At 60.9% G+C, this 230686-nt stretch carries 197 protein-coding genes, 4 pseudogenes and 1 riboswitch (2 of these 202 only partly in view); of the genes and pseudogenes, 75 read left to right on the top strand and 126 right to left on the bottom strand.

Annotated elements, in window-relative coordinates; translation table 11 throughout:
• The 9 genes from AC1Q80_RS14955 to AC1Q80_RS14995 form a co-directional block, all read left to right on the top strand.
• On the top strand, positions 1 to 39 hold the final stretch of the coding sequence (locus tag AC1Q80_RS14955) for a lipopolysaccharide biosynthesis protein (RefSeq protein ID WP_492360911.1). Its footprint begins 1446 nt before the window's first position; 39 of the gene's 1485 nt are visible here — the last part of the coding sequence; its start codon lies off the left edge, out of view; the stop codon is at positions 37 to 39.
• A 410-nt stretch (positions 40 to 449) separates the two neighbouring features.
• A complete protein-coding gene (locus AC1Q80_RS14960) occupies positions 450 to 1565 on the top strand; it encodes an acyltransferase family protein (RefSeq protein ID WP_492360912.1) in 1116 nt (371 codons plus the stop codon).
• A 2-nt stretch (positions 1566 to 1567) separates the two neighbouring features.
• Positions 1568 to 2350 (top strand): endo-1,3-1,4-beta-glycanase ExoK, encoded by a 783-nt coding sequence (exoK, locus tag AC1Q80_RS14965; RefSeq protein ID WP_492360913.1) that lies wholly within the window; start codon positions 1568 to 1570, stop codon positions 2348 to 2350.
• Between the two features lie 105 nt (positions 2351 to 2455).
• A complete protein-coding gene (locus AC1Q80_RS14970; RefSeq protein ID WP_492360914.1) occupies positions 2456 to 3658 on the top strand; it encodes a glycosyltransferase family protein in 1203 nt (400 codons plus the stop codon).
• Positions 3655 to 4653 (top strand): glycosyltransferase family 2 protein, encoded by a 999-nt coding sequence (locus AC1Q80_RS14975; RefSeq protein ID WP_492360915.1) that lies wholly within the window; start codon positions 3655 to 3657, stop codon positions 4651 to 4653. The genes AC1Q80_RS14970 and AC1Q80_RS14975 overlap by 4 nt, the downstream gene beginning before the upstream one ends.
• Positions 4650 to 5597: a glycosyltransferase family 2 protein gene (locus AC1Q80_RS14980; protein WP_492360916.1), complete on the top strand. Its 948-nt coding sequence runs from the start codon at positions 4650 to 4652 to the stop codon at positions 5595 to 5597. The genes AC1Q80_RS14975 and AC1Q80_RS14980 overlap by 4 nt, the downstream gene beginning before the upstream one ends.
• Positions 5597 to 6610 carry a glycosyltransferase family 2 protein gene (locus AC1Q80_RS14985; RefSeq protein ID WP_492361079.1) on the top strand — a complete coding sequence of 338 codons (1014 nt, stop codon included), beginning with the start codon at positions 5597 to 5599 and terminating at the stop codon, positions 6608 to 6610. Before AC1Q80_RS14980 ends, AC1Q80_RS14985 begins: the two co-directional genes overlap by 1 nt.
• Before the next feature lie 4 nt (positions 6611 to 6614).
• Positions 6615 to 7520 (top strand): UTP--glucose-1-phosphate uridylyltransferase, encoded by a 906-nt coding sequence (locus tag AC1Q80_RS14990; RefSeq protein WP_492360917.1) that lies wholly within the window; start codon positions 6615 to 6617, stop codon positions 7518 to 7520.
• A 67-nt stretch (positions 7521 to 7587) separates the two neighbouring features.
• Entirely contained in the window at positions 7588 to 9945 is a 2358-nt protein-coding gene (locus tag AC1Q80_RS14995) for a Wzz/FepE/Etk N-terminal domain-containing protein (protein ID WP_492360918.1), read from the top strand.
• A 35-nt stretch (positions 9946 to 9980) separates the two neighbouring features.
• Here the strand turns inward: AC1Q80_RS14995 and AC1Q80_RS15000 are convergent, their stop codons facing one another.
• A complete protein-coding gene (locus tag AC1Q80_RS15000; RefSeq protein WP_492360919.1) occupies positions 9981 to 11435 on the bottom strand; it encodes a TrkH family potassium uptake protein in 1455 nt (484 codons plus the stop codon).
• A 271-nt stretch (positions 11436 to 11706) separates the two neighbouring features.
• On the opposite strand from AC1Q80_RS15000, the gene AC1Q80_RS15005 reads away from it, so the two are divergent.
• Complete coding sequence (locus tag AC1Q80_RS15005) at positions 11707 to 11949, top strand: hypothetical protein (RefSeq protein WP_173422181.1); 243 nt, start codon at positions 11707 to 11709, stop codon at positions 11947 to 11949.
• A 339-nt stretch (positions 11950 to 12288) separates the two neighbouring features.
• Here the strand turns inward: AC1Q80_RS15005 and AC1Q80_RS15010 are convergent, their stop codons facing one another.
• From AC1Q80_RS15010 to AC1Q80_RS15050, 9 genes and pseudogenes are all read right to left on the bottom strand, one after another.
• Entirely contained in the window at positions 12289 to 13290 is a 1002-nt protein-coding gene (locus tag AC1Q80_RS15010; RefSeq protein WP_492360920.1) for a TRAP transporter substrate-binding protein, read from the bottom strand.
• Between the two features lie 21 nt (positions 13291 to 13311).
• The gene (locus AC1Q80_RS15015) at positions 13312 to 15201 is read right to left on the bottom strand and encodes a TRAP transporter large permease (protein WP_492360921.1); all 1890 of its coding nucleotides are present in this window, start codon (positions 15199 to 15201) and stop codon (positions 13312 to 13314) included.
• Positions 15191 to 16000 (bottom strand): bifunctional hydroxymethylpyrimidine kinase/phosphomethylpyrimidine kinase, encoded by an 810-nt coding sequence (gene thiD / locus AC1Q80_RS15020; protein ID WP_492360922.1) that lies wholly within the window; start codon positions 15998 to 16000, stop codon positions 15191 to 15193. The genes AC1Q80_RS15015 and thiD overlap by 11 nt, the downstream gene beginning before the upstream one ends.
• Positions 15997 to 16659 carry a thiamine phosphate synthase gene (gene thiE / locus AC1Q80_RS15025; RefSeq protein ID WP_492360923.1) on the bottom strand — a complete coding sequence of 221 codons (663 nt, stop codon included), beginning with the start codon at positions 16657 to 16659 and terminating at the stop codon, positions 15997 to 15999. The genes thiD and thiE overlap by 4 nt, the downstream gene beginning before the upstream one ends.
• Positions 16646 to 17386, bottom strand: a complete 741-nt coding sequence (locus AC1Q80_RS15030) for a hydroxyethylthiazole kinase (protein WP_492360924.1) — start codon at positions 17384 to 17386, stop codon at positions 16646 to 16648. The genes thiE and AC1Q80_RS15030 overlap by 14 nt, the downstream gene beginning before the upstream one ends.
• Positions 17383 to 18327 carry an ABC transporter substrate-binding protein gene (locus tag AC1Q80_RS15035; RefSeq protein WP_492361080.1) on the bottom strand — a complete coding sequence of 315 codons (945 nt, stop codon included), beginning with the start codon at positions 18325 to 18327 and terminating at the stop codon, positions 17383 to 17385. Before AC1Q80_RS15035 ends, AC1Q80_RS15030 begins: the two co-directional genes overlap by 4 nt.
• Positions 18328 to 18364: 37 nt before the next feature.
• On the bottom strand, positions 18365 to 19108 hold the full coding sequence (locus tag AC1Q80_RS15040) for an ABC transporter permease (protein ID WP_492360925.1): 744 nt from the start codon (positions 19106 to 19108) through the stop codon (positions 18365 to 18367).
• A 140-nt stretch (positions 19109 to 19248) separates the two neighbouring features.
• Positions 19249 to 19351, bottom strand: a riboswitch (TPP riboswitch).
• 1211 nt (positions 19352 to 20562) lie between these two features.
• Positions 20563 to 21798 (bottom strand): class I SAM-dependent methyltransferase, encoded by a 1236-nt coding sequence (locus AC1Q80_RS15045; protein ID WP_492360926.1) that lies wholly within the window; start codon positions 21796 to 21798, stop codon positions 20563 to 20565.
• Positions 21799 to 21922: 124 nt separating this feature from the next.
• A pseudogene (locus tag AC1Q80_RS15050) lies at positions 21923 to 22378 on the bottom strand (lysozyme).
• Positions 22379 to 23301: 923 nt separating this feature from the next.
• Between AC1Q80_RS15050 and AC1Q80_RS15055 the strand changes: the two are divergent.
• Positions 23302 to 24498 carry a hypothetical protein gene (locus AC1Q80_RS15055; RefSeq protein WP_492360927.1) on the top strand — a complete coding sequence of 399 codons (1197 nt, stop codon included), beginning with the start codon at positions 23302 to 23304 and terminating at the stop codon, positions 24496 to 24498.
• Positions 24499 to 24517: 19 nt separating this feature from the next.
• Here the strand turns inward: AC1Q80_RS15055 and AC1Q80_RS15060 are convergent, their stop codons facing one another.
• Positions 24518 to 25297, bottom strand: a complete 780-nt coding sequence (locus AC1Q80_RS15060) for an ABC transporter permease (RefSeq protein WP_176353351.1) — start codon at positions 25295 to 25297, stop codon at positions 24518 to 24520.
• 171 nt (positions 25298 to 25468) lie between these two features.
• Here AC1Q80_RS15060 and AC1Q80_RS15065 point away from each other — a divergent pair, with 171 nt between their 5' ends.
• Together AC1Q80_RS15065 and AC1Q80_RS15070 are read left to right on the top strand one after the other, a co-directional pair.
• Positions 25469 to 26263 carry a class I SAM-dependent methyltransferase gene (locus AC1Q80_RS15065; protein ID WP_492360928.1) on the top strand — a complete coding sequence of 265 codons (795 nt, stop codon included), beginning with the start codon at positions 25469 to 25471 and terminating at the stop codon, positions 26261 to 26263.
• A gap of 162 nt (positions 26264 to 26425) precedes the next feature.
• Positions 26426 to 27153: pseudogene (locus AC1Q80_RS15070) on the top strand (integrase core domain-containing protein).
• A 120-nt stretch (positions 27154 to 27273) separates the two neighbouring features.
• Here the strand turns inward: AC1Q80_RS15070 and rfbA are convergent.
• From rfbA to AC1Q80_RS15185, 23 genes are all read right to left on the bottom strand, one after another.
• Complete coding sequence (gene rfbA / locus AC1Q80_RS15075) at positions 27274 to 28140, bottom strand: glucose-1-phosphate thymidylyltransferase RfbA (protein ID WP_176353355.1); 867 nt, start codon at positions 28138 to 28140, stop codon at positions 27274 to 27276.
• A complete protein-coding gene (rfbD, locus tag AC1Q80_RS15080) occupies positions 28137 to 29048 on the bottom strand; it encodes a dTDP-4-dehydrorhamnose reductase (protein WP_492360929.1) in 912 nt (303 codons plus the stop codon). Before rfbD ends, rfbA begins: the two co-directional genes overlap by 4 nt.
• 5 nt (positions 29049 to 29053) lie before the next feature.
• Positions 29054 to 30109: a dTDP-glucose 4,6-dehydratase gene (gene rfbB / locus AC1Q80_RS15085; protein ID WP_492360930.1), complete on the bottom strand. Its 1056-nt coding sequence runs from the start codon at positions 30107 to 30109 to the stop codon at positions 29054 to 29056.
• Positions 30110 to 30127: 18 nt separating this feature from the next.
• Entirely contained in the window at positions 30128 to 30697 is a 570-nt protein-coding gene (rfbC, locus tag AC1Q80_RS15090) for a dTDP-4-dehydrorhamnose 3,5-epimerase (RefSeq protein ID WP_492360931.1), read from the bottom strand.
• A gap of 128 nt (positions 30698 to 30825) precedes the next feature.
• Positions 30826 to 31497 (bottom strand): class I SAM-dependent methyltransferase, encoded by a 672-nt coding sequence (locus tag AC1Q80_RS15095; protein WP_492360932.1) that lies wholly within the window; start codon positions 31495 to 31497, stop codon positions 30826 to 30828.
• A 125-nt stretch (positions 31498 to 31622) separates the two neighbouring features.
• Positions 31623 to 36059, bottom strand: a complete 4437-nt coding sequence (locus tag AC1Q80_RS15100; RefSeq protein WP_492360933.1) for a glycosyltransferase — start codon at positions 36057 to 36059, stop codon at positions 31623 to 31625.
• Between the two features lie 74 nt (positions 36060 to 36133).
• Positions 36134 to 38287: a class I SAM-dependent methyltransferase gene (locus tag AC1Q80_RS15105; protein WP_492360934.1), complete on the bottom strand. Its 2154-nt coding sequence runs from the start codon at positions 38285 to 38287 to the stop codon at positions 36134 to 36136.
• 148 nt (positions 38288 to 38435) lie between these two features.
• Positions 38436 to 39377, bottom strand: coding sequence for an NAD-dependent epimerase/dehydratase family protein (locus tag AC1Q80_RS15110; RefSeq protein ID WP_492360935.1), 942 nt, complete (start codon positions 39375 to 39377; stop codon positions 38436 to 38438).
• A gap of 158 nt (positions 39378 to 39535) precedes the next feature.
• On the bottom strand, positions 39536 to 40870 hold the full coding sequence (locus AC1Q80_RS15115) for a KpsE/RkpR family capsule polysaccharide export protein (protein WP_492360936.1): 1335 nt from the start codon (positions 40868 to 40870) through the stop codon (positions 39536 to 39538).
• A 26-nt stretch (positions 40871 to 40896) separates the two neighbouring features.
• Positions 40897 to 41952 (bottom strand): hypothetical protein, encoded by a 1056-nt coding sequence (locus tag AC1Q80_RS15120; RefSeq protein WP_492360937.1) that lies wholly within the window; start codon positions 41950 to 41952, stop codon positions 40897 to 40899.
• Positions 41953 to 41966: 14 nt separating this feature from the next.
• Complete coding sequence (locus AC1Q80_RS15125) at positions 41967 to 43232, bottom strand: KpsE/RkpR family capsule polysaccharide export protein (RefSeq protein ID WP_492360938.1); 1266 nt, start codon at positions 43230 to 43232, stop codon at positions 41967 to 41969.
• Positions 43233 to 43249: 17 nt separating this feature from the next.
• Positions 43250 to 43903, bottom strand: a complete 654-nt coding sequence (locus AC1Q80_RS15130) for an ABC transporter ATP-binding protein (protein WP_176353366.1) — start codon at positions 43901 to 43903, stop codon at positions 43250 to 43252.
• A gap of 457 nt (positions 43904 to 44360) precedes the next feature.
• Complete coding sequence (locus AC1Q80_RS15135) at positions 44361 to 45500, bottom strand: glycosyltransferase family protein (protein WP_492360939.1); 1140 nt, start codon at positions 45498 to 45500, stop codon at positions 44361 to 44363.
• On the bottom strand, positions 45497 to 47431 hold the full coding sequence (locus AC1Q80_RS15140) for a glycosyltransferase family 2 protein (RefSeq protein ID WP_492360940.1): 1935 nt from the start codon (positions 47429 to 47431) through the stop codon (positions 45497 to 45499). Before AC1Q80_RS15140 ends, AC1Q80_RS15135 begins: the two co-directional genes overlap by 4 nt.
• 126 nt (positions 47432 to 47557) lie before the next feature.
• Positions 47558 to 48577 (bottom strand): sulfate/molybdate ABC transporter ATP-binding protein, encoded by a 1020-nt coding sequence (locus AC1Q80_RS15145; RefSeq protein ID WP_492360941.1) that lies wholly within the window; start codon positions 48575 to 48577, stop codon positions 47558 to 47560.
• On the bottom strand, positions 48574 to 49461 hold the full coding sequence (cysW, locus tag AC1Q80_RS15150) for a sulfate ABC transporter permease subunit CysW (RefSeq protein WP_492360942.1): 888 nt from the start codon (positions 49459 to 49461) through the stop codon (positions 48574 to 48576). The genes AC1Q80_RS15145 and cysW overlap by 4 nt, the downstream gene beginning before the upstream one ends.
• A gap of 2 nt (positions 49462 to 49463) precedes the next feature.
• Positions 49464 to 50312 carry a sulfate ABC transporter permease subunit CysT gene (cysT, locus tag AC1Q80_RS15155; RefSeq protein WP_492360943.1) on the bottom strand — a complete coding sequence of 283 codons (849 nt, stop codon included), beginning with the start codon at positions 50310 to 50312 and terminating at the stop codon, positions 49464 to 49466.
• A 64-nt stretch (positions 50313 to 50376) separates the two neighbouring features.
• Complete coding sequence (gene cysP / locus AC1Q80_RS15160) at positions 50377 to 51363, bottom strand: thiosulfate ABC transporter substrate-binding protein CysP (RefSeq protein WP_492360944.1); 987 nt, start codon at positions 51361 to 51363, stop codon at positions 50377 to 50379.
• 159 nt (positions 51364 to 51522) lie between these two features.
• Positions 51523 to 52341: a sterol desaturase family protein gene (locus AC1Q80_RS15165; protein ID WP_492360945.1), complete on the bottom strand. Its 819-nt coding sequence runs from the start codon at positions 52339 to 52341 to the stop codon at positions 51523 to 51525.
• Between the two features lie 84 nt (positions 52342 to 52425).
• Positions 52426 to 53223 (bottom strand): 3-methyl-2-oxobutanoate hydroxymethyltransferase, encoded by a 798-nt coding sequence (locus AC1Q80_RS15170; RefSeq protein WP_492360946.1) that lies wholly within the window; start codon positions 53221 to 53223, stop codon positions 52426 to 52428.
• A 52-nt stretch (positions 53224 to 53275) separates the two neighbouring features.
• Positions 53276 to 54502: an NAD(P)/FAD-dependent oxidoreductase gene (locus tag AC1Q80_RS15175; RefSeq protein WP_492360947.1), complete on the bottom strand. Its 1227-nt coding sequence runs from the start codon at positions 54500 to 54502 to the stop codon at positions 53276 to 53278.
• 42 nt (positions 54503 to 54544) lie between these two features.
• Positions 54545 to 54862, bottom strand: a complete 318-nt coding sequence (locus AC1Q80_RS15180; RefSeq protein ID WP_492360948.1) for a MocE family 2Fe-2S type ferredoxin — start codon at positions 54860 to 54862, stop codon at positions 54545 to 54547.
• Between the two features lie 36 nt (positions 54863 to 54898).
• The gene (locus AC1Q80_RS15185) at positions 54899 to 55990 is read right to left on the bottom strand and encodes a fatty acid desaturase family protein (protein ID WP_492360949.1); all 1092 of its coding nucleotides are present in this window, start codon (positions 55988 to 55990) and stop codon (positions 54899 to 54901) included.
• A 164-nt stretch (positions 55991 to 56154) separates the two neighbouring features.
• Between AC1Q80_RS15185 and AC1Q80_RS15190 the strand changes: the two genes are divergently transcribed.
• Positions 56155 to 57186: a LacI family DNA-binding transcriptional regulator gene (locus tag AC1Q80_RS15190; protein ID WP_492360950.1), complete on the top strand. Its 1032-nt coding sequence runs from the start codon at positions 56155 to 56157 to the stop codon at positions 57184 to 57186.
• A gap of 27 nt (positions 57187 to 57213) precedes the next feature.
• Here AC1Q80_RS15190 and AC1Q80_RS15195 read toward each other — a convergent pair whose 3' ends face one another.
• On the bottom strand, positions 57214 to 58230 hold the full coding sequence (locus AC1Q80_RS15195) for a capsular polysaccharide export protein, LipB/KpsS family (protein WP_492361081.1): 1017 nt from the start codon (positions 58228 to 58230) through the stop codon (positions 57214 to 57216).
• Positions 58231 to 58602: 372 nt separating this feature from the next.
• Here AC1Q80_RS15195 and AC1Q80_RS15200 point away from each other — a divergent pair, with 372 nt between their 5' ends.
• From AC1Q80_RS15200 to AC1Q80_RS15215, 4 genes are all read left to right on the top strand, one after another.
• On the top strand, positions 58603 to 59415 hold the full coding sequence (locus tag AC1Q80_RS15200) for a TIM barrel protein (RefSeq protein ID WP_492360951.1): 813 nt from the start codon (positions 58603 to 58605) through the stop codon (positions 59413 to 59415).
• Between the two features lie 236 nt (positions 59416 to 59651).
• Positions 59652 to 60581 (top strand): sugar ABC transporter substrate-binding protein, encoded by a 930-nt coding sequence (locus tag AC1Q80_RS15205; protein ID WP_077505057.1) that lies wholly within the window; start codon positions 59652 to 59654, stop codon positions 60579 to 60581.
• A 167-nt stretch (positions 60582 to 60748) separates the two neighbouring features.
• Entirely contained in the window at positions 60749 to 62290 is a 1542-nt protein-coding gene (locus AC1Q80_RS15210; RefSeq protein ID WP_492360952.1) for a sugar ABC transporter ATP-binding protein, read from the top strand.
• Positions 62291 to 62324: 34 nt separating this feature from the next.
• Positions 62325 to 63350: an ABC transporter permease gene (locus AC1Q80_RS15215; protein WP_492360953.1), complete on the top strand. Its 1026-nt coding sequence runs from the start codon at positions 62325 to 62327 to the stop codon at positions 63348 to 63350.
• A gap of 616 nt (positions 63351 to 63966) precedes the next feature.
• Here the strand turns inward: AC1Q80_RS15215 and AC1Q80_RS15220 are convergent.
• Positions 63967 to 64287 (bottom strand): IS1096 element passenger TnpR family protein, encoded by a 321-nt coding sequence (locus AC1Q80_RS15220; protein WP_492360954.1) that lies wholly within the window; start codon positions 64285 to 64287, stop codon positions 63967 to 63969.
• Positions 64288 to 64626: 339 nt separating this feature from the next.
• On the opposite strand from AC1Q80_RS15220, the gene AC1Q80_RS15225 reads away from it, so the two are divergent.
• Positions 64627 to 66336: a GMC oxidoreductase gene (locus AC1Q80_RS15225; RefSeq protein ID WP_492360955.1), complete on the top strand. Its 1710-nt coding sequence runs from the start codon at positions 64627 to 64629 to the stop codon at positions 66334 to 66336.
• Positions 66337 to 66601: 265 nt separating this feature from the next.
• Here AC1Q80_RS15225 and AC1Q80_RS15230 read toward each other — a convergent pair whose 3' ends face one another.
• From AC1Q80_RS15230 to AC1Q80_RS15240, 3 genes are read right to left on the bottom strand one after another with little or no spacing between them, the layout of a single operon-like run.
• A complete protein-coding gene (locus tag AC1Q80_RS15230; RefSeq protein ID WP_492360956.1) occupies positions 66602 to 67762 on the bottom strand; it encodes an NnrS family protein in 1161 nt (386 codons plus the stop codon).
• Complete coding sequence (mog, locus tag AC1Q80_RS15235; RefSeq protein WP_492361082.1) at positions 67759 to 68292, bottom strand: molybdopterin adenylyltransferase; 534 nt, start codon at positions 68290 to 68292, stop codon at positions 67759 to 67761. The genes AC1Q80_RS15230 and mog overlap by 4 nt, the downstream gene beginning before the upstream one ends.
• A 57-nt stretch (positions 68293 to 68349) precedes the next feature.
• Positions 68350 to 69543: a cytochrome P450 gene (locus AC1Q80_RS15240; RefSeq protein ID WP_492360957.1), complete on the bottom strand. Its 1194-nt coding sequence runs from the start codon at positions 69541 to 69543 to the stop codon at positions 68350 to 68352.
• A 678-nt stretch (positions 69544 to 70221) separates the two neighbouring features.
• On the opposite strand from AC1Q80_RS15240, the gene AC1Q80_RS15245 reads away from it, so the two are divergent.
• The 3 genes from AC1Q80_RS15245 (at position 70222) to AC1Q80_RS15255 (ending at position 71979) form a co-directional block, all read left to right on the top strand.
• Entirely contained in the window at positions 70222 to 70719 is a 498-nt protein-coding gene (locus tag AC1Q80_RS15245) for an Rrf2 family transcriptional regulator (protein WP_492360958.1), read from the top strand.
• Positions 70720 to 70849: 130 nt separating this feature from the next.
• Positions 70850 to 71314, top strand: a complete 465-nt coding sequence (locus AC1Q80_RS15250) for a group III truncated hemoglobin (RefSeq protein WP_492360959.1) — start codon at positions 70850 to 70852, stop codon at positions 71312 to 71314.
• A 542-nt stretch (positions 71315 to 71856) separates the two neighbouring features.
• Entirely contained in the window at positions 71857 to 71979 is a 123-nt protein-coding gene (locus AC1Q80_RS15255) for a hypothetical protein (protein WP_268833711.1), read from the top strand.
• A gap of 71 nt (positions 71980 to 72050) precedes the next feature.
• On the opposite strand, the gene AC1Q80_RS15260 is transcribed toward AC1Q80_RS15255, so the two are convergent.
• Complete coding sequence (locus AC1Q80_RS15260; protein WP_492360960.1) at positions 72051 to 73430, bottom strand: sensor histidine kinase; 1380 nt, start codon at positions 73428 to 73430, stop codon at positions 72051 to 72053.
• On the bottom strand, positions 73427 to 74104 hold the full coding sequence (locus AC1Q80_RS15265; protein ID WP_209789639.1) for a response regulator: 678 nt from the start codon (positions 74102 to 74104) through the stop codon (positions 73427 to 73429). The genes AC1Q80_RS15260 and AC1Q80_RS15265 overlap by 4 nt, the downstream gene beginning before the upstream one ends.
• Before the next feature lie 77 nt (positions 74105 to 74181).
• Between AC1Q80_RS15265 and AC1Q80_RS15270 the strand changes: the two genes are divergently transcribed.
• Positions 74182 to 75249 (top strand): ABC transporter substrate-binding protein, encoded by a 1068-nt coding sequence (locus tag AC1Q80_RS15270; RefSeq protein WP_492360961.1) that lies wholly within the window; start codon positions 74182 to 74184, stop codon positions 75247 to 75249.
• 137 nt (positions 75250 to 75386) lie between these two features.
• Here AC1Q80_RS15270 and AC1Q80_RS15275 read toward each other — a convergent pair whose 3' ends face one another.
• Genes AC1Q80_RS15275 through AC1Q80_RS15285 form a run of 3 tightly spaced genes read right to left on the bottom strand, consistent with a single transcriptional unit; the run spans position 75387 to position 77701 of the window.
• Positions 75387 to 75953 carry a hypothetical protein gene (locus tag AC1Q80_RS15275; RefSeq protein WP_492360962.1) on the bottom strand — a complete coding sequence of 189 codons (567 nt, stop codon included), beginning with the start codon at positions 75951 to 75953 and terminating at the stop codon, positions 75387 to 75389.
• 15 nt (positions 75954 to 75968) lie between these two features.
• Positions 75969 to 77138 (bottom strand): glycosyltransferase family 2 protein, encoded by a 1170-nt coding sequence (locus AC1Q80_RS15280; RefSeq protein ID WP_492360963.1) that lies wholly within the window; start codon positions 77136 to 77138, stop codon positions 75969 to 75971.
• A complete protein-coding gene (locus tag AC1Q80_RS15285) occupies positions 77132 to 77701 on the bottom strand; it encodes a polysaccharide biosynthesis C-terminal domain-containing protein (protein ID WP_492360964.1) in 570 nt (189 codons plus the stop codon). The genes AC1Q80_RS15280 and AC1Q80_RS15285 overlap by 7 nt, the downstream gene beginning before the upstream one ends.
• A gap of 357 nt (positions 77702 to 78058) precedes the next feature.
• On the opposite strand from AC1Q80_RS15285, the gene AC1Q80_RS15290 reads away from it, so the two are divergent.
• Positions 78059 to 79021 carry a class I SAM-dependent methyltransferase gene (locus AC1Q80_RS15290; RefSeq protein WP_492360965.1) on the top strand — a complete coding sequence of 321 codons (963 nt, stop codon included), beginning with the start codon at positions 78059 to 78061 and terminating at the stop codon, positions 79019 to 79021.
• A gap of 639 nt (positions 79022 to 79660) precedes the next feature.
• Here AC1Q80_RS15290 and AC1Q80_RS15295 read toward each other — a convergent pair.
• Positions 79661 to 80590 (bottom strand): LysR family transcriptional regulator, encoded by a 930-nt coding sequence (locus AC1Q80_RS15295; RefSeq protein ID WP_492360966.1) that lies wholly within the window; start codon positions 80588 to 80590, stop codon positions 79661 to 79663.
• Between the two features lie 94 nt (positions 80591 to 80684).
• Between AC1Q80_RS15295 and AC1Q80_RS15300 the strand changes: the two genes are divergently transcribed.
• From AC1Q80_RS15300 to AC1Q80_RS15320, 5 genes are all read left to right on the top strand, one after another.
• Complete coding sequence (locus AC1Q80_RS15300) at positions 80685 to 81482, top strand: NAD(P)H-dependent oxidoreductase (RefSeq protein ID WP_492360967.1); 798 nt, start codon at positions 80685 to 80687, stop codon at positions 81480 to 81482.
• A 450-nt stretch (positions 81483 to 81932) separates the two neighbouring features.
• On the top strand, positions 81933 to 82877 hold the full coding sequence (locus tag AC1Q80_RS15305; RefSeq protein WP_173421894.1) for a Bug family tripartite tricarboxylate transporter substrate binding protein: 945 nt from the start codon (positions 81933 to 81935) through the stop codon (positions 82875 to 82877).
• Positions 82874 to 83365 (top strand): tripartite tricarboxylate transporter TctB family protein, encoded by a 492-nt coding sequence (locus tag AC1Q80_RS15310; RefSeq protein WP_173421893.1) that lies wholly within the window; start codon positions 82874 to 82876, stop codon positions 83363 to 83365. Before AC1Q80_RS15305 ends, AC1Q80_RS15310 begins: the two co-directional genes overlap by 4 nt.
• Positions 83366 to 83379: 14 nt before the next feature.
• Positions 83380 to 84897: a tripartite tricarboxylate transporter permease gene (locus AC1Q80_RS15315; RefSeq protein ID WP_173421892.1), complete on the top strand. Its 1518-nt coding sequence runs from the start codon at positions 83380 to 83382 to the stop codon at positions 84895 to 84897.
• A gap of 253 nt (positions 84898 to 85150) precedes the next feature.
• The gene (locus AC1Q80_RS15320) at positions 85151 to 85318 is read left to right on the top strand and encodes a hypothetical protein (protein WP_173421891.1); all 168 of its coding nucleotides are present in this window, start codon (positions 85151 to 85153) and stop codon (positions 85316 to 85318) included.
• 508 nt (positions 85319 to 85826) lie between these two features.
• Here the strand turns inward: AC1Q80_RS15320 and AC1Q80_RS15325 are convergent.
• Positions 85827 to 86930 carry a DUF475 domain-containing protein gene (locus tag AC1Q80_RS15325; RefSeq protein ID WP_492360968.1) on the bottom strand — a complete coding sequence of 368 codons (1104 nt, stop codon included), beginning with the start codon at positions 86928 to 86930 and terminating at the stop codon, positions 85827 to 85829.
• Positions 86931 to 87379: 449 nt separating this feature from the next.
• On the opposite strand from AC1Q80_RS15325, the gene AC1Q80_RS15330 reads away from it, so the two are divergent.
• From AC1Q80_RS15330 to AC1Q80_RS15340, 3 genes are all read left to right on the top strand, one after another.
• The gene (locus tag AC1Q80_RS15330) at positions 87380 to 88288 is read left to right on the top strand and encodes a DMT family transporter (RefSeq protein WP_492360969.1); all 909 of its coding nucleotides are present in this window, start codon (positions 87380 to 87382) and stop codon (positions 88286 to 88288) included.
• A gap of 94 nt (positions 88289 to 88382) precedes the next feature.
• Entirely contained in the window at positions 88383 to 88778 is a 396-nt protein-coding gene (locus AC1Q80_RS15335; protein ID WP_492360970.1) for a VOC family protein, read from the top strand.
• Positions 88779 to 88907: 129 nt separating this feature from the next.
• Positions 88908 to 89684 carry an ABC transporter substrate-binding protein gene (locus AC1Q80_RS15340; RefSeq protein ID WP_176353417.1) on the top strand — a complete coding sequence of 259 codons (777 nt, stop codon included), beginning with the start codon at positions 88908 to 88910 and terminating at the stop codon, positions 89682 to 89684.
• 47 nt (positions 89685 to 89731) lie between these two features.
• On the opposite strand, the gene AC1Q80_RS15345 is transcribed toward AC1Q80_RS15340, so the two are convergent.
• From AC1Q80_RS15345 to AC1Q80_RS15355, 3 genes are all read right to left on the bottom strand, one after another.
• The gene (locus tag AC1Q80_RS15345) at positions 89732 to 91372 is read right to left on the bottom strand and encodes a glycosyltransferase (protein WP_492360971.1); all 1641 of its coding nucleotides are present in this window, start codon (positions 91370 to 91372) and stop codon (positions 89732 to 89734) included.
• Positions 91362 to 92492, bottom strand: coding sequence for a DegT/DnrJ/EryC1/StrS family aminotransferase (locus tag AC1Q80_RS15350; protein ID WP_492360972.1), 1131 nt, complete (start codon positions 92490 to 92492; stop codon positions 91362 to 91364). Before AC1Q80_RS15350 ends, AC1Q80_RS15345 begins: the two co-directional genes overlap by 11 nt.
• 109 nt (positions 92493 to 92601) lie before the next feature.
• Positions 92602 to 93645 (bottom strand): Gfo/Idh/MocA family protein, encoded by a 1044-nt coding sequence (locus tag AC1Q80_RS15355; RefSeq protein WP_492360973.1) that lies wholly within the window; start codon positions 93643 to 93645, stop codon positions 92602 to 92604.
• A 357-nt stretch (positions 93646 to 94002) separates the two neighbouring features.
• On the opposite strand from AC1Q80_RS15355, the gene AC1Q80_RS15360 reads away from it, so the two are divergent.
• From AC1Q80_RS15360 to AC1Q80_RS15370, 3 genes are read left to right on the top strand one after another with little or no spacing between them, the layout of a single operon-like run.
• Positions 94003 to 95004 (top strand): GNAT family N-acetyltransferase, encoded by a 1002-nt coding sequence (locus AC1Q80_RS15360; RefSeq protein WP_492360974.1) that lies wholly within the window; start codon positions 94003 to 94005, stop codon positions 95002 to 95004.
• 30 nt (positions 95005 to 95034) lie between these two features.
• Entirely contained in the window at positions 95035 to 96396 is a 1362-nt protein-coding gene (locus AC1Q80_RS15365) for an NAD(P)-binding protein (protein ID WP_492360975.1), read from the top strand.
• Positions 96389 to 97168, top strand: a complete 780-nt coding sequence (locus AC1Q80_RS15370) for a class I SAM-dependent methyltransferase (RefSeq protein WP_492360976.1) — start codon at positions 96389 to 96391, stop codon at positions 97166 to 97168. Before AC1Q80_RS15365 ends, AC1Q80_RS15370 begins: the two co-directional genes overlap by 8 nt.
• 133 nt (positions 97169 to 97301) lie before the next feature.
• Here AC1Q80_RS15370 and AC1Q80_RS15375 read toward each other — a convergent pair whose 3' ends face one another.
• On the bottom strand, positions 97302 to 97760 hold the full coding sequence (locus tag AC1Q80_RS15375; protein WP_492360977.1) for a GNAT family N-acetyltransferase: 459 nt from the start codon (positions 97758 to 97760) through the stop codon (positions 97302 to 97304).
• Positions 97761 to 97832: 72 nt separating this feature from the next.
• Positions 97833 to 98888 (bottom strand): GNAT family N-acetyltransferase, encoded by a 1056-nt coding sequence (locus AC1Q80_RS15380; protein ID WP_492360978.1) that lies wholly within the window; start codon positions 98886 to 98888, stop codon positions 97833 to 97835.
• A gap of 372 nt (positions 98889 to 99260) precedes the next feature.
• Here AC1Q80_RS15380 and AC1Q80_RS15385 point away from each other — a divergent pair, with 372 nt between their 5' ends.
• Positions 99261 to 100010, top strand: a complete 750-nt coding sequence (locus tag AC1Q80_RS15385; protein ID WP_173421878.1) for an SDR family oxidoreductase — start codon at positions 99261 to 99263, stop codon at positions 100008 to 100010.
• A 22-nt stretch (positions 100011 to 100032) separates the two neighbouring features.
• Here AC1Q80_RS15385 and AC1Q80_RS15390 read toward each other — a convergent pair whose 3' ends face one another.
• Positions 100033 to 100896, bottom strand: coding sequence for a LysR substrate-binding domain-containing protein (locus AC1Q80_RS15390; protein ID WP_492360979.1), 864 nt, complete (start codon positions 100894 to 100896; stop codon positions 100033 to 100035).
• A 105-nt stretch (positions 100897 to 101001) separates the two neighbouring features.
• Here AC1Q80_RS15390 and AC1Q80_RS15395 point away from each other — a divergent pair, with 105 nt between their 5' ends.
• Positions 101002 to 101412 carry a tautomerase family protein gene (locus AC1Q80_RS15395; protein ID WP_492360980.1) on the top strand — a complete coding sequence of 137 codons (411 nt, stop codon included), beginning with the start codon at positions 101002 to 101004 and terminating at the stop codon, positions 101410 to 101412.
• Positions 101413 to 101485: 73 nt separating this feature from the next.
• Here AC1Q80_RS15395 and mmsB read toward each other — a convergent pair whose 3' ends face one another.
• From mmsB to AC1Q80_RS15415, 4 genes are all read right to left on the bottom strand, one after another.
• Positions 101486 to 102382, bottom strand: a complete 897-nt coding sequence (gene mmsB / locus AC1Q80_RS15400; protein WP_492360981.1) for a 3-hydroxyisobutyrate dehydrogenase — start codon at positions 102380 to 102382, stop codon at positions 101486 to 101488.
• Positions 102383 to 102436: 54 nt separating this feature from the next.
• On the bottom strand, positions 102437 to 103501 hold the full coding sequence (locus AC1Q80_RS15405; protein ID WP_492360982.1) for an enoyl-CoA hydratase/isomerase family protein: 1065 nt from the start codon (positions 103499 to 103501) through the stop codon (positions 102437 to 102439).
• Positions 103502 to 103513: 12 nt separating this feature from the next.
• Positions 103514 to 104656 carry an isobutyryl-CoA dehydrogenase gene (locus tag AC1Q80_RS15410; RefSeq protein ID WP_492360983.1) on the bottom strand — a complete coding sequence of 381 codons (1143 nt, stop codon included), beginning with the start codon at positions 104654 to 104656 and terminating at the stop codon, positions 103514 to 103516.
• 223 nt (positions 104657 to 104879) lie between these two features.
• Entirely contained in the window at positions 104880 to 106298 is a 1419-nt protein-coding gene (locus AC1Q80_RS15415) for a helix-turn-helix domain-containing protein (protein WP_173421872.1), read from the bottom strand.
• Positions 106299 to 106439: 141 nt separating this feature from the next.
• On the opposite strand from AC1Q80_RS15415, the gene AC1Q80_RS15420 reads away from it, so the two are divergent.
• The 4 genes from AC1Q80_RS15420 (at position 106440) to scpA (ending at position 112625) form a co-directional block, all read left to right on the top strand.
• Complete coding sequence (locus tag AC1Q80_RS15420) at positions 106440 to 107972, top strand: acyl-CoA carboxylase subunit beta (protein ID WP_209789615.1); 1533 nt, start codon at positions 106440 to 106442, stop codon at positions 107970 to 107972.
• 11 nt (positions 107973 to 107983) lie between these two features.
• Positions 107984 to 108274 carry a hypothetical protein gene (locus tag AC1Q80_RS15425; RefSeq protein ID WP_234941692.1) on the top strand — a complete coding sequence of 97 codons (291 nt, stop codon included), beginning with the start codon at positions 107984 to 107986 and terminating at the stop codon, positions 108272 to 108274.
• Positions 108275 to 108304: 30 nt separating this feature from the next.
• Positions 108305 to 110308: an acetyl-CoA carboxylase biotin carboxylase subunit gene (locus AC1Q80_RS15430; RefSeq protein WP_492360984.1), complete on the top strand. Its 2004-nt coding sequence runs from the start codon at positions 108305 to 108307 to the stop codon at positions 110306 to 110308.
• 178 nt (positions 110309 to 110486) lie between these two features.
• Positions 110487 to 112625, top strand: a complete 2139-nt coding sequence (gene scpA / locus AC1Q80_RS15435) for a methylmalonyl-CoA mutase (RefSeq protein ID WP_492360985.1) — start codon at positions 110487 to 110489, stop codon at positions 112623 to 112625.
• Positions 112626 to 112652: 27 nt separating this feature from the next.
• Here the strand turns inward: scpA and AC1Q80_RS15440 are convergent, their stop codons facing one another.
• The 4 genes from AC1Q80_RS15440 to phnF form a co-directional block, all read right to left on the bottom strand.
• Complete coding sequence (locus AC1Q80_RS15440; RefSeq protein WP_492360986.1) at positions 112653 to 113279, bottom strand: hypothetical protein; 627 nt, start codon at positions 113277 to 113279, stop codon at positions 112653 to 112655.
• 33 nt (positions 113280 to 113312) lie between these two features.
• Entirely contained in the window at positions 113313 to 114707 is a 1395-nt protein-coding gene (locus AC1Q80_RS15445) for a selenium-binding family protein (protein WP_492360987.1), read from the bottom strand.
• A 291-nt stretch (positions 114708 to 114998) separates the two neighbouring features.
• Positions 114999 to 115448, bottom strand: a complete 450-nt coding sequence (locus AC1Q80_RS15450) for a hypothetical protein (RefSeq protein WP_492360988.1) — start codon at positions 115446 to 115448, stop codon at positions 114999 to 115001.
• Positions 115449 to 115552: 104 nt separating this feature from the next.
• Positions 115553 to 116290, bottom strand: a complete 738-nt coding sequence (gene phnF, locus AC1Q80_RS15455; RefSeq protein WP_173421865.1) for a phosphonate metabolism transcriptional regulator PhnF — start codon at positions 116288 to 116290, stop codon at positions 115553 to 115555.
• An 84-nt stretch (positions 116291 to 116374) separates the two neighbouring features.
• Here phnF and phnG point away from each other — a divergent pair, with 84 nt between their 5' ends.
• From phnG to AC1Q80_RS15490, 7 genes are read left to right on the top strand one after another with little or no spacing between them, the layout of a single operon-like run.
• On the top strand, positions 116375 to 116842 hold the full coding sequence (gene phnG / locus AC1Q80_RS15460; protein WP_209789608.1) for a phosphonate C-P lyase system protein PhnG: 468 nt from the start codon (positions 116375 to 116377) through the stop codon (positions 116840 to 116842).
• The gene (phnH, locus tag AC1Q80_RS15465; RefSeq protein WP_492360989.1) at positions 116842 to 117450 is read left to right on the top strand and encodes a phosphonate C-P lyase system protein PhnH; all 609 of its coding nucleotides are present in this window, start codon (positions 116842 to 116844) and stop codon (positions 117448 to 117450) included. The genes phnG and phnH overlap by 1 nt, the downstream gene beginning before the upstream one ends.
• Before the next feature lie 3 nt (positions 117451 to 117453).
• Entirely contained in the window at positions 117454 to 118560 is a 1107-nt protein-coding gene (locus AC1Q80_RS15470) for a carbon-phosphorus lyase complex subunit (RefSeq protein ID WP_492360990.1), read from the top strand.
• On the top strand, positions 118557 to 119435 hold the full coding sequence (locus tag AC1Q80_RS15475) for an alpha-D-ribose 1-methylphosphonate 5-phosphate C-P-lyase PhnJ (protein ID WP_492360991.1): 879 nt from the start codon (positions 118557 to 118559) through the stop codon (positions 119433 to 119435). The genes AC1Q80_RS15470 and AC1Q80_RS15475 overlap by 4 nt, the downstream gene beginning before the upstream one ends.
• Complete coding sequence (gene phnK, locus AC1Q80_RS15480) at positions 119432 to 120208, top strand: phosphonate C-P lyase system protein PhnK (RefSeq protein WP_025429075.1); 777 nt, start codon at positions 119432 to 119434, stop codon at positions 120206 to 120208. Before AC1Q80_RS15475 ends, phnK begins: the two co-directional genes overlap by 4 nt.
• Before the next feature lie 3 nt (positions 120209 to 120211).
• Positions 120212 to 120919 carry a phosphonate C-P lyase system protein PhnL gene (gene phnL / locus AC1Q80_RS15485; RefSeq protein ID WP_492360992.1) on the top strand — a complete coding sequence of 236 codons (708 nt, stop codon included), beginning with the start codon at positions 120212 to 120214 and terminating at the stop codon, positions 120917 to 120919.
• Positions 120916 to 121530, top strand: coding sequence for a DapH/DapD/GlmU-related protein (locus AC1Q80_RS15490; protein ID WP_492360993.1), 615 nt, complete (start codon positions 120916 to 120918; stop codon positions 121528 to 121530). Before phnL ends, AC1Q80_RS15490 begins: the two co-directional genes overlap by 4 nt.
• A gap of 145 nt (positions 121531 to 121675) precedes the next feature.
• On the opposite strand, the gene AC1Q80_RS15495 is transcribed toward AC1Q80_RS15490, so the two are convergent.
• From AC1Q80_RS15495 to AC1Q80_RS15520, 6 genes are all read right to left on the bottom strand, one after another.
• On the bottom strand, positions 121676 to 123394 hold the full coding sequence (locus AC1Q80_RS15495) for a dihydroxyacetone kinase family protein (RefSeq protein ID WP_492360994.1): 1719 nt from the start codon (positions 123392 to 123394) through the stop codon (positions 121676 to 121678).
• Positions 123395 to 123408: 14 nt separating this feature from the next.
• On the bottom strand, positions 123409 to 124347 hold the full coding sequence (locus tag AC1Q80_RS15500; RefSeq protein ID WP_492360995.1) for a sugar phosphate isomerase/epimerase family protein: 939 nt from the start codon (positions 124345 to 124347) through the stop codon (positions 123409 to 123411).
• A 43-nt stretch (positions 124348 to 124390) separates the two neighbouring features.
• Entirely contained in the window at positions 124391 to 125929 is a 1539-nt protein-coding gene (locus AC1Q80_RS15505; protein WP_492360996.1) for a tripartite tricarboxylate transporter permease, read from the bottom strand.
• A gap of 36 nt (positions 125930 to 125965) precedes the next feature.
• Positions 125966 to 126466 (bottom strand): tripartite tricarboxylate transporter TctB family protein, encoded by a 501-nt coding sequence (locus AC1Q80_RS15510; protein WP_492360997.1) that lies wholly within the window; start codon positions 126464 to 126466, stop codon positions 125966 to 125968.
• 105 nt (positions 126467 to 126571) lie between these two features.
• The gene (locus AC1Q80_RS15515) at positions 126572 to 127558 is read right to left on the bottom strand and encodes a tripartite tricarboxylate transporter substrate binding protein (RefSeq protein WP_492360998.1); all 987 of its coding nucleotides are present in this window, start codon (positions 127556 to 127558) and stop codon (positions 126572 to 126574) included.
• Positions 127559 to 127632: 74 nt separating this feature from the next.
• Entirely contained in the window at positions 127633 to 128676 is a 1044-nt protein-coding gene (locus AC1Q80_RS15520) for a 4-hydroxythreonine-4-phosphate dehydrogenase PdxA (RefSeq protein ID WP_173421853.1), read from the bottom strand.
• Positions 128677 to 128881: 205 nt separating this feature from the next.
• Between AC1Q80_RS15520 and AC1Q80_RS15525 the strand changes: the two genes are divergently transcribed.
• Positions 128882 to 129568 carry a GntR family transcriptional regulator gene (locus tag AC1Q80_RS15525; protein ID WP_492361083.1) on the top strand — a complete coding sequence of 229 codons (687 nt, stop codon included), beginning with the start codon at positions 128882 to 128884 and terminating at the stop codon, positions 129566 to 129568.
• A 159-nt stretch (positions 129569 to 129727) separates the two neighbouring features.
• On the opposite strand, the gene AC1Q80_RS15530 is transcribed toward AC1Q80_RS15525, so the two are convergent.
• From AC1Q80_RS15530 to AC1Q80_RS15550, 5 genes are all read right to left on the bottom strand, one after another.
• Positions 129728 to 130444: an ABC transporter ATP-binding protein gene (locus AC1Q80_RS15530; protein ID WP_492360999.1), complete on the bottom strand. Its 717-nt coding sequence runs from the start codon at positions 130442 to 130444 to the stop codon at positions 129728 to 129730.
• Positions 130425 to 131189, bottom strand: a complete 765-nt coding sequence (locus AC1Q80_RS15535; RefSeq protein WP_492361000.1) for an ABC transporter ATP-binding protein — start codon at positions 131187 to 131189, stop codon at positions 130425 to 130427. Before AC1Q80_RS15535 ends, AC1Q80_RS15530 begins: the two co-directional genes overlap by 20 nt.
• Positions 131189 to 132187 carry a branched-chain amino acid ABC transporter permease gene (locus AC1Q80_RS15540; RefSeq protein ID WP_492361084.1) on the bottom strand — a complete coding sequence of 333 codons (999 nt, stop codon included), beginning with the start codon at positions 132185 to 132187 and terminating at the stop codon, positions 131189 to 131191. The genes AC1Q80_RS15535 and AC1Q80_RS15540 overlap by 1 nt, the downstream gene beginning before the upstream one ends.
• A gap of 2 nt (positions 132188 to 132189) precedes the next feature.
• Complete coding sequence (locus AC1Q80_RS15545) at positions 132190 to 133056, bottom strand: branched-chain amino acid ABC transporter permease (RefSeq protein ID WP_173421848.1); 867 nt, start codon at positions 133054 to 133056, stop codon at positions 132190 to 132192.
• A gap of 318 nt (positions 133057 to 133374) precedes the next feature.
• A complete protein-coding gene (locus AC1Q80_RS15550) occupies positions 133375 to 134547 on the bottom strand; it encodes an ABC transporter substrate-binding protein (protein WP_492361001.1) in 1173 nt (390 codons plus the stop codon).
• 529 nt (positions 134548 to 135076) lie between these two features.
• Here AC1Q80_RS15550 and AC1Q80_RS15555 point away from each other — a divergent pair.
• Positions 135077 to 135589 carry a hypothetical protein gene (locus tag AC1Q80_RS15555; RefSeq protein WP_492361002.1) on the top strand — a complete coding sequence of 171 codons (513 nt, stop codon included), beginning with the start codon at positions 135077 to 135079 and terminating at the stop codon, positions 135587 to 135589.
• A 213-nt stretch (positions 135590 to 135802) separates the two neighbouring features.
• Here the strand turns inward: AC1Q80_RS15555 and katG are convergent, their stop codons facing one another.
• A complete protein-coding gene (katG, locus tag AC1Q80_RS15560; protein WP_492361003.1) occupies positions 135803 to 137977 on the bottom strand; it encodes a catalase/peroxidase HPI in 2175 nt (724 codons plus the stop codon).
• Positions 137978 to 138144: 167 nt separating this feature from the next.
• On the opposite strand from katG, the gene AC1Q80_RS15565 reads away from it, so the two are divergent.
• Positions 138145 to 139062, top strand: a complete 918-nt coding sequence (locus AC1Q80_RS15565; RefSeq protein ID WP_173421844.1) for a hydrogen peroxide-inducible genes activator — start codon at positions 138145 to 138147, stop codon at positions 139060 to 139062.
• A gap of 199 nt (positions 139063 to 139261) precedes the next feature.
• Here AC1Q80_RS15565 and AC1Q80_RS15570 read toward each other — a convergent pair.
• A pseudogene (locus AC1Q80_RS15570) lies at positions 139262 to 139447 on the bottom strand (LysR family transcriptional regulator); the annotation flags it as partial.
• Between the two features lie 269 nt (positions 139448 to 139716).
• Between AC1Q80_RS15570 and AC1Q80_RS15575 the strand changes: the two are divergent.
• On the top strand, positions 139717 to 141633 hold the full coding sequence (locus tag AC1Q80_RS15575; RefSeq protein WP_492361004.1) for an adenylate/guanylate cyclase domain-containing protein: 1917 nt from the start codon (positions 139717 to 139719) through the stop codon (positions 141631 to 141633).
• Between the two features lie 182 nt (positions 141634 to 141815).
• Here the strand turns inward: AC1Q80_RS15575 and queE are convergent, their stop codons facing one another.
• The 3 genes from queE to queC are packed head-to-tail and all read right to left on the bottom strand — an operon-like array spanning position 141816 to position 143607.
• Complete coding sequence (gene queE, locus AC1Q80_RS15580) at positions 141816 to 142544, bottom strand: 7-carboxy-7-deazaguanine synthase QueE (RefSeq protein WP_492361005.1); 729 nt, start codon at positions 142542 to 142544, stop codon at positions 141816 to 141818.
• A complete protein-coding gene (gene queD / locus AC1Q80_RS15585; RefSeq protein WP_492361006.1) occupies positions 142541 to 142897 on the bottom strand; it encodes a 6-carboxytetrahydropterin synthase QueD in 357 nt (118 codons plus the stop codon). Before queD ends, queE begins: the two co-directional genes overlap by 4 nt.
• Positions 142897 to 143607 (bottom strand): 7-cyano-7-deazaguanine synthase QueC, encoded by a 711-nt coding sequence (queC, locus tag AC1Q80_RS15590; RefSeq protein WP_492361007.1) that lies wholly within the window; start codon positions 143605 to 143607, stop codon positions 142897 to 142899. Before queC ends, queD begins: the two co-directional genes overlap by 1 nt.
• Before the next feature lie 291 nt (positions 143608 to 143898).
• On the opposite strand from queC, the gene AC1Q80_RS15595 reads away from it, so the two are divergent.
• Positions 143899 to 144666, top strand: a complete 768-nt coding sequence (locus AC1Q80_RS15595) for an SDR family NAD(P)-dependent oxidoreductase (RefSeq protein ID WP_492361008.1) — start codon at positions 143899 to 143901, stop codon at positions 144664 to 144666.
• A 182-nt stretch (positions 144667 to 144848) separates the two neighbouring features.
• On the opposite strand, the gene AC1Q80_RS15600 is transcribed toward AC1Q80_RS15595, so the two are convergent.
• Positions 144849 to 145529: a helix-turn-helix transcriptional regulator gene (locus AC1Q80_RS15600; protein ID WP_492361009.1), complete on the bottom strand. Its 681-nt coding sequence runs from the start codon at positions 145527 to 145529 to the stop codon at positions 144849 to 144851.
• Positions 145530 to 145634: 105 nt separating this feature from the next.
• On the opposite strand from AC1Q80_RS15600, the gene AC1Q80_RS15605 reads away from it, so the two are divergent.
• The 3 genes from AC1Q80_RS15605 to AC1Q80_RS15615 all read left to right on the top strand — a co-directional run bounded on the left by AC1Q80_RS15605 (position 145635) and on the right by AC1Q80_RS15615 (position 147258).
• Positions 145635 to 146243, top strand: coding sequence for a superoxide dismutase (locus tag AC1Q80_RS15605; RefSeq protein ID WP_492361010.1), 609 nt, complete (start codon positions 145635 to 145637; stop codon positions 146241 to 146243).
• Positions 146244 to 146304: 61 nt separating this feature from the next.
• Positions 146305 to 146895, top strand: a complete 591-nt coding sequence (locus tag AC1Q80_RS15610) for a flavin reductase family protein (protein ID WP_492361011.1) — start codon at positions 146305 to 146307, stop codon at positions 146893 to 146895.
• A 33-nt stretch (positions 146896 to 146928) separates the two neighbouring features.
• Entirely contained in the window at positions 146929 to 147258 is a 330-nt protein-coding gene (locus tag AC1Q80_RS15615; RefSeq protein WP_173421836.1) for a tetratricopeptide repeat protein, read from the top strand.
• Positions 147259 to 147260: 2 nt separating this feature from the next.
• On the opposite strand, the gene AC1Q80_RS15620 is transcribed toward AC1Q80_RS15615, so the two are convergent.
• The 5 genes from AC1Q80_RS15620 to pcaD form a co-directional block, all read right to left on the bottom strand.
• Positions 147261 to 148316, bottom strand: coding sequence for a 3-carboxy-cis,cis-muconate cycloisomerase (locus AC1Q80_RS15620; protein ID WP_492361012.1), 1056 nt, complete (start codon positions 148314 to 148316; stop codon positions 147261 to 147263).
• 117 nt (positions 148317 to 148433) lie between these two features.
• A complete protein-coding gene (gene pcaG / locus AC1Q80_RS15625) occupies positions 148434 to 149048 on the bottom strand; it encodes a protocatechuate 3,4-dioxygenase subunit alpha (protein WP_492361013.1) in 615 nt (204 codons plus the stop codon).
• Entirely contained in the window at positions 149048 to 149797 is a 750-nt protein-coding gene (pcaH, locus tag AC1Q80_RS15630; RefSeq protein ID WP_492361014.1) for a protocatechuate 3,4-dioxygenase subunit beta, read from the bottom strand. Before pcaH ends, pcaG begins: the two co-directional genes overlap by 1 nt.
• Before the next feature lie 12 nt (positions 149798 to 149809).
• The gene (gene pcaC, locus AC1Q80_RS15635) at positions 149810 to 150214 is read right to left on the bottom strand and encodes a 4-carboxymuconolactone decarboxylase (RefSeq protein WP_209789581.1); all 405 of its coding nucleotides are present in this window, start codon (positions 150212 to 150214) and stop codon (positions 149810 to 149812) included.
• Positions 150207 to 151019: a 3-oxoadipate enol-lactonase gene (gene pcaD / locus AC1Q80_RS15640; RefSeq protein ID WP_492361015.1), complete on the bottom strand. Its 813-nt coding sequence runs from the start codon at positions 151017 to 151019 to the stop codon at positions 150207 to 150209. The genes pcaC and pcaD overlap by 8 nt, the downstream gene beginning before the upstream one ends.
• A gap of 93 nt (positions 151020 to 151112) precedes the next feature.
• Between pcaD and pcaQ the strand changes: the two genes are divergently transcribed.
• Positions 151113 to 152039: a pca operon transcription factor PcaQ gene (gene pcaQ / locus AC1Q80_RS15645; protein WP_492361016.1), complete on the top strand. Its 927-nt coding sequence runs from the start codon at positions 151113 to 151115 to the stop codon at positions 152037 to 152039.
• A 185-nt stretch (positions 152040 to 152224) separates the two neighbouring features.
• On the opposite strand, the gene AC1Q80_RS15650 is transcribed toward pcaQ, so the two are convergent.
• Positions 152225 to 153100 (bottom strand): hypothetical protein, encoded by an 876-nt coding sequence (locus AC1Q80_RS15650; protein WP_492361017.1) that lies wholly within the window; start codon positions 153098 to 153100, stop codon positions 152225 to 152227.
• 192 nt (positions 153101 to 153292) lie between these two features.
• Here AC1Q80_RS15650 and AC1Q80_RS15655 point away from each other — a divergent pair, with 192 nt between their 5' ends.
• Positions 153293 to 153838, top strand: a complete 546-nt coding sequence (locus AC1Q80_RS15655; RefSeq protein WP_492361018.1) for a GNAT family N-acetyltransferase — start codon at positions 153293 to 153295, stop codon at positions 153836 to 153838.
• Here the strand turns inward: AC1Q80_RS15655 and pobA are convergent.
• Positions 153817 to 154989: a 4-hydroxybenzoate 3-monooxygenase gene (gene pobA / locus AC1Q80_RS15660; protein ID WP_492361019.1), complete on the bottom strand. Its 1173-nt coding sequence runs from the start codon at positions 154987 to 154989 to the stop codon at positions 153817 to 153819. The genes AC1Q80_RS15655 and pobA overlap by 22 nt on opposite strands.
• Positions 154990 to 155103: 114 nt before the next feature.
• On the opposite strand from pobA, the gene AC1Q80_RS15665 reads away from it, so the two are divergent.
• Positions 155104 to 155991 (top strand): helix-turn-helix domain-containing protein, encoded by an 888-nt coding sequence (locus AC1Q80_RS15665; protein WP_492361020.1) that lies wholly within the window; start codon positions 155104 to 155106, stop codon positions 155989 to 155991.
• Positions 155992 to 156160: 169 nt separating this feature from the next.
• Here AC1Q80_RS15665 and AC1Q80_RS15670 read toward each other — a convergent pair whose 3' ends face one another.
• Genes AC1Q80_RS15670 through AC1Q80_RS15680 form a run of 3 tightly spaced genes read right to left on the bottom strand, consistent with a single transcriptional unit; the run spans position 156161 to position 161009 of the window.
• Complete coding sequence (locus AC1Q80_RS15670; protein ID WP_492361021.1) at positions 156161 to 157702, bottom strand: SpoVR family protein; 1542 nt, start codon at positions 157700 to 157702, stop codon at positions 156161 to 156163.
• 12 nt (positions 157703 to 157714) lie between these two features.
• Complete coding sequence (locus tag AC1Q80_RS15675; RefSeq protein WP_492361022.1) at positions 157715 to 159034, bottom strand: YeaH/YhbH family protein; 1320 nt, start codon at positions 159032 to 159034, stop codon at positions 157715 to 157717.
• Between the two features lie 25 nt (positions 159035 to 159059).
• Positions 159060 to 161009, bottom strand: a complete 1950-nt coding sequence (locus AC1Q80_RS15680) for a PrkA family serine protein kinase (RefSeq protein ID WP_492361085.1) — start codon at positions 161007 to 161009, stop codon at positions 159060 to 159062.
• Between the two features lie 544 nt (positions 161010 to 161553).
• Between AC1Q80_RS15680 and AC1Q80_RS15685 the strand changes: the two are divergent.
• A pseudogene (locus tag AC1Q80_RS15685) lies at positions 161554 to 161917 on the top strand (acyl-CoA thioesterase); the annotation flags it as partial.
• Between the two features lie 170 nt (positions 161918 to 162087).
• Here the strand turns inward: AC1Q80_RS15685 and AC1Q80_RS15690 are convergent.
• Positions 162088 to 167064: an autotransporter domain-containing protein gene (locus tag AC1Q80_RS15690; RefSeq protein WP_492361023.1), complete on the bottom strand. Its 4977-nt coding sequence runs from the start codon at positions 167062 to 167064 to the stop codon at positions 162088 to 162090.
• A 259-nt stretch (positions 167065 to 167323) separates the two neighbouring features.
• The gene (locus tag AC1Q80_RS15695) at positions 167324 to 168190 is read right to left on the bottom strand and encodes a LytTR family transcriptional regulator DNA-binding domain-containing protein (RefSeq protein WP_492361024.1); all 867 of its coding nucleotides are present in this window, start codon (positions 168188 to 168190) and stop codon (positions 167324 to 167326) included.
• 819 nt (positions 168191 to 169009) lie between these two features.
• Between AC1Q80_RS15695 and AC1Q80_RS15700 the strand changes: the two genes are divergently transcribed.
• Positions 169010 to 169459, top strand: coding sequence for an acyl-CoA thioesterase (locus AC1Q80_RS15700; protein ID WP_492361025.1), 450 nt, complete (start codon positions 169010 to 169012; stop codon positions 169457 to 169459).
• Positions 169460 to 169845: 386 nt separating this feature from the next.
• Positions 169846 to 170049 (top strand): hypothetical protein, encoded by a 204-nt coding sequence (locus AC1Q80_RS15705; protein WP_173421821.1) that lies wholly within the window; start codon positions 169846 to 169848, stop codon positions 170047 to 170049.
• An 81-nt stretch (positions 170050 to 170130) separates the two neighbouring features.
• On the opposite strand, the gene AC1Q80_RS15710 is transcribed toward AC1Q80_RS15705, so the two are convergent.
• Together AC1Q80_RS15710 and AC1Q80_RS15715 are read right to left on the bottom strand one after the other, a co-directional pair.
• Positions 170131 to 170793, bottom strand: a complete 663-nt coding sequence (locus AC1Q80_RS15710; protein ID WP_492361026.1) for a sulfite oxidase-like oxidoreductase — start codon at positions 170791 to 170793, stop codon at positions 170131 to 170133.
• 74 nt (positions 170794 to 170867) lie between these two features.
• Positions 170868 to 171623, bottom strand: a complete 756-nt coding sequence (locus tag AC1Q80_RS15715; protein ID WP_173421819.1) for an IclR family transcriptional regulator — start codon at positions 171621 to 171623, stop codon at positions 170868 to 170870.
• Between the two features lie 248 nt (positions 171624 to 171871).
• Here AC1Q80_RS15715 and AC1Q80_RS15720 point away from each other — a divergent pair, with 248 nt between their 5' ends.
• Genes AC1Q80_RS15720 through pcaF form a run of 3 tightly spaced genes read left to right on the top strand, consistent with a single transcriptional unit; the run spans position 171872 to position 174731 of the window.
• Positions 171872 to 172732, top strand: coding sequence for a CoA transferase subunit A (locus AC1Q80_RS15720; RefSeq protein ID WP_492361027.1), 861 nt, complete (start codon positions 171872 to 171874; stop codon positions 172730 to 172732).
• Positions 172733 to 172742: 10 nt separating this feature from the next.
• Entirely contained in the window at positions 172743 to 173525 is a 783-nt protein-coding gene (locus AC1Q80_RS15725) for a CoA-transferase subunit beta (protein ID WP_492361028.1), read from the top strand.
• A complete protein-coding gene (gene pcaF / locus AC1Q80_RS15730) occupies positions 173526 to 174731 on the top strand; it encodes a 3-oxoadipyl-CoA thiolase (RefSeq protein WP_492361029.1) in 1206 nt (401 codons plus the stop codon).
• Positions 174732 to 174828: 97 nt separating this feature from the next.
• Here pcaF and AC1Q80_RS15735 read toward each other — a convergent pair whose 3' ends face one another.
• Positions 174829 to 175326, bottom strand: a complete 498-nt coding sequence (locus AC1Q80_RS15735) for a DUF2165 family protein (RefSeq protein ID WP_173421815.1) — start codon at positions 175324 to 175326, stop codon at positions 174829 to 174831.
• A 253-nt stretch (positions 175327 to 175579) separates the two neighbouring features.
• Here AC1Q80_RS15735 and AC1Q80_RS15740 point away from each other — a divergent pair, with 253 nt between their 5' ends.
• Together AC1Q80_RS15740 and AC1Q80_RS15745 are read left to right on the top strand one after the other, a co-directional pair.
• Positions 175580 to 175963 carry an ArsR/SmtB family transcription factor gene (locus AC1Q80_RS15740; protein ID WP_492361030.1) on the top strand — a complete coding sequence of 128 codons (384 nt, stop codon included), beginning with the start codon at positions 175580 to 175582 and terminating at the stop codon, positions 175961 to 175963.
• Position 175964: 1 nt separating this feature from the next.
• Entirely contained in the window at positions 175965 to 176459 is a 495-nt protein-coding gene (locus AC1Q80_RS15745; RefSeq protein WP_492361031.1) for an SRPBCC family protein, read from the top strand.
• 45 nt (positions 176460 to 176504) lie between these two features.
• Here AC1Q80_RS15745 and AC1Q80_RS15750 read toward each other — a convergent pair whose 3' ends face one another.
• The 26 genes from AC1Q80_RS15750 to AC1Q80_RS15875 all read right to left on the bottom strand — a co-directional run bounded on the left by AC1Q80_RS15750 (position 176505) and on the right by AC1Q80_RS15875 (position 210872).
• The gene (locus AC1Q80_RS15750; RefSeq protein WP_492361032.1) at positions 176505 to 178517 is read right to left on the bottom strand and encodes a beta-galactosidase; all 2013 of its coding nucleotides are present in this window, start codon (positions 178515 to 178517) and stop codon (positions 176505 to 176507) included.
• Between the two features lie 123 nt (positions 178518 to 178640).
• The gene (locus AC1Q80_RS15755; protein ID WP_209789559.1) at positions 178641 to 179675 is read right to left on the bottom strand and encodes a LacI family DNA-binding transcriptional regulator; all 1035 of its coding nucleotides are present in this window, start codon (positions 179673 to 179675) and stop codon (positions 178641 to 178643) included.
• A gap of 14 nt (positions 179676 to 179689) precedes the next feature.
• On the bottom strand, positions 179690 to 181393 hold the full coding sequence (locus AC1Q80_RS15760; protein WP_492361033.1) for an amylo-alpha-1,6-glucosidase: 1704 nt from the start codon (positions 181391 to 181393) through the stop codon (positions 179690 to 179692).
• 3 nt (positions 181394 to 181396) lie between these two features.
• Positions 181397 to 182209 (bottom strand): carbohydrate ABC transporter permease, encoded by an 813-nt coding sequence (locus AC1Q80_RS15765; RefSeq protein ID WP_209789557.1) that lies wholly within the window; start codon positions 182207 to 182209, stop codon positions 181397 to 181399.
• On the bottom strand, positions 182202 to 183158 hold the full coding sequence (locus AC1Q80_RS15770) for a carbohydrate ABC transporter permease (RefSeq protein WP_173421809.1): 957 nt from the start codon (positions 183156 to 183158) through the stop codon (positions 182202 to 182204). The genes AC1Q80_RS15765 and AC1Q80_RS15770 overlap by 8 nt, the downstream gene beginning before the upstream one ends.
• A gap of 19 nt (positions 183159 to 183177) precedes the next feature.
• Positions 183178 to 184410 (bottom strand): ABC transporter substrate-binding protein, encoded by a 1233-nt coding sequence (locus AC1Q80_RS15775; protein WP_492361034.1) that lies wholly within the window; start codon positions 184408 to 184410, stop codon positions 183178 to 183180.
• Between the two features lie 20 nt (positions 184411 to 184430).
• Entirely contained in the window at positions 184431 to 185579 is a 1149-nt protein-coding gene (locus tag AC1Q80_RS15780) for an ABC transporter ATP-binding protein (RefSeq protein ID WP_492361035.1), read from the bottom strand.
• A gap of 202 nt (positions 185580 to 185781) precedes the next feature.
• Positions 185782 to 188814 (bottom strand): aminotransferase class III-fold pyridoxal phosphate-dependent enzyme, encoded by a 3033-nt coding sequence (locus tag AC1Q80_RS15785; protein WP_492361036.1) that lies wholly within the window; start codon positions 188812 to 188814, stop codon positions 185782 to 185784.
• Between the two features lie 17 nt (positions 188815 to 188831).
• A complete protein-coding gene (locus AC1Q80_RS15790; RefSeq protein WP_492361037.1) occupies positions 188832 to 189539 on the bottom strand; it encodes an SDR family oxidoreductase in 708 nt (235 codons plus the stop codon).
• Positions 189520 to 191175 carry an amino acid ABC transporter permease gene (locus AC1Q80_RS15795; RefSeq protein ID WP_492361038.1) on the bottom strand — a complete coding sequence of 552 codons (1656 nt, stop codon included), beginning with the start codon at positions 191173 to 191175 and terminating at the stop codon, positions 189520 to 189522. The genes AC1Q80_RS15790 and AC1Q80_RS15795 overlap by 20 nt, the downstream gene beginning before the upstream one ends.
• 77 nt (positions 191176 to 191252) lie before the next feature.
• Positions 191253 to 191999: a transporter substrate-binding domain-containing protein gene (locus AC1Q80_RS15800; RefSeq protein ID WP_492361039.1), complete on the bottom strand. Its 747-nt coding sequence runs from the start codon at positions 191997 to 191999 to the stop codon at positions 191253 to 191255.
• Between the two features lie 26 nt (positions 192000 to 192025).
• On the bottom strand, positions 192026 to 193093 hold the full coding sequence (locus AC1Q80_RS15805) for a LacI family transcriptional regulator (RefSeq protein WP_234941688.1): 1068 nt from the start codon (positions 193091 to 193093) through the stop codon (positions 192026 to 192028).
• A gap of 340 nt (positions 193094 to 193433) precedes the next feature.
• Positions 193434 to 196337 (bottom strand): DNA translocase FtsK, encoded by a 2904-nt coding sequence (locus AC1Q80_RS15810; protein WP_492361040.1) that lies wholly within the window; start codon positions 196335 to 196337, stop codon positions 193434 to 193436.
• Between the two features lie 350 nt (positions 196338 to 196687).
• Entirely contained in the window at positions 196688 to 197746 is a 1059-nt protein-coding gene (gene repB, locus AC1Q80_RS15815; RefSeq protein WP_492361041.1) for a plasmid partitioning protein RepB, read from the bottom strand.
• A 5-nt stretch (positions 197747 to 197751) separates the two neighbouring features.
• Positions 197752 to 199005, bottom strand: a complete 1254-nt coding sequence (repA, locus tag AC1Q80_RS15820; RefSeq protein ID WP_492361042.1) for a plasmid partitioning protein RepA — start codon at positions 199003 to 199005, stop codon at positions 197752 to 197754.
• A gap of 277 nt (positions 199006 to 199282) precedes the next feature.
• A complete protein-coding gene (locus AC1Q80_RS15825; protein WP_492361043.1) occupies positions 199283 to 200722 on the bottom strand; it encodes a M20 family metallopeptidase in 1440 nt (479 codons plus the stop codon).
• A gap of 206 nt (positions 200723 to 200928) precedes the next feature.
• Positions 200929 to 202473 carry an ABC transporter substrate-binding protein gene (locus tag AC1Q80_RS15830; protein WP_492361044.1) on the bottom strand — a complete coding sequence of 515 codons (1545 nt, stop codon included), beginning with the start codon at positions 202471 to 202473 and terminating at the stop codon, positions 200929 to 200931.
• Between the two features lie 53 nt (positions 202474 to 202526).
• Entirely contained in the window at positions 202527 to 203384 is an 858-nt protein-coding gene (locus AC1Q80_RS15835) for a serine hydrolase (RefSeq protein ID WP_492361045.1), read from the bottom strand.
• A gap of 1 nt (position 203385) precedes the next feature.
• Positions 203386 to 205014 carry an ABC transporter ATP-binding protein gene (locus AC1Q80_RS15840; protein WP_492361046.1) on the bottom strand — a complete coding sequence of 543 codons (1629 nt, stop codon included), beginning with the start codon at positions 205012 to 205014 and terminating at the stop codon, positions 203386 to 203388.
• Entirely contained in the window at positions 205011 to 205829 is an 819-nt protein-coding gene (locus AC1Q80_RS15845) for an ABC transporter permease (protein ID WP_492361047.1), read from the bottom strand. The genes AC1Q80_RS15840 and AC1Q80_RS15845 overlap by 4 nt, the downstream gene beginning before the upstream one ends.
• The gene (locus AC1Q80_RS15850; RefSeq protein ID WP_173421795.1) at positions 205826 to 206770 is read right to left on the bottom strand and encodes an ABC transporter permease; all 945 of its coding nucleotides are present in this window, start codon (positions 206768 to 206770) and stop codon (positions 205826 to 205828) included. Before AC1Q80_RS15850 ends, AC1Q80_RS15845 begins: the two co-directional genes overlap by 4 nt.
• 319 nt (positions 206771 to 207089) lie before the next feature.
• Complete coding sequence (locus AC1Q80_RS15855; protein WP_492361048.1) at positions 207090 to 207269, bottom strand: hypothetical protein; 180 nt, start codon at positions 207267 to 207269, stop codon at positions 207090 to 207092.
• A 324-nt stretch (positions 207270 to 207593) separates the two neighbouring features.
• Complete coding sequence (locus tag AC1Q80_RS15860) at positions 207594 to 208724, bottom strand: FAD-dependent oxidoreductase (protein ID WP_492361049.1); 1131 nt, start codon at positions 208722 to 208724, stop codon at positions 207594 to 207596.
• Between the two features lie 58 nt (positions 208725 to 208782).
• Entirely contained in the window at positions 208783 to 209271 is a 489-nt protein-coding gene (locus AC1Q80_RS15865; RefSeq protein WP_492361050.1) for a GAF domain-containing protein, read from the bottom strand.
• A gap of 95 nt (positions 209272 to 209366) precedes the next feature.
• A complete protein-coding gene (locus tag AC1Q80_RS15870; RefSeq protein ID WP_173421784.1) occupies positions 209367 to 210269 on the bottom strand; it encodes a LysR family transcriptional regulator in 903 nt (300 codons plus the stop codon).
• A 216-nt stretch (positions 210270 to 210485) separates the two neighbouring features.
• Positions 210486 to 210872 carry a BRA0787 family protein gene (locus AC1Q80_RS15875; protein WP_492361051.1) on the bottom strand — a complete coding sequence of 129 codons (387 nt, stop codon included), beginning with the start codon at positions 210870 to 210872 and terminating at the stop codon, positions 210486 to 210488.
• A 392-nt stretch (positions 210873 to 211264) separates the two neighbouring features.
• On the opposite strand from AC1Q80_RS15875, the gene AC1Q80_RS15880 reads away from it, so the two are divergent.
• Complete coding sequence (locus AC1Q80_RS15880; RefSeq protein ID WP_492361052.1) at positions 211265 to 212482, top strand: SfnB family sulfur acquisition oxidoreductase; 1218 nt, start codon at positions 211265 to 211267, stop codon at positions 212480 to 212482.
• A gap of 135 nt (positions 212483 to 212617) precedes the next feature.
• Here the strand turns inward: AC1Q80_RS15880 and AC1Q80_RS15885 are convergent, their stop codons facing one another.
• The 3 genes from AC1Q80_RS15885 to AC1Q80_RS15895 all read right to left on the bottom strand — a co-directional run bounded on the left by AC1Q80_RS15885 (position 212618) and on the right by AC1Q80_RS15895 (position 215738).
• Positions 212618 to 213844 (bottom strand): acyl-CoA dehydrogenase family protein, encoded by a 1227-nt coding sequence (locus AC1Q80_RS15885; protein WP_492361053.1) that lies wholly within the window; start codon positions 213842 to 213844, stop codon positions 212618 to 212620.
• A gap of 139 nt (positions 213845 to 213983) precedes the next feature.
• Positions 213984 to 214442, bottom strand: coding sequence for an RrF2 family transcriptional regulator (locus AC1Q80_RS15890; protein WP_173421780.1), 459 nt, complete (start codon positions 214440 to 214442; stop codon positions 213984 to 213986).
• Positions 214443 to 214694: 252 nt separating this feature from the next.
• Positions 214695 to 215738, bottom strand: a complete 1044-nt coding sequence (locus AC1Q80_RS15895) for a substrate-binding domain-containing protein (protein ID WP_492361054.1) — start codon at positions 215736 to 215738, stop codon at positions 214695 to 214697.
• Between the two features lie 121 nt (positions 215739 to 215859).
• Between AC1Q80_RS15895 and AC1Q80_RS15900 the strand changes: the two genes are divergently transcribed.
• The 5 genes from AC1Q80_RS15900 to AC1Q80_RS15920 all read left to right on the top strand — a co-directional run bounded on the left by AC1Q80_RS15900 (position 215860) and on the right by AC1Q80_RS15920 (position 220993).
• Positions 215860 to 215988 (top strand): hypothetical protein, encoded by a 129-nt coding sequence (locus AC1Q80_RS15900; RefSeq protein WP_282438138.1) that lies wholly within the window; start codon positions 215860 to 215862, stop codon positions 215986 to 215988.
• Between the two features lie 101 nt (positions 215989 to 216089).
• Positions 216090 to 217565, top strand: coding sequence for a sugar ABC transporter ATP-binding protein (locus tag AC1Q80_RS15905; RefSeq protein ID WP_492361055.1), 1476 nt, complete (start codon positions 216090 to 216092; stop codon positions 217563 to 217565).
• Positions 217566 to 217569: 4 nt separating this feature from the next.
• On the top strand, positions 217570 to 218592 hold the full coding sequence (locus AC1Q80_RS15910; RefSeq protein ID WP_492361056.1) for an ABC transporter permease: 1023 nt from the start codon (positions 217570 to 217572) through the stop codon (positions 218590 to 218592).
• A gap of 32 nt (positions 218593 to 218624) precedes the next feature.
• Positions 218625 to 219668, top strand: a complete 1044-nt coding sequence (locus AC1Q80_RS15915; protein WP_209789531.1) for a substrate-binding domain-containing protein — start codon at positions 218625 to 218627, stop codon at positions 219666 to 219668.
• 71 nt (positions 219669 to 219739) lie between these two features.
• The gene (locus tag AC1Q80_RS15920; RefSeq protein WP_492361057.1) at positions 219740 to 220993 is read left to right on the top strand and encodes an LVIVD repeat-containing protein; all 1254 of its coding nucleotides are present in this window, start codon (positions 219740 to 219742) and stop codon (positions 220991 to 220993) included.
• Between the two features lie 62 nt (positions 220994 to 221055).
• Here the strand turns inward: AC1Q80_RS15920 and urtE are convergent, their stop codons facing one another.
• The 5 genes from urtE to urtA all read right to left on the bottom strand — a co-directional run bounded on the left by urtE (position 221056) and on the right by urtA (position 226806).
• Entirely contained in the window at positions 221056 to 221751 is a 696-nt protein-coding gene (urtE, locus tag AC1Q80_RS15925; protein WP_173421774.1) for an urea ABC transporter ATP-binding subunit UrtE, read from the bottom strand.
• Positions 221752 to 221791: 40 nt separating this feature from the next.
• Entirely contained in the window at positions 221792 to 222556 is a 765-nt protein-coding gene (gene urtD, locus AC1Q80_RS15930) for an urea ABC transporter ATP-binding protein UrtD (RefSeq protein WP_492361058.1), read from the bottom strand.
• 5 nt (positions 222557 to 222561) lie between these two features.
• On the bottom strand, positions 222562 to 223725 hold the full coding sequence (gene urtC, locus AC1Q80_RS15935; RefSeq protein ID WP_492361059.1) for an urea ABC transporter permease subunit UrtC: 1164 nt from the start codon (positions 223723 to 223725) through the stop codon (positions 222562 to 222564).
• Positions 223722 to 225338: an urea ABC transporter permease subunit UrtB gene (gene urtB, locus AC1Q80_RS15940; RefSeq protein ID WP_492361086.1), complete on the bottom strand. Its 1617-nt coding sequence runs from the start codon at positions 225336 to 225338 to the stop codon at positions 223722 to 223724. Before urtB ends, urtC begins: the two co-directional genes overlap by 4 nt.
• Before the next feature lie 175 nt (positions 225339 to 225513).
• Positions 225514 to 226806 carry an urea ABC transporter substrate-binding protein gene (gene urtA, locus AC1Q80_RS15945; RefSeq protein ID WP_173421771.1) on the bottom strand — a complete coding sequence of 431 codons (1293 nt, stop codon included), beginning with the start codon at positions 226804 to 226806 and terminating at the stop codon, positions 225514 to 225516.
• A 279-nt stretch (positions 226807 to 227085) separates the two neighbouring features.
• Here urtA and AC1Q80_RS15950 point away from each other — a divergent pair, with 279 nt between their 5' ends.
• Both AC1Q80_RS15950 and AC1Q80_RS15955 read left to right on the top strand, forming a co-directional pair.
• Entirely contained in the window at positions 227086 to 227517 is a 432-nt protein-coding gene (locus tag AC1Q80_RS15950; protein WP_173421770.1) for an OsmC family protein, read from the top strand.
• 113 nt (positions 227518 to 227630) lie between these two features.
• A protein-coding gene (locus AC1Q80_RS15955) for a hybrid sensor histidine kinase/response regulator (protein WP_492361060.1) crosses the window boundary here: on the top strand, positions 227631 to 230686 show its 5' portion. It continues 331 nt past the right edge of the window; the window shows 3056 of its 3387 coding nt (coding positions 1-3056); the start codon lies at positions 227631 to 227633; the stop codon falls past the right edge of the window.

A 230686-nucleotide genomic window follows, 5' to 3' on the forward strand; every position in this document is an offset into this window, starting at 1 on the left:
CGCGGCGCAGCGGCACCGGCTCCAGAACCTGCGGAATGATATGGGTTAGCGAACTGCGATGTGCCTCACACTCGCCGCAATTCTCACCGCGGGAGGCAAAAAACCTTGAATTGACAATGATCAACGAAAAAAAGTCTGCCATTTTTGCTGGCAATTATCCGACGTAAACTCAACCCAAGGATACACTTCATTAGAATATGAGCATGTTGCGCAACATGCGACAAGCGGTGAGCTTTTGACGATTGCAGCGGTCAATTCGCTTTCAATTTGCGGTGAATTCGAAATGTGGCGAATGCTGCACCGCAGCAAATCATGGCCGATTCTTTTGCTGCAGCGCCATATTTTCAGCCACGCCCCTGCCCTAGCTTAAGTGATGCGGGCTCTAGTCTGCTCTGTTGAAACGGCGCCGAAAATGGCGCTGGCAGATAGGAGTGACGGATATCGTGGCTATGGACGCGAATATTTCCTCGCGGATCAATCTGATGCGCATCGTGCTGATCTCAGGCATCGTCTTCGTACATGTGCCGCATGATCCGCAGACGAGCCCCTTCCTCGGCACCTATGGGTTCTGGGACTGGCTGCGCGTGTTTCTGGGCGACAGCCTCTTTCGCGTCGGCGTTCCCTGCCTCAGCGCGATCTCCGGCTATCTCCTGTTCCGCCGCGGCCTGGAGACGTTCGACTACGGCAAGACGCTTCGGACCAAAGCGCGCACGGTATTGCTTCCCTTCCTCCTGTGGAACCTTGCCTTTCTGGCGCTGGTCTATGCCGCGCAGCTCAAAAACATCGGTTTCGGCTACCTCCCGGATGTGGTGAATGCCAGCCCGCGCGAATGGCTGAGTCTCGCGTTTGCGCTCGAGGGACTGCCGGTCAACGTGCCGCTCTATTTCCTGCGCGATCTGTTGCTTTGCATCCTGCTCTCGCCAGCGCTCGCCTGGCTGATCAAGCGCTATCCGCTGCAGGCGCTTGGCCTGCTGCTTGCCTACGCGGTGCTTCCGCTGCCGAACGGTATCTTCCTGAAGAAATCGATCCTGTTCGGCTTCTCAACCGGTATCTATCTGAGCCTGCACCGCATCGACGTTAAGCGGCTCGATCCCTATGCGCGATCGATCACCGCCCTCTTCCTCGCCGCTGCCGTCGCGCTGTCGATCGTTCTCTACCAGACAGGCCCCGAGTTCCCCGCCTGGGTCGATATGCTGCGCAGCCTGACGGCCCTTTCCGGCATCGTCGGTTCCTGGGCCGTATCCGCGCTTCTCATGCGCACCAGGCTCGGCGAACGGCTGGCGCGCTCCGGCGGCCTCAGCTTCTGGATCTTCTGCGCCCACTACCCCCTGCTCATCCTTTTCTGGATGGTGTGGAACCGCACCGGGTTCACCGACTACCGTCTGTTCTACTTCGTGATCCCCTTCATCACGATTGCCCTTCTCGTTGCCGCGCATGCTTACGCCAAGCGCCTCGCACCGGGTTTCACCGCCGTCCTGACCGGCAGCCGCACCGACGCCTCCCGAGCCGATGCGCGCCCGGACACCGGACGTCGCACCGACTACTCCCCTCAGCAAAGGACCTGACCATGAGATCGATCAGACCTCACCGCCTCGCCCTGCTCACGATACTCCTTGCCGGGATTGCCGGCTCTGCATCAGCTCAGCAAGGCGCCACCGGCACCTCGTTCCTCGACAATTTCGACGCGCTCGACACCGGCCACTGGTATGTCTCCGATGGCTGGAACAACGGCCCACACCAGAACTGCACATGGTCGAAGGATCAGGCGATGGTCGTCGACGGCGTCCTTGAGCTCAAGTTCGAGGAAGGCAAAAAGGGCGAGCGCAACTATGCCTGCGGTGAAGTCCAGACCCGCAAGCGCTTCGGCTACGGCACCTACGAAGCCCGCATCAAGGCAGCCGACGGATCCGGGCTGAACTCGGCTTTCTTCACTTACATCGGTCCCGCCGACAAGAAGCCGCATGACGAGATCGACTTCGAGGTGCTCGGCAAGAACCCGGCCAAGGTGCAGCTCAACCAATATGTCTCGGCCAAGGGCGGCAACGAGAAGCTCGCAGACGTACCGGGCGGCGCCAATCAGGGCTTCAACGACTACGCCTTCGTCTGGGAGAAGGAGCGGATCCGCTACTACGTCAATGGCGAACTGGTTCACGAAGTGACCGATCCCGCCAAGATCCCGACCAACGCCCAGAAGATCTTCTTCAGCCTGTGGGGCACTGACACGCTCAGCGATTGGATGGGCACCTTCAATTACAAGGGACCGACGGCGCTGCAGGTCGACCGGATCGCCTTCACTGCGCCCGGTGACAAGTGCCAGTTCGCCGAATCCGTCGCCTGCAAACTGGACTGAGGACACCACCGCACCGCCGCATCCGTGCATCGCGCCACCACTGGCGCGTTGCACGATTTCTTGAATGACGCTTGGCTCGGGCTGAGCAGGAAGACGGACGTTTTCATGCTGAAGGTACTCTATCTGGCACAGGATCTGGCTGACCCCGCGGTGCGCCGTCGTGTCCTGATGCTGAAAGCGGGGGGTGCACGCGTAACACTCGCAGGCTTTCGCCGGGGCGCAAACGCGCTGGCGGCCATCGAGGGCATCGACCCGATCGAGCTCGGCACGACCCGCGATGGCCGCTTCGGCCAGCGGATCGCAGCGGTCGCCAAGGCATGCCTGTCCCTGCCGGCGAAGTTGCGTGCAGTCGACCGGCCCGACGTGATCATCGCACGCAACCTCGACATGCTCGCCGTCGCCAACAAGGCAGTCGGCATGTTCGGCGGCTTTGTTCCTGTCGTCTATGAATGCCTCGACATTCACCGCCTGCTTCTGCGCGACGATGTGGCCGGGCGTGCGGTGCGTGCCAGCGAAGCCTACCTCGGGCGCAATGCGCGGCTTTTGATCACCAGCTCGCCCGCCTTCGTCGAGCATTATTTCCGCCCGCTCTCCGGGCTGGAAACGCCGGTCATGCTGCTTGAGAACAAGGTGCTTGAACTCGGCGAGCGCGGCGATCCGCCACTTGCAACAGTCACCACATCGCGACCGGACGAACCCTGGCGGATCGGCTGGTTCGGCGCGCTGCGCTGCCGCAAATCACTCGCACTGCTTTCCGCATTTTCCCGGCGTATGGACGGCCGCTTCAAGATCGTCCTTCGCGGCCGGCCGGCCTATTCCGAATTCGACGATTTCGACGGCTTTGTGCGCGATGAACCGCACATGACCTTCCACGGCCCTTATCGCAGCCCGGAGGACCTCGGCGCCATCTACGACGAGGTCGACTTCACCTGGGCGATCGATTTTTTCGAGGAAGGCCAGAATTCCAGATGGCTGCTTCCGAACCGGCTCTACGAGGGATGCCGATTTGGTCGGGTGCCGATCGCCATGCGCGGGACGGAGACCGCACGCTTTCTCGCAGTCCGCGGCCTCGGCTTTCTGCTCGATGAAGCCGAGCCGGACAATCTGGTTTCACTTCTCGGCGACGTCGACGCGGGCCGCTACGCCGATGCGTCTGATCGCGTGCGCGCCTGCAATTCCGACACATGGGTCTTTGGTCGCAACGATTGCGAGAACCTCGTCAGGCGCCTTTCGGCAATCACGTCGACGGCTCCCGAGCCTGCAGCACCCCTTTCCCCCGTCCGTCAAAACGAAGGTGGTTTGTCATGAACACAACAGATCTGACGTCGACGCGCAGTCTGATCGTCATCCCCTGCCTCAACGAGGCAGACCATATCGAAATCCTGGTGGACAAGCTTCGCCCATCGCTCCGCCCGCTCAACGCGGTCATCCTGATTGCCGATGGCGGCAGCACCGATGGCACACGCGAAATCGCAGCGCGGCTCGCTGAAGGCGATCCGGCCGTCCTGATGCTCGACAATCCCAGGCGCATCCAGAGTGCCGCAATCAATCTGGCGGTCACTGAATTTGGCGGCTCGTTCGATTTTCTGATCCGAATCGATGCGCACGGCACCTATCCTGACGATTACTGCCAGAGACTGGTCGACGAGGTGATCTCCACCGGCGCCGACTCCGTCGTCGTTGCCATGGAGACTGTCGGCTTCACGCCCTTCCAGAAGGCGACCGCCTACGCCCAGAATTCCAAGCTCGGAAATGGCGGTGCCAAGCATCGGCTCGGAGCCACAAGCCATTGGGCCGACCACGGCCATCACGCCCTGATGCGCATTCAAGCCTTCAAGGCAATCGGCGGTTACGACGAAAGCTTCAGCCACAACGAAGACGCCGAGTTCGACTATCGCTTCCGCCAGGCCGGCTACCGCATCTGGATGACCGACCGGACGAGCATGGTCTATTACCCCCGTGCCAAGGTCGGCCCGCTGTTCCGGCAGTACTTCAGCTACGGCCGAGGGCGCGCCCGCAATGTGTTGAAGCACCGTGTGGTGCCTAGCCTCAGGCAATTGCTGCCGCTTGCGGTCGCACCGGTGGCAATCGGCGCTTTGCTGGCCGTGATCAACTGGGTTGCCGTCGTCCCGGTCGTGCTCTGGGCCGCAGCCTGCATCGGCTACGGTGCCTGGATGGCACTCGGCCAGAAAAACCCCTACGGGCCGCTTGCTGCTATCTCGGCCATGGTGATGCACTTCGCCTGGTCGGCCGGGTTCTGGCGCGAATTACTCGACCTTCGCAACAGGCGGGTCGCACCATGATTGAGGCCGCTACCCAAATGCCCGTGGATATCAGGGTCGATATCGCGGTCTGCACCTTTCGCCGGCCCGAGCTTGCCGAAACCCTGCGCTCTCTGGCCTCCATCACGGTGCCTGAGGGAACGGCGATCCGGATCATCGTCGCCGACAACGACGTCGAGCCAAGCGCTGCCGGGCTTGTCGACGCCTTGCGCTCGGAGGTTCCCTTCGAGATCGACTATGTGCACTGCCCGGCAGGCAACATCTCCATCGCGCGCAACGCCTGCCTCGACAACGCCACGGGCGACTACCTTGCCTTCGTCGACGATGACGAAACCGTCTCGCTCGACTGGCTCATGCGCCTGCTGGAAACGGCCGCTGTCACAGGGGCCGAGGCCGTTCTCGGTCCGGTTCGAGCAGGGTACGACCTTGATGCTCCCTCCTGGATGCGGCGCGGTGATTTTCATTCGACACGACCGGTCTGGGTCGGCGGCCAGATTGTTACGGGCTACACCTGCAATGTCCTGCTCGATCGCAAAAGACCAGCACTCGCCGGCCGGCGTTTCAACCTGGCGCTTGGCAAGACCGGCGGTGAGGACACTGAGTTCTTCACCCATATGCATGGGGATGGTGGCCGCCTCGCCTATGCGCCGGATGCCCTGGTCTACGAGATCGTGCCGGAAAAACGCGCCAGTTTCGAATGGCTGGCAAGACGACGTTTTCGTTCCGGCCAGACCCATGGGCGCCTGTTGACGCAAGCCGCAGTGGGTGGCCGCAAGGCAGCGGAGGTCGTTCGCGCCACTGCCAAGTCCGGGTATTGCGCGACCGCAAGCCTGCTTTTCGTCGCCTCGCCTGTCGTCCGCTCGCGCTATGCGCTGCGCGCCATCATGCATGCCGGCGTCGTAAGCGGCCTCTTCGGCATTCGCGAGCTTGAGCAATACGGCGCCTCGGAAGTGGCAGCGCGATGATGAAGAGCAATCCCGATGTCAGCTTTGTCATCGCCGCATTCAGGGCGGCGGATACGATCGCGCGGGCCATCGACAGTGCGCTTGCCCAGGAAGATGTCGAGATCGAGGTGATCGTCGTCGACGACGCTTCGCCGGATGAAACTGCGGCCGTCGTCGAAGCGATGACCGATCCGCGCATCCGGCTAATCCGGCTCCCGGCCAATCAGGGCCCCGGTGGCGCGCGCAATGCCGGCCTCGACGCGGCGCGCGGCGACTGGGTCGCCATTCTCGATGCCGACGATACCGTTCGGCCGGGACGATTGGCCCGAATGATCGCGCGAGCACGCAGCGAAACCGCCGATATCGCCGTCGACAATCTGGAGGTCCTGAATCTCGATGGCCGACGCGAGCGGATGTTTGCCGACGCTACGCTAGAGAAGACGCCGATCCTCACCCTTGCGGCCTTCATCGGCTCCAACGTGCTTTTCCGTTCGACCTACAATTTCGGCTACATGAAGCCAATCTTCGCGCGACGGTTTCTCGAACAGAAGCGACTGCGCTTCAGGCAAGATATCCGCATCGGCGAAGACTATATCCTGCTGGCCTCGGCCCTTGCCGAGGGCGGACGATGCGTCGTCGATCCGTCGGCCGGCTACCGCTATCACATCCGTGAAGGCTCTATTTCGCGCGTGTTGGAACTGCACCACGTCGATGCGATGATCGCCGCCGACGCGGCATTCCTCAACACCCACATGGTCAACGCAGGTGCAATGGCAATGCAGCGCAAGCGCAGCCGCAGCCTTCAAGAGGCGCGCGCCTTCCTGTCACTCGTTGAACACCTGAAATCCAGATCGCTGGGCAGCGCCATCAAGACGGCACTCTCCAGCCCCCGCGCGCTCCGGCATCTCCGGATGCCGATCGCCGCGCGACTGCGCCGCTTCGTTGCGCCGCTGTCGCGCTTGAAGCCCGCCACGATGACAGTGGCGGCTGAACGATCCACCTCGGGCAAATGCCCCCACACGAAAAAAGGATAATGCCATGGACCGTATCAGAACTGTCAGAAAAGCAGTTATTCCGGTTGCCGGCAACGGCACGCGTTTCCTTCCCGCCACCAAGGCCGTGCCGAAAGAGATGCTGACGATCGTCGATCGCCCGGTCGTCCAATATGCCGTCGATGAAGCCCGCCAGGCCGGCATCGAACACATCGTCTTCGTCACCAGCCGAAACAAGCAGGCGATCGAAGACCACTTCGACGATACACCCGAGCTGATTTCGTCACTGACACGTTCGGGCAAGAACGCCCAGATTTCCGAGCTCGAAAGCATGCTGCCGAAAGCTGGCTCCGTCAGCTTCACCCGGCAACAGGCGCCGCTTGGCCTCGGCCACGCCGTCTGGTGTGCGCGCGACCTGATCGGCGACGAGCCTTTCGCGCTGCTCCTGCCCGACATGCTTTCCTATGGTGCGCGCGGCTGCATGGCCGGTTTGATGGATCTCTATCGTCAAACCGGCGGCAACGTCGTCGGCGTCGAGCAGTGCGCGCCCGAGGATGCCTCGAAGTATGGCATAGTCGGCAAGGGATCGGCCGTACCGCATGGTTTCACCGTCACCGAAATGGTCGAAAAGCCGCGCGCTGGCGAAGCACCGTCGAACTTCTACCTCAACGGCCGCTACGTGCTTCAGCCCGAAATCTTCGGCATTCTCGCCCGCCAGCAGCGCGGCGCCGGCAACGAGATCCAGCTGACGGACGGCATGCTGAAACTCTCGAAAGACCAGTCGTTCCACGCCCATCCCTATGATGGCCGGACTTTCGATTGCGGCTCCAAGCATGGGTTCATCGAGGCGAATGTCGCCTTCGCCCTTGCCCGTCAGGATATCGGCGAGCAGGTCTACGAATCCGTCAGGGACATGGTTTTGTCTCACGAAGGCCGCATCCGCGCGGCATAAACCCGGCTCCGGCGCCCGAACAAGGGCGCCGGCCGATCGACTGTATGGAAACGGACAGAGCGACCCAATGAAACAAAGAAGTCTACCGTTCAGCAGCGTCTTGCCCCGACAAGCCGAGGAATCGGATGGTTTCATCGACCTCGACCGGCTCTTCTCGGTGGTGCTTCGCCGCGGCAGGACCGTCGGGCTTTTCGTTGCCCTGTTCGTCGTCCTCGGTGGCGTCTACCTGCTGTTTGCCACGCCGAACTATACGTCGATGACGCAGATCCTGCTCGACGAGAACCTCTCCAAATACGCCGAGGAAGAGGCGTCACCGCAAAACAGCCAATTGCTCGATACCCAGATTGCCAGTGCCGTGGAGATCCTGAAATCGGGCGAACTGGCTCTGCGTGTCGTCGACAAGATCAACCTTGCCGACAACGACACGATCCTCAATCCGCCGCGGTCCCCCTTTGGCGTCGTCAAGGATTGGACGAAGGCGATCACCGGCGTCTTTGGCGGCGGGCCCACGGTATCGGAAGAGGCAGCACGCAGTGGACGGCGGCAGAAGGCGGCTGCCCTCATCCAGCAGGGCCTTGCGGTCGAGCGCGTGTCGCGCAGCTCTGTCGTTGCCCTTTCCTACCGTTCGAGCGATCCGCAGCTGGCAGCCCAAGTGGTGCGCGCCTATGCGGACGCGTATCTGACCGACCAGTTGAACGCCAATTTCGAGGCGACCGAACGGGCATCAGTATGGCTGCAGGAGCGCCTTGCCGACCTCCGGCAGCGCTCGCAGGTCGCTTCGCTTGAGGTCGAACAATACCGCACCGACAACGGCCTGACCTCGGCGCGCGGCGAACTGATGTCCGAGCAGCAGCTCTCCGACCTCAACAGCCAGCTCATCATTGCCCAGGCCGACACCGCCACCGCTTCTGCCCGCTACAAGCAGTTTCAGGCGATCGTCGAACAGGGCCCGGAGAAGGCAGTCGACAACGCGACGATCTCTTCGAAGGACGGCGACAATTCGGTGATCCGTGACCTCAGGACCCGCTATCTCTCCGTCGGCAAGCGCGAGCAGGAGGTCACCCAGAGTTTTGGCGCCGATCATCCGCAGGCGGTTTCGCTGCGGGCAGAGAAGAACGACATCGGCCGCCAGATCTATCAGGAACTGCAGCAGCTGACGTCGAGCTACCGCAACGAATACGAAGTCGCCCGCTCGCGCGAAGCCTCGCTGCGCGAAAACATCGAGGGCACCACCGGCCGAAACTCCGACGCCAACCGATCGCTCGTGCACCTGCGCGAACTTGAACAGAAGTCTGCCGCACTGAAGACACTCTACGAGTCCTATCTCGGCCGCTACGAGCAGGCCGCACAGCAGCGCTCCTTCCCGATCGCCAAGGCACGGGTGATTTCCGAAGCCGGTGTCCCTGTTTCACCGTCCAGCCCGAAGAAGACGATGATCCTGGCGCTCTCGGCCGTACTCGGCATGATGGCCGGCGGCGCCTTTGCCGCATTTCAGGAATTCCGCGAGCGGACTTTCCGTCTCGAAGGCGATGTCCGCTCGATCCTCGGGCACCGGTCGCTTGGTTATGTGCCCCTGATCGGCCCGCGGCCGCCAACGGCAGCGGACCAGATGCGTGCTCGACTGATGAAGGACAAGGGACCAACCCAACCGACACCGGAACCGATTCCCTTCGAACGCGTCAGTCGCATCGTACTCGACGCGCCGCGCTCGTCCTTTACCGAGACCTTCCGCAACGCAAAGCTCGCCTGCGACCAGATGCTGCATGGCAACGCCTGCCGGGTCGTCGGCATCGTCTCGGCAGTTCCGGACGAAGGAAAATCGATCGTCGCCGCCAATTATGCGGCCCTTCTCGCCGCCAGCGGCAAGCGGACGCTGCTGATCGACGCGGATATCCGCAAGCCGGGCCTGAGCAAGATGATCACGCCTGCGCCGAAGACCGGGCTTGTCGAAGCGCTGACGGGAGAGACGTCCTGGCCGGCCGGCATCAAGATCGACCATCAGACGAAGCTTGCGATCTTCCCGGTCGGAGGTGAGGCCACCGACCACTACCCGCATGACAGCCACGAGCTGCTCGCCTCGCCGGCCATGGCGGAGCTGATCACGAATGCGCGCAAGTCCTTCGACTATGTGATCGTCGACCTTGCAGCACTCGCACCTGTCGTCGACGCCAAGGCGTTTTCGCCACTTGCCGACGGCTTCCTCTTCGTCGCCGAATGGGGCCGCACGCCGTCAAGGCTCGTGCGCGATCTGCTTCACGCCGAACCTGAGATCAACGCCAAAATCCTCGGCGTGATCCTCAACAAGACGGATATGCGCGAACTGGCTAAATACAGCGATTTCGGCGCCGCCGAACAGTATCGCCACCGCTTCGAAAAATACTACGTCGACAATGCCGCAACCCGGCGCGAAGCAGAACCGGTCTGAACCACGGGAGCCCAATTGACTTGGGCTCTCCGACATTACTCCTTCCAGAACAGCGGTGTCAGAACGACCAGAACGGTCAGGATCTCAAGACGTCCGAGCAGCATCATGATCGACAGGAGATAGAGCGCCGGATCGTGCAAGGTGGAGAAGTTTCCGGCTGGCCCGATGATCGGGCCGAGCCCGGCACCGACGTTTGAAAGAGCCGTGGCGATCGCCGACGCCGATGTCAGAAGATCGTAACCGAAGGCCCCCATGGCAAGGCTGCCGAAGGCCCAGATCATCATGTAGGCGGTGAAGAACAGGAAGACGGTGCGCTGGACATCAATATCGACCAGCGCCTTGCCATAGCGAACCGTATGGATCCCGTTCGGATAGATGAGCTTGTAGAGCCCGGCCCGGATGGAATTGAAGATGATGATGAAGCGATAGGCTTTCATGCCCCCGGCCGTCGAACCGGAACATCCGCCCATGAAGGTCGCCGCAAACGCAAGCGCAACGATGAAATCTCCCCACAGCATGTAGTCGTCGCTGGCAAAGCCCGTTGTCGACAGGATCGACGAAACAGTGAAGAAGCCGTGCGCCAAAGCCTCGTGAAAGGCTACGCCATTTTCCAGCCGCTGAAACAGGCTGGCAGCGATCGCAAGCACGGTCAGATAGGACAGGAACACGATGATCTGCGGATCCTTCAGCGTATCCAGTCGACCGCGGACGATGAAGAGGATCAAGACCGAAAACGGCAGGCTGCTCAGCGTCATGAAGAAGGTCGCCACCCACAGGATCGGCAGGCTGTTGAAGTAGCCAAGCGAGGCGTCATGGGTGGAAAAACCGCCTGTCGCAATCGTCGACATCGCGTGATTGATCGCATCGAAACGGTTCATCCCGAGATAGCCGTAAATGACCGCGCAAGTCACCGTCATGACGATATAGATCAGCACGAAGGCCCGGGTATAGGTGACGATGCGTGCAAACGGCTTCTCGGTGGTATCCGACGATTCCATCTTGAAGAAGGATAGGCCCCCCACGCGCAGATACGGCATGACGAACAGGCCGAGTGCCACGATCCCGATGCCGCCGAGCCAGTGAAGCAGCGAACGCCAGACGAGGATGCCCGGTGGCGCGTTGTCCAGGCCGGCAATCACAGTTGAACCCGTGGTGGTAATCCCGGACACCGATTCGAACAGCGCCTCGGCAAAATCGAGATTGACCGAGGACAGCCAGAAGGGAACGGCACCGACAATGGAGACGACGAGCCACAGCAGGTTGACGAGCAGAAAGCCCATCTTTCGGTTGAAGGGCGGCGGTCCGCCTTGCGTTGCCGCAACGGTGACCAGCGAAAGGCTACCCATCAGGCACGCCGAGAGAGCGAAGACCTTCCAGTCGGGATGGCCGAAATACAGATCAACCAGCGCGGGGATGAGCATGGTGAGCGAAAGATAGAGCCCGACCTTTGCGGCAATGTTGATGGCGGACTGGTAAATGGTCGCGTTCAACGGTCAATCGCCTCGGTCTTGGCTGTCCCCATGCCCGCTCGCGCTGCGCGAGTCGCTGTCACCTGCCATCATCATCGGCATTACCGGGCAGCGTCGACAAACGCAAGTTCGACATCACGCGGCGCCAATGCTGGCAAGTGTTGCACCGTCCCGACAATCGCTGTGGATCGGACGCGTGATCACGTGATCGTGGTGCGACACGTCATCACCTTGACTCATTTCCGCGTGTAAAGCCTCATTGAACAGACGCACTCGCAATCCTGAGCAAAAAATGACCCCCGCACGATTTACCCAATGCCTGCTTGCCCTTCGCTGGACACCGATCAATCTCGCGAGCGCTCTCCATTGCAATCTGGCGTGGATCGAGGCGATGGAAACGGGCGACGAAAAGGTGCCGGCAGAACTGGCGACCTGGCTCGAGGCTTTGGCAACCGCGCATGAAACTCTCGGTATCCCGGTCGCCTATCGCGGCAAGGGGCTGGAGCCGGCGACGAGCCGCGTTGCGCGTCGCTAGCTAGCAATCGTTGGCATTGTGTTTGGCTGCAGCGGACAACATCGGCGCTAAGCTTGTGCGTTCGGCGATGGACATGCGCGCTCGTTCAGCGCTCACCGCCAACAACTCAGACTCTTAGGCGCGTCCCATGGCGCGAATGCAGGCGGCAGCGGTATTGCGTGCCTGCAATGCTACCCGACGTCCTCGTCCTGCTGTCAGGAGCCCATTCAACATCCTGTCAGAGCCAGGCAATGTCCCATAAGCGGCGGGGCAGTGACAACGGCACCTCTATGCGTTCGGGATCAACCTAGCAAAACAGCAGGAGGAATTCAGGTTTAGCGCCTCACCGGCCAATCTATCTTAGCCCATTGCCTGCACGGCTTCGACCGCCTCCATGCCACCCACTTTATCCGCGTAGGCCACCCACACATTTCGTGCGCCCGCGATCCACTGGTCGCGGTCCTCGGCGGCGTTGAAGCGCGCACCCGCTGCTTTCGCGGCAGCCATCGACGCAACCTCATCGGCAACGATCAACTCGTTGAAATACCGCGCGCCCTCGATAGCCGCATTTCGAAACACATCCTGCTCCTCCGCGGAGAGGCCCTTCCAAAAGCCCTTGGCGAAAACGAGCGCACCCGATGCCCAGATGTGGCCTGTCTCGATCACCTCGGGCACGACCTCGTAGAGCTTGAAACCGGCATAGGCGGATTTCGTCAGGTCCATGGCATCGACGACGCCGGTCGCCAGCGCATTATAGGTCTCCGTGATCGGCAGACCGACAGGGACGGCGCCAAAGCTCTGCCATAGCGTCGCATGAAGCGGGCTCTGAATGACACGCAGCCTTTTGCCGGCGACATCCGCTGGACGTGTCAGTGGCTCCTTGGCGAGCAGGTGGCGGGCACCGTAGTTGACATAGTCTCCAACGATGAACCCTTCCTCTTCCAGTTTCGCCTTCAAGCCCTCACCTGTTTTGGACGCGACCGTGGCGCGGACATGCTCGGCATCGCGGAAAAGAAAAGGCATGTCGAAGAGCTGGCTCTCCGGCGCCCAGGCAGACAGGGCCGAAAGGGTGGAGAGGCTCCCCTGAATTGCGCCAAGCCTCAGACCTTCGTTGACGTCTTTCTCGCTGCCAAGTGCTGCATTGGGGACGATGTTGAAGGCAAATCGCCCGGGGAGCGCGGCCGCGACGAGATCGCGGATCTTCAGCCAGACCTTCGTCTCCGGCTTGTTCTCACCCAGCAGCGAGGCGATGAGTACTGGGCGGGCGGCCACGGCCCGGCCCGTCAAAGCCGGAGCGGCAAGGGCTGTCGTGCCGGTGGCAAGCAGGCTCAGATTGAATGCGCGGCGATTGAGGCGAAGCATTTCCATTCCCTCCCTAAGGGTTCAAAAGCAGGCAACGAGTGCGGCGGAAAAACTGAGAAGTGCCAGTGCCGACAAGAGCGCGAGCAGATAGGGCCGCGAAGCGGCAAACAACGCCACAACGGGAACGCCGGACGCGTTGCCGACCGTTTGCACGAGGATGCCGACGGGTGGCGTCAAACCGCCGATCATCAAGTTGACGACCAGGATCACGCCAAAATGTATGGGGTCGATACCGGCCGAGACGGCGACTGGCAGCGTCAACGGCGCAAACAACAGGATTGCCGCACCAATATCGAGGAAAAGACCGACGCCAAGCAGCAACAGGTTGAGCGCAGCGATCACGAGGAACGGATTGGACCCGAGCCAACTTGCCGCAGACGAGGCCTGGGCCGCCAGGCCATCGACCGCGATGAGGAATGCGAAGGGTGCTGCCGAACCAATCAACAGCAGGATCGCCGCGGTTTCACGCGCCGAATGCCGGAAGGCGGTGCCAACCTCTTGGGCAGTCGTCCGCTTAAAGACGGCTGCAATCAAGGTATAGGCCGCCGCAAGGGCAGCAGCCTCCGTCGGGGACACCATGCCGGCGCGAATGCCGGCGACGACAATGATACCGAGGCCGAAGGCGGGCAGAGCTCTCACGCCGGATCTGCGGCACTCTCCCACCGATGCCCTGTCTGCGCCCGCTGCCGTCGCGCCCGTCAGATGGATTGCAACTGCAAGCGTTGCGGCCATCACCAGGCCTGCGACAAATCCACCGGCGAGGAGCTTGCCGGTCGAAAGGTCCGCGGCTGCAGCAAGGATCAGAAAGGCAATCGATGGTGGGATGATATTGTCGAGCACGGAGACGGCGGCAATCAACGCACCGGCCCGCTCGGGAGGTGTCCCGCGCGCCGTCAACTGCGGCATGAAAGCGGCGGTACCGAACGCCGCATTGGCGATTGACGACCCCGAGGCTCCGGAAAAGAGCACGCCGGTCAAAAGCACCGTTTGTCCGAGCCCGGCGCGACGGTGGCCAACGAGCGCTGCGGCAAAGCGAACCAGGTCACCGGCGATGCCGGAGGCTGTCAAAAGCGCACCTGCGAGCAGGAAGAATGGGATGGCAGTCAGTAGATAACGCGACAGGCCGGACAATGTGGCCGCAGCCATCGCCTCCTCCGGCATTGGCGCACCGAAGGCCACGACGACATAGGCCGCAGCGATGAAGGCATGGGGAAGCGGCGTTCCAGCCAAAATGGCCGCAAGCGCAAGACAGCAGAGCATGAGGCTGGGTGACACCAAGTTTAAGACCTGCGCTGCGCCAACAGCCCAATGCAATCCGATCGCAATGGCCAGCATCAAACCAAACGCGGCAATGCGCTTTTCTGCCAGGTGGCTAAGCACAATCGCCACAATCGCCACGACCGCGCCGGCACTCAACATGGCAGGCCGTAACCCTTCAGACAGACCGAGCGATGGCGAAACACCGCCAAGATCCAGCGCCGCGTGGCCGCTGCCGGATATCAGCACGATGCAGGCAAGCAGGGTAATGGCGCCCGAGAACAATCTGCGCAGGTCGCAGGCGGCAAGCCATCCGGTTCCAGGCAACGTTTGGTCTTTGCTTTCCGCAACGATCTCGGGCAAGCCGCGCGCGGTTGGTCCGTGATCATAGCCATCACCAGGTGCCGATCGCCTCTCGAACAAATCGATCCGCAATGCCCCAGCGGTCGAGGCTAGTGGCAGCCCGATCGAAACAAGCCCGACCAACAGCCAACTCGCCGCTTCTTCGATGCCGGTGAAGCCACTTGCCGCCAGATATCGAAGAGCAACCGAAAGCGTCACTGTCGCGAGCAGAGCAGCAAGCACCAGTGCGCCTGCAAGCTCCAGCGTGCGCTCCAACCACCGCGACAACGATTGCGCCACGCTAGCGAGCATCAGGCTGCCACCAGCGATGGAAGTGATGGACCGGTCCCCGGCCCTGCCCGACCTTCAGATTGCCGGCGGCGACGATGGCGCGGTGCAGATAGTCCTTCGCGGCAGCAACTGCATCGACCAGTGTGAGGCCGCGCGCGAGACCCGCGGCGATCGCTGCAGACAGCGTGCATCCGGTGCCATGATCATTCGTGGTTTCGATGCGCGGCGCCGTCAATCGGATGGGCTCTCCGCCGTCGTAGAAGATGTCGGTTGCCTCGGCCCCGTGCCCATGGCCGCCCTTCATCAAAACAGAATGCGCACCGGCTTTCAGAAGGAGGTCCGCCTGACGGGCCATCTCTGCCTCATCCGTCGCGATCGCACGGCCGGTGAGCAAGGCCGCCTCCGGTAGATTGGGAGTGGCAACCAGCGCCAGTGGCAGAAGCTCTTCTCTCAGCGTGGCAATGGCGTCCGGACGAAGCAAAGCATCGCCGGATGTGGCGACCATAACGGGGTCGAGCACCGCCATCTTGCCGTAACGGCGAAGCCCGTCGGCGATGATTGCAATCGTTTCCTCTCGGGACACCATGCCGATCTTCACGGCGCCGACAGCGAGATCCGAAAACACTGCATCGATCTGCCCCTGAACCATCACCGGCGAGATATCCTCGACGGCGGTCACGCCGCGGGTGTTCTGCGCCGTGATCGCTGTGATGACGCTTGCGCCATAGACACCCAGGGCGGAGAAGGCCTTCAGGTCGGCCTGGATACCTGCCCCGCCGCCGGAATCCGAGCCTGCAATGGTAACAGCGATGGCGGTCATCGTGCGGCCTCCTTCAATGCCCGATCAACGCAGGCACGCAATTCGCGTGTGGCTGCTGCCGGGTCCGCCTCGGAGAAAATTGCGGAAATGACCGCAACGCCGTCAGCTCCTGCGCCAACGACCTCGCTTGCGCGCTGCGCATCGATGCCGGCGATAGCCCCGACTGGGAGCTGCGGCTTGGCGGCGAGAAGCATCGCGCGAAGTCTGGCGAAACCTTCAACCCCGACCGGCCGGTCGGGGTTGTGCTTCGACAGCGTCGCGTAGACGCCGCCGATGCAGGCATAGCCGATCGGCGAGGCAATCGCGACCTGCGCATCCGCATCGTTCTTGACCGTCAGGCCGATGATCGCGGCCTCACCCAGGATCGAGCGAGCCGCCACCGCATCCATATCGTCCCGGCCGAGGTGCACACCATCCGCGCCCGCCGCCAACGCCACATCGACACGATCATTGACGACGAAAGGCACGCCGGTGCCGGCAAGCGCTGCGCCGATTGCCCGCGCCTGTTCGATCATCGCACGGGTGGCGTTCGTCTTGTCACGATACTGGATCAGCGTAGCGCCATTGCGCGCAGCAATGCGCGCCAGATCAGCCAAGTTCGCCGTGTCGGCAAGGCGCGCGTCGACGATGGCATTCAGGCGGTAATCAACCTTGGGCATGGGAGATCCTGGCGTTGGCGATAATATCCTCAGGGCGGAGCGATGCGAGCGCATCGCGGAATGCGACCTCGAAGGTCCCGGGGCCACTCGATCTCCGTGCGGCGATCTCAGCAGCGACGCCGCTGGTCAAAAGCGCACCCGTGGCCGCCTTCAGGCGATCCGGCTCGACGGCCATGAAGGCCGCGATCAAGGCACCCGAGAGGCACCCGGTGCCCGTGACTTGCGCCATGAGTGGGTGGCCGTTCTCAACCCGGGTCGCAAGTCGACCCAGCGTGAGTTCGTCGACGGGTCCTGTCTTGATTTTCAAGACGCCGTTGGCCTCACCGATGATATCCATCTCGCTTGCGTTACCGCGAACAACGGAAGGCCCGGATGCCAGGAGCTCCCTGGCAAAGGCGAGCCGTGATGGCGAATAGTCGCAATGCACGGGATCGACGATCCACGGCTTGCGGGCGTCGTGCGCAACGGCGGTCGCCAGGCGGATCGCGGTGCGGCGCTCCTCGCTCAGCGTCCCCAGATTGACGACGAGTGCATCCGCGCGTCTGGCGAAGGCCTCGACCTCTTCTGTTGATGAAGTCATGGAAGGGATCGCGCCAAGCGCCGCGAGCCCATCGGCCACGAACTTCTGCACCACTGTATTCATCAGGCAATGCAAACGCGGCCGTCGCCGCCGGACAAGAGCCAGCGATGCAGCAGCATTTTCAATGAAACCTGTATCGCCCGTCATCGGATTTCCACCGCGATATCGCCAATATCGGGCGCCTTGCCGATTAGCCCGCTTTCGGCGAGAAAAGCGCCAAACCGCTCATAGCGAACGCGATCGAGCGCGGCCGGCCTTTTGGCGAAGCGCGGCAGCGTGTCCGTGAATGCACTGCGATTGAGCTCGTCATCGAGATTTGGATAGGCCTTGATGAACAGCTTCCAGGCTTCGTATGGATGATTGGTGAGGAAGATTGCCCCCTGTTCCACCGCCGCGAGGAAAGGCCGCAGACGCTTGTCCGCAATCTTTGCCTTGTCGGTGACGAAGACGAGCTCGTCATAGACTGGTACGCCATGTTCCTCGGGAAAAAAGGATCGGCCCTCATGGCCCTCGAGACGCATCTGCGTCAGCTCGAAATTCCTGAAGCCGCCGATCGTTGCATCGACCTTGCCGGCGATCAGCGACGGAGAGAGCGCAAAGTTGACGTTGATTAGTTCGACGTCTTCCTTCTTTAGGCCCGCAGAGGCGAGCATCCGACCGAGCATCGCATCCTCGAATCCGGAAACCGAGAAGCCAATCTTCTTGCCTTTAAGGTCAGCCAAACTGCGGATCGGCCCGTCATCGAGGACGGTGACGGTGTTGAGCGGTGTTTCGACCAGGGTGCCGATGCGAACGAGCGGCAAACCGGCGGCATGATCGAGATAGAGGTTCGGCTGATAATGCACGCCGATATCTGCCTGCCCCGCCGCCACGAGCCGCGGCACGCTGGAAGGATCGGCCGGCGGGACCAACTCGACGTCGAGCCCTGCCTTTTCGAACAGGCCGAGCTGTTTTGCGACAACGATCGGCGCGTGGTCCGGATTGACGAACCACTCGAGCATCACGGTCAGCTTTTCGGCGGCAGCCGCCGAGCCGGCTGAAAAGACGACACCGACAGCTAGGCTGGCAGAGAGCAGAATTTTGCGGATCATGACTAGATGAACACTCCCAATTGATTTCCGGAATTCAGGTTTCTCGCTCCCAGTGCGCGAGTGGACGGGTTGCCTCATCGACGAGAAGCCTGAGGCCGACAGCGAGGACAGCAAGGATGGCCATGGCTGCGAAGACGACATCGGTCTGCATGCGCGCATTGGCCTGGACGATCACGAAGCCAAGGCCGGCCGCGGCGCCAACCCATTCGCCGACGACGGCACCGAGCGGCGCCAGGGGCGCCGCAACGCGCAGACCAGACGCCAGCCCCGGCAGGGCCAACGGCACCCGCACAAGCCTGAGCGCCTGCCAGTGACTTGCCTTGGTCAGCGCGACGGCATCGAGAATCTGCGTATCGGTGCGGCGCAGGCCATCAGAGAAGGCGGAAACGACAGGAAAGAAGGTGACGATCGTCGCCATCACGATCTTCGACACCATGCCGAATCCGAACCACAGAACCAGCAATGGCGCGATGACGAAGACGGGAAAGGCTTGCAGCACTAGCACGAGCGGCCAGACGAGCTTTCCGAGCCTCGGAAAAGCTGCAATGCCGATTGCCGTGGCAACGCCGAAGGCCGTCCCGACCGCGAGACCGGCCAGCATCTCCGCGATTGTCACCAGGCTCTGCTCAAGCAGAAATGCAGGCTGTCGCGCAAACACGGCCAGCACCTCACGCGGCGTCGGCAGCAGGTAGCGCGGCGGCGCGAACACAACCACCGCCACCTGCCAGAGAATGACCAGCACAACGAGGCTGCGAGCAAATGGTAACACCAGTCGCATCGCCGGTCAGCCGACGCGCCAACCCGGACGAAATGCACCCCCGCCGTTCGGCGGCAACTTGGCAAAAGACAGCATCGAACGATCTCCAGACAAACATCACGGAGACCCAGGTGAAAGCGAAGACGCGATTAGTGTGCCGAAAGCGGCTCTTTTCCCGTTCCTACGCCGGCATGACCCGGATCAGGTTCAAGGGTCCGGCTCACCGCCATCTCAGCACTGTGAAGTGCTCCCCTCGGAATATGCCCAGTGTATGAGAGAGATTTAGACGGCTGTCAACAACATGAGACCGACGAAATGGAGTAGACGCCGGGAGTCCATCCCTTCGTGCGATGTGCTGGTTTTTATGCGGTAGAGTCCAGCTTCAGGAAGCACCTCCGCCTGATGTGTTGTCTCTGAACCCGTCAGATCCTTAGTGTTCGGTGGAAGATCCGGTCTTAAGAATTGTTGGATCTGCCTCCGGGATAGTTAAACCTAGAGTCGACCTTACATGACGGGATAGGTTTGCCAGACAAATTAGTGCGGCGGATTTTTAGTTTCAATCAGTAGGAATTCTGCAGTGGTGGTTTCCTTAACTCTCTTTCGGCCCGCCACCGCTTGCGATGCCGACGCCCATTCGCGTGGTCTTCAGGAGCGCGTCTTCCGTTACTTGATGCCGGCTATTCCTGTCACGCCGCCGCCGGTCATTGGAGCGTATAGGGTTCCTACGTCGTGCTGATGAAAATCTGGTAGTGGTCCGGTAGACCTGATCCGAAGCGCGAAGGCGGACCGCAGCATTTCAAGCTCGACCTGCATCATACCCTTCTGCTGCGCGAGATCGATGAGAAGCCGACATCACTATGCAGGAACTCAGCGCCTGACTGACGGTCAAGGGCACCAGAGTGAGATGCCGAAGCAGCAAGGGCGATCGCCTGAACAGCAAAGTGCTACTCAATCATTGGGAAATGCAGACCTCTACCGCCGATATGCGTAGCGACTGATTGACAGCATTTCGTTGCCGACTGGAAGATGAATCGGCCCACTTCGAGACTTTTGTCGAAACGCTGCTTGCCCCACACTGCGAGATAGCGACGCCGTCATTATCGACAATTTCTCTTCTCGAGCCGATGATCCGGGCTAAGGCGCCTGTCTGCCCTTACTGCCACCTTACAGTCCGATCCCCATCCCTTCGAAGCGGCCTTCGCCAAGCTTAGAGGATCTCTACGAGCCGGGCTGTCAGGAAAGTCAACGCCCCGTGGAAACCATCGGCGACTTTCGCGCCACGTTGTTGCCTGAATGCGGAAGTTGCCGCAGGGTGAGATTTCAATTGGACCTCCGCCGCTCTAGGGATTTATCGAACAACAATAGAACCCCAATCGCCCGTGCCCGGATGCGATCGCACCAGTCGGGTCCCAATGGCTGCGCATTCGACCTTGGGCGGCCAAAGGCCCGGCATGGTCGATTGGGACGCGCGCCACTCAGCCTGGCAACCGTTCAAAGACCAAGATTCTTCTTTCCTTGATCGGGGACGGATGGCTCGATACCGAGAAGTGGCCCAGATCAGCGATCAAGCGCACGAGGGCAGCCTGCGTATAGACGAACGTCTGGTCGGCCGTTGCGTTGCTTACACCGATTATTGGAAGATGCTCGAAATCACCTTCGACCGTGGAGAGTGCTTGAAACTTGTTATCGTCGAGCGTTGGGTACTCGATAATCAAGCGCTCTCGCGTGAATTCGACTGCCTTTGCAAGAAAGCGCTTAAAGTCCGGCACATGATGCAGGACGTTGAGGATGAGAACGTCATCGAACTGTTCGTGGAGTTGAATTTCCAGGAAGTTGCCACAGTGTATGAGTGCCTTGCTGTGCATCAGGGACGCGATTGCGGCAGCCGCCTCCCAACGACTGGGCTTCAGCTCCACGCCACATAATTTTGTTGCGCCATGTCGTTCGTAACGCAGCAGAAAATCCCCCAAGGCGCACCCAATGTCTAGTACGCTTCGACCGACAAACGAGCGATCACGGAATGTATTGAAGGTTCGCGCACGTCCTTCGGATACGTGATCGAAATTCGTCGTGTCAGTCGACATGTTTCTGGGCAGCATCACCCTTTGATAGTCGCGTCCGGGCAAATCAATAACAGCTTGGATGGCCGCCCGGCTTGGCGCGGAAATGAAGACGCCGCGAAGGTTGTGGTGGGCAAGAGTGCGATCAGACGGTAGAAATACCGGCGAGCCTTTTTGAGTGAATTCATTTGAGGAATAAAGCACCTCGAAGTCGATGCCCTTTGCCTCAAGCATCTCAAAAGTTTTCTCGTAAAGGGCGAAAAAATCTACGGCTTGTAGAATCTCAACCCACAGGGCGGAATTGTAACCCGTTGATTGCGCGAGCGCTTTCTCAAAATGCTTGCGGCTAGAGGCGCGTTCGATAAGTTCCTCGATCGGCGCCACAATCACAACAGCCTTTTCGATTCTGCCTGACGAAACTATCGTTTCAAGCAACGGCTCCGAGAGGAGGTCCCACTCGCGGAACTCAATCCCGGCGTCCCTAAGCGCTAAGCACCGGTGCAGCAAATTGTAGTGCAGATATCCCCGCTCGGGCACATCGATGTGTGTGGCAATTTGGGATCCGAATGCTTGTGGCTCTCCCTCTTTGGTATGGGCATCCATGAAGGTTGATTTACCAACGTTTGAAGGACCAAGTACAAGGGTTGCCATTCCATATTCTCCACCGAACTGCGACGAGGATGTCATATTATCGGTCGGGGAACGAAACAACATCTTTTGGCATTCCCTTCGAGCGCGATGGGGAAGAGCCCAGAACGGCACTTCTGCGGAGAATTCATCCGGTATCCATAGGCGGCTTCGGTGCGGCCGGCACAACGTTGATCGATACAAACTCACCCTTGGCCCAAAGGGCTGCTTCGGCCGAGCATCGGTTGACAAGTCCCTTGAAGCGCTTGCCGCCGGCATCGACCCATCTCATCAGGCCGGCCGGTACCGCTTCATAGTCGCCAGTGTTCAGCCGTTTCAGGAGCATCGACTTGTCCAGCTTGCCGGTGTTGAATTAGTAGGACGCGAGCACGGCGAACTGATTGCCGGTCGGCGGCACCTTGACCATGCGCGAGTCCCGCTCCTCCAGACTTGGCGAGAGGACCGGCAGGATCTGTTCGGCCTCCACTTCGGTGATTGCCATGCTCGGTAGCACGACCGGAACACCAGCGGTGCTGGTGTGGCCACGGGCGACAGTCCAGATTCGACTGACATTCCGATATGCCATCGTCTTCAGGCCGCCCATTGTTTGACGAGCGCAAGGCTCGCCACGTCAATGCGTCGGCTCATGTTCATGTCGCTACTTTTGTTTTCGTGGGCCAATCCTTTCAACCGTCGGGCTGAATCGTAGGCTGTGGATTTCCAAAATGTCGGTCGCGATCACTTGATGATGCGGTTGCCGGCGCATCGGAAACAGATTTCCGACGCGAACCTCCAGACCATCGATGATTTGATCGACGCTTGCGATATTATGGTGTCGAGCCACGACGAGTTGCACCAGCAGATGACACCAGACCCCAAATGCTCAAGAAATACAACGCACTCAGCGAGGGTCTCGAGCGCGACTAAGGCCGATTACGGCGGGCGTAAGCCCGCGAATGGCTCGCTGACCGGCAGAAGATCTTTGGTGGCGAAGAAGTATACGCAGCTCGCAGTGTTCACTTAACGGGTAAGCGGCATACTCTCGATAGCTGCCGCAGCCCCTTGCCCCCGCCGGCGACTCAGAGCCGCAATCCAGTTCTCCGGACCGCGGTTCTTTCAATGATGGAGCCTTCGATGCGCTGTGATTGCAATGGCCGCAGTTGGCGCCGGCTGAAGGTGTCGTGGTCCGGAAGCGCTGTGCCCTTGGCGGGTCGACAGGCCGCAATGGCAGTGCAGGTCGTGACAAGGGCGCGATAAGAAGCAAAAGACCCCTTTCCTTACGAATAGGCGAAGAGGACCGTACTAAGCGTTCGCATTCACAGACGCGAAGCCTATACCCCGCTTCCAATATTCTTGCCTTGTGAAGGGGCCTTAGTCCCGAATTCAAGGCGGCAAAAGCTTCCCGAGCAATTTTGTTCAGCCTTGGTGTTGAGATCGGGTCACCGGGCGCTAGCCTCACCCGGCAATATGGACTTGCTTCGAGAATGGTGGCTGGACTCACCGTCCGAACAGCCGTGGAGAGAACCAATGAAGAAAATTGCAGTAACCGTGGTCTTCGCCCTCGTGTTCAACTCGGCCATGGGGCAGGAGGTTCCCCCACCGCGAGCTAAAGGTGCCTTGATCGGTCCAGACGGCAGGAACGCTATCTCCTTCGGGAGCTTCCGGGCTCGTGAACACCGCGATACCATTTCAGGTCCTCGCGGAGGTGGTGCATACGTCGGGTTCGCCAAAACCATGACCGCACCAGGAAGCCATGTATTCGGCCCGGCAAATGCCGATGTGACCACTTTGTTCTCGGTAAGAAAGGAACATTACCTCACATCCAACATTGAAGGCGAAGTTTTGACGCAGTTTCTGGTCAACGAGCAAGGACGAAAGGGCGATGCCGCTACCGTTCTGGCATCCACCAGCAAGGTAAAGACCGGAACATCGGAAGATACTGGAGGAGCTCTAGGCTATGAGTTTCGGGCCGCCTTCGTTGATCCCTCCGGATCGGTGCTCAATGCTGTCCACTCCTACGGGCCCTACATGGCGCCGACAACCGATATGTCCGGAGGAGGCGGTTATGGCTCCTATGTTGAGAGCTTTTATGGCACCAATTTCGCCGCTTTTACCGCTGGCGCATATCTCCAGTCTGACGCCTCGACCGGCTGGAAGAATGCGTTTCTGGCGACTGCTGACAGGACAACCGGTAACGCCTATTTCCGAGTGCGCGGGACGGCTGCTCTAGAAAGAGGTCAGCAACCTGGCGACGTGGTTATCGGATCATCGGCTCCCAAAACAATCCGAAATAATGGCGGCGTCCTTCAGATCCGTAATGCCGATGATAGCGCCACTCTCCTTGAAATCTCGGAAGCAGGCGCCCTTGGGCTTCCGTCCGATCCAGCGTGGGCCTCGTACACACCCTTGATCACCTGTGGCGCTGGAATGATTGGAAAGGCTGATACGATCGGCGCCTTTAAGGGCTTTGGCAAGACAATTCACGTTCGGCTTCAAATACGTATCGATGACCTGGCTAGTTGTTCGGAACAAATATCCGTTAGCCTACCCGCAGCCGCCAAGGCCGCACAGGTGTTCGCCGGAAGCTCATTCGTGTCCCGAAAAATGCTCCAAGGTCTTGCCGCGGCGAACAGTACTAACCTCCAAATTCTCGATTATGCTGGCGCCTTCCCTATTGGCTCGAAAGACGAGATAGTCGTGAACGGGACATTCGAAGCCCTATGATCCCAATTGCAGCAATTCTCTAAAGTGACGAGAGCAACTTGCCTCTGATGAACCGCTCACCGAGCAGGCCAAGAAACAGGCAAGTTACAGCGAAAGACAACAGATAGCCCTTGGAGAGCATCGCATCACCGTAGCCTTCATAGTACGCCGACCGTAACCACTCCACGCATTGAAACAATGGATTGTACCAGATCACATCCTGGACACGCTGCGGCATGGCGGTCGGCAACAGAAACACACCGGCCGTCATGTATAGGATCAGCATCACAATAATGAATATGATGTGCCAGAACTTGAACAGCGCCGAGATGATCGTATTCAGAACGCCAACGGATATGGCAAAGAATACGGTCGCCAGGATCGCTGTTGCACCAGTTTCTATATCGATTGGCATCAGATCGACACCGGCAACCGCAGCGCCGCAAAAAAACAGGAAAACGACCACGAATGCTGTCAGAAACTCTATGATCCCGCGAGAAACGATCAAGTCGAGCGGCTTCACGGCTGGAAACAAGAACAGCGGCTTATTCAACTCGATCGCGTAGCCCATCATTCGCGACGGATAGAGGCATAGAACGTAGGGCATCACCCCGGTTGAGATGAAGACGGCGGGGTCACCGCCCAGGGGCATGATCCGATTGGCATATGTCGTCAACACAACGATAGCTACCAAGTGCGTCAGCGGCCACGCTATGGCTATGAGGTAGCCGAGATACGATCGGCCAAACCGCGTCCTCATGTCCCGCAGCATGAGGGCATGAATGACCGCCAGTCGAGCGTTGATAGCTTCCTTCATCATGAGATTTTCGCCTGCACGTCCGCCATATCGATCTGCGATCTATCATCTAGACGCGAGCTTGGCGAGACACCCTACCATCTTCACAGCGCCGCTCTGGACTTGCGTCTGTGAATTGTAATAAGGATCGAACCACCTGAGGAACTAGATTGAAATAACTTTGAGGAATTTTCCGTGAGTATCGCTGCGAAGAAAGCCATTGATATTTCCGAGGACATGAAGTCCGCTGCCACGACGCAGGCCGCACACTATGGCGTCAGCCCTGCCCTGCATGAATGTGACCAGCTGCTAGGATACTTCGTTCACCAAGCGAAGATGAGCGAAGTCGCGGCTGTCCAAGCGTACATCGATGGCGGCTTCAACGACGCATCGAAGGTTACGCGCCTACTGGAGAAACTAGGCCTCAGCAACAAGCCGGCCAAGGTTCTGGAATTTGCCGCCGGTTTCGGCCGCGTTACCCGCCACCTGAAAGCCCTTTCCCCGCGAACCAACCTCGTCGCCTCCGATATCCACCTTGAAGCCCGAGACTTCAAGCAGAACGAACTTGGCGTCGTTGCTCGTCCGTCCGCTCTGGATCCCAGGAAATTGGACGTCGGTTCTGACTTCAACCTCATTTTCGTGCTGTCCCTCTTCTCGCACCTGCCGCACAAATCTTTTGCAGGCTGGCTCAAGGCGCTCTATGACGCACTGGCACCTGGCGGTTTTCTCATGTTCACCACGCACGGCGAATGCGCCATCGAGACTTACCCGGAGCATTTCGGTGCCTTCAAGTTCGAGCAGCCCGGCTATGCCTACCGCGGCGATTCCGACCAGCCCGATATCGAGAGCAGCGAGTATGGTACTACGATCGCCTTGCCCGAGTACGTGGTGAAGATGATTGCTACCCTGCCGGATGCCAAGCTCGTTTCGTTCGCAGCTAAGGACTGGTTCGGCATTCAGGACGAGTGGGTAATCCGCAAGCCAGCCTAATAGACGTCGTTCTGCACAAAGCGATAAACAACCAACGATATTCCAAGAAACGGGCCGCTCCAGCTAAGGGGCGGCTTTTTTTCGTTGCCGATGGCATTTGTGACCTGTCACGGGTAACCTCCGCCGGATTGGATTGGGGTCCGACTGATTGAGAGCGGACGAATGAAGAAGCAGAGATTTACCGAAGCGCAGACTATTGCGGCGCTGAAGGAGCAGGAGGCTGGCGCGAAGGCTGCTGACCACTGCCGCAAGCACGGAATTTCAGAAGCGACGTTTTAAGATTGGAAAGCCAAACACAGCGGCATTTAAGTCTCCGAAGCGAAGCTGCTGAAGGCGCTTGAGGACGAGAACACGAGGCCGTAGAACCTGATGGCCGAACAGGTGCTCGATGTGCCGCACTTTGTGAGAATGCCTGGCGTTCCCGGACAAGTCTCTCTCCGGTCGGCGTGTAGCCCGAGAGCTGACGACGCTGATCGAGCGGCGTGGCAAACCCGGCACGATCGTCTTCGACAGTGGCACCAAACTCACGTCGAATGCGATCCTTGCGGTCGAAGGATCACAAGGTCGAGTGGCACTACATCGCTCCGGGAAAGCCGATTCAGAACGGTTATGTTGAGTCCTTCAACGTCCGGACGCGCGACGAACTGCTCAACGAGAGCATGTTCTTCGGTCTCGACCATGTCCGTCGCGCCATCGCCGAACGGGCAGCGACGATAACCATTTCCGGCCACACTCATCGCTCGGATATCAGACCCCGGCAGACTAGCCGGGACCATCGCTGCAACCGACGTCAACGCTGCGCAAGATGAAGGCTTCGCGTTTGCGCCGGTTCCTCCTGCCGCGCCCCTGGCGCATTCAAGGCCGCCGGGGCTCTAGTCCCAGCTGGATAAAAGTTCCATGGCGGGTCAAATCCTCGAATCTGTGCATTCGCTCGAAAACTGACAAATTAACACGTTGTCTTGCGATGATTGGAGCGGTTACTAACCAGACCTCAGTCGTTTGAAATGCAATCAACTGTCCGCGACTTTAAGCAAGTAACGGCCGTAGGCAGTTTTCGAGTAGGCGCTCGCATATTCGTAGAGCGTTTCTTTCGAGATGTAGCCATTTAGATATGCTATTTCCTCGATGCAAGCGATGTTATTGCCCTGCCGATGCTGAATTACTCGGACAAACTCTGAGGCCTCCAGAAGGCTATCGTGAGTGCCGGTGTCTAGCCAAGCATATCCCCGCGACATCTTCTCGACGAAGAGCCCGCCCTTTTCCATATAGATTCGATTTAAGTCCGTAATCTCATACTCCCCTCGAGCGGAGGGCTTCAATTCTTTCGCATAGTCTACGACATTGTTGTCATAGAAATAGAGCCCGGTTACCGCGAATCTTGATTTGGGATTTGTTGGCTTCTCTTCAAGGCTTATCGCCTGTCCATCACTAGCCAGTTCAACGACACCATACCGTTCCGGGTCGTCTACCTCGTACGCGAAAACTGTTGCGCCGTGCTTCCGTTGCCGTGCCCTCAACAGGAGCTCACTCAATCCGGCCCCGAAGAAAATGTTGTCTCCAAGCACCAGGGCGACGTTCTCCTCACCCACAAATTCCTCGCCGATAATGAAGGCCTGAGCAAGCCCATCAGGACTTGGCTGCTCTGCATACGACAAAGTCAGCCCCCATTTCGACCCATTCCCAAAAAGCCGCTTGTAACTATCTATATGCTCCGGGGAAGAGATAATTAGGATTTCACGAATGTCGGCCATCATCAGTACTGACAGCGGATAATAAATCATCGGCTTATCATATACCGGGATGAGCTGTTTGTTTACAGCCAGAGTAGCGGGATGAAGACGCGTCCCCGAACCACCCGCCAGAATAATACCCTTCATGTTTTCCGTATCCCTTCAATTCGCGTTCGCGCATTGGCATGTAGTTGGGCAATCGTTTCCGTGAGAGCTTCTTGCCAGGCTCTAGGCACAATGCCGAAGTCACGAGTAATCTTCTCGGTCGACAGACAAGAATATGCAGGACGTACGGCAGGTGTAGGGTAGTCTTGAGTGCTTATCGCCTCGACCGTAGGAACCCTGAACCCTGCATCTGCGGACTGTCGAAAAATCTCACGCGCGAACGCGCACCAACTCGCTTCTCCAGAATTGACGAAATGATAGGTCCCGGTCGGAGCTCCCTTGTCCTCAATCAACCGACGAGTGATGATCGCCAGAGCCGCCGCAACATCCTTCGCCGAAGTCGGGCATCCTATTTGATCGTCGACGACCCGCAGTACGGGTCTCTCTGCGGCCAGCCGCAGCATCGTCTTCACGAAATTGCCGCCAAACGGGCTAAACAGCCAAGCAGTCCGCAGTATAACGTGGCGAGCATTCGCGGTGCGTAGCGCCTGCTCGCCGCCCGCCTTCGAGGCACCGTAGACCCCTAGTGGCTTCAGGCTGTCATCCTCTTTGTACGGTGTGCAGTTCGAACCATTGAACACGTAATCCGTGGAAACGTGAACCAGTGGCACCTCTGCACGCTTCGTAGCTTCGGCAAGTGCAGCGACCGCTAAAGCGTTCACCCGCCATGCGTTGACGATATCGTGTTCGGCATTATCCACCGCCGTGTAGGCAGCTAGGTTGATCACCGCATCGAACTGACCCTGTAGAACAAAATCCTGCAAACGCTCCGGATCAGTGAGATCAAGCTCCGACCGATGCGGCGCACAGACATCAACGCTTTGGCTCCACGGAAGACGCTGAAACTCTGTTCCAACCTGCCCTCCACCACCGGTAACGAGAATCTTCATGAGGACTAGTTGCCCAAACCGCGGCGGTCATCTGCCTTCTGTCGCGCAAGTATCTCACGCCACCAAGCCTGTTCCTGCAAGTACCAAGAGACTGTTTTCTCCACACCACTTTCAAAGGTTTCCAGCGGTGCCCAGCCAAGCTCGTCGCGAATTTTGGTTGCATCAATTGCGTACCTTTGATCATGCCCTGGCCGATCGGCAACGAAACTGATTTGCTCTCTATACAACTTACCGTCTGCACGTGGCCGCAACCTGTCAAGCGTTGCGCAGATTGCCTCGACAACCTCGATGTTCCGTCGCTCGCTGTTGCCGCCAATATTATAGGTCTGACCGGGTATCCCTTGCTCGAAGACCGTCTGCAACGCGCGCACGTGATCCTCGACAAAAAGCCAATCCCGGACGTTGGTTCCGGTACCGTAGACAGGAAGGCTTTCACCAGCCAATGCCTTAACGATCACCAACGGAATGAGCTTTTCAGGAAAGTGATAAGGACCATAATTATTCGAACAGTTAGTAATCAACACAGGCAACCCGAAAGTGTGCCCCCAAGCTGATACCAAATGGTCCGACCCAGCCTTTGTTGCAGAATAAGGCGATCGCGGATCGTAGGCTGTCGCTTCAGTGAAGTATCCCGTGTCACCAAGTGACCCAAATACTTCGTCGGTCGAGATATGGTGGAACCGAAACGAATTGCTACGGCCTTCATCGAGCCCTTTCCAATATTCGAGCGCCTTCGCAAGTACCGTATATGTCCCCAGCAAATTCGTCTGCACGAACGCCGCGGGGCCATCGATTGATCGATCTACGTGCGATTCTGCGGCAAGGTGCGTGATGACGTCAGGCTGAAAATTCGAGATCGCCTCCGCTACCGCCAATTCGTCGCAAATGTCCGCTTTGACGAATTTGTACCGGCAAGACCCGGAGACCTTGGCGGTCGACCCTGACGTTGCCGCATAGGTCATCTTGTCGAAATTCAGCACCTCATGAGTCGTGTGCTCAATTAGGTGACGGACCAAAGCAGACCCGATAAAACCCGATCCCCCAGTAACAAGTACGCGCATAAATGCTCCGTTTCAAACTCAGATCTGAACAAGGCTCATCGGAGTGCCATCATATTCGAACACATCTCCGATCTCTGACAGTGGTGGCTGCCGCTGATCCTTGTCACTTAAAATTGGTGACGCTCCCCTTGGAAGAGGCCAAATGACACCAACAGCAGGGTCGTCCCACTTCACTCCATAATCACAGGAAGGCGAGTAGACATTCGAAACTTTGTAGACGACTTCAGTCATCGGTTCGAGTGTCAAAAATCCATGTGCAAAACCAACCGGTATATACAACTGGTTGCCATTTTCCGCAGAGAGTTCGGCACCTACCCACTGTCCAAAAGTTGGCGACTTCGAACGCAGATCGACCGCAACGTCGAATATGCTACCACGAATGCACCGCACCAATTTTGCCTGGGCAAAAGGCTCGGTCTGGAAGTGCAACCCCCGAAGTGTATATTGGACGCTAGAAAGTGAGTGATTGTCCTGGACGAACCTCTCTGTGATGCCATAGCCTTGAAACGTCGTCTCGCTATACACCTCGGCAAACCATCCACGCGCATCACCAAAGCGCTTGGGCTGCAGCAACGCAACCGATGACATGTTCAGCTCCCCGTTCCACATTATAGCCTACGCAGACAGTGCAGCCGCGCCGCCGCAAACCTGCGCACAAAATCTTACTTCAATGGCGGCCGCTGCAGCGCGACTACACGACCAGCATTTTGACCTAGCTATTTGTACACAGACTTTTCGAGAAGCGCTCTTCGGGATGGCTCAAAGGTAGCAGAAATATCAATCCCTGCCTTCCGAGGCTCAGGCAACATCAAGATCGCCGCCAATCCTCCCCATATCTGACCGTTTATATCCGCTCGGTCATAAAGCATACCCGGCACAAAATCCAAATTTATCGCATGTACATATGGGCATTCCGCCCAGGGAACCGATGTAATTCCAGCTCTGACGGCCGGATTCGCACTATCGTGCGCGAGTATCACGGTTGGCCGTCGCTTCGGTACATATTTTATACACTCAACGAGATCTCGCCTAACGCCCTCTTCTTCGTGACTCCCATCCACCAGTATAAAATTAACTTCCTCATCTCCAGAATTAAGCACTTCAATAATGGGAGGCAGGGTTTGAGCAGAATCGCCAGTAACGAACTTTACGTTGGGAAACAGAGGGCTAATGCGATGCTGGTTCTCATCAATATCGAAAGTGATCACGCGCTTGCTTGCAGCAGCAATGGGTCTCAAACTACCGCATTGAAAGGTACCAATCTCAAGGCTCACTTCAGATTTTACTCGCCCCAACACATGCATGAGCGCAACCCGCTCACTCAACTGCATATGCCAATTTTTATTGACGCCGTCATCAAAAAGAAAATCTTCAAATGCGTTAGTCACGACTACTTTTCTCCAACTATTGCCGACAACTGATGACGGGAACTATCCACCACGCTGCTCAAGCAGTTTTTCCAAAGACGCCCAAGTCGCCGCAAGGCGAAATTCAACCGTTACAATAGATAAGGTCACCGCAGCGACGCCTCATTGAGAACGGCGATGGTTAGCGCCCTATACTCGCCAACCATACGATTCATGTCAAACTTCTCGAATGCCTGAAGGGCGCACTTCTCGAGCATCTGCGCTCGCGACTTCTCAACGATGAATGTCTCCATCGCCCCCGAAAGCACGTCGCGCCTCACCTCGCCTGAGATAGTATCAAGTGGGACCACCAAGCCAGCAGTGGTTTCTCCTGCCTGAATAGCCCAAGCGCACTGGCCGATATCTGATACAATCGCCGGCTTGCCCTGGGCAAGAAACTCCAGCAACACCAGAGGTAGCGACTCTCCTGCAAACCAACTCGGGAGTAGACATACGTCACTTAAGTTGATGTATTCGGCGAGCCGGGTTGTGTGCCGAATAAGGTGAAGCCCATCCACCTCTCCGGCAGATCTTAGCGTATCCGCCGCGGGGCCATCCCCAATCAAAAGAAGCCGAACATCAACCGCCTGAGCGAAGCGCTGCCGCAGCTCTTTGAATGCTTCGACCGCAACGTTCCAACCTTTGGCCGCAATGGCGCGACTTGCCAGAGTAAAGACAAGAGCCCCATCGGGCAGACCAACATCAGAACGAGTTAGATCAAAGCCTGATACGGGTTGAAACCCATTCACGATGTTTGATATGCGTTTCGGCTCAATGTATCCCGCTTCGAATACTTCTTTATTTTTCTCGGCCGTCCAAACCCAGTGGTCACAATAGAGTTCTGCCGTCTTCATGTCTTCGAGCATGGTAGGGAACGCTTTGGCGTTGCTTAAGACGTTTTCGTAGCACCCATGCATAACTATTATCCAAGGGATGTGCGCATCGGCACCCGCGATTAGTTTACCGAGCGCCCGATCGCCCCACCAATGCCCAGTCACTACAATCTCAAGGCCCCAATCTGCCATGAACCGCGACAAGCCGCCTGCTTCCTGTATATCCCGATGATTGACTACTGCGACCTCCGGTGACAGGCGCCTTGCGGTTCCGGGATTGTCAGGTTCGTGCCCTGCAACGAATAGAACGGCGGAGGCCGCAGAACTAACCCAGGAATTTACAAAGCGAACTGCGAACATTTGGGCGCCGCCGCCAGATAGATCTCCCACACCAAAAAGAACGGCGGGCTGCCTGACGTCGTTAATTTCCGTGGGAACCCGCGCCGCAGGCAAGGCCTGATCAAACCCAAATCGCTTGACTTCTTGTGCAACGTGGTTGTCAAAGAGCTCTTTTCGCGAAGCATTGACGCCGTACAATGCTTCCACAATCGCGTACACATCTTGCAGTTCTTGAAAATATTCAAAGCCGCCCTCAACTTTGGCAGTCACACTAGTATCGTGCCGCCGGTGATAGTTGATAGCATCGTGGCAGTAAGCGATTCGGCCCCCTGCAATGGCCACAAGATAAAACGCCCAATCGCCTGCGAGCTTAAAGTTTGTTGCCACACGGATGGCACGGAGTGCTGATTGACGCCTAACAACAACAGCGCTCGCGTTTGGGATCGTGTTCGCACGACCTAGTGTTTCATTGACTTCTCTGAATGAGGGAGCAACGAAGGATTCTCGCCAACGCCCGATGGAAATCCGATCGAGATAGAGGTCGTTCCAGTCGCCGGCAACCTCGCCATCCGCCCTCACAGGGATGGATCTGCCGTGAACAAGCCGAACTCCCGAAACATCGAACGCCGCGATCGCCTTTTCAAGAAAGGTTGGCTCACACCAATCGTCCGCCTCCGCTAGCCAAATTAGCTCGCCGGTCGCGACCTCGATTCCTCGCTTCCAAGCCTTGAAAACTGACCCACTATTTTCAGATGCGAAATGTAACTTTGCGCAAATATTCTCAGCCGCAAACTGCTCGAGTATCTCCCGACTATTGTCCTGCGACACATCATCCAAAAGGAGTATCTCTATGTCCTTAAACGATTGGCCGGCGATGCTCTGCAGCCGTTGCCCGAGGTATTCTCCGCAGTTGTAGCTAGGCACTACCACCGACACCAAGGGGGCAATTCCGGCAACGTCCCGAATAACCTTAAGTATCTCGGCACACGCCCCTTCCGCGGTGTACCGCGACATCACCCTTTCGCGTGCCGATCGGGCCATATTCTCCCGCAATACATCGTCACCCAGAAGTCGATCTACAGCCGCGAAATATGCCTCCTCATCGTTCAATGGAACCGCCAGTCCTGCCGGCGGCTCGCAATCAGGTTCGACAAGAGCTGTCATCCCTGTCGCCTCGCGAAAAATTACCGAGGGAGCGCCGACAACTGACGCCTCGAGGCAAACGAGAGGGAAAGGATCCTCGAGAGAGGTCAACGCAAAAACATCCGCCGCCGCAAAAACGGAGCGAAAATCTTCTCTGTGGCCGAGAAATTCGATCCGATCAGATACGTTGAGAGCACGGGAGAGCTTGCGCATCTCCGATAAGTCTTCGCCGTCGCCGACCCAAACAAAGCGAACGTCTCGGTTCCACTCCAGAGCGAGCTTCGCCGCCATTCGGACAAATACCGCTGGTTGCTTCCTCCAATGCAAGACTCCGCAACCGACAACAACTTTTGTATCCGGCGACCAACCCAGCGCCACACGCTGAGCCCGCTTTTCAGCGGCAGTCCAACCATTTTGCTCTTGAAAAGCTTCGATGAATGCGGGTCGATTTGTTAGCTTGCCTTCCGGCAAACCTTCCGTAGACAGAAAATACTCATATACGTTCTTTCCTCCGCAAAATATATGGTCGGCATGCGCGAGAAGGCTCTTCAATCGATCCTTGAACAGATTTAAGATCGCGGGCATTTCATGCACGTAACCAAAAACTGGTGCCTCATAAGGGTCGATCTTGCAGTAATCACCGGCTGCAACGGAGTTTATGAACGTGAATGCAGGTTCTTCGCCTACAAATTCATGCAATTTTGCTTGTAACTGAGTTATGTCCCGATGTGATATGTCGCTTTTTCCCACCACATGTAACGGAGCTATCTGCTCAAAAACAGGCGCGAGGGGGCCGCCAGTCATAGCCACGATCCGAACATCGTAGTTCGTTCGCTCTTGAAACCATTTCGCGATCGTTGCCAGGAGTGTGGGTGCGCCCCCGATGTTTAAGTCATGGGTGACAAACACGGCTACTCGACCACTATTCCTGCGGCGGTTGCTAGGCTCTGACGATATTTCGCGCCGGCCGGGGAACCCTAGTGCCTCAAGCGCACCAGCAATTTCGCCTATGCCCCGACGGATGAAATCAAGCAAGGGATTCATTCCTCTCAATCCGACCTCCGGGAAATGTGCCATGTACTTTCTTGTGTCGAAAAGGGGGCCCGGCTCCCGCCCCTCTGCAGCGCCGAAGTCGAGATAGTGTTTGGCTGCATCCAACCCTGCATCTTTCACATCGGCGTTTTGTTGAAGGTACCAGTCGGCATCAAAGTATTTAGAGGATCTCAGCAACTCTAGATTTCGGCCATCTTCCGAGCCACTCGGACCTCGCAAGCCTGACGGAGATTTCGGCTCATGGATCGGCAATATTCCGTGTGCGGAAAGATCATCTTTAACTTCGAGAAAACCCCACCTGAGAAAATGAACCAGCGGATTTATCCCGCTTGCGGCGACATCGGGCCGGCGCAATAGATACAGGCTGCCGTCGAAGTAAGGTCCGGGATTTCGGCCCTCCTCCGCCCCAAAAGCAATGTAGTGGAGGACGGGATCAAAACCTGCCGCCTCCACGTCACGATTCTGCCCAAGGTACCATCCCGCATCGAAATACTTCGACGCCCTCACAACCGTTTCGTCATCCTGTCCATCGCGGATTGCCAAAGGGCCGGTGACGCCAAACGACCCAGCCCCTGCGCCACCATAGCGAAGGAAATGTACGAGGGGGTTCATGCCGCTAGCGGCGACTGCCGGATGTTGCGATAAATAGGCACCACTATCAAAGTTCGGTCCAGGATGCCGCCCCTCCGCCGCACCATACGTTAGATAGTGCGAGAGGGCGTCAGTTCCCGACCCGGCAACATCTGCGTTCGTTGCCAGGTACCAGCCAGCGTCAAAGTATCCTGAAGAACTCAGTAATTCCGCATCATCGGCCCAGAAATGCAACTGGCCGAATTCAGATACCCAATCATTGCTAACGCTATTGAGCATAACGCCGTAATCTTCATACTCAGGGCCAATCTCGCTAATGCCATAGCGAAGAAAATGCACCAGAGGATTTATGCCACTTCGCGCAACGTCGGGCCGCCGCGCCAAATACACCTCACCATAGAACAGGGGACTCGGCGCTCGCCCCTCTGCGCCGCCAAATCGCAGGTAGTGTTCAACCGCAGTAAAGCCGGAGCCTGCCACATCAGGATTGTTCGACAAGTACCAGTCCGCCTGGAAAAGACGAGAACCAGATAGAAGCAATGCGTCAAAATCGCGCGCAAACCGCCTTCTCGATATCTTCTTCACAGCCCATTCCCAAACGTTTAATTTAAACAATTGCGGTTGAAGCATTCGCCAACGGGAAACCCGCCACCGCTTCATTACTTCCTACGAAAAAAACGTCCCACTCTCGAACCGAACCGACGAAGTTCATCACGCTCAAGATTTGCGAGCCGCAAGGAATGCTTAAGCTCTCGGAATAAAACCTGCATCTTGGCGTTCTCGCGCCGGGTGGCTTCCACCTCCTCCTGCAACGAAACCAATTCATTGCGAAGAGTCTCGGCGTCCAGCGAGGTACGCTCCATCAGTGCAGTTTGCTCTTCCTGCGCACGCTCCAACTCCCTTGAAACTGTAGCGAGCTTATCCGCGCTGCTGCTCGCGACCTCTTCAATCGCCAGCTTTGACGCATTTGCGGCTTCCAGCTCGTATGCGACCGTCCCGAGTTTCTCTTCAGCGCTCAAGAGGACCGATTGAAGTTCCCCAAGCTGAAGCTCCTTTGCATCAAGTGCTTGCGACAAAGCAAGAGCGCTTTCGATTCGCCCCCTACGCGGGATACTTCTTTCGAGCGTGAGATTTATGCTTTCATTTATCTCAAATACGCTCCTTCCCGCCGTAAGGTCGGAGACATTATCTTGGAACTGTCGCTCAAAATCGATATATCGGCTGACATCACCAAGCGACAACATGACGCCAAGACGATAAGCAACATCAACGACCAGTTTTCCGAACTGCAATGATGTGCCAACCGCAGGCTCTCCACAGTGCTCGACACCCCAAAGCGCATCCAGCAAACCGCGAACAAAAATGTAACCCAGCTCGATTTCGAACGGTATCTCCCACTCCTGGTCGATGAAGCGCGGCGACCCATCTCCACCCACAATCAAGTTACGGGGAATAGCGTCAACCAGGCGGCCGCTGACCATGCAGGAAATGGCTCGACAGCTCTCGTCGGATCGCTCCTGCACCTTCAGGAGCAGTGCGCTCCACCACACCTTGGCCCATTCCGAGATTTCGTCGACTGACCACCCATCGCGTAGCACGATTAGAGTCAGTCGATCTTTCCACAACACCCCCTGCTCAAATGGCTCGTCTTCAAGATGCGCGCGCGCCGAGAAAGCGTCTGAGCCAGCCTGAATTCCAGTCAGTGGCGTGCGTGTAACCTTTATTGCCGTATCTTCCAAACGGAACTCTGTTACTTTATTGTACTTCGATGGCTTGGTATTCTTGAAATAGAATGCCAATGCGTTATCGATCTCAATTTCGCGCCTTGAAGCAACCACGACGAAGGAGTTCGCCAAGTCACCATGCAAGCGGTTTCTTGCGACGACTCCCCACGCTTGCGACAATGCAAAGGTACTCACTGCCGGCTTCTGAGCATCAGTCTCAGATGCAAGCCTGATCAACGAACTAAAGTCGGCCGAACAGTTGTCCGCCAGCGCAGCTTCGGAAATGACGACAACTGGAAGCTTGTAGTCGGGGAATGGGAACCACCATCGCTGCTTCGCAAATCCTACCTCACGCAATTTCTCACGAAGTTCGTGTCGTCCGAACGTGACGGCGCTGCTCTTGGTGTACTGATCTTCGAGCCCATACATCGGGCGCCCAATGTGGTCTTCCGGATAGCCTGCGAAGTATTTGAGGCCAAGCTGGTTCTCAATAGCCAGAATGACGACGCCGTCCTCGGCAAGAAATCTAGATACGTGCTCCAGCATCAAATCCACGGGATCACGATCTTTGTATTCAGCAAAAAAGACCCGCGCGTACTCCAGGACGCCAATTAACAGAATGGTCTTGAACTTGGTGTCTGAGCTGAATTCTTGAAACGAATCGGAGACAACACTGACGTTTGGAAAGCCACGACAACGTTCAGCTGCGATTCGCGCCCTCCGGCTGCTGCCTTCCAGCGCCACAACCTCAAGACCTTGCTCCGCGATATATCGTGTGATCGCTCCGCAACCCGCGCCAATCTCCAGCACCGGCCCCCGTAAAGTATTAACCAATGGGCGGAGCACGTTTGAACGCTGCGGACTTAGGTGGTATTTTGATGGCCAATCGTATATTCCTTGGAATACCTCTTGAGAATTTACGGATCTATCCTCAAGACCAGACAAGAAATTAAGCAGTCCCGTCTCAAATTGATCGCCATCTGAGTAATCAAAAGCGCTTTCGCCCTCAGAAACTACCCAGGTATTACTTGAGGCCACATACGAATACTTCGGGTGCACGATAGCTGGCAAATCGTTATCCAGTTCCAATCCGCGAGCCTGAAACGATAGATCTCTTGAGGCCCGACAGGTCACAGAGCGCTCGATCCTCCGCTGGACGAACGCGCGCCGACATATGCCTCATGTCGAAAGGGCAGTCAATTTGAGCGCGGGATTTAATCAGTGCAATCTCGCAAACCTACTGCGTCTCGATCAGCCATTGGAACGTGCTTCTTAAGCCAGCATCAAATTCCGTCTTCGGGACCCAACCGAGCTCGTTGCGCGCACGGGAAATATCCAGCACGCTCACGGGTATATCGACCAACCGGCCATCCTTTCTGACGATTTCGATCTTCTTCCCCGTGACGTTTTCGAGTGCGGCAATTACTTCGTTCAGCGTCCTAGACACCCCACTGCCGATATTGAAGACGCGGCTGCGGCCTTCGTGCAACATAGCCAATTCGAACGCGTCTATGACGTCATCGACGTAAAGATAGTCACGACTTACACTACCATCGCCCCAAAGCTCGATTGGCTGCTCGTTGATGATCCGCCTCAAGAAGGCTCCGATTACACCCTGGTCTCTTTCAGCCGTTTGATGTGGCCCGAATGGGTTTGAAACACGCAAGATTCTGTATTCCAACCCGTGGATATACTCATAGAGATGCAGATAGCGTTCGATTGCCAACTTCGATATGCCATATGAAGTTATAGGCCAACAAGCGTCATCTTCCCGCGTGGGCAGACTCTGCGGCACCCCATACACGGTGCCCCCGGAGGAAACGAAGATTACTCGTTGAACGCCCGCAGCCACGCATGCATCAAGCAGTTGGATTGTACTAACAACATTCGATTTCAAGTCCCCAATTTTGTCGAGGTTGGCACTTGAGGGGGTGCTGGCGTTGATAAGGTGGAAAACAACATCGCAACCTTCCAATGCGCCACTTATGCTGCGCGGGTCATTGAAGTCACCGCCCAACCATTCGATACCTGATAGCGCACGGGGACGATTTTCACTTCGCCCAAAGGCTCGAAGCGATCCGACTTTCCCTGCCAACCGTCGGCTGAGATGCGTCCCAATAAAGCCTCCGCCGCCAAGGACGACACATCTTCTATCTCGCAACGACTTCCCTTTTGTCATCCTATCTTGAAACGCTTTCCTAGAACGAAACCCTATGAACGCCGTCAACCGCTATCGGTTAGACCCGTAACGCTAATACTTGGAAGATCGTGACCCGGGCATCCCCGAGTGCACAACCTTTGTAAAATCAAGAGTATAAGTAAGCTCTCTCCAGTAATTCAGCTCATGCTATCCCGAACACTGGCGAACATTAGTGAAAAGATGCCCCAGATTATGGTCAGTCCGGCGAAAATCAGGGCCGTGTTGACGAAAGGTTTAGGATAGAGAGCTCGTTCCGGCAAAGTTGGCGGAACGATGACTGCAACATAGAGCTGTTGGCGCTCCAGGTTCTGACGGGCATTCTCGAAGCCATTCCTCGCAAGCTTATAGATGTACTCAGAAAATTCCTCCTGGAGTTTCAGCAGCTCAAAATCACGCAACTGCGTTGATATGGTCGCAGGGTCACTTGTTCCGGCAAGCTTTGCATTCAAATCGGCAATCTGCTTAGAAACTGCCGCTAGCCGCGCTTTGAGTTGGGATACTCCAGGTTTATTTGTTATCCCGAGTGACATTGTCGTCGCCAACTCATTCTCTATAGCGACCTTTTGTATAGTCAAGGATGATATTATCTTCAAGACCTGTTTTGCAGTATCTGTTGGATCTATAGTTTGGCTTTTCGTCTGGAAACTCAACATATTGCTCCGGGCTTCAGCCAGAGATTGAGCAGCAAGCTTAACTTCATCCTCCGCCCTCGTAAGTGCATCTTGCTTGCTTCTCTTGGAAATGCGATTAATTAAGTTTTCGCTCTGAGTTATTACTGCTTCTGCTAACTGAAGTGAATCTTCCGGACTGTAAGCACGCACACGTAGCGTCAGAATACTGGAAAGGCTGTCGACAGAAGCCGTCACATGGTCTTTCCAATATTTCCATATATTTTCTGTGTCCCTTTGCGACCCCAACCTAGATAGCCAGTCGATCTCCGCACGATCATAGACACTCGCGATTCTATCCGCCCCCCCAATGTCGCTTATAACTGCGCGACTTTTGAGGTAGTCAAGAATAATCATGGAGTCTTGTGTAGTGTTACTAGCGGATGACAACCCTAATTGACCCAGGATGGCGGAAGGATCCTTACCGCTCGATTGCTGGATGGCATCGCGAACCGTTAGTTTCGCCTCCGAAACAAACACGTCCGACGCGAAGAACGCGAAATACGCAAGTGCGATGGCCGACGGAGCTAGAACCCCGAGCGAGAAGCTCTTCAGGAGCATTCCACCGATACCGCCCACCGCTGTCCGCGGCTCAAGTGGACGCTGGTCGGATTGAGGCAGCCCCTTGATACGCGGAACTAGTGCTTTCGAAATTGACGGGATCCCGGGAAAACGGGATTTGAGATCCTTGGTTGTGGCTTGCACGGACTGATCTGAACCCGCCGTCAGGTTGCCCTTGCCTTGTCGAATAGAGTTGAGTGGCTTCAGCCGAACTATATCCGCAATACGATTTCTAGCGCTCATGACGGCCTCCGGCGATTAACGTACTGCTAGGCATGGACGCCTCTTTCGCCAAGTCCACTCTGCACCGCTTCGGCTGCGAACGAGTAAAGCGCAATATCTTCATCAATCAAATCTGCAACGAGACCGATGTTTGCCAAGATCGAAGCCAACTCTGGCGCACCTGGTAACGTCTGCAACTCTGCCCCTTCGAATATCGGCGCACCTAGCAACGCGTCCAACAGAATTGAGAATTCGGCGAATCTTTCGCGTGTGCCGACCAGGTCGAACTGAGCAAGATTGTCCAGCGCGATACTAACACTTCGGCGTTGTACCTCCTCTTCCGGCGAGCAACCGAACGCCCTGGTCATAGGAGACCGGAGAAGGTTGTATTGCTCCGCGCTAAGTTTTCGAAAGCCCCCAAGCAAAGACTTCTCGCTCCCGAGATCAAGTCCATCGACAATGTTCAAGAGCGTCGTATGGCGCTTGAAAACAGAATTACCTAATGCCTTTTCGGACCATTTCTTCATGTGGACGAGAGCTATCAATCGCTCGGCGAGTTCTTCAAAGGGATCGCGCAATAATGCGGCCGTCACAAACCCTTTCTCGCGTGCAAGAGAGCCATGGCGCTGCCAACTCGGTTGACCTGAGACAAACAGTGAAGAAGTGAAATTGCCGATGATGGAACTGACGGTTTCCAATGGGAACCGATCGACAACAGGATATGCTAGGTCAAACATATCAATTACGCGGCGCATCAGTTTAACTTGGGGAATGGCTCCAACTTCCATAAGGAGAAGCCTCTTTTGCACGGATCGGGCGTTCGCGTTACGCCTGAAAATTGGCAGATCGCTTTCTACCTCCGCCAAGGTCAGTTCAGAAACATGAGTCAGATCGGGAATCAGCTGCCCGTCGATCTGGAACCCGACTAGCCCTGTACTGTGCAATCCGTGGTCGCGCAAATCCGGGCGAATTACATTCGCGTTGAATGTTATCGGAGCTTTGCCGGGGATTCGGATTACGAACTGCGGAACGTCAGCAGGATTGTCGAGGATAAGCCAACCTGAGATTGTGTGGCCCTGGTCTGAATCAATAGCAAAGTACATCTGCGTGATTATCTTTAGCTGGCCATATGGTCGCGAACAACGATCGATAGGCCCGCGACTGTGGCAGAAATCAGAAGACTAACCCCAAAAACTGATATCCACATAAGGAACCTCCTCGGGTACAGCGCTTCCTCAGCTAGCTGTGGCTCAATATACGTCAATAAATATGACCTCTGTCTCTCCAACGTCAACCTAGCCTGTTCATAGGCTGCGACTGCGGACGCATACTCCGACCGCGCAATCGACACCTCAGTATCCTTTTGCTGTATGCCTGTCGCCAATTCCGCCAGGTTTGAACCTTTGACGCTTGTCGACCGGCCTTGGCCAGCAATAGCGCCTTCATACGATTCGATCTGCGCCCGCAGAGAACTTGCTCGGCTCGTGAGCGACGCGAGTTGCGGAGCGTCAGTCGCTGTCGTGCTGATGACCATCTCCAATTTAGATAGCTCGAGCCGCAGCTCGGTTATCAATTCCGAATAGCCCGTCGCTGCCGTTTCAATATCGAGCACTCCAGCCTTATTCCGTGCATCTCTAAGCTCAGAAACCGCTTTGGACAGTTGGCCCTTCTTAGTTTCCACCTCCTCTTCCGCCCTGACCAATGCGTCGGTTTCATTCCGTCTCGTCAGTTTATTAACCATACGCTCGGAGGCCTTGACGACAGCTTCAGTCAAGGCGAGGCTGTCCTCTGCCGTAAACGCGCGCAACTTAATCGATATGAGACCTGAGTTCCTATCCACTGAGATATCGACTTGGTCCTTCCAATAATCGACAAAGTCCTCAATGGAATCACTGGGATCAAAACTCGCGATCAGATCCGCGCCGGCTTTGGAGAATATACCGGGAAGGTCGAATTGCGGCGAGAGCACGTCAACAAGGGCTCTGCTTTCGACATAGTCCGCTATAATTAGCCCATCTCGCGCTTGGCCTGTATCGACAAGGGCGCTAATCCCCGACATTTTAGACAGTCCAGCAATGGACATATCCTGGCCTGCTCGAACAGCAAAACGAGCCTCGGATACGTACTGATTGGCAGCGACAAAGCCATAATAAATCGTCGCCAAGGAAACGGGCAGCGCAAAAAACAGCACAAAGTTGAGTGCGATAAGCGCGTAAAAGTAGCGATCGCTTTGCCGCGCCCGAAATCCGCCCCCCCCACTTGTTACAGGGCGAGGAGTACGCGCCTTCCTTGCAGCACGCCTGAGTTCTATTGAGATGGCATTTGCAGTCTGGGCTGCGCCTTCGGACATTGCGGTAGTCGTCTTCTCAGCTACTGAAGCCATATTGCAAGCCTCCGTGCTCACTGATTCAATTTCTTGTATAGCTCGATAGCATCATCAATGTTGGAGAACTCATGAATTGCGCCGTGCGCCAATACGATCGCCCGCTTGCAGTAACTTCTAATGGTCTCCATTGAGTGTGAAACCATGATTATGTCCGAACGCTCTCGACGTTTGTCGAACTCCTCCAAACACCGCGCTTGGAAACGGGCGTCGCCAACGGCCGTGACCTCATCGATAAGGTAGCATTCAAAGTCTATAGCCATAGAGAGCCCGAATGCCAACCGTTGCATCATCCCAGATGAATACGTCTTAAACGGCTCGTCGATGTATGCCCCGATCTCAGCAAAGTCTTCGACAAAATCAACCACCTTTCGAGGATCATGACCGTACACGCGAGCGACAAATTGAACATTCTCTCGCCCTGTTAGCGCGCCATGTAACCCGCCAGCGAAACCGAGGGGCCAGGAGACACGTGCCTTGCGGGTGATTTTGCCCGAATTAGGGAGTTCCGTACCACCCAACATACGCATGGTCGTTGATTTTCCCGCACCGTTGATACCCAGGATCGCGTAAGAGGTACCAGCCCGAAACTCGGTCGTCACATGATCAAGAATGATCTTCGGACGCCCGCTCGTGCGGTAAAATTTGAAGACATTTGACAGGGCAATCATATTGACAACAGTTTTCCTCGAACAAAGTGCTCAAACAGGTACGGGGAGTTCAAGCGACTTGCATCCTGCTGTCTCACAGAGTCAACGCAAACATTATGGTGGCTCGTCAAACAAGTTTTTCGATCCACGTTAATGTTCGCTTCGCAGTCCATAGTCGAATGCCACAGGCTCGATCAACCCAGCCCATAAGCCGTACGAAGATTTTTAGCGCCAATTTATGACAAAATTGATTGAAACCCCAACAAATATCGTTCCGAGAAAAGCATCCGCTGCTGAACCAGGATGACCATCGCATCATAAACCGCGGTTGAGTTGCGGTTCACGATGCCAACCAATAGGCCTTGCGGCGAAAAAGCACTGCTGAGGACATGGCGGTTCAGCGACTCGGATCGTGCGCAAGCATTCGATCATCGGCTGAGGTTTTTGTATCAGAGAAGCCAATCTATTGCACTATGCGTTAAATCTTCGAAAAGATGGTGGTTTGGGCGATTGGCTTGTTATTAGGATTGGCGAACGTCCGCACCAGATCTCCACGCGCGATTGCCATCAATTCAACCGAATGTGCGGTGGCCGAAGCGCTAACATGTCGCGCCTCGCTATTACGCAGTAAATCGAGAATGGCGCACACCCAAGTATTCCGGTCATATGACAGCAGCAACTCTCCTAACTCGTCAGACGCGCCATAGGCCGGACCTGACGAGAACAATCCTGCAGCGCCGTACCGCGCAACATCAATTCGCTTGGTCGGCGCACGGCAATCATTCACCGGTGAAGGATCGAGTGGTATTAGCATGATATCGATGGTGCGATGGTTGGCATCCTCAAGATAGTCCTCCCAAGGTAGCGGCCTTCGGATCGATACACGTTCCATGCCGGCCCAAATCGATGCCGCTCGACCATCGGCGAAGACCTCGAATCGAGCCTGTGGGCGCTGCGCAAGGACGTCCGCGATGATCGGACGGAGAAATCGGTGTTCTTTGAGATGAACGCCAGTCGCATGGTATGCGATCAGAACCTGGTCTGAAGCCCGCTTTGAAGCGAGATCTGTTGTGCCTACCCGCTTCCACAACCTTTCCGGCGGCGCTGGAGGCAAGACCTGGGCTTCTTCAAGCCGCAAGGTCGAAGCCAAATGCGGCGTCGAGGCCCAGACAATATCGAGGTGACGATTGAGACGGCGTAGTGGCCAGAGCGCGCGATAGCAGAGACGTATACGGTAGAGAAAATCCGCATCATGGCCGGTCACCACGGCCGGTATATTATCATCGAGAAACAGTCCCACACCTGACAGCCGATCAGCATTGGTATCCAGCCAAGTCAGCACGTCAGGCGACGCATAGCGACAGATGATGATGAAAGCACTCTCTGAATCAAGGTCCGAAAGATTGCCATGCCTGATATCGACGGCCTGCGAAGGGGGCATGCCCGGCGCATTGAGCCGAGCGGCCAAATAATAGTCAAACGTCGGGTTCGGCATACGTCCGAAGACGATAATGTGCTTGACGGGCTTGCGCGGGCAACCTGTTGCACCACGTCGCAGTTTCGGCCGTGGCAGCTTGCGCTCAATCCATAGTGCGAGCCGTTCTCTGAAATCGATCATCCTGACGACCTCGGCGACAGATCGCGCGGGTGAGCCTGCAGAACGAGATCCTCTGCGATCAGCGAAAGGTTCGGGTTGTGGTATGGATCGTTCTGCAAGATAGCGCCCCACCGCTCGTACACGGTCTTTTCCTCGCGCGCGAAGCGGCGCAGCTTTTCCGGTGCATTGTCTGCACCTCGTGATACCGACTCTCTATGCAGCATGGCGCTATCGGGCGTCCAGATTATCTTCATGCCCGCTTGTCGCACCACCTTGACGCAGTAGTCCACATCATTGAACGCAACAGTGAGATTGTGCTCATCCATACCGCCGAGACGCGCCCACAGGCTCTTGCGCGTCAACAGGCAGGCTGCCGTGACCGCGGAGATCTCGCGTCGCTCTCGTAGCAGGCCATTATCCTCGCCTGATCGAGGGTGCAGGAAATGAAAGCTGTGGCGGGCAACGGTGCCGGCGCCAAGCGTCACGCCGCCATGTTGCACGTAGCCGTCAGGGAAAAATAAGAGGCAGCCCGCAGCACCGACATCTGGATCATTCAGTTCCCCGGCAAGATTGGCGAGCCAACCCGATTGCAATGGTTCAACGTCGTTGTTGAGCAGCAGGATGAGTTCGTGGCGCGATGCTTCGACGCCGCGATTGCAGGCCGTCGAAAAATTGAACGCGCCCGGGAGCGGCAGACGTCGGATACGCCCTGCCTCCTGATAACGGTTCATGAGGGCAAGCGCGGCGGGATCGCTGCTATCATTGTCGATGACGATTACATCCAGCTCGACGCCCTTGGTTCCTTCAAAAAGTCCGTTGAGACAGGCCTCCAGCAGGTCTGCCCGGTCGCGTGTCGGGATGATGACGCTGACCTTCGGCGTCTCAGCGTCCCGAGCCGGAGGCGCGACAGCTCTCGTCGCTCGTCGGTGGGGCGGGTTCCTGTGCAAAAGCACCCTTGGCACATGAAGAACCGCGCCTCGCCGCCCCGTTGCAGCTTTTGCGATCAACTCTCCAAACGGCATGTTTTCGAGATCGAGGCCATCAGGCAGATCGGCCAGGCGAACAATTGCTCCGTCCAACGGTAGCCAACCGGATTGCGCAAGCGGCGGGTTCCAGGCGGGTTTGAAGAACGGTAGGGTTCGCCGACCACGGCTATTTATGCGATCTTCGTCACAATACACCGCCGCGACCGCAGCCGAAAAGGCAAAAGGTCGGACCAGCCGTTCCAAGGCCCGAGGCGCCAGACGCATGCCGGCGGGAAGCCGCATCCAGAGTTGCGGTCGAGCCGAACCCGCATCTTCCATCGCGGCAACTTCATCGGCAGAAGCTTCGACATAATCGCCCCACGTCTGCTTCGCCAGTGAGGCGCGTGTCGCAGCTACTGCCTTCTCCGTACCTAGCCCGATCGATACGAGGACAATGGGTCTTACCGGCCAATTGTTCGGTGAATCCGGTGGCTCCGCCAGCTCCGCCGCCTCCTGAGCCTCTATCCATTCGTCGTAATCTGGTGCCGACAGGGCGTCGCACTGCCGGACGAAACGAAATTTAGCGCCTTTGACATTGCCCACCATGAGCAGGCGCAGGATGCGGAGCACGAACACGGGTCGCCGCAGCACGAGAAGCAGCGCGAGCTCGAGCAACGATAACCGACGCACACTGATCTCAGGGTTCGCTCTCCCTGATGCTTCTGCCGTCGCCTTATCGGCGAGAAGAGTGGCACCTTCGAGTTGCGCCGGCATCCAGCCGTAAAACCGTCCGCGGCCACGGCGATTGATCAGGAAGGAGCGGAAGACAGTCGCGGGCACGCAGTCCTTTCGATGCAACGCGATCTGCGGACGCCCCCCCAAGCGATGCTCCGGGTCGTGAACCGTGAGAACGATGGGACTGTCGGCATAACATTCAGGCGCCGCTTTGAGCGGCACCTCGAATTTATCCTGCGAAACGTCAGCCATCGTTCTCTATCTTGCAAGTCAGCGAAACCGGATTCGATATCCGCTTATGCCAGAGCCTAGAACGAAAATTAACTCGTAAATGTCCGCGACCGGAACAAAGGAAGGCGTAACGTTTCCGATCGTGGATCAGGCAGGATAGAGGCGTGACCGCTTGATCGACAACTTTCCGACTTGGCCGGACCTGACATCTGTCTCGGGCGCCACATCGAACTCCAGCGCCGTTCCGCCTTCCACGTTTGCGAGAACCCGTCTGCCGCCGGGTCGATCAAGCACTCGGACGATAGTTGCAGGTATGCCATCGCCCTCGGGACACCAGTCGACGTCGCCCGGCCGGAGGTAGATGTCGATTGGGCCGTCAAATGAAGTCGGGGCATCAACCGCGGTCTCGCCGATATAGGCTTGGCCGTCCCGAACGGTCGCCGATATGCGGTTCGCATCCCCTAAGAACCGCATCACAAACGCCGAATTCGGCTCACGGCACACTTCAGTCGGCGTTCCCTCCTGCACGATCCTGCCCTGATCGAGGATGACCACCCGGTCGGCGAGGTCCAGCGCCTCCTCCTGGTCGTGCGTCACGAACAGGGTCGTGATCCCGAGCTCATCGTGGATCTCGCGCAGCCAGCGGCGCAGATCGCGTCGGACGTTGGCATCGAGCGCGCCGAACGGTTCGTCTAGCAACAACACCTTGGGATCGACGGCAAGCGCGCGGGCCAGCGCCACGCGCTGACGCTGGCCGCCGGAGATCTGACCGGGGAAGCGGTCGCCGAGCCCTTCGAGCCTCACAAGGCGCAGAAGTTCTTCGACGCGCGTCGCAATTTCGGCCTTACTGCGCCTGATCTTGGAGACCTTCATGCCGAAGGCGATGTTTTCGGCCACCGTCATATGCGGGAACAGCGCGTAGTGCTGAAAGACGAAGCCGACGCCGCGGTCTCTAACGGGGATATCGGTCGCGTCCTGGTCGCCGAAATAGATGTGACCGCCGTCGGCATATTCGAGACCGGCCACCATGCGCAGGATCGTCGTCTTGCCGGAGCCGGAAGGACCAAGCAGCGCTACCAACTGTCCGCTCTCGATTTCGAGTGAGACGCCGTGCACGGCGCGGAACGTGTCGAAGGTTTTGACGACCTGATCGAGACGGATTTTCATGGGCGGGTTCCTGCATTCTGTTCTTTGGTAGCGGCAGCAAGCGCCGGCCTGCGGCCGGCACCGCGGCGCTCAAGCGCGACCTTGGCAATGATGGTGACGACGGCAAGCGTCGCGAGGATCGAGGCGGCGGCAAAGGCGCCCGCCGCCTGGTAGTCGTGATAAAGCAGCTCGATATGAAGTGGCAGCGTGTTGGTCTGGCCGCGAATATTGCCGGAGACGACCGAGACCGCACCGAACTCGCCCATGACACGCGCATTGCAGAGAACGACGCCGTAAAGCAGCGCCCATTTCACGTTGGGAAGCGTGACGGAGAAGAACGTGCGCCAGCCGGATGCGCCAAGCGATGTCGCCGCCTCTTCCAGGTCCCTGCCCTGCGCCTGCATCAGCGGAATGAGCTCGCGGGCGACAAACGGTGCCGTCACGAACATCGAGGCAAGGACGATGCCTGGCAGGGCAAACAGGATCTTGATGTCGGCCGCCTCAAGCATCGGGCCGAACAGCCCCTGCAGACCGTAGACAAAGAGATAGGCGACGCCGGCTACGATCGGAGAGATCGAGAACGGGATTTCGATTACGACGAGAAGAGCGCGCCGTCCCCAGAAATCGAACTTGGTGATCGCCCAGGCTGCGGCAAGGCCAAATGCTGTATTGATGGGCATGGCGATCAAGGCGGTGGCGACCGTCATGAAAATGGCGTGGCGCGTGTCCGGATGAGCGATGGTGGCGCCATAGGCCTTCAAGCCCTGGCCAAAGGCCTCGACGGCAATCACGATCAGCGGCGCGAGCACCAGAATGGCGCCGAAGAACAGCGTGGTTCCAATCAGTACGCGACGGATGATCGGTCCGTCGCCAACACGCGGCGGCTTGCGTCTGCTTGGCGTCATCGTCAGGACCTCGCGGTATAGCGCAAGGCCCGCGCCTGCAGCAGATTGGTGGCGGCCAGCATCAGGAACGCGGTGATCAACAGCACGGAGGCAATCGCGGCCGCCGCCTGATAGTCGTATTCCTCAAGCCGGATGAAGGCGAGCAACGCGGTGATTTCGGTTTCCATCGGCTGATTGCCGGCGATGAAGATGATGGCACCGAATTCACCCAGCGACCGGGCGAAGGAAAGTGACAGGCCCGCAAGCAAAGCCGGCATCAGCAAGGGCAGGATGACGCGCACGAAGATCGCGCGATCCGATCCGCCGAGAGATTGCGCGGCCTCTTCCAGTGCAGGATCGAGGTCTTCTAGCACCGGCTGCACCGTGCGGACGATGAAGGGCAGGCTGGTGAAGCACATGGCCACCATGATGCCGAGCGGGGTGTAGGCCACCTTGATGCCGAGAGGCGCAAGCAGCGCGCCGAACCAGCCGTTCGACGCAAAGAGCGTCGTCAAGGCGATGCCGGCAACGGCAGTCGGCAAGGCAAAGGGCAGGTCGACGATTGCATCGACGATCCGCCGCCCCGGAAAGCGGTAGCGAACGAGCACCCAGGCAAGCGCCAGGCCGAAGACGAGATTGAAGGCGGTGGCGACAAGCGCTGAAAGCACGGTGACGCGATAGCTCGCGACGGCGCGCGGCGACGACACAATCGCCCAATATTCGGCGGGTCCGAGGCTGGCCGCCTTGAAGACCAGAGCCGCCAAGGGCAGCACGACGATCAGCCCGACATAAAAGAGGGTGATGCCCAGCGACAGAGGAAGTCCGGGCAGAACATTGCGTTTCAAGTGATCGCCTCCACGGCGGCATTTCATTCATTCACGGCAGAACCCGGCGAGCAGAACTCGCCGGGCGAAAGGTTGGGCCTGTTATCGCCTGTTAGCGATTGCCGTAGATCTGGTCGAGCGCGGCACCGGCGGCGAAGTGTTCGTCCTTGATCTTGCCCCAACCGCCGAAGACATCCTCAACCTTGACAAGGCGGATCTCCGGAAACTGATCCTTGAACTCGGCCGCCACTTTCTCGTTGTGGACGCGGTGGCCATATTCGGCGGCGATCTTCTGACCCTCTTCGGTGTAGAGGAAATCGAGATAGGACTTTGCTAACTCGCGCGAGCCGCGTTTTTCCGCAACCTTGTCGACGACGGCGACCGGGAATTCCGCAAGCAGGCTGACCGAAGGCACGACGCTTTCGAACTTGTCGGTGCCGTACTGCTTGGCGATCGACCGGGTTTCCGCCTCGAAGGTGATGATCACGTCGCCGATTTCGCGCTCGACAAAGGTCGTGGTTGCAGCGCGACCGCCGGTATCAAAGACCGGAACGTTGTCGAAGATCTTCTTGACGAATTCGGTGACCTTGGCCGGATCGTCCTTGAATGCTTCCTTGGCATAGGCTGTCGCTGCCAGATAGGTGTAGCGCGCATTGCCCGATGTCTTCGGGTTCGGGAAGACGACCTTCACATCGTCACGGGCGAGATCGCCCCAGTCCTTGATGCCCTTCGGGTTGCCGGCGCGGACCAGGAAGGACGGGAAGGAATAAAAAGGCGACGCGTTGTTCGGAAATTCCTTCTGCCATCCCTCGGCGACAAAACCGTTCTTTGCCAGGAAGTCGATATCGGTCACCTGATTGAAGGTGACGACGTCAGCCTCCAGGCCCTCGACGATGGCGCGCGCCTGCTTCGAGGTGCCGGCGTGCGACTGGTCGACGGTGACACCCGGATGCGCCTTGATGAAGGCTTCATTCTCGGCTGCGAAAACTTCGCGCGCAACGTCGTAGGACGCATTGAGGAGGGTGGTCGGCGCGTCGGCGAAGGCCGGGCCACTCAGCAGCGCGACAAAGGCAGCGCCCGCGATCAGCAGTTTCTTCATGGGTATCTCCGGTGGAATAGAGGCGGCAGGTTGAGTGAAACCTAGCGGCCGTCACGGGAGACGACGAGGCACGGTGATCTGAGGTTGTTTCCCGAACGGGAAAAATCACCTAACGATCTCGGATATCAGAGAAAATGCCATTGTTGCCGGAGCCGCGATCTACCGATCGGAGGTTGTCGTTACTTCCTGCGCGGAAGACGTTTGCGACGGCCGCTTGAGGCTGATGGCCGGCGCCTCGCCCTCGAACGCCTCGACCCGGCGATCGTAGACAGGCGAGATCGTGCCGAGCACACGATCCCAGAAGGAGAAGTAGTTGGCGTAGTTGTATTTGAACTCGGCGTGATGCTGGTCGTGATAGGTGGTGCAGAGCAGCGGCCAGGGGTAGCGCGCCGTCGGCGAGGCAAAATATTCAAAGCCCGCATGCCCGAACGTGCCGTTGATCTGGTCGAACAGCCGGTGCGCCAGCAGGATAAGCGGCGGAAACGGCACCACAAAAGTGATGACGGCGTAGTAACCCTGCGACAGGGCGGTATCGACCAAGCCGATTGAATCATTGCTCCACACCGTCGGGGCGACGCTGCGGTGATGCAGAAGATGATATTTGTAGAACAGCTTGGTGTGCAGCAGCCGGTGCGCAAAATAGAACCACGCGTCGAACAGCACCATGCAAAGCAGGAAGAGCGGCACAGCCGTCCACCAGCTGAAGTCCCAGGGCGAAAACAGCGTCCATCCCTGATACTGGACGAAGAGGCCGATTGCGACTGATGTGCAGGTCACCAGGATGGACGCCATGCTCTGGCGGATCTCGACGGCTTTTCTTTTCTCGCCTCGCCGCCCCTTCTGGATACGACGTTCCGGGTTGCGGTCGTTCAGCCAGGTGATGCCATAGCCAAGTGCAAAATAGACGAGCACCGTGGCGGCATAGATAACTGCGAGAATGGCGAAAAAAGTCAGGGTACCCTGGACGAACGCGTTCAAGTGGAGATCCGGTGCTGCAGGTGTGAGATAAACAGACAGCCTGAATACACCAACCCGACCGCGCAAGGCAAGGCAAGCACCGGTCTACATACGCTCCAGATCCGCCAAGAACGCGTTCAGTTCGGATGTGTCGATCCCGACGAGATGGCCCTTCTCTGGATAGGCACCGGACCGCACGTCGGCGGCGAACTCCGAGTAAGCGGCAATACGTTCGCGTTGCAGCCGCTCATTTTCGGCGGCAAAGTTGCGGTAGATCTTGGCATGGCGAGGAACGTGGCCACGGGTGGCGCCGAGCACGTCGTCACTGAAGAGATATTGCGCGTCGCAGCCTATACCCGCTCCCATAGACAGCATCAGCATCGACGTCCTGGCGCTGATTGCCGTTGCAACCTCACCTGGCACCACTTCGATCTCGGCAGCAAAGGCGCCGGCCTCTTCCAGTGCCTTGACCTGCCGCCAGATTTCGAGCGCACTTGCCGCCGTCTTGCCGACCGCGCGAAACCCACCGGTCCAGGTGGCCTTGGAGGGAATGAGGCCGACATGGCCGCAGACCGGAATGCCCTCGTCGCGCATGCGGCGGACAGTAGAAAGGCTCGCGGCACAATAGACGGCATCCCCTCCCGCCTTCATCGCCTTGAACGCGGCGCGGATGTACTCGTCAGCGGTGACAAGGTCGCCGTATTCGAGGCCGGGAAAGGCAAAGCAGGTGGGCGCGACTTCGCGAAACTCCGGCCCAAGCAGGGCTGGCGGCACGGAGACAAGATCAATCCCGGCCATTTCGGCCGCCTCGGCCTCCTCAAGCGTTTCCACCCGCAGCATCGTCAACTGTCTCTTGCCCTTGATCGACAGGAGGTCGGCAACGGTGGGGCGGCGGTTTCGCATCGGGATCTCCGGATATCGGTTGTTGTTATGAATGAGGGAAATGCATCCCGCTTCAGGCGGCGAGCAGCGCCTTGAGTTTGGTTTCGGTCGAGCCAAGCGCCTGCGAACTTGGCCGCTTGCCGGCAGCAATCAGCATCTCGGCAAGGCGGATGTCACGCGCTACGGCGTTTCCCTTGCCTATGCCGCTGGCGCTGATCAGCCGGCCGCTGGCGTCAAGATGGAAGAGAATGAAGGCACCGTCGCCAAGGTCGCGCCGCACCACGGTCACAGCCCCTTCGGCGAGGCCTGCAATCTGCAGGGTGAGGTCGTATTGATCCGACCAGAACCACGGCACACTGTCGATCGGCTGCGCTGCACCCAAAAGATTGGCCGCGGCGAGCGTTCCCTGATCCTGCGCGTTGCGCCAAGCCTCAAGCCGTATGCGCCGGCCGCCATAATGTCCAAGCGGAAAGGAGCAGCAATCACCCGCCGCAAATATGTTGGGGTCGGAGGTGCAAAGCGTCTCGTCGACGGCAATGCCATTGTCAACGACAAGGCCTGCAGCCTCGGCCAAGGCCGTATTCGGCACGGCGCCAATGCCGACGACGACCATGTCGGCGACCAGGCTGTCGCCATCGCCTAGCTGAATGAGCGCCCTCTTCTCGCGCATCTCTATGCCAGCGATCCTGGCGTTGCAGCGGATATCGACGCCTTCCAGCCTATGTCTTTCGACGACGACGGCAGCGATTTCTTCCGGCACACCACGGGACAGAACGCGTGGCAGGCCCTCGAGGACAACGACCTCCGCGCCGAGCTTGCGGGCGGTCGCCGCCAGTTCCAGGCCGATAAACCCACCACCGATGATGGCAAGTGTGCTGCCAGGTGCGAGCTTCATGCGGATGGCAGCGGCATCGGCATGGGTTCGGAGCACGCGGACGAGCGGTGTGTTTTCGGGCTGCCCTGGGAACGACTTCGGCTTTGCACCGGTTGCGAGCAACAACCGATCGTAGGAAAGCTTACGTCCATCTGCAACTCGCACCGTCCTTTCGCCCCGATCGATGCCCTCAACAGGCGCGTCGGTGAGCACGGTGATCCGTGCGGACTGATAGCGGTCGAGCTCGGCGACATGTTTCGGACCCTGCGCATCGACCAAACCTTCCTTCGAGAGCGGTGGCCGTTCGTAGGGAAGATACGGCTCTGCACCGATGAGCGTGATCTCGCCCTCGTAGCCCTTTTCCCGAAGGCCGAACGCGGCCCGTGCGCCACACTCGCCGGCGCCGACGATGACGATGCTTTTCATATGCCTCTCCCGATGCTCGCGTTCAGCGCTAAGGGTCTGCGTTCAGGTCACCGCTATGAAAACACAGCCTGCCTCAACCTTGACCGGATAGGTCTTCAGGTTGACGCAGACGGGTGCGCCCTTGGCCTGGCCGGTCTTGTAGTTGAAGCGGCCATTGTGTTTCGGACATTCGATGATGTCGTCCATCACCAAGCCATCGGCGAGGTGGATATGCTCGTGGGTGCAGAGACCGTCGGTCGCGAAATATTCGTCGTCCGGACTGCGGTAGACTGCGAAGGTCCGCCCTTCATGATCGAAGCGGATGACATCCTCTTCGTCGATCTCATTGGCCGCACAGACCTCGATCCAGTTGTCGGTCATGGTTTTCCTCCCAATGTTGATTGTTGTCTGGCGTGCCTATTCGGCGGCATGCACCAGGCCATCGCTGTGAAATTCTTCGCGATACGGCTTTGCCGTCTGTGGCAGTGCGCGCTTGAGGAAGTAGTCTTCGTTCCTCAGTTGACGCAGGAACGCCGGGATCATCTCGCGATAGCCGTGAAGCATGGACGGGTTCGGTTCGGGCAAGTCATGCTTGATCATCGCGTGAAGCCGCGGCAGCGCATGATAAGGCACCATCGGGAACATGTGATGTTCGACGTGGTAGTTCATGTTCCAGTAGATGAAGCGGCTGATCGGGTTCATGTAGACGGTGCGGCTGTTCAGCCGGTGGTCCGTGACGTTGTCGGCAAGCCCGCCATGCTGCAGCAGGCCCGTCAGCACGTGATGCCATGCGCCATAGAGGCGCGGCAGACCGATCAGCATCAAGGGCAGGATCGAGCCAAGGTAGAAGGACAGGCCGATCGTGGCGAGATAGATCGCAAACCAGATGCGCGCGACGCGGATAGCCTTCGGCTGCTCCATTTCCGGAATGAAAGTCTTCTCGGCGGCACTGATGACGCCGAATGCGTTGCGGATCATGTCGGCCACCGCATGCCAGACATCGAGAATACCGAAGAAGTTCAGCACCAGCCGAAGCAGATCCGGTGGGCGCATGACGGCAATTTCAGGGTCCCGGCCGACAATGACCGTGTCGGTATGATGGCGGGTATGGCTCCAGCGCCAGGTCACCGGGTTGCGCATGATCATGAAGCAGGCGACCTGGTAGACGACATCGTTCATCCACATCGTCTTGAACGCCGTGCCATGACCACATTCGTGCCAGCGACTGTCGGATGCCGAACCGTAGAGGACGCCGTAAGCGAGAAAGAAGGGAACAGCCCACCATGTTCCCCAGAAGTAGACGCCGAGGCCACCGAAGAGGATGAGGCTGCCGAACCAGATGGCAGTATCACGAATGGCTGGACCATCTTCGCGCTTCATCAGTTCCTTCATCTGCTTGCGCGGGATCTCGGTGTGATACCACTCGGCCGCAGACAGCCCATTGGCGACGGCCGCCTGGGCGTCGCGCCCAAGCAGGCTGTAATCACGCTTTGTCGGAACCATCGCCATCCGTTCATCCTCCAGTAGTCGACCGCACGCCGCCGGCCATTTCTTGTCTCCTGGATCTGACGATAGTTGACTTTTGCAAGTTCTCAATGCAGTGATGATATATTCTCTCAAATACCATCAAGCATTGCATTTCATGAATGATAGAATCATTTCAGGGGCGGCCTATGAGCAACAGACCGACGATCGCCGATCTCGCCCGCGCCGCAGGCGTCAGCGTCGCCACCGTGGACCGCGTTCTCAACGGCCGACATCCGGTGCGAGACGAGACGGCGCGCCGGGTCTATGACGCCGCCAAGGGCATCGGCTATCACGCGGTCGGCCTGCTGCGTCAGCGGGTCTTCGAAGATCTGCCGCAGTACCGTCTCGGCTTCCTGCTGCAGAAACCGGAGCAGGCCTTTTATCAGATTGTCGCCAAGGAAATGGAGAACGCAGCCCTTGCGCTTTCAACCGTCCGCGCGATGCCACAGGTGGAATTCGTCGCCAACTCAACGCCAACTGGAATCACCGAGAAATTGCGAGCAATGGCCGCCCGCAATCAAGCGATTGCGCTTGTTGCGCCGGATTATCCTGCGGTGACAGCCGTCGTCGAAGAGTTGAAGGAGCGCGGGATCCCAGTCTTCTCGCTGCTTTCCGATTTTGCCGCCGGCGTGCGTGAAGGCTATGTCGGCCTGAACAATCACAAGGTCGGCAGGACCGCCGCCTGGATGATTGCCAAGGCAGCGAAGCGGCCCGGCAAGGTCGCGGCATTCGTCGGCAGCCATCGGTTTCTCGGCCATGAACTGCGCGAAATCGGCTTCCGATCCTATTTCCGCGAGCACGCCCCCGACTTCGAAGTGCTCGACACGATGGTCAATCTCGATACGGCCGAAATCACCCACGAAGCGACGCTCAATCTGTTGCAACGTCACCCGGATCTGATCGGCTTCTACGTCTGCGGCGGCGGCATGGAAGGTGCGATCTCGGCAATCCGCGAGGAAAAGCTCGAAGGCAAGCTGATCGCCGTCGTCAATGAGTTTACCCCGGAATCGCGCGCCGCACTCGCCGACGACGTAGTGACACTCGCGATCTCGACGCCGACCGCAGCCTTGGCCCGTGAGACGATCAGTCTGATGATACAGGCGATCGACAAAGGGCCAACAGGTGCACCCGGGCAGACCTTCCTGCCCTTTGATCTCTTCACGCCGGAGAACATCTGACGGCGAATTCCCGGCTTGACAAGAACGTCAGCCAGCCCGCCTCGTTGTGGCGATTTCTTCGACCAGGCAATCAATTGCCTGGAGCGGCTCCAGCACTTGCCACGTCTTTGGATGGCGATAGATGGGATAAAGGCTGAAAGCTGCGAACGCTAGCTGATCGACTGTGGGGCGTGCGGCTGCCCGCCGCGCATGCGCTACTTGCGCTCGATCTTCCACGCGGTCTTCTGTCAGTCCCCAACCTGCATAGAATGGCGTCGCATAACAACGAACGGGAAGACCCCGCAGAAGCGCATCGAATCCCATCTGGCTGGAGACGGTCCACACTTCGTCGACGACGGCGAGGATTGCGGCCGCAGAGACCTTGTCGGCCATAAGCGTCACGCCTGGCAATTTCGATGCCCGCTCGGTCATGTAGCCCTTGCGGTGACCGGCAATAACATCTGGATGCGTCCGAACGACAATCTGCGCGCCGGTTGCGAGTGCATCATCCAACATTCTGTCAAAGGCGGAAGCCGAACCGAGCGCCTTTTCGACGGAAACATCGCCAAAAACCTGATCGACGAGAAGGAGCCTGCGCCGTGTCGAGCGATCGAGCCGGGGCTCAGTGTGAGGGAGATTGTTGTACTTCGACAGCTTATGCTCAACCAGCGCCTCACGGATCGGCGCACCGACATCATGCGCAACGCCGCCAGCCGCATCGCGGACCAGCAATTCCAATCGCGAGGCGCGACCAGCATCGACCGGGAGAGCCATGTCATCGATGATAATCGAGATCGGGATACTGCCATCCTTGCCGAGACCGACGGAGCGCAGGAAACCATCCTCGAGATGCCAGTGCGGAAGTTGACGCAATCGGGCTATTCTCATTGCCGTTTTCGCCGGCAGCCGGCCACCCCATGACACGATGCCATCGAGCCCGGGCGCCAGCGTCGAACGAAGCGGCGCCTCGCCGAAATAGCGCCCCAGCCAAGGAAACGCCTTGTGCACGAAATACGTCGCCCCGAGCCTTGCACCCCATTTCGGGTGCCATGGACGGGCTTGCATTGCGGCTAGCGTAGGATTGTCGGACACGTTCACATTCTCACTCTGCCGGCCACCTCGGCACTTTGCGCCAAAAACCACCTTGCAGCGCCAAATGCAAACCGAACTTGCCCGATGACCGTCGCACGAGCACAGCTTTCGAGACCACCCCGCATCCGGCGCGCCGCAAGAGTTGTTACCAAGGTCGCGATGGAATGACTGGCCGATTGATTGAATCCCATCATCGATGGATGACAATCTTGCAGCAATGCAAGCGCTTTGACGAGACACTTTTCAGCCGCCGCCTAGCCATTGGCGATCTGCGCGAGTAGCTATAAATGGAATGAACGTTCCATTTATAGCTACCAACAGACCTAACCTGGAGGAGACATTCCCATGGCCGCCCTGCCCTTCGCACTCAACCACATGACCACGCCCGCCCTGCCGCTCGACGCCTACTTTGCCCTTGCTCGCTCGCTCGGCATGACGTCCGTCGAAATCCGCAACGACCTACCCGGCAACGCCATCCTGGACGGAGCGCCGGCGGCAGACGTGGCAGCGCTTGCCGGGAGACATGGCGTAACGATCATCTCCATCAACGCCCTGCAGCGCTTCAACGAATGGAACGAAACCCGTGCGGCCGAAGCCGACCACCTGATCTCCTATGCCAAAGACTGCGGGGCAAAGGCGCTTGTTCTCGTGCCTGTCAATGACGGCAGCGGCCAAGCCGATGGCGAGCGCCAATCCAACTTGAAGCAAGCACTTTCAGCCCTGAAGCCGATGCTCGATGCCGCCGGCGTCATCGGACTTGTCGAACCGCTCGGCTTCGAGATCTGCTCGCTTCGCTCCAAAACTGAAGCTGTTGATGCGATAAGGGCGATTGGCGGCGAAGGCACATTCCGTATTGTCCACGATACCTTCCACCACCATCTCGCTGACGAGCCGGCAATCCACCCTGATATGACCGGCCTCGTTCATATTTCCGGGGTTACCGACCGCAATGTGGCGATCGCCGATCTGCGCGACTCTCATCGCGTTCTGGTCGACCAGAATGACACCCTCGACAATGTCGGACAGATCAGGCGCCTGCTGGCGGCGGGCTATGCCGGTCCGTTCTCGTTCGAACCTTTTGCCGATGAGGTCCACGGACTTGCCGACCCCGTCACCGCCCTCAATGCCAGCATGACTCACATTGAAGCAGGGCTCTGACACGCGGCACCATCGATCACTGGAAAACGAAGCGAGACGCCGAAAGACACTCTTGACGGCGTCCGCATAAAATGGAATACATATTCCGTAATTGCAAATCACTGGTTCTTTTATTCCGTTTTGATTGGAGCGTAGCGGGAGTACCGCTTCCGATCAGGGATCGACGCAACCCGTTGTGGTCAGCGTTTCCGGCTGGAGAAGGTGTGGCCGGGCACCGAATGTGGAGGAGAAAGACAATGAAAAAGTTCCTGCTGGGTACAGCCATGGCTGTCATGATGTCGACGGCGGCGCATGCCGAAACCATCGGCGTCTCCATGGCGCAGTTCGACGACAACTTCCTGACGGTCCTGCGCAACGGCATGTCCGACTACGCAAAGACGCTCAGTGGCGTCGACCTGCAGATCGAAGACGCCCAGAACGACGTGTCGAAGCAGCAGAGCCAGATCCAGAACTTCATCGCTGCTGGCGTCACCGCCATCATCGTCAACCCTGTCGATACCGACGCAACTGCCGCCATGTCCAAGATTGCAGCGGACGCCGGCATCCCGCTCGTCTACGTCAACCGCGAGCCTGTCAACGTCGATACCCTGCCGGAAAAGCAGGCCTTCGTCGCCTCGAACGAACAGGAATCCGGCACGCTGCAGACCCAGGAAATCTGCAAGATGCTCGGTGGCAAGGGCAAGGCCGTCGTCATGATGGGCGAGCTCTCCAACCAGGCCGCCCGCATGCGCACCAAGGACATCCATGACGTTCTCGCGACCGAAGCATGCAAGGGCATCGAGATCGTCGAAGAGCAGACCGCCAACTGGTCGCGCACTCAAGGCTCTGACCTTGTCACCAACTGGCTTTCTGCCGGTCTGGAATTTGACGCGGTGATCTCCAACAACGACGAAATGGCGATCGGCGCAATCCAGGCGCTCAAAGCCGCTGGCCGTTCGATGGACAGCGTCGTTATCGGCGGCATCGACGCAACCCAGGACGCGCTTGCTGCAATGGCGGCAGGCGACCTCGACGTGACCGTGTTCCAGAACGCGGCCGGCCAGGGCAAGGGTTCGGTCGACGCCGCCCTCAAGCTCGCCAAGGGCGAAGCGATCGAGAAGAAGGTCTACATCCCCTTCGAGCTCGTCACCAAGGACAACATGGCCAGCTATCAGGCCAAGAACTGATCCGTTTTGCATCGAGAGCGCGGGATATCCCCGCGCTCTCATTCAAAAACAGTCCCGCGGCAGCTGCGCTGATCCTGTAGACTAGCGCCTGCGGAGAGAATGCTGGTTGACCCACCGGCTGCGAGGACTTTTCCGCGAAAGCCGGAATTGACGGGGAGGCAATGACCATGACGCTCAGTCCGACAACGATGGCCGCCGTGCGCGCCAGCGGCGCCGTACCCAATGCCGAATACCTTCTCAATGTCGAAGGCATTCGCAAGGAATTTCCAGGTGTCGTCGCACTCGACGACGTGTCCTTCCGGCTGAAGCGCGGCACCGTCCATGCGCTGATGGGCGAGAACGGCGCCGGCAAATCGACACTGATGAAGATCCTTGCCGGGATCTACACGCCCGACAAGGGCGAGGTGCAGCTGAAGGGTGTCGACATCCGGCTGAAGTCACCGCTCGACGCGCTCGAAAACGGTATCGCCATGATCCATCAGGAGCTGAACCTGATGCCGTTCATGACGGTCGCCGAGAACATCTGGATCCGGCGCGAGCCGAAGAACCGCTTCGGCTTCGTCGATCATGGCGAGATGCGCCGCATCACCGCCCGGCTGTTCGACCGCCTGAACATCAAGCTCGATCCGGAGATCGAGGTGCGCCACCTCTCGGTCGCCAATCGCCAGATGGTCGAGATCGCCAAGGCGGTCTCCTACGAATCCGACGTGCTGATCATGGACGAGCCGACCTCGGCTCTGACGGAGCGCGAAGTCGCGCATCTGTTCGAGATCATCCGCGACCTGCGCTCACAGGGCATCGGCATCGTCTACATCACCCACAAGATGAACGAGCTGTTCGAGATCGCCGACGAGTTCTCGGTCTTCCGAGACGGCAAGTACATCGGCACGCATGCCTCGAGCGACGTCACCCGCGACGATATTATCCGCATGATGGTCGGCCGCGAGATCACCCAGATGTTCCCGAAGGAAGAGGTGCCGATCGGCGACGTGGTGCTGTCGGTCAAGAACCTCACGCTCGAAGGTGTCTTCCGTGACGTCTCCTTCGACGTGCGCGCCGGCGAGATCCTTGGGATTGCCGGCCTCGTCGGCTCCGGCCGCTCGAATGTGGCAGAAACCCTCTTCGGCGTGACACCTGCAAGCTCGGGTACGATCGCCATCGACGGCAAGGCGGTCACGATCGACAGCCCCAACACAGCCATTCGCAACCGCATGGCGTTCCTGACGGAAGACCGCAAGGACACTGGCTGCCTGCTGATCCTCGACGTGCTTGAGAACATGCAGATCGCCGTTCTGCAGGACCGCTTCGTCAAGGGCGGCTTCGTCGCGGAGAAGGACATCAGCGCGGCCTGCGAAGAGATGAGCCGCAAGCTCCGGGTTAAGACGCCCAATCTGCAGGAGCGCATCGAGAACCTGTCCGGCGGCAACCAGCAGAAGGTGCTCATCGGCCGCTGGCTGCTCACCAACCCGCGCATCCTGATCCTCGACGAGCCGACGCGCGGCATCGATGTCGGAGCGAAGGCGGAAATTCATCGTCTTGTCACCGAACTCGCGCGCAACGGTGTCGCCGTCATCATGATTTCCTCGGAAATGCCGGAGGTGCTGGGCATGAGCGATCGCATCATGGTGATGCATGAAGGTCGCGTCACCGGCATCCTCGACCGTGCCGAGGCAACCCAGATCAGGGTCATGGAACTCGCCGCCAGCTGAGCGCGCACCGACGGACAAAAGGGAGGAACAAACAATGGAAACCAATGTCGCCGCACAAGGCACAGGCTCGGCCGTTCCGGCCGCCAAACGCCGGATGCCGCCCGAATTCAGTATCTTCCTGGTGCTGATCGGTATCGCGCTCGTCTACGAAATCCTTGGCTGGATCTTCGTCGGGCAGAGCTTCCTGTTGAACCCGCAGCGCCTGACGATCATGATCCTGCAGGTCGCCGTGATCGGCATCATCGCCGTCGGCGTGACCCAGGTGATCATCACCGGGGGCATTGACCTGTCCTCCGGCTCCGTCGTCGGTATGACCGCGATGTTTTCGGCAAGCGTGGCGCAGGCCTCCACCTGGCCGCGTGCCCTCTATCCCTCGCTCACGGACCTGCCCGCCATCGTGCCGATCGGGCTTGGCATCGGCGTCGGTCTCATTGCCGGCCTCATCAACGGTCAGCTGATCGCGCGAACGAAAATCCCGCCCTTCATCGCCACGCTCGGTATGATGGTTTCCGCACGCGGCATCTCCAAGTGGTACACCAAGGGTCAGCCGGTTTCGGGCCTTACGGAGCAGTTCAATTTCATCGGCACGGGCATCTGGCCCGTGATCGTCTTCCTGGTCGTTGCCATCATCTTCCACATAGCGTTGCGCTACACCCGCTACGGCAAGTTCACCTATGCGATCGGCGCCAACGTTCAGGCAGCCCGCGTCTCCGGCATCAATGTGGAAGCGCACCTGATCAAGGTTTACGCGATCGCCGGCATGCTGGCAGGCCTTGCGGGCGTCGTCACGGCTGCCCGCGCCCAGACGGCGCAGGCCGGTATGGGCGTCATGTACGAACTCGACGCGATCGCGGCGACCGTCATCGGCGGCACATCGCTGACCGGCGGCGTCGGCCGCATCACCGGCACGGTCATCGGCACGATCATCCTCGGCGTCATGACCTCCGGCTTCACCTTCCTCAGGGTCGACGCCTACTATCAGGAAATCGTCAAGGGTCTGATCATCGTCGCCGCCGTCGTCATCGACGTCTATCGACAGAAGAACCGCAAGAAAGCCTGATCTTCCAAAGAAGTCCTCTCCTCCCAGTGAGCCACCTGGCCGGGATGATGAAAATCATCCCGGCATTTTTATCGCGGCCGGCCACAAGCAAACCGAGCTATTGGAGCCTGATAGGAACCGGACCCTAATTCCGATTGCTATGCGCTCTGATCGTCATGAGCCACGCGTGTTGACCGCAATAGCGCTCGGACCTGTTTGAAGTTGGCTCACGGCGTCGCGAGCTCGTGTCCAGCGAAGTGGTGTTGTTCGGCGCGGGCACAGCCGCTCGCGAGCGCGCCCCAATCGCGCTGGAGCGAGTGAGGGGCTGTGCGGGCAGCCCTCGATGTTTTCGACCGGCAACGGCTGTTTCAGGAAGCGACCCTCCCGGCACCCTGCAGCCCCGGCTTTGAACGAGGCGAGCAACCGAGCAACGTCGTCGACGCTCACTTGCGCAAACCCGTAGGAGGAGTAGCCGACGGCCCCCATCGGCGGCGACATTTAGGGGCAAACGAATTCCTCAACTACGGTTTGCAGGTTCGAAAACGCCTGTGGTGAAGCGACCGGCACAGGTCAGAATCGAGAGAGGGAGTTCGCTAGAACCGTGGGGTACGTGAAGGTCGAATATCCCGACCCCGGTCTACTCGAAAGTCCTGCTGTCGAACAGACCCTCGTCATCGAACTCTGGGGGCTCCGTAGGTGAGCCGCCAAAATTGAACTGATGCAGATGGCTAGCGGTCCAGCCGAAGGCGGCCTCCAGGATCTCGTGAAGTTGGGCACGATTAAGAGTGATTGGCAGTTCGAGAGTCGGCTGATCTGGGGCTCGATACCGAGGATATGAACCTCGGCGCGCACAATGAAACTTTCCGGATCGAGGGGGTGAAGACTGCCGTAGGTCATGTCGCGTTTGGTTGTCTGGGGCAATGGATCCGGCAATCGATGTTGGCCAAATCTTTCTCACATACGAGTGCCGCCAGCAGTAACGCCGTGCTGCGTTGACCGATAAACCCGCGTGGCGTCGTGCTAATCGACGGGTTGATCCAGCGCAACGTTGCCTGTCGCCAGAGACTGTAAAGTTACAGGTGTTAGGGCTGGAGGGACGAATGGAGAAAGGCGTTCAGGTTAGCGGCGACCGCAGCGCCGGAAGTGCGCTCAAACCACAATTGGAAAGGCTTATCCTTGGCGTCATTCAGACTGGCGTAATCTGTGGCCGGTCCACCGATCCAATACTGACCATAGGGATCGTCGGCGCATATTTGAAGAATGTGTGCCTGAAATGAGAATCTCGCGGCTTGCGGAGTTGGATGACAATTCCATCATTACGGCCGACATGGTTATCGTGGGGGCTGGCCCTACTGGACTGACAATCGCTGAACAGTGTTCGGGACCGGGCAGAAAGGTGCTGGTCGTAGAGAGCGGGGAAGAACTCGAGACCCCTGAGCATTCGGCGCTCAATGAAGTTGAAAACATCGGCGAGCTTCAAACCGAGGCACAGATCCGCAAGAGAACAGAATTTCATGGCTCGCAAGCCAGGTTCTGGTCACCTGAGGTGCAGCCTTTCGGCGTTCGGTGCAGGGCGTTTGGGGGGTCAACGCACGCGTGGGCCGGGAAATCGGCTCCGTTTGATGAACTCGACTTCATGGCGAGAAGCTGGGTGCCGCATTCCGGATGGCCGATAGATCACCGGCACATCACGCCCTATCTCCTGCGGGCGATGGATGTCTTGAACCTCAGCCCGAAGCAACCGCCGGGACGCTTCGACAAGGAAGGTCTGCATTCATTCTATTGGCAGTTTGCTCGTTCGCGCATCGATCGCCTTGACATCATGCGGTTCGGCCAAGAGGTCCTGGCTCGCCGCCCTGCCAATATGCATGTTCTTCTTGACGCGACGGTGAGATGCGTGGGCCTGAACGGCGAAGGATCCAAGTTTTCGCACATAGACGTTGTGAGCGTGAGTGGCAAATGCGCTCGCATCAACGCCACATTCTGTGTGCTGGCCTCCGGCGGAATTGAGAATGCCCGGTTGTTGCTAGCGTCCAATGATGTCTGTTCAAAAGGCATAGGCAATCACTTCGATGTCGTCGGGCGATACCTGATGGATCACGTTGCAGCACGTGTTGGAAGATTCCAGACTGATCAAATTGCGGAGCTAACAAAGCTCTTCGGCTTCTACGGGCTCCACCATGAGAATCGTGCGCACATGTTCGCGCACGGCCTGGCTCTTACTCCAGAGGTGCAAGAGCGCGACCAGATCTTAAATGCCGCTGTCTTCTTCTCAACTGAACGTGCCCCTGACGATCCATGGGTTGCCTTGAAGAAGCTTTTGAACTCGCGCAGCTCGAATGTCGGACGGGATTTGCTCTCAGTTGTTTCCGGGTCCGGCTTCATTGCCAGAGGGATCGGCATGAAAATCCTATCGGACACCCGAACACCCAAGATCATCAAGGATCTCATCGTGAACGGCGCGATCCTGATTTCACCCAATCTCGTTGCCGAAGAGTTCCAGTCTCGTGGGCTGCCACACAAGTTGTCCGGCTTGAGAATAGAAGCGATCTGCGAACAGGCGCCGGATCCCTCAAGCAGGGTAACTCTCAGCGAGAGAACGGACCGTTTCGGCGTGCCACTGGCCAAGATCGATTGGCGCATTGGCGATCTCGAACGCAAGACATTGCTCAAAATTGCCGAGTTGTCGCACTCGGCCCTCGCTCGAGCCGAGCTGCCCACCCCGACCCTTGCATCCTGGGCAGACAAACAGCGGCCCCAAGATCTCGTCATCATCGACATGGCGCACACGCTTGGCACGACGCGCATGGCGTCCGACCCGAAGAAGGCGGTCGTCGACCCTGACTGCAGAGTTCACGGCGTGGAGAACTTGTATGTTGCTGGCGGCTCGGTGTTTCCGACCAGCGGTCACGCCAATCCCACATTGATGATCCTTGCGCTCGCAATGCGACTGGCTGATCACCTGAATTTGAAGGTGGCGCGAAACTGCGCGTATCAAACGTCGTAACGTTTTCGCGTCCAGCGACCTGGGAGGCGCGGGTAACGTCCAGCCAAGGCAAAGGATATCTCGGGTGATCAATTTCGAAGACGCACCTCTCATCGCTTTCTGCTCCGTATGACGGCGCCGCCTCGCGCAAGACAGATTACTGCGCACGATGACTGGCTGCATTCACGGGTGGTGTTGATCATGAACAAGTGACCGCCGCGCTTCATGAGAGCAGGCGGAGATCAGGCGGCACGCCGGGCTTTGCGCCTGCCAAAATGTCGGTGAACTAGGAGAATTCTTGCGGAGTACGCGGATGCTTCGTCCGGGGAGCCCGCTCAGCACTCAGAAGGGGAAAGGGTGCGGGCTTTAACAATGCCTTCATCTGCACCGAAAAGACCAGTATCCAGGCGGTCGACCAACCGAGCCCCGCTACGCTCAGCCAGATCGTCTCTGGCCCCGGCCATATGGCCAGACATCGCGCAACGGCGGCACAGAACACAAGCGCCAGCGCACACCAGTGTCGTCGGCGGGGCACCAGCTCTGCGCCCGTCGAACGCCGCATCGTCACACGGGCGACAATCGCAAGGATCATCGGCCCCATGGTCGCCATGGTCAGGACATGCACCTGCACCATCTGCGACACCAGCCCGGACCTCGCAGCCAGGGTGGCGAGCAGTCCCGGAACAAGACCGGCATAGCCGAGGCACAGCATCCGGTTCGCTTGTCCAAGCCGGAATCCGTCGAGACAGCCGACAGCGACCCAGAAGATTGCAGCAAAAAGCGCGAAGGCTCCCATTTCCCCTTCGTGAAGAAGACCTACCCCCAAAAGCACTGTTCCCACCCAAAGCGGCGGCCTAGGCTGAACACCAAGGCCACGCCGGCGGCGCGCCTCGGCGGCGAAAGCGCGCACAAGCCGTCCGCCCACAAGGAAGACAAGCGCCGCAATGGCCAGGGGGAAAACCCCAGCGAGATCCGATCGGGCAAAGAGCATAGTTTCCGCCACGACTAGCGTCAGCGGAACCATTGCCAGGGGCACCTTATCCCATCGCCTTGCCCGCAATACGGGCCACAGAACCACAAAGCCGACCGGCAGCGACGACAGGTAGAACGGCCAGAGATCTTCCGAAAAGACCAGGCAGGCCAATCGTCCACCGAGGGCGAGCACAGCAACAGGAAGGACCGGCGCCGAAATTGGGCGTCCCGTCCACGCCAATTGGGCCGTCATGATGTAGCCGCAGATCGCCATTCCGCCAAAGCCGAACAAACCCAGCCTGACATGGGCCAGCCGCGGGTCGTTAAGCGGTAAGAGCCACACCCACGGGAGCACGGCGGCCATGACCGCGGCAAGCGCAAAGAACGCACCCGCCGGATGGAAAATCAACAGTGAACGTCCTGCGCGTGCACTCTCCAAGAGCGATGCCCTCTCGATGACGTCAAGGACGCTCAACTTGACGACGACGACCTCGGCCGAAAAGCCCTTACGCGGGCGGGATCGGTGTCCATCCAGCCCGCCCCGATCAGGTCGAGGCAGTAGGGTACTGCCGCAAAGACTGCATCAAGACTGAAGCGGATCGCACTCGGTTTCCCAGGCAGATTGATAATCAGCGTCTTGCCTCGCGTCCCGGCCAGCTGCCGGGAAAGAATCGCTGTCGGCGTTTGTTCGAGGCTGGCGCGCCGAAGCTGCTCGCCGAAGCCCGGCAATTCCCTGCTGACGACTGCGCGCATAGCCTCCGGCGTCTCGTCGCGCGGGGCAGGTCCCGTCCCGCCCGTCGTCAGAATCAGATCGGCATGCAGTTCATCGCATAGTGAAACAAGCGTGTCACACACCGGGGCAATCCCGTCGGGAATGATCCGCCTGACGACCTCGAACGGCGTCACGATCGTCTCCCGCAACCATTGTTCGACGGCAGGGCCGCTCAAGTCCTCGTACTCGCCGCGGCTGGCGCGATCCGAAATGGTAACGATGGCTATTATCACGTTCAACCTTAAGGAGCGCCGCGTTGCATGGGTCCCTGCGCCTCGAAGGCGAGGACGTCACGCAGGCGCTAGAAAGAGTGAGGAAAATCCGCTTGCGGGGTAGATGGCGTGGACCGGATCGGCGCCGGGATGCAGTGCAAAAGGGCCGAGACCACTGAGCAATTCGTCAAGAACGACGTTCAACTGCATCCTCGCCAATTGCGCTCCCGGACAGATATGGATGCCCGCGCCATACAGCAGGTTGTGCGACTGGTCGCGTTCTGGACGGAACTGATCTGCCTCGGCAAAAATTTCGCCATCGCGGTTGGCTGCTGCCCACATCACGGTTATTCGCTCTCCTGCACCGAGTGTTCTTCCCCCTACCGTCACCTGCCTGGTGGCGACGCGCCGGTTGGAGATCAGTGGCCCGTGAAGCCGCAAGATCTCGTCGATCACCTGCGGGATCTGGTTCCGATCGCGGCGAAGCAGAGTCTGGGTATCAAGACGCCCGGCGAGGAAATGGAGGATTATGCCGACGCAGGCGGCAATGGTCCCAAGTTCACCCACTGTCCAGTTACGTAGGATGCTGACGATCTCAGAATGGTTGAGCCTTCGCCCCTTGACGGTCTGACGAAGCAGGCAGGTGGTTAGATCGTCGCTGGCGGCAGTGCCGGCGCGCTCGCGCAACTCCAGCTGCGAGCGAATATGGCCGTCGAATTCAAGGGCGACGGTCGCCATGGCGTCGGTATCGCGGGCGAGTGTCGCCGCGCGATTCCTGTGGATCCATCGCAGCAAGGGCGCATGCAGACTTTGGGGCCAACCGAGAAAGCCGCACTGGATACGCACGGCGTACGGCTCAGCGAAATCCCCAATGACGTCGCATGACGGGTTTGTGCCGAGATGGTCCACAAGCTCGCGCGCAATTTGGCGGAAGACGGACTCGAACGCGTCGATGCGCTCGGGAGCGAAGTAGGGTTCTATCATCGCGCGATAGAGCGTGTGCTCCGGCGGGTCCATCCCGTTTGGGACCGATGGATGGCGCGAAACGACATTGCTGAAGGTCTCATGATCGCCAAGTACCTGCAGGACGTCCTGGTGACGGAAGAGAGACCATCCCAGATAGTCGCTGTGGGCGACCGGACATTCTTCGCGCATTTGGTCGTAGGCGCGGATCTGGTTTTGCTGGACCTGCGGGCTGCGCGGATCCCAATCGTGCGCAGGACCTGGGCTTGGCCGATCCGTTTGGTAGGGCTTCCGATTATCCGTCGCCATTTGTCGCGTCCATGTTGAGCTGGCGACAACCAACACACGAGACGGGCGCGAAACTCTTTGTCCTTACTCAAAGAAATGTGAGCCAGGCCTTTTGATCCGTAAGAAATCGACGCCCAGGGACGATCCCGTCAGCGCATAGTCGATATTTGAATCCGGGATACCGAACCGAACTCGGTTGCCTCCCGCTAAACGAAGACCATGATCGCGGTATAACCTATCGCAATCAATATGAGCCCAGCGATAAGCATAGGCATCAAGCTGCTGCCGCCTAAATCTCTTCCGCTCACATGTTCGCCGGAGAACACCAAAGGTTTGCGCGTTTCATTCGTGTCCATATCGCCCTCGCTTATTGTGGTACATCATATACCACTTTATGGGTTATGCGACATGACAAATTATCGCAGCACCCAACACCGCACCGAGGGGAATTCGCCCGCTTTTTGGGCACACCTCGGACAGCCTGATCGTGTTGGGACGCGGGATGCTTGCATCAAGGCTCCGCCTGTGTCCGGCTTGCCAAACAGGCGATCCTAAACTTCTCGGAACACGGCAGTTTCGGGTTGCGCCCCGGCAGGCATGAAATGAGGCTGCGACGCTAGCGCACTTTCGGCCGCACGAAACTTGCGATAAAAGTGGCATCTGAAATGCAGCTTAATGAGCCTGCCGGGAGATGACTGAATGCGCATGACGCTTCACACGGACTACGCTTTGCGCATGCTGATCTACGTGGCCACACGATCCGACAAGATGTGTACCGTCAACGAAGTTGCCTCAGCTTATGACCTTTCGCGCAATCACCTGCTCAAGGTGGCGCAGACGCTGCGAGATCTCGGCCTCGTGGAGACGACGCGCGGGCGCTCCGGCGGGATCCGCCTCGCCAAGGTGCCGGAAGAAATCGCAGTCGGCGCCCTGGTACGGGCAACAGAGGAGGAATTCTTGCTTGCCGAGTGCATGCAGGCTGGAGGTCGCGCCTGCGCGATCTCGCCAGCCTGCCGGCTCAAGGGCATGCTTCACGAGGCGCTCGGCGCGTTCCTTGCGGTTCTCGACAAATACACGCTTGCCGACATTGTGCTGAACCGCGCCTCGCTCGGCCCGCTGCTCGGGATCGACACCGCGCCGGTACACCAAGCCAAGGGAGAACAGGCCAAGGCAGAACAGGAATACTATCGGAATTGACGGCTGCGGGCCTACTGGCCATGCTTTTGCCGGCCCTCGCCGCGCGCAGCATCGCGACCGAATTCCTCGGCCCCATGGTCGTCTTCCCCCCGCTCGGTCACGGCACCTTGCAAAACTAAAGGACAATTCGATGAAAGGCAGACCCGCCCCGGAACGCACCATTGTCATCGATGGCAAGCCCCTGCCGGAAGTGCTTGATGAAGCAATGGTCCACGCCGTCGTGCACGGCTTCTACGGCGAGGTCCGCAAGGACGACCTTCTCGGACCAATTTTCAACGGGCATATCGCGCCGCAGGACTGGCCGGCGCATCTGGCCACGATGTGCGACTTCTGGTCTGCAACGCTTTTGCGCACCGATCGCTACGCAGGCCGCCCGCTACCACCTCACCTTGCCATACCGGAACTCCATGAACAGCATTTCCGTCGCTGGCTAACGCACTTCCGCACCGCCGTTGAGCGAACCTGCCCAGCGGATGTGTCCGACCTCTTCCTGGACCGGGCGTTGCGCATCGCCCATTCCTTCCGCCTCGCCATTGCCTTCAACCGCGGCGAAGATTCCATGGCAATAACGCCGATCTGGAAAGAGGCGCTATGAGGCGCAACAAGCTCCCACGTTTCCGCAGGTCGGCGCAGCTCCGTGTTATCAGCTGATCTCCATCAGGTGGACGACATTCCGGCCGCCAGATGAGAAACCGCAGCCATACTGTCCAGGTGCTTGCCAAGGCACTGTCTCACCCGACGTCACGCTATCTGGGAGGGTACTGGCAGGCCAAAAAGCCGCCGGACCTGATCTGAAAAGGCTACGTCGGCGCGATTCCCACCACCAAACGCATTCACCTTCAACCAAATGGTATTTTGCCAGTCACGTCTTGCAGAATTAGCAAGCGATCCCTTCACGTCGACGAGGCAGGCCTTTCCTCTACACTGTGGCCGTCGAACGCGCTTCCGACATGCGAATGACCGCGCCAGGCGCCGATCGGATCTGCCGGCCAAGTCCAAATTCGACCGGTCACGCAAGTTACGCTGCGTCCAAATGAAGATATGCTTGCCGCGCAAAGCTGCCACGACACTACTGCTCTGGCAATTGAATCCGCCATCGACTATATGTCCGCCATCCAAAACTATCGGAGATTTATCATGTTGTCGCAGCGTAAGCTTGCGAGCCAGTTCCAGCCGCGTTTCGTTCTTCAGCTTTGGAACGCGATGCTTCGGGTCCAGACCCGCGAAACAGCTTCCCTCTTCGGTCAGCGCAACCGCTAAAGCGCTATTCCAGTCCTTGTCCGGCCTGCCCTATCTTGGTGACGCTGGATGAGGACTGATCGAGGCTTCGCTCATCCGGCCGGAAACAGGATGGCAACTTTAAGCCCACGCCCACCCGCTCCGTCGCCAAGGGACGTTCGTGCGCCATAAAGCGCTGCAATTTCCTCGACGATCGGCAGGCCGAGCCCCGTTCCCGGAGCCTCGCTGGCGCCGCGATGAAACCGTCTGAACACGCTTTCGCGCAGTTCCGGCCTGATCCCCGGCCCGTTGTCTTCGACTTCCAGAGACACGAAACCTTCGTTTTCGCTGACGCGCGTCGTCACCTCGGCGCCGCGCCCGGCATAGAGCAGCGCATTGCCGATCAGGTTCTTCAGCATCTCGCCGACGAGCAGAGGTTCGACACGGACGAAGGCTTCGCCCTCGCCGTCGAAGCCGAGATCGATGCCGGCGTCTCCAGCGGCCGGCACATGCTCGGCGGTGATGCCGCGCGTCAGCTCCACCAGGTCTATTCGCTCGAGCTTGCGGGCCTCGTCCTTGCCTGCAGCATCGATCTTTGCCATCAGCAGCAATTGCGCCAGAATGCGCTCGGCGTTCGCCACGGCTTCGTCGGCCTTCTTCACCGCTATCTTTGTGTCCTCGATCGACCCGGCGCGCAGCGCGAGCGCCAGCTGCGTGCGGATGATCGCGAGCGGCGTGCGCAGCTGATGGCTGGCATTGCCGGTGAAATTGCGCAGCGCATCGAGTGCCGACTGTAACCGCCCCATGAACGAGTTGACGGTATCGACCAGTCCCTGGACTTCGTTCGGCACCCGCTCGCCGATCGGATGCAGATCGTCGGGGCTGCGCTCGGCGATCGCGTCGCCCAAGCGATAGAGCGGCCTTAGAGAGAAGGTAACCGCAATCCAGACGATGACCGCGGCACCGGCGATCATCAGACCAAGGCGCAAAGCGGAGCGAACGAGGATCGTCTGCGCCAGCTGCCGGCGAGCGATCGTCGTTTCGGCAACGGTCACGACGAAGGGAACCGAGTTGATGCCGGTCGAGGCCGAACGGCGAAGGGCCGCGATGCGGATTGGCTCGCCGCGGAACGAGGCGTCGGCAAAGCTCGTCGAGCTACCCGGAACCTCGTCAAGCGAAGGAAGCGTCTGGTAACCGGTGATGAATTGCCCCGGCGGGCCGTCGACCCGGTAGAAGACGCGGTCCTGCGCAGCCGATGTTAGCATTTCCAGCGCCACATAGGGAATGTCGACCTCGAGCGATCCATCCTCGGCGACGACCACGCGCTCGGCGATCGCCAGAGCCGAACCGGCAAGAACACGGTCCGAGACCACGTTGGCCGTCGCGACAGCCTCGCGATAGGTATCGGTCAACGCGATGACGCCGATGACGGCAGTGGAAATCAAAAGCCAGCCAAGCAGCCTTCGGCGTAGGGAGTAGACCGCCGCCCTCATTCCGGGCCGGCCGTCTTGTCGAGATAGTAGCCGATACCGCGCGCCGTTCTGACCGTTAGCCCATGGGGCGCAAGCCGCTTCCTCAGGCGGCTGACATATTGCTCGATTGCGTTCGGGCTGAGGTCGTCGTCGAAACCCGTCAGCGACTGCATGATCGCCTCCTTGGCGACGACCTTGCCGGCCCGCATGAACAGGAGTTCGAGCAGACCGAGCTCACGCGCCGGGATTTCGATCGGCACGCCGCCGGAAGAAAAGCTGCGCGCATTGAGATCGAGCGACACATTGCCGTAGCTGACCGTCGACGCACGCAAGCCCGCCTGCCTTCGAAGTAGCACGCGCACGCGCGCTTCGAACTCGCCGATATCGAACGGCTTGATCATGTAATCGTCGGCGCCAAGGTCGAGGCCCTTCACGCGCTCCTCCGGCGTGCCCCGTGCCGTCAGGATCAGGACGGCAGCGCTGTTCTGCCGGGCACGCATCGCCCTCAAGACATCGAGCCCGTCCATCTCGGGCAGATTGAGGTCAAGGATCACCAGATCAAATGTCTCGGCGGCGGCAACCGCGTGAGCCGATGCGCCATCGCTGACGACATCCACGGCATAGCCGCTACCGCGCAGGATGGCCGACAAGCCCTCGGCCAGGACCTGATTGTCTTCAACAAGCAATATGCGCAATTGTCTTTACTCCCCGCTCCACTCTATCCGCCGTCGGCTTGCTTGTGAACGGTGGCGCGCTGAGGCATTGTGGATTTATGCGGCACTTGATTTCTTTTCTCTTTTTCGTTCTCTGTCCCCGGCTGCTTCTGGCCGCACCGGTCATTTTCCCGGCACTGTCGGGCGCCTCGGATGCCCGCACATTGGTCGTCTATTCCTCGCTCGACGAGCCTCTCGCCAAACCAATGATCCTCGGCTTTCAACAAGCCAATCCGGATGTTGCCGTGCGTTATGAGGATATGCTGACGGGTGAGATCTACGACCGTATCGTCAAGGAAACCGACGCGGGGCTAAGGACCGCGGACTTCGCCTTCTCGTCCGCAATGGATCTGCAAGTCAAGCTCAGCAACGACGGCTATGCCCAGCGCAGCGACATGCCGATGAGCGGTCGCTGGCCGGCCTGGGCCAACTGGCGCAACACGGCCTACGCGCTCACCTTCGAGCCGGCTGTCTTCGTCTACCACAAGCCGAGCTTTACCACGGAAAGCCCCCCTTCCACCCGTGCCGAGTTCGTTGCCTATCTCAAGCGCCAGGGCGCCGATGTCTTCGGCCGGATCGGCACCTATGACATCGAACGCTCCGGCGTCGGCTTTCTCTTCATGTCGCGCGACCAGGAACAATTCGACGATATCTGGGATGTCATCCAGGCCATGGGCGCGGCCGGCGTCAAACTCTATTCGACCAGCCAGGCCATTCTGGAGCGTGTCGCCGACGGACGGTTCGTGCTCGGCTACAACATCCTCGGCTCCTACGCTGCCGATTGGGCAAAACGCCACCCGGATGTCGGCATCGTGCTGCCAAAGGACTACACAGTCGTGATGTCGCGGATCGGCCTCGTGCCGCAGGCGTCCGCCTCTCCCGACCTCGGCCGCCGATACCTGGAATTCTTCATGTCGAAGGAAGGCCAGACGATCATGGCGCGGCAATTGCAGATCCCAGCCGTCAGCCCCGATGTCGCAGGAGAAAACACCGCCAACACGATGCAGGAAATGCTTGGCGCGCAGTTGCGCCCCGTGCCCGTCAGCCCGGGACTGATGGTCTATCTTGATCAGGTCAAGCGGGCGCGGCTCATTGCCCGCTGGAACGAGGTCCTGCGGCTCCATTAGCCGCAAGCGTTTCGACACCCAAAGGCATGGGTCTCGGGTGGCAAAGGCGCAACCGGAAACACCGCCGGCAACGATGGGTTGTCGCGCGTCAGCGCAACCCGCTCATTGCAGGCTATGAATTTAATAATTAAACGTTTTCAATATCTTACGGCGACAAGCCGCCACACCTTATTGAAATATTTCCCTCTAGAAATCAAAGGGCTGCGCCACACCTCTTGCGTTCCCGGCATACGCCGCAGACCTGCTAGGTCGCGAATTGAAGACGATGGGTTTTCATGCGAAATATTTTGTAGCTGCAGCCCCTGATTGACCCAAGCTACTGTCAAATACGGGAGAAGACTGATGCTGGCTCGGATGGGAATAATTGCTGCAACAGTCGCAGGCATCATCATGCTTACTGGCGGGCACGCTTTGGATGACAAATGCAGCCCAATTCGAGTAAAAGAAAGCTCGACCTGAGCCCCTGCAACTAAGGCAATGATCATCGGACCAACCCAGACGACAGCGTATTTGCCGACAAAATAGCCGAGAAACGGAGCGCCAATCACCGCAACCGCTTTCCTTACTTCGCCGCCCGGAATCGTGGCAATTCTTTTGCAGACGACCCAAACGGCGCACGCGCTGGACAGCAGGCCAGCATTGCCGGTGCAGGCGAGTTGCTGCGAACTCCTTGACCGGTTGGCGAGATGAAGGGTTTCGAACACGACGATTAGGACCTGTCAACGAAAGCGAGATAGGACGCGCTGGAGAAACAAGTGAAGCTTCCAGGCTGTGGTTGACCGCATTGCGTCAATCTCGAACGCCTTTTCGGCAACTCTAGCATTGGCTTCGGCAAGTAGCGCACTCGATTTCTGATTTGCGAGCCCTAGCGCATGTGACTTGTCTTCCAACGCAGAAAAATCACGCTGCAGAGCGTTGACCAGGTCCAGCGCCCCAACAAGCTGATCGCGTTTGGTTGATAGTTGACCACGAACCAGCACAACTTCACCCCGTGCGGCAGACAGCTCCCGGCTAGCTTCAGCATAAGCAGGGCGCACAACCTGAATGTCTTCCCACGCGAGCCGCGCAATCAAGTCGTTTGTTGCGCAACGAACCGTTTCGCTCCAATCATGCGGATCCGCACGCATCAGGTCTGAATAGACGTTTTGTTCAGTTTTCTCGCTCGACATTGAAACACGTAACGGGCTTGGCCACCACGAGGCGCGATCAGCAATACCCAGTGCCGTCGCGAACTCGGGCATTCGCGCATACCGGGATGCCATCCGCTTTGCGCTGAAGTGAAGAACAGTTGGTGTACGGCAATAGAAAATGGATTGATCGTTAGTTTCACCAATTATTCTACGCCAAAGCAGCCAGTCAGCCGCACCTTCCACATCCTCTCGCCAAACATCTCGCGTCGGCAGGCAATCTGCTCGATATAAGAAGCAACTTGCGGGTATGCTATTTCGTTGCTGCAGGAATGTGTTCAGTTCGTCCGAAGCCGTCAGGTTTGTCAAAAACGGAGCAGCAATTCCGTCAGTCGACACCCAGAGCGCTTGGCTGTAAGCCAGCGCGCCGCCCCCTTCCAACCCGGCCAACAGACGCTCCAAGTGGTCAGGAAAGAGGAGATCGTCGTCGGCCGCGAAACCAATGTACTTTCCTTGCGACTCTCGGAGGGCAACGTTTCGATTTGCGTAGCCAAAGTATGGCGCCTTCGGAAGATCAAAGAAGCGGATGCGACGGTCGTCGAAACCTGCGACGACCTCCGCCGTGCCGGCCACGCACCCGTCGCCTACCACAAGTAGTTCGAAGTCGCCCACTGTCTGCGTTAGCACTGACTCGATCGCGAAGCCAATGACATCCACCCGGCTATGCGTCGGCATCAAAATCGAGACGAGCGGCCTTACCATCCCTTGGCATCGCCAAAGCTGTACGGGATCAAGTCCGTGTCGATAGGAAGCCTATATTTATCCGGCTTTGAATGGTCGTATTGGATCGTGGGAAAATTCACGACCACGACGTCCGACGACCCGATGTTGCGATCAGCATGCCAAACGAACTTAGGCACGTTGACGAGGCGCGGCCGACTGCCGGACAGATATACCTTGCAGATCTTGCCACACGTGCTCGAATCGGGCCTCGGATCGAACAATACGAGTTCCAATTCGCCACTCAAAACGAAGTAGCGGTCCTCGTGCTGCTTGTGGAGGCCCCATCCCTTCACCATTCCAGGGCGGATCGTGAATACGTAGGAAAAGACGAGCGGATCAGGATGCCAGCCCCATCGCGGGTCGTATATTTCAGTAACGCTACCCCGGTCGTCATCATGGCGAATACTCTCGTAGAACGACATGCCATCGAGCAGCGGGGCTGTGCTGCGCCTTTTTTCATCAACCGTCCGTTGGTCTTGAAACGCAGCCTGCAAAGTCTGCTGAAGCAGATCTGAAGTGCCGGCGCGTAGGTCGTCATGCATTGCTTTTGCCCCCCATTTGAGAGGCTTCTATTACATGTTTGGGTTTCTCGCGCCACAGAGTTGACCCAGCAGCGTAGATGCATCGCCACTGGGGAAGCCTTCCCCCCAAACGCGGCCCGCCAGTATCGGACAAGTAGTCTGCACAAACAAAACAGGCCCGCGACCCTATCGGTGGAGGGTCTCTATTCGGGGCGCTACCTCCACGCTAGCCTTGCGAAGGCATTGCCGCCTCACCCCGCATTTCGCCATTTCTGAGGAAATTTGCGAGTGCCGCCTAGAATCACCATTGACGGCTGATTCATTTTAAAGGCGAATGTGTCATCAATTTTCTACTTTTAGTTTAGATGAGGCTAAATTATGTTCGACTTGGCTGTGGCTTGCCGCTCGCATCCGTGGCGTGAAGTTGTCGAGCCAGAAGAATCGTGGTCAACCGTCCCTACCATGCTTTCTTTGAGCGAAAGGCAAATGCTACATTGGCTAGCCATGAATGTGGATCTGAGTCAGAACAGTTGCATTGTTGACGCAGGATGCTTCCTTGGGGGGTCTACCCTCGCCTTTGCGACCGGCCTTAAGAGGAACCAATCAGCAGGATCGAAGAAGTACCGTATCCACACCTACGACATCTTCATCACGCCGAACCACAGGTATTCAATGGGCCTGATCGGCAATGATCGAAAGCCTGGAGATTCTGTTCTTGATATTTTCACCTCAAATCTAAGCCATAACTTCTCGTCTGTGTTGATCAACTCAGGCGACTTTCTGGAAGCAACGCCACCAGCCCGGAAGGTCGACATACTGTTTGTGGACATCACGAAAACGCGAGAGTTGAACGCCAAGATTATTCTAGATTTCTTCCCTCTCCTCGTCCCCGGCAAGTCAATTGTTATCCAGCAGGACTACAACGACCACTCCTGCCCATGGGCAAATGCATCGATGGAATATCTGTCGAAGTATTTCGAGGTGCTTTGCGACGAGAGCAGCTCACGCGTCTTCTTGCTTAAGAAGCGCATCCCCATGTTCTTCCTACGGCGGGCCGCCCGAATGCAGCTCGGGCAGGAGTTCGATATGTTGCAACGACTGGTCAGCAAAGAGCCAAGCGCGGTTCCTAAATACTTTGCCGCGATGACAGCGGCTTGGACCGTCCTTGAGAGGGACGGAGCCAAGGCCGCAATCGATTACGTCGATCGGCTGCCGCTGAAGCAGCCGTGGGAAAGCGAGCCGTCGTATGCTCAGATAGTCAAGCAGTCATTGGGCTGGATCGGCTCTGCTGAAGGCCTCGATAATTTCAATGACAAGTATTTTGAGGCCTCTTCCTTTTAGACTGAACCCCGCTCCTCCAGTGCCGAGATCCGAAGCGCCAGCGCCTCAATCGTGTGGCGCCGAGCAATATTGATCTCATGGAGTTCTTGCGGGGCGTGGATCGTTACGGGAACAAACTACTCATAACGAAGCATTGCCAAGCTGTCTGGATCGTCGATTTTGGCATTGACCCATCCGGCGAAGTCTACGTCATCTGGAAGCGCCGGCTTAACCTCCTGCGTGATTAGACCGAAGTGTTGTCGGTTTCCTTCTCGCGCTACTTCGGCAGGCCTCTGTACCGTCTACATGCGCGGGTTCGCATGCATGACTGGCTTGCGCACCACCTTGGTGACAGGGGCGATAAGCGGCGGACGCTCCACTTCGAAAACTTCCCCGCTCGAATCGCGCGCAGTGATCGGAGTTTGCGGGACGATATCAACCAGCGGATCTTGCCTTTGACGTTCAGGCGTTTATCTTCGGCTTCGATGGCCTTCGCCTCGCACGGCAGAGAGTGGCCCGGATCAAATGGGACGGAATCGGTGATCTTCTGTTGGCTGCGGTGGAAGATACTGAAGGGGAAAACGGGAACGAATTGCCACACCAAGTGGAAAGTGTGGCGCCCGGTGGATTTCGTCTCGGAAAATTGCGACACGAAATCAATTAGTTAGGTGTATTGGGGGGCAAGCCCGGAATTCCGCCGATCCGCTCGGCCAGATCTTCGACGAGCAACCGCACACGGGCAATGCCTGCACGCTCAGGCGCGATCAGCATGCTCAACGGCACGGATGGCAGAAGATATTCCGGCAGGACGGGCACCAACCGACCGGCGGCAAGCAGATCGTCGACGAGCCAACGGTGAGCCGGGGCGATCCCGCGGCCGGCGACGAGCGCCTCGCGCACCGCCAACCCATGGTCCACGCGCAGACGCCCATGGAAAGGCACCCTATGCCGTTCGCCACTCTTGCCGTGAAGCTCCAGCAGGTCGCTGCCTGCCACATTCGACATGCGAATGCCCTCATGATCCGACAGATCCCTGGGAACGATCGGCGTTCCACGTTTGGCGAGATAGTCCGGCGCGGCAACAAGCAGACGCCGGCTTTGGCCCAGTGCCCGCAATTTCATGGAGCTGTCCGTCAACGGCCCCAGACGCAGCGCGATATCGATCCCCTCCCGCACAAGGTCGATGCGCTCGTCCGTCAGGTTGAGATCGACGCCGATATCCGGGTAGCGCTCCTGAAAGGCAAAGATCAGCCGCGTGGCGTGCAGCACGCCGAAAGCCGCAGTTGAGGACACCCGGATCGTCCCGGCCGAGGCCCCGCGGGTGCCGCGGGCCTCATCGGCGGCCTGCTCCACCAGGCGAAGAATATGGATGCTGTTGGCATAGTATTGGCTGCCCTCATCCGTCATGGTCACGCGACGGGTCGTGCGGCTGATGAGAGGCACGCCGAGTGCCTCCTCCAGTTCACGCAACTGCCGCGTGACTGTCGACTGTCCAACGCCTAGCTCCCGCGCGACGGCCGACAGGCTGCCGCGCTCGGCAACACGAACGAAGGTCCTGATACGTTCGAGCGTGATGTCTGATTTATCCATTTTCCGGCACAATCATATCCATTGCGAAGATCTAGTGCAGCATTGCGATGCTGTCTACATCGGGGGTCGGTTTCTCATCACAGGAATGCTGATCATGAAAGTCTTGCTTGTTTTCGCCCATCCGGAGCCGCGTTCACTCAACGGATCTCTTCGCGACGTCGCCATCCGTGAACTGGAGGCCCAGGGGCACGAAGTAAGGGTTTCCGACCTTTACGCCGACAATTGGAAATCCGAAATCGATCGGCCCGACTTCCCGTCTCTTGACGACGAAACGCCGTTTCAACCGAGCCGCGCCTCCAAAGCCGCCTTTGCAGCCGGCCAGTTGACCGAGGATGTGAAGGCTGAACACGAGAAGTTGCTATGGGCGGATACACTCATCCTGCAGTTTCCGCTCTGGTGGTACACGATGCCGGCGATCCTGAAAGGCTGGGTCGATCGAGTCTATGCCTATGGATTTGCCTACGGCGTCGGTGAGCACAGCGACGCCCATTGGGGCGATCGGTTTGGCGAGGGCACGTTCAAGGGCAAGCGGGCGATGCTGATCGTCACCACGGGCGGCTGGCAGGAGCACTACTCGGCGCGCGGGGTCAACGGACCGATCGACGACCTCCTGTTCCCCATCAACCACGGCATCCTCTACTACCCCGGATATGATGTGCTGCCGCCCTTCGTTGCCTACCGGGTCGATCGCATCGACGAAGCCGGCTTCGACCGTCTTGCAGAAAACCTGCGAGAGAGGATGCGAACCCTTGCGACCACGCAACCCATCCCTTACCGGCGCCAGAACGGCGGTGACTATCTGATCCCGAGCCTGGAACTGCGCCCCGGCCTGGGCGAGCCCACAGCAACCGGTTTCTCTCTGCATCTCAATGGCACCGGGACTGCGGGTTAGGTCCACAAGGCGTCACGGGCATGCTCGCTGTCCGCAAGCCCAATGCAAACCGCGAACTGTCGGCGGCCAAGCCGGCCGCCGATGAAACAGGCGATCAGAACATCTGATTCTACCCGCCAAGCAGCACCCATGACCTGATCGACAGACAGTGACCGACCGGGGGCCACGCTTTTGATCAAACGGGCAGGCGCCGGACAGCAAAACCCGCCTAAGATTTCGTAAACACTGCGCTTCTTTTTCGCATTGAGGACTTGATGTCAGCTTAATGTCAGCTTTCTATGATGGCTTAGCAGTCGCTGGCGCCCCGTGGAGGCGGGCCCGCCGGTTGCGCACTGGGAGGAAGTCACCAATCCGGTCAGCGACAAGGGTCCTTTGGGCACCGTCGCGTCTTCCCGTTCGCACGCAGAAACAACGTGCGCGTGGAAAATCGCGCCTCATGGAGGACTGACCTTGAAACACTTTTTCCTGGCATCCATTCTCGCCGGCGCAATGGCGCTGCCGGCCTATGCGGCTGACTACACCATCATCGCTCCGGCAAATCCGGGCGGCGGCTGGGACCAGACCGCTCGCTCGCTCCAGACCGTCCTGCAGCAGGAAGGCATCTCCGGCAACGTTCAGGTCCAGAACGTACCGGGCGCCGGCGGCACAATCGGTCTCGCCCAGTTCGCAAGCCAGCAGAAGGGCAACCCGAACGCGCTTATCGTCGGCGGTTACGTCATGGTCGGCGCAATCCTGACCAACAAGTCGCCGGTCACCCTCAAGGACGTCACGCCGATCGCCCGCCTCACCGGCGAATTTGAAGCAATCGTCGTTCCGGCCGCTTCCGAGATCAAGACGATGGCTGACCTCGTTGCGGCCCTCAAAAAGGATCCGGGCGCCGTGTCCTGGGCTGGCGGCTCTGCCGGCGGTACCGACCACATCGCCGTTGGCCTGATCGCCAAGGCAGCGGGCGTCGACCCGACCAAGATCAACTACATCGCCTACTCCGGCGGCGGCGAAGCGCTTGCAGCCATCCTCGGCAGCCAGGTCACGGCCGGCATCTCCGGCTACGGCGAATTCGAAGCCCAGGTCAAGGCTGGCACGCTGCGCCTGATCGCAGTTTCGAGCGGCGAGCGCCTCGCCGGCATCGACGCCCCGACGCTGAAGGAATCCGGGCTCGATGTCGTCGTTGAAAACTGGCGTATGGTTGCAGCCGCTCCGGGCCTCACCGACGAGCAGAAGGCAGCCGTTTCGGCCGACGTCGAGAAGCTTGCCAAGTCGGCCGGCTGGCAGGAAGTGCTCAAGACCAAGGGCTGGCAGGACAGCTACCTCTCTGGCGACGCTTTCGCCGCCCAGCTCGACAAGGACGTTGCGGCAACCGAAGGCGTCCTCAAGGACATTGGACTGGTGAAATGACCAAGGGGCTCAACCCTTCAACCACAACGCGTCGCCCGGATCGGGCGGCGCTCTTCATCGCGGCCGTACTCGCCGCTATCGCTGGCCTCATTTTCTGGGACGTGTCGCGCCTTTCGGGCGCTGCCGGTTACTCTCAGGTCGGGCCGACGACGGTCCCCTATGCGATCGCATGCTGTCTCGCGGGCCTTGCCGTCTGGACCGTCTTTGCCGCATTCCGCAACGATTTCCCCGAGCGTGAGCACCAGGAAATCTCGCCGGTCATCTGGATCGTCGCCGGGCTTGCAGCGCAGATGCTGCTCTTGAACGTCGCAGGCTTTTCGATCGCCACCGGCATACTGTTTGCGCTCACCGCGCGCGGCTTCGGTAAACGCAAGCTCTGGTTCTCGCTGCCAGTCGGTATTGCGCTCTGTTTTGCCGTCTGGGTGATTTTCGCCAAGCTCCTGCAGTTGTCGCTGCCCGCAGGGCCGCTTGAACACCTGTTCTTCTAAGAGGGCCGTCGACCATGGCTACTTTTGAATTCCTGTTGCAGGGACTGTGGGTTGCTGCCCAGCCGATGAACCTGCTCTACGCGCTGATCGGGGTAACGCTCGGCACCGCCGTCGGCGTTCTCCCCGGCATCGGCCCGGCCCTGACGGTGGCACTTCTGCTGCCCGTCACCTACCAGCTTGACCCCGCCGGTTCGCTGATCATGTTCGCCGGCATCTATTACGGCGGCATGTATGGCGGCTCGACCACGTCGATCCTGCTCAACACGCCGGGTGAAAGCGCCTCGATCGTCACCGCGCTCGAAGGCAACAAGATGGCCCGCGCCGGACGGGGCGGACCAGCGCTTGCCACCGCCGCCATCGGCTCGTTCGTTGCCGGCCTGATCGCGACGCTCGGCCTTGCCTTCATCGCGCCCTATATCGTCAAGCTCGCCTTGGTCTTCGGCCCGCGCGAATATTTCGCGCTGATGGTTCTCGCCTTCGTGACCGTGTCTTCGGCATTCGGCGACAGCACCCTTCGCGGGTTGACCGCACTCTTCGTCGGTCTGGCGCTTTCCGTCGTCGGCATCGACCAGCTGACCGGACAGGCCCGCCTCTCCTTCGGCGTGCCGGAACTGCTCGACGGCATCGAGGTCACGACACTTGCCGTGGCGATGTTCGCGATCGGCGAGACGCTGTTCATCGCCGCTCAGGGCGAAAAGGGCCCTGACAAGGTCGAGGCCGTGCGTGGCTCGATCTGGATGAGCAAGCTCGACTGGGCACGGTCGTGGAAGCCTTGGCTTCGCGGCACCTTCATCGGCTTCCCGATCGGCGCCATGCCGGCCGGCGGCGCCGAGATCGGCACCTTCCTGTCCTATGCGGCTGAAAAGCGCCTGGCGAAACACCCAGAAGAATTCGGCCATGGCGCCATCGAAGGCGTCGCCGGTCCGGAAGCTGCCAACAATGCGTCGGCCGCCGGCACGCTCGTCCCACTTCTGACGCTCGGCCTGCCGACAACGGCAACCGCCGCGATCATGCTCGCCGGCTTCCAGCAGTATGGCCTGCAGCCCGGCCCGCTGTTGTTTGCGACCAACCCGCAGCTCGTCTGGGGCCTGATCGCCAGCCTGCTGATTGCCAACTTCATGCTGCTGGTCCTGAACCTGCCGCTGATCGGCCTTTGGGTAAAGCTGCTGACCATTCCGAAGCCATGGCTTTATGCAGGCATTCTGATGTTTGCGACGCTCGGCACCATCGGCGCCAACCCGTCGGTCTACGAACTGGGCATGCTGCTAGCCTTCGGTCTGCTCGGCTATGCCATGCGCGTCTTCGGCTATCCGATCGCTCCTGTCGTCGTCGGCCTGATCCTCGGTCCGCTCGCCGAGCAGCAGCTCCGCCGGGCGCTGGCCATCAGCCAGGGTGACGTCAGCGTGCTCTTCACCTCGCCGATCGCGGCCGTGCTGCTGGTGATTGCGGCTGCCGCCCTGATCATCCCGCTGATCCTCCGGGCTCGCGGACGCGGCGAAGTGCTGGCACAGCTCGCAGCCAACGAAGACTAACAGCCCTGCTGCGTCGCGCCTGTTCAGGGCCGGCGCGGCTACGCTCTGACCTTCTGCGTGATCTTCCTAAAATCGAACCCGATTTGGGGAGTTATGCAGGAGCCTCCCAAGGCTCAAACAGCAGGCCCGGTCGATGGACAGTCGACCGGGCCTGCTTCCGTTGCATGGCTGGAGTGTCCAATTGTGCATTGCAAAAAGACCTGCCAAACCCCATCTTTTGCTCATCAGAGAGAAAACGAAAGCGAGCAAAGAGATGGCTACCACAACTTACCGCAAGGGTTTCATCGGCCGCGCATTCGCAGTTCTCGGCGCCGCTAGCGCTGCTGCCGCTGCTGTCGAAGGCCACCGCCGCCCGAAGGCAAGCGACCTGCGCACCCTGGGCATCGACCCGGCCAATTTCCCGGATGCAGGCCGCAGCTAACAGAGATTTCCAGCGCCCGTCATCACGACAGGGCGCTCTATCCTCCCAAGGATGAGACGGCTCGGCATCGAGAGATGGCGGGCCGTTACTTTTTCTGCGTTTGGCCTTGCTAGCGCCCCGTGGCCGCGCGGACAAAGTCGCGCATGCGCTGCCGCAGAATGCGCCCCCAAGGCACCTCTGCATCAATTGCGCGGTATCCCGCCTGCGTCAGCGAAAAGCGGACGCTACCGTCAATCTCTCGTCTCGTGATGTACTGCATGTTCAAGGCGCGAAAGACTGCCGCGTGAAGCTCCTGCGGCCAATCGATGTCGTCGGCCGGCACCCTGTGGGCGCCCGCTCGGTAAACCTCTTCCAAGACCCGCGTCAGATCGCTTGAAATCATCGACCGGTTATCTCCGGATAACGGTCGTTTGGCAATCTGTGTGGGCGCAATGGCCGGTTCCCCGACGCAAAAGGCCCCGGTGCGAGCGCACCGGGGCCTTCTTTGAAAGCGTATGGTCGAGGCCGCTTACGCCTCAACGCGCGCCTGACCGTGGCTTACTTCGCCGTTGAGCTCGGCCTGACGCTCCCGCTTGTTGTAGCGGATCGACGACCAGAGCGAGATACCGATCAGGGCAGCGCCGCCGAGGCCGGTGATCACTTCGGGGATATGCACCAGCGTCTGGAAGTACATCACCACCGAGAGGATGAGGATCGCGTAGAACGCGCCGTGTTCCAGGTAGCGGTACTCGCTGAGTGTGCCCTTCTCCACCAGCATGATCGTCATCGAGCGCACATACATGGCGCCGATGCCAAGACCGATGGCGATGATGAAGAGGTTCTGCGTCAGGGCGAATGCGCCGATAACACCGTCGAACGAGAAGCTCGCATCGAGCACTTCGAGGTAAAGGAACGCACCGAAGCCACCCTTTGCCGCGGCGTCCAGCGTCTGCTGCGACGCATCGAGCAGACCGCCGATCACCTCGACGGCGAGGAAGGTCAGGAGGCCGTAGATGCCGGAATAGACGAAGGTATGCGCTTCAGCGGGATCGAGCAGCCTGGAGAAGCCGAGGATGAGCGCCAGCACGAAGGCAATTTCGATGCCCTTGATCGTGGCAAAGCGCGCCATCTTGCTTTCGACCCAGGAAATCCAGTGCACGTCCTTCTCATGGTCGAAGAAGTAGGTGAGGCCGACCATCATCAGGAAGGTGCCGCCGAAGGCCGCGATCGGAAGATGCGCATCGTTCATGATGCGGGCATATTCTTCCGGCTTGGTCGCCGCCAGCATGATGGCGTCGATCGGGCCGATGCTTGCCGCGATAACGACGATGAGCAGCGGAAAGACGATGCGCATGCCGAAGACGGCGATGATGATACCCCAGGTCAGGAAGCGATGCTGCCACTCCGGGGTCATGTCCTTCAGCTTGTTGGCATTGACGATCGCGTTGTCGAAAGACAGCGAGATTTCGAGAACCGCCAACACGGTGCAGATGAAGAAGACGGTCGCCATGCCACCGATCGTGCCGGTGGACTGCCAGCCAAGCCAGGCGCCGAGCACCAGGCCGACCACAGTGACGATGAAGGCCCACTTGAAGTAGCCGAGCGAGCTTGCGTGCGTGTGAGGCTGCGTCATCGACGTGCCTCCTTCGAGCGCACGACGCCCGGTTCCGAGAAGAAGTTGGGTTTGGAAACGAAAACACGCACGGCCGAAAGGGCACATGCGTTAGGCATGAGATCAGTTTTCATGGTAGCTAATCCGCCGGCTAATTTGCTGGCGGTACCGACATCACGAGAGCGCCGTAAAAACTCTCGCCAGAGGGGCCCGGCACCAGTGTTCATCCCGCGGTCCGATGTCTGGTCGGCGAGATCATCCCATAACTAGCAGCGCCGCACGTAACGTCAAGAGGCAACGCCACCTCTCCCAGGCCGATCTGGCATTCCACGATTGAATTCCTCGATGCAAGTTGGAGGCGGCTCCAGACGGATTCATTCGTAAAACTTATGGTCCCATACGCAGAGCGCGATGGATCGGCGCGACGGAATGTGCAAAAGGCACGGGAACCACGTTTGAAAGCCACTCCGATGACCATCATAGCCACCTCTGCCACCGCGCCGAACGCCGCTCGGACGGGCGTCATCGTCATGCTTTTGGGGATGCTGATGTTTTCGCTCAACGACGTCATGGGCAAATGGCTGGTGGCAACTTACTCCGTCAGCCAGTTGATGGTCATCCGCAGCATCGCAGCATTGCTCGTGCTTTCGCCGTTCATCCTCAAGCGCGGCCTGCGGTCGATGTTGCAGGTCGAGCGGCCGTGGCTCCAGGCGCTGCGCTCGCTGCTTTTTGCCGTGGACGCGTCGGCCTTCTATTTCGCCGTCGCCTATATGCCGCTCGCCGACACCATGACCTACTGGCTGGCAGCGCCGATCTATGTTGCTGCCGCCTCGCCGTTCCTGCTTGGCGAAAAGGTCGGTTGGAGACGGTGGACGGCGATCCTCATCGGCTTTGCCGGCGTGGTGATCGCGCTTGAGCCTTCGAAGGACACGTTCAGCCTGCCGGCCCTGATCGCGCTTGTCGGCAGTGCCGCCTTCGCCTTTGCGCTGATGCTGGGGCGGACACTGCGCTCGACGCCTGATACGACACTGGTGTTCTGGCAGGTCATCGGCGCGCTCGTCTTTTCACTCGTCGGCGTTGCCGCCAATCCGGCCGGCTGGGCGCCCGTCGATGGCGAAGCCGTGCTTCAACTCGGCATGCTCGGCATCGTCGCGATGCTCGCGCACATCCTGGTCAACCGCGCGCTGAAGCTCGCCGATGCGGCGACGGTGGTTCCACTACAATACACGCTGCTGCTTTGGGCCGTCGTCTTCGGCTGGTTCTTCTTCGGCGACATGCCGCGCCCGACCGTAATCATCGGTGCAGCCTTGATCGTCGCCTCGGGCCTCTTCATCTTCTTCCGCGAGCAGCAGCTGAAGAGGCAGAGCCGGAACATCTGACAGCTCCCAGCCGACCGTCACTTCGGGAGGAAGGGTTCCATCCTCTTTCTTTCTCTGATACCTCGCGCCCGTCTCAACGCTGAAGGAGGCTCACTTGGCCAAGGCAATCCATTCGATGATCCGGGTGCTCGACGAGCAGAAGTCCTTGGACTTCTACCAAGTGGCATTCGGGCTTTCCGTTGCCGAACGGCTCGACTTCGATACCTTCACGCTGGTCTATCTCAGCAATGAAGACAGCGAATTCGAGCTCGAGCTGACCATCAACAAGGACCGTACCGAACCCTATGCGCTCGGTGATGGCTACGGCCACCTTGCTTTATCGGTGGGCGACCTCGACAATGAACACAGGCGGCTGACCGAGGCTGGACTGAACCCGAACAAGATCGTCGAATTCAATCGCGACGGTGCGCTCCTGGCGCGGTTCTTCTTCATCACCGATCCCGATGGCTACAAGATCGAAGTGCTGCAGCGCTACGGACGCTACAAGTGATCGCCTGACGGCGATCACAATCAATCGAAACAATACCGATTATCGCGCCTATCTATTTCGCTTATAGGAAGACCGGACATACTGTTCTCCGGAAGCATCAAGAATGATGCGCCAACAAGGGGAACGACGATGAAAAAACAGATTGCAGCGATCGCGCTGGCTGTCATGGCAACGGCAAGTTCGGCCGGCGCCGCCGACAAGATCAAGATCGGCACCGAAGGCGCCTATCCGCCTTTCAACTTCATCGATTCGGCCGGCAAGATCGGCGGCTTCGATGTTGATATCGGGTTAGCGCTTTGCGAGCGCATGAAGGCGGAGTGCGAGGTTGTCGCGCAGGATTGGGACGGCATCATCCCCGGTCTTCTCGCCAAGAAATACGACCTCATCATCGCCTCGATGTTCATCACCGAGGACCGTAAGAAACAGGTCGCCTTCACCAATCCCTATTATCTTGCGGCGATGACGCATGTAGCGCCAAAGGGCGCCGGGATCACCACGTTTACCAACGAGGCCCTCAAGGGCAAGGTGATCGGCGCGCAGTCGGGTACCACGCAGGCCGACTTCATCGCCGCCACCTATCCGGACGCTGAGATCAAGCTCTATCCGACGCAGGACGAAGCCAACCTCGATATGGTCAACGGCCGTCTCGATCTTCAGGTCGGCGACATGCTGCCGCTTCTGGATTGGGTGACGAAGAACGATGACGGCAAGGCCTGCTGCGAAATCATCGGCGAGCCGATCACCGACAAGAAGTTCGTCGGCGAAGGCGTCGGCATTGCCGTGCGTCAGGACGACAACGAACTGCGCGAAAAGCTCAACAAGGCCCTCGACGAAATCCGCGCCGACGGCACCTACAAGAAGATCAACGACAAGTACTTCACTGTCGACGTCTACACGATGAAGTAAGACAGACCCGCTGCGGCCGGCCGCCGTCACGGCGGCCGGCGAGCCGGTTACACCGCTATCGCTTTCGCTGAGGCGATACCGGAAAGGCCATCGGCCAGAACGCGGATCATCGCAGCCTGGTCGGTGAGACCGCAGCCTTCCAGGACTCGCTCCATGAGTGCGAGCCATTGCGGAAAATCTTCCTGTCCAAACCAATGAATGGAGAGGCAATCCCCATGCATCGGCCCTTCCAGGCCGGCCTTCTCGAAATCGATGCACTGCACCGGTCCCGATATCAGCCACATGACGCGACGAATGCTGACATGAGGCACGGTTTCTGCCTGCCGCATCATCATTTCGCGCAGATCTGCGTCGTTCAACAGCGCAGACAGCAGCAGAAGCCAGGCGATTTCACACGGGTCCAAACGACCCATGTTCGGATCGAGTCGGCCCTGCGCATTGCCTCTGCGGGTGAAGAGGACGATCGCATCCTCGAGCTGCCCCTGAAGCATGGCCAGAATGCCAAGCATGAACGGCGGCTCGGCGATATGGCCGATCCATTGGCTTGCGTCGTTGAGGGCCGCCTGGGTTTCGACAAGATCGTCGCCGATCAGAATCGCATCACGGGCGTCGCGCAGGATGGCCGACATCGGATTGTCGTGAAGCGAGAAATTCTCGATCGCGGGCGTGCCTGACTTCGCCGGCACATTCCTGAACTTTCCAAACTGCCTTGTCTGCTGCGTGACTTCGCCAGAATTGCGCACAAGGCGGCATTCGTACCAATCGAGCAGATAAGTCCATTGCTTGCGCGTGAAATTGTCCTGTATCAGGCGATAGCCGTTGTTCTTGATGCGGTTGTACACATCAGGCTTCGAGGATACCGCAACGATCTTCGTGTAGAGTTCGTCACCCGTACCCAGAATGCAGTTCTGAAGGTCGACGAACCCATATCGCTTCACGACTTCGGAGTCCGGCGCGACCAGGATCGCACCTGCTGCCGGTATCTCCAGGTGCTTTCGCACCACGTAATCCAGCCGGGTCGTATCGGCGATGGAGAAGTAGCTCTGCGATATCAGACGAGCGTATTTTTCATCACGAACCTCGAATGGGACCGGCGTGCCGGATTGATAGCCGGGATGCGTGTAGATCAGCGTTGGCAAGAAATGTTGTATTTCCTGCGTGATCTTCGCGCGCCAAGGGTAAAAGGCCGGGAACAGGTGACCGCTGAAGATGGCGATCGGGATCGTTTTCTCGACGGCGTGATCCTTGAATATCTTGCTATCGACGAACAGAGGCAGGAGATAGCAGGGAAAGCGCTCCAACTCCGGTGTGTGTTGTAAATGCTCGATGCCGCAAAAGATCGCTTCGATGCGGTAGGCATCCAACATGCCGAAAAGCAGTGGCCTCATGGGATCATGGGGATCGCAATTGAGGTACAGGACGCGCGGAATTTCCGCATATGCATCGATGTTCGTGATGTTGAGACGTTGAGGACGGACCCAATGGACGGCGTCAAAAACGACGAAATCTGGCTTCAATCTGCCGCAGACCTCTTTGAAATCGAAGTCGTGCTCGATCGTTTCGACGTCGCAATGCAGAGCGAGCGCATGCACCCACTCATCCGATATCTTCCGCAAAAGAGGTGCGGCGTTCGGATTCGGCGTCGGCCTGACACACAGGACCCGCCTGCGGGGCGATTTAGCGGCCATTTTCGTCACCTCGCTCGAAGAAGCTTCTCACGGCATCGATGACCCGATCCTGCTGGTCCGGGGTGAGGCCTGCGAACATCGGCAGCGACAGCGCCGTGCCCGCATAGTCTTCGGCAACCGGGAAACTGCCCTGCACCGATGCCATGTCTGCGAAACATGGCTGCTTATGAAGCGGGATCGGGTAATGAAGCCCCGTCTGCACGCCATGTCCGTCAAGATGCCCCTTGAGCGCATCGCGCTGCTGTGTGCGGACGACGTAGAGGTGGAACACGTGGTCGCCGTGGACAATCTCCGGCAGCGTCAAGGGAAGCCCCGCCAGACCCTCGGCGTAGCGCTGGGCTACCTGCCGCCGCTGGTTCGTCCAATCGTCGAGATGGGCGAGCTTGTGCCCGAGCACCAGCGCCTGGATACCATCCATGCGGTAGTTGTAGCCGATCATCTGGTGAACGTAGCGCTGCGCCTGACCGTGGTCGCGCAACGCCCGCATCGCGTCGGCGCTGCGATCGTCATTGGTGACGACAAGGCCGCCCTCGCCGGCTGCGCCAAGGTTTTTTCCGGGATAGAAGCTGAAGCAGCCAAAGTCTCCGAGAGAGCCCAGCGACTGCCCATCGTAGCGGGCGCCGATCGCCTGCGCCACGTCCTCGATCACCAGAAGCTTGTGACGTCGGGCGAAGTCGAGAACCGCCGCCATGTTGGCCGGCTGCCCATAGAGGTGAACCGGTATGATCGCCTTCACCTTTTCGTCCAGCTTGCTTTCGGCATCGCGCACGTCAATTGTGCCGGCGCCTGCCTCGACGTCGCAGAACACCGGGATGGCTCCGGCATAGATGAGACCCCAGACCGTGCCGATGAAGGTGTGGGTCGGAACCAGGACCTTGTCGCCAGGGACAATTCCGGCAGCGATCACGGCCACGTGCAGGGCTGCGCTGCCGCTGCTGACGGCCACCGCATGCCGTACGCCAAGATACTCGGCGATCCGTTGCTCGAAGTCCTTTGCCCAAGGGCCGAGGCAAAAGGCGCTCGCTTCGAACAGGCGCTCCATATCAGGCAAGACGCTGCTACGAATCTGGTTCCACTGGATCGACAGGTCCACGAAGGGCACTGTGGAATGCGCGTTCATCTATGTCTCTTTCCCTTGCACTCGAGCACCTGCCCGACCGGCCGCGGTCGGGAAGGCAATCGACGCTGATAAATGTTGATTCTGCAAAAGGCGCCGGATCGGCCGGATCTCATTCCGCCGCGACGACACTTGCCTGCTGGGCCGCCAGTCCGTTGCGAACGCGCCGCAGACTGAAGTCCAGCTTGGCCTGCGCCTGCTCGAGGGTGCGCACGACCCGGAGCCCGAGGCGTCCGTCCGTCTTGCATCGCTCCTGCCCCAGCATGACCCGGCGGAAATGCTCGAGCACGTCCACCAGCGGCTCGGATCCCGCAAGGCGTGGCGAATGCACCGAGCCGATACGGTAGCTTGGCAGGATCATGTGACGTTCCTGCTCCGACTGGAAGGTAATACCCGAATCGTAGACCTTGAGCGGCTCTTCGCGATTGAGATCGTCCCAGACCGCCATCTGGGCACTGCCGCCGACGGCGATGCGCCGCACCTTGACCGGAGACATCCAGCTGAGGTTGAGATGGGCAACCATCGATCCGGGATAGTGGAACGTCAGGTAGGCGATATCAGGAGAGGTCGGGTTGACGTGGCAATAGCCGCTTGCCTCGATCTCGACCGGTTCGTGCTGGAACAGATAGTCGATGATCGACAGATCGTGCGGAGCCAGATCCCACAGGACATTCACGTCGGGCTGAAACAAGCCGAGATTGACGCGCTGCGAATCGAAGTAGGAAATGCGGCCAAGCGCCTCGGAATGCACGAACTCGGCGAGCTTCATGACGGCCGGATGGAAGAGGAACGTGTGGTCCACCATCAGGGTCAGCCCCCGGGCGGCAGCGCGGAAAACGAGATCGGCCGCTTCGTCGCTCGAGCTGCACATGGGCTTCTCGACCATGACATGCTTGCCGGCGTCGAGCGCCGCGCGCGCAAGATCGTAGTGCGAGGCAACCGGCGTCGCGATGACAACCGCATCAATATCGCCGTCGGCCATCACCGGCGCCGCGTCGGGGTAGACTTTGACGTTCGGGTGAGATGCCGCCAGTCTTTCCTGCAGACCAGGCGCGGGATCAACAACAGCGGCCAACTGGAGGCCAGGGTTGCTGGAAATCACCCGGAATAGGTTTCGCCCCCAATATCCCATTCCAAACAATGCGACCTTGATCATATTCCCATCCATCAAGAAAACTATGCGCCCCAAACTGGATCACAAAGCTTGTCCCGGCCTGAACGCGGCTAATTTTCCTATTGATGATAGAGGGTCGAATACTCAGCGAAGGAAAGCCTGGCAAAAGATTGCGCCAATACAACGCGATTGCGGCAGACCTCGAAACGCAATCGCAGTCGCCGCACCAAGACTATGAATTCATAAGTAATATTCCGAATTGGAAACATTTCGGAGAACGTTGCGAGATGGACGGACCGGCGGAGATTTGCCGTTCGCTTCTCTTGGGACGTCATCACCGACCGATGCCGCGAGCCAAGCGTTAAGGTCAGCGGAAACTCTATAGCGGCGAAACTGCGCATGGTTCATCACATCACGTCCTACGACGACAGCGTCAAGCAGGCCTGGGACGGCTTCGTGCCGACGACGCAAGTCGGCACGATCATGCACAGCCGTCGGTTTCTCGAATATCATGGCGAGCGCTTCAAGGACGAAAGCCTGTGCGTCTGGAGCGATCCCGGCGTTCGGCTGAAGGCGGCCATTCCGTTGGCGCGCGCACCGAATGCCACGGATGTCGTTGCCTCGCATCCGGGAAGCACATTCGGCGGCTTGATCGCCAGCGTGATCGACCCTTCGGAGCGGGCCAGCATCCTTTCAGCCGTTGCCGGGACGCTGCTTGAGCGAGGCTATCGCAAGCTCGTCTACAAGACCGTGCCGGCGATCTTCGGACAACAATTCGATGAAAGCGATCTGAGGTTGCTTTTGAGAACAGGAACCGTGCGCCGGGCCGACCTCTGGAGTTTCATTCGGATCGACCGAGCCTACGCCTTTTCCGCCAAACGGCGCGCCTCGATCAAAGCCGCCGAACGCAAAGGCGTAGAGCTACGGCAAGCCCAACAGGAAGCGGATTGGGTTGCTTTCCACACGCTGCTGTCCAGCAACCTGCAGGAGCGACACTCGACCGTGCCGGTGCACAGCCTCGCCGAAATGCTCGATCTGCGCCGGCGCCTCGAGGGCGAAAACCAGCTGTGGCTTGCTTACGGGCCCGACGGCGAAATTCTCGCCGGAACATGGTGTTTTGCCTACAACGCCGAAACGCTCCACACCCAATACATCGCCTCCAACCCGCGCGGACGAGAACTCGGCGCCGTGGACTACCTGTTGGCGGGCGTGATCGACGCGACAGCGGCCAGCAGCTTCAAGGTGATGTCGTTCGGCATCAACACCCTGTCGGATGGATACGCGATCAACACCAACCTGCTGAAGCAGAAGCTGCGTTTCGGCTCCGGCGTCGCAGTGCACTGGCACTTCGACGTCGATCTGGAGCAACTGGCGAATGTGGATGCGGGTTTTGCATCATGACAATGTGGCTCAGGATCTGGAAGGTTTGACATGACCGAACTCGTTGTCATCGGAGCCGGCGTCGCAGGGCTCGTGTGCGCGGCGCTTGCAAGGGCGCAAGGCGCTTCGGTAACCGTGGTTGAGGCCAGCGCTTCGGCAGGCGGGCTTTGGAAGTCGACCGCCGTCGAACTCGGCGGGCGGTCGCACAGGCTGGATGCCGGTCTGCGGCTCCCGGTTCTTTCGGGAACGAAGTCGATCGACGATGCGGTCTTCCACCGCCCCGACTTCCAGTTTTCCTGGGTCTACTACGACGGTTGGCCGCGCGAGAGCGCCATAACCGCAGACAGCTTCAATTCCGAAAGCTCCTGCCTCGATACGACCGTGCTGGGGGCGCAGTTGAGCGCTGCGCTCGACGAGATGCGTGCGACGAAACCGGTCGAAAATGCCGGCAATGCCGAAGACTACAGCCTGAACTGGTTCGGGCCGACGTTGACAAACGGCCTCGTTCGCGACGCCGTGCTCGGGCTCTTTGAAACGGATTTGTCTGAGTTGGCACCGAATGCCGTCAAGTGGTTCCTGCCGCGCCGCCTGATCGCCGGGGACCATCAGGCAACGTCGAGACTGCTGGAGGACGAGGCTCTCGCCGGGCGCATCGCGCATGCACGCTACAGCGACTTGCCCAAAAATTCTGCGCGGCAGTTCCTGCGTCCGCAGAGCGGCGGCATTTCGACCTGGATCAATGCCCTGCAGCAGAGCCTCGCCGCAGACGGCGTGACATTCCTGTTCAACGACGCGGTGCAGGAGATTCACCGCGCACCTGTCACGCAGCGCGTGGAGCGCATCGTGCTGCGGTCCGGCGAGGTCATCCGCCCGGCAGGCGTTATCAGCACCATCGCGCCTGCACTCGTCGCCCGCGCCATGGGTGTCTCTCCCGGCGCCCTTCCCCGGTTCCGACATTTGCAGATCTCCCACGCGCTCGTGGACCGGCCCGTCAGCCATCAGGCCGAATATGCGCTGAACTTCAACCGTCACCCGGCCTTCTTCCGCGCCATCTTCCACGACAACATCGGTGATATCGCGCTCGACAGCCACATCATAACCTTCGAACACCTCGTTGACGAACTCTTGCCGGCCGACCTTGCAGGTGCCGCGCTGGATGAATGCAGACGATGCGGCATCATCGATGCCGGGGCCACCGTTCTCGGCAACCACAGCGATCTCTATCGCAATATCATACCTGTGCCGACCGTCGACTACGGCAAGGCAACAGCACAACTGAAGCGCGATACCCTCGAACACATCCCCAATTTGCGCTTTGTCGGCCGTTCGGCGGGCACGCCTTTCCTTGACGGAATTATCCAGGAAGCCGCATTGGCAATCAAAACTACAATTGGAGCCGAGACCTATGCCTGACGCCATTGCCACTGCGTCCAAATTGATTGGCGCCGAGGAATATGCCCAGAAGTATCTCGTCGACATGGCGTTCGAGCGGCATCTCATCACTGCCCGCCAGGACAACTGCCTGGAGTTCCTCGACACGTTTTCGCCGGCGTCCGTCGTCGAGGTCGGTTGCGGCCCGGATCTGCTGATAGATCGCTTCGATTTCGCCGGCTCGTCCATCGAAAACTGGCTCGTGATAGAGCCTTCGTTCTATGCCGACCTGATCGAGCGAAAGCGCGCGTCCATCGACAAGCTCCATCTTGAGCGCGGCTATCTCGAAGAGCGGGTCGACGCGGCAAAGGCGAGAATGCCGGAGGGATTTGACGCCGTTCTGCTATCGGGCCTGCTGCACGAAACAACCAACCCGCAGACCATGTTGTCGGCCGCCAACGCACTTCTGAAGCGCGGCGGATCGCTGCTGGTCAGCGTGCCGAACGCTTTGTCGTTTCATCGCCTGCTCGGCGTCGAAATGGGCCTGATGCAATCGCCAACGCAACTCTCGGAGAGGAACGTCGAACTCGGGCAGCCCAATGTCTTCCACCGGGAGACGCTGGAGAAGATGGTCGTTGAAGCCGGCTTCGGCGAACTCGCGTTCTCGGGCTACATGTTCAAGCCGTTCTCCAATGGCCAGATGGGCGAGGTTCTCGACATCGTCGGCAACAACACGATTGAAGGACTGGTCCGGCTCGGCCAACGTTTCCCGGAGAACGCTGCGGAGATCGCGGTCTTCGCCCGCAAACTTTAGGACAGCGTTGGAGACGAATTCGCGGTCAGCGATGAACGACTATCCTCGGCACTTCAACAGGCGTGCGATGGCTGCGCAAAAGCGTGAGTGCTCGACGACTGCACCATAAAGGCTTGAAGGATCGCGGCCCGCTTTAGTTTCCGGGCCGCCAGGCCATCAGGCAAAACTCGTCGTCGTCCTGCTCAGCGGCCACAACGAAGTTGCACCTCTGGAAGCAGGAAAGACTTGCCGCGTTGTCAATCTCGACGTGGGCATGGAGCTCGGCAAAGACACTGCCCGGTCCGCTCAAGAAGGCCAGCAGGATCCGCTTTCCGTACCCCTTTCCCCGGAGATCCGGCCGCACCGCCAACTCGATATGGCCGACACCGTCTTCGTCCCGGTCGACCTGGATTTCCGCGAGCATCACCCCATCAGGGGCAATTGCAGCCCAGCACCGCGCATTCACGCTGCCTGTCACATGCGCGAACCAATCGTCAGTCGGATACGAGAGGAAGCGGGCGATTTCGGCGTCAGCGAACCAGGCGCGATAGGCTCCAAGGTTCTCATTCGTAAAGCGCCGAAACATAATCTCAGACGTCGATACATCCGTCATCCTGCTGCCTGTCGCTCCCATTTTCGGCGCGGAAATGGCCGCGCTCCGCTCGGAGCGCGACCGATTCTATGATCAATCGGCCTGCGCCTGCCGCTGGCGTGCGACAACCGACTGAAATTGCGGATCATCGATCAGCGATGCCAGGGCCCAGTAGCCTTCAAGCCACTCGGCTTCGCCTTCCCAACCGCCCTCGACCAGCTTGCCGATATTGGCCAGCGCCCGATCGCGCTCCCCGATTAGGGCCCAGGCACCGGCCGCATGAAAACGGTACCAGCCGATTTCTAAACTGGCCTTTTCAAGGTGGAGTGCCCAGTCCTTGCAGGTCGCAGCATCGAGGTCGCCAATGTTTTCGGCGGGCAGGTTGCCGCTGTAGGCGAAATGCCTGTCGGTCTCGACCAGTCCGGCGTTCCTTGCGATGGCGATGGAGCCCTTGTTGGATGCATGGGTGTGCCATTCGATCCCGTGGATGCCTCTGTTGACGCACTCCGAGATGGTGGCAGCAGCGGCAATCCCGCCCAGCCCCAGCCGTCGGAAATCCGGCTCGGTGCCGACACCCAGTTCGCATCTGTCGCCGCTCACGCTGTCGGTCGCGCAATGGCTGACGATGTCGCCATCATGAAGAATGCAGAAACCGACACCCTTTTGCAGGAAATCATCGGCCGAGGGCCAATCCTCGAAGAGATCCGTGACCGTGTCGACATTGCCCGGAGCGGCTTCGACCAGCGCTCGATCGATCGGCGCCAGGCGGAAGCCTTCCGGCAAACCTGCAGCTTCAGGCTGCCGGCCATAGGCCAAACCAAACCTGATGCGGGGATGCGGCCGGGCAAACGCATTGGACCAGACCCGATCCAGGAGGCCGACCCAGGGATCGTCGACGAATAGATAGGCCCAGGCAGGGATTTCACGACCAAGGTCAGCAAAGCTCCCCGAGCCTCGACCCGGGTCACCCGCGAGGTAGAAGGCGTCGCCGTTTGCCAAGAGGGCAACCGCCGGATCGACCCTGTCATCGATCCAAATATCTCCGGTGAGCGTGCCATCCAACACCGCGGCAACGGCAACGTGTTGGGTGGACAATGTGTTCAGAAGTGGTTGAGCGACCGAGTAGGCCTTTTGCTCGAGTTTATACATGAGAAAACAATCCTGTCGCGGCAGCGGCTGGTACCGCCTCCGACAGTTGAGAGGGCAGGAACGACCACGTCATTCCCCTTCGATCCGGCTTGTGCCTGCCGGGGGGCGGCGTTGGAAACAACCATCCTGTTACCTCTCTCTTCTCGTGCGCCGTCGGTCAGGGCGCGCCCGCGCGTGATGCCACAATCTACCGGGGCGTGCAAATGCAATATCGGATACACCCGTCGTCGCCGGCAGCAAAACGACAGTGCCTGCTGCGGCCGCGTCGCCGACATCTCCACCGGTTGGCGAAGACACCGACACGCGCTAAAGGTCGATTGTTGAGACTTGGCTGAGTTTTGACAGACAAACAACAAGGTCATCGAGGTACAGATGTTCGATCTCAGCGGAAAAACCGCACTGGTTACCGGCGGTGGCCGTGGACTTGGCCTCGAGATGGCAAAGGCACTCGCCAAGGCGGGCGCATCGGTGGCGATCAATGGTCGTGGCCGGTTGGCGCTGGAGGCAGCGCGCGATCGGGTCGAGAGCGAAGGCATCATGCTCGAGGTGGCGCCGGGCGATATCGCCACGGATGCAGCAGAGATATTGGCCGCGGCGACACGCAGCACCGGGAGGCTGGATATTCTGATTCACGCCGTCGGCGAGCGCGATCGGCGCGGTACCGACGACATGGATGCGGCCGGCTTTGCCGCCCTCATCAACACCGATCTCACTGCCGCTTACGGTATGGCTAGGGCGGCGCTGCCCTATCTCCGACGATCGAACGCCGGACGGCTGATCTTCGTCACCTCGATCGCCGCCTTTGCCGCACGCTCCGGCGATCCTGCCTATACCGCGGCCAAAGGCGGGCTTGGTGCATTGACCCGCTCGCTTGCGGTCGAACTCGGTTCCGACAGCCTGACTGTCAACGCCATCGCTCCAGGCTGGTTCGCAACAGAAACCAACGCGGCACTTGCCGCCGATCCGGTGCTGCAGCAATTCATCGATGTCCGCATCCCGTTGAAGCGCTGGGGTAGGCCGGAAGAGATAGCCACTGCAGCCGTCTTCCTGGCCTCGCCGGCCTCAAGCTTCGTCAACGGCATCACCTTGACGGTCGATGGTGGCATGACCGTGCAGATGTAACCCATCGCGTTGGCACTGACGGTCAGGGCGCAGCGACCGCTTTTGAAAGCCCATCGGCAAGCAGGTCCGCGAGCGTGGTCGCGGACCTTTCCGCATTCCGTTTGAGACGCAGGCTGAATTCGGCGTCGGGCAAAGCCGGAAGCGCCAACCTTTCCGGCGCGATCGCCACACCATCCCCGACAAAGCGCGCCGTTCTCGCCGTCATCGCGATCCCGGCCCGAACCGCAGCGCGAAGCCCGGAGAGGCTAGGGCTTGTCGCCGCTATCCTGTAAGGCCGATGATTTCCCTCAAGCGCGTCGATGGCCGCGGAACGGAAACCGCATGGCGGATCGAGCACGGCGAGCGGCAGCTGTTCATCGAGGGGCATCACATTCGGCGATGCGCACAGCCAGAGCATGGGCTCGCGCAATACCGCGACTTCGTCAGCCGCCGCGCTTTGCCGCATGATGATCATCACGTCTACCGCACCCTGATCGTACTGGCTCACGAGTTCTTTCGAGCGGCCCACGCGCAGGTCCAACCGCACACGCGGGTGAGCGCGTGCGAATTGTTGCAACAGCATCGGCAGCGTGCTGTCGGCAAAATCCTGGGTGCAGCCGAGTGAAACGCGGCCGTCGGTGCGCGCGCCCTTGAGGCTGAGCCAGGCGTCGCGATGCGCATCGAGAATCTTGCGAGCCTGCACCACGACATCTTCGCCAGCCGGCGTCAGCACGCGGCCGCGGCCGGAAGGAGCCAGCAGCTCTTCCCCGATAACGGCCTCCAGCCGTTGCATCTGCGCTGTGACGGCAGATGCGGTACGCCCGACCACGGTCGCCGCGTGCGTGAGCGAGCCGCTTTCGGCAAAGGCCAGGAATGTGCGCAACAGGTCAGGGTCAAGCGTCTGCATAACTTCATGATAATCGAATCATAAATGCAAAACAATTCGATTTTTATTGAGAAACAGGAGTGCGACATTGGCGTCAACACCAACCCGCACCACACGGAGCCCACCATGCCCATCATCAATGTCACCGTCACAGGCAAGGCCGACCCTGCCCTTTCCCAGCGCATAGCTGCCACTGTGAGCGAACTGACAGCCAAGCATCTGCACAAGGACCCGACGATCACGGCAATCGTCGTCACCTACGCCGATCCGGTGCACTGGTTCGCCGGTGGCCGCTCACTCGCCGACCAGGGCGCCAACAGCTTCTGGCTCGATATCAAGGTTGTGGATGGCACCAACACCAAACAGGAGATGGCGGGTTATCTTGAGGCGGTCTTTGCCGGCTTCCAGCAACTGCTCGGCAATGTGCACTCGGAAAGCTACATCCTCGTGCATGAAGTCTCCGCCGCCGCTTACGGCTTCGAAGGCAAGACGCAGGAGTTTCGCTACATCAGCAACAAGCTCAAGGCTGCGGTTTAACCGTCAGCGCTTGAGACCGGGACAAAGGACATACGGCGTCGCTTCGCAGCGGCGCCGTTCCTCTAAGGTCTGATCAGCCGGGCTTTGCCTCGTCATTGCCGCGCAGCAAATGAATGAGCGCGGAAAAATCCTCGCCGCCGTGGCCAAGCTTTTCGAACATCGAGTAAAGCTGCGCGGCCTGGGCGCCCATCGGCGTCGAGGCGCCTGATGTGCTTGCCGCCTGTTGCGACAGCTTCAGGTCCTTCAGCATCAGGCTGGCGGCGAAGCCCGGCTTGTAATCATTGTTGGCAGGCGATGTTGGCACCGGGCCCGGCACCGGGCAATAGGTCGTCAGCGACCAGCACTGGCCGGACGAGGTCGAGGCCACGTCGAACAGCGCCTGATGCGACAGGCCGAGACGTTCGGCGAGCACAAAGGCCTCGCAGACGCCGGCCATCGAAATGCCGAGGATCATGTTGTTGCAGATCTTTGCCGCCTGCCCCGCCCCCACGTCGCCGCAATGAACGATCTTCTTGCCCATGGCATCGAGCAGTGGTTTACCGCGGGCAAAGGCGTCGTCGGCGCCACCGACCATGAAGGTCAGCGTGCCTGCGGCAGCGCCGCCTGTACCGCCGGAGACGGGTGCGTCGAGCGAACGGCAATCGGCCTTTTCCGCCAGCGCATGCGCCTTACGGGCGCTGTCGACGTCGATGGTCGAGCTGTCGATCAAAAGCGTGCCGGGGTCGACGAAGCCGAGCAATTCGTCCCAGACGTAAAGCACGTGCGCGCCGGCCGGCAGCATGGTGATGACGCATTCGGCCTCACGCACCGCATGCGCGATCGAGCCTGCAACCGAAACACCCGTCTTGGCGGCGGCGGTGCGCGATGCCTCCGACAGGTCGAACCCGGTCACCGCGTGACCGGCCTTCACCAGATTCGCAGCCATTGGGCCGCCCATGTTGCCAAGCCCGATAAAGGCGATCTTCGTCATCTTCACTCCTCCTGAAATGCAGTTCGACCGACGCCGATTGGAGCCGACGCTCCCTCAGGCGACAAACAATGGCAGGTGATCCCGGTTCGCAAAGCGCGCGCGCATTTCCTCGGTCACGTCGGATAGCCCGACCGACCATTTCGGATTGCGGTCCTTGTCGATGACGGCGGCGCGCACGCCCTCATAGAAATCGGGATTGGACAGCATGCCGAGCGTGGCCGAGTACTCCCGTTCCAGGCATTCGTTGAGCGAGGCGCTCCGGCGTCCCGCGCGCAGGAGATCGAGCGTCAGCTTCATGCTCAAGGCCGAGCGCGAGCGAAGCAGCGCCAGTGTCTCCCAACCGAAGTCACTGTCTTCGGCCTCCAGAGCCGCAAGGATTTCCTCGACAGTGTCGAAGGCAAAGCAACGATCGATTGCCTTGAGATGAGGCGCCAGCGATGAGGCCGACGCCTCCTCGGCAACGCTTCGAATTGCATTATCGACGTCCGCTGCGCTGGCTGAGGCCGACAGTCCACCAAGGATTGAGAACAGTCCATCGAGCTTGGCGGCCGGCACATAGTGATCGGCAAGCCGCGCATGGATCGCGTCCGCCGCAGCAATGTCGCGACCCGTGAGACCGAGATAGGTACCGAATTCGCCAGGTGCTTGCGGCAAAAGCCAGGTGGCGCCGACATCCGGGAAATAACCGATGCCGGTTTCCGGCATGGCGAGCCGGGTGCGCTCGGTGACGATGCGGTGGCTGCCATGCGCCGAAATGCCGACGCCGCCGCCCATGACGATGCCGTCCATGATGGCGATGTAGGGCTTGGAGTAGGCGGAGATCCGGCTGTTGACGACGAACTCCTCACGCCAGAACTGCGCGCCTTCGGCCGGCCGCTCGCGCCCGCTCTCGTAGATCATGCGGATATCGCCGCCGGCGCAAAGCCCGCGCTCGCCTTCCCCCGTCACCATGACGGCTGCGACCGAGGGGTCATTTTCGAACTCCGTCAGCGCTTCGGCGATCAACCGGATCATCGGAACGTTGAGGCTGTTCAGCGCCCTTGTGCGATTGAGCCTGATACGGCCGATGGCGCCCTGGCGCTCGACGATGACCTCAGGTGCTGCCGCCTGCATTTCCATGAAAGACCCTTCCTATTTCCGGCCGATGATCGAGCGCGCTACGATCAGTCGCATGATCTCGTTGGTGCCCTCGAGTATCTGGTGCACCCTCAGGTCCCTGACAATCTTCTCGACGCCGTAGTCGGCGAGATAGCCGTAGCCGCCATGGAGTTGCAGCGCGTCGTTGGCAACGGCAAAGCAGCGATCGGTGACGAACCGCTTGGCCATGGCGCAGAGCTTGGTTGCTTCCGGATCGCCGGCGTCGAGTGCCGAGGCCGCGCGCCAGAGGAAGGTGCGGGCAATCTCGAGATCGGTCGCCATGTCGGCGAGGCGAAACTGCAGCGCCTGGAACTCGCCGATCGCCTTGCCGAAGGCGCGGCGCTCCTGAACATAGGCAAGCGCCCGATCGAAGGCCGCCTGCGCGCCGCCGAGCGAGGCAGCGGCAATATTGAGCCGGCCGCCGTCGAGACCGCCCATGGCGATCTTGAAGCCATCACCCTCGGCACCGAGCCGATTTTCAGCCGGGACACGCACACCGTCGAGCATCACGGCACGGGTGGGCTGCACGTGCCAGCCCATCTTCTTTTCGTTCGCGCCGAAGGTAAGGCCCGGCGCATCCTTCTCCACCACAAACGTCGAGATGCCCTTGGGACCATCCTCGCCGGTTCGTGCCATGATGACATAGAGGCCGGACACGCCGGCGCCGGAGATGAATTGCTTCTGGCCGGTCAGGACGTAGCTGTCGCCGTCCTTCACCGCCTTGGTTTTCAGCGCCGCCGCATCGGAACCGGATCCCGGCTCCGTCAGGCAGTAGCTTGCCAGCGTTTCCATTGTCAGCAGCTTCGGCAGCAGCCGCTGGCGCTGCTCTTCGCTGCCGTAGCGGTCGATCATGCCGGTGCACATGTTATGAATGGAGACGAAGGAGGCGACCGCCGGGCAGCCCGTTGCCAAGGCCTCGATGATGATCGCGGCGTCAAGCCGTGTCAGGCCCGTGCCGCCGACATCGTCGCGCACATAGATGCCGGCCATGCCGAGTGCGGCTGCCGCCTGCAACTTGTCGACCGGAAAGTGTTTGTCCTGGTCCCACTCGATCGCATTGGGCGCCAGTTCGTCGCGCGCAAAATCGAGCGCCATCTGACGGATGGCTTCCTGTTCCTCTGACAGGCGAAAATCCATATGCATGTCCTCCCTGACCGCATACCCGCTGCATGTTTCCTTTGATCGTAGCCGATCAAAGGAGAAAAACATGCAGCAACTCACAATCCCACAGCGACCTTTGCGCGTCTCAGATGCGCGGTGCTGTCGGCGATTGGGGCTAGTTACACCAAATTCCGTACAGTCACAGGTGCAACTTCTCACAGGTTCTGTTCAAAAACGAACAGAGCCCTTCCTAACTTCTTCAGGTCTCGCTGAGACGATACGGCAGAGCGCCGCGCAAGTCATGGTCGACGATCAGCCTTCGTTTGAGCGGCGGCACAGCCCGGCTGGCGCATTTCGTCCGCTCGCAGATCCGGCAGGAAATGCCGATCGGATCGAAGGCCGCGCGGTTGCCGAGATCGAGATCGTCGGCATAGACGAAGGCGTCGGCGTAGGAGATTTCGCAACCGAGCGCCAAGGCGTAGCGCGGCTGGGCCGCACGAAAACCGCCCCCCCCTTTGGTTATCTGGGTGGCCAGGCAGAGATAGCGCACGCCGTCAGGCGTCTCGGCCAACTGGCGAATGATGCGACCGGGCGTCTCGAAGGCCTGATGCACGTTCCAGAGCGGACAGGCGGCACCGAAGCGCGCAAACTGCAGCTTGGCCGCACTGTGGCGCTTGGTGATGTTGCCGGCCCGGTCGATGCGGGCAAAGAAGATCGGCACGCCCTTCTGCCCTGGGCGCTGCAGCGTCGACAGCCGGTGGCAGACCTGCTCGAGTGACGCGCCGAAACGCGTCGCCAGCAGTTCGACATCGTGCCTGAGCTCGCGCGCTGCCTTGTGAAAGGCCTGGTAGGGCAGGATCAGCGCGCCGGCGAAATAGTTCTGCAGCCCGATGCGGCAGATCTCGTAGGCTTCCTCGGTGCGGAATCCGGCAGCACCGGCCACCCGGTCGATCTCTTCACGCGCATGCAGCTGGGCGATCTGAAGCGCGAGCTGAAAGTCGCGGGTCGGCGCCGGAGCATAGGGGTTCAGCGTCAAAAGACGCGCGCGCGGATCGTAGCGCCGGATCGCTTCGTCGCCGGCAGCACCGCGTAGAACCCGTACGCCATGGCGCTGCTCGAGATAGGCGACAAGAGCGGCATGATTGTCGCTCTCGCCAAGCCCGAGCTCGCCGGCCAACCGCTCGGCGAGAACGTCGATGTCATGGATGTAGTTGTCGACGAAATGAAAGAAGTCGCGCACCTCTTCATAGGGCGTCGTCTCCACCGATGGGCCGCCGCGGCCGAGGGTGTCGTCGATGCTGGCAAGCTGCTCGCTGTTGCGGCGATAGGCCTGGTGGCAACTGATCAGCGCATGCGCCAGCCCTGGCGCATTCTGGGTGATCAGCTTCAGTTCCTGCAGGCTGGGCGAATAAGTCTCGAACAGCGGGTCGCTCAAGGCTTCCGACAGCGCCGACAGCAGCCTGTCACCCTCGCCGGTCGACAATTCCGCGATGTCGATCTGGAACTTCTCGGCAAGCGCCAGCAGCACCGAGGCCGACACCGGCCGCTGGTTGTTCTCGATCTGGTTGAGGTAGCTGGTCGAGATGCCGATGCGCTCGGCAAACTGCCCCTGCGTCGCCTTGTTCGCATCCCTGACTTCCCGGACCTTGCGGCCTATATAGAGTTTGCCGATCGCCATGTTCGCAACTTTGCAATTTACATTTCGCAATATTCTCTATTTCACATTTGCACATGAACGGCCGTTTTACCATCCGGCCTTCGACGCTATTGCGAAGCGACAAACGCCTCTGCACAATCACGGAAAAACCGGGAGGGATTTATGCGCGCCATACTCGAACAGGTCGAAGCTCGCCGGGCGGAGGCAAGGGCCGGCGGCGGCCAGCGCCGCATCGACGCCCAGCACGGCAAGGGCAAGTTGACGGCGCGCGAGCGCATCGAGGTTCTGCTCGATGACGATTCCTTCGAAGAATACGACATGTACGTCACTCATCGCTGCGTCGACTTCGGCATGGACAGCCAGAAGGTCGCTGGCGACGGCGTCGTCACCGGCTGGGGCACGATCAACGGCCGGCAGGTCTATGTCTTCTCGCAGGACTTCACCGTGCTCGGCGGCTCGCTGTCGGAAACGCACGCACAGAAGATCTGCAAGATCATGGACATGGCGGTCAGGAACGGCGCGCCGGTCATCGGCCTCAACGACAGTGGCGGCGCCCGCATCCAGGAGGGTGTTGCCTCGCTTGCCGGCTACGCCGAAGTCTTCCGTCGCAATGCCGAGGCATCGGGCGTCATTCCCCAGATCTCGGTGATCATGGGCCCCTGTGCCGGCGGCGCCGTCTATTCGCCCGCCATGACCGACTTCATCTTCATGGTGCGCGACAGTTCCTACATGTTCGTCACCGGCCCCGACGTGGTGAAAACCGTCACCAACGAGATCGTCACCGCGGAAGAGCTTGGCGGCGCCGGCACGCACACGAAAAAATCTTCTGTCGCCGATGCGGCCTATGAAAACGACATCGAGACGCTGGAGCACGTGCGCTTGCTCTTCGATTTCCTGCCGCTCAACAACCGCGAAAAGCCTCCGGTGCGGCCATTTCACGACGATCCGTCGCGGTTGGAACGGCGGCTGGACAGCCTCATTCCCGACAGCGCGGCAAAACCCTACGACATGAAGGAACTGATCCTAGCGCTTGCCGACGAAGGCGACTTCTTCGAGCTGCAGCAGAGTTTCGCCCGCAACATCATCACCGGTTTCATCCGCATGGAGGGCCAGACCGTCGGCGTCGTCGCCAACCAGCCGATGGTGCTCGCCGGCTGCCTCGATATTGACAGTTCGCGCAAGGCCGCCCGCTTCGTGCGCTTCTGCGATGCCTTCTCGATCCCGATCCTGACTCTGGTCGACGTGCCCGGCTTCCTTCCTGGGACCGCCCAGGAATATGGCGGCGTCATCAAGCATGGCGCCAAGCTGCTGTTTGCCTATAGCCAGGCGACCGTGCCGATGGTGACGCTGATCACGCGCAAGGCCTATGGCGGCGCCTATGACGTCATGGCCTCCAAGCATATCGGCGCCGACGTCAATTATGCCTGGCCGACAGCGGAAATTGCCGTCATGGGCGCAAAGGGCGCGACCGAGATCCTCTACCGATCCGAACTCGGCGACGCCGAGAAGATCGCGGCGCGCACCAGGGAGTACGAGGAGCGTTTTGCCAACCCGTTCGTGGCCGCCGAGCGCGGCTTCATCGATGAGGTGATCATGCCGCACTCCTCGCGCCGCCGGATCGCCCGAGCCTTCGCATCACTCCGCAACAAGCAGGTCGACGTCCGCTGGCGCAAGCACGACACGATCCCCCTATGATGGAGGCAACCATGGAGCCGGAACGCGAACGCATCATGACGCCGGAAGAGGCCCGCCGCGACCACCGCGAAATGCTGCGCTACATGGGCGTCAACGCGCTCTATGGCATCGCGACCGGGGCAACGGTCGCCGGCGTGCTGATCTGGCTCAACATCGGCGCGGTCGGCACCCATATCGCCCGCTCCAGCAGCCCCATTCTCGCCACGGCCATGGTCGTCGTGCCCTTCGCGCTGCTCTTCGGCGGCGCTGTTGCGGCATCGTCCATCGCGCTCCTGCCCTATCGGCGCAAATTCAAACGCTGACGCGACATCCAGGATTTGAAAGAGAGACGCATGTTCAAGAAGATCCTCATCGCCAACCGTGGCGAAATCGCCTGCCGCGTCATCAAGACCGCGAAGAAGCTCGGCATCGCCACCGTCGCCGTCTACTCCGACGCCGACCGCGACGCCATGCATGTGCGCATGGCCGACGAAGCCGTCCATATCGGCCCCTCGCCTTCGGCACAGTCCTATATCGTCATCGACAGGATAATCGAGGCGATCCGCAAGACCGGTGCCGATGCCGTCCATCCCGGCTATGGATTCCTGTCGGAAAATGCCGCTTTCGCCGAAGCGCTGGAGAAGGAAGGCGTTGCCTTCATCGGCCCGCCGGTTGGCGCCATCCAGGCGATGGGAGACAAGATCACCTCGAAGAAGCTTGCAGCCGAAGCCGGCGTCTCCACCGTTCCCGGCCACATGGGCCTGATCGCCGATGCCGACGAAGCCGTCAAGATCTCCGGATCGATCGGCTATCCCGTGATGATCAAGGCGTCGGCCGGTGGCGGCGGTAAGGGCATGCGCATTGCCTGGAACGATCAGGAAGCGCGCGAGGGCTTCCAGTCCTCGAAGAACGAGGCGAAGAATTCCTTCGGCGACGACCGGATTTTCATCGAAAAATTCGTGACCGAGCCGCGCCATATCGAAATCCAGGTGCTCGGCGATAAGCACGGCAACACGCTCTATCTCGGCGAGCGCGAATGCTCGATCCAGCGCCGTAACCAGAAGGTCATCGAGGAGGCCCCCTCGCCGTTCCTCGACGCAGCCACCCGCAAGGCCATGGGCGAACAGGCCGTGGCGCTGTCGAAGGCCGTCGGCTATCACTCGGCCGGCACGGTCGAATTCATCGTCGACGGCAACCGCAACTTCTATTTCCTCGAGATGAACACCCGCCTGCAGGTCGAGCATCCGGTCACCGAACTGATCACCGGCCTCGATCTGGTCGAGCAGATGATCCGCGTCGCCGCAGGCGAAAAACTTAGCTTCGGCCAGACGGACGTGAAGCTCAATGGCTGGGCGATCGAGAGCCGACTCTACGCAGAAGATCCTTATCGCAACTTCCTGCCCTCGATCGGCCGCCTGACGCGCTATCGCCCACCGGCCGAGGGCACGGATGACGACGGCACGGTGACGCGCAACGACACGGGGGTCTTCGAAGGCGGCGAGATCTCGATGTATTACGACCCGATGATCGCCAAGCTCTGCACCTGGGGGCCGGACCGCCTGACCGCGGTCGAGGCCATGGCAGATGCGCTCGACCGGTTCGAGGTCGAAGGCATTGGCCACAACCTGCCCTTCCTTTCGGCCGTGATGCAGCAGCAGCGCTTTCGCGACGGCCGTCTAACGACCGCCTACATCGCGGAGGAATTCGCCGACGACTTTCATGGCGTGACGCCTGACGAGACCTCCGCGCGCAAGCTGGCGGCCATCGCCGTGTCGATCAACCAGGTCCTGCAGGAACGTGCCAGCCAGATTTCCGGCACCATCGGCAACCACCGCCGCATTGTTGGCAACGATTGGGTCGTCACGCTCGCCGACATGACCTTTCCGCTGACATCGGGTGCCTCGGCCGACGGCGCCTATGTCCGCTTCAAGGACGGCACATCCGCCTCGATCGCCGGTGACTGGGCGCCGGGCCGCACGCTTGCCACCTTCAACATCGACAATCAGCCGATGAGCGTGAAGGTGGAACTGACGGGCACCGCGATCCGGCTGCGCTGGCGCGGCATCGACGTGGTCGCCCGGGTCAGAAGCCCGCGCGTCGCCGAACTGGCCAAGCTGATGCCGAAGAAGCTGCCGCCGGACACATCGAGGATGCTGCTCTGCCCTATGCCCGGCGTCATCACCTCGGTCTCGGTCAAGGCAGGCGACACCGTTGAGGCCGGCCAGTCGCTGGCAATCGTCGAGGCGATGAAGATGGAAAACATCCTGCGCGCCGAAAAGCGCGCGACCGTCAAGCGTGTCGCGGTCGCAGCCGGCGCCAGCCTTGCGGTCGACGAACTGATCATGGAATTCGAATAGGAGCTGCCGGGCAAGCCATCCAGGCTTCGCCCCTCACCCTACCCCTCTCCCCGCACGCGGGGAGAGGGACGTTGAGCGCCGAGAGTGCCAGTATCCTCCTTCGCCCCGTCCCACGGGGAGAAGGTCCCGGCAGGGGGATGAGGGGCTGGCTGAGACAAGCAGAGTGCGGAGCACGTCGATGACCGAGAAGACCATCAAGGACTGGGAAAACCTCGCCGAGCGCGAGCTCAAGGCGTCGCCCGAAAGCCTCACCTGGCAGACGCCGGAGGGCATCGCCGTCAAGCCGCTCTACACAGCCGATGACCTTGATGGCATCGACCATGTCGGCTCCTTGCCCGGTTTCGCGCCGTTCCTGCGCGGCCCCCGCGCGACCATGTATGCCGGCCGTCCCTGGACGATCCGGCAATATGCCGGTTTCTCGACGGCGGAAGCCTCCAACGCTTTCTATCGCAAGAACCTCGCCGCCGGTCAGAAGGGCCTTTCGGTCGCCTTCGACCTTGCCACCCATCGCGGCTATGACAGCGATCACCCGCGCGTCGAGGGCGACGTCGGCAAGGCCGGTGTGGCGATCGACAGTGTCGAGGACATGAAGATCCTGTTCGACGGCATACCGCTCGAGGAAATGTCGGTGTCGATGACCATGAACGGCGCAGTCATCCCGATCCTCGCCTCCTTCATCGTCGCCGGTGAGGAGCAGGGCGTTTCGCGCGACAAGCTGTCCGGCACCATCCAGAACGACATCCTCAAGGAGTTCATGGTCCGCAACACCTACATCTACCCGCCTGAACCCTCGATGCGCCTGGTCGCCGACATCATCGAGTATACGGCCAAGGAAATGCCGAAGTTCAACTCGATCTCGATCTCCGGCTATCACATGCAGGAGGCCGGCGCGACGCTGGTGCAGGAGCTTGCCTTCACGCTCGCAGACGGGCGCGAATATGTGCGCGCCGCCCTTGCCAAGGGCTTGAACGTCGACGAGTTCGCCGGCCGCCTCTCCTTCTTCTTCGCGATCGGCATGAACTTCTTCATGGAGGCCGCCAAGCTTCGCGCGGCACGGCTGTTGTGGACGCGGATCATGACCGAGTTCGAGCCGAAGAAGCCATCGTCGCTGATGCTGCGCACCCATTGCCAGACATCGGGCGTCTCGCTGCAGGAGCAGGACCCCTATAACAACATCATCCGCACCGCCTTCGAGGCGATGTCGGCGGCCCTTGGCGGCACCCAGTCGCTGCACACCAACTCCTTCGACGAGGCGATCGCCTTGCCGACGGAGTTTTCGGCCCGTATCGCCCGCAACACCCAGCTGATCCTGCAGCACGAGACCGGCGTCACCAAGGTCGTCGATCCGCTCGCCGGCTCCTATTATGTCGAGAGCCTCACCAACGAACTGGCCGAAAAAGCCTGGGCGCTGATCGAGGAGATCGAGGCGATGGGCGGCATGACCGAGGCGGTCAATGCCGGATTACCGAAGCGGCTGATCGAAGAGGCTGCCACACGGCGCCAGGCAGCCGTCGACAAGGGCGAGGAAGTGATCGTCGGCGTCAACAAATACCGTCTCGACAACGAAGAGCCGATCGACATCCTGGAGATCGACAACACTGCGGTTCGCGCGGCCCAGATCCGCAGGATCGAGGAGACCAAGCGCCGCCGCAACTCGGCGGATGTGGCAAAGGCACTGGCTACAATTACCGAATTTGCGCGCAGCGGCGACGGCAACCTGCTGGCGTCAGCGGTGGAAGCGGCTCGCGCCCGGGCGACCGTCGGCGAGATATCCGACGCGATGCGTGCCGCCTTCGGCGACCATGCGGCAACACCCAAGGTCGTCAGCAAGATCTATGGCAAGGCCTATGAGGGTGAACCGGAACTCGCAATTCTTACCGAACGGCTCGGCGAGGTCTCGGGCAAGCTCGGCCGCAAGCCGAAGATCATGGTGGCGAAGCTCGGCCAGGATGGCCACGATCGCGGCGCCAAGGTGATCGCGTCTGCCTTCGGCGATATCGGCTTCGATGTTCTGGCCGGCCCCCTGTTCCAAACCCCCGAAGAGGCGGCCGACATGGCGCTCACCAGCAAGGTCAACGTTATCGGCGTGTCGTCGCTTGCCGCCGGTCACAAGACGCTGATGCCGCAGCTTGCCGAAGCGCTGAAAAAGCGCGGCGGCGAAGATGTCATTGTCATCTGCGGCGGCGTCATTCCCCGGCAGGATTACGAGTATCTGATGGATAACGGCGTTTCAGCCGTGTTCGGCCCCGGTACCAATGTGCTTGATGCCGCCCGCGCCGTGCTCGACCTGATCGAGGGCAAGCGTCGTAACATCTGAGGCGTGGGCGCGCCGGCGTTCAGCCGCTCATTGAACGAGAAGCGCGACACCGGTCGCGCCGAGCGCCAGTGTCCACAAGCGATCGAAGTTGATCCAGGCCGAGCGCAGGGCGGCAAGACCAAGCCATTCGAAGACGGCGAACGCCACCGCGGCAATGACCGCGAGCATGACCCCGCTATGAACCGCCAGGGCGGCGAGAGAGAGCGGCAGCGAACTGGTGATCGCGAGCTCGCTGCCACGGTCCGCAAGGCAGAGGCTGAGGACCGCCGGCACCAGCATCAGACCAGCCCCGTGGCTCGTCGCCATCAGGAACGACCAGAGCGTTAGGCCGGCCATACCGGTTTGCATTCCGACCCGGACGCGGTGGCGGTGGCCGTAAAGTGCGCTGTAGCCGGCGACAGCGAGAATGAGCATGGCCGCGGCAACCCGGAAGCTGTTCGGGTCCAGCGCCGTGCCGAATGCGACGAAGACGGCAAGGACAGTCGCGATGGAAATGGCATGGCCGATCGCGATCGGAACGAGAGACAGCCATATGGTCCGTCGGCTCTGGCGGTGAAGCCCAAGCGCCACGGCAAAGAGCCAGCCCATGGCCGGATTGAGGCCATGAAATGCACCCAAGCCTGCGAGGGAAAGCCAGGGCCAGAGGGTCGTCATTCGCCCAGGTAGGGCTGCACGGCCGCACCCTCCTTAAGGATAACAGTAGGAATCGGACGAGCAGTCGCCGCCTTCGAGGCGAACCTGATGCGGGCGATGACCTTTCGGCCAGTCGACGAAAAACTTTTCGTCGAACCTTATCCCGCCACCGTCAGCGACATCCAGCTTGACCATCCAGCCGTCGATGCCCTCGGGATAGAACTGCGGATCGATTGCCCCGTAGAGCGAGTTGGTGAAGTAGACCCGCTTGCCGTCCCGGCTGATCTCGACCATTTGCGGACCGCCGTTCAACGCTCCGTTTTTGGCCTTCGGATGGGTCGCGCGCGAAACAATGCCACCGATCCGCACCCTCCCCGTCTCCTTCGGGTTGAAGGGATCGGAAACGTCATACTGGATCATGTCACCCGTGCCCCAGCAGGAGACGTAGAGAAAGCGATCGTCCATCGACAGGTCGATGTCCGTAACGAGCGGCGCAACCGCGCTGAAGCCCTTGAGCACGGGTGGCAGCAGATTCGGATCGGCGGGCTCCGCCGGAATCTCGATCACCTTCTTTACCGCCCATCGGTCGCCATCGCGATACCAGGTCCAGATCGATGCGGAGAGGTCCTTGAGGCTGATGACGCAGCCAACGAAGCCGTAGGCCTTGGTCGGATCGTGGGCTGGCCGCAGCTCGAAGACGAGCTGGTGCTCCTCCCCGAAATCGATCTCCTGCAGGTGCTTGCGCTTGTGCAGATCCCAGAAATGCAGCCTGCGACCGTATTTCGAACCGAGCAGAACCTCGGGAACCAGCCCGTTTTCGAAGGTATCCGGAGTGCCCCATTCGCTGGTGACCATGGTGTCATGGCCGAGATGCCACCAGAAATCATAGGCAAGCTTTTGCGGCCCACGGTCCATTTCCCATTGACCGAGCACGTCGAAACTCTGGTGATCCAGAAGGAAGATGCCGCCGGGCGCGTTGCCGTTACGGTCCGCAAGCGCGTTGACGTAGATGCCCTCGGGACCGCAATGCGTGGTGTGCAGCCGCGAGTAGTTCGCCCTTTCGGCAATTTCCTCGGGCTCTATTACCCGGACAATCTTCGGATTACGGGGATCCGGCTTGGTGTCGATGATATGGAGCCGCGAGGATCTCAAACCGGGTACGATCAGATAGCGACGCTCGACATGCGGGTGTGGCGCGTTAGGACAAAGGCAGGAAGAGCAGGCATTCCAACCGAAATGGTGCAGCTCATCGCCGACATTCGGCATGTCGACCTGCCCGACGATCTGCGAATAGCGCGGCGACATCGGATCGACATCGACCACGGCGATCGCATCCGGCCTTGCTCGCTCCGGATCGAACGCTGCGACATAGGCTAAGGTTTCCTTCGGAGCCTTGGCCGCCATGCGGGGTGATGGATAAAAGGAAGGATCGGGTCGCCACGTCGCCATTTCCATTCTCCCCTTAGAGAATTCCCAATGCGCGGATCCTGATGCAAGGCTTGGTGATGCGGCAAAAACGCGTCGGAAATGCGGCGTCTTGTCTTACTTCCTCAACGGGAGCATGCACCTTCCAGCTAGGAGTTCAATTGGTCATCGCCTTGGGCCTGCCGCCGTGCGTGCGGCTCAATCTTAGTTCTCGAACAGCCACCGCTTTAGCTCTGGCTGTCTGTTTGCCGTTGAGGGAACTACGGCCGAGAAGCCCTTCGCCCGCCTCTAACGCTCCACGCGGGCATGCCGTTATCATTCGTCACTGATGTTGATCTTGCGAACTTCGCCCAGCCCCTCGTCATCGCCGCGGGGCCGCCGGTCGTAGCTGACCTTCACATATGATGCCGGATCGCGGTCGCTCCCTGACGTGAACACGACGGACAACTGGCTACCTTTAAGGGCGAGATGCACCGCGAACGGCGCATCGCGCCCGGCATCGATGTCGGTACGCCACCATCCGGTGCCGCTGGCATAGGAGCTGGAGCCATAGTTGTCAGCGGTCACGACGGCCGACCAGCCGGCTTCGCTCACAACAGTCAGGACAGTGCCGTGTCTGACGACGCTGAGGCAACCGTGGCAGCGGATGAGAGTAGAACCGGCTGCACGCCACAGTCCCGGAAGGCGACCGTCCTCCGCCCGGGAGGGCAAGGCCGCCAGCAAGAAAGCACCCAATAGCGCCATTGCGCCGACACGTCCGATCAACGAAGCGCCTCTTCAGAAAACTGCCCGGAACATTCTCTTTTTGGTCGATTCGAAGAATAATCGCAACCCAGGAGGGCGGCAAGATAAATCAACAACCCGAATGATCACGTCTCGATCTTCAGCTTCATCCTGTCCGCAGCGAAACAGCTGCGGGAATATTCGACCGGCTTGCCGTCGAGATCCGCGTTGATCGAGTGCGTCTCCAGCACGATCGCACCGGCCGACAGTTTCAGTTTGGAAAGCTCGTCGCCGTCGGCGTGCCGCGCGACAATTTCGGTCGATACGCGCACGTAGTCGTCAAGGCCGTGGGCGGCAAAGGCCTTGGTCACGGAATGCAATTGCTCGAACGCCTCCGCCATGCGCGGAAAACGCGCGGCCGGATAATAGCTTGCGGACACCGAGAGCGGCCTGCCGTCACCGCTGCTGACGGTGCGCAGCTCGATCACCGGGTCGCCGGGTGCTATGCCCAGCGACGTGGCGATCTCGCCAGAAGCTCTCAGTTCTGCATGCCCGAGCAACCGGGTGCCGATCTCCTTCACCTGCCGTCCGAGCCCTTGCGAGAAGCGGGTGCGGCGGGAGATCGGATAGCTCACGCGCTCCTTGCGTTCGATCATCGTGCCGCGCCCCTGCACGGCCCGCACCAGCCCCTCCTCGGCAAGAGCCGCCAGCGCGCTCCTGACCGTATGCCGGTTGACACCGAACTCGCCGGCGAGAACCGTTTCGGGCGGCACCATGCCGGCGGCATCATAATCGCCGTTGCTGATCGCCAGCCGGATCCGGTCGGCGATCTGGCGCCAGAGCGCGACACCTGTCTGCCGTTCAACCACTTTTCGAATTGCCATGTCACAAGCCTGTCATTTCCCGCCGCTAAGGAAAGGTATAAGATGTACACTTGTCTAGATCAATAGACATTTGAGGTGAAAGTGATGGATGCGAAGCTGAAACAGGAAAGTCCGCCGGACATGGCACGCAAGGAAGGCATGCGGCTGCTCGCCCGCGCGTCTTTTGAAGAACTCAACGCAGCCTGGGAGGCACTTGCCGACAAGCCAGATGTTTCGCCCGTTCGCGGGCCGGAGACCGGCCTCGTCATGGTGCGCGGCCGCATCGGCGGCGGCGGCGATGCCTTCAATCTCGGCGAAGCGACCGTCTCCCGCGCCACGGTCCGGCTATCGACCGGCGAGATCGGCCATGGGCAACTGCTCGGTACAGACAAGCAGCGGGCCCGCCTTGCCGCAATCTTCGATGCCCTTTTCCAGCGCGATGCCAACCGGGCAGCCGTCGAGGCACTTCACCGGCAGATCGCTTCGCGCATTGACGCGGAGGACCGCCGCACGGCTGAGGAAACCGCTGCCACGCGCGTCGACTTTTTCACCATGGTTCGCGGAGACGACTGATGGCCAGCCAATCGCAAATCTTCGCCGGCGCCTTCGCCGATCCGGTCTTTTCCGCCCAGTCCGTCTTCAAGAGCCTGATGGATGGCTTTGCCCGTCCGGGACAGATCATGCGCCTGGAAGCGTCGAGCGTTCCGCCGACACCAATGGGTGCCGCTGCCGGCGCCGTCGCCCTGACGCTCTGCGATCACGACACGCCCGTCTGGCTGACGCCGGCCCTTGCCAAGTCTGCAGTTCCGCAATGGATCGCGTTCCACACCGGCGCGACTGTGACCGACAGCAAGACGGATGCCCGCTTTGCCTTCATCGAGAAGGGCGCACCGGTGCCCGGCTTCGACCAGTTTTCGCTCGGCACCCAGGAATATCCGGATCGCTCGACGACGCTCGTGATCGAGATCGAAGCGCTCTCCGGTGGAGAACCCCTCACCGCTCGCGGACCCGGCATCAAGGACGATGTCACCATCGCCGTGCGTGGCCTGCCTGAAGTCTTCCTCGATTTTTGGAGTGCCAACCGCGCCATCTTCCCGCGCGGCATCGACCTCGTGCTGACATCAGGCGACAGCGTTCTCTGCCTGCCGCGCACCACCCGCCTTGTCCGACAGGAGGCATAGCCCATGTATGTTGCAGTAAAGGGTGGCGAAGCCGCCATTGCCAACGCCCACCGCCTCCTTGCCGATCGCCGCCGCGGCGACCGCACGCTGCCGTCGATCACCATCCAGCAGGTCGTCGAACAGCTTGGCCTTGCCGTCGACCGCGTCATGGCCGAGGCCTCGCTATACGACCGGGAACTCGCGGCGCTTGCCGTGCGCCAGGCACGCGGCGATATGATCGAGGCGATCTTCATCCTGCGCGCCTACCGCACGACATTGCCGCGCTTCGGCTATTCCGAGCCGGTCGATACCGCAACCATGAAAGTCGAGCGCCGCGTGTCGGCCACCTACAAGGATCTGCCAGGCGGGCAATTGCTGGGTCCGACCTTCGACTATACCCACCGCCTGCTCGACCCCTCGTTGATCGATGACGCCACTGTCGAGGAACCTGCCGTCAAGGAGCCGGGCGAACATGTGATGCGCGTCTCCGACATTCTCGACGGCGAGGGCCTGATCGAGGGCGACGGCCGCATGCCGGAAGGCCATGTCATGGGCGACCTCACGCGCGAGCCGATGGAGTTTCCGATGGCCCGCGACCTGCGCCTGCAGGCTCTTGCGCGCGGCGACGAGGGCTTCCTGCTGGCGCTCGCCTATTCGACCCAGCGCGGCTACGGCCGCACCCATCCCTTCGTTGGGGAAGTACGCATCGGCGAGGTGGAAGTCGAACTGGATCTGCCCGAGCTCGGTTTTGCCGTCTCGCTCGGCGTTGTCCGCGTGACGGAGTGCCAGATGGTCAATCAGTTCATGGGCTCGGCCAAGCAGCCGCCGCAGTTCACCCGCGGCTACGGCCTCGTCTTCGGCCAGGGCGAGCGCAAGGCAATGTCGATGTCGCTGGTCGATCGCGCACTGCGCACCGACGAGTTCAGCGAAGACATTGTCGCGCCGGCACAAGATCAGGAATTCGTCATTTCGCATGCGGACAACGTCCAGGCGACGGGTTTCGTCGAGCACCTGAAGCTGCCGCATTACGTCGACTTCCAGGCGGAACTCGACCTCGTCCGGCGCATGCGCCGCGACTATGACGCTGCCCGCGCCGGCAGCCAGGACGGCATGAAGGAGGCCGCCGAATGACCGACCTCGCCACCTACAACTTCGCCTATCTGGACGAGCAGACCAAGCGGATGATCCGCCGCGCCATCCTGAAGGCGATCGCAATCCCCGGCTATCAGGTCCCCTTCGCCTCGCGCGAAATGCCGATGCCCTATGGCTGGGGCACCGGCGGCGTGCAGGTCACGGCCTCGATCCTCGGTCCGAAGGACGTGCTGAAGGTCATCGACCAGGGCGCCGACGACACCACCAATGCCGTGTCGATCCGCGCCTTCTTCCAGAAGGTCGCCGATGTCGCGGTGACGACCAGGACCAAGGAAGCCACCATCATCCAGACACGCCACCGCATTCCGGAGGAAGGCCTGCGTGAGGGCCAGACGCTGGTCTACCAGGTGCCGATCCCCGAACCCTTGCGCTTCCTCGAGCCGCGCGAGACCGAGACCCGCAAGATGCATGCGCTCGAGGAATACGGCTTGATGCATGTGAAGCTCTACGAAGATATCGCCCGCAACGGTCATATCGCCACCACCTATGCCTATCCGGTCAAGGTCGAGGGGCGTTACGTGATGGATCCCTCGCCGACGCCGAAATTCGACAATCCGAAGATGCATATGTCGGAGGCGCTACAGCTTTTCGGCGCCGGTCGCGAAAAGCGCATCTATGCGGTTCCGCCCTACACCGAAGTCGTCAGCCTCGACTTCGAGGATCACCCTTTCGAAGTTCAGAAGTTCGACAAGCCCTGCGCGCTCTGCGGCGCCGAGAATGTCTACCTCGACGAAGTGGTGCTCGACGACAAGGGCGGGCGCATGTTCGTCTGCTCCGACACCGACCATTGTGAAGACCGCCGCGACTGCGGCCATGCCGGACACATGCTTGCCCGAAAGGAAGCCGCAGAATGAGTGCCGTACCGCTTCTCAAAGTCAACGACGTCTCGAAATTCTACGGCAGCCGCATCGGTTGTCGGAACGTCTCCTTTGACCTTTTTCCAGGAGAAGTGCTGGCGATCGTCGGCGAATCCGGCTCCGGCAAGACGACGCTTCTGTCCTGCCTATCGACCCGGCTGATGCCGACATCGGGCATCGTCGAATATCATATGCGTGACGGCCAGTACCGCGATCTCGCCCGCATGGGCGAGGCCGAGCGTCGCTTCCTGATGCGCACCGACTGGGGCTTCGTCCACCAGAATCCGGCCGATGGCCTGAGGATGACTGTCTCGGCCGGCGCCAATGTCGGCGAGCGGCTGATGGCGGTCGGCGACCGGCACTATGGAAATATCCGCGCCGCCGCCAGCGACTGGCTGGAACGGGTCGAGATCGGCATCGACCGCATCGACGACCAGCCCCGCGCCTTCTCCGGCGGCATGCGCCAACGCCTGCAAATTGCCCGCAATCTCGTCACCTCCCCTCGCCTCGTCTTCATGGACGAGCCGACCGGCGGCCTCGACGTTTCGGTCCAGGCGCGCCTGCTCGATCTCGTGCGCGGTCTCGTGCACGATCTTGGCCTTGCCGCCATCATCGTCACCCACGATCTCGCCGTCGCCCGGCTTCTGTCGCATCGCATGATGGTGATGAAGGACGGCGCCGTCATCGAGCAGGGCCTGACCGACCGCGTGCTCGACGATCCGCGCGAGCCTTATACCCAGCTCCTCGTCTCCTCCATTTTGCAGGTGTAAACAATGGCTACGCCCCTTGTAGTTTCCGAAGTCGCAAAGAGCTTCACCATGCACCTGCGCGACGGTATCCGCTTGCCCGTCGTCGCCAACGTCACCTTCTCGGTAAAAGCTGGTGAGTGCGTCGTGCTCGGCGGCCCCTCCGGCGTCGGCAAGAGCTCGATCCTGAAAATGCTCTACGGCAATTACGGCGTCGACGAAGGCCAGATCCTGATGGAGCACGACGGCAAGCTGGTGAACCTGGCTACCGCCGAGCCGCGCACCGTGCTGGAGGTGCGGCGCGCAACGCTCGGCTATGTCAGCCAGTTCCTGCGGGTCGTGCCGCGGGTGGCGGCGCTCGACATCGTCGCCGAGCCGCTGCAGGCGCGCGGTGTTGCCATCGAAGACGCCCGCGCCCGCGCCGCCGAGCTTCTGTCGAAGCTCAACCTGCCGACGGCGCTGTGGTCGTTACCGCCGGCGACCTTCTCCGGCGGCGAGCAGCAGCGTGTCAACATCGCCCGCGGCTTCATCACCGACCACAAGATCCTGCTGCTCGATGAGCCGACGGCCTCGCTCGACGCAAAGAACCGCGCGGTGGTCGTCGAGATGATCGCCGAGAAGAAGGCCAAGGGCACGGCCCTGATCGGCATCTTCCACGACGAGGAAGTGCGCGACGCCGTTGCCGACCGCATTCTCGACGTGTCGGCCTTCTCGCCGCGAAAGGCTGCCGCATGAGCCAGAAACTCGGGCTCGAGCCCTTCATCCACCCGACGGCCAGCGTCAACAACTCGACGCTCGGCCGCTACACCGAAATCCAGGAGCGCTCGCGTCTGGAAGAGGTCGAGTTCGGCGACTATTCCTACATCATGCAGGACGGCTCGATCTGGTGCGCGACGGTCGGCAAGTTCGTCAATATCGCCGCCGCCGTCCGCATCAACGCCACCAACCATCCGACCTGGCGCGCGACGTTGCACCACTTCACCTACCGCGCACCGAACTATTGGGACGATACCGACGTCGACCACGATCTCTTCGCCTGGCGCCGGTCAAACCGGGTGACCATCGGCCATGATGTCTGGATCGGACACGGTGCAACACTTCTGCCCGGCGTCAATGTCGGCAATGGTGCGGTGATCGGCGCCGGCGCGGTCGTCTCCAAGGACGTCGCCCCCTACACCATCGTCGGTGGCGTACCGGCAAAGCTTATCCGCGACCGCTTCAATGCCGGCATCGGTGAGCGCATGGACAGCCTCGCCTGGTGGGATTGGGACCACCTGCGCCTGCGCAAGGCGCTCGACGATTTCCGAGATCTGACGGCCGAGGAATTTCTCGTTCGCTACGCCTGAGAAAGAGGCCGTCGCAAACGGTCCTGCAGATTGCGGCGGATCACGGGACACAAGACAACAAAAAGGGCGCGGTTAGGAGGACCCGCGCCCTTTTTGCGAGGAATGGACCGGACGGCTCATACCAAGTCCAAAGACTTGGTAATACTTAGGCGTCGACGGCTTCCTTCAGAAAGGCAGAGGCCACGCGGGCGGTTAGCGCCAGCGAAACGGCGCCTGCATCCGGATGGCCGATGCTCTTTTCTGCGAGAGGCCGTGCACGGCCGAGTTTCGGCGTCAGGCTGGACGTCGAATCGGCCGCATCCGTGGCCGCCTTAGCCGCTGCCTCCCAAGCCTCGTTCAAAGACTTATGGATCGCGAATTCCCGCTCCAGCGTATCGACGAACGGGACGAGCGCATCAACCAGCGTCTTGTCGCCGACGCGGGCGCGTCCAAGACGGGTGACGCCATCGAGCGCCAGGCGCGCGCCTTCGACAACAGCCGCATCCGACGGCTTGTCGTCGTCGGAAAACGCGTTGCTCCAGGAGCGAAGAAGCAGGCCCCAGATCGCACCTGATGTGCCGCCAGCGCGATCGGCCCAGGCATCGCCTGCAGCGGCCAGCACGCTGGCAGCGCCAGCGCCTGCGGCTGCTGCAACATCAGCGGCATCCTGAGCCGCAGCCGAGCCGCGGCGCATGCCCTGGCCGTGGTCGCCATCACCGGCAAAGGCATCGATCCGGCCAAGTTCGTCTTCAGCCTCCTTCAGGGCGTCGGCAACCTTGGCGATCAGCCGGGCGATGCATTTGCCGCTTTCCTTCGACGCCTGCGAGGCAGGCGCGAAGGTCGCCGGGCCATCCTCGTCGGAAATCACGTCGGTCGCCGGTTCGGCCCTGATGATCGCGCCCTTGCGCAGCACCGGCGCATCGCAGGGCGCGCGCCAGTAGGTTTCGAGCTCTTCATCGAGCCAGAGCAGCGACAGCGAGCAGCCCTGCATGTCCAAGCTGGTGACAAACTCGCCGCATTCGGGATCGACGATTTCAAGGCCCGCGGACTTCAATTCCTTCTCGACGGCCACCCACAGAACGAAAAGCTCTTCGTACTTGGTCGAGCCCAGGCCGTTCAGCACCGGTGCGACCTTCTTGGTTCCGGCCGGGCGTTCGGCCAGCAGCTTGCCGACGAGCAGCTTGGCAAGCTCGGTCGCCGATACGATCTTTTCTTCGCTGATACCCGGCTCACCGTGAATGCCAAGGCCAAGCGCCATTTCGCCCTTCGGCACGGTGAAGAGCGGATGGTTCGCGCCCGGCAGAGTGCAGCCACCGAAGGCGACGCCGAACGAAACCGTGCGGTCGTTGGCGAGGCGGCTGATGCGCTCGACCTCGTCGAGCGACAGGCCGGCTTCGGCGGCAGCGCCCGCGATCTTGAACACGACGAGATCGCCGGCAATGCCGCGACGCTTGGCAGCGATATCAACAGCAGCACTGGCAACGTCGTCGGTCACCGGAACGATCCGCACATCGATGCCTTCAGCGCGAAGCCGCTCGGCGGCAACGCCGAAATTGAGCACGTCGCCGGCATAGTTGCCGAAGCCGAGCAGCACGCCGCCGCCCTGGTCGGCATGGCGGCAGACGCGCGCGACGGCAGCGGTCGATGGCGAGGCAAAGACGTCGCCGGCAACGGCCGCATCCGCCAGGCCCGGGCCGACATAGCCGGCAAAGGCCGGATAGTGGCCCGAGCCGCCACCGATGACAACCGCGACCTTGCCCTTCGGCACCTTGGTCGAGCGCACGACGCCGCCCTTCACTAGGCGGACATTGCGGGCATAGATGGAGCTGAAGCCGGCGAGCGCGGTTACGGCGAAATCTTCCGGTGCGTCAAAGATCGTGGTCATCGCTACTTATTCCCTTAGTCGCGAGGCAGAATGCGCCTCAGGTAATCCCGGTTGGTCGCGCTGACGGAGAGGCCATCGCCACCGTAATGCTCACAGAGGATCGGGCTCTGGAACCCGTGCGAAAGCGCCAAGCGAATGGCGGTCCGGTAGTTGATCACGCCGAACTCCAGCGGGGCCGGATGGGTGACGATCAGCCCCGACGTCTCGTCCTCGGTGCGGTTGTAATTCTTGACGTGCCAGTATTTGGCGAACGGCGCAACCTTGGCCATCATCTCCTGCCAGTGCTCGACCGGACGATGCAGGCGGATCAAGTTGCCGAGATCGGCGTTGATGCCGACATTCGCAAGGCCAACGTCGGTGACGAAGCGCACGGCGCTGTCGGCCGAGCCGATATAGGTGTCTTCGTACATTTCGAGCGCCAGCTCGATGCCGAGCTCTTCCGCATGGCGGCCAAGCTCGCGAATGCGCGTCACACCCTTCTGCCAGATGGCGGCATCATCCGGATTCTTGACGCCATCGACGGTCCAGAACCACAGCGCCTTCTTCTGCGCGTCGGTCAAGGGACCGAAGAAGCCGAAGGAAACGGAGCCTGCCCCGATTGCCGCCGCCGTATCGATCACCCGGTGGCCGTAGGCGAGGTATTCATCGCCATGAACGGGATCGATGACGCTGCGACGTGCGGTGGAGATCCCCGGCATGGTCAGGCCGAGATCGCGCGTCAGCTTGACGAAGCTCTCGAGCCGAGCCGGTGACAGATCCGCAAGCCGGATCCAGCTGTCGGTCGGGTCGAGCTCGGTAAAGCCGGCATCGACGACGTCGTCGAGCGTCAGTGCCCATTCCTCGACCGACTGATCCTGAACCGAGCGACCATCCGCAAGGATGTTCGGATACTGGATCATTGCGGCCGCGATCGGCCAGGTGTCACGGTTCCATCTGCGTGGCGCATTCGCCATGGCGTTTCCCCCCGAAGTCTTCAAAGTTTGGTGCGGCGGCCCGTCAAGCCGCCGCGCTACCGTCGCCCTGCGATGTCTCATCGCCACGCTTGCGCTTGCGAACTAGGCCGATCAGTCCGAAGACGACAGGCGACAGCAGCATTGCCAGGCCAAGCGCCATCAGAGACGAAACCAGCGCGTTCGACCAGAAGATGTTGAGCGAACCGCTCGACAGAAGCATCGACTGGCGGAAGGCGTCTTCCGCCTTGTCGCCGAGCACCATGGCGAGAACCAGCGGCGCCAGCGGGTAATCGAGCTTCTTGAAGACGTAGCCGAGCACCCCGAAGCCGATGACCATGAAGATATCGGAGACGGAATTGGCCACTTGATAGGCGCCGGAGAAGATGACGGCCACGATGATCGGGCCGATGATCGAGAACGGCACGCGCAGGATCGAGGCGTAAAGCGGAACGGTGGCGAGCACCAAGATGACGGCGACGACATTGCCGAGATACATCGAGGCAATCAGGCCCCAGACGAAGTCCGGCCGGTCGGTAAAGAGCATCGGGCCGGGCGTCAGGCCCCAGATCATCAGGCCGCCCATCATGACAGCGGCGGTGGCAGAACCGGGAACGCCGAGCGCCAGCATCGGCAGCAGTGCGGAGGTACCGGCCGAGTGGTCGGCGGTCTCGGGTGCCACGATACCGCGCGGATCACCCTTGCCGAACTTCGACTTGTCGCGCGCCGAGCGACGGGCGACGCCGTAGCTCATGAAGGAGGCCGCAGTCGGGCCGGCTGGCGTGATGCCCATCCAGATGCCGATGATGGTCGAGCGGGCGATTGTCAGCCAGTAGCGCGGGATTTCCACCAGCGTGCGGCCAATTTCGGCGAGCTTGACGCGCGCCTTGATGCCTTCGAAGCGCAAGCCTTCTTCCGTCGTCAGCAGGAGTTCGCCGATGCCGAACAGGCCCATGACGGCGATCAGGAAGCTGACGCCCTTGATCAGTGTCGGGATGTCGAAAGTCAGGCGCAGGTCGCCTGAGATCGTGTCCATGCCGACGGAGGCAAGTGCAAAGCCCATCATCATCGACACGAGGGTCTTGAACGGCGATTGCGCGCCCATCGAGATGAAGCTGGCAAAGGCGAGGAAGTAGACCGCGAAATATTCCGGCGACGAGAAGCGCAGCGCGAAGTTGGCGACCCAGCCCGACAGGAGCGTGATCATGACGACGCCGGCGAGCGCACCAATGCCGGCCGACACGAAAGCCAGCGTCAAGGCACGGCTCGCCTGGCCTGCCTTGGCCATCGGATAGCCGTCGAAGGTGGTCGCCACCGAGGACGGCTCGCCCGGGATGTTAAACAGGATGGATGTCGTCGAACCGCCGAACAGCGCCCCCCAATACATGCAGGAGAGCAGGATGATCGCGGAGATCGGATCCATGGAGAAGGTTAGCGGCAACAGCAGCGATACGCCGTTGGGCGCACCGAGGCCAGGCAGAACGCCGACGAGGATGCCGAGCGTGACGCCGACCATCATCAGCAGGATGTGATTCCAGCTGAGGATGTGGCCGAAGCCATCGATCAGAAGACCGATATTTTCCATGTCATTCCTCCCGGGGAAACTTTTAAGAGGTCGGGATCAGTAGATCCCGAACCAGGCCTCGACCGGTCCCTTCAAAAGCGGAACCTTGAAGCCGATCTCGAATACGATGAAGAAGAAGAGCGAAACGGCAACGCCTGACGGCAGCGCGATCCACCACTTGTAGCGCCCCTGGAAAAGCATCGCGCCGGCGATGTAGAGGGCCGTGCCGACATAGAGCCCGAGCCAGGCGGAAACGCCGGCAAAGGCGATAAGTGGCAAGAAGAACGAGGCGACGACGCGGGCACGGGAACCGTCGATGAAGATGTCGCCTGTGCCGCGATGTTTCACGAAGGCACCGATCGCATTCGCGACGCTTCCCAGGATGATCAGAGCACCGATGTAGAAGGGAAAATAGCCGGCCTCGGGGCCAAAATCGCTCCACCCGGCGCCGATATCGAAGGCGCCATAGCAGACGGCGGCGCCAAAGATGCCAGTCAACGCGGCTACGCCAAGCTCCACCGCGAAGCGGGAGAGCCCATTCGCACTGTTCTCACTCATGATCGTGACCTTTCAAACCGGTTGACGGGCGCTCTGAAGCATCCTGTAGGCGTCAGACTTGACGCGCGGCGCTACAGAAGCGCCCGTCCCGATATATCGCCAGTTTTAGTTGGCGAGCCAGCCTTCGCGCTTCAGAACTTCGCCGACTGCGGCGCCGTCCATCTCGATGGCGGCCTTGAAGTCGTCGCCAGCGATGTAGGAAGGAGACTGCGAGGTATCGGCCAGATACTTCGCCCACTCTGGCGTTTCGGAAACCTTGCGCATCAGGTCCGCGTAGAACTTGACCGCATCGGGTTCAACGCCGGCCGGCAGCCAGACGGTGCGCGGCATGGAGTAGTTGTCGATGGCAATGCCGGAGTCCTTGCAGGTCGGGATGTCGCTCCAGCCCTTGTCTCCGGCAACCTTGGCATCGTTCGTCAGCTTGACGCTCTTGAAGACGCAGAGCGGCTTGACCATGCCGGCCTGCCACTGACCGAGGTTTTCGCTCGGATTGTTGACGTTGGCGTCAAGGTGTTCGCCGGCGAGCTGTACAGCCGCTTCGCCACCGCTCTTGAACGGGATGTAGTTGATGGTCGCGCCGGTCGCCTCGTTGATCATCGAGGTCAGGATCTGGTCGACGTCCTTCGACTGGCTTCCGCCGATCTTCAGTCCGCCTTCCTTTGCCTTGGCGGCAAAGTCGGCAGCCGTTGCGTACGATGCCTTGCCATTGACCCAGAGAATGAACTCGTCGGAGGCGAGCGCTGCAACCGGCGTCAGGTCATCGGCCTTGTAGGGTACCTTGGCGCGGACCGGCAGCAGGTAGGCATTGTTGGTGCCGAATGCGAGCTTGTAGGCGTCGCCCTTGTTGGTTGCCGTGTAGACAAAACCTTCGGCGCCGCCGGCGCTGCCCTTGTTGGTGACGACAACAGGCGCCTTCATCAGTTCGTACTTGCCGATGATCGCCTGGATCGTGCGGGCGAAGATGTCCGTGCCGCCGCCCGGGCCGGCCGTAACGACGAATTCAACCGGACGGTCGGGCTCGAAAGCCGAGGCCGGAGCAGCAACGCCGAATGCGGCTGCCATGATGCATGCGAGTGAAACGGATTTCTTCATATCTAGTCCTCCCATTGGGTGAGATACGGCGCAAGACCTCCTCCTGCGCCGGTAGTGCTTGAAAGCGTGCGAATTCAGGCGGCAGCCTTGAGGGCAGCCTTTTTCTTCGCCATGCGAACTGCGAGCAGAAGCGCCTCGCGGCTGGCACCGACATCGGCGATGCCCTTGCCGGCGATATCGTAGGCGGTGCCGTGCGCCGGGGTGCAGAGCGCGAACGGCAGGCCGCCCATCATCGTCACACCCTTGTCAAAGCCCATGAGCTTCATCGCGATCTGGCCCTGGTCGTGGTACATGGTGAGGACGGCGTTGTAGCCCTCCTTGAGCGCACGACCGAAGACGGTGTCGGCCGGGAACGGACCATCGACATTGAAGCCGAGCGCCTTGGCCTTCGCGACCGCCGGCTCGATAATGTCGATCTCTTCCATGCCGAAGCTGCCGCCATCGCCGGCATGCGGATTGAGACCGGCAACTGCGATCTTGGCGTCTTCGTGACCCGCTTCCTTGAGGCAGGCGCGAGTGAGTTCGAGCTCGGCGATGATGCCTTCGATCGAAAGGTTGTCGGCCACTTCCTTCAGCGGGATATGCGAGGTGACGCGCGCATTCCAGACCTTCTCCAGAACGTTGAATTCGCGAACCTTGCCGGTGAAACCAAGCACGTCGGCGACGAAGCGGATTTCGTCGTCATAGCCCGGATAGGCGAAACGCATCGCCTTCTTGTTGAAGGGCGTGAAGCAGACGGCCTCCGCCTTGCCGGCATGCGCCAGCTCAAGCGCCGTGCGGAAGTTGCGCGTGGCAAACGTGCCGCCGGCGAGCGTTGCTTCGCCGCGATCGACATCAGCCGGATCGAGATGGCCGAGGTCGACGAACACATGGCGTGCCGTTCCGGCCTTGTCGAGATCCTCCAGCGTCGAGGGTTCGAGATCGAGCGTCAGGCCGGCAGCCTTGGCGCCTTCATCCAGAATGCGGCGATCGCCGATCGTGATGATGTGTGCGGCTTCCTTGATCTCGGGAAGAGCCAGCAGCCGTGCAGTCAGCTCGGGGCTGATGCCGGCGGGATCGCCCATGGCAAGCGCGATGACAGGACGCGCGCCGTTCGCGGCAGCACCATTGGTCGTCATGTGAGATGTCCTCCACTTCATGCTTTTCGTCGGCTGTCATACGTTATTCAAAATTCTGCATCAAGTCTTTTGTATTCTGTATGCAGCATTTTCTGTTGACGACGACCTGCCCTGCCTCCATGCTTCAATCAGACAGTGCTGATTCAATCGGCACGCACGGGGAACGGACGGCCGACACGCGGCCGCCAAACGCAGAAGCGAAATGATGAACGAAATCAGACCATTGGAGAGACGCGCCGACGGCGGCCCCGGCCCGATCAGACGCACCGCTCTGCATGACACGCTGGTCAGCCACCTGCGCGACATGATCATTGAAGGTGACCTGTCACCCGGCACGCGCCTGCATGAAGGCCAGCTCGGCGAGCAGCTCGGCGTCTCGCGCACGCCCTTGCGCGAAGCCATCAAGTATCTGGCGAGCGAAGGCCTGGTCGAACTCGTGCCCAGTCGCGGCGCCGTCGTGAAGCGCTTCAGCGCCAAGGACGTGCACGACATGTTGACCGTGCTGCAGACGCTGGAGGAGCTTGCGGGCAGGCTCGCCTGCGACGCGGCAAGCGACGCCGGCATTGCCGAAGTGCGTGCGCTGCATGACGAGATGGTCCGCCGCTACAAGATCGGCGACCGGCTGCAATACTACAAGCTCAACCAGCAGATTCATTCGGCGATCGTCCAGCTCGCCGAAAATGCAGCGCTTGCCGACATGCATGGCGTCCTGCAGACCCGACTGAAGCGCATTCGCTTCATCGGTCACGAAGGCCCGGAGAAATGGGCAGCTGCCGTCGCCGAGCACGACGAAATGATCGTCGCGCTCGAGGCACGCGACAAGGTCAAGCTTTCCGAAGTGTTGGGGCGGCACCTGATGAACGCCTGGGAGCGCGTGCGGGCGTCGGTCTAGCGGCAACAACGCACTATTGCCGATCTATCCAGACCTGAGCACCGCCTCGCGTTAATGCCCGATGTGGCTTCGCCGTTGCGATCGGCGCCTTCATAACGCCCCGTCCCGCCCGCCATTTTGGCGCAGGTCCGATCCTGACGAGAGATCGGCGCCGCTGGCTCAGTGAAGCCCGCCGACGCCGAGCAATCGCTCGACGGCATCATGGTCGCCTGAAAGCGCCTCGGGCGTGCCTGCCCAGGCAACACGTCCGCGCTCCAGCACGATGACCTGATCAGCAAAGTCGAGCGCACTCTGGATGCGCTGCTCGACCAGCACGATCGTCATGTCGCCGGTCCTGGCGAGTTCCGCAAAGGCCTTCATCAGCTCTTCGCAGATGACCGGCGCCAGACCCTCCAGCGGCTCATCCAGCAACAGGACGGAAGGACGGCCAAGGATCGAGCGCGCCGTCGACAGCATCTGCTGCTCGCCGCCGGAAAGCTGGCTGCCGAGATTCCGCCGCCGTTCGTGAAGCCGTGGAAACATGTCGTAAGCCTCCTGCAGAGCGGCCTTCGGCCGATCCTTGAGGCCGACGAAGAGGTTTTCCTCGACCGTCAGCGTCGGAAACACGCAGCGCGCCTGCGGCACGAAGCCCAGGCCCTTACGCGCACGTGTAGCGCTTGGCAGCGCTGTCACATCCGTATCGCCTAAGCTAATGCGACCGTCATAACGCTTCGTCTGGCCGGCCAATGTTGCAAGCAGCGTCGTCTTGCCCATGCCATTGCGGCCGAGTACAGCAAGACGCGCACCCGCTGGAACCGAGAACGAGATGCCTTCGAGCACCCGCGTCGGACCATAACCGGCCGACAGGTTTTCCACCTCAAGCGGCGTGGCTGGCATTGGCGTAGCTCCCCAAATAGGCTTCTCGCACCCGCGGATCCTGGGTGACGTCGGACGGCGAACCGTCGAAGATGATGGCGCCGGCGGCAAGCACGACGACACGCTTGGCAAAACGGAAGACCAGATCCATGTCATGCTCGATCATCAACACGGCGAGATCGGCCGGCAGGTCGGCAAGCGCCTGCTCGATGCGTCCGGTGTCGCTTTGCGGCACGCCGGCCGCCGGCTCGTCGAGCAGAAGAACCTTCGGCCTCAAAGCGAGCGCCACGGCGATCTCCAGCAGGCGCTGCTGGCCATAGGCGATCTCGCTGACCTTGCGGTGCATCAGATCGCGAAGCCCGAGCTTGCCGAGCAACTGGCCGACCTCATCCATCACATCGGGCATGGCGAGGAAGTTGCCGAACAGGCGGCCGGACCGACCGTCGCGCTGCAAGACTGCAAGCGCCACATGCTCGGCCGGCGTCATGTCGAGAAAGAGCCTAGTGACCTGGAAGGAGCGCACGAGCCCCCTCCTCACCCGGCCAATGGCGTCGATGCCGGTGACCGCTTCGCCGCCAAGACGAACCTCGCCGAAATCGGGCGCCAGATTGCCAGTCACCAGATTGACGAACGTCGTCTTGCCGGCGCCGTTGGGGCCGATCAGCGCGACACGATCGCCGGGCGCCATGCTGAGACTGACGTCGTTGGTGACGGCAAGCCCACCAAAGGCGCGCTTCAAATTGCGAACTTCGAAGATCGGCTGCATCACTTTGCCTCCCGGCGGCGGGCGACGAAGGCGGCGGCCGTTCCGTAAAGTCCCTTCGGCGCGAAGAGGACGACCGCAATCAACAGCGCGCCGACCATGGTCAGCCAGTGGAACGGGTTTGCGGCGGAAACCACATCTTCGAAGAACATGAAGACGATGGTCCCCGTCAGCGCGCCGAAGAGCGAACCGGTCCCACCGAGCACCAGCATGACCAGGCTTTCTGCCGACATGGTGAAGGACAGGCTGTCGAGACCGACCACCTGCGTCGAGATCGCATTGAGCGCCCCACCGACGCCGGCGACGGCGCCGGAGATGACATACATCTTCATCAAGGCTGCCTTGGGCGATGCGCCCATCGAGCGGATGCGGATCGGGTCTTCCTTGATCGCCCGGCAGAGCATGCCGAACGGTGAACGCACGATCAGCCGCAAAATGGCGAAGACAATTACGAGCAGCACGACACCGAAGACGTAAGCCGTGCGCCCCCAGAGGTCGAATTCGTAGAGACCGATGAGCGCACTTGGCGCGATGCCGGACAGGCCATCGCTACCACCGGTCCAGGAGGAGGCCTTGTTGGCGAACTCATGGAAGAGGTGAATGAGCGCAATGGACAGCACAAGTTGAGGCAGACCATGGGCGCGCAGGATCACGGCGCCACAGACCAGGCCGGCAATGGCGCCGGCGGCGATGCCGAAGGCGAGCATGCCGATCGGATCGTTGATGCCGTAGTGCGCCGACGCGATCCCCGCGGCATAGGCACCGGCGCCGAAGAGTGCGGCGTGCCCCAGCGTCGCCACCCCGCAATAGCCGGTGACGAGATCGAGTGAGAGTACCAGAAGCGCGATCGCGATGATGCGCGTCAGCAGCGCCAGATTGTTGGGAAACAGGAAGTAGCCGATGACGGCGAGCGCCAATATGACGCCAAGGCCGATCAGGTCACCTCCCGCGAAGCGGCGCTTGGCCGATGTCTGTCCGATCATCTCGTTGGTGGTGGTCATGGTCATCCCTTGGCTCTCCCCGCAAGTCCGCGCGGGAAGACGCAGATGATCGCGATGACGGCCAGATAGAAGAAGAATTCGCCGAACTCGGGCATCAGATAGCGGCCGGTCGTATCGATGCCGCCAAGCAGCAGGCAGGCGGTGAGCGCGCCGGGGATCGAACCGGCACCGCCGACCGACACGACGACCAGAAATGTCACCATGTAGCGCAGCGCATAATAAGGTTCGACCGGAAGAAGCTCGGCACCGACAACCCCGCCGAAGGCGGCAAGGCCGACGGCCACAGCAAAGCTCACGGCGTAGACGATTTCGGTGCGCACCCCGAGCGCTGCGGCCATCGCCGCATTGTCGACCGAGGCGCGTAGCTTCACGCCGAAGGCGGTTCTTTCGATTGCGTACCAGAGGGCGAGCGCCACGGCGAGACCGCAAAGGATCGCAAACAGCCGGTGCGTGGCGATGGCGCGGAAGCCGAGATCGACCGAGCCCTGCAGTTGCGCCGGCAGCGGGACTGTCTTCAGCGTCGGGCCGAAGACATAATTGGCGATGCCGATGATGCAGAAAGTAATGCCGATGGTCATCAGCACCTGGGTCAGTTCCGGGGCGCCATAGATCCGGCGGTAAAGCAGGCGCTCGATCGGAATGGCGATCAGGATCGTGCCGAAGACGGCAAGCACGATGGCAAAACCATAGGCCAAGCCCAGATCGCGCGCCGCATAGGAGGCGATATAACCGCCGATCATGGCAAAGGCGCCATGGGCCAGATTGACGACGCGCATCAGCCCCATGGTCACCGAAAGCCCGATGGAGATGACGAAGAGCACCATGCCGTAGGCAAGGGCATCGATCGCGATGCTGAGAACTGTTTGCATGGAGCTATCCTATGCCTTTCGTTATCGCTTTCAGCGGGATGGCCAGCGAGACGAGCCCGACAATCACCGCCCGCCTGAATCGCTCCCGCCTTGCGGACGGTCCGAAGCCATCCAACGCTCTATGTCGGGCGCGCCAGGATGGAAAGCTCGTAGCACCATTTCAGGAGATGGGCCGCAGCTTTACACATTTCCCGCCCGAAAACCGCTTCGTACTTTTCCCGGAATTGCTGGGGCCGTCCGGTTCGCCCAAGGCGCCAACCGCCGGAATTTTGCGGGCACTCAGGGCAGCGAAGACCGCCGCCCTGAGTGCCAAAGCAGCTACTTCAGCGCTGCGAGGCCGGGGTCGCCCTGCTTCTCGAAGGTTTGAACCTCCTTGTTGTAGTAGGTGCCGTCATCGGCCTTGGCGACTTCGCGCAGATAGATGTTCTGCGTGATGTGCCGAGACTCGGCGTCAATGGAAACCGGCCCCCTCGGGCTGGTCCAGGCAAGGCCCTTGACCGCGTCGACCGCCTTCTGCGCGTCCTGCTCGCCGCCGGTGGCCTCGATCATCTTGTAGATGACATGCATGCCGTCATAGGCGCCGACTGACGGGAACGAGAGTTCGGCCGGATTGCCGATCGCCTTCGAAGCGGCCTCGACGAAAGCCTTGTTCTCAGGACTATCGTGCGACACGGCGTAGTGGAATGTCGTCTGGATGCCGAGTGCCGCTTCGCCGAGCGCGGGCAGATCGGACTCCTGCGTCAGGTCGCCCGGTGCGAAGAACTTGATACCGCCGCTCTTCAAGCCGTTTTCGTTATAGGCCTTGACGAAGCCGAGCGTGGTGGGCCCCGACGGCAGGAAGGCAAAAACGCCCTCGGCGCCGGAATCCTTGATGCGCTGCATGATCGGCGAGAAGTCGTTGGTGGCAAGCGGCATGCGGATCGCCTCGACAACCTGGCCGCCGGCCGCTTCGAAGCCTGCCTTGAAGGCATTTTCAGCATCGACACCGGGGCCATAGTCGCTGACAACGGAGATGACTTTGGAGACACCGGCATCCTTCGCCACCTTGGCGATCGGCGTCGAGGTTTGCCAGGTGGTAAACGAGGTGCGCACCACCAGCGGGCTCTTGGTCACGATCGCCGAGGTCGCCGCGTTCATGATCACCAACGGCACGTTTGCCTGCTCAAGCAGTGGGGTCACCGCCATTGCGTCGGGTGTGAAATAGAAGCCAGCCAGATACTGCACGCCTTCCTTCACCACCAGTTCCTGTGCTAGCGCCTTGGACTGCGCCGGATCGGCCTGCGGCACGTCGCGATAGATGATCTCGATGTCATCGTCGCCGACCTTGCTGCCGTTCACCGCCATATAGGCGTCGATGCCCGCCTTGAAGTTCTTGCCCTGCAGCGCGAAGGGACCGGAAAACGGTCCGACGACACCGATCTTGATCGTATCGGCATAGGCAGCGCCACTCATTGCCAGGGCCGCAAGCGCAGCCAGTATAGTCTGTTTCATGTTTCCTCCCTGTGGCACCGTCTACTCCCGTTCCGGCACCGTCATCGCAAAGCAACCCGAATTTGATGCTTGTCAGTTTGCCATGCGAAACGGTGATGTAAAAATGAATTATGGGGTCGAAATCATAATTCAACAGTTATGCTTTTACTCTTTACCAGAGGAATTCTGGTGCGCGCACTGGCTTTCTGCGCGGCCGCACCTGGAATCTCCCGCATCGGAACTGTCGCATAAATCGATCGCAGGTATTCCAGACATGATAAGCCGTTCGATTTCGGGACAACTTGCAGCCGATGCGGGCCAGGAACGCCGCCGGCACGCCATTCGTCGCCGGATAGACTGTTCCCATCCTGTTTTCCTCACCGCTTTGTCGGCAACCGCGCGTACCACCTCGGCCGAGAGGTCGAAGTCCCTGCATCATCTGTTCTCGCAGCCAGCCTGGCAAACAGCTGAACCCGATCGGACATGATCTCGATTGTTAATGTGTCTCAATGTAGAGATTGTTCACCGTACTCTGATTGAGGAACCGGCCGTGAAATTGTTCGACTGGCTGATGGGATACAAACCTGCGCCGAATGGCGTGGACCGCCAATCGACGGCAGCGCTTCGCAACGATCTTCTCGCCATCAACAGGAAGACCGCGCCGTTCATCATTCGTGACGGCAAGCCGGAAGGCGTTGATCTCGTCGCCGAATGGAAGATCGTTGATGCCCGCTGGTATGAGCTGTTTGCCAAGGCCGGGCTACAAAGGGTGTTCAAGGTGCTGATGAAATTCGATGCTGCCAATTGCGAAGTTCGCGCTGTCGATCAGGAATGGTCTGTCGAATGGCGCGCCGGCGCGCCCACGCTTACGGTGAGCGCTGATGCGTTTCGCGGTCGAAAGTGGGAAAAAAGCTTCGAAATGGCTTTCGCCTTCAAGGAAGATTTGTCCTATGGCAAGGTTTACGAATATCGCTTCAATACCACCGAAATAAAGACGCCCCTGATTGACGCCGCTCATCGAGCTGGCTGGGGCTGGAGAGGCGTAGCTTTCGCGAAGTTATGAGCCAATGTCTAGGGTGTTTCCGACTTAGGTCGAATCGCTGAAACGCTCTATCTCCTTGTTCTTATGCATTTCCTGACGGAAATGCTCTAAACGACACCATCCGGCCGTCCGCGCTTCCGGCGAGGTCAGCGACATCGGCCTCGTCTTCCAGTGAGGCGACAAAGAGCCTCCCCCCGGGTGAGGGGGAAGGCGTTGACACGGAGGCCCCGGTGATCAAGCAGCCAGATCGAAACGATCGGCGTTCATGACCTTGGTCCAGGCCGCTGCGAAGTCCCTGACGAACTTCTCCTTGTTGTCGTCCTGGGCATAGACCTCCGCGTAGGCGCGAAGAACGGAGTTCGAGCCGAAGACGAGGTCGGCGCGGGTCGCTGTGTACTTCGTAGCGCCGGTCTTGCGGTCGCGGATTTCGTACAGGTTATTGCCGGTAGGAACCCAGGAATAGCCCATGTCAGTCAGCGTGGCGAAGAAGTCCGTCGTCAGCGCGCCGACATGGCTCGTGAAGACACCGTGCGCGGTGCCGGCATGGTTCGTGCCGATGACGCGCAGACCACCGACGAGTGCCGTCATCTCCGGTGCCGTCAGGCCCATGAGCTGGGCGCGATCGAGCAACAGCTCTTCCGGGCTCACCACATAGTCCGTCTTCTGCCAGTTGCGGAAGCCATCGGCGAGCGGCTCGAGCGGGGCGAAGCCGTCCACGTCCGTCTGCTCGGCGGTCGCATCGCCGCGCCCTGCAGCAAACGGCACCTCGATCTCGAAGCCTGCTGCCTTTGCCGCCTGCTCGACGCCGTAGTTGCCGGCGAGCACGATCACGTCGGCAAGGCTCGCGCCGGATGCCTGGGCGATCGGCTCCAGAACGGAAAGAACACGGGCCAGACGCGCCGGCTCATTGCCCTCCCAGTCCTTCTGCGGAGCAAGGCGGATGCGGGCACCGTTCGCACCGCCGCGGAAATCCGAGCCGCGGAAGGTACGTGCGCTGTCCCAGGCCGTGGCAACCAGATCCGAGACGGAAAGACCGGATGCCGCGATCTTCGCCTTGACGCCGCCGATATCGTAGTCTTTGCGGCCGGCCGGGATCGGGTCCTGCCAGACGAGGTCTTCAGCCGGAACATCAGGGCCGAGGTAACGGGACTTCGGCCCCATGTCGCGGTGCGTCAGTTTGAACCAGGCGCGGGCGAAGGCATCCGAGAAGGCCGCGAAGTCGTTGCTGAAGCGCAGCGAGATCTCGCGATAGATCGGGTCCACCTTCAGCGCCATATCCGCATCGGTCATCATCGGGATGGTACGGATCGAGGGATCCTCGACGTCGACAGGCTTGTCCTCCTCGGCGATGGTGATCGGCGCCCACTGCGAAGCCCCCGCGGGGCTGTGCGTCAGCGTCCACTCATGCTTGAACAGCATCTCGAAGAAGCCGTTGTCCCACTTCGTCGGCTCGGAGGTCCAGGCGCCTTCGATACCAGAGACAACCGTGTTGCGGCCTATGCCGCGACCCTTGGTATTGACCCAGCCGAGACCCTGGAATTCCGGGCCTGCGGCTTCCGGATCTGGGCTGAGATCACCCGGGTTGCCGTTGCCGTGGGACTTGCCGATGGTGTGGCCGCCAGCTGTGAGTGCCACGGTTTCCTCATCGTCCATGCCCATGCGGGCGAAGGTTTCGCGCATCTGCGCGGCGGTCGCCAGCGGATCGGACCTGCCGTTCACGCCTTCCGGGTTGACGTAGATGAGGCCCATCTGCACGGCGGCAAGCGGGTTTTCCAGCGTCTCGGGCTTGGCGACATCGCCGTAGCGGCCGTCGCTCGGGGCGAGCCACTGCTTCTCGTTACCCCAGTAGACATCTTTTTCCGGCGCCCAGATGTCCTCGCGGCCGAAGGCGAAACCGAAAGTCTTGAGGCCAGCGACATCGTAGGCGATGGTGCCGGCAAGCGCGATCAGGTCGGCCCAGGAGATCTTGTTGCCGTATTTCTTCTTGATCGGCCAAAGCAGGCGGCGCCCCTTGTCGGTGTTGACATTGTCCGGCCAGGAATTGAGCGGGGCGAAGCGTTGGTTGCCGGTGTTGGCACCGCCGCGGCCGTCAGCGGCGCGGTAGGAGCCGGCCGCGTGCCAGGTGACGCGCGCCATCATGCCGACATAGCTGCCCCAGTCGGCCGGCCACCATTCCTGGCTGTCGGTCATCAGAGCGCGCAGATCCGCCTTCAGCGCTTGCACATCAAGCTTCTTGAGTTCTTCGCGATAGTTGAACCCCTTGCCCAGCGGATTGGTCTTGCTGTCGTGCTGGTGCAGGATGTCGAGGTTGAGCGCGTTGGGCCACCATTCCATGACGGAGTTGCCGAGTGCCGTGGCGCCGCCGTGCATGACCGGACACTTGCCGGTCGGGGTTGTCTTCGTATCCATTTTGGTCCTCCAACGGGTTTTCTTCAATCTACGGCCACTGGAAGGACCTCGCGGGCGCACCTCTTTGGTCAGCGCCACCGGTCGGTGTCTTCCAAGTGGCCAATGAGTAACAAGCCCTTTCCATAAACTCCAATTGTATATTCTAAAGACTCCGATATGCTGAGGTTATGAATGGCCTGACCATGAAACACCTCCGCTATTTCGAAGCCCTTGCCCGCATCGGCCATTTCGGCCGCGCCGCGGAAAGCTGCGCCATCTCGCAGCCCGCGCTCTCCGTGCAGATAAGGGAACTGGAGGAACTGCTCGGTGCGCCACTCGTGGAGAGAGGTGGGCGCCGCATACGGCTGACAAGCCTCGGCGAAGAGTTCGTTGGCCGTGCCCGCGCTATCCTGCACGCTGTCGACGAACTGGGAGACCTCGGAAGGGCGGCCCATGGGCCGCTTGCCGGCCGTCTTCGCCTCGGCATCATTCCAACGGTCGCGCCCTACCTGCTACCAAGCATCATCAAATCGCTCGCGCAACTCTATCCGGGGCTCGATCCGCGGCCGCGCGAGGCGATCACGCGAAGACTGATCGAGGACCTAGCAGAGGCGAAACTGGATCTCGCCATCGTCGCGTTGCCGATTTCGGAGCCTACGCTGGAGGAAGTCCCCCTCTTTGACGAGGAGTTCGTGCTGGTGCGGCCGCTGGAAGATGCGGAAAAGCCGGTGCCGGCTTCGGAAAGGCTTCACGAGATGCGCCTGTTGCTGCTGGAAGAGGGGCATTGCTTCCGGGATCAGGCCCTGTCCGTCTGCAACATCACCGCGGCATCGACACGCGACGTGATGGAAGGCAGTTCGCTTTCGACCCTCGTTCAGATGGTGGGTGCGGGCATAGGTGTGACGCTTATTCCCGAGATGGCCATCGAGACCGAAACGCGATCCTCTTCGGTTGGCGTGTCCCGGCTTGCCCGCCCGCGCCCCAGCCGAACGATCGGGATGGTCTGGCGAAAGACCAATCCATTGTCGGCGCAGTTCACTCGGATCGCCGACGTCGTGCGCAATGCCGGGCTGAGCAGGCAGAGGCAAATGGATGGCGCCCGGTAAAAACAAGCCGTTGCGTCGATCATCGGCATGGCGACGACAGGAAATAGCAGACACCCAAAACGCGCAGCTAGACCGGTAAAGTGGGTCTCCGCAGGAGTTCTGAGTAGTGCCGCCAAAAACGCGGAACCGGGACGGTTTGCCCCAGGCAACCCGCTCCGCCTGGTCGACAGCGCGCACCCAAAGGCTCGCAAGCCATCGACTACCCCTTACCCTGCCTCACAAGCGACCTCGCGATATCGATGATGTCGTCTCGGGCAGCCGTTGGACCAAGGCGACCCCAAGCCCGATCCTGAAGTCGACATCCCTCGCCTTCCTGAGTTCGAAAATTGCGATTGGGTAGGTCCAGCATCCATTTCGGCGCAAAGCTGATGACAAGACCGGCCGAACCAGTGACACCGTGGAAGACGGGGATCAGAGCAACCAGAGCACCCTCAATGCCAACTGGCGCCTGATTTGACGCCGGCGAAAGATATGCAGGATTGGCAGCCTCTCAATCCCGAAAGCGGGCCATACAACCGCTTATCGGAAGATTGGCACGCTCCTCCTATTGTGCTCCGCATACTCCATCGTCCTATATCCACCTGCGAGAGTGGTCGCGGCGTTCCAGTAGCTGTACATTTCGCGAACTCTTGGGTCTCAGAGGGTGGTAATCACGTGCGCTGGTCGAAACCTCTAAGATTGCACCTCAGCGTCCTGGTCGCGACGCTGCTGCTGTGCATTTCGATTCCGCTGATCTGGATGGCGTTCAGCCAGGGACGCGAAGCGGCGATCGTGGCAGGTGAAAGGCAGATGCGGCAGATGAGCCTGCGTCTGGTCGAGGGTTACAAGTATGCGCTGACGGGAGGATACGAGGCCGTCGCCGTCGCCTCCACCTTGCAGCACATCGTCTCTCGTCCACCCCTCGAATTGGAAGAAAAGCAAGCGTTCTTCCTTGAGGTCCTTCGAAACGTTCCGAATGCAACGAGCATGCTGGCCGGATATCCCGACGGATCCTACATCCAAGCAATCAACGCTGCCAATCCTTATGTTCGAACAACACTTTCGGCGCCCGAGGGCACAGGTTTTGCCATCAGAATTGTGGCGCATGAAAATGCTGGAAAAATCGAGATCATGAGATTCCTCGATGCCGGAGGCCGCTTCATCGCCGAACGCCGATCGGAAGGAACGACATTCGATCCGCGACAGCGTCCCTGGTATCGCGCGGTTCTTCAGCATCAGAAGCCTGTTTCCGTTGGCCCCTTCGTCAGCGGAACATTGAAGGTGCCGACCCTCACGATCGCAGCGCCCATGAAGGACAACGGCCAGATCGCGGTCGGCGTCAACATACACCTTGAGACCGTTAGCCGACTGCTCGACGCGCGCGAGATATCGCCGCGTGCCCGCAGCTACATCCTCGATGAACAAGACGGGCTGGTGGCACATTCGGACCCGGCGATGATGAGCAGGATACTGGGCCTGTGGACGCAGCGCGGCGAGGCCGACGATGGAGCGGCAAAGGCCTTGGACCGAACTGTCGACACGGTGATCCGGCTCCGCCGGGACGCCAAGCTTGCAAACGGGGACCTGGCCCGGTTCGAGCTCGACGGTGAGCCCTATCTTGTCGAGATCGCTCCAGTCACCTTCTCGGACCTGTTCAAAGGCACCTCCGTCGCCGTCGTCGTGCCGTTCGACGATCTTGTAAGCCAGGCAAACAGACAGCTCGTACGCAACGTCGTGATAGCTGCGATCTTTGTCATCGCGGGCGTCGGTGCGTCTATTGTTCTCGCGCGCCTGATCAGTGCGTCTCTCTATCAGCTTGCCGCCGAAGCGCGGAAGATCGGGGATCTGGATTTCGCCGGAAAGGGAACGTCGCCTTCCTGGATCAGTGAGATCAATACGCTCGCGGGTGCCCTGGCTGCCTCACGGCGTGCCATAGCGCAGTTTGCCCTCTACGTTCCCAGGGAAGTGGTCCGGCGGATCGTCGACCCTGCCGATACCTCGACGAAGGCGGCTCGGCAGGACGTGACGGTCCTGTTCACGGACATTCGCGACTTCACCACGATCTCGGAACAGCACCCGCCCGAAGACGTCGTCGAAATCCTGTCCACCTACTTCGAACTGTTGAACCAGATTGCCGAGCGCCACCGCGGCACGGTCGTTCAATATCTCGGCGATTCCATTTTTGTCATGTGGAATGCGCCCATCAGACAGGCTGATCACGTCGCCTTTGGCTGTCGCTGTGCGCTCGCCATGAGTGTTGCCGTCGACGAATTGAACGAAAACAACAGGAAAATTGGCCGCCCCGAACTGCAAACGCGGTTCGGCTTGCACACCGGGCAGGCTGTCGTCGGCAGTTTCGGCGCAATCTCGCGCCAGCAATACACAGCCATGGGCGATACGATCAACGTCGCGTCGAGGTTGGAGGGTCTGAACAAGGAGTTCGGAACGACCATCCTTGCAAGCGCAGCGATCCAGCATGTCGTTGCGGATCAATTCGCGTTCCGTTCGCTCGGCCCAGTGAAAGTGAAGGGGCGGATGGAAGCGGTAGAGATCTACGAATTGGAGCAAGTCTCGGCCGGTGAACCCGGATAGCGACCGCTGAAGAAACGGTCGGAATGTGCTCAGCCGTTCTTGGCTTTGACACGGGCCGCAGCTCTCGGTCGGAGCGCCGCGGATACCAATCCGCCCGATGGAGCAGAAAGCTTGAACACTGCCTCCCTGGATGCTGTCGAAAGTGAGCAGGGTGCGGCAAGCAAACGACCGCGCCCCCCCATTCAAACGCCGCGGCGATTACCCCACAAGAGCACATGCAGCTGCGGCAACACCCGCGCATCGAACCATCTGTCGCCGGTCACCTTGTCGACCAGCCAGAGCATGCGGTTCATGATGCCGTCTATGTCTACGGTCGCGCTGTCGTCTTCCGGCGGCGGCGGCGTATGGTTTCCGGGTTGCAGGTAGACAGGCAGCTCCGGGTACCTCCGGGCGATGTCCCTGGCATAGGCATAGTCCCGATCGTCGAAGACGACGATCTTGAGCACTGTCATCGGCCCGCCGGCTGCCATCGAAAGACAGTCGTCCAGCTTGGCGAAGTCGGTTTCCATCCCGCTCGATGGCGGTTTCGGGCTGAGGACCAGCACGTCGAGATTGGCGAACCAGTCCCTGGCGACGCTGCCCTGCGTCTCCAGCGCAAAACGATAGCCTTCGCTGCGGCCACGATCGATCAGCGGCCCGAGCGGCTGGATGGCGGGGTTGCCGCCGGAAAGTGAGACGGTCAGCGGCACGCCGCCGGAGAGCCGCTCGACTTCACTCCAGACTGCGTCGACCGACATCGGCAGCCATTCTTCGCGGTATTGGCTGTCGACGGCGTGCAGCGTATCGCACCAGGAACAGCGGTAATCGCAGCCGCCGGTGCGCACGAACACGGTCGGCTGGCCGACCAAGACGCCCTCTCCCTGGATCGTCGGCCCGAAGATCTCGCTGACGCGGATCGCGGCACCGGTCATGGCCGGTATTCCGCCCAGGTCTTAGGCGTCTCGCTGACGCGAACGGCCGACGTTTCCGGCAGCCGCTCCTTGCACCAATCGTAGAAATGCTTTGCCAGGCACTCCGACGTCACCCGCTCGTGGCCGAGCACATCGTTCAGGTGGCGATGGTCGAAACTGCCGTCGATGTAGCGCTTGAGCGGCGCCAGATCATGATAGTCCCGCACGAACCCGTTTTCATCGAGTTCGGCGGCGGCAAGTTCGACCTCGACGATGTAGTTATGGCCGTGCAGTCGCGCGCATTGGTGATCGGCGGGCAGATGGCTCAGCTGGTGCGAGGCGGAGAAATGAAACTCCTTGGTGATGCGGTACATCAGCGGACCTCCTGCGCCAAGAAGCGGCTGGTGGCGGCGCGCCAGAAATCCGGATCGGCATACTCGGTCGGATCCTCGACGCCGGCCAGATGGAAGGCCTCGCGCCGCTCGACACAGGTGCCGCAGCGCCCGCAATGGCTCTCACCACCCTTGTAGCAGGACCAGGTCTCGCCGAAGGGCGTGCCGTGCCTGGCGCCATCGGCGACGATCGCCGCCTTGGGAACATCGACATAGGGGGCGTAAAGCCTGACGTTGCCATAACCGTCAAGCGCTTCGTCCTGCATCCTCTGGAACGCGTCGATGAAGCCCGGCCGACAATCGGGATAGATGAAGTGGTCGCCGCCATGGACGGCAACGGCGACCGCTTCGGCCTTCTGCGCCGAGGCGAGCCCGAAGGCGATCGCCAGCATGATGGCGTTGCGGTTCGGCACGACCGTCGCCTTCATTGTCTCCTCGGCATAATGGCCGTCGGGCACGTCGATATCATCGGTCAGCGCCGATCCGGTCAGGTGCCGACCGACCCCGGTGATATCGATGATCTCATGTGGAACGCCAAGCCGGCGGGCACAGGCAGCGGCGAAGTCGAGCTCCTTGCGATGGCGCTGGCCGTAGTCGAAGGAAAGCAGGCCGACGAGTTCCTGTTCCGCCGCTATTCTATGGGCGAGCGAAACGGAGTCCAATCCGCCGGAGCAGATGACGATAGTTCTCATAAATGTGGATCCCTTGTTTTGACCGGGTGGGCTGCGACCGGATGCAGGGCTGCTTTAAGCCATTGCAGTCGTTTTGGCCAGTCCTCGACGCCACGTCTTCGCCTGACGGCGGAAATGCGGCCGGACCATTTTATCCGCAGTCGCAAGATCAAAAATCACTCCGGCCGATTTCCGCCGCGTTTCAAAGGCGCTAACGTCGCGCCGTCACGCCTGATGGCGGTGGGCTCCGCACTCTGCCATTGGCGGCAAGCGCCGAATGGCTGCGGGGTTCGATTTGGGAGGAGTTCTGGAATGCTGATCGACGGAAAAGTCTTCATTGTAACCGGTGGTGGTTCGGGCCTTGGCGCCGGTGTTGCGCGGCTCTTGCACGGTAACGGTGCGCGTGTGGTGCTTGCCGACGTCAACGAAGACGCCGGGCGGGCAATGGCCGAGGCGCTCGGAAACAATGCTCTTTTCGTCAAGACCGACGTCACCAGCGAGGCCGAAGGCGCGGCCGCCGTTTCCGCGGCTGTCGATACGTTTGGACACCTTCACGGGCTGGTGAACTGTGCCGGTATTGCACCGGGCGAAAAGGTGCTCGGCCGCGAAGGCCCTCACCGCCTCGACAGCTTTGCCCGCGCGGTCGGCATCAATCTCATCGGCACGTTCAACATGGTTCGGCTGGCAGCCGCCGCAATGGAAAAGGAAGCGCCTGGCGAAGACGGCGAGCGTGGCGTCATCATCAACACGGCTTCCGTTGCCGCCTTCGACGGGCAAGTCGGCCAGGCGGCCTATTCCGCCTCGAAGGGCGGCGTCGTCGCCATGACGCTGCCGATCGCCCGCGAACTCGCGCGACACGGCATCCGCGTCGTTGCGATCGCACCCGGCATTTTTGAAACGCCGATGATGGCCGGCATGCCGCAGGAGGTTCAGGACTCGCTCGGCAAGAGTGTTCCCTTCCCGCAGCGTCTCGGCAAGCCCGAGGAATTTGCAGCCCTTGTTCAGCATATCTGCGAGAACCGGATGCTGAACGGCGAAGTCATCCGTCTCGACGGCGCCTTGCGCATGGGCGCGCGCTGACACCTGCTATGTTGATGGCCCCGGGTGCAGCCAGCATCCGGTCAGCCATGCTGTTGCGCGCATTCATGGATAGGCAGCCGTTTCAAACGCCTTGCACGTCCATCAGGCGCATCTGACACCCGGCGACCTCTCAGCATTGTCGGGGCAGCCACACAGGCAATGACGCGCCGGACCGGTCGCCGTCAGGCGGCACCTTCGATGATTGCCGGCGCGATGACGTAGGCGCAGCGGCGCGCGCCGGCGAGAATATGTTCGGTGCGCTCGACCGCAACGTCCTTGCCCAGGATATCGCGAAAGACGTTGATCTCCGCCCGGCAAAAGCCCTGGCAGCTGGCTGCGGCAGCGCAGATCGGACAATGGTTCTCGACGAAGAGAAAGGTGCCATCGCCTGGCTCCTCATAGCCGGCCATATAGCCTTCGGCCGTCCGCAGCCAAACCAACTTTTCCACCCGCTCCCGCAGGCTCTTTGCACCTTCAAGCGCCGCGCGATAGCCGGCTCGCGTCTCCTCCTCGCGCGCCGCGATGACGCGATCCACCGCCGCCTCCCCGAGCGTCTGACGGATGGTGCGCAACAGCTGGACGGTCAGTTCCGCATGGGTATCGGGGAATTCCGCATTGCCTGAGGCGGTCAGCCCCCAGAACTGCGAGGGACGGCCGACGCCCCGCGCCTCCGACCAGGCATTGACGAGGCCGTCCTCCGCAAGGCGGACGAGCTGCTGGCGTGCCGCCTCGCCCGATATCGACAGGCGCTTGCCGAGCGCGGCCGCCGTTTGCGGCCCTTGCAGTTTGAGCGCCAGCAGGATGCGCTCGGCCGGCGATCGCCCCTGGCTCTGATCTGGATTTAACAAGTGATCGCTTGACATATTATTGGCCGGAGATTTACAAAGAATTGTCTTGTTAAATACACGCCGGATGGTTTTCGCACAAGACAGTCGCTGCGTTTCATCCGGCTGAAGAGGATTTCAACCATGGCCTTCGAACTGCCCTCCCTTCCATTTTCCATCGAAGCGCTCGCCGAAGGTGGCATGAGCGCCGAGACGCTGGAATTTCACCACGGCAAGCACCATCAGGCCTACGTGACCGCGCTCAACGGCTTCGTCGAAAAGAACCCGACACTTTCAGGTCTTTCGCTCGAAGACATCATTCGCCATGTGAACGGCAAGCCTGAACTGGCGCCTGTCTTCAACAATGCCGGCCAGCACTGGAACCACATCCTGTTCTGGAACAACCTCTCCCCCAAAGGCGGTCGCATCCCGGACAGTCTTGAGAAGAAGATCGTCGAAGACTTCGGTAGCGTTCTAGCCTTCAAGGACGCCTTCAAGGCGGCGGCGACCAGCCAGTTCGGTTCGGGCTGGGCCTGGCTCGTGCTCGATGCCGGCGGCAAGCTCAAGGTGACAAAGACCGCCAACGGCTCGAACCCGATCGCCACCAACGAGGGCAAGGCGCTGCTCGGCCTCGATGTCTGGGAGCACAGCTACTACATCGACTTCCGCAACCGCCGCCCCGACTATGTCAGCAACTTCCTCGACCGCCTGGCGAACTTCGAGTTCGCCGAGGCCGAACTGAAGTCCGCCTGACCATGCCCGCTGCGGCGCCGCTTCCGTGGCGCCGCGCCCCATCCCAGCCGGAATGCATCCCATGACCCAGACCGTCATTGTCGATCTCGCCACTCACACCGAACGCGCCGTCACCCGACCCCAGTTCGCCGACACCATGGCGCGACTGGCATCGACAGTCTGCGTCGTCAGTTCCGGCAGCGGTTCCGAATGCCTGGGTAGAACCGCGACAGCCGTCTTCTCGCTGTCGGCAAACCCGCCGTCGATCGTCGTCTCGATCAAGGCTGACAGTGCGCTCGCCGAGGCGATCACGAAACAGGATGGCTTCTCGCTGGCGATGCTCGCCCAGGGGCAGGAGCTTGTTGCCGACGCCTTTGCTGGTCGGGTCGCAGCGGCCAGCCGCTATCTCGTCGGCGTCTGGGCCGACTGGCCTTCCGGCCGGCCGCGTCTTCTCGGGGCTGCCGCAGGAGTGGACTGCGTGCTCAGTGCCTCCATCCTCGTTGGCGATCACCGCCTCTTTGTCGGAACGATCATCGCCACCGAAACCTCCGGTTATGCCGAACCCCTTCTTTGGAGTGAGCGACAATATCAGGCACTCGACAGATCGACAGCCTTTGCCGGACCATCCGGTGGGCGCCCATTGCCATCCGGTGCCGCATGCCCGACGATCTGAGCCGCGCGAACGAACATCCGTTGGGGAGCAATCATGCGACAGGTGCTTGAAAAACTTCTCTTCGACGGCCGCGACGACGCGCTTCTGCGCTTCACGCTCGGCAGCATCTGCCTGCAGGAGGCGGATGCAGAGACCGCACTCGTCCACCTGAGCCGCGCGATCGAACTCGACCCTGCCTATTCGGCCGCCTGGAAGCTCCGCGGCGCAGCAATGCTGAAGCTCAACCGCATCGAAGAGGCGCGCCACATCTGGACGGAGGGAAGAGCCGTCGCGGAAAAGAAGGGTGACCTGCAGGTCGCGCGCGAAATTACCGTCTTCCTCAAACGGCTGGATAAGCAATGCGTGGCCGCGAACAAGGGCTAGCCTCAGGCAGCGCCCAACCGCCTGATATTGCCGGCAAGTTCGGCGGCCAGACGTAGAGCCGCCGCGGTCGCGCCGGCCATCTGCGGCATGATCAGCCATTCGAGCGTCCAGGCGGCGCCGGAGCGCTCCTGCTCATGTACCATCGCATGATGGACGCCGGAAAGCTGGGTCGCGTTGAAGCGGGCAAGCGCCACCAGAACTTCGGCTGCAACCGGGTTCTGCTTGTGCGGCATCGCGGAAGATCCGCCGCCGCCGGCCAGTTCGATTTCATCGCCCTGCTGCGCCATCAGGGCTACGTCCTGCCCGAACTTGCCGAGGCTGCCGGTGACCAGCGACAGCGCGTTGGCGAAATCGGCAACTTCCGCACGCTGGCTGTGCCATTGCGGAAAGTCGGCAAGTGCCAATTCCTCGGCAAGCGTCGCGCGCACGTCGTCCGCCTTGTCCTTCAGCTTGTCGAGCGTACCCGCCGCGCCGCCGAACTGGACGGCAAAGAGGTCGCGCTCCATCGCCTCCAACCGATCCTTGTGATCGAGCAACGGTTCGATCCAGGTCCGCAGGCGATCCGACACGGTGATCGGTATCGCCGCCTGCATGCGCGTGCGCCCCATCAGCGTCTGTTCGCCCCACTGATCGTCACATTCCTCCAGCACCGATACGACATCGCCCAGCCGAGTTGCGAACAGCTCGGCAACGGCCTTCATGCGCAACATCAGGCTGGTATCGATGACATCCTGGCTGGTCGCGCCAAAATGCACGTGCGCTGCGGACTCTCCGCCGACCGCCGTCCGCAATTGCCGCACGAGTTCGGGAACGACGACACCGTCGACCGCCATTGCCCGCCTGAGCGCTGCCACATCGGGAGAAAACCCGCGACAGGCCTCGGTGATCCGGTCGGCGGCACTTTCCGGGATCACGCCGTGGATCGCTTCGGCGCGCGCGAGCGCCGCCTCGAAGGACAACATGGCGTGAATGTCGGCGGCAGTCGAAAATTCGGCCGCGACCGCCTCATCGCCGAGAAGGCCGGAGAGATAGGGATGATCGAAAGCGGAATAGGTCATGGTCCCCCCGATGATTGCCGCGATTGACGCTCGCGCTTGAACGGAATGCCTCATTCTCGTCTGGGCCATCCACGCACCGGGATGCAATGGACCGGCCCCAGGCACGACATTCCGGTTTCAGATGTCGAGGAAGACCGTTTCCTTCTCACCCTGCAGGTGAATGTCGAAGATATAATTAGGGGCGCTGCCGGTCGCGACAAGCGTGGCGACGCGATGGCGGTGTTCGACGCGCAAAAGTAGGGGATCGGCGGCGTTCGCCTCCGCCTCGTCGGGGAAATACATCCGCGTGTGCAGGCCGACATTGATGCCGCGCGCGACGATCCAGAAGGTGATGTGCGGGGCCATCGGCCGACCGTCCTTGAAGGGCACCCGTCCCGGCTTGATCGTCTCAAACCGGAAGACGCCGTCTTCGCCGTCAGTCGGACACCGTCCCCAACCGGAAAAAGCCGGATCGGCCGCACCGCGCAACTCCGACGGAGAGTTGTAGAGGCCGGCCGCATCCGCCTGCCAAATCTCCACCAGCGCATCCTTGAGCGGCGTTCCTGTACCGTCGAGCACCCGACCGCTGACGGTGATGCGTTCGCCAAGCGTCCGTTCACTGACCATCGTCGTGCCGAGGTCGGTGTCGTAGACGCCGCCGATGCCGCAGAAATTCGGTGTGAGGCCGATATGCACGTAGGGACCGGCCGTCTGCGACGCTGTTTCCTTGAGGTAATCGAGCGCCTGAACCATCAGTTGCCCTCCATGCGATTTTCAAACAACGTCGAGCGGCGACCGCGCAGAATGATATCGAACTTGTAAGCCCGCGCATCCATCGGGATGGTGTTGGCCCAGTCGAGCGGCGCGATCAACTGCTCGATCGCACGGCGATCGGCAATTGTGTTGACGATCGGACACTTCCAGATCATCGGATCGCCCTCGAAATACATCTGGGTGATCAACCGCTGTGCAAAACCGTGGCCGAAAACCGAAAAGTGGATATGGGCCGGGCGCCAGTCGTTGACGCCGTTCGGCCAGGGATAGGGGCCGGGCTTGATCGTGCGGAAGGAATAGAAGCCCTCTTCGTCGGTTATCGTGCGGCCGCAACCGCCGAAATTCGGATCGAGCGCTGCGAGATAGCTTTCCTTCTTGTGGCGGTAACGCCCGCCGGCATTGGCCTGCCAGAATTCGAGAAGCGCGCCGGAAACACCCCGACCGCGTTCATCCAGAATCCGTCCGTGAACGATGATGCGTTCGCCGATCGCGCTTTCGCCCGGCTTGGCGAAGTTGTGGATGAGGTCATTGTCGAGTTCACCCAGCATCGAATGACCGAAGACTGGTCCGGTGATTTCGGAGATCGTGCCGTCGAGCGACAACAGCGCCTTCTGCGGCGAGCGCAGCACGGAGGTTTTGTAGCCTGGCGTCAGCGCCGGCGCGTGCCAGTTTCTGTCGCGTGGAAAGAAGGCGCCGGTCTCGGGTTTCTGCTTTGCTCCGTCGGACATCTCGTACTCCCGTCAGGCCGCCTCGCCGGCGTCCATCTCCGCAAAGACCTGCTTGACGATCTTGATCGCGTGGTTGGCTGCCGGAACGCCGGCGTAGATCGCCACGTGCAGCAGCGCCTCGCAGATGTCGTCACGGCTGGCGCCGGTATTGGCCGTGGCGCGCACATGCATGGCCACCTCCTCGTCCTGGCCAAGCGCTGCCAGAAGCGCAATGGTCACGATCGACCGCTCTCGTTTGGTCCAGGTCGGTCGCGACCAGACGTGCCCCCAGGCGGCCTCGGTGATCAACTCCTGGAACGGCCGGTCGAAATCGGTGGAGGCCGTTTGCGCGCGGTCCACGTGGTTATCGCCAAGAACGGCCCGCCGGGTGGCCATGCCCTGGCGATAGCGGTCGGAGGGCGCGAAGGCATCACTCATGGCTCTTGTCTCCATGCATTACAATTTCAAAGAAGGCCCGCAAAACGGCGGTCAAAGCCTCCGGCTTTTCGACGCAAGGGATATGCCCGGCGTCGCGGATGACCTCGTAGCGGGCGCCGGGAATGAGGCGTGCAGTAGCGAGCACCACGTCCGGCGGCGTCGAACCGTCCTGATCACCGACGATGCAAAGGACGGGCACGGCGATGCGGGCCGCCGCTTCCGTATAGTCGGCATCGCGGATCGCACCGCAGGTGGCGGCATACCCCGTCGCCGACTGGCGGATCAGCATGTTGCGGTAGCCGATCAAGGCCGCATTTTCCGGGCGTCGGAACTCGGGCGTGAACCAGCGTTCGAGGATGCCATCGGCGATCGCTTCAATGCCGCGCTCCTCGATCGCGGCGATGCGCTGCGCCCAAAGCTCTGGTGTCCCTATCTTGTGGGCGGTGTCGCAGAGAACAAGCGCACGCACGAGATCCGGGCGCTGCTGATAGAGCGACTGGGCGATCAATCCGCCGACCGAAAGGCCGCAGATGATCGCCTGTTTGACCGAGAGCATGTCGAGCAGGCCGGCAAGGTCATTGGCATGATCTTCGATCGCGTAAGGCACGGGGCCGACTTCGGAAAGACCGTGGCCGCGCTTGTCGTAGAGAACGATCGCATAGTCGCCGGCAAGACGCACGATGACATCACGCCAGATCCGAAAATCCGTACCCAGCGAATTGGCAAAGACCAGCACCGGTCGCTCGGCCGTGGGGCCGATGACCTGATAGTGGATGGTGATGTCGTTGATGCGGGCAAATTGCACGGCACTTCTCCTCTGCAATCAAATTGTCTGTTTAATCTGGTTAGGTAAAATGATATTTCACCGCATTCCATTAACTCAAGGGTTATGAATAAGATGGTCGACGCCCGGGTCAAGTTTCGTCATCTGCAGACTTTTGTCGAGGTCGCAAGACAGAAGAGCGTCATGAAGGCGGCAGAACTGCTGCATGTCAGCCAGCCGGCGGTTACCAAGACCATCCGCGAGCTGGAAGAAGTTCTGGGCGTCGCCGTTTTCGAGCGCGAGGGGCGCGGCATCAAGATCACCCGTTATGGCGAAGTCTTTCTTCGCCACGCCGGCGCGGCGCTGACGGCGCTTCGCCAGGGCCTCGATTCGGTCTCGCAGGAGCGCTCCGGCGACGGCGTTCCTGTGCGCATCGGGGCATTGCCGACGGTTTCGACGCGCATCATGCCGCGGGCAATGTCGCTCTTCCTGAAGGAAGACACCGGCGCACGGATCAAGATCGTCACCGGCGAGAACGCCGTGCTTCTCGAACAGCTGCGCGTCGGTGATCTGGACCTTGTCGTCGGCCGCTTGGCCGCGCCGGAAAAGATGACGGGCTTTTCCTTCGAGCACCTCTATTCCGAACAGGTGGTCTTTGCCGTCCGCGCCGGGCATCCCTTGCTTGCCCTAAAGCAATCGGCCTTCGCCCATCTCGGCGACTACCCGGTGCTGATGCCGACACGCGCCTCGATCATTCGCCCCTTCGTCGACCAATTTCTGATCGCCAACGGCATACCGGCCCTGCCCAACCAGATCGAAACCGTGTCCGATGCGTTCGGCCGCGCCTTCGTGCGCACCAGCGATGCGATCTGGATCATTTCGGCCGGTGTGGTCGCCGGCGATATCGAAGATGGCACGCTAGCGGTCTTGCCGATCGACACGAGCGAAACCAAAGGCCCGGTCGGCCTGACGATGCGCGCCGACTCCGTGCCATCGTTACCGCTCGTCATCCTCATGCAGACCATACGCGAGGCAGCCGGAGAGGCGTCGGCCAAAGCTTGACCGAGCCAGCCACACCGTCGCCCGGTGCCGTCATGGTTTGAAAAGATGACTTCGACGCGCCGGTTGGCATGGCGAGCTTCGGGACGGTCCTGGCCCTTGTCCTAGGTTTCGCGATGCTTCTGCTCTTTCTCGCCAACACCGGAAACCTCGAAAGCGACGTTCGCCAGCCCGCCCATCGCCTGCCCCTAGAAGTTGACGGTGTGGCCCCTGGCATTTTGGTGCGAGACACTATGCACGGCGGGATCGATCTCCGGCGGTGGCGTTCCCATGCTCAAGGTCTGGAAACAATAGATACCGGCTTTCAGCGGGCCGACGATAATCTTGGATTCCCCGAACTGACGGGGCGCATAGCGCGATTGGAAGAACCGGTCGACAATGAGCCTGTCGATGTTTGTCTCCAGCCGGAACTGGATTTGTGCCGCGCTCGCAGCAGCAGCGCCCCCGCCAAACGAAAATGCCAGCAATCGCGTTTCCAACGAAGCGGCAAAAAGATCGAAGGCGCCGATGGCGGCAGCCTCGATGTCCGTGACTAAGCGCACCATTCGGCTGCGCGAAAGCGCTTCGCGGATGAGCGTCCCGCCTTGCGCTCCATCAGGCGCAAGCGCCTGCAACGCCTTCAGATTGGTAAAATCGAACAGCGGCGCCGCGGTCTGTCCATCGGCCCCTTCCATCGCCGGCCGCGCGAGCACCGGTATGCCATCGAGACCGATCGCCTGAGACAGGGCGAGGAGGGCGACAATTGCCGTGAATTCGTCAAAGAGCGAGCCCGGCTCTGCGGCCGAACCATCCAGCCGCTCGTCCTCGATCAGACGCGGCAGTGCCTCCTGCCGGGTTTCGAGGGCTGTCGCGGCCTCCTCTGCCGCCCAGACGAATGCGGTGCGCAAATCATCGGCATCACGACCAAGCCCTCGGCCGAAAACGACGGAGCCGTCCGTACCCGCATCGACGATGGCCGTAGGCGCGGCCTTCACCGCACGCTCGACAAAACTGCCAAAGCTGCGACCGACCCGTTCCGCCAGGCCTCTTCCAAGGCTGCGGGTGACGGCAGAGATGACATTCATGGACGCACCGCCCGCCTGCTTCAACGAAGACGTGCAATCATAAGCCCGAGGTGGGTGCCGAACAAGATAGGCAAAAAGGTGTACGTGGTCCGCAACACGCGGAGACGCCGACCGCAAAACACCGCTTTACAATGCTTCCTCAAACGCAAGAATGCGACGACACAGAACTCCAGAGCAGAAAAGCCATCCGCCGTGCCGATCTCCCTTCGCTCCTTCCTTCCCGAAGATGCCGCAGAGCTCGGCGTCTGGTTCCCGACCCCCGAAGCACTCACCCAGTGGGGCGGACCAGGGCTCAGCTTTCCGCTCGATGCGGCGCAGCTCGCAGATATGCACGCTTCAACCTTGGGCGATCCACCGGCGCGCTGGATGTTTGCCGGCGTTTTCGACAGCGATCTTGCCGGTCACGCCCAGGTGGCGCTCGACTGGGACAATGGCGTCGGCCGCCTCAGCCGCGTCGCGATCAATCCACGGTTCCGCGGACAAGGCCTCGCCCAACCGTTCCTAGAGCGCATCATCGAGCAGTTCTTCGCAGACGTTCGCTTCGAGCGGCTGGAACTCAACGTCTACACCTTCAATACCGCCGCGATCCGCACCTATCTCAAACTCGGTTTTATCGAAGAAGGCGTGCGGCGGTCGTCCGCCAGGGTCGGCGATATCAGATGGGACACCGCCCTCTATGGCATGCTTCGCAGCGATCTCGCCGCAATGAGGCCGCTTCAGAACGGCAGCCCGACGTAGTTTTCCGCAAGAGCAGTCGCCGCTGCGCGCGAATGCGTGAGATAATCGAGCTCCGCCTCCTGGATCTTCTGGTCGAAATCGCTGGTATCCGGAAAGCGATGAAGCATGGTGGTCATCCACCAGGAAAAACGAACCGCCTTCCAGACCCTCGCCAGCGCATGCGCGGAATAGGCATCTATGCCGGCATTCGAGCGATCCTGGTAGTGTTCCAGCAGCGCTTCGAAGAGATAGTGCACGTCACTGGCCGCAAGGTTCAGACCCTTGGCGCCGGTAGGCGGCACGATGTGCGCCGCGTCTCCGACCAGAAACAGCCGTCCGAAACGCATCGGCTCGGCAACAAAGGAGCGAAGAGGCGCAATCGACTTTTCGAATGACGCCCCCGTCGTGAGCGCCTCGGCGTGATGGGTCGGCAACCGCCGCCTCAATTCGTCCCAGAAGCGCTGGTCGGTCCATTCCTCGACCTTTTCGTCGAGCGCGCACTGAAGATAGTATCGGCTGCGGGTTTGCGAGCGCATCGAACAAAGCGCAAACCCGCGCGGGTGGTTGGCGTAGATCAGTTCGTGGCTGACCGGCGGGACGTCGGCAAGGATGCCGAGCCAACCGAAGGGATAGATCTTCTCGAAGGTGCGGATCGCCTTTTCGGGAACCGACTTGCGGCTGATCCCGTGAAAGCCGTCGCAACCGGCGATGAAATCGCAATCGATGCGGTGCGTTGTGCCATCCAGTTCATAGGTGACGGAGGGGGCATGACCTTCGAAATCATGTGGCGTGACATTTGCGGCCGCGTAGATCGACGGTGCGCCGGTGCGCGCGCGCTCTGCCATCAGATCGCGCGTCAGTTCCGTCTGGCCGTAGACCATCACGCGCTTGCCGCCGGTCAGGTCGTGAAGGTCGATGCGGTGATCCCGGCCATCGAAGGCCAGCGAAAAGCCGTCATGCGGCAGACCTTCGGCATGCATGCGAGCGCCGGATCTGGCTCGATCCATGAGGTGAACAGTCCCCTCCTCCAGCACGCCAGCACGCACCCGGCCAAGAACATAATCCTTGCTCACACGATCGAGAATGACGTTGTCGATGCCGGCACCGGTCAGCAATTGCCCGAGCAGAAGCCCCGATGGACCGGAACCGATGATGACGACCTGTGTGCGCATGCCTTCCTCCCGAAACTGACTTTTGACAAAATCTTGCGCGGGAGCGCCTTTGGTCTCAATGGACATTTCGGCCAAGAAATTGCACTAATCAAACATCATTGATGGATGTACACGATGAAAAGAGCGATCCCGACCTACGAGCTTTATGGCGAAGAAACGCGAGAACGGCCAGATTTCTGGCTGCATTGCGAAACGATTCCGTCGCGCAGCAGCCTGCACCATTGGGAGATCGGGCTGCATCGCCATGAGAGTTTCTTCCAGATCTTGTACATTGTCGACGGGTCGGGAGATGCGATCTTCGGCGACACGGTGCACGCCATTCGCCCGCCGGTGATGATTACCGTGCCGCCGGCAACCAGCCATGGGTTCCGTTTCTCCCGGGATATAGACGGATTCGTCTTCACCGTTCTCGCCTCGCATCTAAAGGTATCACCCGGCGAACGCAGCCGCCTTGGCGCTTGGATGGCGGCACCGCGCGCAACCCGCCTCGACGCCAGTGAGGACGGCCGTTATGTGGCGTTGACGCTTGCCCGGCTGGGGGCGGAATGGGAGGCCAACCGCAGCCATCGCACCGACCTGCTCGACGCCTACCTGACGTCGGCGTTGACGCTGAGCGCCCGCCTCGACGAAGCGCATCCCGCCAAGGACGATGCCGCCGACACACAAGACGAACGGCGCGTCGAACACTTCCTCGGCCTCGTCCAGCAACACCATCGCGCCCACAAGCCGGCGGCGTTTTATGCCCGCGAACTTGGTCTCTCGCCAACACATCTCAATCGCATCGCCCGCAGCGTCACCGGCCAGAGCGCGCACGAAATCATCACGCGCAAGCTGACGGACGAAGCACGGCGTGAGCTCGTTTTCACCCGCGGCAGCGTCCAGGAAATCGGCTTTAGACTGGGCTTTGCCGATCCCGCCTATTTCTCCCGTTTCTTCCTGCGCCAGACCGGGATGACACCCAGGGCATGGCGGCTTGCGGAGCGCACGAAGCTCGGAGCATAACTTCCAGGCCAAGCCAGCGAAAGAACAACCTGATCGCCATCGCGGCGATAGCGGCCAATCCGACGGTCGCGCCTGACCAGTGTCCTTGACGCTCAAGGAAGGATCGCCATCTGCTATGTTGACAGTTGATGCCGTCTCAAGATCTGGCAGCAGAGCCGCTCGCTTGCGGTCACGCTTGTGTGGAGGAGCATTCATAGAGGACTTTGCCAGTCGACACATCGATACCTGCCAGGCTCACTTCATATCCCCAAAGCCGGCTTATATGCGCAAGAGTCGCACCTCGATTATTTTCCTCCAACAGAATGCCGTTCTTAATCACGTGCTTCAACCTAAGCTGGCGATCCCCCAGCAGATCGACATCCACCACCTGTATGTCCGGCCTATTGGCCGCCAGGTCGTAATTCCCTGCAAGCGCGGCACGCACAGCAGCGTAGCCCTGCTCGTTATGGATCGAAGTGACTTCGCAAAATTTGTTGGTCGCGTGGTCAGAGAGCCGAAACAGACGGAATTTGCGGATCAGCGCCGGGCTCAGATATTGCAGAATGAAGGACTCGTCGCGGTGGTTCTCCCAAGCGTCGATCAGCGTGCCCATCCAGTTGCCGTTGCCGGATATCCCGGGAAACCAATCCCGATCCTCCTGCGTCGGCTCGGTGCAGATGCGTTTGATATCCTGCATCATCGCAAAGCCCAGCGCATAGGGGTTGATGCCCGAAAAGCGCGTGTCGTCGAAGCTCGGTTGAAAAACAACGTTGGCGTGGCTTGATAGCAGCTCCAACATTGCGCCTTCGCTGATCTGCCCCTGATCGAACAGTCTATTGATGATAGAATAGTGGACGAAGGTTGCACATCCCTCGTTCATCACTTTGGTCTGAATTTGCGGGTAGAAATATTGCGCGACAACGCGAACAATTCTCAAGATCTCTCGCTGCCAAGGCTCAAGGATCAGACTGTGCTTTTCCAGGAAGTAGAGCAGGTTCTCCTCGGGAAGATTAAGCACTTTCGTCCGCTCCAAAGCCTCGCGCTCCGCCTCCTCGGTGCCCGAACTCCCGCCGGCCATCGGCAGCGTCCGCCATAAATCGCTGTAAGTCTGCTCTTCGTATTCCAGCCGCTCGCGGGCCCGCTCCATCTCCTTTGCCGATGAGAGCCGAGGCGGACGGCGATAATGGAATACGCCGTGATCCTGTAGGGCATGCGCCGAATCAAGAATCTCCTCCACCGCATTCAGTCCATGCCGTTCCTCGCATTTGGCGATGTATTTCTTGGCGAAGTCCATGTAGCTGAGGATCCCGCTGGCATCCGTCCACTGGCGGAACAGATAGTTGTTCTTGAAGAAGTGATTGTGGCCGAAGGCGGCATGCGCGGTGACCAGCGCCTGCATCGGCATCGTGTTTTCTTCCATGAGATAGGTTATGCAGGGATTGGAATTGATCACGAGCTCATAGGCCAGCCCGCGATAGCCTTTTTGATAGAGTTGGCTTTCGAAAACGAAGCGCTTTCCAAACGACCAGTGCTGATACATCAACGGCATGCCGACGGATGAATAAGCGTCGAGCATCTGTTCAGAAGAGATGACCTCGATCTGGTTCGGATAGACGTTCAATCCCATCTCATCGATAGCAATCGCCTCTATCGCATCATAGGCCCGCGAAAGCGTCGCAAAATTCCATTCGGAACCGTCGAACAGCAGGCTGGAGACTGGCCGTTTCGCCATTCGGTCGTCCCCTCACCTGCGCAATTGAACGGGTTGATGCCGGGCAAAAAGTTTGCGGAAAACGGGGTAGATGTCGGCGGGCCTTGCAACACGCGTCATCTGGAAATTCGGCACCACGCTGTCGACCGTGCGATAGGCTCGCCAGAGTGAGGTGCCGTTGTCCGTCGACCCGAAGATCTCGCTCTCGCGCTCGTCGATGATCTCGACATAGGCGTAGTACTGACACAGACGCATAAGCTTCTCCCGCAGAAGCTCGGCGCACCGATCCGAGTCGCCGTTGGCATTGTCGCCATCAGAGGCTTGGGCCGCATAAATGTTCCAGAGGTTCGAGGGATAGCGGTCCTCGATGATCCGCAGCATTTCCTCAAGCGCGGTGGAAACGACCGTGCCGCCGCTCTGTTTGCTGTAAAAGAACGTCTCCTCGTCAACTTCCCGCGCCTCATCCGTGTGGCGGATGAACACGATATCGATCCGCTCGTAACGGCGCTTGAGAAACAGGTGCAAGAGTACGAAGAAGCGCTTGGCAAGGTCCTTCTCGCGCTCCCCCATCGAGGCAGAGACGTCCATAAGGCAGAACATCACCGCGCTCGCGTTCGGCAAAGGCTGACGTTCGAAACGGTTGAACCGCACGTCGACGGGATCGACATAGGCGATACGCAGCCGCCGCCGTTCGACAACTGCCAGTTCGTCGCGCAGGTGCGAGAGCCTTCGGCGCTGCTGCAGGGATGGCTCCTCCTCCCGTTCCAGCGTCGCGATCTCTTCCGTAAGAGCCTGAAATTCCCTCTCGCTTGGGCGGCGCAGGGCCATGCGCCGCCCAAAGCTGTTGCGCATCGTTCGTCCGACATTGATATTGCAAGGCGTGCCCACCGTCGAGAAACCGACGCGATGGGACTTGTAGCTGACGGTTTCCCGCAGGTTCAGCTTCACCATATCCGGAAGCTCCAGATCTTCGAAGAAAAGATCGAGCACTTCCTCGCGCGACAGCACGAAAAGAAAGTCGTCCGTGTTTTCGCCTCGTCCGGGCCCGGCGGCCCCACCACCACCACCGCCTGTTTCCGGTTTCCTAAGTCGGTCTCCCGGAGAAAAGGTCTCGTTTCCGGGCAGGACATAGTTCCGCTCACCGCTGTCGCGCGAATGCTGAAAGCTGGGCTCGTCCGCACCACGCTTCGGGATCGGAACGCCGTGAGTGGCATCCACATCGGTGATCCTGTCCGACCTTATCTGATCCCTTATCGTCCGCTTCAATTCCTCACGGACCCGCTTAAAAAAGCGCTGCCTATTGCCGAGACTCCTGTCCTTGGGGTTAAGCCGGCGATCGATGAAGTTTGGCATCTGCCCATCCCCCGCTTGCACATCGTCAACCTGCCTTGTTGACCCGCATGTACCAGTCAACGAGCCGCCGGACTTGGCGCTCGGTGTAGCCCCGTTCGGTCATGCGTTCAACGAATTCAGCGTGTTGCTTCTCGGTCGCGCTATCCTTCTTCGAGCCGAAGCTGATGACCGGCAAAAGATCCTCGACTTGGCCGAACATGCGCTTCTCGATCACTTCCCGGAGCTTTTCGTAACTTGTCCAGGCGGGGTTGCGCCCGTTGTTCCTGGCGCGGGCACGCAGTGAGAACTTTACGACTTCGTTGCGGAAATCCTTGGGGTTTGCAATCCCTGCGGGCTTTTCGATCTGCGACAACTCGCCATCGAGAACGTTGCGATTTAGTATCTGACCCGTATCGGGATCCTTGAAGTCCTGATCTTCGAGCCAAGCATCCGCGTAGGAGATATAGCGGTCGAACAGGTTTTGACCATACTCACTATAGGATTCGAGATAGGCCTTCTGGATCTCGTGACCGATGAACTCGGCATAGCGGGCAGCGAGTTCCGACCGGATGAAATCGAGATAATTCGCTTCCGTCTCCTTGGGAAACTGCTCCCGCCGGATAGCCTGTTCCAGGATGTACATCAGATGAACCGGATCGGCCGCGACTTCCTTGGTGTCGTAGTTGAAGGTCTCCGACAGCACCTTGAAGGCAAAGCGGGTGCTGACGCCGGTCATGCCCTCATCAACGCCCGCGGCATCGCGATATTCCTGCAGGGACTTCGCCTTGGGATCGGTATCTTTCAGGTTCTCGCCGTCATAGACCCGCATCTTCGTATAGGACGGCGAGTTCTCGTGTAGCGCGAGGCGTGTCGCCACCGTGAAGCGGCTAAGGTTCTCCAGCACCTCGGGCGCGCAGGGGCTTTCAGCCAACTCGCTCTCGCGAAGCAGCTTTTCATAGATCAGCCGTTCCTCCGTGACACGCAGGCAATAGGGAACCTTGACGACGAGTATCCGGTCGAGAAAGGCCTCATTGTTCTTGTTGTGCTTGAATTGGAGCCATTCGGACTCGTTGGAATGGGCAAGTACGATACCATGGTAGGGAAAAGCGCCGAAGTTCTCCGTGCCATTGTAGCTTCCTTCCTGCGTGGCGGTGAGCAGAGGATGCAGAACCTTGATCGGCGCCTTGAACATCTCGACGAATTCGAGCAGCCCTTGCGTGGTCCTGTTAAGCCCACCGCTATAGGAGTAGGCGTCGGGATCGGCTTGGCTGAAATTCTCGAGCTGGCGGATATCGACCTTGCCGACGAGCGCGGATATGTCCTGGTTGTTCTCGTCGCCTGGCTCAGTCTTGGCGATGGCGATTTGGCGCAGCCGCGAGGGCATGAGCTTCACGACGCTGAACTTCGAAATATCGCCGCCGATTTCGTCCAGCCGTTTGGCCGCCCAAGGCGATACCAAGTCGGTGAGCCGTCTCTTCGCAATTCCGTACTTGTCTTCCAGCAACTCTCCCATGCGATCGCGGCTAAACAAGCCAAGGGGCGATTCAAAGACGGGGCTTATCTTACCGTCGATGGCCAACGTGTAGATCGGTTGCTGCTCCATCAGCTTCTTGAGACGCTCGGCAAGCGACGATTTGCCACCACCCACCGGCCCCAAGAGGTAAAGGATCTGCTTGCGTTCCTCGAGGCCCTGAGCGGCATATCGAAAATATCCGACGATCCGCTCAATCGTATCCTCCATTCCATAGAAGTCCGAGAAGGAAGGGTAGATCTTGATGGTGCGGTTAGCGAAGATCCGACCGAGGCGCTCATCCGCGCTCGTGTCTATCAATTGAGGTTCGCCGATGGCGGCCACCATGCGCTCTGGCGCAGTGGCGTACATGCTCTTGTCGTCGCGACAGGCGAGAAGATACTCCTGTAAACTTAAACTCTCTTGCACTCCACTTGCGTAAGTTTTCGAAAAAAGGTCGAAAACATCACCGTCACTGGCGCTCATGTAACCCTCCTGCGGCCGCCGGAAGTCATGCACTTGCGACGCGACCGCTACTCTATTTAACAACATACTCGGGACGGGGTTGTTCCCGAATTTGGCTGCCTTCACAGCGTCGAGTGAAAGCGGACGGCTTTATACTAGCACAACAGCCAGCCATCTCCGCACCTAATCGGAATAGCGAATTCGAGGTACAAATACGAAATCGGCGTGAAGCGGGCCGAACAGCCATCCGGCTTTTCAGGAACACCAACCAGCGCGCACCTCTATTGAGGGCCCCGATCGAAATGCCCTGCGAGAACGTTCCAAGATCGCGTATTTGAGCGGCTCTGCAAAAGACAGCCTCGCACTACTGCCAAATACCCATTCATGACCGCCTTCGAGGTGAGGCATCCGAAAATGTGGCACGATCCCGGGCGATCCGATCATCGACGATGCAGACTTGTTCGCTGATCGGCCGACGACAAGCTTGCTATCATCTGCCCACGAGGGCCGCAATCATTCCAGAGGAGTTGCTGTGGAAGCAGGACACGATACCAGCGAGCTTGAAATGGTCGTCTTGATGACGCCCGACATGGCCAATTTCAGCGGCAAAGTCGAGGGCGGCGCACTCTTGAACCTCCTGGATCGCGTCGCATTCTCCTGCGCCTCACGCTATTCGCAGGAATACGCAGTGACCCTGTCCAGTTGACCAGGTCGTCTTTCGCCAGCCGATCCATGTCGCCGAACTCGTGACCTTTCTCGCCTCGATCAATCATGCCGGGCGGACGTCGATGGAAGTCGGGATCCGCGTCGAAGCAGAAAACATCCGCACCGGCGAGCGTCGGCACACGAATTCCTGCTATTTCACCATGGTCGCCGTGGACGCCGAGGGACGTCCGACCGCAGTGCCACCGTACAGCCCCGTAACCGCCTGCCTCGTCGACGCGTGCGCGGATGCGATGCAAACGGCCCCGCGCCCGGAAAGCGGTCAATCGCTTCGACCGGCGGTCATGCGCCTGGGCCACCCTTTCGGACAAGAAAAACCGCCTGCCAAAGTCAGACATGACCTCGACAGGCGGCTGTAAGCATCGGCTGCGATCTCTCAGAACTTGAGGCTCAGGTTTGCCTTGAACGTCTGATCGCTGACGCCGCTGGCGAACTGTCCAGCGTAGATCAGTCCGAGATTGGCCTCCGGCGTAAGCGCAAAGTCGAGGCCGGCCTCAAGCACCGCTGCATTCTCGGCGATCGGAACGCCGGCGATGACAAACGTGCTCGTTGACGAGAACCCGTTCGACGACAGCGGCAGCGTGTCGCCAAAGGCGTGCTTCCAGCCAACCGTGCCACGCGCTGTCGCCAACACGCCGCCGAGATCGAAGCTGCTGGCTGCGCGCAGACCCAGTGTGGTGAACGTCGTATCCTGCGAGGCATCCTTGCCAACGAGCGCTGCTGCCCCGCCATGTTCGGCGAAGCCGTCGCGGTTGAGGTGGACATAGGCGAGATTGGCGAACGGCTCCAAATCGACCGCTCCGGTTTTGACCGCATAGGCAAACTCGCCGAAGACCTGGCCAGTGCCGGCATCATAGTTGGCGTCAAGACGATCGGAGAAGCCCGGGAACGAAATGGAGCGGCTCGTCTCGATGTCGTGCCAGCTATAGGCTGCACCCGTGCGCAGCGAAGCGTCACCCCATTGTCCGCCGGCATAGAGACCGAGATGATAATTGTCGGACGTGGCAGAGGAGAACCGCGCATCGACATCCATCGAGGAGCGCGAGTAGCCGGCAAGCGCACCGACGGTCCATTCGTCCACCTGCGTATCGGCACCGACGAAGAAGCCGCCGATGGATCGATCTGCCTTGGCCGCGTTGCCATCGCCATCCCAGCGCCCCCAGGAGCCAAAGCCCTGTGCCCAGACGGCGAGCTCACCCATATCGGCCTCGGTGCCGTTTCCGGAAGACTGTTTGGCTCCCACGGCCCCAAGCACCGAGCGCAGGCGATCGTTTGCGGCATCACGCAGGAACCGGCTGTCCTCGATCAGGATCGACTGGAAGGAGCTGTGCACTTCGCCGGAAAGCAGGTCGAAGGCGGCCCGCGCTGCTTCAGGCGTTGCGGCAAACGTTAGCGCGTTGAAGACGGGGTTTGCCATGCCCAAGCCATCGATACCGCCAGCAGTGGCGATCTGATTGCGGGTCCGACCGGTGCTGGCAAAGCTGATGTCGTTGCGGGTCAGCTTGAGCGACAGATCGTTGCCGTCACCGCCGCTGTAATCGACGGTGGGATCGAGGAACACCAGGTTATCGACGATCGAAGCAAAGGTGCCGGTGATCGCCCCCGAACTCTGCTTGTCGATGAGGATGAACGGGCCGTTGATCGGATTCCAGCTTGCCGCCGTATTGGGCGAAAGCAGGAGATCGAGCGTCGCGCCTGATATGTCTACGTTGCCCGTCACGATCAGCTTGTCGGTGATTAAAGGCGTGCCTTCGATCTGCAGGACGCCGTTGTTGGTGTAGTTGCCGGCAATCGTCTGTGTGCCGATCGAATTGCCCGGCGCATGCACGCCGCCACTCAGAATGGTCGTGTTTCCGATCGTGCCGGTACCGCCGAGGCGCGCGCCGCGATGGATGGTGGTCAGGCGGGAGTTCACCGAAGAACCATTGACGACGAGGGTCCCCGACGTGATGGCCGTATCGCCTGTGAAGGTGTTGACGCCCGTCAGGGTCAGTTTGCCCGTTCCCGTTTGGGTGAGCGCGCCGGTGCCGGTGAATGTACCGGCATAGCTGACGTCGTTCGAGCGGTTGTAGATCAGCGTGCCGTTGTTGGTGATCGAGCCGGCAAAGTTGCCGGTGCCGCCGATCCAGCCGGTCGTGCCGCCATTGCCGAGCTGCAGCGTGCTGCCCGTACCGATTGTGACTGGGCCGCGACTGCTGCTGGTTGCCGTCAGGGTCAGCGTGCCGCTGCCGATCTGAGAGAACGAGCCGGGGCCGCTGATCGAGCCCGCATAGGTCGTGTTGGCGGAGCTGTTGAAGACGAGCGCGCCGTAGTTCGTGACATTGGATGCAAGCGAACCGCCCGTGCCGCCATCGCCGACCTGTAGCGTCGCGCCCTGGGCGATACCGGCGCCGCCGGTAAAGCCGTTTGTGCCGGTCAGGACCTGAGTGCCGGCATTGACCGAGATGCCGCCGGTGCCGTTGATCGCGCCGGAGAAGGTGCCTGTAGCATTGTTGATCAGCAGCGTCTGGCTGCCGAGCACAACCTGGCCGCTGCCGGTCAGCGACTTGATCTGCGCCGATGCGGCCGCCGATACGTCGAAGGTGCCGTCGGCGGTCAAGCCGCTCGAGGCGTTGATTCGCCCCTGGCCCGAGAGCGCCAGCGTGCCGCCGGCGGCAATGCTCGTTGCACCGGTATAGGTGTTCATGCCCGTCAGCGTCAGCGTGCCGTTGCCCACCTTGTTGAGGCCACTGCCGGTCCCACCATTCTGCAGCACCGTGCCGATCGTGGTTGCGACACCGTTGGCGACATTGATCGTTGCCGCCGTGCCGCTTGCCGGGTTGAAGGCAAGCGCGCCGCCATTGATCGTGTAGCCGGTGCCATTGTTCGTCGGGGAGAATTGCAGCGTGTCGAAGCTCTGTGTGCCGACAACGTTGACGACGCCACCGCTGGCGCCGGCAAAGACGCCGACCGATCCACCGAAGCTGCCGTTGATGTCGGCACGCAACGGGGCGCCGGTCCAGTTGGTGCCGGTCGAAGTCCAGGTGCCGGTGCCGCCGTTGACGGTGCCGTTGCCCGTCGCGTCTGCACCGTCCCAGAACTGCATCGTCTGGCCGGTGCCGAGCACGGACAGATTGACCTGCTTGGCAATGCCCGTCTGGACCTGATGGCTGGCAACAGTGAAGCTCGGCGCCGTCGATGTCGCAGCCGTCGTGGCGAAACTGCCCGACAGCGAACCATCATATTCGAACAGGCGGTAATAGCCGGCCGAAGCCACCTGAGCGTTCAGCGCGCCGCCGAGCGTCAGGTTGCCGCCGACCTTCACCAGGTCGTTTCCGCCTGCGCTGCCGGCGAGGCCGGGCGTGTTCAACTCGAACACCGACGTGGAGCCGCCATTGAGCGTCAGATCGCCAGCGATCGTTATCGTTCCCGGGCTGTTGCCGGCCGAGAGCGTGCCATCGACGATGACGTTGCCGCCGATCCGGCCCGATCCGCCGAGCGTGCCGCCCGAGCCGACATTGACGTTGCCACCGAGCTGGCCGTTGACATAGGTCGTGCCCGACGTGACCGACGTTGAGCCAGCGAACAGCGAACTATCCCCCGTCAGCGTCAGCTTGCCAGTGCCTGCCTGAGATAGGGTGCCGTTGCCCGAGACCTTGCCGGCATAGCTGACATTGTTCGAGCGGTTGTAGATCAACGCACCGTTGTTGGTGATCGAGCCGACGAAGTTGTTGGTGCCGCCGATCCAGCCGGTCGTGCCGCCATTGCCGAGCTGCAGCGTGCTGCCCGAACCGATCGTCACCGGACCGCGCGTGCTGCTGGTCGCCGTCAGCGTCAGCGTGCCCGTGCCGATCTGCGAGAACGTGCCATTGCCGGTGATCTCGCCGGCATAGGTCAAATTGTCGGAACGGTTGAAGATCAGCGCGCCGCCATTGTTGATGTTCGATACGACTGAGCCACCTGTGCCACCAGCGCCGATCTGCAGCGTCGCGCCGGTATTGGTACCCGCACCACCGGTAAAGGTGTTGGCGCCGGTCAGAACCTGCGTGCCAGCCATGACATTGACACCGCCGGTGCCGTTGATCGCGCCAGAGAACGTGCCTGTGGCGTTGTGAATGATCAGATATTGACTTCCAAGCACCACCTGCCCGCTGCCGGCCAGCGACTTGACCTGTGCGGAAGCAGCCGCCGATACGTCGAAGGTGCCGTCGGCCGTCAGGCCGCTCGAGGCGTTGATCCGACCTTGGCCCGAAAGCGCCAGCGTGCCGCCCGCCGCGATGCTCGTCGCACCGGTATAAGTGTTCATGCCCGTCAGCGTCAGCGTGCCGGAGCCGGATTTGATCAGGGAGCCGTCGCCGTTGATCACATTGTTTATGCGGCTGTTGCCGGTCTGGTCGAGCGTCAGAGTTCCGGAATTGGTGATGGCAATATTGCCGGACAGACCTGGGTTCGCCGTAGAAAATCGGAATGTGTTGGCGCCACCATCGAAAGTCATGGCATTGGCGGTCCCGCCATTGCCGCCGATGATCGAGCCGGACGCGCCCAAGGTCACGTCCAGGTTACGACCGAAGATGCCGGCTCCGTGGACGCCGCCGGTGCCGCTGCTTCCAGCCACGCCGCCCGTGACGCTGCCGTTGACGATCACCGTACCGCCGTTCAAGCCGCTGATGCCGTGACCGCCGTCACCGTTGCGCTTTGTGCCACCGCCGGCGCCGGCATTGCCACCGTTGCCGCCCGTCACGTTCGTGTTCACCGTCAACGTGCCGCCACCGACGAGTGCCGCGCCATCGCCGCCGTCACCACCGCTACCGCCGATCCCGATGGCACCCGACGCTGCCCCGCCGGCACCGCCATTGCCACCCTGCCCGCCGGAAACTGCCGGTCCCGCTATGCTCTCCGTACCGCCGGAAGCAACAATTCGCCCGTAACCGCCGGCGCCGCCGCCGCCGCCGTCTCCGTTCGACGAGGCGCCGCCATCGCCACCGCGACCGGCGGCAATGCCAACGCTGCCGTGCGCACCGCCACCCCCACCGCCGCCGCCGCCATAAATTATGCCGCTGCCGCTGCCGTTTCCACCCGACGTCCCATTCGGGCTACCGCCCGTACCTCCGGCACCGCCATTGCCGGCAACCCCGCCCCCGGACTGACTTCCCGCACCGCCGGCTGCACCGGGGCCGCCGCCGCCGCCGCCGTTTCCGTTACTGACCGCATTGCTGCCAGGTGTCCCCTGCAAGTTGCCGTCGACGCTGCCGCCCGCCCCGCCGGAACTCCCACCATTGCCACCCTTGCCTGCAGCCTGTGCCAGCGGCGCGGCCGCGACCATACCGAGAGCTATGCCCGAGGCTGCGAACAGCCACAAAGCCGTACTGCTCATCAGCAAACGTTGGCTACCCGATGTCGAGCGCCCTCGAGCCGACGGTTGGCGACCCGAACGTTCCTCGCCCTCAAGCCCGCCACCCAAGCCCTGAATCGTACTATTAATTTTTTTCAAAGGCTTGCCCTCCGCCCAATACCCTAAAATTTCCCAGGAAGCTGGCTTGCACGGCAACTCTAAAGCAGCAATGCCATATCGACGAAACAACCTACAGGTTCGACGAAGCAACAAAGCGAGGGGGTTACGGCTGTGGAAAATCTCAGATCCCGAGACGGCTGCGCAATTCCTGCCTGTAGGGCCGCGATACCGCCCAGGGCTGCTCGAATCTGCGTAGGCGCACCGTCCACGCCTGCCTGGTCGGGCCCGCGTGACGCTCGAGCTCGGTCACATGCGATATGTTTATCACCGCCGTTCGGTGGATGCGCAGGAAGTTCGATTTCGGCAGCAGGCCGATCCAGAACGAAAGCGGCCGCAGATCGAGCACGGCTGCTTCGTCTTTCAGCCAGATCTGCGTGTAGTCCTTCGCCGAACGCAGTCCGACGATCGCCGCCAATGGCACGCCGCGCGTGCGCCCCGGCATGTGCAGATGCACAAGGGGTTCAGCGCCGTTGACCGCGTTACTGGCCAACACGTCCCGTCGGCCATCCACCGGCGCTCGCCCATAGCGGGCGATCCCGATCAACTTTGCACAGCGGGCGAGTTGGTGGATCTCGTCCACCGGCCACCGGCGTTTCGTCCCGGTCGCATCGAAGCCGATGCAGGCACGCAGAACGCAGTCGTGAAAGACCGGGACGCAAAGGACGCTCTTGTCGTTCTGCCTGAGCATTTCCGCCTGCAGGGCGCGCGCAGGGCGCGGAAGATTGGCGACATCGTTGATCATCACCGCTTTGCCCGTGACCAGCCATTGATGCAGCCAACCGATCATCGTCACCGGCGTCTGCTGCAGATCAGTCACATGCGACGGGACATCCCCGCGCACCCACTCCTCGGTGTTTCGGAAGTGAAGAAAATCGGCATCGTACTCGAACATCCACGCCCTGTCGGCACCGGCAAGCTTGCCGGTCTCCTCCAAAATGGACGCAATCGCAATGTTGGCGGGCGAACCGATGAGGTGGGCGGCGGCCATATACGCCCAGTCGTGCGATGGAGGCCGCATCGTGGGATGAAGACATTCGGCAATCGTGATCAGTTCGTATGGCGGGGCAGTATCGGAAAGGTCGGACGGGTGAAATTGCTCATTCATGACGATCAATATTGAAAAAGGAATAAGGGATAGGGAGGCGCTGTCGCAATATGCAGCTGTCCTCCCGTGAAAACGCGGGTCGCTAAAACGGCATCAACGCCCCGTGAGCGCCGAGGGGGCGGCGCTGAGAGCGATCATGGAATAAACAATGGCCCAAGCGCGCGTTCGATGGCCCCCTCCATCGTCATTCAGCGGCGTTCCTCAACGCCAGCATCCGCCCGCGTTGCCAGTAAAGGTTGCGAGCGCGAGGAATTCAAGAGCTTTCGCTGCAACCGCAGGCCCTTTTCTGGGTCGATCGCCCGCGGGACGATGCGGTATCGCCGTACGCTCCCTACGCCGAAGCCGCCAGGCTCACGGAGCGGTTCTGCCCGCCGCGCTTGGCGGAGCGCGGACATCACGCAGGGCAGCGCCGTTCAAATGCCCGCCAAGGCCGCCTTGCCGCAGAGCATCCGGAACATCGCGTCGCGTCGACGGCGCATGTCACGGCCGACGCCGGACCGGAGCGAGCCAGGTCGAAACATGACGGCGTGGCTGCAGAAGCTGGAGGAATGGACTTCAAGCCAGGGGTCGCAATGCATATGATGGCGGCCAGGCCTCCGGGAGGACGGCCCGGGCGTCGCCCAAGGGGGCTTTGTAATCCAATCCAGAGGAGTTGCCGTGGAAGCCGGACATGATACCAGCGAGCTTGAAATGGTCGTTTTGATGACGCCCGACATGGCCAACTTCAGTGGCAAGGTCCACGGCGGTGCCCTCCTGAACCTCCTGGATCGCGTGGCGTTCTCCTGCGCCTCACGCTATTCGCAGGAATACGCAGTGACCCTCTCGGTGGACCAGGTCGTCTTTCGCCAGCCGATCCATGTCGGCGAGCTCGTGACCTTTCGCGCCTCGATCAATCATGCCGGGCGGACGTCGATGGAAGTCGGGATCCGCGTCGAAGCAGAAAACATCCGCACCGGCGAGCGTCGGCACACGAATTCCTGCTATTTCACCATGGTCGCCGTTGACGCCGAGGGACGTCCGACCGCCGTGCCACCGTACAACCCCGTAACCGCCGTCCGAAAACAGCGCCAGCGCGCAGCCGAGGTCAGGAGAAACTTGCGGCGCGAGTTCGAGGTCCGTTTTCAGGCCGCGGGCTCCGCTGGAGAAACCTGACCGTCGCAATCACGGGGGCGTGCCTTTCCGCTACTCCTGGCATCGAAACCGAGGTCACTTTTTGCAACAGGGCGGCACAGATGCCACTCCAGTGTTTGGCCGGGTTGAATGATGGTGTATGTTTCGCTGGCCGGCGTTGCATGTCCAGGCGGAGCTGTCCGCCTCATGCGATGCGTATGGGAAGGCGGTGACTTGTACCGTGCGCCCGTCAACGTGCGCCGGGACCATGCCCCTGCGTTCTGATAAATTGCAGTGACACGTTCAGAGTGATCGCGCTGCGTTCCGCATCTGGCGCCAATTTCGTGAACAAGCGAAGCCACCTATCAACGCCTGCAGCTGCGGGAAACCAACACCGTCGTTGCAAGCTCTGGATATCGGAGATTCACATGTCCACATCCGAAACGGGAAGACAGTTTACAGAAGGCGTCGCGAGTGGCGAAGTCCGGTACGATCTGGAGGATTTCATTCGCGCCTCCGGCATTCCGCCCCATGAGGCCCACGAGATGTTTGTCAAGTACGGGCCGTACAAGTCAGACCTCGACCCCTTGCTGAAGGCCCGCGCCGACCAGCATATGGATCTGATGAAGTAGGGCGCTTCACATCGCCCGCAGGCCGTGGCGGATAACCGAGCGTGGCGATTGCCTCGCTCGCCTCAGATCCCCGTCCGGCCGTCAATCCGCGGAGTAACGCTCCTCGAGCCAGGGATCGCCGCGCATGTGATACCCGTTACGCTCCCAGAAGCCGGCTTCGTCGCCGGCTCGAAGATCGATGCGGGTCAACCACTTCGCGCTCTTCCAGAAATAGAGATGCGGCACGACGAGCCGCATCGGCCCACCATGGGTACGGCTGATCGGTTGCCCCTCCCATTCCGTGGCGAGGATCGCATGCTCCGAGGCAAAATCGGCGAGTGGAAGATTGGTCGTATAGCCGTCGTAACTCGTCAGCATCACATGGGTTGCTTCCGGTTTCGGCATGACCAGATCGAGCAGGTCGTGCGTCAGCACGCCTTGCCAACGGTTGTCGTAGCGCGACCAGGTGGTGACGCAGTGAATGTCGGAGAGGCTGTCGCGCTGCGGCAAGGCCTTGAACGCTGCCCAATCCAGCGACAGGCGCTGTTCGACGAGGCCGGTCACATCAAGGCGCCAGCGCTCCACGCCGATCGCAGGCTGCTGCCCAAGGTCGAGCACCGGCCAATCCCTGACGAGGTGTTGGCCTGGTGGCAACCGTTCATCCTCGGGTCGGGCTATATGCCCGGTGAGAAACTTGCCCGCCGCCGCCCAGCGCCGCTTCGTCGTGGTCAGCTTGGTTTCCGTTGAGCGCTCGTCTTCAGTCATCGCATCCTACTCCGGTCTGCCGGATTAGAAGACCCGTCGCGGTTCCCGTCAAGCGCCGCGCGCGGGGATCGCCGTTAGGGCAGGACAATGCGGAGCGCGGCCTGCGTCTCCTTCAACAGCGGCAGATAGCGCTCGACCATCTCGGCAGCCGGCACATGGGCGGCAGGCGCCCCGATGTTGAGCGCCGCGACGGTCTGGTTGCGATCGTTTAAGAGCGGGACGGCGATGGAGCAAAGGCCGATTTCCAGTTCCTGGTCGATGATCGCATAACCCTGGTGACGAACGCGGCCGATCTCGGCCATCAGCTCTTCCGGGTCGGTTCTTGTGTGAGGCGTGTTGGCCTTGAGGTCGGAGCGGGCGAGCACGTCCCTCGCCTGCACCTCCGGCAGTGCGGCAAGCCACACGCGGCCCATCGAGGCGCAATAGGCGGGTAGACGCGAGCCCGGCATCAGGCTGATCGACATCACCCGCTTCTGCGACGCGCGAGCGATGTAGACGATTTCGGTGCCGTCGAGCACGGAAGCGGAGGCACTCTGCCCGGCCCGCTCCGAAAGCTGGTCGAGGTAGGGCTGGACGATCGCCGGCAAGGGCGTCGCCGAGAGATAGGCGTGCCCGAGCCGCATGATCTTCGGCGTCAGCGAAAAGAATTTCCCGTCGTAGTCGGCGTAGCCGAGTTCCGAAAGCGTCAGCAGCGACCGGCGGACGGTCGCGCGGTCGAGGCCGGTGATCTTTGCAGCCTCGGTGATCGTCAGCTTCTGCTGGGTCTCGCCAAAGGCCTCGATGACGGTCAGCCCGCGGGCAAAACCACTGACGAAATCGGTTTCTCTCATCGTGCATCCTCGAATTATCGGCATCCACTCTGTGCGGTATACGAACAAATGTCAAATAACGCACAAACTATTTGACCCTTCCGGGTTTTGAGAGCCTATTTCGAGCCATCGAAGGCAAGAAAGGGCTCTTGCCTTCGGACGCCGAGATCACATTGCCGCGGCGAGAGGCCACCGGCAGTTCAACAGCCGGCTGCAGAAAACACGCGCCCGCCGATAGGCGGCAACGCTCAGATCAGAAGAGAGGAAACATGGCGAAGATCGTTACCCTCGCCGAGGCAATCGGCGACAATGTCAGGGATGGCGACACCGTCGCCATGGAGGGCTTTACCCATCTGATCCCCTATGCCGCCGGCCACGAAGTGATCCGCCAAGGCCGCAAGGACCTGTTCCTCGTGCGCATGACGCCTGATATCCTTTACGATCAACTGATCGGTGTCGGTGCCGCCCGCGGCATGAAATTTTCCTGGGGCGGCAATCCGGGCGTAGGCTCCCTGCACCGCTTCCGTGACGCGGTGGAAAATCAGTGGCCGCGGCCGCTCGAAATCGAGGAACATTCCCACGCGGCCATGGCCAATGCCTACGAGGCAGGTGCCGCCAACCTGCCGTTTGCGATGCTGCGCGGCTATATCGGTGCCGATCTGCCGAAGGTCAACGCCAATATCAAGTCCGTGACCTGCCCCTTCACGTCAGAAGTGCTCGCAGCCGTTCCGGCAATCCGGCCGGATGTGACCATAATCCATGCCCAACGCGCCGACCGGAAAGGCAACGTTCTCATCGAAGGCATCGTCGGCGTACAGAAGGAGGCGGTTCTCGCCGCCAAGCGCTCGATCGTCACCGTCGAGGAGATCGTCGACGAGCTCGCACCACCCTCGCCCAATTCGGTCGTCCTACCGAGCTGGGCGGTCACCGCCGTCAGCCATGTCCCGGGCGGCGCCTTCCCGTCCTACGCCCACGGCTACTATCCACGCTCGAACGCCTTCTACATCGGCTGGGACGACATCGCCCGCGACCGCGACAGCTTTAGCGCCTGGATCAAGGAAAACGTGCTGGACGCCGGGCCGGAAGACTTTGCACGACACGCTGGCGGCAAGCCGGCGAAGGCCGCTTAAGGAGGCGATGATGACGGATTTCACCCCCACCGAAATGATGACTATCGCCGCCTCGCGCGAACTTTCCAACGACGACGTCTGCTTTGTCGGCATCGGCGCACCGTCGGCCGCCTGCAACGTGGCGCGACTGACCCACGCGCCGGATATCACCCTGATCTACGAAAGCGGAACCGTCGGCACCAGGCCGGACGTTCTGCCGCTGTCGATCGGCGACGGCGAGCTTTGCGATACGGCCCTTTTCACCGTCTCGGTGCCGGAAATGTTTCGCTACTGGCTCCAGGGCGGCCGCATCACCACCGGGTTTCTCGGCGGCGCGCAGATCGATAAATTTGCCAACCTCAACACCACGGTCGTCGGCCCCTACGACCATCCGAAGGTTCGACTTCCGGGCGGCGGTGGCGCGCCGGAAATCGCGTCGAATTGTGGTCGTATCTTCATCACCATGGCACTCTCCAAGCGCGGGTTCGTCGAAAAGCTGCCCTTCATCACCTCGATGGGCCACGGCGAAGGCGGCGACCATCGCGAACGGTTGGGCATGAAGACCAAGGGGCCGACCCGCGTTATCACCGACCTCTGCATTCTCGAGCCCGACCCCACCACCAAGGAACTGACGGTGGTTTCCATCCATGACGGAGTGACGCGCGAGCAGATCGTCGACAATTGCGGCTGGCCGATCAAGTTCGCCGACCAGGTCATCGCGACCCCGGTGCCGACCGAGATCGAGCTGGCGACGCTTCGCGACATCAATGCGCGCACCAAGAAGGCCCACCAGGGCAACAAGGAGGCCGCATAAATGACTGAGGCCTATATCTGCGACTACATCCGCACGCCGATCGGGCGCTTCGGCGGCGCTCTGTCGTCCGTGAGGGCAGACGACCTCGGCGCAATCCCGCTGAAAGCGTTAATGGAGCGCAACGCTTCTCTCGACTGGGAAGCGGTCGATGACGTGATTTTCGGCTGCGCCAACCAGGCCGGCGAAGACAACCGCAACGTCGCACGCATGTCGCTGCTGCTCGCAGGACTACCGGCGAGCGTCACCGGCACCACGATCAACCGCCTGTGCGGTTCGGGCATGGACGCGGTGATCGCGGCGGCGCGGGCCATCAAGGCGGGCGAGGCCGATCTGATGTTAGCAGGCGGCGTCGAGAGCATGTCGCGCGCGCCGTTCGTGATGCCAAAGGCGGAAAGCGCCTTTTCGCGCAATGCCGAGATCCATGACACCACCATCGGCTGGCGTTTCATCAACCCGCTGATGAAGAAGCAATACGGCGTCGATTCCATGCCCGAGACCGGCGAAAACGTCGCCGAGGACTTCAAGGTGAGCAGGCAGGATCAGGACGAATTTGCGCTGCACAGCCAGGCGAAGGCGGCGGCTGCGCAGGCGAGCGGCCGGCTGGCCAAGGAGATCGTCGCCGTCACCATCCCGCAGCGCAAGGGCGATGCCATCGTTGTCGAACGGGACGAGCATCCGCGCGCAACGACGATCGAGGCGCTTGCCAAGCTCGGCACGCCCTTCAGGAAGGAAGGTGGCACAGTCACTGCCGGCAATGCCTCCGGCGTCAATGACGGTGCTGCAGCGCTTATCATCGCCTCGGAGGCGGCAGCGAAGAAATATGGCCTGAGGCCAATCGCCCGGATCCTCGGCGGCGCGACCGCCGGCGTGGCTCCGCGCATCATGGGCTTCGGCCCTGCCCCGGCCTCGAAAAAATTGATGGCGCGTCTCGGCCTGACGCAGGAACAGTTCGATGTCATCGAACTCAACGAGGCCTTCGCCTCGCAGGGGCTGGCGACACTGCGCGATCTCGGGATTGCCGACGACGACGGTCGCGTCAACCGCAACGGCGGCGCAATTGCCCTTGGTCACCCGCTCGGCATGTCCGGCGCCCGCATCACCGGGACGGCGGCACTGGAGTTGGCCGAGACGAGTGGACGTTACAGCCTCTCGACGATGTGCATCGGCGTCGGCCAGGGCATCGCGGTGGCGCTGGAGCGGGTCTGAAGATCGACGGGCAAAGGTGTGTGGCCGGTCTCACGATAGCGACACGCCCAGACCGAGCGCAGTTCGGGAGCCGTCCGATGACGGCTCCCCTTTTCATTCACACGGTCTCTTCGTCGCGCTGCGCCACGAAGATCAGCACCAGCAGGATGGTGATGAAGAAGCGGAAGGCATCGGGAACGCCGTTCCATTGCTTCGACATCCACATGCCGAACCATTCACCACCCACCGACATGAAGCCGACCTGCCACACGAGAAAGCCGAGCGTCAGGCCTGATATCGCTACGGTCTTCGCCCGGTTGAACTCGCGCGCGCCACCGTTGAGGTTCGTCGCCAGCCGGTAGGCGCCGAGCCAGCAAAGCAATGCCGTCAGCGCCTCGGCCGCGATGATCGCGACGTAGAACAGGTTGTGCAGTGCCGGGCTGGTGATCGCACGGTACTTGATCGCCGCATCAGGGAAGATCGTATCCATCATCATCACATGCTGGACGAAGGCGAAGTTCGTCGCGTAGTCGGTGATGTTGCCGAAGGCGACGAGCGTCGAAAACAAGGCGATAGCAGCGACGGCTGCGGTTTTGGCAATTCGAATGATTTTCATGTCTGGTACTCCTGTCCACTGCCGGCACACCCAAAATCCGGGCCGAATCCTACCGGCATCAGTCCAGCCATAGCCCGCGGCAGCGCAGAACGGGGCTGCAACATGCCTCTTCCACAACTTGCAGGATGATGCATATGCACCCCGTCGGCAACGCCCGCTGAACACGCAGCGGCCCTTACCCTTCCCTGTTGTCTTGACTCCAGCTACGGAATACAACATAACCATTTAGTTCTAAAACTCATCGGTTATGTTGATGACCCCATCTGAACGCCTCGACGCCACCTTTTCCGCCCTCGCCGATCCGACACGGCGCGCCATCCTTGCCCGCCTGGCGCTGGGCGAGGCATCGGTTCTCGAACTTGCCGAACCCTTCGCCATGAGCCAGCCGGCGGTGTCGAAGCACCTGAAGGTGCTGGAGCGCGCCGGGCTGGTTTCGCGCAGCCGCGACGCGCAGCGCCGTCCCTGCCGGATCGAGATCGATCCACTCACCGAGGCGACCGACTGGCTGGCGGAATATCGCAAGCTTTGGGAAGCGAATTTCGCCCGTCTCGACACGCTGCTTGAGGAATTGAAGGCCGACGCCGCGGCTCACGGATCGGCCGGGAACCCCACCGATTTCACCACTAGGGAGGACTGACATGCGTGCAACGTCCAACAAGCTGGTTGTCACAGCCCACGGCGACCGGGAAATTCGCATCATCCGCACGTTTGACGCGCCGCGCCGGCTGGTTTTCGACGCTTTCACCAAACCGGCGCTCGTCAAGCGCTGGCTGACTGGCCCGGACGGCTGGTCGCTGCCCGTCTGCGAAATCGACCTGCGACCCGGCGGAACGTTTCGCTATGTCTGGAAGAACACTGAGGGCACAGAGATGGGCATGGGCGGCACCTATCGCGAGATCGATGCGCCTGATCGCATCGTCCACGAAGAACTGTTCGACGAGGACTGGACCGGCGGCCGGACTGAAGTGACGACCCATTTTGTGGAGGATGGCGGGCGCACCACGGTGACGACGGCTGTCGTCTACTCCTCGACGGAGGCGCGCGATGCGGTCCTCAAGTCACCGATGGAGAGCGGCATTGCGATCGGCTACGACCGCCTCGAGGGCATTCTTGCCTCCGAACCAGTGAAATAGTCATGGAATGACCATGGGCGGAATGATCCGCCCATGGTCCAACTCTCATTCCGTCCAGATCGCGACGTCAACGGGAGCGAGCTTGCGGCCGCCGACATGGAAGGTCGCGCCAGTGCCGGCTGGCACGTCAGCTGCCTCCTTGCCGTAGTTGAAGGCGAAGTTCAGCTTGCCGCGGCGGGTGATGCGCAGATCGCCGAGATCGGCAAGCGCTTCGACCGAAGCCCAGCCCAGCGCATCGTTGATCACCTTCTTGAGCAGGTCACCCTGGGCAGCCGCCGCCATATAACGCGCCTTGTCGTTGCCGACGAGGGCCGGGGCACCATTGCGGTACTCGCCTTCGAAAGTCGCCAGCACCGTCTCGCTGGTGCGCACCGTCTCCCGCCAGATGCCGGACGGATAGGTCTCGTTGCCGTAAAGTACGGTCTCGCCATGGAACTCCGGCAAGGATTCGACGCGAGCGACGCAGATATCGATAAGGGCTGCAAGCGGGCCTGGCGGCAAGCCGTCGGGGATGTGCATGTCTTCGGTCTTGCTGCCGCTGCGCGGTCCGAACAACACCTTGGCTTCGGACTTCGCCAGCTTTTCGACAAAGGCCTGGTTGGCGATGACGAGGTCAGGCGCCAGCACCAGTTGGTAGCCGTCGAGGTCGGAATGCTGGCCGATGAAATCGACGTCGACGCCGAGCCGCGAGACGGTCGAGTACCAGTCGAGCGCCGTCGCTGCGGCCGAATAGGTTCGCCCCTGCGGCAGGGCGCGCGTCGCCCAGCGCGAGTTGTAGTCGAGCAGGATCGCGACCTTGGCCTTGCTGCGCGCCTCGCCCTTCGGCAGTCGCTTCATCTCTTCCACAACCTGCGCGACTTCGAGATAGCCCTGGTCGGGCTCGCTGTTGGGAAGCAGGAGGCCGGCATGGAACTGCTCCTGCGCAAACGGCACCTGCCGCCAGCGGAAATAGGAGACCATGTCGACACCATGCGCATAGGCAAGCCAGGTCCAGAGCCGAACCATGCCGTCGGCCGGCGACTGGTTGTGTGCCGCCCAGTTCACCGGACCCGGCTGCTGCTCCATCACCCAGACGCGGCCGCGGCCGACGGTGCGGTAGAGATCGTGGTTGAAGGCGGGCTGGTCCGGATCGCCGACGCGCAGGTAGCGACCCTTGTCCTCCGGCGAAAGCCGACCGTTCAACAACCCGCCCATCGGGTAGACGTCCCAGGAGGCGATATCGATGTCTTCTCCGACCTTGTAGTGATCGAAGTCGGTGTTGTGCGACATGAAGTTGTGCGTCACCGGGCGGCCCGGCGCATGGCCGCGGATGATGTCGACCTGCGCCTTGTTGAAGCTTTTCACCTGGTCGGAAGAGAAGCGGATGAAGTCGACGATATGGGTCGGGCTCGGTTCTTCGACGAGATTGTTCGGCAGCTCGATTTCGTCGAAGCTGTTGTAGTTCATCGCCCAGAAAGCCGTGCCCCAGGCCCGGTTCAACTCTTCGGTCGTGCCGTAGCGCTCGGCGAGCCACAGCCGGAAGGCCCGCTCGGCTTCTGAGGAATAGCTGTAGATCGTGTCGTGATCGCCATATTCGTTGTCCGTCTGCCAGGCATGGACGAAGGCGTGTCTGCCGTATCGCTCGGCCATGGCGTCGGTAATCCGGGCTGCCTCGACGCGGTAGACGCGGCTGGAGAAGCAATAGTGACGCCGGGCGCCGAACTTGCGCACGACACCGTTGACGTCGACAGGCAGGATATCGGGGTGCCGGTCGATCAGCCACTTCGGTGGCGCTGCGGTCGGTGTGCCCAGGATAACCTTCAGGCCGGCGCTGCCGAGCACGTCGATCGCGTCATCCAGCCACTCCCAATGAAACTCGCCCGGCCTCGGCTCGATCTTCGCCCAGGCGAATTCGCCGATGCGTACCCAGGCGAGCCCGAGTTCGACCATGCGGCGGGCATCGTCTTCCCATTTTTCGCGCGGCCATTGCTCCGGATAGTAGCAGACGCCGAGTTCCAGCATGTCGGTCTCCTGCTTGTCGGCGTTGAAACGGTTCGGTCGCGTCAGGGGCATATGCAAGATCGGATCCTTCGTCATGCTTTCGGCCGGCTTTACCCGGCGCTTTGTCTTCGATGCGAGCGCCTTTGGGGATATAAACGTTTATATCATCCGGCGTCAGTCGTGTGGTTGTCGTGTTCGGTCTCAGCGGTTCGGGGTCAGGCGGTCGTCGCAGCGCTCGATCAGCTTGGGCATCAGAAGCGTCTGCAGAGCCTCCGGCGGCTCGCCTTCCATCCGGCGCAGGATGTAGGCACCGAGCAGGCTGCTCGGTTCGCTGATCGGCAGGTAGTAGGTGGTGATCGGCGGCGCAAAATACTGGCTGACGTTGAGATCGTCGGTGGCATTGATGACGGCGTCGCGGCCATGCACCAGCCCACGCTCGTGGAAGCCGGAGAAAGCGCCGAGCGCCGACGCCTCGTTGGCGCAGATATAGGCGGTCGGTGGATTGGAAAGATCCGACATCGTCAGCACGTTTTCCCGCCCGAAAGCCGGCGTCAGCCGCCCATGCGCGACCAGAGCCGGGTCGAAGGGCAGACCGGCAACCTCAAGCGCGCGCCTGTAGCTTTCAAACCGGGTGATGCCGTAGCTCAAATCCGACAACGGGTTGAGAAGGGCGATGCGGCGATGGCCGCGCTCCACCAGCCGCGCCATCGAGACGCGGATCATCTGCTCGTTGTCGGCATCGACATAGGCATGCGGCGCGTTGTGAACGCTGGTGCCATAGGTAACGAAGGGAAAGTCCGCCGCCTGCATCGTGCGGATGCGCGGGTCATCGGCGCGCGTGCCGGAGATGATGATGCCGTCGGCCTTCTTCAGCGAGACGATCTGCTTGATGATCGCCTGGCTTTCCTCGAAATTCCGCACCGCATAGAGCGAGACGCGGTAAGGGCTGTCTTCCAGCGCCCAGGAAATGCCGCTCAAGAGCTGGGCGTATTCGACGCCTTCCCACTCGTTCTGCTTCGGCCCCGGCGCCGTCATGATCGCGGCGACCTGATAGGTCTTGCCGGTGCGCAACTGCACGCCATGCATGTTGAGTTCGTAGCCGACCCGCTCTGCGGCCTCGATCACGATCGCGCGCGTTTCCGGGCGAACCTGAGGCGAATGCTTCAAGGCCTTGGACACAGTGGCAATCGACAGCCCCGTTTCCTGCGCAATGGTCTTGATCGTCGGTCTCTGCATGGCGTCTCGGCTCATCACGGGTTGTCGTCGCTGAGCGATGCCGCCAGCAGGAGGTAGACTGCGGATGTCCAGGCGAATGCCCGATCGCGAAGGCCCCTCCCCGACCGCGCATCGAAGTTTTCGGCCATACCGTTTTTGCTGGCCAGTGAACAGAACTTTTCCGCGATTTCGCGTGTCAGCTCAATCTCCCCTTGCCGGCGAAGGCCGTCCCAGAGAAGCAGCGTCGTCGGCGCCCAGATCGGGCCGCGCCAATAGCCGTCATCCTCGTAAAACGGGCTCTTCGGGCTTTCCGTCGCCGGACCCCAGGCGGTGATGAATCCGCCAGAAACCAGACGGGCGACAAGCTTCTCGCGCATCTCGCTTGGCAGCCGCGCGCCCAGCAGCAGCGGCATGAACTGGATCAGGTTTTCACCCGGCAAGATCCGGTCCGGCGCGCCCGCAAGCCGCGCGCCAAAAGTCTCACCGGTCCAGAGCCGTTCGAACAGCAGCGCCTGCAGGGCATCCGCCTTGGCGTTCCATTCGGCGGCGCGCGCCGGATCGCTCTCCAGCAGGGTCGCAAGCGTCTCGCAGGCCAGAATGAGGAACACCGGCAGATCGGGCGAGATCACCGGACCGCCCTCGGCAAAGAAGGTCGCATTGTCCCAGCCGCTGTCGTTGCCGTGGAAATAGCTCGGCAGCGACGTTGCATCGGCGCGGGCGCAGGTCAGCCAGTAGTCGACTTGCTTGGCGATCGCGTCGCGCAGATAGGTCTTGCGCTCAACGGTCAGGAAATCCGGATGCCGTGCCGCGATCAGCGACACTGCCCAGCCATGCACCGGCGGCTTGGTGAAGGCGAAGAGCACGTCGCGATCGTTGATGTAGTCGGGCAGCAGGCCGGAGGCGTCCTGGTGATCGAAGATCACCGCCAACTGGTCGAAGGCGAGATCCTGGTCGATCGCCGCCACGCCCAGGGCCGAAAATGCGTTGTCCCAGCTCCAGATGTTGATCATGTGGTTCTTGGACATATAGATCGCCGGCCGCCTCAGCTGGCCGCCAACCGGAACACCATTTGCCCACAGCAGATAGCTTGCCAGTCGATGCGCCTCGTCCTGGCCTTCAGCACCCTTCGGCACATTGGCACACCACTGTTCGAACTCGACAGTGGTGCCGGCAAGCGCGTCCGTGAAGCTCTGGAGCGGCGCCGTCGGCGGCACGGTGTGAAAGAAATCGACATTGCCCTCGAACGGACCTTTGCCCGTAAACGCGAAGGAGACGTCGGCCGAGTGGTCGCGCTGCCAGGCGCCCGACACGTCGAGCGTACCCGACACGGCACGGGGAATGAACTTGACGTTTTCGACGGCCGCCACCAGGCAATCATCACCGGCAGGGGTGCGGTAGACGTAGTCGTAGCGCGACCCTTCGAGATGAAAGCGCACACCGGCTTTCTCGCCGCTGAGATGCAGCCGCTCGCCTTCGCCGATCGCGAAGGTCAGCGATCCCGCGCCAACGTTGGCAACCAGACGCTCAGGCGAAAGCTCGAAGGTCGCCTCGGCCGGCTTGCCCGCCGCATCGAGGAATTCGACGCGGCAAAGGCGCCCCAGCGACGGCCGTTCGTCGCCACCGGCAACGAAGCGCAGGTAGAGGGCGCGAGTGCCATCGCCGCCCGGAACCTTCATCATCGACAGCGTCAGAAACCGGCCCCGCCGGCTGAAGGGGATATGCTCGATATCGAACAGCATCGCTTATCCCTTCACCGACGAGCCGACCGCGCCGTCCATGATGTAGCGCTGGGCGACGAAGAAGAGGGCGAGCGGCGGCAGGCAGAGGATCACCGTGATCGCGGCGATCGAGGTGACGTCGACCTCATGCAGGCCTTTGAACATCGAAAGCCCGAGCGTCAGCGTGTATTTCGACTGGTCGTTGAGGAAGATCAACGGGCCGAGATAGTCGTTCCAGGCGTTCATGAAATGGAAGGTGCCGACCAGCACCAGCGCCGGCATCATCAGCGGCAGGTGAATGCGCCAATAGATGTCGAAAGCGTTGGCCCCGTCCATGCGGGCCGCCTCGTCGATCTCCATCGGCACGGTCATGATGTACTGGCGGAGCAGGAAGACGAAGAAGGCGTCGGCGAAATAGGCCGGCACGATCAGCGGCTTCAGCGTGTTGATCCAGCCGAGCATGTTGAATTCCATGTAGAGCGGAATCATCTTCACGTCCCACGGGATCATCATGGTGGCGAGCAGCACGATGAACAGCGGATCGCGACCGGGAAAGCGGAAGCGGGCGAAACCATAGGCAACCAGCGAGCTCGAGATCAGCTGCCCGATGGTCGAGAACACCACGACGATGAGCGAGTTGCTCAGATAGGTGCCGAAGGGCTGCTTGTTCCAGGCGGCCGCAAAGTTCTCCCAATGCCATTCCGATGGCCAGAACACCGGCGGGAACTGGTAGAGATCGGCGGTGCTTTTGATCGCCGTCATGAAGGTCCAGTAGAACGGCGCGATGAACAGCGCCGAGAGCAGGATCAGCGCGGAATAGAGCAGCGTCTTACGCATGGCCTTCTCCATCGTTCTGGCGGACTTCGCCTTCGTAATAGACCCAGGCGGCCGACCAGCGCATGACGCCGAGGCTGAGCGCGAGCACGATGATGAACATCACCCAGGAGCCGGCGGCGGCATAACCCATGTCGAAATACTTGAAGGCGTTGTCGTAGATATACATGGCAAAGAAATAGGTGGAGCCGAGCGGGCCGCCCTTGGTCAGGAGCAGGGCGATGGTCAGCTGCTGGAAAGCGGAAATGATCGAGGTGATGAAGGTGAAGAGCAGCATCGGCCCGAGCATCGGCAAGGTGATGAACAGCATCTGCGCCCAGCCGGGAACGCCCGACACGGTCGCTGCCTCGTAAAGTTCCTTCGGGATGGCTTTGAGGCCGGTCAGGAGGATCAGCATGGTGCCGCCGAGACCCCAGAGGCTGGCGATGATGATCGCGACGATCGCGAGATTCGGATCGCCGAGCCAGTTCGGTCCGTCGATGCCGACGAACGACAGCATGAAGTTCAGAAGGCCGTATTCCTTGCTGTAGATCCAGCTCCAGATCGTCACCAGTGCGACGCCGGAAATGACGCTCGGCAGATAGAAGGCCGTGCGGAAGAAGCCGCTGGCAAAGGTGATGTTGTGCAGCATCAAGGCCAGCAGGAACGACATGACGATGTTGAACGGCACGTAGATCGCCGCGAACTTCACCGTGATCCAGAGGCTCTCCCAGAACTGCGGGTCGTCCATTATCATCGTGCGGTAGTTATCGAGACCGACGAAGGTCCGCTCACCGACGACGGGCCAGTCGTAGAAGCTCATCGTCAGCGAAAAGACCAGCGGTCCGAGCGTGAAGAACAGGAACCCGAGGATCCACGGGGAGATGAACAGATAGGGCGCAGCATGGCGCGCGATGGCGGAGCGCTTGCGCCTTGCCACCTTGGGCTCTGCCCCGGCATAGGTCATATCCATCTCCCCGTACTCCCTTTGCTTACTTGATCAGCCGCTTGGAACGGCTGACGGCATCGTCGAGATGCTGCTTGGCGTTGCCCTGGTCGATCATGGTTGCCTCGATGGCGCGCGCGAGATTGTCCTGCACCTTGCCCCAGTTGGCGTTCTTCAGGAACGCATGGGTTTCGGTGTTCGAGGTCGCGAGAATATCGAAGAACGGCTTGTAGATCGGATCCGCGGTCATGCCCTTCTCTTGCGCAACGCTAGTGCGCACCGGCAGGTCGTTGGTCCGCATGGCAACGGCTTCAGGCGACGAGAAGAACTTGACGAACTCCCAGGCGAGGTCCGGATGGGCTGCATCCTTGGCGATGGAGATCGCCGACACGCCAAGCGCGGAATGGGCGGTCTTGTCGCCGAACTTCGGCAGCGGTGCCACGCCGTACTTGATGCCCGACGCGTCGATACCGGACTTCGACCACATGGCGCTCTGGAACATGGCGATCTTGCCGCCCTTGAACAGCGTGCTGCCCGAGGTGTCGTCACCAAGGTTGAGCGTGATCGCTTCCTGCTTCTTGGCCATGTCACCGAACATGTCGAGGACTTGAGCAGCTCCATCGCTGTTCATGTAGCCGTCGATCTGCTTGCCGTCGTCGGAGATATACTTGGTACCGTTCGACCAGAGGAACTGCTCGAAGTCGTAAGGATCGGGCTTGGCATCGACGGCGAAGCCGTAGACCTTGTTCGGCTCGTCACGAAACTTCGCAGCCTTTGCGCGCAGGTCGTCCCAGGTCCAACCGTCCTTCGGCTCCTCGACGCCGGCCTTGGCGAACATGTCCTTGTTGAAGAAGACGACCTGGGTGGTGAAGCCCGAGGGCATGCCGTAGGTCTTGCCCTCGACGCGCGTGGTGTTCATCAGGCCCTGAGGAAAATCGTCCGGCTTGATCTCGGCAGCGTCCTTGGCGATCAGATCGTCGAGCGGCATCAGCGACGTGTAGTACTGCGGGAAGTTCCACATATACATGACATCAGGCGGGCTACCGGCGCCGAAAGCGGCGATCAGCTTCTGATCGTAGCCGTCAGCGTAGGGTTCGACCTGAACCTTCACGCCCGGGTGCTTTTCCTCGAACTTCTTGGCGATTGCCTGCTGGATCGCCAGGCTCTCGTCCGTGTCCCAGGTGGCAAAGCGCAAGGTCTCCTCCGCGCGGGCCGTGGCAACGCCGGCCATCGCCAATACCATGAGCGAACCGATGAGCGACTTCGTCTTGTTCTGCATGCTTCTCCTCCTCATTCGGGTCACGCGACCCTTTTGCTTTTTTCCTGATTGATCAGCACCTGCGTCTCGGGATCGAGCGCCCGCGCAATCGCCTTGCCGTCGGCATCGAACAGGTGGCAATGCTCAGGCGGAATGCGTAGATGGATGCGCTCGCGGTTGGCAACCGGATGGGTGCCACGCACGACTGCGGTCATGTCGGAGCCGTTCTCAAGGCCGATGTGAACGTGGCTTTCGGTGCCGAGGCGCTCGACCAGACGGACATCGCCAACCAGATGGGCTTCCTCGGGTGAAACCAGTTCGAGCTTGTCCGGGCGGATGCCGACCGTGACCGGCTTGTCCTTGGCGACGACAGCCGAAGACAGTGTCTCGACCGTCAGGTCACGCACCAGGCCGCCGCCCGAAAGCGTCAGTTCCGAGCGATCCTGGCGGGCCACGTTCGCGGTGACGAAATTCATCCTCGGCGAGCCTATGAAGCCGGCCACGAACAGGTTGGCCGGCTGGTAGAACAGCTCGAGCGGCGTGCCGAACTGGCTGACCTTGCCCTTGTCCAGCACGACGACGCGGTCCGACAGCGTCATCGCCTCGACCTGGTCGTGGGTGACATAGATCATCGTCACGCCAAGCCGTTCATGGAGAGCGGCGAGCTCGACACGCATGGTGACGCGCAGGCCGGCATCGAGGTTCGACAACGGCTCGTCGAGCAGGAACAGTTTTGGCTCGCGCACGATCGCGCGGCCGATGGCAACGCGCTGGCGCTGGCCGCCGGAAAGCTGCCGGGGTTTGCGGTGCAGAAGCTCGGAGATGCGCAGGATGTCCGCTGCGTTGTTGACGCGGCGATCGATCTCGTCGCGCTTCATGCCGTTCAGCGCCAGGCCGAAGGACAGGTTCTTGCGCACGTTCATATGGGGATAGAGCGCGTAATTCTGGAAGACCATGGCGATATCGCGCTTGGCCGAGCGCAGATCGGTGATATCGCGATCGCCCAGACGGATCGAACCGGAATCGAGCTCCTCAAGACCGGCGATCGACCGCAGGAGCGTACTCTTGCCGCAACCGGATGGCCCGAGAAAGCAGACGAACTCGCCGTCGGCGATATCGAGATTGATGCCCTTCAAGACTTCGAGCGAACCAAAGCCTTTGCGCAGATTTTCAATACGGATAGCTGCCAACGGGCCCTCCCCTGATGGCGAACATTGCGGCAGTCGGCTCGATAGTCACCTGCCGTACGTTCGTGTTAAACGTTTATATGGACGATAAAAACGTTTAACTTCGTTGTAAAGGGAAAAAATTGGCACTCAGGAAATTGCTGTGCACGATAAGAGCGGTCAAATGCGATACGGCCGGTTCATGACCGGCCGTATCGCATTTTGATCAAGGGCTTAGGCGCCCGAGCGTCTCGTCGAGAGCCTCGAGGAAATAATCACAATCCTTGGCGCTGAATGGCGCCGGTGGCTTCACCTTCAGCACGTTGTGATGCGGCCCCTCGCTGCTCAAGAGTATCCGGTACTTGCGCTTCATTTCGGCAATGATGAAATCAAGCTCGCTTGCCGCCGGCTCCAGCGTCTCGCGGTCACGCACCAGTTCGATGCCGTTGAAGAGACCGTAGCCGCGCACATCGCCGATGATGGCATGGCGCTTGGCCAGCGCCCGGGCGCCCTCCATCAGCCTGATGCCGACGACCTGGCAATGGTGCATCAACCGCTCGTCGCGAATGACGTCGAGCACCGCAAGTCCGATCTCGGCAGAGACCGGATTGCCGCCGAAGGTGTTGAAATACTCCATGCCATTGGCAAAGGATGCGGCAATCGCCTCGGTGGTGACGACGGCCGCCATCGGGTGCCCATTGCCGATCGGCTTGCCCATGGTGACGATATCCGGGACCACCCCTTGCGTCTGGTGCGCCCACATATGGCTGCCGACGCGGCCGAAGCCGACCTGCACTTCGTCGGCAAGGCACAGGCCGCCGGCGGCGCGCACATGGGCATAGGCTTCGCGCAGATAGCCTTCCGGCAATGTCAGCTGCCCGCCCGTTCCCAGAATGCCCTCGCTGAAGAACAGCGCCGGGCGGCGGCCGTTGGCGGCGAGCGCCAGCACCTGGTTGCGTACGTCGTCGGCATATTTGCGGCCGGCGTCCGCATCGCCGTAGCGATAACGGCCGCGATAGAGATCCGGCATTTCCGCGACCTGCACATGTGCCGGACGCCCCTCGCCGCCTTTGCCGGCAAACTTGTAGGGGCTGACGTCGATCATGCTCGACAGATGGCCATGATAGGCATGATCGACGGTGATGACGTCGCGGTTTCCGGTATAGGCGCGCGCCAGTCGGAGCGCCAGATCGTTGGCCTCGCTGCCGGAATTCACGAAGAAGCAGACGTTGAGTGGATCGGGAAACAGCGCGGCGAGCCGCGTCGAATATTCGACCAGCGTATCGTGCAGATAGCGGGAGTTGGTGTTGAGCTTGCCCATCTGCGCCTGCGCCGCCTTGACGACGCGCGGATGGCAATGGCCGACGTGGCAGACATTGTTGACCATGTCGAGCCAACGGGTGCCATCCTCGTCGATCAGATGCGCGCCTTCGCCGCCGCCGATCTTCAGCGGTGCGGCGCTATAGGCGATGCTGAGCGAGCGCCCGATGCGGCGATGACGCTCGCGCACGAGAAAGTCCTTGTCGCGCGCGACGATGACGGCGGCCGGGACCGGTAGACCAAGCACGACGCTCGGATCGGGGCTTATCTCCCGCCAGACCTGCCATTGATCGCGCACGCCGACGCCGAACATGCGCCCCCCAAGCCCGAGATGGTCGGTCACCAGCTGGAAATGCAGATGCGGCGCCCAGTTGCCGTTTTCTTCGGATGCGCCAAGCGCCGCAAAGCTTTCGCCCCTGGCGACAGGCTGGCCGATCGCCAACGTCGCGAGTGTCTCGCGCGACAGATGGCCGTAGAGCGTCCAGAAGATGTCGCCGGTATCGGTGATATGCTCCAAAAGCACAGTCGGGCCGAAACCGAAGGCGACGGCATCGTCGTGAAGGAAGGCGACCTTGCCGGCGAATGGTGCATGCACCGGCTCACCCGCCGGTGCGAAGAGGTCGACGCCGAGATGGATCGAACGGCGTTCATCGGAAATCGCCGTTTCATAGGCGTCGCCCCGATAGATCCCGCGATCCTCGCCATAAACGCCGATGCCGAAATCGGCATTCTGTTCGCGGATAAAGGCCGCGATCCGCGCCTCAGCCGCCTGGGCATCCAGTACCGCCCATTGCTCAACCTCGGAACTGGAGGCGGAGAAATCGAAGACGGCGACTTGCGGCTTTGCGACGGCCGGCTTGACGATGGCCGAGAAATCGTGGGCATTCCGCTCCAGCCAGGCCATGACGTCAGCCGCATGCGCCACCGGCGCAAAGCCGCAGGCGTCACGGATGCGGGCAATAGCGACAGCCCGGTTCTCGCGTTCCAGGCGCTGCAGCTCGCGCCAGACGTCGTCCTGGCTGACAAGCAGGTAGGTGTTTTCAGGATTGTCGCGGATCTGCTTGGCCGCCATGCACATGCTGACGGCGTAGCGTGTGCGAACGAGGTCGAAGATCAGTCCTGCTTCGGTCTCGCTGATTGCATTTACGCTGTGATAGGCGCCGGTGAGTGCGCCGATCGTGCCGACCGCATCCCTGGCGCCGATCAGCGAATAGGCTGCAGCGACGGCAATCTCGACGACGCGCCAGGTCTCGACCATATCGCCGAAATCGAGCAGTCCGCTGACCCGCCCCTCGTTGTCCAGCAGCACGTTATAGTCGTTGGCGTCATTGTGAATGACCTGGCGCGGGCATGCTTCGAGGCTTGGAAGGACGAATGCAGCGAACCGTTCAAGGATCGCGCGCACCGCAGCCTGCTTTTCGTCGCCATCGATCAGGTCCACATGCTGCAGATGAATGTCCGCGCGGCCGATATCCCAAGCATAGACGCGCTTCGTGCCGGCATGGGCAAAGCCTTCAAGGCTTCGATCGAGCCGGCCGAGCAGCTCCCCGAGCGTTTCCGCACTGGCCGGTGTTCTGGACGAAGATTTCGCCCAGATATCGCCTGGGAGCCAGGTGAGCAGCCGAGCGGTACGCTCGCCGCGCACGACGACATTCACCGTCGACACTCCGTTGCGGGCCAGAACCGGCCGCGAGACAGACAGATCAGGCGCCGTTGTCACGAGGTGGCCGAGCACCGCAACCTGCATGCCGAGGTCGTCGGCATCATCAGGCGCATGCAGCTTGAGGAGATACTGCTCGCCGTCTTGCGCGCGGACGCGGTAGTTGAGGTCGTGCTCGCCGGGAAGCGGTGAGACATCCCCTTCAATACCGTAGGCCTCGACGAGCAATGCGCGGATGGCCGCCAGTTCCTGCTCTGCCTTCAAATCATTCTGTGTCATGCCTGCTGCTCGTCCCGTCACCATGAAATCCGTCGTCCGTCGTAGCCGCGGAAGCTGCCGCTATCGGCCATATCCGCCCCATCGATCCTTGCCTTCAATCCGGCTGCACTCGTCGCCACCGGCACCTGGGCCTCGTCGCCGCCCATGTCGGTCTTCACCCAGCCGGGATGCAGCGACAGCACGGTGATGCCATCCTTGCGCAAATCCTGCGCCAGCTTCACCGTTGCCATGTTCAGGGCCGCTTTCGAGCAGCGGTAGGCGTAGTCACCGTCATCATCGTCGAGCGTGCCTTCGGCAAGCGACCCGGCGCGGCTGGAGATGTTGGCGACAACCCGGCTTTCTCCCGCCAGAAGGTTTGCCCGCAGGGCCTGCACCAGCAGCAAGGGAGCGAGCGCGTTGATGCGCATCACCTCGACGAAGTCGCCTCCGTCGAGCGTCGAAAGCCCACCCGTATCGCCGCGGATACCGGCATTGTTGATCAGGACGTCGATCGCCACGCCTTCGAGTGTCCTGCCGAGGGCCGTAATCGACGCGGGGTCGGAGACGTCGAGCGACTGCGTTTCTATACCGCCGTCGACAGACGCCGACCCACGGACGCAGGCAATGACGCGCCAACCGTCGGCCTCATAAAGTGTCGCAAGTTCGCGGCCGAGGCCACGCGAGGCGCCTGTGATCAGGACCGTCCGGCGCTCCCGCTCCCCCAAGCTATCGATGCTTGATGTCATATTTTCTCTCGACCATGTTCACGAGGCTCGCCGCGGCAAGCGTCAGGAAGATGTAGAAGATCGCCGCGGAGTTATAAGGCGCGAACGGCAGGAAGCTCGCCGACTGGAACTCGCGCATGCGCTGGGTGATGTCGCGGATCGACAGGATCGACAGCAGCGAAGTGTCCTTGAGGATGGCGATCAGCTCGTTGCCGAGCGGCGGAATGATGATCCGGAAGGCCTGCGGCAGGATGACAAGCCGCGCCGTCTGCCAGCGATTGAGGCCGATGCTGCGCGCCGCCTCGACCTGGCCGACCGGAATGGCGTTGATGCCGGAGCGGAAGATTTCGGCGAGATAGGCGGAATAGGCAAGCGCCATGGCGACGATGCCGCGCACCAGGTTGGGCGGATCGAGCACGCCCTGCGTGGCGTCCTTCAACGCGCCGCTGAGCGGCAAGCCGACATAGAGCACGATCACCAGCATCGGAATGCCGCGAATGGTATCGACGATGAATTCCGAGCCAATCGCCAGCGGATGGCGCTGATGCAGATAGCCGCCGAAGGTCAAAAGGCCGAGGATGATCGCAAGCACGGCGATGGTGATGCCGGTCGCGCGGTCGCGATCGTTCAGCGCCTCGGTTTTCCAAAGCACCGGGAGATCGGCGGGCGCAGTGGCGGCAGGCAGCAAGGCGGCACTGACGCCTTCGTTCTTCGCGATCGAGGCAAGTGCCTCGGTCGGGCCGACAAAGGTGCGCACCGGCGTCTCCGTCTGCGGCGCGCCGTCATACTGGCCGAAGCGCACGGCGCTGATCAGACCCGCCGGCGTATTGGTGACGATGCCGACCTTGCCTTGAAGCGTGCCGGCGAGCACGTAGGTGTCGCGCGGCTGCAGCAGGAACCATCCGGCCACAAGAGCGAGGACCAGGGTCGCCACGGCGAAGTAGAGACTGGTGCGCACCGTCGAGTGCAATTGCAGGAGGCCGACCCAGACGAGGCCCAGCACCGCGGCCAGAATATAGGCGGCAATCGCCGCGCGGATGGTGGTCGCCACGCCGGCGGCAAAGGCGATATGGGCGAAGAAGAACACGAAGATCAGGCCGGCGCCGTTGACGACGCCGAGGATCCAGCGCCCCACCCGCCGCAACGGGCTGTCGACCGGTTCGTCGGCACGCGCGCCCGCGAAAAACAGTCCAAGGCCGAGAAGGGTCAAAAGCAGGTAGGCTGGAAACAGCCAGCCCTCGACGCCTCGCACCCACAGATCGGCCGCCTCGGTCAGTTGACGTGGCGTCACCCCCTTGACGATCAGCTCCGATTTGAAGGCATCGACGCCGTTTGCCACCACCGAGGCAATGAAGGGATGAATGTTATGCCCAAAGAGCAGGACACCTGCTGCCGCAACATTCAGTACGGCCGCGGCTACCGCCCATTTCGGGCGGCTTGCCTTCGCCCGCGAAAACAGGAGTACGCAAAGCCCCGCCGAGAAGGCAACGGCCAGAGCGAGAAAGCCGGGCACGAACGCCGACGAACCGTTCTCGACGCCAAGAATGGCGCGAAGCGACCGCTGGTAGTCTCCGGAGGACACGAAGAGATAGATGATGAAAGGCAGCGCGGTCAGGATGATGAGATTGCTCGGACGCACGCTTCTCAGGAACGACATTCATTCCTCCGGGGTATCGAATGGAACAGGCTGTGATCCCGGAGCACCTATGGCGCTCCGGGGACATTGCGGACGGTTTACTTCAGGCCCCAGTACTTGTTGACCAGCTGGTCGAGCGTGCCGTCGTCCTTGATCATCTTCAGGCCTTCGTTGAAGGCGGCAATGTTCTCGTCGCCCTTGCGGAAGACCAGGCCAAGCGGATCGGATTCAAGATCCTTGATCGCCACCACCAGTTCGCCGGCAAATTCGCGCTCGTACGCCGCAGCGTTGGCACCATTGATGACGACGCCGTCGACGTCCTTGTTCTTGAGCGCGATGATCGCGGCACTGAACGTGTCATAGGCGGCGACGTTGTCCTTACCGACGACACTCTCCGCCACCTGCGCATCGGTGGTGTTCGCCTGGGCCGACAGCTTCCTGCCGGCGTCCTTGAAGCGTTCGAGCGTGATGTCCTGGTCTTCGACACGCATCAGCACCGCCTGGCTGTTGACGATGTAGGGATCGGAGAAATCCATCGCCTTCTTGCGTTCCTCGGTGATCGAGACGCCCGATGCGACCAGGTCGAAATTGCCCTGATCGAGGGCTGCGAAGATGCCGTCCCAGCCGGTGGTGATGAACTCGGCCTGGCAGTTGATCTTGGCGCAGACCGCATTGACCACATCGACGTCAAAGCCGACGATCTGGCCGGTTGCCGGATCGACGCTTTCCATCGGCGGCGAGGTCGTGTCGGACCCCACCTTGAGCAATTTGCCGCCGAGATCGGCGGCGTGGGACACGCTTGCGGAAAGAGTTGCAAAGGTCAGCGCAATGATCAGTTTTTTCATGGTTCTCCTCCTTGGATGGTAAAAACTCAGGCCAGCCTGCCGCCGAGATTGTCTGGCTGTCGTTCGATCAGCGTTGGCCTGAAAACCTGCCTGAGCGCCTTCGGGTCCTCACCCTCCATGCGTTTCAGCAGGAACTGTCCGAGGGTCCGCCCGAGGACCTCGATCGGTTGGTAGAATGTGGTGATTGGTGGGGTGAAATAGGCGCTGACGTTGATGTCGTCATAGGCGATGACATCGACATCGACGCCCACCTGCCTTCCGAGGCTGCCGAGCCCCGAAAGCACGCCGAGCGTCGTCGATTCGTTGATGCAGACAAAGGCGGTCGGCGGCTCGGCTGCCTGCAGCAGGTCGATCACGCTCTGCCGGCCGAAATGGGTGGAAAGGTCACCTTCGACAATCAGATCGGCAGACGCGGCAATCCCCGCCTCGCGGAAGGCGCGAGCGAAGCCGTCCAACCTGTCCATCGCATAGGAGAACCGGCGTTCTGGATTGACGAGCGCGATGCGGCGATGGCCGCCGGCGATCAGCCGCGCGGTCGCAGCATGGGCCGCCCATTCGTTGTCGATATCGACATGGGCGTAGTCCAGATCCTTGCGGCAACGTCCCATCGAGACGAATGGGAAATGATGATCGACCAGCAGATCGATGCGCGGGTCGTCGGCAAGAATGCCCGAAAAAATCAAGCCGTCGGCAAGCCCCTGATCGACGATGCGGCGAGCGGCTTCAGCACCGTCGGCAGCATCGCGGATGACGTGCACGGACATGCGGTAGTCAGTACCATCAAGTGCCTGACTGACGCCGCTCAAGATCTGCGTATATTCGACACCGTCCCACTCGTAGTCGCGCGCGGCCGTCACCGGCATCAGCACGGCCGCCTGAAAGCTCTTTCCGGTACGAAGCGCCATGCCGCGCGCGTTCGCCTGATAACCGACGTCGCGCGCCGCCTTGAAGATGAGGTCGCGGGTCACGGGCGCAACGACAGGCGATTCCCTGAGCGCTTTTGAGATGGTTGCTATGGAATAGCCGGTGATCTCGGCCAGCGTCTTGATCGTTGGCGCCGGTGCCCGCCGGGTTTTATGCATATGCGCTGCCATGCACCCTCCCAGGCCCTTGGCTCACTCTTCACATATGCGTAACAGCCAATAAAAACGTTTTCAAGAAAAATAAAAACGTTTTTATTTTGACGTGGGGAGAAGTTCTACCGCGCAAGAACGTTCGGTCACAGGGACCGACCATAGACCTGCGCACCAGCGCGAGCGGGACGGTGATTGGTGACGAACAGTGGAGGCAGGCCGCGCGGCGCGCGCCCTGGAACCGCCCCCTCAACCTGATCGTTGGCGCGGCACAACAGATTCGGCGCGCATGAAAAAGGCCGCGCAGCACTCGCTTCGCGGCCTCTTATTGAACAATACCCTGCGCCCTACATGCGCATTCTCAATCCATGTCGTCGCTGTCAGGCGTAACCGCATGGTCGCGATTTCCGTGGATGATCTCGCGCTTGCCGACATGGTTGGCCGCACCCACCAGGCCTTCCTTCTCCATGCGCTCGACGAGCGATGCGGCACGGTTGTAGCCGATCCCCAGACGCCGCTGGATGTAGGAGGTCGAGCACTTCTTGTCGCGCAGCACCACCTTGACGGCCTGGTCGTAGAGTTCGTTGCCGTCCTCCGAGGCGATAGCCGTCTTGTCGAAAACGGCGCCCTGCTCTTCCGCGGGCTCTTCTTCCTCTTCGTCCGCGGTGACGGTTTCAAGGTATTCAGGCCGGCCTTGGGTCTTCAGATGGGCGACGACATGTTCCACTTCCTGGTCCGAAACGAACGGACCATGGACACGGGCAATCCGCCCGCCACCCTGCATGTGCAGCATGTCGCCCTGGCCGAGCAGTTGTTCGGCACCCTGTTCGCCAAGGATGGTGCGGCTGTCGATCTTCGAGGTCACCTGGAAGGAGATGCGGGTCGGGAAGTTGGCCTTGATCGTGCCGGTGATCACATCGACCGAAGGCCGCTGCGTCGCCATGATCAGGTGGATACCGGCAGCACGCGCCATCTGCGCCAACCGCTGGATCGCCCCTTCGATCTCCTTGCCGGCGACCATCATCAGGTCGGCCATCTCGTCGACGATGACGACGATATAGGGCATCGGCGCCAGATCCATTTCCTGCTGCTCGAACAGCGCCTCGCCGGTGCCCTTCTCGAAGCCGGCCGGGACCGTGCACATCACCGGCTCGCCCTTTTCGCGGGCAGCGGCGGCGCGCTGGTTGTAGCCGTCGATGTTGCGAACGCCGAGGCGCGACATCTTGCGATAGCGGTCCTCCATCTCGCGAACGGCCCATTTCAGCGCCATGACGGCCTTTTTCGGATCGGTAACGACAGGCGTCAGCAGGTGCGGAATACCGTCATAGACGGAGAGCTCGAGCATCTTCGGATCGACCATGATCAGGCGGCACTCTTCCGGCTTCAGCCGATAGAGCAGCGACAGGATCATCGTATTGATCGCCACCGACTTGCCCGAACCGGTGGTGCCGGCAACCAGCAGATGCGGCATCTTGGCGAGTTCGGCGATGACGGGCTCACCGCCGATCGTCTTGCCCAGGCACAACGCCAGCTTGCAATTCGTCTTGCGGAAATCGACGGATTCGATCAGCTCGCGGAAATAAACGGTTTCGCGGGTGGCATTCGGCAGTTCGATGCCGATGACGTTGCGACCGGGTACGACGGCGACACGGGCCGACAGCGCCGACATCGAGCGGGCGATGTCATCGGCAAGGTTGATCACGCGCGATGACTTGACGCCGGGTGCCGGCTCGAATTCGTAGAGCGTGACGACGGGCCCCGGGCGGACGTGAATGATCTCGCCGCGCACGCCGAAATCTTCGAGAACGCTTTCGAGAAGTCCGGCATTCTGCTCGAGCTGTTCCTGCGACATGAAGAAGCCTCGCCCTTCCGGCGGCTCTTGCAACAGATCCTGCGACGGGAACTCATAGCCGTCGGCCTGAGAGAAACGCTCGGTGACGCCGATCGGCGGCAGCATCGACGGTGCGCGCGAGACCTGCGCAGGCATGGTGATCGCCGCCTTGGAGACAGTCGTAACCGTACGAACCGGCTCTTCTTCGGGCATCACTGTGGTGATTTCGGCCGGTTCGATGACAACAGGCGGAACCGATGCGATTTCAGACGGCACGATCACGGGTGCTGGCGCATCGCGAACAGGTTCGACCGAGACCGGTTCTACCGGCGCCATCTCCACAGCAGCAGGCATCGATGGGGTAACGGCCGCAGGACGGCATTCGACGACGCGGAAAAGCGACGTGATCGCCGTTGGCGGCATACGCCTGATTTCAACGGCCTTGATGGGGGCCGCGTTCGAAGCCGGTACCGACACGAAGGGAGCGGGCGCAAAGGAGACCGGCGCTGCGGTCTCGACGAAAGGCTTCGGCTGTGCAGTTGCCGCGTCGGCCGGTTCGTCATCCCCGGTGGACGGACCAAATTCGAAGAAGGCGAAGTCAGACAGGAATGACATGCGCGTGTCGGTCGGGCGCTCTGTCGTGGGGTCTGCAGGTTCGGCGATCGCCAGCGGCTCGACGGTTATCGACGGTAGCGTAATCGCCACAGGCGCCTCGTCGACGGTCGGGGCCGGCTGAGTCGCAACATCAGCAATGGCAACTGCATTGGCGGCCTCTGCCTTGGATGCAGACGACCAATGCGGAAGCTGGCTCGTGAGCACGCGCAGCAGCTCGGACGGGCTGTAGGATGGCAGAGCCGGCTCCGGCGCGGGCACGGGCGCAGCGAATCTCACTGGCGCTTCGGCCGGCACAGCAACCTCGACGGTCACCACCTCGTTGGCCATCGGCGCGACCTCGACTGCCGCAATCTCGGCAACGACCGTTTCAACCGGCGCGCAATTTTCTTCGGCTATCGCTTCGCTCTCGCTGTCCGAAGGCGCGCGGCGCTTGGTAAACTCCCGTTCCGGCGTGCGGGTGAAACGGACATTCGGCGCCAGGAAGAAGTGGCTCTCCCACGTCGAATCGCCGTAGTGGCCGGCGATCTCCGACAGGGTCGGCAGCGGCTCGTCGGTCGACGTCGTCACCTGGGCGGGCGCGTAGGCCGTGCCCTGACCATAGAGACGGGCCGCGCGGCCGACATGTGCCGTCGGATCGGATTGCAGGTTGGCGGGTCTGCGAGGCGCGGCAGGCGCCTCGTACAGCTGGTAGGGATCGACGGGTTCCACGTCATGGGTGGGCATATCGCTCAACGCACCGTCCTGCGGATCGTCATAGTAATCCGCCTGGTTTGCATCATGCAAAGCTGCCTGAGAGAAGTTTGTCCTGGGAATACGCATGGGTCCTGGAAGAGCTAGAGACATCGCCGAGGGGCCTGCTAAGCGATAGAAAATGAAGGTTAACAAGTCCCTTCCAAGGGCCGCTCGAAAGACGCCGGGCGCGCCGCGCAACCCGGCAAAACAGCCGCTGAAACGCCCGCAATCCCCATCCCGCCCAAGGGCATCGCGCCATTCTGTCGCTGGCGGCATGGGGTCGAAAATATTTCTTCCGGATCCCCAATCCGGGACGCTCCGGCATGGCGGGGCGAGCCGCTTCAGTCGGAGACGGAGGCCACGACGAATCGGGCCGGCGTGACGAGGTCACGCCGGCCCGAGAATGACCGCCGAAAGTGTGCGACAATACCGAGCGATCAGCTCCGGCGCGCCGCCAGGAAGGCCGCGTGATGCTTGGCCAGCAGCGCGATCGCCTCGTCGACAAAGTCCGGGCTGACATCCGGCGAAAACTCGATCCGGGCGCTCTTTTCGTCCCGCTTCAGCTTGGCAAAGGCCCGGCCGTTTTCGTCCTTGAGCACCTCCGGCTTGGCCGGATCCTGCCTGTCGGCGCGCGACAGCCGCGCGAAGACGAGCTGAAAGCGCCGGTCGCTGTCGGCTTCAAGGAACCGCCTCAGGCTTATCTCTTCCTCAGCCTTCTGCCGTGCCGGCTCGCCCTCAAGCAGAGCCCCGATCGCCATCCAGCGCTCGCGGCCGACCTTGGGCGCCGGACCGATCGCCCGCGCGATTGGCAGTGGAACGCTTTCGGCGACCTGGATCAGCCGCGACAGCTCACTCTTCTGGACGGCAAGCGCGTCGCCGATGACCTTGCGGTCGAAACCGCGCTCGGAAAGGGCAGACGCGAACAGCGCCCGCTCGATGAACGACAGGTTGCGGCGCTCGGCGTTTTCCTTGCCTTGCGCCAGCACGAGTTCGTCATCCGTCAAGGGTCGAACGATGGCCTTGACCTTGATGCCGAGGCTGCGGACGGCGTTCAGCCGGCGGTGGCCATAGGCGGTTTGATAGCGGCCGTGTTTTTCGGGATGCGGGCGCACCAGGATCGGCGACTGCTGGCCGTTCTCGCGAATGCTGTCGCCGAGAGCCAGGAAATCCGGATCGTCCAGTTCGCCGTCGGTCAGGCGGTCGCCGACGAAGGAGGCGTCGACCAGATCGGGATCGAGCTCCACGACCCGTTCGCCCTGATGCAGCGCCTCGCGCAGCGACCGGGCCTCCTCGGCCTCACGCGTGATGCTGCCAAGCGAAAGCCCCATGGCCTTGATGGCGCCCGATGCCGCCCGAGGAGTTTCGGCAGGCGGAGATACGGCTTTCGGGCCTGCCGCCTCGGCCGGCGCGGCCAAATTCTGCTCGGCTGCAGGCGCGGCCGGGGCTACGTTTCCGGAAAAAAGGGCACGCAGTTCGTTCTTGCGGTTGCCAGCCATGTCTCTTAGCGCCCCCAGGCCGCATGAATGAGAGCTTCGATCTCGCCGTTGACGGCATTCAAGGATTCGATCGCGCGGTCGTAGGTGGCGCGCGTGAAATTTTCCCGGCCCACTTCGTAGAGCGTCTGCTTGGTGAGGCCCGCGTCGGAGACGGCAGTCGACTTGACCATCGCCGAAGTCAGGACGCGGTCGCCAAACAGCGAGCGCATGAAACCGACGATCTGCGCCTGCGGACCATCGTTCGGCTCGAAGCGGGTGACGAGATAGCGCAGGAAGTCGAAATTGAGTTCGCCGCCCGCCTCGCGCACGACGCTGAGCAAATCCGAGGTCATGTAGAGGAACTGGTTCATCGACGCGACGTCGAGCATCTGCGGATGCACGGTGACCAGCACCGATGTCGAGGCGCAAAGCGCCGACAGCGTGAGATAGCCGAGCTGCGGCGGGCAGTCGATGACGACGACGTCGTAGTCGTCGGCAACGCTTGCCAGTGCCGCCTGAACCCGCGCGAAGAACAACGGGCCGGCCTCCGAGCCATTGTGGCGGGCGCTGAGCGCCTGCGGTGTCGTATGCTCGAATTCCTGCAGCTCCAGATTGCCGGGCACCAGATCGAGCCCGTCGAAATAGGTCGGGCGGATGATGTCCTTCAGCGGCCGTGCTTCGGCGTCGTAGCGGATTGCGCCATAGAGCGTGTCGTTGCCGGTGAGGTCCAGTTCCGGCTGGTAGCCGAACAGGGCCGAAAGCGACGCCTGCGGGTCGAGGTCGACGGCCAGAACCCGGTGGCCGGTCATGGCGAGATATTGCGCGATATGGACCGACGAGGTGGTCTTGCCGGAGCCGCCCTTGAAGTTGGTGACGGAAATGACCTGCAAGTGTTCACCGCGCTCGCGGTCGCGCCATTTCAGGTAGCTGCGCGCTTTGGCGGCATTGCCCTTGGCAAGCGCCTGCTCGGCGAGGTGGCGGCGGAGCGCGTTGATATCGGAGAGCGAATAGGAACGACGGCCGCCGGTGCCGGTATCGGGCTGCGGCCCCTCGCCTGCGAGCGACAGTTGTCGCAGGTAGCCGTCGGAGACGCCGATCAGCTTGGCGGCCTCGCCGGAGGTGAAGCTGCGAAGGGTCTTCATCGCGGTTGGCGGGAACAGCCGCTCCCGCATCGCCTTCAGCTGTTCGGAAAGGGCACGGGCATCCGCGGCGATTGCTTCATCCGCCGGCTGCCTGGCATGGGAAAGATCCGTCTCGGGTCGCGCTTGTGTTACCGTCATATCCATTCCCGCCGTGCTCCTTGCGTGCCTTCCCGCGTGGTCACGCCGGGGAGGCACTAACAGAGATTTAATTCAGATACGCCTAAATGGCACATATTCACAAATTTCCGTAACAGTGATGCCGGAGACAATGATTCGCGTCAAGGCGTCGGGCCGAATTCGAACGTCCCGGCGCACACAATCCTCTGTTGTTACGAGATGACGGAAACAGGAAAGCCGCCTGCCCGAGGGCGGCGGCTTCATTGGAACATCGCGCGATGGCAATATTGTCAGATGATCAGAGCTTGGGACCGATATGATCCGGGATCGGGCACTGGTAGGGGGTGCCCTCGGTCTTTTCCCGCCACTCCGCCTTTGCCTGCTCAAGCAATCCCGGATCGAGAATGAGATCGAGCCCGGTCGTTGCCAGCGACTTGGCCGCATGGGCGAAAGCCTTGTGCGCCGCCGGGCTCTTGCCCTGCGCTACCACCTGCCAGGTGTGCGGCGCGGTGCCGATCGCCCAGGCAGGCGCCCAGCATTGCGCCGTCGGCGTCACCCAGCTGACATCGCCGACATCGGTCGAACCGGCGCGAAAATGAGACTGGCCCTCGAAATCGCGAAGACCGAGATGGAGACCACTTGATCCATCCATGCGGCTGTTGGCAAAGACGTCGCCTTTGATCTGGTAAAGCCGGATGCTGCTGGCGATCGCCTCCGGCGTCATCGTCTTCTGGATCTCGCGGGCAAACTCGACGTCGCCCTGGTCGAAGGGAACCGGGCCGAGTGCCACCATGTTCTGATGGATAGCCGTTTCCAGCGTGATGTTCGGCAACAGATTGGTGGCGGCGCGATCGAAGACGATCTCGACCTCCGTCTCCGTCATCATCGCAGCGCCCCTGGCGACCTTGTCGATCCGGGCAGCCAGCGCCAGCGCTTCGGGCATTTGCGGCGCGCGCACGAGATAGAGCGCTTCGGCGCGCGCCTGGACGACATTGGCGGCTGTGCCGCCGGCATCGGTGATCGCGTAGTGCACGCGGCAATCCTGCGGCATGTGCTCGCGCAGGAAGTTGACGCCGATGTTCATCAGTTCCAGCGCGTCGAGCGCGCTACGCCCAAGATGGGCGCCGTTTGACGCATGCGCCGCGATCCCCTTGAAACGATAGTAGATTTCGAGAACGGCGAGATTGTTGGTCGAGCGCACGCCGTTGAAAGGTGCCGGATGCCAGGTGAGCGCGGTATCGACATCGGCAAAGGCGCCGGCACGCGCCATGAAGGTCTTGCCCGAGCCGCCCTCTTCGCCAGGGCAGCCATAGTAGCGGACCGTTCCCGGCAGATTGTTTTCGCGGAGATAGCGGGCAAGCGCGACTGCGGCGAGCAGTGACCCGGTACCGAGCAGGTTGTGGCCGCAGCCATGTCCCGTGCCGCCGTTTACGAGCGGCTGCGCCTCGGCGAGACCGGCGACCTGGCTCAACCCCGCAAGCGCGTCGAACTCGCCGAGAAGGGCAATCACCGGGCCGCCCTCGCCGGCCTCGCCGATGAAGGCGGTTTCGATGTCGGCCGTTCCCCTGGAGATGCGAAATCCGTGCTTCTCCAGCATGGCGATCTGCGTTGCCGCAGACTCGTGCTCACGAAAGCTCAACTCGGCATGATCCCAGATCGCATCGCTCATCGCTGCGAATTCGGGCTTCAACTCCTCGACGATCTCGGAAAGAGCGGCGACGACGGATGGCTGGGGCATAGGTATTCCTCTTGCGGACAGCATAGGGGCCGGCCGCATTGGTATTTCTGTCTTCAAGTGGAAGGTGGCGGCACGGATGCCGCCACTGAGAACAGGATCGGATCAGGCGTCGACTTAGAGCGTTTGCGATTTGGAGAAACGCTCTAAGTCTCTGTCTTTACGCATTTCCTGACGGAAAACCGCTCCGCACTTTTCCTGGAAATGCTCTAGTCGTCGAGCGTGACTTCCCAGAGCCGGGTGTTCGACTGCCAGACGGGCTCGCCGTGCAGCTTCTTCGTCGCGCCCCAGATATCGACCATGTCGTACATGAAGATCCCGGGGACTTCCTCGAGCATCAGCTTGTGGAACTCGTCGAAGATCGCCTGGCGCTTGGCCTGATCGGCCTCGACATAGGCGGCCTTCATCAGCTCGATTGCCTTGGGGTTATCCCACATCAGCGATGCGTTCTTGTCCTTGTTGCCGACGTAGAAGGAATACATCAGCGCCGGATCGAGACGCGGCGCGACCGACTGCGAGATGACCTGGTAGTTGCCCGAGCGGCGGCGGTCGACCTGGGTAGCATAGTCGAGCACCTCGATCTGCACGTTGAGGCCGACCTGCTGCATCATCGCCTGGGCGACGACAGCCGCCGGGAAGCTCGGCACGTTGCCGCGCTTGTTGGCAATGATGGTGATCGGCTCGCCGTTGTAGCCGGCGTCGGCCAGGTCCTTCTTGGCCTTTTCCAGGTCCATCGGGATCTTGGTCTTCTGGACGTCCGAGTAGAAGATCGAGTCCGCAGAAACCATCGAGCCATTAGCTTCGCCGGTGCCGTTCGACACCGCTGCAACCAGCTGGTCAAGGTCGAGAGCTTCGGCCATGGCCCGGCGCACGGCGACATTGCTCAGCACCTTGTCGCGGGTCTGGAAGTACAGGAGGTTCTTGCCGTTGTTGCGCTTGACGATGAGTTGCATCGTCTCGCTGTCCTTGAACTCCGAGATCAGGTCGGCGGAGACTTCGGCGGTGTCGAGCGCGCCCGAGAGCAGACCCGTCTTCACCGTCGATGCATCGGGAATGACCATGAACTTGATACCGTCGACCAGCGGCCGCTTGGAGCCGACCATGCCATCCGGCTTGCCGTCATTGGCTGGCGAAACGTAAGCGTCGTTCTTTGCGAGACGGACATATTCGCCCTTCTTCCACTCGGCCCATTTGAACGGTCCGGTGCCAATGGGCGCAACGAACGCGCCGTCGGCGCCGACAGACTCCTTGGCGATGATGCCGGTGTAGCCGCATTCAGGGCGCGCCATCAGGCCGAGAAACACTGCCGAGGGCTTTTCGATCGTCATCGTGACCGTGGACGGATCGACGGCGGTGACGGCCGAAACCTTGATGGTCTTGCTGCCGTCAAAATCGCCGGCGCAGGTCCACTTGGTGTCTGCGGCCATGTAGCGGTTCCAGTTCCACACGACGTCGTCGGCCGTGACCGCATTGCCGTTGTGGAACTTCACGTCGTCGCGCAGCTTGAAGGTGTAGGTCAGGCCATCCGGCGACACCTCGAAGCTCTTGGCGACGAGCGGCTTGACTTCGCCGTTCTCGGCGTAGCCGACGAGACCTTCGACGATGTGGAAGATCACGGAATCGGTGTTGCCGTCGCGATTGACGCCCGGCACGTTGCTGCGGATATCGGAGCTCTGCGCGACGACGAGGTCACGCGCCTCGGCAAGGCCGACGGCACTCATCAGGATCGTGCCGGCAAGGAAGATGTTTTTCATTGTTCCACTCTTCTCCAGTTGTTTCTTGTTGGTTTGTTGCGGTTGATCTCCGCTCAGAACGCGTCCCAGCAGGCCTTGGACAACAGGCCGATGGTTTCGAGCGCGATGGTGTAGCCGGGCGTGCCGTCGGCCATCACCTGCGGCACGGCATCGGTGAAGACGGCGATGGCGTAGAGCGGCCTGCCATCGCGATAGACGACGCCCGTATCCATGCGCCCGCGCTTGCCTCGGCCGGACTTGCTGGCGGCGACAACCTCGAAAGGCAGCCGCGAGCGGATGCCGTAACGCAGGACCTGGTTCTTCAACGTCTGCAGCGCAAAGCGGCAAAGCTCGACCGATGTGCCGAGGCGGGCAGCGGCGGCCTCATCGTTCTCGGCGGCAAGGATCGCCTCGAGCAGCAGGATCTGGTCGCTGGCCGTCGTCGTCGTGACTTCACCCAGCGAATGGTCCTGCTTCAGTCCAAGCGGCGGGATCAGGAAACGATGATGCGTACCGGCCATGCCGATCGACTTGCAATAGTTGTCGACCTCTTCCAGCGTCAGCCGCTCCAGCACCATCTTGGTGCAGACATTGTCGCTCAAGACCATCATGCCGACGATGGCGTCACGCAGCGAAATGACGATACCCGGCGTCATGTAGCGGAACATGCCGCTCGCCACCTCGTGCTTCAGCCGCTCCTCGTAGGTGATGGATGCATCGAGATCGAGCCGACCCTCGTGCGCCGCCTTCAGCGCCGCCATCATGATCGAGGTCTTGCGGGTGCTTGCCGACGGCGTCTCTTCGTTTTCGCCGCGTCCGATCGTCTCGCCGGTCTGCAGATTACGGACGAGGAAACGGGTGATGAACGGCTGGGCGTCGGCAATCGCATGAAGCTGTTCGGAGATCGTGGCGGTTTTGATCGCGACAGTCATGTCAGGCCTCCAGGCGCCATTTGAGGGTGACGCCACCCGTCTGGTTGAGATCGAGCGCCGGGATCGCCGACAGCAGCTTGCGCGTATAGGCCTCCTGCGGCTGGTCGAAGATCCGGTCGCGATCGCCCTGTTCGACGATGCGGCCGTCCTGCATGACGATCACCCGGTCGGCGACCTGCTCGACGACGCCGAGATCGTGGCTGATGAACAGGCAGGAAAAGCCGTAGCGCTTCTGCAGATCGGAGAAGAGTTCAAGCACCTGCGCCCGCACCGTCACATCAAGAGCCGAGACCGGTTCGTCGGCGATCAGGAACTTCGGCCGGCGGGCAATCGCCCTGGCAATGGCAACGCGCTGGCGCTGGCCGCCGGAAAGCTCATGCGGATAGCGATTGGCGAAATCGCCGCCAAGACCGACCTCGTCGAGTGTTTCGAGCGCCCGTTTGCGCTTGGCCGCCCCGTCCAGGTCGGGCACCAGTCGCAGCGCCTCCTCGACCAGTGCCTGAATGGTCATGCGCGGGTCGAGCGAGGAATAGGGGTCCTGGAACACCATCTGGCAGTTCAGCCGATAGTCACGCCAGTCGGCGCTGCGTTCGCGTCCCTGGAAAAGGATATCGCCTTCGCTCTGCTGGACAAGACCGGCGATGGTGCGCCCAAGCGTCGTCTTGCCCGAACCGGAGCCGCCGACAAGGGCGACGACTTCGCCGACATGAATGTCGACGCTGACGCCGTGCAGCGCGCGCTTCGGCGCATGCTTGCGGAACAGACCCTTGCGGCCCGGATACTCGACGACGATGTTGCGCGCCGACACCATTGGCGTGCGGGACATATCGAGCTTGCGCGGCGCGGCGCGAAACGGCAGTGAGGATAGCAGCTTGCGGGTGTAGGGATGTTCCGGGGCGCTGAGGATATCCTCAGTCGTACCCTGCTCGACGATGACGCCTTTTTCCATGACGACGAAGCGGTTGGTGTAACGCGCCACCATCGGCAGGTCGTGGCTGATCAGCAGGACGGCCGTGCCTTCCGCCTTGGTCAGTTCTACCATCAGTTCCATGACGTCGCGCTGCACCACGGCGTCGAGCGCGGTCGTCGGCTCGTCGGCGATCAGCAGGGCCGGCTTCAGGAGCATGACGGAGGCCAGCATGATGCGCTGGCGCATGCCGCCGGAAAACTCGTGCGGATAGGCGACAAGCGCCCGCTCCGGTTCGCTGAGGCCAACGCGTTTGAGCATGTCGAGGATATCAGCCCGACGCTCGTCGGCGCTCTTCTTCGTGTGCAGGATCAACCCTTCTTCGAGCTGCCGGCCGATGGTCATCGACGGGTTGAGCGAAGTCATCGGCTCCTGGAACACGACGCCGATCTCGCCGCCGCGCAACTGCCGGAGGTCGCGATCCTTCAAGGACAGCACATCACGCCCGCGGTAGCTGATCGTGCCGCCGACGTGGCGAACGGCGGGCGGGATCAGGCCGATGATGGCCCGGGTTGCGAGCGTCTTGCCGGAACCGGATTCGCCGACGATGCCGACGATTTCACCCGCACCGACGTCGAAGCTGACGTTCTTCACCACTTGGTTGCCGTTATGGGCGACGGCGAGCGACAGGTCGCGAACGCTGAGAAGGGAACTGCCGGTCATTTCAGGCCTCGCATGCGGGGGTCGAGCTTGTCGCGGAGCGCGTCGCCGAGAAGGTTGATGCCGAGCAATGTCAGCGCGATGCAGAGGCCGGGGAAGAAACCGAGCCAGACGGCCTGCTCGATGAACGGGCGGCCGGCGGCCAGCATGTTGCCCCAGGTCGGTGCCGGTGGCGGTACGCCGAGGCCGAGGAACGACAGCGCGCTTTCCGACAGGATCGCCCAACCGAACATCGAGGTCGCAAGCACGGTGATCGGTGCCAAGCAATTCGGCAGGATATGGCGCAGCATGGTGTAGATCTCGCCATTGCCCATCACGCGCGAGGCCTCGATGAACTCCCGTTCGCGCAGAGACAGAACGGCGCCGCGCACGACACGTGCCATCGATGGTGTGTAGGCGATGCCCAGCGCAAAGATGATGCCGTACTGGTTGGCACCGAAGACCGCGAGCAGCCCGAGCGCCAGAAGAATGCCCGGAAAGGCGAGCAGCGCGTTGTTGACGGCCATGATGACGCCATCGACCCAGCCGCGCGAATAACCGCTGATGAGGCCGATCAGCGTGCCGCAGACGACCGCAAAGGCGACCGTCAGACAGCCGATCCAGACGCTGGCGCGGGCGCCGATCATCAGCCGGCTGGCGACGTCGCGGCCGAACTCGTCGGTGCCGAGCCAATGGGCGGCACCGGGGGCGGCGAGGCGCGAGGTGAAGCCGAGCGCCGAGGGATCGTAGGGCGTCCAGAACACGCCGATCAGCGCGGTGATGACGAGTGCGGCGATGAGGCCGCCGCCGATGACGCCGTTGAACGTGAACTTTCTCATTCTGCCACCACCCGCGGATCGAAGAGAGGATAGAGAAGGTCGACCACCAGGTTGACGACGACATAGGAGAAGGCGACGAGCAGCAGGCAGCCCTGGATCACCGGGTAATCGCGCTGGAAAATGCTGTCGACCATCAGACGACCAAGGCCCGGGATCGTGAAAACCGTCTCGATGACGGCGATGCCGCCGAGCAGATTGCCCAGAATCAGGCCGATCATCGTCCAGGTTGGGCCGAAGGCATTCTTGAAGGCGTGCTTCCAGAGCACGGCACTTTCCGACAGGCCCTTGGCACGGGCGTGGGTGATGTAATCGAGGCGAAGAACTTCGAGCGTCGAGGCGCGCGCCATGCGGATGATCACGCCCATTTCATGGATGACCAGCGTCATGACCGGCAGGACGAGGTAGAGCAGACCCGCCTTCCAGTTTTCCGAGATCGGCACGTAGCCGAGCACCGGCAACCAGCCGAGCTTCAGCCCGAAGGCAAGCAGCAAAAGCAGGCCGAGCCAGAAGGTCGGGATCGACAGGAGCACGGTGGCTGTTCCGACCAGAGCCAGGTCCGTCAGGCTGTTCTGTCGCCAGGCGGCGATGACGCCGGCGGGAACCGCGATCAGGCTCGCCAGCAACACGGCGATGACGACGATCTCGGCGCTGACCATGAAGCGGCTCAGCACCAAGTGCAGGACCGGTTCGTCGGTGACGATCGAGCGGCCGAAGTCGCCGGACAGGATATTGCCGGCCCAGATGACGAACTGCTCGGGAATGCTGCGGTCGAGGCCGAGCACACTGCGCATTTCGGCAATCTGCTGCGGCTCGGCCATATCGCCGAGCATCAGCGCTGCCGGATCGCCGGGAATGAGACGGATGAGCGTGAACACGGCGACCGAGACGATGACGATCGTCGGTATCGCCATCACGAGGCGGTTGAGTATGAACTTGATCATGGGTTCCCCGTACTGAGAACGGCCTGGCGCAACATCGCGATTCGGCCTTCCTGCCGGCTTTTCTTGAAACAACTATGATCGAATGGAAAAAACTGCGCAATATTATGAGGAATCGTCATAGCTCTATGACGAAGGGATGACGTCCCGACCATCGCAGCGACCGGCTCGAGCGCAGCGGTTCTCGATTCGTCAAATGTGCCGGAAGCAGGCGAGCACGGGTCAACACACCGCGACGGGGGATGGGCAGGCGCAGACGGCGGGGCGCGATGCCCTGCCGAAACGCGCGTTGACCTGCAAGGCCCTTTGCTGCGCGCCCCGGTCACCAGCGCATATTGAATCCGATCTTGAGGTTGGGAAAAAGGTGGCCGCCGCGCGGACGCGTGGCGCTGACGGCCGACACGATAGCGAAGGTGAGCAAGACCAGCACCATGCCGGTCGCCACAAGGCGCATGGCAATGGCAACCGGTTGCCGCTTCTTCTGCCTTGCCTGCACCTTCATCCGCGACCCTATCCTCCGGTGTCACCTTCATGTGCAGCCAGACGAAACCTCTGGCGTCACCGTCCGCCGGACGCAGAGCGCCACGAGCGTCGGTCCGCATCGACGAGGGGGCCTGCAAACTCGGTTGGCCCCGCTAGGCGCTTGGCTGTTCAAGCCGCCTCGAGAATCATGCTTAAGGTATGACGCAACGTCCGGCTCAAGCGATATTTTGCGCTGTCGCGCATTGGCGCATGGCCAACGTCAGCGCCGTGCCGGGACGCTGAACAGGGCACACTTATTCTGGGTACCGATCGTCAATATCCGGAAGTTTGCGCCCGCGGGCAATCAAAGCAGATGAAGGTGTTCGGCAAGCTCACGGGCAGCGGCGCCGCCTGCCCGGTTTGCACCGATGGTGGACGCAGACGGGCCATAGCCGACGAGATGAATTCTCGGGTCCTTCGCCACCTGTGTCGCAAGCCGGCCGGTCATCAGGATGCCGCCATCGGTATTGCGCAATTGAAGCGGTGCCAGGTGATCGAGTGCGCTTCGAAAGCCGGTGCTCCAGAGAATGACGTCGAAGGCCTGTTCGCGGCCGTCCGGCCAGCGCGTACCATGCTCGGTCACCTCGGCAAACATCGGCTGACGATCAAGCGCACCGCGAGCGCGGGCGGCCAGGATCGCCGGCGTCACCGGAATACCGGTGACGGAAACGACCGAGCCCGGTGGCAGACCGCGGCGGACACGGTCCTCGACCATGGCGACAGCCGCGCGCCCGACCTCGGGCGTGAAAGGTGCGTCACGGAAGGCCGGTTCCTCGCGCGTGACCCATGTGGTTGATGTCACCTTGGATATTTCATCCAGCAGTTGGATCGCCGAGATGCCGCCGCCGACGACCAGTACGCGCTGGCCGGCAAACGCATCGGCAGTCTGATAGTCCTTCGTGTGCAACTGCCGCCCCTTGAAGAGATCCGAGCCCGGATAAGGCGGAATGTAAGGAGACTCCCAGGTCCCGGTGGCGTTGATGATGCCGCGCGCGGCATAGACGCCGGCGTCGGTCTCAACCCTGAAACGTTCGCCCCTCTCGCACACGACCTTGACGGCAACCGGCCGGCGGACCGGAAGGTCGAATGCCTTCTCGTAGGCGCCGTAATATTGCGGCACGGCAACGGCGGCGTGGACCTCGCCCTTGCTGGTGTCGACGGCATCGGCAAACTTCATGCCGGGCAGATCGTGAATACCGTTGACGGTGCTGAGCGTCAGCGACGGCCAGCGGAACTGCCAGGCGCCGCCCGGCTGCGGCGATCGATCTACAACGACGTATTGCATCTGCGGTGACAGCCCGAGCCGGCTCAAATGGTAGGCCGAAGACAGGCCCGCCTGACCGGCGCCAATGACGACGATGTCGATCTTGCGGGCGACGCGGGCATGCGTGTCTGCCTCGTCGGTCGGCGCAACGGTATCCTGGATATCTGTCATCGCGCAGTCAGGCCCGAGAACCGACCAGCCCTTGAAAAACCATTCACAGCAATCGCCTTCAGCCGATCGCCGCCGCAAAGATCGCGGCAAGTTTTTCGATGCCGACCTGGTCGTCCCGGTTGAAGCGCGCAGGCTCTGGACTGTCGAGGTCGATGACGCCGATCACCCGGCCATCGCGTCGAACAGGAACCACGAGTTCGGAGCGCGATGCCGCATCGCAGGCGATATGGCCCGGGAATGCGTGCACGTCCTCCACGAGGATCGATCGCTCTTCCTTCACCGCCGAGCCGCAGACGCCGCGGCCAACGGGTATGCGCACGCAGGCGGGCTTGCCCTGGAACGGTCCAAGCACCAGTTCGTCATCGGTGTCGAGGAAGTAGAAGCCGGCCCAATTGAGATCGGGCATCGTCTGGAACATCAGCGCCGAGGTGTTGGCGGCGTTGGCGATCATGTTGGGCTCACCGTGCAGCAGGGCTTCGAGTTGCTGCGCCAATTCCCGGTAGAATTCGCTCTTGTTGCCTGTGTCGATTACGGCAGCCTGGAACATGATCTATCACTCTCTCAAAGCATGGACCGGCAATGTAGTGTCACGTGCAAGGTTTGCCAATTGCGGCGCATGCGCGCCGCAGACTTCGCAGGCTCTTACGGCTCCTGCGAAGCGGCAATTTGCCTCTTCAGGCAATCGATCATCGCCTGCGCCGCAATCGACAGCGGCACGCCGGCGGCGGTCGCGACGCCGAAATCCTGCGTCAGGTGCGGCGAAAAGCTCCTGATCTCGATCGGCAGGTGCCGATGCAGGTTGGCGAAAAAGCTGCTGATGATTGCCACCCCGAGATCGTGGGCGGCATAGGCGCAGGCCGAGCTGTTGCTGTGCGTCTCGATCCTGACCTTCTGCGGCACGCCGGCCTTTCGAAAGATTTCGTCGAGCATGACCCGGGTCGGCCGGCGACGACCGATCAAGATCAGCGGGATACCCCTCAGCTCCTTCGGGGTGACATGGTCGAGTGCCGTCAGCGGATGGTTCTTCGCCATGACGCAGACGCTGACGCCGCCCGCCACCGGCTGCATTTCGAGGCTGGCGCTCAATTGCCCCTCGTAGCGCAGGAAGCCGAAATCGATGACGCGCTGCTCCACCAGGCGGGCAATTGCCACCGTCGTATCGAAGAAGGTTTCGACGCGAACACCCGGAAAGTCCTTGGCGTAGTCGGCCAGCATTGCGGGGGCGAAGCTTTCCGACATGCTATTCGGCAGCCCGATGCGCACGACCTCGGGGCCGACGGCGCCGCTGCGAAGATCCTGGGCGAGATTGGTGAAACGATCGATCCCGAGCAGGATATGCTCGGCGTCCTCGGACAGCTTCAGCGCCTCCGGCGTCGGGATCAGCCGGCCCTTGTCGCGCGCAAACAAGGTCAGCGAAAGATCCTCCTCCAATTGCTGAAGCAGACGGCTGACACCGGACTGGCTGAGCCCCATGGTCTTTGCCGCCGCAATCGTGGAACCGGTGGCAAGCAACGTGCGCAGCACTTCCAATTGTCGAAAATTCATGCCGACCCCACCATCCCCGTCGCCGTCTTCGCTTTTGTGTTTACGAAAAGGCGGAGAAACTAGGAAGCAGATTTCGGCGGCATCGGTTTTCCGGCGGACGCAGCGGTTCGCCGAGACGCCGCCGAGCGGGTCTGCTGTTCTGTCGAGGAGGATAAGGATCGATACGAATGCCGAAGAGCGCTGCCGCTCTCCGGCCTGTTTGGAATGCTCCGGCGATCAGACGTCGACGTGCAGAGATGGCTTGAAACGTTCGGCAAAGACCTCGATCGAGCCGCGGCCATAGCGACGCAACTGCCGCTTGGTCAGAACGGACATGACGCGCGCCGCCGTCGAAAACGTCATTTCATCGAGCGGACCGTCACCACTCCAGGGTTTGGTCAGACCGTCGGTGACGATGCCGATCATGTTTGCCGGCATGATGTCGGTGCAAGGTTTCATCCGGTCGAAAACGTGCCTGATCGGCAGCACGTTGCCTTCGAACGAAACCACGGGTTCAGGCATCCCCTCGCCCCAATCATCATAGGCCTCAAGGGCATCTCTGAAGAGATTTTGCAGGATGATGGAGGCGTGCCCTTCGTGAAGAGCGGGCAGCAAATTCGTCATTTGTGTCTCCTTCAGTGGTTAAGGCCGGGAAACGCGAATGGCCAATACTGTCAGCATGTATTTGTCATCGTGCCGTGTGGCCGGTACTTTGACGACCACACAATCGGTAGACTGCGGGCCATGGCGAAATGCAGAAGTGCGGCAATGGTTCCGAGCGGCCGCCAATTTTTTCGACGTTTCTTGCGGGGGCGGCATTCGGATGAAACGGACTCCACACACGATCGGCAGCCATTTCGTGCCTCTTGTTCCGCTACCGGCTTGAAAATGCCGACCATTTGTCAAAGCATGAGGAACGAAAAACTAATATCGATATATTCCATAGAATATACGATCTTACCTGACGACGCCAGATAATTCACAGATATGCGCCACTATCGACATGGAGCAATCACATGGGGACGATCTCGCAGCTTTCCGAGAAAACAAAGCTCTCGGCACACCGGATCGCAAGCGAGGAAGAGGCGCTGGAGATCGCCCGGGACCTCGCGGGCGAATTTGCCAAACGCTCAAACGAGCGGGATACCGACCGGATCCTGCCCTTCGAGGAACTCGACACCCTCGCTCAATCAGGGCTGCTCGCAATCACCGTGCCATCCGACTATGACGGCATCGACGTTTCCAATGCGGTACTGGCTGAAATCATCGCCATCCTGTCGGCGGCCGACAGTTCGATCGGCCAGATCCCGCAGAATCATTTCTATATTCTCGAGGCGCTGCGCACCGACGGCACGGAGGAACAGAAGAAGTTCTTCTTCGGTCGCGCGCTCGCCGGCGACCGCTTCGGCAACGCGCTTTCCGAGAAGGACACGAAGACCGTCGGCGACTATGCGACCCGCCTGACGCCTGACGGTCTCGGACACCGCCTCAATGGCCGCAAGTTCTATTCGACCGGGGTGCTCTTTGCCGAATGGGTCGTCGTGTTCGCGCTCGATCCGGACGAGAAACTCACGATGTCCTTCGTGCCGCGCGGTGCGGAAGGACTGCAGGTGATCGACGACTGGGACGGTTTCGGCCAGCGCACCACGGGCAGCGGCACCACGGTGCTGCAGAACGTCTACGTGACGGCCGACGCGGTCGTGCGTCATCACCGCGGCTTCGAGCGGCCGACGACGATCGGTTCGGTCGGCCAGATCATCCATGCCGGCATCGATCTCGGCATCGCGCGCGCCGCCTTTGCCGAAACGCTCGACTTCGTGCGCAACCGCGCTCGCCCCTGGATGGACAGCGGCGTCGAGCGGGCGGCGGACGACCCGTTGACGATCGCCCGCATCGGACAGCTCGCGATCCGCCTCGAGGCGGCGACCGCCATTGTCGAGCGCGCCGGCAAGAAGGTCGATATCGCCCAGATCAACGGCACCGAGGAAAGCGTCATCGAGGCAACGTTGGCTGTCGCCGCCGCCAAGGTCCTGACGACGGAAATCGCACTCGAAGCCAGCAACACCCTGTTCGAGCTCGCAGGCACGTCGTCGACCCGCATAGGCCTCAATCTCGACCGGCACTGGCGCAATGCCCGCACCCACACGCTGCACGATCCCGTGCGCTGGAAGTATCACGTCGTCGGCAACTACCACCTGAACGGCGTGACGCCGCCGAAGAACGGTGCGCTCTGACACCGCAACGGGACGACACCATTGCTTTGAGATCCGCCAATCCTAGGCCAAACGAAAAGGACCGCCCGGAAAGCCCGGGCGGTCCTTTTCGTTTGGCAAGGCGCGATGTTTGCAATCCGGCCGCACTGCTTTCGATCAACTATAGAGACTGACCTGCGGGATACGGTCGTTCAGCGCAAAGTCGCCAACCTCGCGTGCCTTGTAGAAGACCGGGTCGTGCAGGGTGTGGGTGCGGACGTTGCGCCAATATCGGTCGAAACCATAATGGGCCGCGGTGGCGCGCGCACCCATCAATTCGAAGACCTTCGCAGTCACATCGAGCGCCACATGGGTGGCGTTGACTTTGGCGGCATAGGCTTCGATCGCGGCGTCCCCACGTTCACGCTCGGTCACGGACCTGCCCTTCGACAGCGCGGCCTCGACTGCACTGGCCGCCACATCAGCCAAAGCCACGGACGCCTTCAATGCGGCCTGCAATTCGCCGACACGTTCTAGAATGTAGGGGTCCTCGCTGGCGCGTGACACACCTGACGTGATCCAGGGGCGCGTGGTCGTTCTGATGTAATCGAGTGCTGCAGCCAGCGCCCCTTCTGCCGTGCCGAGATAGAAGTTGACGAAGACCAGCTGGATCAGCGGCGTGTTGAACGTCGCTTGCACCTGAGGCGGATCGAACGGTTCGGCAAGCGGCAGAATGAAATCGCGCTCGTAAACCGGAAAATCGCGGAACTCGACGCTGCCGCTATCGGAAAGCCGCTGACCGATATTGTCCCAGTCATCATGGGCGACATACCCAGGACGATCGGTCGGCACGACGAAATTGGCGATTTTGCCCTCGAGCGTCGCGTTGACGTTGATGCGATCGGAAACATGCGCGCCGGTCGAGAACGTCTTGCGGCCGTTGAGCACATAATGGCCGCCGCGCCGTTCGAGCACTAGCCCGGGATCCCGCGGGTTGACGGCAGCACCCCAGTAGAGTTGCCGCTCGACGGTCTCGGCGCCGAGCACCCAGGCCTGCCTCGCATCGGCAGCCGCCCAGTAGACATACTGGCTGTTGACATAATGATAGCCGAGCAGCTGGCCGATAGAGCTTTCGCCACGCGAGATGATCCGGACAAGACGCAACCCATCAAGCCAGCTCAAGCCAGCTCCGCCGATTTCCGGAGCGTGCAGTGCCGACAGCAGCCCGGCCTGGCGTAGCGCTTCGATTTCGTCGCGTGGCGGCAAACCCAGGCGGTCAAGCTCGGCGCCACGCTGCGCAAACTGGCCCGAAAGCTCGGTCGCCTTCGCAAACAGATGCTGGCGCTTTTCTTCCTGTTCAGTATTGGCCGGTTCGGGTTCCCGGAGGAAATGCACGTTGCTCATTCGCCTCTCTCCATTGATTGAAGCGAAATAGTGCATTTATTCTATAGATAATGACAGCAAATGATTTTCAACTCAGGACGACGAACCGGAAAGTCCTACCCCTGACAACCTTTACGACGACCGCTGACCTCGACAAGGATCAGCCGACTTCCGCGTCCCTGAGCGCGACGATCTCGTTGCCATTGTCGTTGGCGGCAAACTGTTCAAGCGTCATGTTGTCGAGGATAGACGCCACCGCATCGCGCACGTCGCTCATCGATTTGCGCACGTGACAGTTGACCGGGTCGGAACAGTCGTCACAGGCTTCGAACGCGGTGCGGCTTGCGCAACGGATCGGTGCCAGCGGACCGTCCAGCGTACGGATCACCTGGCCGATGCGGATATCGGACGCCGGCCTCGAAAGCGAATAGCCGCCGCCAGGGCCCTTTTTCGAGCGCAGGATTCCGGCATTGCGCAGCTCGAGCAGGATCGCGTCGAGGAACTTCTTCGGTATATTGTTGCGGGTGGCGATTTCAGTGATGAAGGCGGTCTCGCCAGGCTCCAGTTGAGCCAGGTCGACAAGAGCCTTCAGCCCGTATTTACCCTTCTTGGTCAACATTGCACTTCGCTTTCCTGAACGCAAAGGCCGCCACAAGTCCGTTCCGCACCGACGTTGGTATCACCGGAGGCAACAGGTTGTGACGGCCGCACTGTTTCACTTAAGATGCCATACACCCAAACCGGGTCACTCTCAAGAAATTACGTAAGTTTCTGCATAGATTTTGTGAATTTTATTGTCGAATTCAAGGCAGCTCAGCAAAGATTTGCTCTAAGGCCAGCTGTTTCTTCAAGAGGCGCAGATGCAAGGCCGTCAAAAAAGCTTCGCGGGGATCCAATCGGCGGTAACTGCGTCACTGGCGCTGAAAGCGGGAACTTTCGCCGCCAGATCCTCGATCGTCTTTACGCCCGCCTTACGCAACGCTTCCTGGGTTAACAGGGCCGGCTTGACCAGGATCTGTTTCGGCACATCCTGACCGGCGATCTTGAGGGCGACGGCACGGATCGAGACGGCGCCGACAACGGCCGGGTTGGTGGCAACCGTCGCCACCCAGGGGCTACCGTCTTCGACGATCTCCTGGATATCGGCGGTCGAAACATCGGCCGAATAGACCTTCAATTTGTCGGCGATGCCGAGATCGGCGGCGGCGAGCTTCACACCGCGGGCGAATTCGTCGTAGGGCGCGAAGACGACGGATATATCCGGGTTGGCGGTGAAGGCGGCCTTCGCCTGATCCGCCGTGCTCGTTGCCGTGGTGTCGCTGACATTGCCGAAGCGGGCTTTCTCGACCACATCAGGATTGTCGGCCTTGAACTTGTCCCAGACCTCGTTGCGGCGATCGAGCGGCGCGAAGCCGGCGACATAGACGTACCCGGCCTTGAAGCTTGTGCCGTTATCCTTGACCGCCTGCTCTAGGGCCAGTCTCGCCAGCTCATGATCGCTCTGCTCCACCTGCGGAACGGAAGGATTGTTCAGATTGACGTCGAAAGCCACCACATTCACGCCGGCATCGACCGCCTGCTGCACGACATCGCCGAGCGATTCCGGCAGCCCGTGATCGACGACGATACCCTGAACGCCGAGATTGATCGCCTGCTGCACCTGCTCGCGCTGCTCCGCCGCGTTCTGCTTACCGGGGAACACACGCAGGTCGATGCCCAGCGCCTTGGCCTGCGCCTCGGCGCCAGCCTGATAGGCCTGGAAGAAATCACCCGAAGAGATGTAGGAGATGAGCGCCACCTTCACCCCGCCCTTGTCGAAGGGCGCCGGCGCGCCCTCCAGCCCGGCGGCCGAAGCACCGCCCGCAAACCCCAAAGCCATAAGCGCGGTCGTCGCGCGTTTCAAACCGTAGCGCATTGTCGATCTCCTGTTGATCTCAACCCTTGCGGCTGACCATCAGCCGTCGACGCCATGGTATAATCTACAATTTCTATGTACAATAAAGACATTCCAATCCCGGAGGCGGCGGAGGAACGCCTTGCTCACAACCGCCGGTCTGGCGGCAGAAGTTGCGCGGCGGGCCGCCGAAGATGAAATGGCTGAGGAACGCCTTCGGATGAATATTCCGATCATTGCGCAAGCCAGGGATATTTTTGCGATATATTAGCGGATGTTTGGCACCGACTTTCATTCGTTGCGCTGTCTTTCTCTACCGAAAATGCATATTTTTCGACCCTGATTGCCGCGCAGTGACGAATTGGTTTAGCAATGCCCCTCCTCCGCATCGACGGACTTGCCCACGCTTTCGGGCCAACGAAGGCGCTTGCCGGAGCCTCTCTTGAGATCCGCTCCGGCGAAATCGTCGCTCTCATGGGTGCAAACGGCGCCGGCAAATCGACCCTCGTCAACGTGCTCGCGGGAACGCTGGCAGCCGACCACGGAACGATGACGCTCGCGGGCCGACCTTATGCTCCCCGTTCACCGGCCGAGGCAACGGATGCCGGCGTGGTCACCGTCCACCAGTCGACCGAGCGCGTCGGAGCGCCGGGGCTATCCGTCGCCGACGCACTGCTGCTGCATGCGTATGCCGACGGTTCGGCCCCCTTCTTCCTCAGCCGTTCCGCTGTTCGCCGCAAGGCCGCGGCCATGCTTGAGAACGCCGGGTTCGCACTGCCGCTGGACCGGGACTTTGCCGAGCTGACGGCAGCCGATCGTCAGCTCGTCGCCATTGCCCGCGCCCTGTCGCGCCAAGCGTCTCTGCTGATCCTGGATGAGCCGACAGCGAGCATTTCGGGACGAGAGTCCGAGCGGCTCTACACGATCCTCAGGCGCCTCCGTGACGACGGCCTGGCGATCCTGTTCATCTCGCACCGCATTGCCGACCTCAATGCCCTTGCCGACCGCGCCGTCGTCATGCGCGGCGGCACGGTTGTTGGAGAATTCGCCCGACCCATCGACTTCGATCGCGCCGTCGAGACGATGATTGGCCGCCCCTTGCGCGCCGCCCGGCCGGATGCGCGTTCCTTTCAGGGCGCGCCGGTGCTGGAGTTGGCCGGTGTCCAGCTCGTGGCCGGCAGCACTCCGTTCGACCTCAAGCTTCATCCCGGCGAAGTGGTCGCCGTCACAGGTGTGCTCGGCGCCGGCAAGAGCCGTTTGCTTCAAACGATCTTCGGCATGCGCCACCTTGCCGCCGGCACGATGCGGCTCGATGGCAAAGCCTATTTTCCGGCCACACCCGCCGATGCGATCAAGGAGGGTATCTTCATGGCCGGCGAAGATCGCCACCGCTCCTCGCTGATGCCGGCCGATTGGCCCGGTAGCAATCTGGCGCCGACGATCAGCCTGCCTCATCTGCCGAAGTGGTATCCGCTCGGCTTCCTGCTCGGTTCGCGCGAAAGGTATGAGGCGCAACGCGCCATCGACACACTCGGCATCAAGGCAAGTGGCCCCGAAGCGCCGATGACTTCGCTTTCCGGCGGCAATCAGCAAAAGGTGATCCTCGGCCGCTGGAATGCCGAACCGAGCCGCGTGCTTTTGCTCGACGAGCCGTTCCAGGGCGTCGATGTCGGCGCCCGTCACGACATCATCACCGCGATCCGCGCCAACACCGAACGCGCCACCCTGATCGCCACCTCGGACCCGGAAGAGGCGCTGGAAGTCGCCGACCGGATTCTGATCATCGACCATCACACATTGACGCCGGCCCATCATGCGGAGCTTCCGGCTGAAGCAATCGAGGCCTGAGCGGATGACGATCATCAACAGCGAAAACCAAAGCCCGCTCAGCGAGCGTATCAGCGCCGCCATCCGCGCCAGCGCCGTGTTCATCTTGCTCATCGTCATGGTCACCGGCTTCGCGCTCGCGCAGCCCGCCTATATCAACGTCACCAACCTGATGAGCATCCTGCAGGCGGTTTCCGTTGTCGCCATCCTCGGCGCCGGCGTGACGATCACGCTTGCCGTCGGCGGCTTCGACCTGTCGATCGGCGCGGTTGCCGCATCGAGTGTCATGGCCGCCAGCTATTCGATGATCGTCTGGGGCCTCGGCGTCTACGAGACCGTGCCGCTGGTCCTGCTGTTCGGCGCGCTCGTTGGCCTCGTCAACGCCTTCCTGATCGTGCGCCTGCGCGTGCCCGATCTCCTGGCGACGCTGGCGATGATGTTTCTCCTGACAGGCCTGCAACTGATCCCGACGGCCGGGCGCTCGATCTCCGCCGGGCTGATCCTGCCCGACGGCTCGACGGCAGCGGGCGCCTACGATCCGGCATTCCTGCTGATCGGACGCTCTAGCGTCTTCGGCGTCGTGCCCGCCCCCGTCGTCATCATGGCGCTTGTCGCCATCGTCCTCTTCGTGCTGACCGAGCGCACCCGCCTCGGCCGCCTGTTGTTTGCGACCGGCGGCAACGAGCTTGCAACCCGGCTCGCCGGTGCCTCGGTGCCTCGGCTGAAGACGCTGGCCTATGTGCTTTCGGGCACGCTCGCCTCGCTCGGCGGCATCATTGTCGCGGCCCGAGTCGGCCGTGGAGATGTTTCATCAGGCGCCTCGTTGCTGATGGATTCGGTGGCCGCCGCGCTGATCGGCTTTGCCGTCCTCGGCCTGCGCCGTCCCAACGTCTTCGGCACCATTGTCGGCGCCGTCTTCGTCGGGCTCCTGCTCAACGGCCTGACGATGCTGAACGCCCCCTATTACACCCAGGACTTCGTCAAGGGTGCCGTGCTCGTCGGCGCACTTGCGCTCACCTATGGCCTTGGCCGCAGCCAGGCGCGCTGACACCCCTTTCAAACAGTGTGAGGATATTGACCATGAAGCATTTGACGCGAACCCTTCTCGGCGGCCTCTTCGCCGCCACGCTGATGACGAGTCCCGCCTTTTCGGCTGGTATCGATGGCGCGCCAGCACCGTTCGACAAGGGCGATGTCGACATCGCCGTCGTCAGTTTCCTTGGCGGCGGCGACTGGCTGCAGGCCTTCGAGGCTGGCGTCAAGCGCCAGGCGGACGCGCTGCACGTCAACCTGACGGTCTCGCAGGCGCGCAACGACAACGACACACAGCGCAGCCTGATCGAGCAGGCGATCAACCTCGGCGTCGATGGCATCATCATCAACAATGGTCGCCCGGAAGTGCTGAAGGACGTGGCGCAAAAGGCGCTCGACGCCGGCATCAAGGTCGTCGCCTATGACGTCAACCTCGACAATCCCCAGATCCCGCAGATCGAGCAGAGCGACAAGGATATGGCCCGACTGGTGCTGGAGCAGGCCGTCAAGGACAAAGGTGACGGCTTCGTCGGCGGCGCCGTCTATGTTGCCGGCTTCGCGCCGCTCGACCGTCGCTACGCGGTCTGGAAAGACTTCGTCGCCAAGCACAACCTGACGGAAAAGGCCACCTGGGGCGTCGTCAACGACACGGTTCCGGCTTCCGTCGCCGACCAGACGAAGGCCGTGCTGACCGCAAACCCGGATATTTCCGTCATTTTCACCCCCTGGGACGAGTTCGCCAAGGGCGTGAAGCTCGCGATCGACGAACTGGGTGTTGCCAGCAAGGTGAAGATCTACGGCGTCGACATCTCGACCGCAGATATCCAGCTGATGAACGAGCCCGACAGCGCCTGGCAGGCAACGGCTGCCACCAACGCCGCCGTCGTCGGCGAAGTCTCGGTGCGCGCCGTTTCGCTTGCGATTGCCGGCCAGTTCCCCGGGACCTCGGTGCTACTGCAGCCGACCCTTGTCACCCGTGACGATCTTGCCAAGGGCGAGATCAAGACGATCGAGGACCTGCAGGAGAAATTCCCGGCCTTCCGCAAGAGCGATGCGGCGACCGCCGAGTGGATCCCCTCAGCCACCAACTGATCACGCCTGACAGTGAGGCGCCGCGCCCATCCGCGCGGCGCTTTTTTCCAAAGACTGAGACAGGAAAGACCATGAGCAGCATCGACCTTCCCACGCCCGATTTCACAAACAACATGAAACTGATCGGCCATTCGCCGATCGGCGGGCGCGGCGACGGTCTGCAACTGATGGTGCATCGGGGCTTTGCCTATGTCGCCCATCCCTGGTCGCAAGGGTTTTCGATCGTCGACGTGCGCGACCCGAAAAAGCCGGGTGCGGTCACCTACGTGCCGGCACCGGCCAACACCTGGAACATCCACCTGCAGACCCATGATGACCTGCTGCTGGTCATCAATGCACTCGACCTGTTCGCCGATGTCGAGACCTTCGCCGACGAAAAGACCTACTACACCAAGTCCGTCGGCGACACGGTCGCGGGCAGCGGCCGCAAGCGCGCCTGGAGCGCCGGTATGTCGGTCTTCGACATTTCCGTTCCCGACCGCCCGCGCAAGATCGGCGAACTCACGATCGATGGCGTCGGCTTCCATCGCCTCTGGTATGTCGGCGGCCGCTACGCCTATGCCTCGGCGCTGTTCGACGGCTTTACCGACTACATCTTCGTCACCATCGACATGGCAGATCCGACCCGGCCTGAAATTGTCGGCCGCTGGTGGCTGCCGGGCATGAACAAGGCAGCCGGAGAAGTGTCCACGGCCCCGGATGGCAAGCGCTACGCGCTGCACCATGCGCTGGTTTCGGGCGACACGGCCTATGCCTGCTGGCGTGACGGCGGCCTGACCCTCCTCGACATCAAGGACCACGCCAACCCGAAGCTGATCGCCCACCGCAACTGGTCGCCACCTTTCGGTGGCGGAACGCACTCGCCGTTGCCGCTGCCGGGCCGCGACCTGCTCGTCGTTGCCGACGAGGCTGTGCTCGATCACGAAGAAGACGGCCGCAAGCACACCTGGATCTTCGATATCCGCGAACCCACGAACCCTGTCAGCATCTCGACGTTCCCAATCCCCGCGGAGGCCGACTACGTCGCCAAGGGCGGACATTTCGGCCCGCACAACCTGCACGAAAACCGCCCGGGCTCCTTCATCTCGGAAACGCTGATTTTCGCCACATGGCAGAATGCCGGCATCCGCGCCTTCGACATCACCGACCCCTACCGCCCGCGCGAGACGGGAGCGCTGGTTCCGGCCGGACCGACCGAAATGACCGACCGGCGCGCGGGCCGCCCGCGCGTCATCCAGTCCGCCGACGTCTTCGTCGATGCCGCCGGAATCATCTATGCCACCGACTACAATGCCGGGCTCGCGATCATCGAATATGGCGGCTAAGGCATTCCCAGAATACGTGCGAAACGATTTTCCATCAGGAGATGGGCCAGAGAGCGTTTCCGCTAGACCGTGAGGTGGCGCCGGGCCTCGACTGTGTCCAGCGTCTCCGGCGGCCCAGCATGCACCACGGCGCCGCGGTCCATGATGTAGACATGGTCCGCCAGTTCGCGGCAGAAATCGAGATACTGCTCGACCAGCAGGATCGCCATGCCCGTCGAATCCCGGAGATAGCGGATCGCCCGACCGATATCCTTGATGATCGATGGCTGGATCCCCTCGGTCGGCTCGTCGAGCACCAGGATGCGCGGACGGGTGACGAGCGCCCGGCCGATCGCCAGTTGCTGCTGCTGACCGCCCGACAGATCGCCGCCGCGCCGCCCCAGCATCGAGCGGAGCACGGGGAACAGGTTGAAGACGTCCTCCGGGATCGAACGGTCCGCGCGCTTCACCGGCGCATAACCGGTTTCCAGGTTTTCCTTGACGGTCAGCAGCGGAAAGATCTCGCGGCCCTGCGGCACGTAACCGATGCCCTCCTTGGCACGGCGATAGGGCGCCATACCGCCGAGCGCCACCCCATTGAAGGCGATCGCCCCGGCGCTGACCGGATGTTGTCCGGTGATGGCCCGAAGCAAGCTCGACTTGCCGACGCCGTTGCGACCGAGAACGCAGGTGATCTTGCCCATAGGCGCCTCGATCGAGACGTTGCGCAGCGCCTGTGCGGCACCATAGTGGAGATTGACGTTTTCGACGCTCAGCATGGAGGCGTCCTTTCCCTTCGCGCTTATCGTGGAGCCGCGGTCAGCGGCCGAGATAGTTTTCGATTACCTTCGGATCGCTGCTGACGAAATCGATCGAACCTTCTGCGAGCACCGAGCCTTCGGCGAGGCATGTGACCTTGACGCCAAGCTCGCGGATGAAGCCCATGTCGTGCTCGACGACGACGACCGAGCGGGTCCTGGCGATTTCCTTCAGCAGGATCGCCGTTTCGGCTGTCTCGGCATCGGTCATTCCGGCCACGGGCTCATCGACCAAAAGCAGTTCCGGCTCCTGCGCCAGGAGCATGCCGATCTCCAGCCATTGCTTCTGTCCATGTGACAGGTTGGAGGCAAGATCGTCGCGGCGCGCAGTGAGCCGAACGGTCGACAGGATCTCCTCGATCCTCGCCTTGTCGTCCGCCGTCAGGCGATAGAAAAGCGTCGGAAAGACGCCGCGACGGCGATTGAGCGCCAGTTCCAGATTGTCCCAGATGGTGTGGCTCTCAAACACCGTCGGCTTCTGGAACTTGCGGCCGATGCCGAGATTGGCAATCTCGGCTTCGTCCCGTTGGGTGAGGTCGATATCGCCCTTGAAGAAGACTTGCCCCTCATCCGGCCGCGTCTTGCCGGTGATGATGTCCATCATCGTCGTCTTGCCGGCACCGTTCGGGCCGATGATGGCACGCAGTTCGCCCGGCTCGATCACGAAGGAGAGCGAATTCAGCGCCTTGAAGCCGTCGAAGGAGACGGAGACACCGTCGAGATAGAGGAGGCTTTTCGGCTTTGTCTGATTGATCGTCTGGTTCATCGCAATCACTCCGCTGCCATCGGTTCTGCGACGAGGTTGTCGCGCGCTTTGTCGGCATCGGCCGCCCGGCGGTGCTCCTTTCGACGGGCGAGATAGGCGCTCACCGTGCCGACCACGCCCTTCGGCAGGAAGAGCGTGACGAAGACAAAGAGTCCGCCGAGCGCAAACAGCCAGAACTCCGGAAAGGCGGCGGTGAAGATGCTCTTGCCGCCATTGACGAGGATCGCGCCGACGATCGGGCCGATCAGCGTGCCGCGCCCGCCGACCGCCGTCCAGATGACGACCTCGATGGAGTTGCCGGGCTCGAATTCGCCGGGATTGATGATGCCGACCTGCGGCACGTAGAGCGCGCCGGCAATGCCCGCCATCATCGCCGAGACGGTGAAGGCAAAGAGCTTGATATGCTCGACGCGGTAGCCGAGGAAACGCGTGCGGCTTTCCGCGTCGCGTACGGCGACCAGCACCTTGCCGTATTTCGAGCGAACGATCGCCGTCGTCAGCACCAGACACAAGGCGAGTGTCACGGCCGATGCGGCAAAAAGGGCTGCCCGCGTGCCTTGGGCCTGGATGTTGAAGCCAAGAATATCCTTGAAGTCGGTCAGGCCGTTGTTGCCGCCAAAACCCATGTCGTTGCGGAAGAAGGCAAGCAGCAGCGCATAGGTCATCGCCTGGGTGATGATCGAAAGATAGACGCCGTTGACCCGCGAGCGGAAGGCAAACCAGCCGAAAACGAAGGCGAGCAGCCCGGGCACGAGCACCACCATCAAGGCCGCAAACCAGAACATGTCGAAGCCCTGCCAGAACCACGGCAGTTCCTTCCAGTTGAGGAACACCATGAAGTCCGGCAGCAACGGATTGCCATAGGAGCCGCGCGCGCCAATCTGGCGCATCAGATACATGCCCATGGCGTAGCCGCCGAGCGCGAAGAAGGCGGCATGGCCAAGCGAGAGGATGCCGCAGAAGCCCCAAACGAGATCGAGCGCCAGCGCCAGAAGCGCATAGGTCAGGTACTTGCCGAACAGCGACACCAGATAGGTCGGCACGTGCAGCGGATGATCCGGCGCCGTCAACAGGTTGAGCGCCGGAATGGCGACGGCAAGACCAAGCAGGATCGCCACGACGGTGACGATGCTGCGGTCGAGCGACCTGAGCAGAAACGAGGTGATCATGCGTCCACCGCCCTTCCCTTGAGTGCGAAGAGGCCGCGCGGCTTCTTCTGGATGAAGAGGATGATGAGCACGAGCACGAGGATCTTGCCGAGGACGGCACCGGCATAGGGCTCAAGGAACTTGTTGAGGATGCCGAGCGAAAACGCGCCGACCAGCGTGCCCCAGAGATTACCGACGCCGCCGAAGACCACGACCATGAAGCTGTCGATGATATAGCCCTGGCCGAGATTGGGCGAGACATTGTCGATCTGCGACAGCGCCACGCCGGCCATGCCGGCGATGCCGGAGCCGAGCGCAAAAGTCAGGGCATCGACCAGGGGGGTGCGAATACCCATGGATGATGCCATGCGGCGGTTTTGGGTGACGGCCCGCATCCTGAGGCCCATCGACGTTCTTTTCAGGAGGAACAGCAATGCGGCAAAGACAGCCAGCGCGAAGACGATGATCCAGAGCCGGTTCCAGGTGATTGTCAGACCGCCGAGTTCGAAGGCACCGGCCATCCAGGAGGGGTTGCCGACCTCGCGGTTGGTCGGCCCGAAGATTGACCGGACCGCCTGCTGCAGGATCAGCGAGATCCCCCAGGTGGCCAGCAGCGTTTCGAGCGGCCGCCCATAAAGAAAGCGGATGACGCTGCGCTCGATGGCAAGGCCGATGATCCCGGTGACGAGAAAGGCGAGCGGCAAGGCAATCGTGAGCGACCAGTCGAAGAGTTCAGGATAGGACGTGCGGATGACGTCCTGGACCAGGAACGTCGTATAGGCGCCGAGCATCACCATCTCGCCATGCGCCATGTTGATGATGCCCATCACGCCGAAGGTGATGGCAAGGCCGATCGCCGCCAAGAGCAGCACGGAGCCGAGCGACAGGCCGTACCAGACATTCTGTCCGGCGTTCCAGAAGACCTGCGCCTGCTCGATGCGCTGCAAGGCTGCTTCGATATCCGGCTTCAGGCTGGCATCCGCCGATGAAAGTGCCGAGGTCAGCACGCCCAATGCCTCGCGACCGCCGCTTTCGGCCAGCGTCTTGATCGCTGCGCGCTTGTCGTCGTCGGAACGGTCGGAGATAAGCAGCGTCACGGCGCGCGCCTCGTCGAGGCTCTTGCGCACCGCTCCGTCCTTCTCAGTGGCAAGCGCCTTGTCGATCGCCTCTAGCGCGTCGGCGTTCGGGGTCTGGCGCATGGACTGCGCCGCCTTCAACCTTGCGCCCGCATCCGTGCTGAAAAGCGTCAGACCGCCGAGCGCGCTTCGAACAGCGCGGCGGACTGAATTGTTGACCTTGATCTTCTGCAACTCGCCTTTCGGCACTTCACCGGCTTGCGCGCCATCGACTGGATCGACGAGAACAAAACTGCCGCCCTTCTCCGTGGCGAGGTACACGCTGCCATCGGTTTTTCGTGCATAGAGATTGCCCTCGCCGAGCGCCTCGAGAACCGGGATGACCCGCGGATCGCCGCTCTTGGCAAGCGCTTCAATGCGATCGTCGAGCTCGGAGAGCTTTGCTGTCCCGAGCGCGTTGACCAAGGCTGAGAGATCGTCTGCCGCGCGCAACCCGGTCACGTGGGCTGAAACCAGCAGACAAAGGGTGATCAACAGGGTTTGCAGAATGCGATACATCGCCCTCTCGCTTGGGTCTCGCTTGCCCGCGGCAAGCGCCGCAATGGCGGCGTGGGATTTCAAGGTCCCTTCGCCCGACGGGAGCGTCGGGCGAAGGGTCTGCCCGCCTATGGATTGGTCATGCAAAGGTTATCCGGGCAGCAGCGCCACCCGGCAATATCCCTAGGTGATGAAATCAGGAGCCCTTGCCGCCGCACTTACCGGTGGCGACGTTGAAGTTGCCGCAGGACATCGGCGCGCGCCAATCGGCGATCAGGTCCTTGGAATCGGGCAGATAATCCGACCATTCGTCGCCGACCACGAGGCCGGGCGTTTCCCAGACCGTCTCGAACTGGCCGTCGCTCTGGATTTCACCGATCAGCACCGGCTTGGTGATGTGATGGTTCGGCATCATCGTCGAGTAGCCGCCGGAGAGATTGGGCACGGAAACGCCGATCATCGCATCAAGCACCGCGTCGGTGTCGGTCGTTCCGGCCTTTTCGACCGCCTTCAGCCACATGTTGAAGCCGATGTAATGAGCTTCCATCGGGTCGTTGGTGACGCGCTTGTCGTTCTTTGTGTAGGCCTTCCAGGTCTTGATGAACTCGGCATTGGCAGGGGTGTCGACCGACTGGAAGTAGTTCCAGGCGGCGAGATGACCGACGAGCGGTTTCGTATCGAGGCCGGCAAGTTCCTCTTCGCCGACGGAGAAGGCGACAACCGGGATGTCCTCGGCCTTCACACCCTGGTTTGCCAGTTCCTTGTAGAACGGCACGTTGGCGTCGCCGTTGATGGTCGAGACGACGGCCGTCTTCTTGCCGGCGGACCCGAACTTCTTGATGTCTGAAACGATCGTCTGCCAGTCGGAATGACCGAACGGCGTGTAGTTGATCATGATGTCTTCGGGCTTCACGCCCTTGGAAATCAGATAGGCTTCGAGGATCTTGTTGGTCGTGCGCGGATAGACGTAGTCGGTGCCAGCCAGAACCCAGCGTTCGACGCTTTCGTTTTCCATCAGGTAATCGACGGCCGGGACAGCCTGCTGGTTCGGTGCGGCACCCGTGTAGAAGACGTTGCGCTGGCTTTCCTCACCCTCGTACTGCACGGGGTAGAAGAGGATCGAATTCAGCTCCTCGAAAACAGGCAGGACGGATTTGCGCGACACCGACGTCCAGCAGCCGAAGACAGCCGAAACCTTGTCAACGGAAACGAGTTCACGTGCCTTTTCGGCAAAGAGCGGCCAGTCCGAAGCCGGATCGACGACAACAGCTTCAAGCTTCTTGCCGAGCAGGCCGCCTTTCTTGTTCTGCTCGTCGATGAGCATGAGCATGGCGTCCTTGAGCGTCGTCTCGGAGATCGCCATGGTGCCCGACAGCGAATGCAGAATGCCGACCTTGATCGTGTCGTCGGCGGCAAAGGCGCCGTTGAATGCCGTCGTCGACAGGATCGTTGCCAGGAATGCGCCGGTGACGCGTGCCTTGATATTCATCTGATTGAACCCCTCTCGTTCTGATCGCCGCAACGAGGCTTCGTTCCTTTTAACCGTTGCTTGAGGGATCATCCGCCAGTCCTGCTGCACTGCACATACGTCATTCTACGTAGGTCGAGGGGGCAAAGCGGAAGCAGCGGACCGGCCACGCGCAGCTGGCGGCGCTGCGTTGGCGCTGAAATCCCCACACCGGTCTGGCCGCAACATGATGTTTACGGCTATTAAAAGCGTTCGACGGTCACACGGCCGCGACGAGCATCACAACACAGGTGAAAGACCATGAAAGCACGCATCAAATGGGTTGAAGAGCGGACATTCGTCGGCGAATCGGGCAGCGGTCACAAGATCGTGCTGGGAACGGCATCCGGTCCGGAGGGGCGCACGCCTGGCCCAAGCCCGATGGAACTGATGCTGATCGGCGCCGGCGGCTGCTCGGCCTACGACGTGGTTCATATCCTTGAAAAGGGTCGCGAGCCGGTCGAGGATTGCTCCGTGGAACTCGACGCCGACCGCGCCGAAGAGGACCCGAAAGTCTTTACCCGCATCCATATGCATTTCGTGGTGAAAGGCCGCGGCCTTTCGGAAAAGAAGGTCGAGCGTGCCGTTGCCCTCTCGCTGGAAAAATACTGCTCGGCATCGGCCATGCTCGCCAAGTCCGCGACGATCACACATGATTTTGTCGTCGTCGACACATCAGCTGTGACCGCCTGAGCCATTGACACTTGCTTTCGCCCTCTCCGCATTGCATAAATTTCACGCATAGACTTTTTGTGCCGTGAAAATAGGCATTAACCTGCCGGCAATGCGAGAGATGACGAGGCAACATGGCGGCACGCCAGCGCATCATTCCCGTTCGACGTGAATACAATCGCTGGGTCGCCGACCAGACGCTGGAAGACTATGCGCTGCGCTTCACCGCCAAGAGTGCGCGGCGCTTCTCCTCCGAGCGCATTTCTCAGACGGCGATCGGCGCGATCTCGTTTCTGGCGCTCGAAGCCATCGGCGGCGCGATCACCATGTCCTACGGCACGACCAACGCCATCGTCGCCATCCTGATCGCCAGTCTGATGATCCTGACGGTCGGCCTGCCGATCAGCCGCTACGCCATCCGCCACGGCGTCGATATCGACCTTCTGACCCGGGGCGCCAGCTTCGGCTATATCGGCTCGACGCTGACCTCGCTGATCTATGCCAGCTTCACCTTCATCCTGTTCGCGATCGAAGCCTCGATCATGTCGGGCGCGCTTGAACTGGCGCTCGGCATCCCACTTTGGGTCGGCTACATCGTCAGCGCCGTCGTCGTCATTCCGCTCGTCACCCATGGCGTCCGCCTCATCAGCAAGTTCCAGCTGATCACGCAACCTTTCTGGATCGTGCTCAATATCCTGCCCTTCGTCTTCATCGCTTTTGCCGATTGGGAGAAGGTCGGCATCTGGCTCGCCTATGCCGGCATCCACCACGCGTCCGGACCGCCGGGCACGCTGGCCCCCTTCGACCTGATCGAGTTTGGCGCAGCCTCCGCGGTGATCTTCGCGCTGATGGCGCAGATCGGCGAGCAAGTCGACTTTCTGCGCTTTCTGCCACCGGACGGGCAGCGCAAGCTGCATCACCGCGTTGCCATCTTCCTGGCAGGCTCCGGCTGGGTACTGGTTGGCGCGCCGAAACTGCTGGCCGGCTCTTTTCTCGTCGTGCTGGCGCTTTCCTCCGGTGTCCCATCGACGCGGGCAGCGGACCCGGCGCAGATGTACTACACCGCCTTCGGCTACATGATCCCGTCGGAGACGGCCTCCCTGCTCCTGATGGTTGCCTTCGTCGTCGTCTCCCAGTTGAAGATCAACGTGATGAACGCCTATGCGGGGTCGCTTGCCTGGTCCAATTTCTTCTCGCGCCTCACCCATAGCCACCCCGGCCGCGTGGTCTGGCTGGTATTCAATGTCGCGATCGCCCTGCTGCTGATGGAACTCGGCATTTATCGGCTGCTCGAAGAGACGCTCGGCGTCTTCTCGATCGTGGCCATGGCATGGCTCTGCACCATCTCCGCCGATCTCTTCGTCAACAAGCCGCTCGGTCTTTCTCCGCCGGGCATCGAATTCAAGCGCGCCCATCTCTACGACATCAACCCTGTGGGCCTCGGCGCCATGGCACTTTCGGCAACGATCGCGCTGACGGCACATTTCGGCGCCTTCGGCGCCATCGCCGCTTCGCTTGCGCCTTACATCGCCCTGATCGTTGCCTTCGTCGCCTCGCCATTGATCGCCTGGGCGACCGGCGGCAAATACTATCTCGCCCGTAAGCCGAGAAAGAGCTGGGCTTTAAAGAGCGAGATTACGTGCTCGATCTGCGAACATCCTTTCGAGCCGGAAGACATGGCCTGGTGCCCGGCCTATGCCGCGCCGATCTGCTCGCTCTGCTGCTCGCTCGACAGCCGCTGCCATGACATGTGCAAGCCGAAAGCCCGCTTCAACGCGCAGGTGGCAACGGTCGCGCACGCCCTTCTGCCGGAAGCCATAACGGCGAAGCTGACGACGCGGCTCGGCCGCTACGCCATTTCGGCGGTGCTCTCGATCGCCGGCATCGGCATGATCCTGGCGATGATCGCGCATCAGACCGGCAACGCCTCGCCGGAGACGGCAACCGTCGTCGAGCGCACCGTCGCGGTCGTCTTCTTCGTTTTTGCCGTGCTCGCCGGCATCGTCTGCTGGTTCTATGTGCTCGCCCATGACAGCCGCGTCGTTGCCGAGGAGGAATCGTCGCGGCAGAACACGCTGCTGCTGAAAGAAATCGCCGCGCACAAGAAGACCGACGCCGCCCTGCAGCAGGCAAAAGAGACCGCCGAGGCGGCCAATCGCGCCAAGAGCCGCTATGTCGTCGGCCTCAGCCATGAACTGCGCACGCCGCTCAACGCCGTACTCGGCTACGCGCAGGTGCTTGAGCGCGACGCAACGATCCCTCCGGCGCGACAAGGCGCCATCAAGGTGATCAAGCGCAGCGCCGACCATCTCTCCGGTCTCATCGACGGGCTTCTCGACATCTCCAAGATCGAGGCGGGCAAACTGCAGGTCTATTCCAACGAGATCAACATTCACGACTTCCTCGATCAGGTCGTCGAGATGTTCCGCCCGCAGGCGCAGGCGAAAGGAGTAGCGTTCGAACACCGGCGTGCCTCCAGCCTGCCGCGCTACGTGAAGACAGACGAAAAGCGTGTGCGGCAGATCCTCGTCAACCTGCTTTCGAACGCCTTGAAGTTTACCGAGCGGGGCGAGATCCGGTTCGATATCGACTATCGCAGCCAGGTTGCGACATTTACCATCAGCGACAGCGGCCGGGGCATAACCGAGAGGGATCTGCCACGCATCTTCGACCCCTTCCAGCGCGGCGAGGCGGAGCATCTCGGCAGCATGCCAGGTCTCGGCCTGGGGCTGACCATCACCCGGCTGCTGACGCAGACGCTCGGCGGCGAAATATCGGTCGCCAGCGAACCGACCAAGGGCACCACTTTCAAGGTCCGACTGATGCTTTCCGCCGTCGACCGGCCGGCCCCGCTTGTCGCGGTGCGCCGGATCACATCCTATCTCGGCGTACGGCGCACGATCATGGTGATCGACGATAACGCCGACCACCGCGACCTGATGCGCGAAATTCTGACACCGATGGACTTCACCGTGCTGACGGCCGACAGCGGCAAGCAATGCCTCGCCATGCTCGAAGCCCTCACCCCGGATATCTTCCTCGTCGATATCTCCATGCCCGAAATGAGCGGCTGGGACCTCGTTGACAGATTGCGGCGCGACGGCCAGGTGGCGCCGATCATCATGCTGTCCGCCAACATCGGCGACGGGTCGACCACCGGCGCCTTTGTCGGCCACATTGATACACTCGC

The organism is Ensifer sp. GW823-FHT05D09 (assembly GCF_058795755.1).

Bases quoted from the DNA above. Each gene is read 5' to 3' on its own strand.
- AC1Q80_RS14960 (WP_492360912.1), top strand. From the start codon at position 450: ATGGACGCGAATATTTCCTCGCGGATCAATCTGATGCGCATCGTGCTG.
- exoK (WP_492360913.1), top strand. From the start codon at position 1,568: ATGAGATCGATCAGACCTCACCGCCTCGCCCTGCTCACGATACTCCTT.
- AC1Q80_RS14970 (WP_492360914.1), top strand. From the start codon at position 2,456: ATGCTGAAGGTACTCTATCTGGCACAGGATCTGGCTGACCCCGCGGTG.
- AC1Q80_RS14975 (WP_492360915.1), top strand. From the start codon at position 3,655: ATGAACACAACAGATCTGACGTCGACGCGCAGTCTGATCGTCATCCCC.
- AC1Q80_RS14980 (WP_492360916.1), top strand. From the start codon at position 4,650: ATGATTGAGGCCGCTACCCAAATGCCCGTGGATATCAGGGTCGATATC.
- AC1Q80_RS14985 (WP_492361079.1), top strand. From the start codon at position 5,597: ATGAAGAGCAATCCCGATGTCAGCTTTGTCATCGCCGCATTCAGGGCG.
- AC1Q80_RS14990 (WP_492360917.1), top strand. From the start codon at position 6,615: ATGGACCGTATCAGAACTGTCAGAAAAGCAGTTATTCCGGTTGCCGGC.
- AC1Q80_RS14995 (WP_492360918.1), top strand. From the start codon at position 7,588: ATGAAACAAAGAAGTCTACCGTTCAGCAGCGTCTTGCCCCGACAAGCC.
- AC1Q80_RS15005 (WP_173422181.1), top strand. From the start codon at position 11,707: ATGACCCCCGCACGATTTACCCAATGCCTGCTTGCCCTTCGCTGGACA.
- AC1Q80_RS15010 (WP_492360920.1), bottom strand. From the start codon at position 13,290: ATGCTTCGCCTCAATCGCCGCGCATTCAATCTGAGCCTGCTTGCCACC.
- AC1Q80_RS15015 (WP_492360921.1), bottom strand. From the start codon at position 15,201: ATGCTCGCTAGCGTGGCGCAATCGTTGTCGCGGTGGTTGGAGCGCACG.
- thiD (WP_492360922.1), bottom strand. From the start codon at position 16,000: ATGACCGCCATCGCTGTTACCATTGCAGGCTCGGATTCCGGCGGCGGG.
- thiE (WP_492360923.1), bottom strand. From the start codon at position 16,659: ATGCCCAAGGTTGATTACCGCCTGAATGCCATCGTCGACGCGCGCCTT.
- AC1Q80_RS15030 (WP_492360924.1), bottom strand. From the start codon at position 17,386: ATGACGGGCGATACAGGTTTCATTGAAAATGCTGCTGCATCGCTGGCT.
- AC1Q80_RS15040 (WP_492360925.1), bottom strand. From the start codon at position 19,108: ATGCGACTGGTGTTACCATTTGCTCGCAGCCTCGTTGTGCTGGTCATT.
- AC1Q80_RS15045 (WP_492360926.1), bottom strand. From the start codon at position 21,798: ATGGCAACCCTTGTACTTGGTCCTTCAAACGTTGGTAAATCAACCTTC.
- AC1Q80_RS15055 (WP_492360927.1), top strand. From the start codon at position 23,302: ATGAAGAAAATTGCAGTAACCGTGGTCTTCGCCCTCGTGTTCAACTCG.
- AC1Q80_RS15060 (WP_176353351.1), bottom strand. From the start codon at position 25,297: ATGATGAAGGAAGCTATCAACGCTCGACTGGCGGTCATTCATGCCCTC.
- rfbA (WP_176353355.1), bottom strand. From the start codon at position 28,140: ATGAAGGGTATTATTCTGGCGGGTGGTTCGGGGACGCGTCTTCATCCC.
- rfbD (WP_492360929.1), bottom strand. From the start codon at position 29,048: ATGAAGATTCTCGTTACCGGTGGTGGAGGGCAGGTTGGAACAGAGTTT.
- rfbB (WP_492360930.1), bottom strand. From the start codon at position 30,109: ATGCGCGTACTTGTTACTGGGGGATCGGGTTTTATCGGGTCTGCTTTG.
- rfbC (WP_492360931.1), bottom strand. From the start codon at position 30,697: ATGTCATCGGTTGCGTTGCTGCAGCCCAAGCGCTTTGGTGATGCGCGT.
- AC1Q80_RS15110 (WP_492360935.1), bottom strand. From the start codon at position 39,377: ATGACAAAAGGGAAGTCGTTGCGAGATAGAAGATGTGTCGTCCTTGGC.
- AC1Q80_RS15115 (WP_492360936.1), bottom strand. From the start codon at position 40,870: ATGAGCGCTAGAAATCGTATTGCGGATATAGTTCGGCTGAAGCCACTC.
- AC1Q80_RS15120 (WP_492360937.1), bottom strand. From the start codon at position 41,952: ATGTACTTTGCTATTGATTCAGACCAGGGCCACACAATCTCAGGTTGG.
- AC1Q80_RS15125 (WP_492360938.1), bottom strand. From the start codon at position 43,232: ATGGCTTCAGTAGCTGAGAAGACGACTACCGCAATGTCCGAAGGCGCA.
- AC1Q80_RS15130 (WP_176353366.1), bottom strand. From the start codon at position 43,903: ATGATTGCCCTGTCAAATGTCTTCAAATTTTACCGCACGAGCGGGCGT.
- AC1Q80_RS15135 (WP_492360939.1), bottom strand. From the start codon at position 45,500: ATGATCGATTTCAGAGAACGGCTCGCACTATGGATTGAGCGCAAGCTG.
- AC1Q80_RS15140 (WP_492360940.1), bottom strand. From the start codon at position 47,431: ATGGCTGACGTTTCGCAGGATAAATTCGAGGTGCCGCTCAAAGCGGCG.
- AC1Q80_RS15145 (WP_492360941.1), bottom strand. From the start codon at position 48,577: ATGAAAATCCGTCTCGATCAGGTCGTCAAAACCTTCGACACGTTCCGC.
- cysW (WP_492360942.1), bottom strand. From the start codon at position 49,461: ATGACGCCAAGCAGACGCAAGCCGCCGCGTGTTGGCGACGGACCGATC.
- cysT (WP_492360943.1), bottom strand. From the start codon at position 50,312: ATGAAATGCCGCCGTGGAGGCGATCACTTGAAACGCAATGTTCTGCCC.
- cysP (WP_492360944.1), bottom strand. From the start codon at position 51,363: ATGAAGAAACTGCTGATCGCGGGCGCTGCCTTTGTCGCGCTGCTGAGT.
- AC1Q80_RS15170 (WP_492360946.1), bottom strand. From the start codon at position 53,223: ATGCGAAACCGCCGCCCCACCGTTGCCGACCTCCTGTCGATCAAGGGC.
- AC1Q80_RS15175 (WP_492360947.1), bottom strand. From the start codon at position 54,502: ATGAAAAGCATCGTCATCGTCGGCGCCGGCGAGTGTGGCGCACGGGCC.
- AC1Q80_RS15180 (WP_492360948.1), bottom strand. From the start codon at position 54,862: ATGACCGACAACTGGATCGAGGTCTGTGCGGCCAATGAGATCGACGAA.
- AC1Q80_RS15185 (WP_492360949.1), bottom strand. From the start codon at position 55,990: ATGGCGATGGTTCCGACAAAGCGTGATTACAGCCTGCTTGGGCGCGAC.
- AC1Q80_RS15190 (WP_492360950.1), top strand. From the start codon at position 56,155: ATGAGCAACAGACCGACGATCGCCGATCTCGCCCGCGCCGCAGGCGTC.
- AC1Q80_RS15195 (WP_492361081.1), bottom strand. From the start codon at position 58,230: ATGCAAGCCCGTCCATGGCACCCGAAATGGGGTGCAAGGCTCGGGGCG.
- AC1Q80_RS15200 (WP_492360951.1), top strand. From the start codon at position 58,603: ATGGCCGCCCTGCCCTTCGCACTCAACCACATGACCACGCCCGCCCTG.
- AC1Q80_RS15205 (WP_077505057.1), top strand. From the start codon at position 59,652: ATGAAAAAGTTCCTGCTGGGTACAGCCATGGCTGTCATGATGTCGACG.
- AC1Q80_RS15210 (WP_492360952.1), top strand. From the start codon at position 60,749: ATGACGCTCAGTCCGACAACGATGGCCGCCGTGCGCGCCAGCGGCGCC.
- AC1Q80_RS15215 (WP_492360953.1), top strand. From the start codon at position 62,325: ATGGAAACCAATGTCGCCGCACAAGGCACAGGCTCGGCCGTTCCGGCC.
- AC1Q80_RS15240 (WP_492360957.1), bottom strand. From the start codon at position 69,543: ATGGCGACGGATAATCGGAAGCCCTACCAAACGGATCGGCCAAGCCCA.
- AC1Q80_RS15245 (WP_492360958.1), top strand. From the start codon at position 70,222: ATGCGCATGACGCTTCACACGGACTACGCTTTGCGCATGCTGATCTAC.
- AC1Q80_RS15250 (WP_492360959.1), top strand. From the start codon at position 70,850: ATGAAAGGCAGACCCGCCCCGGAACGCACCATTGTCATCGATGGCAAG.
- AC1Q80_RS15255 (WP_268833711.1), top strand. From the start codon at position 71,857: ATGTTGTCGCAGCGTAAGCTTGCGAGCCAGTTCCAGCCGCGTTTCGTT.
- AC1Q80_RS15260 (WP_492360960.1), bottom strand. From the start codon at position 73,430: ATGAGGGCGGCGGTCTACTCCCTACGCCGAAGGCTGCTTGGCTGGCTT.
- AC1Q80_RS15270 (WP_492360961.1), top strand. From the start codon at position 74,182: ATGCGGCACTTGATTTCTTTTCTCTTTTTCGTTCTCTGTCCCCGGCTG.
- AC1Q80_RS15280 (WP_492360963.1), bottom strand. From the start codon at position 77,138: ATGGTAAGGCCGCTCGTCTCGATTTTGATGCCGACGCATAGCCGGGTG.
- AC1Q80_RS15285 (WP_492360964.1), bottom strand. From the start codon at position 77,701: ATGCATGACGACCTACGCGCCGGCACTTCAGATCTGCTTCAGCAGACT.
- AC1Q80_RS15290 (WP_492360965.1), top strand. From the start codon at position 78,059: ATGTTCGACTTGGCTGTGGCTTGCCGCTCGCATCCGTGGCGTGAAGTT.
- AC1Q80_RS15295 (WP_492360966.1), bottom strand. From the start codon at position 80,590: ATGGATAAATCAGACATCACGCTCGAACGTATCAGGACCTTCGTTCGT.
- AC1Q80_RS15300 (WP_492360967.1), top strand. From the start codon at position 80,685: ATGAAAGTCTTGCTTGTTTTCGCCCATCCGGAGCCGCGTTCACTCAAC.
- AC1Q80_RS15310 (WP_173421893.1), top strand. From the start codon at position 82,874: ATGACCAAGGGGCTCAACCCTTCAACCACAACGCGTCGCCCGGATCGG.
- AC1Q80_RS15315 (WP_173421892.1), top strand. From the start codon at position 83,380: ATGGCTACTTTTGAATTCCTGTTGCAGGGACTGTGGGTTGCTGCCCAG.
- AC1Q80_RS15320 (WP_173421891.1), top strand. From the start codon at position 85,151: ATGGCTACCACAACTTACCGCAAGGGTTTCATCGGCCGCGCATTCGCA.
- AC1Q80_RS15325 (WP_492360968.1), bottom strand. From the start codon at position 86,930: ATGACGCAGCCTCACACGCACGCAAGCTCGCTCGGCTACTTCAAGTGG.
- AC1Q80_RS15330 (WP_492360969.1), top strand. From the start codon at position 87,380: ATGACCATCATAGCCACCTCTGCCACCGCGCCGAACGCCGCTCGGACG.
- AC1Q80_RS15340 (WP_176353417.1), top strand. From the start codon at position 88,908: ATGAAAAAACAGATTGCAGCGATCGCGCTGGCTGTCATGGCAACGGCA.
- AC1Q80_RS15345 (WP_492360971.1), bottom strand. From the start codon at position 91,372: ATGGCCGCTAAATCGCCCCGCAGGCGGGTCCTGTGTGTCAGGCCGACG.
- AC1Q80_RS15350 (WP_492360972.1), bottom strand. From the start codon at position 92,492: ATGAACGCGCATTCCACAGTGCCCTTCGTGGACCTGTCGATCCAGTGG.
- AC1Q80_RS15355 (WP_492360973.1), bottom strand. From the start codon at position 93,645: ATGATCAAGGTCGCATTGTTTGGAATGGGATATTGGGGGCGAAACCTA.
- AC1Q80_RS15360 (WP_492360974.1), top strand. From the start codon at position 94,003: ATGGTTCATCACATCACGTCCTACGACGACAGCGTCAAGCAGGCCTGG.
- AC1Q80_RS15365 (WP_492360975.1), top strand. From the start codon at position 95,035: ATGACCGAACTCGTTGTCATCGGAGCCGGCGTCGCAGGGCTCGTGTGC.
- AC1Q80_RS15370 (WP_492360976.1), top strand. From the start codon at position 96,389: ATGCCTGACGCCATTGCCACTGCGTCCAAATTGATTGGCGCCGAGGAA.
- AC1Q80_RS15375 (WP_492360977.1), bottom strand. From the start codon at position 97,760: ATGACGGATGTATCGACGTCTGAGATTATGTTTCGGCGCTTTACGAAT.
- AC1Q80_RS15380 (WP_492360978.1), bottom strand. From the start codon at position 98,888: ATGTATAAACTCGAGCAAAAGGCCTACTCGGTCGCTCAACCACTTCTG.
- AC1Q80_RS15385 (WP_173421878.1), top strand. From the start codon at position 99,261: ATGTTCGATCTCAGCGGAAAAACCGCACTGGTTACCGGCGGTGGCCGT.
- AC1Q80_RS15390 (WP_492360979.1), bottom strand. From the start codon at position 100,896: ATGCAGACGCTTGACCCTGACCTGTTGCGCACATTCCTGGCCTTTGCC.
- AC1Q80_RS15395 (WP_492360980.1), top strand. From the start codon at position 101,002: ATGCCCATCATCAATGTCACCGTCACAGGCAAGGCCGACCCTGCCCTT.
- mmsB (WP_492360981.1), bottom strand. From the start codon at position 102,382: ATGACGAAGATCGCCTTTATCGGGCTTGGCAACATGGGCGGCCCAATG.
- AC1Q80_RS15405 (WP_492360982.1), bottom strand. From the start codon at position 103,501: ATGGAAATGCAGGCGGCAGCACCTGAGGTCATCGTCGAGCGCCAGGGC.
- AC1Q80_RS15410 (WP_492360983.1), bottom strand. From the start codon at position 104,656: ATGGATTTTCGCCTGTCAGAGGAACAGGAAGCCATCCGTCAGATGGCG.
- AC1Q80_RS15415 (WP_173421872.1), bottom strand. From the start codon at position 106,298: ATGGCGATCGGCAAACTCTATATAGGCCGCAAGGTCCGGGAAGTCAGG.
- AC1Q80_RS15420 (WP_209789615.1), top strand. From the start codon at position 106,440: ATGCGCGCCATACTCGAACAGGTCGAAGCTCGCCGGGCGGAGGCAAGG.
- AC1Q80_RS15425 (WP_234941692.1), top strand. From the start codon at position 107,984: ATGGAGCCGGAACGCGAACGCATCATGACGCCGGAAGAGGCCCGCCGC.
- AC1Q80_RS15430 (WP_492360984.1), top strand. From the start codon at position 108,305: ATGTTCAAGAAGATCCTCATCGCCAACCGTGGCGAAATCGCCTGCCGC.
- scpA (WP_492360985.1), top strand. From the start codon at position 110,487: ATGACCGAGAAGACCATCAAGGACTGGGAAAACCTCGCCGAGCGCGAG.
- AC1Q80_RS15440 (WP_492360986.1), bottom strand. From the start codon at position 113,279: ATGACGACCCTCTGGCCCTGGCTTTCCCTCGCAGGCTTGGGTGCATTT.
- AC1Q80_RS15445 (WP_492360987.1), bottom strand. From the start codon at position 114,707: ATGGCGACGTGGCGACCCGATCCTTCCTTTTATCCATCACCCCGCATG.
- phnF (WP_173421865.1), bottom strand. From the start codon at position 116,290: ATGGCAATTCGAAAAGTGGTTGAACGGCAGACAGGTGTCGCGCTCTGG.
- phnG (WP_209789608.1), top strand. From the start codon at position 116,375: ATGGATGCGAAGCTGAAACAGGAAAGTCCGCCGGACATGGCACGCAAG.
- phnH (WP_492360989.1), top strand. From the start codon at position 116,842: ATGGCCAGCCAATCGCAAATCTTCGCCGGCGCCTTCGCCGATCCGGTC.
- AC1Q80_RS15470 (WP_492360990.1), top strand. From the start codon at position 117,454: ATGTATGTTGCAGTAAAGGGTGGCGAAGCCGCCATTGCCAACGCCCAC.
- AC1Q80_RS15475 (WP_492360991.1), top strand. From the start codon at position 118,557: ATGACCGACCTCGCCACCTACAACTTCGCCTATCTGGACGAGCAGACC.
- phnK (WP_025429075.1), top strand. From the start codon at position 119,432: ATGAGTGCCGTACCGCTTCTCAAAGTCAACGACGTCTCGAAATTCTAC.
- phnL (WP_492360992.1), top strand. From the start codon at position 120,212: ATGGCTACGCCCCTTGTAGTTTCCGAAGTCGCAAAGAGCTTCACCATG.
- AC1Q80_RS15490 (WP_492360993.1), top strand. From the start codon at position 120,916: ATGAGCCAGAAACTCGGGCTCGAGCCCTTCATCCACCCGACGGCCAGC.
- AC1Q80_RS15495 (WP_492360994.1), bottom strand. From the start codon at position 123,394: ATGACCACGATCTTTGACGCACCGGAAGATTTCGCCGTAACCGCGCTC.
- AC1Q80_RS15500 (WP_492360995.1), bottom strand. From the start codon at position 124,347: ATGGCGAATGCGCCACGCAGATGGAACCGTGACACCTGGCCGATCGCG.
- AC1Q80_RS15505 (WP_492360996.1), bottom strand. From the start codon at position 125,929: ATGGAAAATATCGGTCTTCTGATCGATGGCTTCGGCCACATCCTCAGC.
- AC1Q80_RS15510 (WP_492360997.1), bottom strand. From the start codon at position 126,466: ATGAGTGAGAACAGTGCGAATGGGCTCTCCCGCTTCGCGGTGGAGCTT.
- AC1Q80_RS15515 (WP_492360998.1), bottom strand. From the start codon at position 127,558: ATGAAGAAATCCGTTTCACTCGCATGCATCATGGCAGCCGCATTCGGC.
- AC1Q80_RS15520 (WP_173421853.1), bottom strand. From the start codon at position 128,676: ATGACGACCAATGGTGCTGCCGCGAACGGCGCGCGTCCTGTCATCGCG.
- AC1Q80_RS15525 (WP_492361083.1), top strand. From the start codon at position 128,882: ATGAACGAAATCAGACCATTGGAGAGACGCGCCGACGGCGGCCCCGGC.
- AC1Q80_RS15530 (WP_492360999.1), bottom strand. From the start codon at position 130,444: ATGCCAGCCACGCCGCTTGAGGTGGAAAACCTGTCGGCCGGTTATGGT.
- AC1Q80_RS15535 (WP_492361000.1), bottom strand. From the start codon at position 131,189: ATGCAGCCGATCTTCGAAGTTCGCAATTTGAAGCGCGCCTTTGGTGGG.
- AC1Q80_RS15540 (WP_492361084.1), bottom strand. From the start codon at position 132,187: ATGACCACCACCAACGAGATGATCGGACAGACATCGGCCAAGCGCCGC.
- AC1Q80_RS15545 (WP_173421848.1), bottom strand. From the start codon at position 133,056: ATGCAAACAGTTCTCAGCATCGCGATCGATGCCCTTGCCTACGGCATG.
- AC1Q80_RS15550 (WP_492361001.1), bottom strand. From the start codon at position 134,547: ATGAAACAGACTATACTGGCTGCGCTTGCGGCCCTGGCAATGAGTGGC.
- katG (WP_492361003.1), bottom strand. From the start codon at position 137,977: ATGGATACGAAGACAACCCCGACCGGCAAGTGTCCGGTCATGCACGGC.
- AC1Q80_RS15565 (WP_173421844.1), top strand. From the start codon at position 138,145: ATGAATGGCCTGACCATGAAACACCTCCGCTATTTCGAAGCCCTTGCC.
- queE (WP_492361005.1), bottom strand. From the start codon at position 142,544: ATGACCGGTGCCGCGATCCGCGTCAGCGAGATCTTCGGGCCGACGATC.
- queD (WP_492361006.1), bottom strand. From the start codon at position 142,897: ATGTACCGCATCACCAAGGAGTTTCATTTCTCCGCCTCGCACCAGCTG.
- queC (WP_492361007.1), bottom strand. From the start codon at position 143,607: ATGAGAACTATCGTCATCTGCTCCGGCGGATTGGACTCCGTTTCGCTC.
- AC1Q80_RS15595 (WP_492361008.1), top strand. From the start codon at position 143,899: ATGCTGATCGACGGAAAAGTCTTCATTGTAACCGGTGGTGGTTCGGGC.
- AC1Q80_RS15600 (WP_492361009.1), bottom strand. From the start codon at position 145,529: ATGTCAAGCGATCACTTGTTAAATCCAGATCAGAGCCAGGGGCGATCG.
- AC1Q80_RS15605 (WP_492361010.1), top strand. From the start codon at position 145,635: ATGGCCTTCGAACTGCCCTCCCTTCCATTTTCCATCGAAGCGCTCGCC.
- AC1Q80_RS15610 (WP_492361011.1), top strand. From the start codon at position 146,305: ATGACCCAGACCGTCATTGTCGATCTCGCCACTCACACCGAACGCGCC.
- AC1Q80_RS15615 (WP_173421836.1), top strand. From the start codon at position 146,929: ATGCGACAGGTGCTTGAAAAACTTCTCTTCGACGGCCGCGACGACGCG.
- AC1Q80_RS15620 (WP_492361012.1), bottom strand. From the start codon at position 148,316: ATGACCTATTCCGCTTTCGATCATCCCTATCTCTCCGGCCTTCTCGGC.
- pcaG (WP_492361013.1), bottom strand. From the start codon at position 149,048: ATGGTTCAGGCGCTCGATTACCTCAAGGAAACAGCGTCGCAGACGGCC.
- pcaH (WP_492361014.1), bottom strand. From the start codon at position 149,797: ATGTCCGACGGAGCAAAGCAGAAACCCGAGACCGGCGCCTTCTTTCCA.
- pcaC (WP_209789581.1), bottom strand. From the start codon at position 150,214: ATGAGTGATGCCTTCGCGCCCTCCGACCGCTATCGCCAGGGCATGGCC.
- pcaQ (WP_492361016.1), top strand. From the start codon at position 151,113: ATGGTCGACGCCCGGGTCAAGTTTCGTCATCTGCAGACTTTTGTCGAG.
- AC1Q80_RS15650 (WP_492361017.1), bottom strand. From the start codon at position 153,100: ATGAATGTCATCTCTGCCGTCACCCGCAGCCTTGGAAGAGGCCTGGCG.
- pobA (WP_492361019.1), bottom strand. From the start codon at position 154,989: ATGCGCACACAGGTCGTCATCATCGGTTCCGGTCCATCGGGGCTTCTG.
- AC1Q80_RS15665 (WP_492361020.1), top strand. From the start codon at position 155,104: ATGAAAAGAGCGATCCCGACCTACGAGCTTTATGGCGAAGAAACGCGA.
- AC1Q80_RS15670 (WP_492361021.1), bottom strand. From the start codon at position 157,702: ATGGCGAAACGGCCAGTCTCCAGCCTGCTGTTCGACGGTTCCGAATGG.
- AC1Q80_RS15675 (WP_492361022.1), bottom strand. From the start codon at position 159,034: ATGCCAAACTTCATCGATCGCCGGCTTAACCCCAAGGACAGGAGTCTC.
- AC1Q80_RS15680 (WP_492361085.1), bottom strand. From the start codon at position 161,009: ATGAGCGCCAGTGACGGTGATGTTTTCGACCTTTTTTCGAAAACTTAC.
- AC1Q80_RS15690 (WP_492361023.1), bottom strand. From the start codon at position 167,064: ATGAGCAGTACGGCTTTGTGGCTGTTCGCAGCCTCGGGCATAGCTCTC.
- AC1Q80_RS15695 (WP_492361024.1), bottom strand. From the start codon at position 168,190: ATGGCCGCCGCCCACCTCATCGGTTCGCCCGCCAACATTGCGATTGCG.
- AC1Q80_RS15700 (WP_492361025.1), top strand. From the start codon at position 169,010: ATGACGCCCGACATGGCCAACTTCAGTGGCAAGGTCCACGGCGGTGCC.
- AC1Q80_RS15705 (WP_173421821.1), top strand. From the start codon at position 169,846: ATGTCCACATCCGAAACGGGAAGACAGTTTACAGAAGGCGTCGCGAGT.
- AC1Q80_RS15710 (WP_492361026.1), bottom strand. From the start codon at position 170,793: ATGACTGAAGACGAGCGCTCAACGGAAACCAAGCTGACCACGACGAAG.
- AC1Q80_RS15715 (WP_173421819.1), bottom strand. From the start codon at position 171,623: ATGAGAGAAACCGATTTCGTCAGTGGTTTTGCCCGCGGGCTGACCGTC.
- AC1Q80_RS15720 (WP_492361027.1), top strand. From the start codon at position 171,872: ATGGCGAAGATCGTTACCCTCGCCGAGGCAATCGGCGACAATGTCAGG.
- AC1Q80_RS15725 (WP_492361028.1), top strand. From the start codon at position 172,743: ATGACGGATTTCACCCCCACCGAAATGATGACTATCGCCGCCTCGCGC.
- pcaF (WP_492361029.1), top strand. From the start codon at position 173,526: ATGACTGAGGCCTATATCTGCGACTACATCCGCACGCCGATCGGGCGC.
- AC1Q80_RS15735 (WP_173421815.1), bottom strand. From the start codon at position 175,326: ATGAAAATCATTCGAATTGCCAAAACCGCAGCCGTCGCTGCTATCGCC.
- AC1Q80_RS15740 (WP_492361030.1), top strand. From the start codon at position 175,580: ATGACCCCATCTGAACGCCTCGACGCCACCTTTTCCGCCCTCGCCGAT.
- AC1Q80_RS15745 (WP_492361031.1), top strand. From the start codon at position 175,965: ATGCGTGCAACGTCCAACAAGCTGGTTGTCACAGCCCACGGCGACCGG.
- AC1Q80_RS15755 (WP_209789559.1), bottom strand. From the start codon at position 179,675: ATGCAGAGACCGACGATCAAGACCATTGCGCAGGAAACGGGGCTGTCG.
- AC1Q80_RS15760 (WP_492361033.1), bottom strand. From the start codon at position 181,393: ATGCTGTTCGATATCGAGCATATCCCCTTCAGCCGGCGGGGCCGGTTT.
- AC1Q80_RS15765 (WP_209789557.1), bottom strand. From the start codon at position 182,209: ATGCGTAAGACGCTGCTCTATTCCGCGCTGATCCTGCTCTCGGCGCTG.
- AC1Q80_RS15770 (WP_173421809.1), bottom strand. From the start codon at position 183,158: ATGGATATGACCTATGCCGGGGCAGAGCCCAAGGTGGCAAGGCGCAAG.
- AC1Q80_RS15775 (WP_492361034.1), bottom strand. From the start codon at position 184,410: ATGCAGAACAAGACGAAGTCGCTCATCGGTTCGCTCATGGTATTGGCG.
- AC1Q80_RS15785 (WP_492361036.1), bottom strand. From the start codon at position 188,814: ATGACACAGAATGATTTGAAGGCAGAGCAGGAACTGGCGGCCATCCGC.
- AC1Q80_RS15790 (WP_492361037.1), bottom strand. From the start codon at position 189,539: ATGACATCAAGCATCGATAGCTTGGGGGAGCGGGAGCGCCGGACGGTC.
- AC1Q80_RS15795 (WP_492361038.1), bottom strand. From the start codon at position 191,175: ATGTCGTTCCTGAGAAGCGTGCGTCCGAGCAATCTCATCATCCTGACC.
- AC1Q80_RS15800 (WP_492361039.1), bottom strand. From the start codon at position 191,999: ATGAAAAAACTGATCATTGCGCTGACCTTTGCAACTCTTTCCGCAAGC.
- AC1Q80_RS15805 (WP_234941688.1), bottom strand. From the start codon at position 193,093: ATGGCAGCGCATATGCATAAAACCCGGCGGGCACCGGCGCCAACGATC.
- AC1Q80_RS15810 (WP_492361040.1), bottom strand. From the start codon at position 196,337: ATGCGTATTCCCAGGACAAACTTCTCTCAGGCAGCTTTGCATGATGCA.
- repB (WP_492361041.1), bottom strand. From the start codon at position 197,746: ATGGCTGGCAACCGCAAGAACGAACTGCGTGCCCTTTTTTCCGGAAAC.
- repA (WP_492361042.1), bottom strand. From the start codon at position 199,005: ATGACGGTAACACAAGCGCGACCCGAGACGGATCTTTCCCATGCCAGG.
- AC1Q80_RS15825 (WP_492361043.1), bottom strand. From the start codon at position 200,722: ATGCCCCAGCCATCCGTCGTCGCCGCTCTTTCCGAGATCGTCGAGGAG.
- AC1Q80_RS15830 (WP_492361044.1), bottom strand. From the start codon at position 202,473: ATGAAAAACATCTTCCTTGCCGGCACGATCCTGATGAGTGCCGTCGGC.
- AC1Q80_RS15835 (WP_492361045.1), bottom strand. From the start codon at position 203,384: ATGACTGTCGCGATCAAAACCGCCACGATCTCCGAACAGCTTCATGCG.
- AC1Q80_RS15840 (WP_492361046.1), bottom strand. From the start codon at position 205,014: ATGACCGGCAGTTCCCTTCTCAGCGTTCGCGACCTGTCGCTCGCCGTC.
- AC1Q80_RS15845 (WP_492361047.1), bottom strand. From the start codon at position 205,829: ATGAGAAAGTTCACGTTCAACGGCGTCATCGGCGGCGGCCTCATCGCC.
- AC1Q80_RS15850 (WP_173421795.1), bottom strand. From the start codon at position 206,770: ATGATCAAGTTCATACTCAACCGCCTCGTGATGGCGATACCGACGATC.
- AC1Q80_RS15855 (WP_492361048.1), bottom strand. From the start codon at position 207,269: ATGAAGGTGCAGGCAAGGCAGAAGAAGCGGCAACCGGTTGCCATTGCC.
- AC1Q80_RS15860 (WP_492361049.1), bottom strand. From the start codon at position 208,724: ATGACAGATATCCAGGATACCGTTGCGCCGACCGACGAGGCAGACACG.
- AC1Q80_RS15865 (WP_492361050.1), bottom strand. From the start codon at position 209,271: ATGTTCCAGGCTGCCGTAATCGACACAGGCAACAAGAGCGAATTCTAC.
- AC1Q80_RS15870 (WP_173421784.1), bottom strand. From the start codon at position 210,269: ATGAATTTTCGACAATTGGAAGTGCTGCGCACGTTGCTTGCCACCGGT.
- AC1Q80_RS15875 (WP_492361051.1), bottom strand. From the start codon at position 210,872: ATGACGAATTTGCTGCCCGCTCTTCACGAAGGGCACGCCTCCATCATC.
- AC1Q80_RS15880 (WP_492361052.1), top strand. From the start codon at position 211,265: ATGGGGACGATCTCGCAGCTTTCCGAGAAAACAAAGCTCTCGGCACAC.
- AC1Q80_RS15885 (WP_492361053.1), bottom strand. From the start codon at position 213,844: ATGAGCAACGTGCATTTCCTCCGGGAACCCGAACCGGCCAATACTGAA.
- AC1Q80_RS15890 (WP_173421780.1), bottom strand. From the start codon at position 214,442: ATGTTGACCAAGAAGGGTAAATACGGGCTGAAGGCTCTTGTCGACCTG.
- AC1Q80_RS15895 (WP_492361054.1), bottom strand. From the start codon at position 215,738: ATGCGCTACGGTTTGAAACGCGCGACGACCGCGCTTATGGCTTTGGGG.
- AC1Q80_RS15905 (WP_492361055.1), top strand. From the start codon at position 216,090: ATGCCCCTCCTCCGCATCGACGGACTTGCCCACGCTTTCGGGCCAACG.
- AC1Q80_RS15910 (WP_492361056.1), top strand. From the start codon at position 217,570: ATGACGATCATCAACAGCGAAAACCAAAGCCCGCTCAGCGAGCGTATC.
- AC1Q80_RS15915 (WP_209789531.1), top strand. From the start codon at position 218,625: ATGAAGCATTTGACGCGAACCCTTCTCGGCGGCCTCTTCGCCGCCACG.
- AC1Q80_RS15920 (WP_492361057.1), top strand. From the start codon at position 219,740: ATGAGCAGCATCGACCTTCCCACGCCCGATTTCACAAACAACATGAAA.
- urtE (WP_173421774.1), bottom strand. From the start codon at position 221,751: ATGCTGAGCGTCGAAAACGTCAATCTCCACTATGGTGCCGCACAGGCG.
- urtD (WP_492361058.1), bottom strand. From the start codon at position 222,556: ATGAACCAGACGATCAATCAGACAAAGCCGAAAAGCCTCCTCTATCTC.
- urtC (WP_492361059.1), bottom strand. From the start codon at position 223,725: ATGATCACCTCGTTTCTGCTCAGGTCGCTCGACCGCAGCATCGTCACC.
- urtB (WP_492361086.1), bottom strand. From the start codon at position 225,338: ATGTATCGCATTCTGCAAACCCTGTTGATCACCCTTTGTCTGCTGGTT.
- urtA (WP_173421771.1), bottom strand. From the start codon at position 226,806: ATGAATATCAAGGCACGCGTCACCGGCGCATTCCTGGCAACGATCCTG.
- AC1Q80_RS15950 (WP_173421770.1), top strand. From the start codon at position 227,086: ATGAAAGCACGCATCAAATGGGTTGAAGAGCGGACATTCGTCGGCGAA.